Origin of the sequence: Yinghuangia aomiensis (assembly GCF_039542225.1) — a bacterium.
GTDB lineage: Bacteria > Actinomycetota > Actinomycetes > Streptomycetales > Streptomycetaceae > Yinghuangia > Yinghuangia aomiensis.
The window spans coordinates 113,321-313,537 of sequence record NZ_BAABHS010000009.1; the positions used below are offsets into that span (position 1 = coordinate 113,321).

The window sequence follows — 200,217 nt, forward strand, 5'->3', positions numbered from 1 at the left end:
TCGGGGGCGGGGTGGTGGGCGCGGTCATCGCTCGTCCCCGTTCGCCGCGTCGGCCGGTGCGAATCCTTCGGGTTCTTCGTCGTGTCCGCCGGCGGTGCGCTTGTACCAGGAGCGGAAGGACTCCGGCGGCGGCGCCGGGGCGTCGCGGCTGTCCGTCCAGCCCGCCACCGGGCCGGCCAGCAGGTGCGGGATCCGTCTGATGCGGCCCTTGCGGCCGATGAAGTGCCGGCTGAACGACGCGGCGTGCTGGGCGAGTCCGAGCCGCCACGGTTCGCCGAACGTCCACTCCGCGGCGGCCATCGCGGCCTTCTCGGCGGGGTGCGACGGCCCGCGCTTGAGGTCGACCAGTTGGGCGCGCTGGCGGGTGAGGATCGCCGGGATGTCGATGCGGACCGGGCACGCTTCGAAGCACGCGCCGCACAGGGACGACGCGTACGGCAGCGACGCGGTCTGCTCGTCCACCTCGTGCTGGTTGATGCCGCGCAGCTGCGGCGTGAGGATCGCGCCGATCGGGCCCGGGTAGACGGAGCCGTAGGCGTGGCCGCCGACGCGCTCGTAGACCGGGCACACGTTCAGGCAGGCCGAGCAGCGGATGCAGCGCAGCGCCTGCCGCCCCAGCTCGTCGGCGAGGACGTCGGTGCGGCCGTTGTCGAGCAGCACCAGGTGGAAGGTGCGCGGCCCGTCGCCGTCGGTCACGCCCGTCCACATCGATGTGTAGGGGTTCATCCGCTCGCCGGTGGACGACCGCGGCAGCAACTGGAGGAACACCTCCATGTCCTGCCACGTCGGCAGCAGCTTCTCGATGCCCAGCACGGTGACCAGCACGTCGGGCAGCGTCAGGCACATGCGGCCGTTGCCCTCGGACTCGACGACGCACACCGTCCCGGTCTCCGCGACGGCGAAGTTGCCGCCGCTGATCGCGACCTTGGTGTGCAGGAACTTCTCCCGCAGGTGGCGGCGCGACGCCTCGGCGAGGTCCGCGGGCACGTCGGTCAGCCCGGCGGGTGCCGGGGTGCCGGCATGGCGCATCTCGCGCGCGAAGATGTCGCGGATCTCCGACCGGTTCCGGTGGATCGCCGGGACCAGGATGTGCGACGGGAGGTCGTGCCCGAGCTGCACGATCAACTCGGCCAGGTCGGTCTCCCACGCATGGATCCCGGCCGCGGCGAGCGCGTTGTTGAGGCCGATCTCCTGGGTCGCCATCGACTTGACCTTGACGACCTCCTCGGCGCCGTGGCCGCGGACGATGTCGACGACGATCGCGTTCGCCTCGGCGGCGTCGCGTGCCCAGTGCACGGTGCCGCCCGCCGCGGTGACCTTGGCCTCCAACTGCTCCAGGTAGCGGGGCAGATGCGCGAGGACGTCGTCCTTGATGGCGGCCCCGGCGCGGCGCAGCTTCTCCCAGTCGGGAACCTCGCGGACGACCGCGGCGCGCTTGGCGCGGATGGTGTGGGTGGCGTTCCGCAGGTTGGCGCGCAACTGCCGGTTCGCCAGCTCCTTGCGGGCCATGTCGGGAAACGCGGGCATGCCCACGAAGGTGGGTTCCGGGCGGACGGCGGTCACGGCGTCACCACCGTCCGCACGGCACCCGAGGGGTACGGATCCAGCTCCGGATGCGGCCCTTCGGAGGCGAGGATGTCGGCCAGGTGCATCACCCGTACGCCCGCGTGCTGCCGGGACAGCAGCCCGCCGATGTGGGTGAGGCACGAGTTGTCGCCCGCGCACAGCACCTGCGCGCCGGACTCCAGGACGGCCTCCGCCTTGTCGAGGCCGATCGCCGTCGACGTGGCGGCGTTCTTCAGGGCGAACGTGCCGCCGAAACCGCAGCACTCATCCGCGCGCGGCAGCTCCACGAGCCGCAGCCCGCGGACCGCGCGCAGCAGCCGCACCGGCTTGTCGCCGACGCCGAGCGTCCGGGCCGAATGGCAGGTGGGGTGGTAGGTGACCGTGTGCGGGAACACCGCCCCGACGTCCTCGACGCCCAGCACGTCGACGAGGAATTCGCTGAATTCGTACACGCGCGGCGCAATGGCGGCGACCGTCCGGGCGAATTCCGCCGAGTGCGAGCTGTCCGCGAGCGGCGGGTAGGAGTCGCGGACCATGGCCGCGCACGAGCCCGACGGGGTCACGACCGCGTCGTACGGCGCGAACGTCTTCGCGAACGACTCGGCCAGCGGCCGGGTCTCGTGCCGGTAGCCGGTGTTGAAATGCATCTGCCCGCAGCAGGTCTGCGCGTACGGGAACTCCACGTCGTGCCCCAACCTGCGCAGCACCCGGACGACCGATTTGCCGGTCTCCGGGAACAACGTGTCGTTGAAGCAGGTGATGAACAGGGCAACACGCACGATTCACCTCCAAACAAGTGGAATCGACTCTAAGACGGTCCGGCCCGGTCCGCCCGTCGCATGCCCGCCCGTGGCGCCGCGCGCCACACCGTAGGGTCGGGCCATGACGTGGAGGACGGCGGTGCGCCGCCGCATGCCCGCGACCCGGCGCGGCCGGGCCCTGACCGCCGCCGCGGTCGTCCTGGCGCTGCTCGCCGCGGTGCTGGCCGCGGGGGCGTCGGGAGGCGGCGGGTCATCACCCGTCCGCAGCACCGAGCAGCGCCTGGAGGTCGCCGCCGGGCCCGGCTCGGCCGACCGGATCCCGCTCGACACCACCGTGTACTGGCCGGACACCGGCGCACCCGCGCCCGCGCTGCTCCTCGGCCACGGTTTCGGCGGCAGCAAGCTGTCGGTGCGGGCCGAGGCGCAGGACTACGCCCGGCGCGGCTACGTCGTCATGACCTGGTCGGCGCGCGGCTTCGGCGCGTCCGGCGGGGCGATCGCGCTCGACCAACCGGACTACGAGGTCGCCGACGCCCGCGCCCTGGTCGACTGGCTCACCGCGCGGCCCGAGGTGAAGTCCGACGGCCCCGGAGACCCGCGGGTCGGCGCCGCGGGCGCGTCCTACGGCGGCGCGCTCGCGCTGCTGCTCGCCGCCTACGATCCGCGCGTCGACGCCGTGGCCCCGCAGTGGACCTGGAACGACCTCGCCGCGTCGCTGCTGCCCAACGCGGGCGGCACCGGCGGCAACGACGGCGTGTTCAAGAAGATGTGGGCGGGCGTGTTCTTCTCCGCCGGTGCCGGCGGGGGCCTGCCGGGCGGTACTCCGGAAGGCGGCGTCCCGGGCGGCGCCGCCGCGGGCGGGGCGGGTGCCGCGCCGAGCGCGGACGCCGCGCTGTGCGGCCGCTTCGCCCCCGACGTGTGCGCCGTCTACGAAGAGGTCGCCCGCACCGGCAAGGCCACCCCGCAGGCCGTCGAGCTGATGCGCCGGGCCAGCCCGGCGCTGGTCGCCGACCGGCTGCGGGTGCCGACGCTGCTGATCCAAGGGCAGAGCGACTCGCTGTTCCCGCTGTCCGAGGCGGACGCGACCGCGAAGGCGGTGACCGCCAACGGCTTCCCGGTGGAGATGGCGTGGACCGCGGGCGGGCACGACGGCGGGCCCACCCAGGACGCGTGGGTGGCCGACAAGACGGCCTCCTGGCTCGACCGCTGGGTGAAGTCGGACGCGGGCGCGGCGCAGACCCGCGCGACCCGGGGCGGCGGCACGCAGCCCGTCCCCGCGGGGCCGTTCTCGGTCACCCGCTTCGGCGGCGTCGACACCTCCACCCGCGAACAGGTCGTGAAGATCGCGTCCGGGCCGAGCTACCCGGGCAGCGGCGGCAGCTCGCGGCGTGAGATCCCGCTGCTCGGGGTGCCGCAGACGGTGGTCAACCCGCCGGGCGGGGTCCCGCCGTCGATCTCCACGCTGCCCGGGCTGGGGGCGCTCGGCACGCTGGGGCAACTCGGCGGCGGCAGCGGCACGGTAGGACAGCTCACCCTCGACATGCCCGGGCAGACCGCGGTGTTCGACAGCGCCACGCAGAACGGCACCTTCCGCATCACCGGCGGCACGACGGTGAAGGTGCGGGTGGCCGGGGCGGACGACATCGTGCTGTTCGCCAAGCTGTACGACGTCGACTCGGGCGGTTCGGCGGTCCTGCCGTACCAGCTCGCCGCGCCGGTCCGGGTGTCCGGCGCCCGCGACGGCCGCGAGGTGGAGATCCGGCTGCCGGAGATCGACCGGGAGATCGACGCCGGGCACCGGCTGCGGCTCGTGTTCACCACCACCGACCTCGGCTTTGCCACCCCGGCCGAACCCGCGGTCTACCAGGTCGCCGTCACCGGCCCGCTCGTCGTGCCGTCGGTGTCCGGCCTGAAGGCGCCGCCCGCCGGATACCCGTGGTGGACCTGGGGCGTGCCGCTGATCGCCGCCGCGGCGGCCGCGGTGCTCGTGGCCACCGGGCGCCGCCGGATCAAGGCGCGGGCGCCGATCGCCGGACTGCGCGACGTGCCGCTGCGGATCCACGGCCTGACCAAGCGCTACAAGGGCGGCAAACTCGCCGTCGAAGACCTGTCGTTCGAGGTGGCGCGCGGCGAAGTCCTGGGCCTGCTGGGCCCCAACGGCGCGGGCAAGACGACGACGCTGCGCATGCTCATGGGCCTCATCCACCCCGACGAAGGGGAGATCCGGATCTTCGGGCACGTGGTCACGCCCGGGGCGCCGGTGCTGTCCCGGCTCGGGTCGTTCGTCGAAGGGCCGGGGTTCCTGCCGCACCTGTCGGGACGGGACAACCTACGGCTGTACTGGCGTGCCACCGGGCGACCGGAAGCGGACGCGCACTTCGAGGAAGCGCTGGAGATCGCCGGGCTCGGCGAGGCACTGGACCGCGCGGTCCGCACGTACTCGCAGGGCATGCGGCAGCGGCTCGCCATCGCGCAGGCCATGCTCGGGCTCCCGGACCTGCTGGTGCTCGACGAACCGACCAACGGGCTCGACCCGCCGCAGATCCGCGCGATGCGCGACGTGCTGATCCGGTACGCGTCGGACGGCCGCACCGTGGTGGTTTCCAGCCACCTGCTGGCCGAGGTCGAACAGACCTGCACACACGTCGTGGTCATGCACCGCGGCCGCCTGGTCGCGCAGGGCCCGGTCGAGGACATCACCGGCGACGGCAACACGCTCGCGATCGGCACCCCCGCGCCCGAGCGGGCGGTGGCCGCGCTCGCGGGCCTGAAGGGCGTCGCCTCGGTCGAACCCGAAGGCGAAGGCGTGCTCGTGCACCTCGCAGGCGCCGAACCGTCCGCGGTGGTCGCCGAACTCGTCGGCGCCGGCGTCGCGGTCGACCGGGTCGCCGCGAAACGGCGGCTGGAGGACGCGTTCCTGACACTGATCGGAGAACAGCAGTGACCGCCGTCGACCCGGCGCCGGACGGCGCAGTCCCTGCGAACGAGCCCGTGGACGAGCCCGCGCCCTCCCGCGCGCACGGCTACCGGCCACGGCACACCCTGCCGTTCCGTGTCGAGGCGCTGCGCCAACTGCGCCGCCGCCGCACGCTGGTGATGCTGGGGCTGCTCGCGGCGCTGCCGTGGATCCTGGTCGTCGCGTTCAAAGTGGGCGGCTCACCGTCGCGCGACAACGTGCCGACGCTCGTCGACGTGGCCACCCGCAGCGGGCTCAACCTCACGGCCTTCGCGTTGTTCGTGTCGACCGGGTTCCTCCTGGTCGTGGCGGTCGCGCTGTTCTGCGGCGACACCGTGGCGAGCGAGGCGAGCTGGTCGTCGCTGCGCTACCTGCTCGCCGCGCCCGTGCCGCGCGCCCGGCTGCTGCGGGTCAAGCTCGCGGTGTCGCTGGCCTACAGCGCGTTCGCACTGGTGCTGCTCCCCGCAATGGCGCTGCTCGCCGGGACGATCGCCTTCGGCTGGGGGCCGCTGGAGATCCCGATCGGCGGGACGCTGGGGGCGGGCGACGCGATGGAGCGCATGCTGATCGTCGTCGTCTACGGGATCGTGTCCCAGCTCGTGGTCGCCGCGGTCGCGTTCTGGCTGTCCACGGTCACCGACGCGCCGCTCGGCGCGGTCGGCGGTGCGGTCGGGCTCGTCGTCGTGTCCAACATCGTCGACGCGGTGACCGCGCTCGGATCATGGCGCGATGTGCTCCCCACGCACTGGCAGTTCGCCTGGGTCGACGCGCTGCAGGCCGACCTGGAATGGGAAGGCATGGTCAAGGGATCGGCGATCTCGGTGGCCTATGCGTGCGTCTTCATCGCCCTGGCTTTCCGGCACTTCGAGCGCAAGGACATCGTTTCCTGACCCCTGCGCGGGCGGGGTGCGCGGCCTCGACACGTGTCACCGCGAGCCGGGGCATTTTGCCTGATTCCGGCTGTTCACATCTCCGCTACCGGCAGGTAGTTTGCGTCCGCACGTGTTCCTGTTACTCCCGGGTACACCCCTGCGACGAAGGCGAGGATCATGTCCCCATCCCTGCCGTCCCACCCCAAGCGAAGACTGATCGGGGCGCTCACGGCCGCCCTGCTCGCGGTCGGCGGCCTCGGCACGCTGGCCACTTCGCCGTCCGCCGCGGCGGGCACCACGGCGACTCCGCTGCGGGCCGACCTGGAAACGGTCCGCGCCGCGGAGGCGCGGCAGCTGTACGGCGACCCGGCCGTCAAGCCGATGGCCGACCGCAAGACGTCGCTCATCTCGCTCGGCGACAGCGAGATCTCCGGTGAAGGCGTCGGCACCTACGAAGCCCCCACCGACGGCCCGGACAACTGGTGCCACCGCTCGCCGCTCTCGGCGATCCACCGCACCGGCATCCCCGCCGACGTCACCTACAACGTCGCCTGCTCGGGCGCGTCGTCGGTCAACATCCGCATCGGCGGGAGCAAGCAATACCCCGACGAGCTGGTGCAGTCCGACAACCTCGCCATCAAGGCGCGCAACACGCGCCTGAAGATGGTCCTGCTCGTCATCGGCGCCAACGACGACCTGCAGTTCGGCCCGACCGTCACCGACTGCGTCACCAAGCGGGTGTTCTTCCAAGGCGAGTGCTACGGCACCTACCAGCCGCAGTGGCCGGGCCGCATCGCCGCGCTCCAGCCCAAGGTCGAGCAGTCGATCCGGGACCTGCGCACCGTCATGACCGACGCCGGCTACGCCAACAGCGACTACAAGCTGGTCGTCATGGGCTACCCGTCGCCGATGAGCCCGGACGTCGAGGACAACCCGGACTTCCCGGGCTGGTACGACGGCGGCTGCCTCGGCTACCTGCGCGACATGGCGTGGGGCCGCAACGAGGCCGTCCCGATGTTCGCCGAAGCGGAGCGCAAGGCCGCGGCGAACACCGGCGCCGTCTACCTCGACAACAGCCGGCTGTTCCACGGCCACGAAGTCTGTACCGACAACACCTGGGCGCGCGGCCTGTACTTCGCGAACCTCGACCTGTTCGACGAGAACACCACGCGCCAATCCTTCCACCCCAACGAGCGCGGCCACCTCGCGTTCGCGTCCTGCCTGACGCAGCTCTACAACTCGAACTACCAGACCGCGGGCTGCGTCGACCCGGCCAGCACCGGCACCCCGGTGCTCACCGAAGGGGTCAAGGACTTCCGGCAGTTGCGAAACGAGGGCACCGGGTTGTGCGCCGACTCGTACGGCTACTCGTCACGCAACTACACCGCGATGGAACTGTGGGCGTGCGGCGGCGGCCGCAACCAGGGCTTCTGGTACGACCCGTCGTACCAGTCCCTGCACATCGAACTGAGCCACGACCGCTGCCTCGACCCGCAAGGCGGCGCCCGCACCACCGGCACCCCCGTGGTGCTGTGGAACTGCAACGGCGGCGACAACCAGCGGTTCGTGCTGACCGGCGGCACCATCCGGCCGGCCAACGCGCAGACGCTGTGCCTGGCGCCGTCCGGCGCGGATCCGACGCTCGGCGCCAAGCTCGTGCTGGCGGCCTGCGACGGCTCGGCGGCCCAGCGGTTCGTCTCCGAACCGCACCAGGCCGCGGTGTTCACCGAGCTGAAGGCCGGCAACACCGGCAAATGCCTGGACATCAACGCCGGGACGATGGCGAACGGCACCAACGTCATCGCCTGGGACTGCACCGGCAACACCAACCAGAAGTGGTACCGCAACCCGGCGACCGGCCAGGTACACAGCCTCAAGGACCCGACGTACTGCCTCGACAACCGGGGCAGCGTGGCGGCAGGTGCCGCACTGGGGATCTGGGCGTGCAAGGACGGCACCGGCGCGGTGCGCGACAACCTGCGGTTCGACGCGTCGAACGGGGCGCTGGTGAGCCGGGTGTCGGGGCTGCGCGTCACGGCGCCGACGAGCGGCACGGGCGCGGTGACGCAGACCGCGGCCAATGGCTCGACGGCGCAGGTGTGGAATGCGGGGGCGTCGGCACCGCTGACGTTCAGCCCGATCCCGTACGACGCTTACTGACCGGGAGTTGCTCCGGTAGCTGAGCGGTGACATGCCGAGGCCCGGCTCCCGGACGGGAGCCGGGCCTCGGTGCTGCGTTGCCGCGGTGCTACGGGCGTTTGCCGATCTGCAGGGTCGGGCTGGTCACGTCCGCGAAGAAGTCGTTGCCCTTGTCGTCCACGACGATGAACGCGGGGAAGTCCTCGACCTCGATCTTCCACACGGCTTCCATGCCGAGTTCCGGGTACTCGACGACCTCGACGGACTTGATGCAGTCCTGGGCGAGGCGCGCGGCGGGGCCGCCGATCGAGCCGAGGTAGAAGCCGCCGTGCTTGGCGCACGCGTCGGTGACCTGCTGCGAGCGGTTGCCCTTGGCGAGCATGACGAACGAGCCGCCGGCCGCCTGGAACTGCTCGACGTAGGAGTCCATCCGGCCCGCGGTGGTCGGGCCGAACGAGCCGGACGCGTAGCCCTCCGGGGTCTTCGCCGGGCCCGCGTAGTACACCGCGTGGTCGCGCAGGTACTGCGGCATCTCCTCGCCCGCGTCCAGCCGCTCCTTGATCTTCGCGTGCGCGATGTCGCGGGCCACGACGACCGGGCCGGACAGCGAAAGCCGGGTCTTCACCGGATACTTGGACAGCTCGGCGCGGATCTCGCTCATCGGCCGGTTGAGGTCGACGTGCACGACCTCGCCGTCCAGGTCCTCGTGCGTGGTGTCCGGCAGGTACTTGGCCGGGTCGGTCTCCAGCTGCTCCAGGAACACGCCCTCGGCAGTGATCTTGGCGAGCGCTTGGCGGTCCGCGCTGCACGACACCGCGATGGCGACCGGCAGCGACGCGCCGTGCCGGGGCAGACGGATGACCCGCACGTCGTGGCAGAAGTACTTGCCGCCGAACTGCGCGCCGATGCCCATGTCCTGGGTGAGCTTGAGGATCTCCGCTTCCAGTTCGAGGTCGCGGAAGCCGTTGCCGAGCGGCGAGCCCTCGGTCGGGAGGGTGTCGAGGTAGCGCGCGGACGCGTACTTCGCGGTCTTCAGCGCGAACTCGGCGCTGGTGCCGCCGATCACCACGGCCAGGTGGTACGGCGGGCAGGCGGCGGTGCCGAGCGAACGGATCTTGCCGTCCAGGAACTTCAGCATCGCGGCCGGGTTCAGGATGGCCTTGGTCTCCTGGTACAGGTACGACTTGTTGGCGCTGCCGCCGCCCTTGGCCATGAACAGGAACTTGTAGGCCTCGCCCGCCGCGGCGTACAGCTCGACCTGGGCCGGCAGGTTGTTGCCGGTGTTCTTCTCGTCCCACATGGTCAGCGGGGCCATCTGCGAGTAGCGCAGGTTCAGCTCGGTGTACGCGTTGCGGATGCCGCGCGACAGGTGCTCCTCGTCGCGGCCGTCGGTGAGGACGTGCTGGCCGCGCTTGCCCATGACGATCGCCGTGCCGGTGTCCTGGCACATCGGCAGCACGCCGCCGGCCGCGATGTTCGCGTTCTTGAGCAGGTCGAGTGCGACGAAGCGGTCGTTGGGGGAGGCTTCCGGGTCGTCGAGGATCTTCGTGACCTGCGCGAGGTGCCCCGGGCGCAGCAGGTGCGCGATGTCGCGCATCGCCTCGCGCGCGAGCAGCGTCATCGCCTCGGGCTCGACCTGCAGGAAACGGCGGCCGCCGGCCTCGAAGGTGGAGACGCCCTCGCTGGTGACCAGACGGTACGGCGTGGTGTCGGCGCCCAGCGGAAGCAGGTCGGTGTACGAGCCGGAGAAACTGTCGGCGGGGGGCATGGCCATCCTCACTCGGCGGTATGGGGCGTCCTCCAGCGTAGAACGGCCGCGGGGCGGTACCGGGTGTGAGGTCGGGCTCACTGCGGGGGCGCGGGACGCGGGGGGTGTGAAGGGCGTGGGCGCGGAGGGATGTTATGCCGCTTATATGGCTTTCTTGGGTGCGGCTGCGGCTCAGCGGGCGGTCACCGTGATGCGGACGGTCGCGCTGTCGGTACGGCCTCCGGCGTCTTTGACGGTGTAGGAGAAGACGTCGGTGCCGGTCCGGAAGACGTCGTAGGTCCGGTACGTGCACGCGCCGGAGCGCTTGTCGCAGGTGATCGCCCCGTACCAGCCGAACGCCACCGAGGCGCCGGTCATGCGGAGCCGGTCGCCGCGGTCGTTGGCCAGCACGTGGAGGGTGACCGTGCCGCCCGCGCGGACGGTGGCCGCGTCGTCGACGGCCATCGGGGCGGGGTGTTGGGTCGGGGGCCGCGTGGTGGGAGGGGTGGTGGTCCGCGTCGGCGTCGGGGGAGGCGTCGTGGCGGGTCGGGTGGTGGGCGGGGCCGTGGGACCGGGTGATTCCGGGTCGGGGGAGCGGGTCGGGCCAGGCGGGGCGGGGGCCGGGCGTCCGGCGGCGGCGTCCGCGTCCCGCTCCGCGGGCTTGGGCGTCGTCGACTGCGGTGCCGCGGGGAGGGCGCTCGGGGAGCCGCCGGGCGTGGACGGCGCGCCGGCATCCGGGGGAGCCGGGGGCTGCCGCGAGGATCCGGCGGCCGGGCCCGGGGGCTCGGGCGGGGCGGGTCGGGCGATACGCGGCGTACGGCCGTCGGTGTGCCGTCCGGAGTCGTCTCCGGATCCGGCGAGAACCGCCGCGAAGGCCACTCCCGCCACGGCGACGGCGCCCGCGGCGGCGAACGTGAGCTTCCACGCGGCATCCGGGTGCGGGCCCGGAGCGCCCGAGCCGCGGCCTGCCGAGCCCGGTGCCACCGCCGTACCGCCGACGTCGAGCGGGAGCGCCGTGCCGGGGTCGGGGACCACCGCCGCTCCGCCCGCGGCCGCTTCGATCAGCGGGGCCGCGGCCGCGGCGGTGCCGAGGACTGCCGGGAGGAGCAGCACGCGCAGGTGGGCGTTGGCCGCGGTCAGCTCGGCGCACACGCGTTTACACGTGTCGCATCCGGCCAGGTGGTCGTCGACCGCGCGCTTGTCGCGGATGCGCAGGGTGCCGCGGACGTAGCCGCCGAACCGGGTGCCGTAGCCGCGGCAGCGGTCGGGCAGGCGTCCCACGTGCGCTTCGAGGAAGGCGGCGCTGAGGCCTTCGCGGGCGCGGACCGCGAGTTGGGAGACCGCGTTCGGGGTGATGCCCAGCAACCGGGCGATGGCGCGCGGCTTTTCGCCTTCCACCTCGGTGTGCCACAGCACCGCCTGCCAGCGGTCGGGCAGCGACCCGAAGGCCTGCTGGACGAGTATGAGGTCCGGCTTCACCTCGGCGGTTTCCGCCGACGGGCCGCCGAGGCTGTCGAGTTCGGCGTCGTCGCCGGTGAGTAAGACGCCGTTGCGGGCCTTGGCGCGGTCGATGCAGGCATTGCGCATCGTCGTGCACAGGTAGGCGCGGAACGACTCCCGGGGCCCGCCGCCGCGCCGCAGTTGGGCGAGCACCTCGACGAACGCGTCGGACACCAGGTCTTCGGCGGCGTCCCGGTCGGCTTCCAGGCGCCGGGCGTGCCGCAGGCCCGCGGCGTGGTGGCGCTGGTGCAGGGCGGCGAACGCGGTTTCCGCGGCGGGGCCGCCGTCGCGTACCCGCTGGGCGAGTTCGGCGTCCGGCGCATCGGGGGCGGCGTCGTCGCGGTGCCGCGGTATGTCGCCGCACACGATGGGAGGTTCGCCGTGCCTGTCCCCGTTCATGTCCGGACAGCTTGCCATGATCGTCGCGGGGCGAACATGCCGAGGGCGACGCCCAGGCCGACCAGCGCGCTTCCGGCCACCTGCTCGGGGTGGACCGTGCCGGTGCCGAGGACGAGGGCGGACAGCGCCGCCGCGATCGGCACCAAGCCGGAGAACAGCCCCGCGCGCTCGGGGCCGAGCCGGCCGAGTGCGCTGTACCAGAGCAGGAACGCCACGACGGTGGCGATCAGTCCGAGGAACACCAGGGCGGCCGCTTCGGCGACGGTGGGCATGCGGACCATGGCCTCGCCGTCGGACAGCCACCCGATGGCGAGTGATTGCGGCACGGCGAGCAGCGTCGAGTAGGCCGCCACCCGCAGCGGCCCGAGCCTCGGCAGCAGCGGCACCGCCAGCAGCGAGAAGGCCAGTTCGCACACCAGCACGCCGAGCGCCAGCGCCAGCCCGGTCGGGGTGGCGCTGCCGAATCCCTCGACGGCCACCGCACCTGCGACGACCAGCAGCGACGCGGCCACGATGCGCCGCCCGGGCTGCCGTCCGGCCGGCAGCGCGCCGACGGTGGCGAGGACCACCGGGGCGCACCCGAGGATGCTGCCGACCGTCGCCGGGTCGGCGTGGTCGAGCGCGCCGAGGAGGAGCTGGTTGAACAGCGTCTGGCCGGTCAGCGCGAGCAGGAACAGCAGGGCCCACTCGCGCGGCCGCACGCGGATCCGCGGCCGGTCGCCGCCCCGCGTGCGCAGCTTCAGGAGCGCGTACATCGCCACCCCGGCCAGGCCGTAGCGCAGGGCCTGCCCGGTGCCCACCGGATACGCGGTGAGCGCCGCGGACACCCCCGTGCAGGTGCCGACCAGGACCTGGGAAACCGCAGCGGACGTCGCGCCGGTGGACGGCGCCTCTACCGATCGCCTCATGTCGGGTTACGTTATGGAGGCAGTGGATCGGAACACAGGACCACATTTGGCCGTCGGGAGGGGACCACTCGTGAGCGACTTGCTGGTGGGGATCGACCGTGCGCTGGGCAACGTCGGCGCGCAGATCACCGCGGGCCTGCGGGAAGCGGTGCGCAGCGGCCGGCTGGCGCCGGGCGACCGGCTGCCGTCGAGCCGGGCACTGGCCGCCGACCTGGGGGTGTCGCGCGGCATGGTCGTCGAGGCGTACGAGCAACTCGTCGCCGAGGGCTACCTGACCAGCCGGCACGGCTCCGGCACACGCGTCGCGCAGCTGCCGGAGCAGCACACCTCGCGCGGCCCCGAGCTGCCGCGCGACGTGAGCGACGTGTCGGAGCTGCCGTTCGACCTCAAGCCGGGATCGTCCGACATGTCGGCGTTCCCCCGCTCCGCGTGGCTGGCGGCGACCCGGCACGCGCTGGCGACCGTGCCGCACAGCCGCCTGTCGTACGGCGACCCCGGCGGCGTGCCCGAGCTGCGCATCGCCCTGGCCGGCTACCTGGGCCGGGTGCGCGCCGCGAACGCGTCGCCCGACCGCATCGTGGTGGTCGGCGGGGTCGCCCAGGGCATCGCGCTGGTCGTGCAGGCGCTGGCCGTGCGCGAGCACCGGCTGCTGGCCGTCGAGGACCCGTCGAGTGCGACCCAACGCGGGCTGCTGCGCAGCAACGGGCTGCCGATCGTGGGAATCCCGGTCGACGGCGACGGCATAGACGTCGACGCGCTGGCCCGCAGCGGCGCCCGCGCGGTCCTGGTGACGCCCGCGCACCAGTACCCGACCGGCGTGGTGCTGTCGCCGGAGCGCCGGGCCCGGCTGACCGCGTGGGCGCGGGACGTCGACGGCCTGATCATCGAGGACGACTACGACGCCGAGTTCCGCTACGACCGCGACCCGGTCGGCTGCCTCCAGGGCCTCGACCCCGACCACGTCGTGCACCTGGGCTCGACCAGCAAGGCGCTCGCGCCGGGTATGCGGCTCGGCTGGGCCGTGGTGCCGGAGCCGTGGCTGGAGCAGATCCGCGAACTGAAGCAGTACGCCGACCTGGGCTCCGCGGTGATCAACCAGTTCGCGTTCGTGCGGCTGCTGGAGAGCGGCGCCTACGACCGGCACCTGCGCGCGATGCGGCTGCGCTACCGGGGCCGACGCGACGCGGTGGCGGACGCGTTCGCCGAGTTCCTGCCCGAGGTCGAGGTCAACGGCATCCGCGCCGGCCTGCACCTGTACGTCGAACTCCCGGGCGGCTGCACCGAGGACGCCGTGGTCGCCGCCGCCGCCGAACGCGGCGTCCGGGTGGAGCCGGTCGGCCCGATGCGCGAGGACGCCGCCGCGGGACCGCAGGCGCTCGTCCTCGGCTACGCGATGCTCGCCGAGGAACGGCTGCACGAGGCGGTCCGGCGGATTGCGGAGGCGTGCCGCGAGGTCGGGTGACCGCGAGGCGAACAGCGGAGCGGCGGCGTGGCGTGCGTCACGTCTGTGGCGTGCCTTGCGCGGCGGCTATCGTCGTGGTGTGGAACCGACTTCCGAAACCGACGCGCCCGCCACGCCGGCTGCCCCGGCGCCCGCCCCGGCGCCGCCCCCGGACCTGCCCGCGGTCCGGGCCGACGGGCCGCTGCCGCCGTCGGCGATGCGGGCGTCCGACGCGGACCGCGACCGGGTCGCGGACGTGCTGCGCACCGCGTTCGAGGAAGGCCGCCTCACGGTCGAGGAGCACGCCGAACGGATCGACATCCTGTACGGCATCAAGACCGTCGGCGAACTGGAGCCGCTGACCCGCGATCTGCCCGTCCCCGGACGGCTGAATCCGGCCAAACCCGCGGCCCCGAGTCCGCGCCCGCGGCCCGCCGCCGAGCCGCAGTGGCACACCGCCGAGCCGTCCGTCCGGCCCGCGGAATCGCCGACGCTGGTCGCGGTGTTCGGCAGCGCGTCGCGCAAGGGCCCCGGGCGGGTGGGAAGGAAGATCCGTGCGGTGTCGGTGTTCGGCGGCGTGGAGATCGATCTGTCGCAGGCGACGTTCGAACATCCGGTCATGTACATCGACGCGGTCACGGTGTTCGGGGGCGTGGAAGTGCGGGTCCCCGAAGGGGTGACGGTGCGCGGGCACGGCGCCGGGATCTTCGGCGGGTTCGACGTCCACCAGCACGAAGCGGAGAGCCCCGACGCGCCGGTTGTGGTGGTCCGCGGGGCGGCCGTCTTCGGTGGCGTGGACGTGCGGCCGAAGCGCGTGAAGGGCCGCAAAAGCCTGGACCGGGAACGCGGCGACGACTGACCCGCGGTGCCTCGCGCATCGGCCAACTTCCGGTGTGGCGGGGGTGTTTCGCGGGTGTTGCTTTCCCGTCAGTTGTCGCATTGCGGGGCTTGTACCGGGATTTGGGCGGGTACTCGCTTGGTGGGACGGTACTACCCGCCGAGAGCGAGGAGTGTTCACGTGCCCGACCGGAGCGATCTGCCTTCCTCCGCAAGCGACATCGCCGAACCGCCCGCCGCCCGCGCGTCCACCTGGATTCCCCCGGCGGCGGGCGCGTGCCGCGTCGAGGACCTCGCCCTGTTCCTGGGCCTGCCCGGGGAGCCCGCGGTCGCCCGGATCGCCCGCGAGGAGGAAGCCAAGCGCGTCTGCGCACGCTGCGCGGTGCTGGTGGAATGCCGCGCCGCCGCCTTGGCCGAGGCCGACCCGGAGACCACCGGGGTCAGGGGCGGCCTGACCCCCGAGGAACGCCGCGCCGTCGCCGGCCGCCGCCGACGGCGCGGCGGACTGCGCGCGAAGTGACGCTGCCCCGCGTGTGATTCCGCGGGGATCCGTGGCTCGTTCTCCCCGATCCGCTGCGGTCGTCCGTGCGGCTTTCCGCCGGGCCGATTCCGCGGCGCCGGTCTCAGGCCCCGTGCCGGGGTGCTTCGCCGACCAGGTGGTCGCGCGTGGTGTCCGTGGTCAGCCGGGCCATCTTCCGGAGCAGTGCCGTGAGTTCGGCGTGCTCTTCGGGGGACAGGTCCGCGGTGACTTGGGCGAGGAGTTCACGGCGGGCGTCGACGAGGCGTTCGACGATGTCGTGGCCGGACGCGGTGAGGGCCAGGCGGCCTTCCGCGTCGGTGGCGGCATGGCCGGCGTCTTGGAGCTGTGCGGCGTATTTGCGGACCGAGTCGATCGGTTCGTGGAGCTTTTTGGCCAGGGCGGTGTCCTCGATCGGCCCGAAGTGGTCGAGTTGGACGAGGCCGAACGCGCACGGCACCGAGATGTCGACGTCCGCGCGGGCGATCATGCGTTCGTAGCGGGCCCAGCCGTTCTCCCGGTGGGCGATCTGGGTCAGGGCGCGTTCGACCTCTTCGACCGAGCTGCGCGACGCGTTGCGGTAGGCGTCGAGGGTGTCCGCGGAGGTCGCCTGGCGCAGCGGGATCTCCTTGAGGAACAGGCTGAGCACGAACGCCGCGACGATGATGATCGAGGCGATCAGGAACACGGTCTGCAGGGATTGCGCGTAGGCGTGGATGAACGTCTGGTGGGCCGCCGGGGGCAGTTTGGCGAGTGCGTCCGGGCTGGAGGCCACCGACTTCGGGTCGACGCCGGGCGGCAGTTGCAGGCCCGACGTGCGGGCCTGCTCGATGTGGCCGTTGAGCCGGGCGTTGAAGATCGTCCCGAAGATCGCCGCGCCGAAGGACCCGCCGATCGACCGGAAGAACGTCGCGCCGGAAGTGGCCGCGCCCAGATCGCGGTAGTCGACCGAGTTCTGCACCGCGAGCACGATGACCTGCATGACGAGGCCGAGGCCGAAGCCGAACACGAACATGGAGAGCGACGAGGCGGTCGTGGTGGTGAACTCGTCCATGCGGGACAGCAGGAACATGCCGACCGCCATCACGGCGGTGCCGACGATCGGGAAGATCTTGTAGCGGCCCCAGCGGGTGATGAGCTGGCCGCTGCCGATGGACGCGATGAGCAGGCCGGCCATCATCGGCAGGAGCCGCAGCCCGGACTCGGTGGGCGAAGCGCCGTTGACGACCTGCATGAACAGCGGCAGGAAGCTGAGCGCGCCCATCATCGCGAAGCCGACGACGAAGCCGATCGCGGCCGTGATGCGGAAGATCGGCTGGGCGAACAGGTGAAGCGGCAGAACGGGTTCGGCGGCCCTGCGTTCGACCACGACGAAGAGCGCGAGCAGGATGACGGCGGCGACTCCGAGCCCGATGATCTCGCCGGACAGCCACGGGTAGGTCGTCCCGCCGAAGGTGCTGAGCAGGACGAGGCAGGTGGTGGCCGCGGCCAGCAGGACGATGCCGCTGTAGTCGATGCGCGGTTTGCCGCGGGTGACGTCGGTGTGCAGGGCGAAGGCGATGACGATCAGCGCGAGGGCGCCGATCGGCAGGTTGATGTAGAAGACCCAGCGCCACGACAGGTTGTCGACGAAGAAGCCGCCGAGCAGCGGCCCGGCGACGCTGGTGACACCGAAGACGGCGCCGAACAGGCCGGTGTAGCGGCCGCGTTCCCGGGGCGGGACGACGTCGCCGATGATCGCCTGGGACAGCACCATGAGACCGCCGCCGCCGAGGCCCTGGATGCCGCGGAAGGCGATCAGCTCGCCCATGTTCTGCGCGATGCCGCACAGCACCGAGCCGATGAGGAAGATGACGATCGACGCCTGGAAGAGCGTTTTCCGGCCGATCAGGTCGCCGAGCTTGCCCCAGAGGGGGGTGCTGACGGTCGAGGCGAGGAGGTAGGCGGTGACCACCCAGGAGAGATGGTTGAGGCCGCCGAGGTCGCCGACGATGGTCGGGAGTGCGGTGGACACGATCGTCTGGTCGAGCGCGGCGACCAGCATGCCGAGCATGAGGCCGGTGAAGATCAGCCAGAGCTTCTGGGGGCGCTGCGTGGGCGGGCCCGCCGCGGTTTCGACCTGGGGTGAGGACGTGGTTCCGCCGCCTCCGCGGGACTCGGGCACGGCTCCTCCTGGGGTGGGCGCTGACGACTTTCAGCACATACCCCGATGCCGGGATAAAACCTATGAAAAATGGAGGGTTGGTCCGGTGGGGAATGAGACGGCGGGAGGCGCGGGAGTTGTCCACAGCCGGGGGGATGGCGCGAAGCGGAGACGGCGCGGTGCGTGGTGGGGTGTGATCGTCGGTCGCGAACGACGGGCCGACACCGGCGGTGGAGGCGGGGGAGGGGGACTCCGGGTCGGTGGGGAGGGGGCCCTATGCAGGGAAAGCAAGACGCCCGGGGCGGCACAAGGCCGCCCCGGGCGTCGAGAACCCGGACTCCGGAGCCTCAGCGAGCCCGGTCGAAGTCGATGGCGCTGTAGGCGCGGAGCTTCGCCAGGCGGTGCTGGCTGTCGATGTTGCGGATCGTGCCGCTCTTGGAGCGCATGACCAGCGACGACGTCAGGGCGGTGCTCGACCGGTAGCGGACGCCGCGGAGGAGTTCGCCGTCGGTGATGCCGGTGGCGACGAAGAAGACGTTCTCGCCGGACACCAGGTCGTCGGTCAGCAGCACGCGGTTGAGGTCGTGGCCCGCGTCGAGGGCCTTCTGGCGCTCGGCCTCGTCCTTCGGCCACAGGCGGCCCTGGATCACGCCGCCCATGCACTTGATCGCGGCCGCGGCGATGATGCCTTCCGGGGTGCCGCCGATGCCGAGGAGCAGGTCGACGCCGGTGCCGTCCTTGGCCGCCATGATGGCGCCCGCGACGTCGCCGTCGGTGATGAACTTGATCCGGGCGCCGGCCTCGCGGATCTCCTTGACGATCGACTCGTGGCGCGGCCGGTCGAGGATGCAGACGGTGACGTCCTCCGGCGCCGAGTTCTTCGCCTTGGCGACCCGGCGGATGTTCTCGCCGACCGGCGCGGTCAGGTCCACGACGTCCGCGGCCTCGGGGCCGGTGACGAGCTTCTCCATGTAGAACACCGCGGACGGGTCGTACATCGAGCCGCGTTCCGCGACCGCCATGACCGCCACGGCGTTGTTCATGCCCTTGGCGGTGAGCGTGGTGCCGTCGACCGGGTCGACGGCGACGTCGCACTCGGGGCCGGAGCCGTCGCCGACCCGTTCCCCGTTGAACAGCATCGGCGCGTTGTCCTTCTCGCCTTCGCCGATCACCACGACGCCGTTCATGGACACCGTGCCGATGAGGGTGCGCATGGCCTTCACGGCCGCGCCGTCGGCGCCGTTCTTGTCGCCGCGTCCCACCCACCGGCCGGCCGCCATGGCGGCGGCCTCGGTGACGCGGACGAGTTCGAGGGCGAGGTTCCGGTCGGGAGCCTCGGAGGGGACCGTGAGCTGCGGCGGTACGGACTGGTCCGTCATTCTGGCGGGCCTTCCTGTCGGGGAACCTCGGCCGGGACCGCTGAGGGGTGCCCTGATCCCCGGTGACCCCGTGGTCCTGCTCGGTGCGTGTGAGGGTTGCACCGACCGAGATTCCGTGCGGCGCGCGGCATGCGGCTTTTCGGCCGACTGCCACGACACTGCGACGAAAACGACTACGCGGCCCCGGGCCCGGACGGATTCCAACGGGATTGCCCCGATGTTATCGGCCCCGCCCGGCATCGGTGCAGGTAGCCCGGCAAGCGAATCGTTTCGGCGCGATGTTCATGACGCTGCGCGCAGACCAGGCACGGCCGGTTTGCGCCTTCCCGGGAGCCTCCCGGAGCCGCCGCCGGGCGAACCCGCGGGCTCACAGCGCCGTCACGCCCACGCCCGTCGCCTTGACCCCGACCCACACCGGCAGCCCTTCGCCGACGCCCAGTTCGGCCGCGGCGGCCGCGGTCACCTCGGCGACCACGTCGGGCCCGCCCCTGCCCCGCACCGTGACCCGCAGCCGGGTGCCGGTGCCGGTGACCTCGGCGACCGTGCCGGGCCAGGTGTTGCGGGCGCTGCCTTCCGGACGTTCCCGGTGCAGCGTGACGTGGTCGGGGTGCACGGTGGCCAGCACCGGGCCCGCGGGCACGGGTTCCGCGGTGCTCAGGGTGTGGCCGCCGTCCCGGATGCGGATCCCGGTGCCGTCGGCCACCCCCTCGTACGCGTTCAGCCCGAGCATGCGCGCGACCCACGCGGACCGCGGGGCCCGGGTGACCTCGGCGGCCGGGGCGTCCTGCGCGATCGCGCCGTCCTCCACGACGAGCATGCGCCCGGCCAAGCTGAGCGCGTCGACGGGGTCGTGCGTGACGATCAGGCAGGCGCCGTCGTACGGGCCGAGGTGGCTGCGCAGCGTGTGCCGGACCGCGGCGCGGGTCTCCACGTCGAGCGCGGCGAGCGGTTCGTCGAGGAGCAGCAGCCGGGGCTCGGCGGCGAGCGCCCGCGCGAGCGCGACGCGCTGCTGCTGGCCGCCGGACAGCTGCCCGGGGCGGCGGCCGGCCAGGTCGGCAAGGCCGAGGCGGGCGAGCCAGTCGTGTGCGGTGCGGCGGGCTTCGGCACGGGAGCCGCCGCGGCCGCGCAGGCCGTAGGCGACGTTGCGGGCGGCGGTGAGGTGCGGGAACAGTGCGCCGTCCTGCGGGACATAGCCGACCCGGCGGGCGTGCGGGGGCAGGTGTCCGACCGGGCGGCCGTCGATGGCGACGGCGGCGCGCGCCGGGCCGGGGAGTCCGGCGAGGGCGCGCAGCAGGGTGGACTTGCCTGCGCCGTTGGGTCCGACGACGGCGACGACTTCGCCCGCCGCGACGGTGAGTTCGGCAGTGACGAGGCCTTCGGTGCGGGCGCGCAGTGCGGGGGTCACCGCGGTCCCCCCTCGCCCTTGCCGGTCAGGTTGCGGGTCGGCGCAGTGCGGGCGGGCGCAGTGCGGGCCGGCGCCTTGCGGGCCGAGGGGCTGAGCCACCGGCCGCGCAGCGCGACCAGGACGACGACCGAGACGACGAGGAGCAGCAGGCTGACCGCGATCGCGGTGTCCGGGTCGTCCTGGAGCATCAGGTAGACGGCGAGCGGCAGCGTCTGGGTTTCGCCGGGGAGGTTGCCCGCGAAGGTGATGGTGGCGCCGAACTCGCCCAGGGCGCGGGCCCATGCGAGGGCGGCGCCGGCGGCGAGGCCGGGGGCGATCAGCGGGAGCGTCACGGTGGTGAAGACGCGCAGCGGGCCGGCGCCGAGGGTGGCGGCGGTCTCTTCGTACTTGCGGTCGAGGCCGGCGATGGCGCCTTCCACGGACAGCACGAGGAAGGGCAGGGCGACGAACGCGCCCGCGAGCATGGCGCCGGTCATCGAGAACGTCAGCCGGATGCCCAGGGACTCCAGCCAGGGCCCGAGCAGGCCGCGCCGTCCGAAGGCGAGCAGCAGCGCGACACCGCCGACCACGGGCGGCAGCACGAGCGGCAGCAGGACCAGCGCGCGGAGCACCGATTTGCCGGGGAAGTCGACGCGGGCGAACAGCCACGCGAGCGGGACGCCGAGCACCAGGCTGATGCCGAGCGCGCCGAACGAGCACTCCAGCGACAGCCGCAGCGCGGTCCGCACCGCCGGGTCGCCGAGCCGGTCGAGGACCGACCGCCACGGTGCGCGGACCAGCAGCCCGGCCAACGGCAGGACGACGAACGCGAGCCCGGCGAGCGCGGGGACCCACAGCAGTAGGGGGACGCGGGTGCGCGGGGTGCGCGGTGCGTCCTCCCGCGGGAGCGCCGGGGCGCGCCCGCCCGGCGGCGCGGCGGACACGGGGTCCGCGGCGGCCGCCGCCGGGTCGGGCGCGGGTGTCACCGCGTCGGGCGTGCCGGTCACGGCGCGGCGAAGCCGTACTTCTTGAGGACTTCCTGGGCCTCGGGGGTGAGCAGCCACTGGGCGAACGCGTTCGCCGCGTCCTGCTTCTTGCTGTCCTTGATCACCGCGACCGGGTAGGACGCGACGACGTTGGCGGCGTCCGGGATGTCGACGGCCGCGACGGCGTTGCCGGCCGCGGCGATGTCGGTGGTGTAGACGATCCCGGCGTCGGCTTCGCCCATGCGCACCCGGGTCACGACCGCCTTGACGTCGGCTTCCTCGGACTTGGGCTTGACCGTGACGCCGGCCTTGGCGAGCGCGTCGCGGGCGTAGCGGCCGACCGGGACGGTCGGGCCGGCGAGCACCACGGTGAGGTCGCTCTTGGCCAGGTCGGCGAGGGTGGCGATGTTCTTGGGGTTGCCCGGCGGGACGACGATCGCCAGCTTGTTCTTGGCGAACACCTGGGGCTGGTTCACCTGCGCGGTGAGCCCGTCCATGGTCTTGGTGTCCGCGGTCGCGATGGCGTCCGCGGGGGCGCCCTGCTTGACCTGTGCGGCGAGTTCCTGCGACCCGGCGAAGGAGAACTTCACCGTCTGGTTCTTGTGGCCCTTGGTGTAGACCGTGCTCATCTCGTTGAAGGCGCCGGTCAGGGACGCCGCGGCGAGCACGGTGATCGTGGACGGCGCGGCGGCCGGGGCCGACCCGGTGCCGTTCGACGCCGCGGCGCCGGCGTCCTTCGTCTTGTCCTTGTTGTCGTCCTTGGTGTCGCTGCCGCAGCCGGCGAGGAGCAGGCCCGCCGCGGTGGCGGCGGCTATCGGGGCGGCGGCGAAGCGCAGGGATCTCACGGCAACTCCACGGTCACGTTGGTCGATTTGACCGAGGCGACCGCTTCGACGCCGGGGGCGAGCCCCAGTTCCTCGACGGCCTCCCGGGTCAGCAGGGAGACCACCCGGTGCGGTCCCGCCTGGATCTCCACCTGTGCCGCGACGTCGCCGAGGATGACCTTGGTGACGATGCCGGGGAACGCGTTGCGGGCCGACGTCGCCCGCGGGACCTCGGCGGCCGGGCTCGGCGCGTCCTCGGCGAGGGCGACCGCGAAGGCGGCGAGTGCCGCGCCTTCGACGACCCGGTGGCCGTGCTCGTCGCGGGCCGTGGGCAGGCGCCCCGAGTCGGCCCAGCGGCGGGCGGTGTCCGGGCTGACCCCGAGAAGTTGCGCGACGCGGCCCATGCGGTAGGTGGGCATATGCGGGACCCTACTCCCTTCGTGGCTGGCAAATGCAATGGAGGATCGTCTGAGCCTTCGCAGATGCGATGGCTCGACCATGGCCTGGCTGTGGCCTGGCTGTGGCCTGGTTATGGCCCGGTGACGGCTCTGTGATGGCTCGGTGGCGGCTCCGTCAGGCCCGAGCACCCGGTGCCGGAGCATCGGACGCGATGGGGGACCATGGTGCGGTGGCAGAAAAGCGCGGAATCCAGACGGTACGCAGCATGGTCTTCTCCTTGGGCGTCGTCGGCATTGTCGTCGTCGCGCTGCTGATCGCCGGACGGCACAGCGCGCAGGACCCGGTCAAGCGCATCGACTACTCGGTGAAGTTCCAGCAGGCGAGCCAGGACGCCCCGTACCCGCTGCTCGCACCCACCGGCCTGCCCGGCCGCTGGCGCGCGACGTCGGCGGAGTACCAGGGCATGGACCCGGCTGCGACGGCCTGGCACGTGGGCCTGATCAGTCCGGACGGCGACTACGTCGCGGTCGAGCAGAGCAACGGCACGCCGGCGCCGTTCGTGAAGGACAAGAGCAAGAACGGCACGGCGGTCGGCGAACGCGACGTCGCGGGCGAGCAGTGGCAGACCTACGACGGCGACAAGTACCGCTCGCTGGTCCGCACCAAGGACGGCGTGACCACGGTCGTCACCGGCACCGCCCCGTACGACGCGCTCGCGCAGTTCGCCGCCGCGCTGAAGCCGTCCGTGGCGGGACAGCCGATCAACGGCTGACCGATTCCGCGTCGTCTCCGTGCGGTCGCCTGCACGGTTCGAAATCACCCGTTAACCGGACGGAACGTGTTCCGCGACCCGGCATCGACTGTTCACCCGGCGGACGCCCGCAAGTCTTGATCACGGTGTCAGCCTTCCGCGGTGGACGTCTCGTACTTCTGCGGAACACTCGCCGAGCTGAGCGCCGAGCGGCTCTACCGCCTGCTCGCGCTGCGCAGCCAGGTCTTCGTGGTCGCGCGCCAGCGCGCCCGCCACGAACCCGACGGCTTGGACATCGAGCCGAGCACCTTGCACGTGTGGGCCGAACGCGGCGGCATGCCGATCGCCACTCTGCGGCTGACCGCGGAAGCCGACGGGATCCTGCGCCTCGGCCGCCTGTGCACCGCCACCGCGGAACGCCGCAACGGCCACGCGGGCACCCTCGTCGAACACGCCGTCATGCTCGCCGAAGGCCGCCCGATCCTCGCGGACGTGTTCGTGCGCAGCGCCCCGTGGTTCGAGCAGCGCGGCTTCACCGTGCTCGGCGGGCGCGAGGTGGTCGACGGCGAGCCGCATGTGCGGGTGCGCTACGAGCCGGTCCGGCCGGCACAGCCCGCGCTCGGCCCCGACGGGCAGCCGTACGTTCCGGCGTGGGTGGCGCTGTGAGCCGGGTGCGCGCGGCCGCGCGGTTCGCCCGTCTGGAACGGCGCTGGCGCCCCACCGGGACCCGGCCGCGCGAGGGCTGGGAGGTCCTGCCGCCGCTGCGCTGGGTGCTGCTCGGCGCGGCGGCCGCGGTCGTGCTGCTGGTGCTGTCGCTGGCGGCCGCGCTCGCGGACGGGTGAGGCCGGAGCCCTCAGCCTTCGTCCTCGGTCTCCCGCTTCACCACGGCGTCGAGGCGGGCGCGGGCGCCGTCCAGCCACTGCTGGCAAACCGCGGCGAGCTTCTCGCCGCGCTCCCACAGCGCGAGGGACTCCTCGAGGGTGATCCCGCCGGTCTCCAAGCGCCGCACGACGTCGATCAGCTCGTCGCGGGCCTGCTCGTAGCCCAGCGACTCCAGGGCTTCCCCGGACTCGCCGGATGCCGCACCCGCCTCGCCCGCCGCGTCCGCACTCTTCTTGGCCATGCGCCCCAGCCTATGCGGCGCTACCGACGGGCCGGCGCGACGTCGACCAGCGCGCCGCGGCCGGCGTCGCGGGGGTCGAGGAAGCGGACGACGCGCACCGTGACGCCGTAGGCCCGGTCCGGGCCCGGGTCGCCGGTGCCGAGGACCGAGCCGCCCCACTTCTCGCCGTAGTGGGCGGTGTCGGGGGTGCCGTCCGGGAGCACGACGCGGGTCGAGTAGGGCCCGCGTGCGGGGACGACGGTGCTGCCGTCCCGGAATCGCTCCAGCGGGGTGTCCCCGGAGTACTCGGCGCCGGCCGCCCATCCGCGGGCGTCGGTGAACTCCGGGATGCCGGGCAGGGCCGGGAAGTCCTGGCACCAGGTGCCCGCGCTGTGGCACGCGGTGAACGGCAGCGTGGCGGCGGGGGCGAACGCCGCGTTCGACGACTGCGCGCGGTTCTCCAGGTTCTTGAACGGGTTGCGGACGCTCGGCGGGTAGTGCGCCCCGGCCTCGCCGCTCCAGCGCAGCGGGTCGAAGTGCGCGTCGACGAGCAGGACCTGGCCCTTGGGGCCGTGGCTCGGCGGGTTGTCGAGCCCGAACCGGACGCCGTTGTTCTGGTACTCGGCGTCGCGCAGCCACACCAGAAGACCGGGGGCGTTGTAGGGCACGCGCGCGATCTGCGTGCCGTCGGTGCCGCTGCGGACCGTGGTGTAGGCGTACTTCAGGCCCTCGTCGAAGCCGGTCGGGGCGCGCCACTCCAGCAGGTAGTACTGCTCGCGTTCGAGCGTGCCGGACGTGCGGGACCAGCCCGCGCCGCGGGTGATCGTGGACGTGCCGCCGACCGGGCTCCAGCCGTTGTCGCCCTGCTCGGCGTCGTCGGTCCACACCGTCGCGCCGTCCGCTTCGAGGCTGAAGTCGTCGGCGAACCAGCCGCGTTCCTGGAGGGCGGCGTCGGTCATGACGCCGAGGCGAAGGCGCACGGTGGTGCCGGCGTAGGGGGTGAGGTCGACGTGGTCGTGGCGCCAGCCGCCGCTGCTGCCGGTGAGGCCGTTCGTCTTGCGGAACTCGGCGAGGTTGCGGTTGGGGTCGGGGTAGTCCGGCGGAGTGGACACCAGCGTGCCCTGCGCGTCGCGGACGGGGAGCGGGGACCAGGTGCGGCCGCCGTCGGCGGAGGCTTCGACGAAGCCGTAGTCCCAGTCCTGTTCGATGACGTAGTCGTTCCACAGGGAGAAGGTCGCCTGGGCGGCGGCGGGCACGGCGATGTCGCGCACGATCGCGGTGTCGGCCCATTCCTGGTCGCGGCCGGAGTACCACATGCCGGTGCCGGAGTGCGGGGTGCCGATGCGGGTGGTCTTGGGCGGCAGGTCGACCCGTACCGAATCCCTCAGCCCGGGCGCCGGTTTGGCGGCGGCGCCGAGTGCGACGGGGCGGGACCGGCCGTCTACGGGGACGGTCTGCGGGTCCGTCCAGCCGAGCACGTACTTCGACCAGGCGCCCATGTGTGTGGGCATCGTCTGGAACAGCGGTCCGGCATGCGAGCCGGACGACATCAAGTCCCAGAAGTCGACGTCGGTTTCGCCGCCGCTGAAGTTGTCGTAGAGGTCCGGGAGGCCGAGGTCGTGGCCGAACTCGTGGGCGAAGACGCCGACTCCGGAGTCCTCGGGCTGCACGATGTAGTTCGCGACCTTGAGGCTGGTACCCGGGATGGCGTGGCCGCCAAGCACGTTGCTTGCGTGCGCCCAGATGGCGTACGTGCCTTCCGTGCCGCCGCCCGCGGACTTGTCGCGTCCGGCATGGACGAGGACCAAGTGGTCGACCACGCCGTCGGGTTCGTCGACGTTGCCGTCGTGGTCGGCGTCGCTGATGTCCTCGTGGTCGTAGTCGGCCCATGGGAAATCGGGGCGGGCCGTGGCGAGCGCGTCGACGGCGTCGATCGCGAACTGGCGTACGCCGCGCGGGTTGTCGGGGTGGCCGCTGTTGTCCTGGCGGGCGTTGCCGCACTTGCCGGCCGCGTACCAGGCTTCGGAGTGCGGGACGGTGACCCAGCCGACCGCTTCGCCGCCGACGCGGTACTTGCCGTGCGACATCTCGTTGTACATCGCGCGCATGGTCAGCCCGGACACGTCGACGCCGGGCTTGCCGTCGGGGCCGGTCAGGTCCGGGCGGATGCGCTCGGTCAGGCCGCGGTCGGAGTACAGCATCGCGTTGTAGTGGTCGGGGGAGAAGTCCGGCACCCAGAGGGTGTTGTTGTCGGGCTTGGCGGCTTTTGCGGGGTCGGGGAGCCGGTTGTGCCGCGGCCCTTTCATCAGGGTGCCGGGAGGTTCGGTGACGCACGTGGGATCGGCGACGCTCGTCGGCCGCTCATAGCCGGAGAAGTCGTCGTCCGCCCGGTCGTTGAACTCGACCAGGATCGTGAGGAGCTTCGCGTCGCGGGGTTGGCCCGGGGTGCGTCCGGCCTGGAGGTCCCGTGCGTCGAGGAGGGCGCGGGGAGTGCGTCCGGTGGCGGTGGACTCGGCTTCGACGGCGGCGAGGGCGCGGGCGGCCGGCGGATTGCCGTCCGCGAACTTGCGGTCGAGGTCGCGGGCTCGCCGGTCGGCCTGCCTGATGCGAGATTGCGCAGCATTGTCCACAGGCTGTGGATAATTCGGGTCGGGTGGAAGGTCGTCCCGAGGGGCCACGTAGTTGACGTAGTCGTCGGCGGCGGAGGGGTGCCAGACGGCTTTGGTGGTGTCCGTGCCGCCGATCGACGCGGCGGGGGCGGGCAGGGCGGCCAAGGCCAGCGTCGTCGCCAGCGTGGCAATGGCCGTGCCCAGGGCGGAAGTTCTCCGCATCCGGCGGGTGGCTGGGGATCCGGTTCGGCGCATGGCGGCCCTTCGCGGCGGCGGCGCACACCGCACGGAGCACGCCGCAGGGGCGGGTGAAGCCCGACGCTAGATCGCCCGGCGGGCGCCGCCGGGGAAGGGGACGGGTACGCGCCGGTCGGGTCACCCGGATGGCGGATGGCCTCGTCGGTTCGGCCCGTTGTTCGGGTCGGCCCACCGGGCCGGCCTGGCGGTCAGAGGTCGGCGATGACGAGCCGGTAGCCGCCGTCGAAGGTGTCGCGGCCGAGCAGGTCGGCGTGGCGCTCGTGCCACACGCCCGACGCGAGGTCGTCGGCAAGGCGGGCCAGGCCCGGGCGGATGGCGTCCTCGCCGGACTGGGCGAGCATCGAGATGCCGGCCCGCACCGTCGGGTCGAGGTAGGCCTCCGGGCGGCGCCAGAAGGCGGCGCCGAAACCGTCCGTGCAGTCGTGCGGAACCGGCACCTCCTCGACCCGGGCGCCACCCAGCAGCGCGGCCAACCGGTCGACGGGGACGGCCCGTTCGTCGTCGAAGGCGATTACTTCCGGCAAGTACTCGTCCAGCAGCCAGAACGTGCGCGTGACCGTCTGGTCCCAGGTGAAGACGACCACCCGCCGCCGCGCGATCCGCCGCAACTCCGCGATCCCGGACTCCAGATCGCTCCAGTGGTGCACGGTCAGCAACGCCATCACCGCATCGGCCGCATCGTCCTCGACGGGGATGGCCTCCGCCGAGGCTTGTATCGCCGGGGCGGAGTCAGGCGGCCGTTGGGCGATCATGACCGCGCTGGGCTCGACGGCAAGGACGGTCTGCGGGGGCTCGTAGGAGCCGGACCCGGCACCCACATTGATCACGCTGACGGCGTCACCGAGAGCCGCGTGGATCTGCGCGGTGATCCGCGGGTCGGGGCGTCGAGTGGTGGCGTAGGTGGCGCCGATGCGGTCATACGTCGTCATGGTGAGAGTATTCGCGGGACCAACTCGCTGATGGGGTTGGGGTGATCGACGTCACCGCACCATCGGGCCCCAGCACCGTGGCGCCACCGCACATCGAATCGGGTATCGACCGAATCAACCTCTCTCGATCGCCTCGAAGATGTCGGCATCGGTCTCTTGCTGCCACTTGGGGAGATCCGGCCAGTCGGCGACATACCCCGACTTGGGGTTCTCGAAGTGCCTGTACATCTGGGCGGTCCAGCAGGTGGCGACGAAACGGCTCGTCTGTTCGCGTGACAGGCGGGCAGCGTGTCCGCCGCTGACCTCGACGAACTGGCGGACCTGCGCGTAGACCGAGCCTGCGGCCTGGCGTTCCCATTCCGGAGTGTCGTCCCAGGGCGTCACGTATCCGGGTTTCGGCTCCCTTGGGAAGTGCTGGCGCACACCTGCGATCCAAGCTTCCCTGAAGCGACGTGCACCCTCGGTACCCGGGGAGTCGATCCTCGAATGCGCAGCGCGCGAACTGAAGGAGGAGTCGGGGGCAACCGCTGTCGAGCTGAGGCCACTCGGAGACTTTGCCATCACGCTCGGATCGACGGCCCGGGTCCACCTCTACGAGGCCCGCGGGCTCACACTCGGTCCGCAAGAACTGACCGCCAGCGAGACCGATTTCCAGCTCACCTGGTGGACCATGGCTGACGCGGTGGATGCCGCGGTCAACGGCCGTTTCCTCCTGCCGGCCGGGCCGTTGGCGCTTTTCATGGCTTCCCGTCAGGAGTCTGATGCGGGTTGGGTTCCGGCTCCGGGTCACTGAAACCGGGTAGTGGGCCGAGCGGGGGGACGTACCTGATCGGCAGGCGAGGACGGCGTCCTCGCCGTCGAGCCTGGGTCTCTCAGCGCGCCGCGGCCGTGCCGCGGCGCGCAACCGAACGAGGTTCGTAGGCCTTAGCCGGCAGCGGATGACTGACGGCGGGGTTTGTTGCGCGGCGCCGCCTTGGCGGCGCCGCGCAACGATTGGGGCTTTTTGACGTGGTGGCGGATGGCTGAGCCTTGGACCCGAAATTGGGCCACGACGACGAAGAGTTCGTGCGGGGGCGCTTTGATCGGCGGGCGAGGATGGCGAAGCCTTCGAGCCCGAAACGTTCGGCGCGCCGCGGCTTTGCCGCGGCGCGCACCTGGTCGTCGTCTTTGGGCCCGAGCGTCACCACGGCCAACCCGGCTGTCCTCGCGCGTCCCGGAGCCCGGGTCTTGAGCCGTCGAGTCGAGTGTGCGGAATTGGCTTCGGCGGCCGGCGATGATGACGAAGTCTTCGAGCCTCCCCACCAGAGCCTTCCCCCGCCGCGGCTACTGCCCCTCCACCACCACGTTGATCCGGCCCGCCGACACTCGGGCCGTCAGCTTCTCGCCCGCGTCGACGTCGTCCGGGCTGCGGACGGCCTGGCCGCTCTCCTTCTGCAGGACGGCATAGCCGCGTTCCAGCGTGGCCGCGGGGGACAGGGCCACGACGCGGGCCCGGGTGTGCTCCAGGTCGGTGGCGGCGTGCTCGAGGCGGTGGCGCAGGGTGCGGCGGGAGCGGTCGAGGAGGGTGTCGAGTTCGGATTCGCGCGATTCGACCATGCCGTACGGGTCGGCCAGGACCGGACGGGTGCGGACCGAGGCCAGGCCGTGTTCCTCGCGGTCGAGGCGCATCGCGATGGTGTGGCGGGCCCGGTCGCGGAGCTGCGTGATGCGCGCGGTCTCCTCGCCGACGTCGGGGACGATGCGTTTGGCGGCGTCCGTGGGGGTGGAGGCGCGCAGGTCGGCGACCAGGTCGAGGAGCGGGGTGTCGGGTTCGTGCCCGATCGCACTCACCACCGGGGTCCGGCAGCGGAAGACCGTGCGGATCAACTGCTCGTCGGAGAACGGGAGGAGGTCTTCGACGCTGCCGCCGCCGCGGGCCACCACGATCAGGTCGATGTCCGGGTGCGCGTCCAATTCCTCGATCGCGGCGGTCACTTGCGCCACCGCGGAGACGCCCTGCACGGCGACGTTGCGGACATCGAACTGCACCGCGGGCCACCGGTGCTTCGCGTTCTGCAGGACGTCCCGCTCGGCAGCGCTCGCTCGGCCGCACACCAGCCCGATGCGGTGCGGCAGGAACGGCAACGGCTTCTTGTGCCGCGGATCGAACAAGCCTTCGGTGCCGAGCGTCCGCTTGAGCTGCTCCAGCCGGGCCAGCAACTCGCCGATGCCGACCGGGCGGATCTCGGTCGCGCGCAGTGACAACGTGCCGCGCGGGGCGTACCACTCCGGCTTGGCCAGCACCACGACGCGGGCACCCTCGGTCACCACGTCGGCGACCGCGTCGAACACCCGGCGGTAGCAGGTCACCGAGATCGACACGTCGTGCGACGGGTCGCGCAGCACCATGAACACCACACCCGCACCGGGCCGCCGGCTGAGCTGGGTGATCTGCCCTTCGACCCACACCGCGCCGAGACGGTCGATCCACCCCCCGATGAGGCGCGAGATCTCGGAGACCGGGACGGGCGATTCCGCGGAGGTATTCAGCGCCATGCGGCCACATTACGGGCCGACCCCGACACTTTGGGTCACCCCCCGGCGCCCGGGGCCGCAGCGCGCCCGCGCCCGTACGATGGACACCATGACTGAGCACCCCCGCCGCGTCCTGCTCGCCGCCCCCCGTGGCTACTGCGCGGGCGTGGACCGGGCCGTCGTCACCGTCGAGAAGGCCCTCGAGCTGTACGGGCCGCCGGTGTACGTCCGCAAGGAGATCGTCCACAACAAGTACGTCGTCCAGACCCTGCGCAACCGCGGTGCGATCTTCGTCGACGAGACCGAAGAGGTCCCCGAGGGCGCCACCGTGATCTTCTCCGCGCACGGCGTCGCGCCGATCGTGCACGACGAGGCCGCCGACCGCGGCCTCAAGACCATCGACGCGACGTGTCCGCTGGTCACCAAGGTGCACAAGGAAGCCGTCCGCTTCGCCGAGGAGGACTACGACATCCTCCTCATCGGCCACGAAGGCCACGAGGAGGTCATCGGCACCACCGGCGAGGCCCCCGACCACATCACCCTGGTCGACGGCCCCGACGATGTCGCGGACGTCGAGGTGCGCGACCCGTCCAAGGTGGTGTGGCTCTCCCAGACCACGCTGTCGGTGGACGAGACGCTCGCCACGGTCGACGCGCTCAAGACCAAGTTCCCGCTGCTGCAGAGCCCGCCCAGCGACGACATCTGCTACGCGACGCAGAACCGCCAGGTCGCGGTCAAGCAGATCGCCGCCGAGGCCGACCTGGTCGTGGTGGTGGGCTCGAAGAACTCGTCGAACTCGGTGCGCCTGGTCGAGGTCGCGCTGGAGGCCGGCGCGAGCGCGTCCTACCTGGTGGACGGCGCCGACGAGATCGACCCGGCGTGGCTCGACGGCGTCGGCACGGTCGGTGTGACCAGCGGCGCGTCGGTCCCCGAGGTCCTCGTCGACGGCGTCCTGGAGTGGCTCGCACAGCACGGCTTCGAGGACGTGCGCGTGCACAGCGCGATCGAGGAGAAGCTGACGTTCTCGCTGCCGCAGGAACTGAAGCGGGACATGAAGGCGGCCCAGGGCTGAGCTGAAACCCGACCGACGGGCCGGCCGAGGCCGGGCCGCCCGCGGCAGATCACGTGAAAGCCCGCGCGAACCCCGGACTGAACGGGGGCGCGGGCTTTCGTGTGGGCGGTACCGGGCAAGGGTGAGCGGGGCCTGGTGGCCGCGTGCGGAAGGTTTCGTGCGGCCCGCTCGAGAGCCGGGGGCGGGCTGGGGTGACAGGCCGGGAAAACTCCGGGCGATCCCCTGCCGCGTGTGAGGGGCCGCGCGCCGAATGCTGCGGCACCGCGGCGTATCGACCTCGGCGCGAGGGGGCGGGGGGCGGGGTGGGGCCGGTTGACCGGTTTCGCACGCCGACGACCTGCGCCCCGGCCGTTCGAGTCACGGTTCCTGCGGGTGTCCGCGGCGGATTCGCTCGCTTCCGGCGGGCCGAACCACCTCGGCTCCGGCCGTCCCGTCAGGGTTCGCGCGGGTTTTCCCGGGGGCGGTGGGGAGCCTCGCTCTCGGGCGCGCGCGGCATTTCGGCGGCGGGGGGTGGGGACTGCGGAGGGCGGGGTGGGCGGGTGTCGCGGGGGGTCCGCGGGTCGCGCGGGAGTGTGCGGGGGGACCGCGGGTCGCGGCGGTCGGGGGCGTTGCGGTCCGGTCGTTCGGGCCGGTTCCGGTCACGCGGGTCTCGGGCGGTCCGCGGGCCGGGGGACGACTCTCCGTCGCGTTCGGCGCGTTTGCGGACCAGGACGACGGCCGCGGCCAGTGCCGTACCCGCGAACAGGATCCCGGCCTTGAAGGTCAGCGCGGTGAACACGTCCAGCCCGGTCCGCAGCAGGAAGTCCTCGCCGTTGTCGCTGGGGAACAGCACGCTCGTCGCGACCGCGGTCAGTGCGAACGCGATCGGCGGCGCGATGACCGCGGCGACCAGGTCGCGCGGCCGGGTCTTGACCGCCACCAGCACGCAGACGGCCAGGAAGACCGTGCCGAACAGCGTCCCCAGGGTGTCCGTGAGCAGCTCGTTGAGTACGCCGCCGAGCAGCGCGCCCGCGGTCAGGACCACGAAGGCCCCCGGTGCCGTCAGCCCCACACCACCGGGCCGCGGACGGCGCTCGCCCGCGCGGGCCGGCCGGGACCGCGGACTCGCCGCGCCCGGGGCCGCGGGCAGCGGCTGCGGCGCCCCCGGCCCGGAACCCCGGCGGGATGCCCCGCGGTGTTCGGGCGGCACGGGTGCCCCGGGCTCGGGCACGCCCGACGATGCGTCGGAAGGACGGCGGCGGCGCACGGGTTCACTCCGTCCGGGCGCGGGCACGGCCGACCGCCGCGCCGACGCGGCGCCGCCCGAAGCCGGACGGGCTCGGCTGCGTTGATTCACATATCAACGTTATGTGTACAACCTGCTGCAAAGCGGTGAAGAACACGCGCATGTCGTTACCCGATTCCCTCCCCTAGCCGGACCGGCCCGTCCGATTGGCCCTGCTCACCGCCGTTCGGATCACGGCCCGCGTTCCGGTCGGCGTGGCCCGTCCCGTCGGCCCGGGCCCCGTGCTCCGGGGGTCCGTTTCCGTCCCCGCCCCCGCCTCGATCGGCTCCCTCGCTCCGCGTCACCGCCGGGAAAGCCGCTTCCTCGATCCGTGGCAGCGAACGCAGCCGATTGCCCTCGTCGGCCGACGCCACCAGCTCCGGTGCGGAAAGCGCGCGGGCCGTCGTCTCGACCTGGCCCGGCGACGTCAGGTCGTCCTCGACCAGCTTGAGGTCCCGCATCCGCCGCGCGCTCACCAGCACGCGGGCCTCCAGCGACCCCACCGTGCGGTTGTACGCGCCGACCGCGCCGGTCAGCGACCGCCCCAGCCGGTCCAGGTGCTCGCCGAGGTTGCCGAGCCGGTCGTACAGCTCGCGGCCGAGTTCGAACACCTCGCGTGCGCCGTCGGCCAGCGCGTCCTGGCTCCATGCGTACGCGACCGTGCGCAGCAGCGCGATCAGCGTCGTCGGGGTGGCCAGCACGACCTTGCGCGACGCCGCGTACTCCAGCAGCCCCGGCTCCTGCTCCAGCGCCTGCGCCAGGAACGCCTCGCCCGGCACGAAGAGCACGACGAACTCCGGCGTCGGCTGGATCTTCTGCCAGTACGCCTTTCCGCCGAGCTGGTCGACGTGCGTGCGGAGCTGGCGGGCGTGTGCGGTGAGGCGCTCGGTGCGCACCGCGTCGTCGCCGGTCTCCGCGGCGTCGAGGAACGCGGCGAGCGGCACCTTCGCGTCGACCACGACGTGCTTGCCGCCCGCGAGGTGGACCACCATGTCGGGGCGGAACACGCCGTCGTCGGTGGACACCGAGGCCTGGGTGTCGAAGTCGCAGCGCTCGACGAGGCCGGCCACCTCCACCGCACGCCGCAGGTGCATTTCGCCCCAGCGTCCGCGCACGTCGGGGCGGCGGAGGGCGGTGACCAGGGAGGCGGTCTCGCGGCGGAGCTGCTCGCCGGCGTTGCGCACGTCGTCGATCTGCCGGGTCAGCGCGGCCTGTGCGGCGGCGCGGGCGCGCTCCAGTTCGCCGAGGCGGCCGTCGAGCTTGTCGAGGGTCTCGCGGATCGGGTCGCCCGCGATCCGGAAGCGGTGGTCGGCCAGCTCCAGGAACTGCGCGTTGCTGCGGGCGAGCGCGTCCGCGGACAGCGCTTTGAACCGCTCGCCGAGCTGCTCCTGCGCGCGCTCCGCCAGGTCCGCGGCGTCGAGGGCGGACGCCCGCTCGGCCTCCAGCCGGGCGATCCGCGCACTCGACTGACCGCGGCTCCACAGCACACCCAGCAGCGCACCGACGGCGAGCCCGATGAGCAGCAGCAACACGGCGGTGACATCCATACCGTTCATCCTTGCGGGTCAACGGCCACGGGCGACACTCGCCGCGCCGGACCGAGGGACGCGGGGGAAGGCCCGCGACGGGCGGTCGGCGGGCAGAGCCGGGCCGCGGAGCGGGCGGACGAGCGCAACGGCGCCGTCGTCCGGGAAGCGGCGGACGGGCGCGGTGTCGGTCCGGGGCCCTCGGCCCTCGCCGGCCCTACCGCCCCCCGCCTCCGAACGCGTTCCCCGGTCCCGAGTGCGGGCCCTGCTGCTGTCCCGGGTACGGAGCGGGTGCGGTGCCGTACGGGCCCGGCTGTGCGGTCGGCGGCATGCCGTAGGGCTGGGGCTGGGGTGCTGCCGGACCACCGTAGGGGCCCTGCTGCGGCACGCCGGGCGCGCCGTAAGACCCGGGCTGCGGGCCGCCCGCCACCCCGAACGGCACCCCGCCGAACGGGTTCCCCGCCTGCTGCGCAGCCCGCGCCGCCGCCTCCTGGGCGTCGAGGGCCTGCAGCCGCTGGAGCGGTGCGCGCGAGCCCTTCGCTTCGAACGGAATGTGCCAGGGCGCTGCCGCGTCGCGGATGTCGCGGGCGAACCACGGCAGCATCTCCGCCTCGACGAAGTTCACCGTGTGCTTGAGCGTCCCGCCCGCCCGCAGCTGCGCGCGCAGGGCGAAGCTGCTCGGTGATTCGCCGCTGCCCTGGCGCAGCTTGACCGTGACCGCGGCGATGTCGCCCCACGCGGCCGACCGGTTCTTCGTCATGCCGTACAGCACGAGCCCCTGCGCGGAGATCGCGATGCGCCGGTGCTTGTACACGTAGAACGCCAGCACCGGGATCAGTGCCAGCGGGACCGCCAGCCCGGTCATCGCGCCCTTCGGCAGCCCGGTGCTGTCCGCGATGTCGGCCATGTCCATCGGCATCAGCAGCAGCGGGATCGCCGCCGCGAACAGCAGCTTGCCGAACTTCTCGCCCTGCCACAGAACGTAGTCCGGGTGCGTTTCCCGGTTCCCCGTGCCACTCATACGGTCATCCCCGAGGTGTCGTCGACGTGCGCGCCGAAGCCCCCTTGCGCGGTGTGCGCGAGAGCCTACTTCCGCGACGTTCGGGCGCGGCAGCGGGTTGCCGCCGATGAGCCCACGAGCAGGACTCCGGCGGCGAGCAGTGCCGCGCCGAGGACGAGCAGCTTCGTCCGGTCGCCGTAGGAATCGTCCGCAGCCGCCACGAAAGCGGCGACGGATACACCGATGGCCACCACCCCGAGGACGGCGTTGCCGAGGATCCGGCCGATCCGCAGCCCCTGCCGCACCACGTGGTCCGGGCAGGCCACCCGGTTCATGCGTGTTCCGGCCATCACCCACCCCCGTGTCGCGATGTGCCGCGCAGCGCAGCCCTCGCGGCCGGCCCCGGACCAGGCCCGCGGCCGCGGGCCGAGGCCTGTCGGCCGGTCGATAGACTGAAGCAAGGTATGGCCGTGTCCCGGCCGCCCTCCACCCGAACTCATCACCCCCAGGGAAGCCACGTTGTCGCTCACCATCGGAATCGTCGGTCTGCCCAACGTCGGCAAGTCCACCCTGTTCAACGCGCTCACCAAGAACAGCGTGCTCGCCGCGAACTACCCGTTCGCGACGATCGAGCCGAACGTCGGTGTCGTGGGTGTGCCGGACGAACGCCTCCACAAGCTCGCGGAGATCTTCGGTTCGCAGAAGGTCCTCCCGGCCACGGTCGACTTCGTCGACATCGCGGGCATCGTCAAGGGGGCCTCGGAGGGTGAGGGCCTGGGCAACAAGTTCCTCGCGAACATCCGCGAGTCGGACGCGATCTGCCAGGTCATCCGGGTCTTCACCGACCCCGACGTGGTGCACGTCGACGGCAAGGTCTCGCCGCGGGACGACATGGAGACCATCAACACCGAGCTGATCCTCGCCGACCTGCAGACCATCGAGAAGGTCCTGCCGCGCCTGCAGAAGGAATCCCGGCTCAGGAAGGAGTCCGCGGAGGCCGCCAAGGCCGTCGAGGAAGCCCAGAAGGTGCTGGAGAGCGGCCGGACGATCTTCGCCGCCGGCCTGGACTCCGCGCCGCTGCGCGAACTCCACCTGCTGACCGCGAAGCCGTTCCTCTATGTCTTCAACGTCGACGAGGAAGAGCTGGTCAACGAGGACCTCAAGGCCCAGCTCCGCGAGCTGGTCGCCCCGGCCGAGGCGATCTTCCTGGATGCCAAGATCGAGTCCGAGCTGATCGAGCTGCCCGACGACGAGGCCCTCGAACTCCTCCAGGGCATGGGCCAGGAGGAGTCCGGCCTGGCGCTGCTCGCCCGCGTCGGCTTCACCACCCTCGGCCTGCAGACCTACCTGACGGCCGGTCCCAAGGAAGCCCGCGCCTGGACGATCAAGAAGGGCGCCACCGCGCCCGAGGCCGCCGGCGTCATCCACACCGACTTCCAGCGCGGCTTCATCAAGGCCGAGGTCATCGCGTTCGACGACCTGGTCGAGACGGGCTCGCGCACCGAGGCCCGTGCCAAGGGCAAGGCCCGCATGGAAGGCAAGGACTACGTCATGCAGGACGGCGACGTGGTCGAATTCCGTTTCAACGTCTGACCGTTCGGCGGGGGGCGGGCTCCGCGGAGCCCGCCCTCCGGCGTTCGGCGGGGCCGGTGCCCGGCGCCCGGCGCGTGGCTCCGTATGGCTAGCATCGGCGCCCATGACGGGGAACTTGGAGCAGGGCTGGTATCCGGATCCGGCGGGGGTGCCGCACCGGCTGCGCTGGTGGGACGGAAGCGCCTGGACCGGGCGGACGAAAGACGAAGCGGACCCGGAAGACGGCCCCGAACCGGAGGCCGACGACCCGTTCCCCGCCGCGGCGCGAATACCGGCCGCCGAGACGGCCGCCGCCCCGCTGCTCGCCCCGGTCGCCCCGGTCCTGTTCGAGGCCGTGGAGCCGGACCGGGTGCGGCGGAGGGTCGTCACCGGAATCGCCGCCGTCGCCCTCGCCGCGGTTTCGGTGACCGGCGGCTACCTCTGGGGTGCGCACGGCAAGAGCAGCGGCACGACGGCCGAGCCCGTGGCGGTGCCCCCGGCATCGGCCCCTCCCGCGCCGCGGCCCGGGGCGCCCGCCGCGGAGTCGCCCGCGCCGGCCGCGTCCGGCAGCCCGGATGCCCCGCTCGTCCCGGTCACCGCGGGGCTCGTCGCCCGCTGGCGGCTGGACGAGAAGTCGGGGAGCACGGCGCAGGACGCAGCGGGCAGGCGTCCCGCGACGGTGGCCGGATCCGTGTCCTGGTCCGCCGACCGCGGCGGCAGCGCGGTGTTCGCGGGCAACGGCAGCCTCGCCACCGACGGTCCGGTGCTGGACACCGCCAAGAGCTTCACGGTGACCGCGTGGGCGAAACTCGCCGACACCGGCGGCCAGGGCATGGTCGTCGGCCAGGACGGCACCCAAGTCAGCGGTTTCTACCTGCACTTCAACCAGAACGCGAAGACATGGGCGTTCGCCCGGACCTCGAACGACGCGGCGAACCCGACGGCGTGGAGCACGGTCACCGCGCAGGCGCCGCCCAAGACGGGCGTGTGGACGCATCTCACCGGGACCTTCGACGCGGCGACATCGCGCATGGTCCTGTACGTCGACGGCGTCCTGCAGGGCGAACTCACCCACGCCGCTCCCTGGAGCGCCCAAGGCCCCTTCACGATCGGGCGCGCCACCAGCAACGTCGACCGGTTCCGCGGCTCCATCGCCGATGTCGAGGTCTTCGACCGGGTGCTGACCGCCGCCGAGGTACGCCAGTTGGCGACGCCGCCGAAGAGCTAGGGCGAGCGCCGCGGAACCGGCGATTTGCGGGGGATTGTCGCCCGTTTTCCCGGCGATGTGCGAAGGTGCGTTCCGGAACTGATAGTTGCGTTTGTCCCGCCGCCGACCTGGACTTTTCCCGACTGCTAGCATCTCGCGCCATGGCGACGGACAACAGGCCGAGCGGGTGGTATAGCGACCCGTCGGGGCAGCCGGACATGTTGCGCTGGTGGAACGGAACCGCGTGGACCGACGATTTTCGGCCGCAGTCCGACTTCCTCCAGACCACAGGGGAGCCGCAGGATTCGGCGAACAGCCTGCATCCTCCGCAGGGCCCCCAGCCCCCCTTCACGATGCAGGAAAGCGCATCGCAGCCCACGGTCGCCGCGTCGTCCGCGCCGTGGCCCGGCGCGGACCGGCCCATTCCGGCGCCGGTGACGCCCGTCCGCTTCGAAGCGGTCGAGCCCGACAAGACGCGCACGCGTGTCGTCGCCCTGACGGTCGCGGTCGTGCTCGCCGCCGCGGCCGGCATCGGCGGCTACTTCCTCGGCACCTCGGGGAAGTCCGACGACAAGGCCGAGCCGAGTTCCACGAGCACGTCTCCTGTGGGCAGCACAGCCCCAGGTGACGTCAACAGCCCGCAGGGCTTCGCCGGGACGGCGCTCGCCGGCGGCAAGCAGATACCCGGGGGCCAGGTGGTCACCGGCCCGAAGCAGCGTGTGACCTTCTCGGTCCCCGCGGGCTGGACCCCGCAGGTCGACCCGAAGGCGACGAGCGAGGAAGCCCGCTACGTCCTTTCCTCGTACCCGTGCACCGGCCGCACCGGCGGCGTCTGCACCAAGGGCACGGTCGTGCAGAACCTGCGCCTGCTGAGCGGGGGCTGGTCCGACCTCAAGTCGCTGGCGCTCGGCATGGGCCAGGAGCTGATCACCGTCCAGTCGGGCGGCACCAAGCCCCCCGGCGTCACCGGCCCGCTCAAGCAGGCTCCTGTGCAGATCCAGGGGCTCGACGGCTACCTCGCGCTGTGGGATCTGCCCATGGTCGCCGGGCAGACCGCGCCCAGCAGCTACTGCGGCATCCTGACGGTGCGGGTCTCGCCGTCGACGTCGGAGATCGCCGTCCTCGAAATGTGCCTCGACCGTACCGCCGACGCTCCGCCCGTTTCGCTCATGGACGAGATCGCGAACTCGGTACGCGTCACGGCTTGAGCACCACGATGATCGACACGGGGACGACGGGACACGCCGTGAAAACGCGGGACGGACGCGGGCGCCGGAGGGCAGCCGGACGGCGCCCCCCGGCCGGCTCGGGCACTCGGAGGACCAACAGGCGCCGGCGGAAGAACCGCGCCGCGCACCGCGCCTACGTCGCCTGCGCGGACATGTCGGGTCCCCTGCGCCCGGTCCCCGACGGCGACTACCGCGTCGAGTACCGCCGGACGGCCTCGACCGGGGCGAAGACCGTGCTCACCGTGCTGGTGCTGGTGAACGCCGCCGCAGCGGTGGCGTTCATCGGCTGGCTGCTGCTGCCCGAGCACGTCCCGGGCCCGGGCGTGCGCTGGTCGGACGGGGGCCGGCTGGCGGTGGCCCGCGGCGCGTTCTGCGTGGTCGTGCTCGTCGAACTGATCCGGCTGGTGCAGTCCGCCGCCGTCTGGCTCTTCGCGTTCCGCGCCCGCGACCCGATACCCGTCGAACCGCCGAGCGGGCTGCGCGTCGCGGTCCTGACCACCATCGTCCCGGCCAAGGAGCCGATCGCCATCGTCGAGCGGACGCTGCTGGCGATGAAGGAGATCGAGTACGACGGCACGGTCGACGTCTGGATCCTCGACGAAGGCGACGACCCCGCGGTCAAGGCCATGGCCGCCCGGATCGGCGTCCGCCACTTCAGCCGCAAGGGCCGCCCCGAGTACAACCAGGCGGAGGGCGAGTTCCGGGCCAAGACCAAGTCCGGCAACCACAACTCCTGGCGCGCCGAGCACGAGCGCGACTACGACGTGGTGGCACAGATGGACCCCGACCACGTGCCGCTGACGTGCTTCCTGCGCCGCACCCTCGGCTACTTCCGGGACCCCGACACCGCGTTCGTCGTCGCTCCGCAGGTGTACGGGAACATGTACGACAACTGGGTCGCGCACGGCGCGTCCGTCCAGCAGTACCTGTTCAGCGGCCTCGTGGAGCGCGGCGGCAACGGCATGGACGCGCCGTTGCTGATCGGCACGAACCACCTGTACCGGCCCGCCGCGTGGGAGCAGATCGGCGGCTACCAGGACTCGATCATCGAGGACCACCTGACGAGCATGCGGGTCCAGGCCACCGACAACCCGGCCACCGGCCGGCGCTGGAAGGGCGTCTACACCCCGGACGTGCTGGCGGTCGGCGAGGGTCCGACGTCGTGGACCGACTACTTCAACCAGCAGAAGCGCTGGGCCTACGGAATCTGGGAGATCCTGCTGCGGCGCAAGCTGCAGCGGGGGATACGCCTGAAGTTCCGGCAGCGCGTCCTCTACGGGTTCGTGCAGTTCTACTACCCGAGCGTGGCGCTGACCACGGTGCTCGGCGGACTCGCGACCGCGACGTACCTGCTGTTCGGCGTCACCTCGCTGAGCGTCGACAACAGCCACTGGCTCGCCTTGTGGGGGGCCAGTATGGGCAGCTGGTTCGTGCTCTGGCTGTGGCTCCGGCGGTTCAACCTGGCGGCCCACGAACGCCGGGAAATCGGCATGGCGGGAATGGGGCTGGCACTGTTCGCCGGGCCCGTCTACGTCGCCGCCGCGGTGGCCGCCCTGTTCCGCCGGCCGCTGGCTTATGCGGTCACCGCCAAGGGCGAACTGCGCAGCGCCGAGTCGTTCCGCACCTTCCGGCTGCACTTCGTGTGGGCGCTGCTCGCCGCCGGACTGCTGGGCGCGAGTTTCGCCCTGCACCACGACGTGACCGTGCTGCGCGTGTGGGCCGGGGTCAGCCTGGCGACCGGGCTCGGCCCGCCGCTGATCTCCTGGGTCGCCGCCCGCCGCAGCATCGACCTCGACGCGGCCGGCCGCACGGCCGACGCCGCTTCCGACGCCGCTTCCGACGCCGCCGCCGACGCGGGGGCGGGGGCGGGGCAGGTCCCGCACCAGCGCACCGCGCTGCCGGCCGGGTCCGGCCGGCCGGAGCGGCCGCCGGCCGACGACGTCGAGGCGGAGCCGCGGCCCGCGGAGATCCGGCCCGACGAAGCCGCGGCGGGTACGCCCGCGGTGCAGCCGGGAGGAGCGGGCTGACATGCGCCTCACGTTTCCCCGGGTCCTGATCCTGCTGCTGCTCGGCTCGATGGTGGCCTACGCGTTCGTCATCGGCCCCAAGCTCGCCCATGTCGAGGCGACGACGGACGAGCGCCCCGGTGTGGGCCCGGTCCCGACCTACCAGCCGCCCCCGCCGTGGGTCGGCCAGCGCCGCACCATGGAGCCGATCAGCCGGTTCCCCGAGCCGGGCAAGAAGTTCCTCGGCATCATGACCGCCCGCGGCTCCTACGACCTGGAGCCGCTGGACGCCTTCCAGCAGGCCGTGGGACACGACCCGCAGGTGCTGCAGTTCTCCGTGGGCTGGGCCGACTCGACGTTCGACCGGCGGCTCTTCGACCAGGTCGCGAAGCGCGGCATGATGCCGCTGCTGGCCTGGGAGCCCTGGGACTTCACCAAGGAGTCCAGGGACGAGATGCAGCGCGGCAACCAGCCCGAGTACGCGCTCGCCAACATCGTCGCCGGCAAGTTCGACGACTACATCACCACGTGGGCCAACGGCATCAAGAACCTCGGATACCCGGTCGGCATCCGGTTCGCGCACGAGATGAACGGCTACTGGTACCCGTGGGCCGTCCAGGCGAACGGCAACACCGCCGACCAGTACATCCAGGCGTGGCGGCACGTGCACGACATCTTCGAGCGCGCCGGCGCCACCGACGTGACGTGGGTGTGGAGCCCGAACCGCGACTACGAGAACGCCGCACCGCTCAAATCCGTGTACCCCGGCGACGACTACGTGGACTGGATCGGCCTCTCCGGCTACTACGGCACCAAGGGCGCGGAGAAGTACATGTCCTTCGACGAGATCTTCCGCCCCACGCTCCGGCAGCTTCGCGAGTTCACGTCCCGGCCGGTCGTCATCACCGAGACCGGCGCGGTCGACTTCGACCACAAGAAGGCGTCGTGGATCCAGGAGATGTTCCGGCAGCTGCCGGGCGATCCGGACATCATCGGCGTCATCTGGTACGAGGCGCGCAAGGAACGCGAGGCGGACTGGCGGATCGCCAACTCGCCGGATGCCGCGGCGGCCTACCGGCAGGGCATGGAGGATCCGATGTACGACGTCAAGTGGACCTTCAACGCCAAGCCCCTGACCAGCCTCGAACCTGCCTCGGACCCGTCCCCGTCGGGCGGCTCGCCCGGCCCGACGGGGACCACCGCCCCGACCACCGCGCCCCCGACGACCAAGCCCCCCAAGTCCACGACGAAGCCGACGAAGCCCACGGGGACCAAGACCACGACCAAGGCGCGGTGACCCATGGACGAAGTCCGGAAAGGCCTCGTCCGGCTGTGGAGCGCCGCCCGCACGCGCCCCTACGCGGCCGGCGCGGTCTCCGCGGCCCTGCTGGGCGCGGTGCTGGCCGTCTGGGTCCTGATGCCGCCGCGCGTGGCCGGAAAGGTGCGCGCCCCGCAGGCCGTCGCCGCGCCGCCGCCGAAGGCGGTCGCGCAGGTCATGCCCGAACCCGGCGACCTGTGCTCGACGCAGGAGAACCGGCACCCGGCCCGCACCGTCGACAGCGGCCGCTACCTGGTCAACCCGAACGAGTGGAACGCGGTCGGCGGGTTGTGCGTGCAGAGCCGCGGCGGCGCGGACTTCCGCATCACCCAGAGCGGCGTTACCGGGCGGACTGTGGTCGACCCGCAGCGCGGGCCGGGCGCCTACGCGCACATCACGACCCCGCCGACCGGCGGCCCGCTGCCGATCCGCGTCGACAAACTCCAGTACGCGACCAGCAGTTGGCGCACGCGCACAGTCGACTCCGGGACGTACAACGCCTCCTACGACCTCTGGTACAGCTCGGTGCCCGGCCAGTGCTCGTTCACGGACAGCGCCGAGCTGATGATCTGGATCGACAGCCGCAACAAGCACCCGTCGGGCAAGCTGGCGCCCGACCCGCTCCGCGTCGGGGCCCTGTCGTTCTCGGTGTACGAGCCGCCGAAGCCGGTCAGCGGCGGCCACACGCTCATCGTCTACGCACTCACCACACCGGTCGACGAGGTGGTGAACCTCGACCTGCGGGCGTTCACCCGCGACGCCGTGCAGCGCGGCTACGTCCCCGGCGATTCGGCGCTGTGCGCGGTGCAGGCGGGCTTCGAGGTGTGGGACGGAGGCGTGGGACTCGCCACCGAGTCCTTCTCGTTCTCCGCGGCCGCGGGCATCCCCTCCGGCGCCGTGACCTCGGCGCTGCCGGGGCTGTGCCTGGAATGGCCCGACGGAGCCCGTGCCGCGAACGTGGGCACCTGCAACGCCCAGCCGTCGCAGAGCTGGTCGCGCCCGCCGGACGGGACGCTGGTGCACGCCGGCCTGTGCCTGGAGAACGGCCGCGACGGCGCGTTGTCGCTGGTCGAGTGCGACGGGACACCGGAGCAGCGGTGGATCCCGGATGCCGCCGGCCGGATCGTCAACGGCTCCCGGAACGCCTGCCTCGATGCGGGGACCGGCGGCGGTGCGGGCCGGACGGGTGCGGTGCCGCGGGCCCGCACCTGCGACAACAGCCAGGGGCAGGTCTGGTACCCGCCGGTCTAGGCGCGGCCTCGGTCCCTGCCGGGTTTCTGCCGCTCTCCTGCAAGGGCTCCTACCGGTTCTACTGCCCCGCGATTGCGGCGACCGGACCGAAGCCCGCGTAGATGCCGGTCGCGGGCAGCACCGTCACCCACATCGTGACCTCGCCCTCCCGCGCGAAGCGGAAGGTGACGCGGCGGGACTGGCCCGACGTCACCAGGTCGGCCGGGTTCGGCACCACGGCGGTGGCGTTCCCCGGGCCGCCGAGCTGCAGCGACTCGTTCGGGCCGATGCGCATCTCGGGCCGCTGCGGGGTGGGCGTGAACACGGCCGGCTGCGGCAGTTCGTTGACGGTGACCTGCTGGAGCTGGTCCGGCGCTGTCCCGCCGTTGTAGATCGACCCGGTGACGGCGAGCGGCCCGCCGCGGCCCACCGCGGGGCTGACCAGCACGACGTTCTGCACTTTGAGCGAGCCGAGGGTGGTGGCGGGGGTGTCCGGCGCGATCTGCAGGGTTTCCGCGTCGTTGCCGGCGCCGCAGCCGGCGAGCGCGAGGGCGGGGGCGATGACCAGAAGCGCGGCGGCGAGCGCCTTGCGGATTCGGCGGTGCGGCACGGCGGCGTCACTCCGGAGGTCTCGACGGGAAGACACGTGACGTCCCTTTTATCCCGCTTATCCGGAAAATAATCCCGCGGCGCGCCGACCGCGTCACTTCCCGCCGAAGTCCCGCACGATCGCGTCGATGTTGGCGGCCAGCCGGGTGTCGAGTTCGGTCACCCCGCCGGCGTCGTGGGTGGTGAGCAGGAAGTGCAGGTTCCGCCAGCGGATGTCGATGTCCGGGTGGTGGTTCATGTCCTCGGCGGCGATCGCGACGGTGTCGACGATGCGGATCGCGGTCGGGAAGTCGGGCGCTTCCACGGTCCGGCGGATCGCCTTGCGGTCGCCCGTCCAGCCGTCCAGGTCGTTGACGGCGACGGTGAGTGCGATGTCAGTCAGGAGTTCCGGCATGCCGACGACGCTGGTACGCGCGCGCCCGCACGTCAAGACTCCACGCGGGGCACCCGCGCACCCCGATTGCCCCGGGCTGCGGAACCGGGACAGCGCCGGTATCCCGCCAAGACCCCCCAACGGCCCCGGAAGCCGTAAAGTGGTCCGGCATGACCGACCGCCCGCGCACCGGAGGCCCGGAGGCCGCCGGAGACCCCGCCCGTGAAGACGGCCTGATCGTGGTCGTCGGCGCGGCGATCCTGCACGGCGGCAAGGTCCTTGCGGCCCGCCGCAGCGCACCCGCGCACCTGGCCGGCGGCTGGGAGTTCCCGGGCGGCAAGCTCGAACCCGGCGAGACCGAGGACGTCACCGTGGTCCGCGAATGCCGCGAGGAGCTGGGCGTCGAGGTCCGCGCGGTGCGCCGGCTCTCCGGCAGCTGGCCGCTCAACCCGGGCTATGTCCTGCACCTGTGGCACGCCGAGCTGCTCCGCGGCCAACCGGAGCCGGAGCCGCTGGAAGACCACTCCGAACTGCGCTGGCTGGGCCCCGGCGAACTGGACGACGTGGCGTGGCTGCCGCAGGACCGCGATGCGGTCCCGGTGGTGGCGCGCCTCATGGCCGCGCACCGCGGCGGCTGACCGGCCGGGTGTACTCCGGCCAGGCTCGCAAAAGGCGTGAAAAAGCCGCGAATCGGGGAAGCGGCTTCTCGACACCAACGAAACCGGCGACGTGAGGGATCCGCGGTCCATGGATCAGGGGCAGAGCGGCGAGGGGCCTCCCGGGGGCACCACCCCCAACTCGGTGGCGCCCGGAACCCTGTACGACCTCGTGCCCAGCGCCACGTGGGTGCTGAACGCCGACGGCTTGATCACCATGTGGAGCCGCTCCGCCGAGGAGCTGTTCGGGTACACCCGCGAGGAAGTCCTCGGCACGTGGGCGGGCGACCTGCTCGACCCGCCGCTGACCCCGGAACGCGGCGACACGATCACCCGGCAGATGATGGACGCCGAGCTGATCGGCAGTACATACCGGATGCGCAAGGCGGACGGCAGCGTCCACGACTTCGAGTCCCGGTCGGCGTTCGTGACCGACGCCGAGGGCAACAGCTCGGTGCTCATCACCTCCGTCGAGGCGGACGCGCTGCACCGGGTCGAGTCGGACCTGGCGATCCGGCAGGCGCTGTTCGACCAGTCGCCGATCGGCGTGGGGATCTTCGACACCGACCTGAAGTACGTCGCGGCGAACGAGGCCCTCGCGGCGATGGACGGCGTCCCGGTCTCCGACCACATCGGCAAGACGATCGCCGACGTGATGCCGGGCATCGACACCGCGCGCGTACGCACGATCCAGCAGCGCGTGCTGGACACCGGCGAACCCGTCGTGGACTCGCGCATCTTCGGCCCGATCCCGGCCGACGGCGGCCCCCGGACGGTCTGGTCGATGTCCTACAACCGCCTTCAGGCACAGGGCGGGAAGACCCTCGGGGTGAGCTGCTCGCTCATCGACGTGACCGAGCGGCACTATGCGATGGTCAAGGTCGACGCGGCCCGCAAACGGCTCGCGCTGCTCAACGAGGCCGGCACCCGGATCGGCGCGACGCTGGACATCCCGCGCATCGCCGAGGAGCTCGCCGCCTCCGTGGTGCCGGGATTCGCCGACCTGGCCGCCGTCGACCTGCTCGAAGCCGTGATGATCGGCGAGGAGCTGCCGTCCGGCGTGCACGGCGACCAGACCGTCATGTACCGGGCGGCCTCGCGCGGCGCCCGGCCGGGCCGGTACACTGACGAACTCCTCGAACAGGGCTCGCGGCTGGTGTACTCCGCCGACTCGACGTTCGGGCGGTGCCTGCGCAGCGGCGGCTCGTACCTGGTGCAGAACATCCAGGACGACATGTACGAGGAGCTGATCCGGGACACCGGCCGCGCCGAATCCGCCCGCGTGCTCGGCGTCCACACCCTCATGGTGGTGCCGCTGAGCGCCCGCGGCATCGTGCTCGGCACGCTGCTGCTGGGCCGCGGCGAGGGCCGCCCCGCGTTCGACCCGGACGACCTGACGCTCGCCACCGAACTCGGCGCCCGTGCCGCGGTGTCGGTGGACAACGCGCGGCTCTACCACCGCCAGCGGGACACCGCGGTGATGCTCCAGCGCAGCCTGCTGCCGCAGGAGCTGCCGGAGATCCCGGGCGTCGCGGTCGCCTACCGCTACCTGCCGGGCAGCCTGGTCACCGAAGTCGGCGGCGACTGGTTCGACGTGCTGCCGCTGTCCGGCGGACGCATCGGGCTGGTGGTCGGAGACGTCATGGGCCACGGCGTGCACGCCGCTGCGGTGATGGGGCAGTTGCGCACCGCCGTGCGCACGCTCGCGGGCCTCGACCTGCCGCCCGCCGAGGTGATGGGACATCTCGACGACATCGTCGCGAGCCTCGGCGAACTCCACTACGCCACCTGCGTATACGTGGTCTACGACCCGGTCGCCCGGACCTGCGAGTTCGCCTCCGCCGGGCATCTTCCGCCGGTGCTGGTGTCACCCGGGGGGCTGCCGATCGTCGTGGATCCGCCGTCGGGCGCGGTGCTGGGCGTGGGCGGGGTGCCGTTCGAGCAGAAGGAGCTGTCCGTCGAGCCGGGCAGCCTGCTCGTGCTCTACACCGACGGCTTGGTGGAGACCCGGGAACGCGACCTGGACACCGGCATCGGGCTGCTGTGCGACGCGATCGCGCAGCACCACGGGCCGCTGGAGGAGGCGTCCGACGCGGTCATTTCCTCGCTGCACAAGGAACTCGGTTTCGACGACGTCGCGTTGCTGATGGCCCGGCTGGACGCGCTGCCGTCGAACGCGGTGGCGTCGTGGTGGCTGCCCGCCGAGCCGCCGGTCGTCGCGCGCGCCCGCGAACTGACCCGCAAGACCCTGCACGACTGGGATCTCGAATCGCTCGTCGACATCGCCGAGCTGCTGGTGAGCGAGCTGGTCACCAACGCGCTGCGGTACGGCGCCGGTCCGATCCGGCTCCGGCTGCTGCGCGGGCGGAACCTGCTGTGCGAGGTGGCGGACGCCGTGCCGAGCCTGCCCCGGCTGCGCGAGGCGCGGGACACCGACGAGGGCGGCCGCGGGATGCAACTGGTCACGACGCTGGCGGACCGCTGGGGCAGCCGCCGGGCCGGGCACGGCAAGATCGTGTGGTTCGAACTGCCTTTGCCCGACCCGGCGGACGACGATCCGGCCGGGTGACCGCGGGCCCCGCGTGGGGGAGTGCGGTCAGCTGGAGCGGCGGCGGATCTTGTTGCCGAGCCACACCAGCGGGTCGTACTTGCGGTCGGCGACGCGCTCCTTCATCGGGATCAGCGCGTTGTCGGTGATCTTGATGTGCTCGGGGCACACCTCGGTGCAGCACTTGGTGATGTTGCAGTAGCCCAGGCCGTGTTCCTCCTGGGCGGCCTTCTGCCGGTCGGCCACGTCGAGCGGGTGCATGTCCAGCTCGGCGATCCGCATGAGGAACCGGGGCCCGGAGAACGCCGGCTTGTTGTCCTCGAAGTCGCGGATCACGTGGCAGGTGTTCTGGCACAGGAAGCACTCGATGCACTTGCGAAATTCCTGCGAGCGCTCGACGTCCACCTGCTGCATGCGGTACTCGCCGGGTTCCAGCCCCTCCGGCGGGGTGAACGACGGGACTTCGCGGGCCTTGGCGTAGTTGAACGACACGTCGGTCACCAGGTCGCGGGTCACCGGGAACGTCCGCATGGGCGTGACGGTGATGGTCTCTTCCTCGGTGAACGTGCTCATGCGCGTCATGCACAGCAGCCGCGGTCGCCCGTTGATCTCCGCGCTGCACGAACCGCACTTGCCGGCTTTGCAGTTCCAGCGCACCGCGAGATCGGGCGCCTGGGTGGCCTGGAGGCGGTGGATGATGTCGAGGACGACCTCGCCCTCGTTCACCTCCACCGTGTAGTCGCGGAGCTCGCCGCCGTCCGCGTCGCCGCGCCAGACGCGGAAGTTCGCTTTGTACGACATCAGTTGCCTTCCTCTTCCGCGTCCGCTCGCGTGGTCTCGGCCTGCGCGTCGGCGGGCAGTTCGGCGTCGGTCAGGTACTTCATCAGCTCGTCGCGCTCGAACAGCGCGAGCAGGTCGGCACGCATCGGCTCGGGCGAGCGCCGCACCAGGTCGACGTGCCCGCCGTCCGCGGCGAGGGTGCAGGTCAGCAGGACCTGGCGCCACTCCGCGGACATGCCGGGGTGGTCCTCGCGAGTGTGCCCGCCGCGGCTCTCCTGCCGCTCCAGCGCCGCTTTCGCGATGCACTCGGAGACCAGCAGCATGTTCCGCAGGTCGATCGCCAGGTGCCAGCCGGGGTTGAACTGCCGGTGGCCTTCGACACCCGCCTTGGCGGCGCGCTCCTTCAGCTCCTCCAGGCGGGTGAGCGCCTCGGCCATCTCGCCTTCGCGGCGGATGATGCCGACGAGGTCGTTCATCGTCTGCTGGAGTTCCTGGTGGACCGAATACGGGTTCTCCGCGCCTTCGTTGCCGAACGGCGCGAGTGCCTCCGCGGCGGCCTCGTCGAGCTGCTCTTCGGCGACGTCGCGGCGCTCCTCGCCCAACTCGTCGACGTACTTGGCCGCGTACAGCCCGGCACGACGGCCGAACACCAGCAGGTCGGACAGCGAGTTTCCGCCGAGCCGGTTGCTGCCGTGCATGCCGCCGGCCACCTCGCCGGCCGCGAACAGGCCCAGCACGCCGGGTGTTGCGGCGGTGTCCGGGTCGACCTCGATGCCGCCCATCACGTAGTGGCAGGTCGGGCCGACCTCCATCGGCTCGGCGGTGATGTCGACGTCCGCGAGTTCCTTGAACTGGTGGTGCATGGAAGGGAGTTTGCGCCGGATGACGTCCGCGGGCAGGCGGGTCGACACGTCCAGGTACACACCGCCGTGCGGAGTGCCGCGGCCCGCCTTGACCTCGGAGTTGATGGCGCGGGCCACCTCGTCGCGGGGCAGCAGCTCCGGCGGGCGCCGGTTGTTGTCCGGGTCGGTGTACCAGCGGTCGCCTTCCTCCTCGGACTTCGCGTACTTCTCCTTGAACACGTCCGGGATGTAGTCGAACATGAAGCGCTTGCCCTCGGAGTTGCGCAGCACCCCGCCGTCGCCGCGCACCGATTCGGTGACCAGGATGCCCTTCACACTCGGCGGCCAGACCATGCCCGTCGGGTGGAACTGCACGAACTCCATGTTGACCAGCGAGGCGCCGGCCAGCAGCGCGAGCGCCTGGCCGTCGCCGGTGTACTCCCACGAGTTCGAGGTGACCTTGAACGACTTCCCGATGCCGCCGGTCGCCAGCACGATCGCGGGCGCCTCGAAGACCACGAACCGGCCCGACTCGCGCCAGTAGCCGAACGCGCCGGTGATCCGGTTGCCGGTCTCGCTGCCCGCGTCCGGCACGGTCAGCAGGCGCGTGACGGTGGCCTCCTGGAAGACCTTCAGGCGGGCCTCGTAGTCGCCGTGCTCCTTGAAGTCCTCCTGCTGGAGGGCGACGATCTTCTGCTGGAGCGTGCGGATCAGCTCCAGGCCGGTGCGGTCGCCGACGTGCGCGAGGCGCGGGTACTCGTGGCCGCCGAAGTTGCGCTGGCTGATCCGGCCGTCCTGGGTGCGGTCGAAGAGCGCGCCCCACGACTCCAGCTCCCAGACCCGGTCCGGGGCTTCCTTGGCATGCAATTCGGCCATGCGCCACAGGTTGAGGAACTTGCCGCCGCGCATCGTGTCGCGGAAGTGCACCTGCCAGTTGTCGTTGCTGTTGACGTTGCCCATCGAGGCCGCGATGCCGCCCTCGGCCATGACCGTGTGGGCTTTGCCGAACAGGGACTTGCAGATGACCGCCGTACGCTTGCCCTGCATCCGCGCCTCGATCGCCGCCCGGAGTCCGGCGCCGCCGGCCCCGATCACGACGACGTCGTAGCTGTGCCGTTCCACTTCTTTGGACATGAAAGCTCGGTGCCTTTCCCGGTACGTGGATGACTCACATGCGGACTCAGAAGAAGCGCGGGTCGTCGAACGCGCCGGACGCGACCAGGTACACGTACAGGTCCGCGATCGCGACGCTGAACAGCGACGCCCACGCCAGCTGCATGTGGCGCACGTTCAGGCGGCTGACGAGCTGCCAGTAGCGGTACCGCACAGGGTGCTTGGAGAAGTGCTTGAGCCGCCCGCCGACGATGTGCCGGCACGAGTGGCAGGAGAGCGTGTACGCCCAGATCAGGGTGACGTTGGCGAGCAGCACCAGGGTGCCGAGGCCCATGTGCCCCCACGCGCCGTGCTCGTCGCGGAAGGCGATGATCACGTCCCAGGTGAGGATGCCGCCGACGAGGATCGCGAAGTACAGGAAGTAGCGGTGGATGTTCTGGACGATCAGCGGGAACTTCGTCTCGCCGCTGTACTTCGAACGCGGCTCGGGCACCGCGCACGCGGACGGCGACGCCCAGAAGCCGCGGTAGTAGGCCTTGCGGTAGTAGTAGCAGGTGAGGCGGAAGCCGAGCGGGAAGATCAGCACGATCAGCGCCGGGGACAGTCGCCACCAGTCCCCGAAGACCGGGACGTTGGCGCTCATCGGCATGCTGTCGCAGTTTTCCGCCAGGCATGGCGAATAGAACGGCGAGACGTACGGTTCGGCGAAGTAGTCGGCGTTCGCGAAGGCCCGCCAGGTCGAGTAGATGATGAACGCGACCAGGATCGTCACGGTGACGGCCGGGGCCAGCCACCAGCGGTCCGTACGGAGGTGCCGTTCCTTGATCTGCGCCCTTCCGGGCGCGGCGGTGCCGGTGGCCATGCGTGGGTGCCCTTCTCGGCTGACGGTCGTCCTCTGTGGGTGCGTGCCCCGCTACGTCCGCTGGGGCCGCATGCCGCCGATGCCCTCGTCGTCCGCGTCGGCGAACAGGGCGGGGTCGTACGGCACTTCGGGAAGCGGTTCGAGTGGTGAGGGAGCGTCTTCGCGCGGCTCGGACGGGCCCGCGGGCGGCGCGTGTTCGCACAGCAGGTCGAGGGAATCCTTCAGCCGGTCGACGTCACCGCATACGCGGCGCACGTCCAGCGTGTTCCCCATCCGGTTCTTCACCGACCTGAGGACCCGGTCGAGTTCGTCCAGCTTGCGCCGGGCCCGGGTCAGGTCGTAGTCCACGATCGCCGTCATGTCGCGCGCTCACCCCCTGGTCGCCGGTCCCGCGCCGTCGGGGGACCGGTTGGTCGGTGTTGCGGACGTGCATTTTCGTACGCGGGCATGCCGGATCACGCCGGCGGCCGCTCGCGGTGCGAACCCCGGAAGTGTGGCGCGATCCATGATTGGTTGGAAAGTACTCTGTGGATCTTTTTCGCGGCCGCGCGCGGATTTCCGGCGGGGGCGGGGATCGCTGCGGAATGCGACCGGCGCGGATCGAATGACGGCGCCGGTTTATTCGATCATGAATTCCCGATCAAGGAATTCAAGATCGTCCGGTCGGCCGACCGCACGGTTTGGTTGCCCGGCGGTCGGCCGACGACCTCGCTATTCCTCCCGCATCGTCGCCGCGGGGCTTGTCTCGATTCGCGCCCTGGTCGCCGTGACGCGCGGGCGGCCCGGGAGGGCGCGGTCGGCTTCGGCCAGGGCTTCGCGGGCCGCGTCGATGTCGCCCGCCGCGCACGCGGCCAAGGCGTAGGTGCACAGCGCGTCGGCGTAGCCCGCGCGGGTGCCGCGCTTTTCCGCGCGGACTTCGCGGCGGGCGGCGCGGACCGCCTTTTCCGGCTTGCCGTGCAGGACCAGCAGGAGCGGGTGGCCTTCCTCCTCCTCGGCGAACTTCAGGAGCGCGCCGGAGGGGTGCAGCATGTAGTCGGTCTGCCGGAGCGCGTCCTCCGCGGCGGCCAGGTTTCCGGCCAGCGGGACGGCGCCCATGACCAGTGCCTGGACGGCGACCTCGCCGAAGAGCGTGCGCGCCGTCTCCCACTCGTGGTCCGCCGGGTGCAGCCGCTCCAGGAATCCGCGGGCCAGCTCCACCGCCAGCGCGTCGTCGGCGCGCGCCTCGGCGGCCAGCACCTGGCCGTACGCGCGGTACGGCTGCGCCGACGGCCCGTCCGGCATCAGGTCGGCGAGCTGCGACACCGTCGCCACGTCCCCGGCCGCGTAGGCCTCGCGCAGCCGCTCGTGCAGCAGCCGGGCCCGCGTGGTGGTCTCGTGCTCGCCGGGCAGCGCGCCCGCCAACCCCGGCTCCGGCGCTTCGGCGCCCGGCCCGAACGGATTCCCGCCCGCCCCCGGCGCGTCCGCCCCGGACCCGCCGAACGGCCCGCCGCCGAAACCGCCGCCGCCCGCGTCCGGCGCGCCGCCCGGCGTCCCGAACGCGGCGTCGGAGTCGTCCCGCCGCCGTGCCCACCGCCGCCGCATCCGCTCGCTGAAGGAATCGCTCACAGAGACGATTCTGCCGGGTCGCCCCGGTTTCCCGTGCGGCGGCGGCGTCCCCGCGCGGTCTCGGAGCCCGCCGCCGACCCAGGCCCGACCCCCGCGCCCCGTACCATGGGGAGTGCCGCGGCGGACCGGCCCGGCTGGCATCCCGGCATATCCGGCGGAACCGGACGACACGTGCCTCGCGGATGCGACGTCCCGAGCCCAACGGAAGCCAAAGACCCGCATGCCCACGCGCAACGACATCCGCAACGTCGCCATCGTCGCCCACGTCGACCACGGGAAGACCACCCTCGTCGACGCCATGCTCAAGCAGGCCGGCGCCTTCGGCGCGCACCAGCACGTCGACGACCGGGTCATGGACTCGAACGACCTGGAGCGCGAGAAGGGCATCACGATCCTCGCCAAGAACACCGCGGTGAAGTACCACCCCGCGGACGGCGGCGACCCGATCACCATCAACATCATCGACACCCCCGGCCACGCCGACTTCGGCGGCGAGGTGGAGCGCGGCCTGTCGATGGTGGACGGCGTCGTGCTGCTGGTCGACGCGTCCGAGGGCCCGCTGCCGCAGACGCGCTTCGTGCTGCGCAAGGCGCTGTCCGCGAAGATGCCGGTCATCCTGTGCATCAACAAGGTCGACCGGCCCGACGCCCGGATCGCCGAGGTCGTCGACGAGACGTACGAGCTGTTCATGGACCTCGACGCCACCGAGGAGCAGATCGAGTTCCCGATCGTCTACGCGTGCGCCCGCGACGGCATGGCGTCGCTGAACCGCCCGGACAACGGCGGCACGCCGGACAACAAGGACCTGCAGCCGTTCTTCCAGACCATCCTGGACACCATCGCGGCGCCGACGTACGACGAGGGCGCGCCGCTCCAGGCGCACGTCACCAACCTCGACGCGTCGAACTTCCTCGGCCGTATCGCCCTGTGCCGCGTGCACAACGGCACCATCAAGAAGGGCCAGCAGGCCGCCTGGTGCCGCCACGACGGCACGATCGAGCGGGTCCGCATCACCGAGCTGCTGATGACGGACGCGCTGGAGCGCAAGCCGGCCGAGGAGGCCGGCCCCGGCGACATCATCGCGATCGCCGGCATCCCGGAGATCATGATCGGCGACACCATCGCCGACCCGGAGGACCCGCGTCCGCTGCCGCTCATCACCGTCGACGAGCCGGCCATCTCGATGACCATCGGCACCAACACCTCGCCGCTGGTCGGCAAGGGGGGCAAGGGCCACAAGGTCACCGCGCGCCTGGTGAAGGACCGCCTCGACAAGGAACTGGTCGGCAACGTGTCGATGCGGGTCCTGCCGACCGAGCGCCCCGACGCGTGGGAGGTCCAGGGCCGCGGCGAGCTGGCGCTGGCGATCCTCGTCGAGCAGATGCGCCGTGAGGGCTTCGAGCTGACCGTCGGCAAGCCGCAGGTGGTCACCAAGGAGATCAACGGCAAGGTGCACGAGCCGTTCGAGCGCCTGACCATCGACTCGCCCGAGGAGTACCTGGGCGCGATCACCCAGCTCCTGGCGAGCCGCAAGGGCCGCATGGAGACCATGACGAACCACGGCACCGGCTGGATCCGCATGGAGTTCGTGGTCCCGGCTCGCGGCCTCATCGGCTTCCGCACCGAGTTCCTGACCGAGACCCGCGGCACCGGCATCGCGCACAGCATCCACGAGGGCTACGAGCCGTGGGTCGGCGAGCTGCGCACCCGCAACAACGGCTCGCTGGTGGCGGACCGGTCCGGCGTGGTGACCGCGTTCGCGATGACCAACCTCCAGGAGCGCGGCACGCTGTTCATCGAGCCGACCGTCGAGGTGTACGAAGGCATGATCGTCGGCGAGAACTCGCGCTCCGACGACATGGACGTGAACATCACCAAGGAGAAGAAGCTCACGAACATGCGCTCGTCCACCGCGGACGAGACCGAGAAGCTCATCCCGCCGCGCAAGCTGTCGCTCGAGCAGGCCCTGGAGTTCTGCCGCGAGGACGAGTGCGTCGAGGTCACCCCGGAGACGGTGCGCATCCGCAAGGTGGTGCTGAACCAGCAGGAGCGGGCCCGCGCGGCGTCGCGCGCCAAGCGCTCCTGACGCTCCCGGCCGGGTCGCCGCGAGGCGATCAATAACAGTCGGGAATGAGCAAAAGAGAGCATAGAAAGATCAAAAAAAGGCGCGGCCGTCGGCCGCGCCTTTTTCTTGATCGCATTTCGTTTCTGCAAACCGTTCGGCTGTTATATTCGGAATTCAGGACCAGGGAAGATCGTTCAATCGATCGATCCGCGGATGTATCGACTCATTCGGCGGCCCATAGTCCGGACCGTGGGTCATCGGGTTTTTCCGGATTGATCGCCGTCAAGTGCGCTCATCGAACAGCGGGAACCGTTGAGCGGTGATCGGGATCTCCGCGGCCGTCACGCGATTCGTCCCGATGCGGCGGCTTTTCGCAGGAATTTCGGTGGCAGGCTTAACTGAAATGCAATCGTCCAAGCCTGGCTGTAGGTCGATATGCCGTCGGATAGTTGCGCTTGCGTCCGAGAGGTATTTCGCGCTCGTCCCCCTGCACGGCCTCGGACGCCGACAAGATCGCAATGCCCTCCCCCCTTCCTGTCCGAAGAGTCTTCGAGGAGGCAGACCGTGCGTGGATCTACGCGCGTGAAGGTCGGCGCGGCGCTGACGGTGGTCGCGTTGGCCGCGACCGCGTGCAGCAGCGGCAGCGACAGCAAGAACGCAGGCGGCAGTTCGCCGAGTGCGGGCGGCAGCGCTCCGGCCGGCAACCCGAACGGTGTCTACAGCTATCAGAGCGGCGAGCCGCAGAACCCGCTCCAGCCGGCGAACGCGAACGAGAACCAGGGCGGCCGCATCCTCCAGGTGCTGTTCCGCGGTCTGTACACCTTCGATCCGAAGGACGGCCACCCGGTACCCGCGATGGCGGACAAGGTGGACAGCACGGACGCGCAGAACTACACCATCAAGATCAAGCCCGGCTGGACGTTCCACAACGGCGAGCCCGTCACCGCGAAGTCCTTCGTGGACGCGTGGAACTGGGGCGCCAACGCCAAGAACAAGCAGCTGAGCGCCGACCCGTGGTTCGCCGACATCGAGGGCTTCAAGGACGTCCACCCCGAAGAGGGCGACCCCAAGGCCGACACGATGAGCGGCCTCAAGGTGGTCGACGACACCACGTTCACGGTCAAGCTGGCCCAGCCGGTGTCGAGCTTCAAGTTCAAGCTCGGCTACGTCGCCTACTCGCCGCTGCCGCAGGCCTTCTACGCCGACCCCGCGAAGTTCGGCGAGAACCCGGTCGGCAACGGCCCGTACCAGATGGACGGCGCCTGGGAGCACAAGGTCCACCTCAAGGTGAAGACCTTCGCGAACTACAAGGGCGACGACAAGCCGAAGAACGGCGGCATCGACTTCAAGTTCTACACGTCGGCCGAAGCGGCGTACACCGACCTGCTGTCGGACAACCTCGACGTGATGGACCAGGTGCCGACCACCCAGCTCGGCAAGTACAAGCAGGACCTCGGCGACCGCGCCGTGGACCAGCCGCAGGCGTCGATCCAGCTCGTCGGGATCGCGCTGTACGACCCGGCGTGGAACAAGCCGGGCATGGAGAAGGTCCGCCAGGGCATCTCGATGGCGATCGACCGCGACACGATCACCAAGACCGTGTTCAAGGGCGCGCGCACGCCGGCCGACTCGTGGGTCTCGCCGGGCATCAACGGCTACCTGCCGGGCACCTGCGGCGACTTCTGCAAGTACGACGCGGCCAAGGCCAAGCAGTTCGTCCAAGAGGGCGGCGGCATCCCGGGCAACAAGCTGACGCTGATCTACAACGGTGACGCCAACCACAAGGAATGGGTCGACGCCACCTGCAACAGCATCCGCCAGACGCTGAACGTCGAGTGCGTGGGCGACCCGAAGCCGACCTTCAAGGACTCCCGCAACATCATCCAGGGCAAGAAGGTCACCGGCGGCCTGTTCCGCACCGGCTGGCAGGCGGACTACCCGCTCAACGGCAACTTCCTCGCGGACATCTACCGCACGGGTGCCGCGTCGAACGACTCCGGTTACAGCAACCCGAACTTCGACGCGCTCACCAAGCAGGCGGACGCCAACCCGGACATCAACGCCGCGGTCAAGCAGTACCAGGAAGCGGAGAAGCTCCTGGCGGCCGACATGCCGCAGATCCCGCTGTGGAACTACCAGTCGACCACCGGCTACTCCAAGAAGGTCACCAACGTGACCTACGTGTGGAACGGCGACCCGGACTTCACCCAGGTGGTCGTCAAGTAACCGCAGTCGGTTCGGAACGACCCGTCCCGAGACGGCGTGTCCGGGCGGGAGCGGCCTCCGCCGCCCCGCCCGGGCCCCGAACGAGCGCGGCCCGGCGGCACGGTCCAGCCCACGAGGCGGCCGGGCCGCTTTGTGGGCTGCACCGACCGACTGGAGGTGACCGATGGGGCGCTATGTCGCGCGGCGGCTGCTCCAGATGATCCCGGTATTCCTCGGCACGACCATGTTCATCTACTACATGGTCTACAAACTGCCCGGGGACCCTATTTCCGCACTGTACGGCGACAAGGCCGCCGACAAGGTCTTCGTCCACGCGAAGCGCCAGGAACTCGGCCTCGACGACCCGTTCCTCGTGCAGTACTGGCACTACCTCAAAGCGATCGTCCTGCACTGGGACTTCGGCGTGACGTTCTCGGGCCGGCCCGTGTGGGAGGAGATGAAGCAGGCTTTCCCGGTCAGCCTGCGGCTGGCCACGGTCGCGGTCGCCTTCGAGATCGTCGTCGGGATATCGCTCGGCCTGCTGAGCGGGCTGCGCCGCGGCAAATTCGCCGACCGCATCGTCCTCATCATCACGCTGCTCATCATCTCGATCCCGATCTTCGTGCTCGGGCAGATCGTGCAGTGGACCGTGGCGATCCAATGGGATCTGACCAAACCCACCGTCGACGACGAAGCGAGCTGGGGCAGCCTCCTCATGCCCGGCTTCGTGCTCGGTGCGATCGCCGTCGCGTTCCTCGCCCGGGTCACGCGGACGAGCATCGTGGAGAACATGCGCGCGGACTACATGCGCACCGCCACCGCGAAGGGCCTGCCGCGGCACCGCGTGGTGACCGTGCACCTGCTGCGCAACTCGCTCATCCCCATCGTCACGCTGGTCGGCACCGACCTGGGGACCCTGATGGGCGGCGCGATCGTCACGGAAGGCATCTTCAACGTGCACGGCGTCGGGTATGCCGTGTTCCGGGCGGTCCAGCTGAACGAAGGGCCCACGGTCGTCGGGTTCGTGACCGTCCTCGTCCTGATCTTCCTGGCCTGCAGCCTGATCGTCGACCTGCTGTACGCGGTCCTTGACCCGAGGATCCGATATGTCTGAGACCACGACTCCCGACACCAACCCGGAGCCCACCAAGCCCACGCTGCCCGAGCAGCGGGCGGGCGACCTGGCCGCCGCCGAGGGAGAGACCCTCCGGAAAGCCGCGGTGCTCGCCGCCGAGAAGGTCGAAGCACCGCACAGCCTCGCGTCGGACGCGTGGCACGAACTGCGGCGCAATCCCTTCTTCGTGGTCTCCGGCGTGCTGATCCTCCTGCTGCTGACGATCGCGGCCTTCCCGAGCTGGTTCACCGGCAAGAGCCCGCGCGACGCCGAACTCCGCGAGCACTACATCGATCCGCCGCAGTGGTCGCACTTCTTCCAGGCCGACTGGTTCGGCTACGACGGCCAGGGCCACAGCATCTACGCGCGGATGATCTACGGCGCCCGCGCATCGATCATCGTCGGCGTCGCCACCACCGTCATGGTGGCCATCCTCGGCATCGTCATCGGCATGCTCGCCGGCTACTACGGCGGCTGGGTGGACTCCGTCCTGTCCCGCGTCGTCGACGTGTTCTTCTCGATCCCGCTGCTGCTCGGCGCGCTGGTGATCCTCATGGTCACCAAGGACCGCAACGAATGGACGGTGGTCCTCGCCCTGGGCATCCTGGGCTGGACCCAGATAGCCCGCATCATGCGCGGGTCGGTGATGACCGTGAAGAACTCCGACTTCGTGGTCGCCGCCCGGGCGCTCGGCGCCCGCACCCCGCGCATCCTGATGCGGCACATCCTGCCCAACGCGATCGCGCCGGTCATCGTCGTCTCGACGATCTCGCTCGGCGTGTTCATCGCCTCCGAGGCGACGCTGTCGTTCCTCGGCATCGGGCTGCGCGAACCCACCGTGTCGTGGGGCCTGGACATCGCGTCCGCCCACGAAGTGCTGCGCGACGCACCGCACGTGGTGTTCTTCCCGTCCGCGTTCCTCAGCGTCACGGTGCTGAGTTTCATCATGCTCGGCGACGCGGTCCGCGACGCCCTCGACCCGAAGCTGCGTTAGGGGGCGGCGGTGACCATCGACATCACGGATCCGGTACTCGTGAACCCGGACATGCCCTTGCTCGAAGTCGACGACCTGCATGTGGAGTTCCACACCCGCGACGGTGTGGCGCACGCGGTCAACGGCGTCTCCTACCAGGTGCACCCCGGCGAGACCCTCGCGGTGCTAGGCGAATCGGGCTCCGGAAAATCGGTGACCGCCCAGGCGATCATGGGCATCCTCGACATGCCGCCGGCCCGGATCTCCAAGGGGGCCATCCGGTTCGAGGGCCAGGACATGCTCAAGATGCGCAAGGAAGAGCGGCGGAAGCTGCGCGGCCAACGCATCGCGATGATCTTCCAGGACTCGCTGTCCGCGCTGAACCCGGTCTACTCGGTCGGCTTCCAGCTCGGCGAGATGTTCCGGGTGCACCGCGGCATGTCCCGCAAGGACGCCAAGGCCAAGGCCGTCGAGCTGATGGACCTGGTCAAGATCCCGGCGGCCAAGGCGCGCGTCGGCGACTACCCGCACCAGTTCTCCGGCGGCATGCGCCAGCGCATCATGATCGCCATGGCGCTGGCCCTCGAACCGGACCTGATCATCGCGGACGAGCCGACCACCGCGCTCGACGTGACGGTGCAGGCCCAGGTGATGGGCCTGCTCGCGGAACTCCAGCAGGAGTTCCGGATGGGCCTCATCCTCATCACGCACGACCTCGGCGTGGTCGCCGACGTCGCCGACAACATCGTGGTGATGTACGCGGGCCGCATTGTCGAACGCGCCCCGGTCCACGCGATCTACGCGAACCCCGGCCACCCGTACACCAAAGGCCTGCTCGCCTCGATCCCGCGGCTCGACCTCAAGGGCCAGGATCTGTACGCCATCAAGGGCATTCCGCCCAATCTGACCCGGATTCCGCCGGGTTGCGCCTTCAACCCGCGCTGCCCGTACGCCCAGGACGTCTGCCGCACCGACGTGCCGGCCGTCGTCGACCTCGGTGCGCACCGGCAGAGCGCGTGCCACTTCGCCCAGGCCGTGCTCGACGGCGAACTCCAGGCATCCGACGGGCTCGACGGGCTCGACGGCGTCGACGGGCGCGACGGGGAGGTGTCCGCGGATGTCCGGTGAGCCGATCCTGCGCGTGGAGAACCTGGTCAAGCACTTCCCGCTGACCCGGGGCATCCTTTTCCAGACCAAAGTGGGCGCCGTGCAGGCCGTCGACGGCGTCTCCTTCGACCTGCACCCCGGCGAAACGCTGGGCCTGGTCGGCGAGTCCGGCTGCGGCAAGTCGACCGTCGCGAAGCTGCTCATGAACCTGGAGCGGCCGACGGCCGGGAAAGTCCTGTACAAGGGCAACGACATCACCCGGGTGACCGGCAAGGCGCTCAAGGCGGTGCGCCGGAACATCCAGATGGTCTTCCAGGACCCCTATACATCGCTCAACCCGCGCATGACCGTCGGCGACATCATCGGGGAGCCGTTCGCCATCCACCCGGAGGTCGCCCCGCGCGGCGACCGGCGCAAGAAGGTGCAGGACCTGCTCGACCTCGTCGGGCTCAACCCGGAGCACATCAACCGGTACCCGCACCAGTTCTCCGGCGGCCAGCGGCAGCGCATCGGCATCGCCCGCGGCCTGGCGCTGAACCCGGAGATCATCATCTGCGACGAGCCGGTGTCGGCACTCGACGTGTCGGTGCAGGCACAGGTCGTCAACCTGATGGAGCGGCTCCAGGCGGAGCTGGGGCTCGCGTACGTCTTCATCGCGCACGACCTGTCGGTCGTGCGGCACATCTCGGACCGGGTCGCGGTCATGTACCTCGGCAAGATCGTGGAGATCGGCACCGAGACGCAGATCTACGACCACCCGACGCACCCGTATACGCAGGCGCTGCTTTCGGCCGTTCCGGTGCCCGATCCCGCGGGCCGCGACGAACGCGAGCGGATCCTGCTCACCGGGGACGTCCCGTCGCCGGCGAATCCGCCGTCGGGCTGCCGCTTCCGCACCCGCTGCTGGCGGGCGCAGGACATCTGCGCCGAAGAGGAGCCGCTGCTCCAGATCCGCTCCGGCCCGGGCGCCGAAGCGGCGCACGCCAGCGCGTGCCACTTCGCGGAGGAACGGGACATCGTGCACGCGCACTGACCGCCGGGAGCTGCCCGCGCCGCCCGCGCGGGTGGCGATCCGCACAGCGGCAGGGCGCCCGTCCGCACCGCTGAACGGACACCGCGCTCCGGTAAAAAACCACCCCGCCAGGGTGCCGCCTCGACAGAGGTGGCACCCTGGTCTTTTGTGTCCGCACGCTACGCGCGTCACACCAGGAAATGCCTGGTCGATGGGCCTTTTGGGTTCCGCCACTCTGCGTAGCGTTTCCCCCTTCGGGGGTCGAGGTAGGGACGCGATGTGGTTGTTCGTTCATCGGACTGTATGCTCCGGACAGCGGTACGCCGTGTCCGATTGGTCACGCACAATCCGGGAACTGTTCGGCTAATGGATGCCCAGTGGTCAAGACAATCCGGAGAGTCGCGTGACCAAACCGCAATCCTCCAGGCTCTTGGAGGGCGGGAATCGGTGACGGATAGTAGATGCGCTTGTGCTCGGAACACGGTCATGCGCTCGGGGGCGCGACTGAACGGGCAGCCGCGGCGAGGACACCCACGGGTTGCCCGTCGTAGTTCACTTCCGAAGTGATCCTTGATGAGGAGGCAACCCATGCGCGGGACTACGCGCGTCAAGTGGCTCGCCGGGGCCGGCATGATCGCCCTGGTCGCCACGGCATGTGGTGGTGGCAGCAGTGACAACAAGAGCGGCAGCTCGGCGTCGGCGGGTGCCGGCGGCGGCAGCTCGACGGGTTACTACACCGCGAGCAGCACGGAGCCGCAGAACCTGCTGCAGCCGGCCAACGCGAACGAGACCGGCGGGTTCTACCCGCTGAGCATGATGTTCCGCGGCCTGTACACGTACGACCCCAAGACCGGTGACACCGTCCCGGCCATGGCCGAGTCGATGGAGTCCACGGACTCCACGAACTGGACCGTGAAGCTCAAGTCGGGGTGGACTTTCCACAACGGCGAGCCGGTCACCGCGAAGTCGTTCGTCGACGCTTGGAACTGGGGCGCGGTCTCCACCAACAAGCAGATCAACGCCACGTGGTACCAGCCGATCGAGGGCTACGACCAGGTCCACCCGGCGCAGGGCAACCCGACCGCGACGACCATGTCGGGCCTCAAGGTCGTGGACGACAACACGTTCACGATCAAGCTGACCCAGCCGATCTCCTCCTTCAAGGCGCAGATGGGCTACACGCCCTTCATGCCGCTGCCGCAGGAGTTCTACAAGGACCCGCAGAAGTACGGCGAGGCCCCGATCGGCAACGGCCCGTTCCAGCTCGACACCGCCGCGGGCGGCTGGCAGCGCAAGAAGCAGATCACGGTCAAGCGCTACGACGCTTACAAGGGCAACGACAAGGCGAAGTCGGCCGGCGTGACGCTGGTCTTCTACACGACCTACGACGCCGCCTACACCGCGCTGCGCGACAACAAGCTGGACGTCATCGACCAGATGCCGACCTCGGCGATCGCCTCCTTCCAGAAGGACCTCGGCGACCGCGCGATCGTCCAGCCGCAGCTGTCGATCCAGAAGATCGGCTTCCCGCTGTACGACCCCGCGTGGGCGACCCCGGGTGCCGCGAAGGTCCGCCAGGGCCTGAGCATGGCGATCGACCGCGCCGCGATCACCAAGGCCATCTACAAGGGCCTCGAGGTTCCGGCCACCGACTGGCTCGCCCCGGGCATCCCCGGCCACAGCGACGTCTGCGGCGACGTGTGCAAGTACGACCCGGCCAAGGCGAAGCAGCTCGTCGCCGAGGGCGGCGGCATCCCGCACGGCAAGCTGACCATCGCGACCAACGCCGACGGCCCGCACCGCGAGTGGGTCACCGCCGTCTGCAACAGCATCAACCAGACGCTGGGGTCGCAGGCGTGTGAGCCGAAGCTCTACCCGGAGTTCTCGGTCGCGCGCGACGAGATCACCAACAAGAAGATGACGTCGGCGTACCGGACCGGCTGGAAGGCCGACTACCCGTACCCGGACAACTTCCTGAACGACATCTACCGCACCGGTGCGGCGTCGAACGACGCGGGCTACAGCAACGCGAACTTCGACAACCTGGCCAAGCAGGCCATGGCCGCCTCGGACAAGAACCAGTCGCTCGACCTGTGGAAGCAGGCCCAGGGCCAGCTCGCCCAGGACCTGCCGTCCATCCCGCTCTGGTACTACACGACGAAGGCCGGCTACTCGACCAAGGTCTCGAACGTCCAGATGGACGTGTTCGGCAACCCGGTGTTCACCGAGGTCACCGTCAAGTAGTGACAAGGCACTGACGGTCCCGGCCGCTCCCGACCGGAGCGGCCGGGCCGTCGGAGCGTCGCAAGCGGACCCAGCCGGCGAGGTCGAAAGGACAGCGCCGGCTGCAGGCCGTGTCACCCGAGCAGGAGGCTGACATGGGGCGTTACATCATCAGGCGGCTGCTGATGATGATCCCGGTGTTCATCGGGACCACGTTCTTGATCTATTTCATGGTGTACAAGCTGGGTGGCGACCCCATCTCCGCCATGTTCGGCGACCGCGGGGCCGACCCGGTCTTCGTCGCCCAGAAGCGGGCCGAGTACCACCTCGACGACCCGTTCTTCGTGCAGTACTGGTACTACCTGACCGGCCTCCTTCAGGGCGACTTCGGCACCAGCTTCTCGGGCATCCCCGTCTGGGACGAGCTGAAGAACGCTTTCCCGATCTCGCTGCGCCTCGCGCTCATCGCCTTCGCGATCGAGATCGTCATCGGCGTCACCGCCGGGCTCCTCGCGGGCCTGCGCCGCGGCAAGTTCGCCGACTCCATGGTCCTCGTGGCCACCCTCGTCGTGATCTCGATCCCGGTCTTCGTGCTGGGCTTCGTGCTGCAGTACTGGCTCGGCCTCAAATGGGGCGTGTTCGCGGCCACCGCGAGCACCGAACCCACGTGGAGCGAGCTGATCCTCCCCGGCATCGTGCTCGGCTCCCTGTCTCTGGCGTTCGTCGCCCGATTGACGAGAACGAGCATCGTCGAGAACATCCGCGCCGACTACGTGCGCACCGCCACCGCGAAGGGCCTGCCGCGCCGCCGCGTGGTGACCGTGCACCTGCTGCGCAACTCGCTCATCCCGGTGGTCACCTTCCTCGGGGCCGACCTCGGGTCGCTGATGGCGGGGGCCATCGTGACCGAGGGCATCTTCAACGTCAACGGCGTCGGCCGCCTGATCTACCTGGCGGTCACCAAGCACGAGAGCGCGACGGTCGTCGGGGCGGTGGCCTTCCTGGTCATCATCTACCTCTTCATGAACCTGATCGTCGACCTGCTGTACGCCGTCCTGGACCCGAGGATTCGGTATGCCTGAGTACGAAAAGGAACAGGGCGAGCAGCTGCCGACCCGCAGCGACGAGATGCCGCACTTCGGCGGGCAGGAGTTCCGCACGCTCTCCATGTCCGACGAGGAAGGCACCACCGTCGAGAAGGCCGGCGCCTACGCCGAGCCGATCGACAAGGGCCCGCAGGACAAGCCGCGCGGGGCGTGGGCCGAGGCGTGGCGCGAACTGCGCCGCAGCCCGCGGTTCTACATCTCCGGGCTGCTCCTGCTGCTGCTGATCGTGATGTCGTTCTGGCCGAGCCTGTTCACCAGCACGGATCCGCGCAACTGTCCGATCCTGGACACCGACATCAAGCCGAACGGCGACCACTGGTTCGGCACCAACACGCAGGGCTGCGACATCTACGCCCGCACGATCTACGGCGCCCGCGCCTCGATCATCGTGGGTGTCGCGACCACCGCCGGCGTTGTGCTGCTCGGCGGCGTGGTCGGCGCCCTGTCCGGCTACTTCGGCGGCTGGGTCGACTCGATCCTCGCGCGCGTCACCGACATCTTCTTCGGCATCCCGCTGCTGCTCGGCGCGCTGGTCTTCATGAGCGCCTTCCCGAACGACCGCAGCATCTGGCTGGTGGTCGGCGCCCTCGCGGTCTTCGGCTGGATGCAGATCGCGCGCATCATGCGCGGCTCGGTGATCACCGTCAAACAGTCCGACTACGTGGTCGCGGCCAAGGCACTCGGCGCCAGTACGCAGCGCATCCTGATGCGCCACGTGCTGCCGAACGCGGTCGCGCCGGTGATCGTCGTCGCGACGATCTCCCTGGGCACCTTCATCGCCACCGAGGCGACGCTGTCCTTCCTCGGCATCGGCCTCCCGCCGACCGAGATCTCGTGGGGCGCGGACATCAGCAGCGCGACCACGGTCATCCGGGACCAGCCGTACCAGCTGTTCTTCCCGTCGCTGTTCCTCTCCGTGACGGTGCTCAGCTTCATCCTGCTCGGCGACGCGGTCCGCGACGCCCTCGACCCGAAGCTCCGCTGACCGGGGGAGGGGAAGACACCAAGTGACGACGAATCAGTTGACGAAGCCCGCCAAGAACGAGCCGGTGCCCGGTGCGCCGCTCCTCGAAGTGGACGACCTGCACGTCGAGTTCCGCACCCGCGACGGCGTCGCCAAGGCGATCAACGGCGTGTCCTACTCGGTCGCGGCCGGCGAGACCCTCGCGGTGCTCGGCGAGTCGGGTTCCGGCAAGTCGGTGACCGCCCAGACCATCATGGGCATCCTCGACATGCCGCCCGGGGTCATCACCGGCGGCGAGATCCGGTTCCACGGCCGCGACATGCTCAAGATGGGCAAGGAAGAGCGGCGCAAGCTGCGCGGCGAGAAGATCGCCATGATCTTCCAGGACTCGCTGTCCGCGCTGAACCCGGTCTACTCGGTCGGCTTCCAGCTCGGCGAGATGTTCCGGGTGCACAAGGGCATGTCCCGCAAGGACGCCAAGACCAAGGCCGTCGAGCTGATGGACCTGGTCAAGATCCCGGCGGCGAGGCAGCGGGTGTCGGACTACCCGCACCAGTTCTCCGGCGGCATGCGCCAGCGCATCATGATCGCCATGGCGATGGCGCTCGACCCCGAGCTGATCATCGCGGACGAGCCGACCACCGCGCTCGACGTGACGGTGCAGGCGCAGGTCATGGACCTGCTCGCGGAACTCCAGCGCGAGCGGAACATGGGCCTGATCCTCATCACCCACGACCTCGGCGTGGTCGCCGACGTCGCGGACAAGATCGCGGTGATGTACGCGGGCCGGATCGTCGAGGAGGCGCCGGTGCACGAGCTGTACCGCCGCCCCGCGCACCCCTACACCGAGGGCCTGCTCGCGTCGATCCCGCGGCTCGACCTCAAGGGCCAGGACCTGTACGCCATCAAGGGCCTGCCGCCGAACCTCATGCGCATCCCGACCGGCTGCGCGTTCAACCCGCGCTGCCCGTACGCGCAGGACGTCTGCCGCACCGACGTCCCGCCGCTGCACCCGGTCGCGCCCGGCCGCGGCAGCGCGTGCCACTTCGCGAAGGAGGTCCTCGATGGCACCCTCGGGTGAGAACATCCTGGAAGTCCGCCAGCTGGTCAAACACTTCCCGCTGACGCAGGGGATCGTGTTCCAGAAGCAGGTCGGCGCGGTCAAGGCCGTCGACGGCGTGACGTTCGACCTGGTGCACGGCGAGACGCTGGGCCTGGTCGGCGAGTCGGGCTGCGGCAAGTCGACCGTGGCGAAGCTGCTGATGAACCTGGAGCGCGCTTCGGCGGGCCAGGTGCTGTACAAGGGCGACGACATCTCGAAGCTGTCCGGCCGGGCGCTGAAGAGCGTGCGCCGGAACATCCAGATGGTGTTCCAGGACCCCTACACGTCGCTGAACCCGCGTATGACGGTCGCGGACATCATCGGCGAGCCGTACAGCATCCACCCGGAGGCCAAGCCCAAGCAGGGCGTCAAGACCCGGGTCCAGGAACTCCTGGAGCTGGTAGGCCTCAACCCGGAGCACATCAACCGGTACCCGCACCAGTTCTCCGGCGGCCAGCGGCAGCGCATCGGCATCGCCCGCGGCCTGGCGCTGAACCCGGAGATCATCATCTGCGACGAGCCGGTGTCGGCACTCGACGTGTCGGTGCAGGCGCAGGTGATCAACCTGATGGAGAAGCTGCAGAACGAGTTCGACCTGTCGTACATCTTCATCGCGCACGACCTGTCGATCGTCCGGCACATCTCCGACCGGGTGGCAGTGATGTATCTGGGCAAGATCGTGGAGATCGGCACCGAGACCGAGATCTACGACCACCCGACACACCCCTACACCCAGGCGCTGCTGTCCGCGGTCCCCGTCCCGGACCCGCAGGGCCGCGACGCCCGCGACCGCATCATCCTCACCGGCGACGTCCCCTCCCCGGCGAACCCGCCCTCGGGCTGCCGCTTCCGCACCCGCTGCTGGAAGGCCCAGGACATCTGCGCCCAGGAGGAACCGCTCCTGGAGGTCCGCAAGGGCCTCAAGGGCGAAGCCGCCCACGAGAGCGCCTGCCACTTCGCCGAAGAGCGGGACATCGTCCACGCCCACTGAGGCGAACGGCCGAGAGACACGCCGGGCCCGGCACCCCCTCGGGGGCGCCGGGCCCGGCATCGTGCGTCAGGCGACTCCGGGGGCTGCCGTCGGCAGGCCGACTTCTTCGGCGGCTTTGAGCAGCCGCGCGTCATAGGTGACGAAAGCTTCCAGTGCACCGCCGGGCTGAACCGCGAGCCATTGAGCTGTGGCCAGGTGGATTGCGTCCAGTGACCTCAGCATCGGGTCGGGGAACGCGGCGGCGGCCGCCCGGATGCGCTGGTCGATCTCGATGCGGTACACCCGTGCCAGGACGCCGGGTACTCCGGCCAGAGCTTGCGGCGCGGAGCGCCGGAGCGCCCGTGTCACCTCGACCTCGGCCAGCGCGGAGGCGACCAAGGGGATGTCGCCGCGTTCGTTCAGCCAGTGGACGAGTTCGGGGCTGCCGGGCTCGCTGCGAACCATCTTGACGAGGGCTGCCGAATCCAGGTAGATCACCAGCGCTCCTCATCCCTGGCGGCCGACAGCTGCGCGGCGGAATCCACCTCGGGGTCGCCGAGCCTCGGAGGCAGCGGAATCGGCCCGCCGGATTCCGGCGCGGTGGCGCTGCCGTCGGCAACGAGGCGCGTCAGCAACGAATAGTCATCGCTTATCGGGACGAGTCTTGCGACCGGCCGCCCATGTGCGGTGACCTCGATGGACTCGCCCAGTTGGACGCGCGCCAGGACCGCGCTCGTGTTCTGGTTGAGTTCACGCACAGGGATTCGCGTCATGCGAGCAGTGTAGAACAAAAAGTTCTACACTGCTCGCGCGTGAGCTTCGTCAGTCCAGGCCCAGGGAGCGCTTCAGGAAGTCGACCTGGAGGAGCAGGAGGTTCTCGGCCACCTGTTCCTGCGGGGTCATGTGGGTCACGCCCGAGAGGGGGAGGACCTCGTGGGGGCGGCCGGCGGCGAGGAGGGCGGAGGAGAGGCGGAGGGTGTGGGCGGCGACGACGTTGTCGTCGGCGAGGCCGTGGATGACCATCAGCGGGCGGGCCGGGTCGGCGGCGGGGCCGAGGTCGCCACCGGTGACGAGGGAGTTCTCGGCGTAGACGGCCGGCCGGTCGGCCGGGTGGCCGAGGTACCGCTCGGTGTAGTGGGTGTCGTAGAGGTGCCAGTCGGTGACCGGGGCTCCGGCGACGCCCGCGTGGAAGACGTCGGGGCGACGGAGGACCGCCAGGGCGGCGAGGTAGCCGCCGTACGACCAGCCGCGGATGGCCACCCGGTCCAGGTCCAGGTACGGGCGGTCCACGGCGAGCGACTGGAGGGCCTCGACCTGGTCGTCGAGCGTCGCGCCCGCGAAGTCGTCGCGGATCGCCTTCTCCCACGCCGGCGAATAGTGCGGCGTGCCGCGGCCGTCCGCGACGATCACCGCGAAGCCCTGCTCCGCGAACCACTGCGACGTCAAGTGCGGGGCCTGCGCGGCGAATACGCGCTGGCCGTGCGGGCCGCCGTACGGGTCCATGAGCACCGGCAGCTTCTCGCCCGAAGTCGCGTCGAAGCCGCTCGGCAGCAGCACCGCGGCCGGAATGCGGTTCGGTCCCGCGGTGGTCAGTTCGACCTCGGCGGTGAGCACCGGGGCCTCGCCGTGCGATGCGATCGTGCCGACCGGGGTGCCGTCGCGCAGCACCGTGACGGTCGGGCCGACCCGCTCCAGGGACGACGAAATCAGCACGGTGGTGGCGCCGTTGCGGACCGCGCTGTGGACGCCCGCGCCGGACGACACACGCTCCGCGCCCTCGGCGGTGACCCGGTAGACGTGCACCTGCCCGGTCTCCGGGTCGTCCGCCTCGGCTCCGGCGGCCGCGGTGACCAGCACGTCGTCGGCGGTGCTGTCGAGGACCGAACGCACATGCAGCGTCCCGTCGGTGAGTGCCCGTCCCGCGACGGTGACGCGTCGCGCGCCGTCCGCGTCGACGATGCGCAGCAGGTCGCCGTTCGGCGTCCAGGCCGGGGCGCCGGGGAAGATGTCGATCCACACCGGGTCGGTGACGGTGTCGACCTCGGCGGTCTTGCCGGTCGCGGGGTCGGCGGACAGCACGCGCTCGGCACGCTGGTCTCGGGTGGACACGACGAGCAGCGGCGGGCCGGACGCGGACCATGCCACGTTGACGAGGTAGGGGAACTGCTGCCGGTCCCACACGATTTCGGTGCGCTCGCCGGTCGCGGCGGCGATCGCGTGCAGGGTGACGTCGGCGTTCGCGGTACCGGCCGCCGGGTAGGCGATTTCGTGCGCGGCCGACGCGGGGTTCGCCGGGTCGGCGATCCACCAGCGGTCGACGGGCGCGTTGTCGGCACGTTCGGCGAGCAGCGCGCTGCCGTCCGGGGACCACCAGAAGCCGCGGCTCCGCTGCATCTCCTCCGCGGCGATGAACTCGGCGGCACCCCAGGTGACTTCCCCGTTCTCCGGGGTGGCGAGCGCGCGGTCGTTCGCGCCGTCGCGGTCGATCACGCGCAGTTCGCCGCCCGCGAGGTACGCGATGCGCTCGCCGCCGGGGGCGGGGCGCGGGTCGATCACCGGGCCGGGGGTGGCGAGTTCGGCGACCGTGCCGGCTGCCAGGTCGGCGGCGAACAGGCGGCCGGACAGCGTGAACGCGGCGAGCGTGCCGGCGCTGTCGACGGCGTAGCCGACGACGCCGGCGGATCCTTCGCGGCTGCGTTCGCGGCGGGCGCGCTCTTCCGCGGACAGGTGTTCTTCGCCGCCGCCGAGCAGGGCCGCCGGGTCGGCGACCAGGCGCTCGCCGGCACCGGGCGTGTAGGCCCACAGGCAAGTCGTGCGGTCGGTGCCGGAGCGCGACCGCAGAAAGAGCACGGTCCCGTCCGCGCCGCCTCCGGTGATGGTGAAGGCGCGCGGGACCCCGAGCGTGAAGCGCAGGGTGCGGGCGTGTTGCCGGGGAAAGGTGATCTCCGAACTCATGGAGGCCAGCCTACGGTCGCGCGTCCCGCAAAAGGCAGGTATACGGCCCGTGGGCGGACGGGCGTACGGCGGCGTATTCCGATCGGATCATGTGCAGGTCTGATCGGGTGAATTCCATCCGTGTGCGTTGCGTTACGCACCGTGTCTGGGCTTGATTCGATGTATCGGGGGTTTGCCAGGGCCCTCGGGCCACGCCTGTTGTACGGGAGGTGCGCGACCATGGCGGTCTCGGTCTCCGCTGTGACGCTTCTCGGCGTCATGGTCGTTTTCCTGCTCCGCAAAGCCGGTATGCGTCCGCTGCACGCGATCGTGTGCACGCTGCTCGGCTTCTATCTGGCCGGTACGTCGATTGCCCCGTCCATCCGCGACGCGGGGACGAGTTTCGCGGGCATCGTCAACGGCATCCACTTCTGACCCCTCGTCCCCACCCGACCCCACGGTCGAAGCGGGTGGCTCCGAGGGTCTCCGGAGGCCGCTCTAGCCTGGTCGCATGACGACCGAGGCGCAGAACCCGAGCGGCAACCGCTGGCTCGAAGTCACCGGCGGGACGCGGGGCCCGGCATACGCGGCGCGTTTCCGCGCGCTCGCCGCCGAGGGCCGCGACCTGCACGGCGAAGCCCGCTTCTGCGACGCGCTGCTGCCGCGCGGCGCGCGGGTTCTCGACGCCGGATGCGGCACGGGGCGCATCGCCGTCGAACTCGCCCGCCGCGGGCACACGACCGCGGGGGTGGACATCGACGCGTCCATGCTGGACGAGGCACGTGCCGAGGCCCCCGGGCTCACCTGGGTGCTCGGCGACCTCGCCGCGCTGGATCTCGCGATGCTGCATCCACAGCCTGTGGACGGCGGGCCCGGGATCGAAGCCGAGCCCTTCGACCTCGCGGTGGCCGCGGGCAACGTCATGATCTACCTGACGCCCGGCACCGAGTTCCCGGTGCTGGCCGCGCTCGCTTCCTGTGTGCGGCCGGACGGCGGCCTGGTGGTCGCCGGGTTCGCGCTCGACGGGGGCGAAGGCGGCGTCCCGCTGGCAGCCGAGCGCTACGAAGCGGCGTGCGCGGCGGCCGGCCTCGTGCCGGTCGAGCGGTTCGCCGGCTGGGGCCGCGAACCGTGGGATCCGGACGGCGACTACGGCGTGTTCGTGCACCGGCGCGGCTGAGCCGTCCGAACCGCCCGGCGTTCCGGCCCGCGCCGGTGCGGCCACGTACGCTGGCACCCATGACGGCGTCCGCAGCATCCCTCAGCCTCCTCCTCGTCCACGCGCACCCGGACGACGAGGTGATCAACAACGGCGCGAGCATGGCGCGGTACGCCGCCGAGGGCGTGCACGTCACGCTCGTGACCTGCACGCTCGGCGAAGAGGGCGAGATCCTGGTGCCCGCGCTGGCGCACCTCGCCTCGGACCGCGAGGACGGCCTCGGCGCGCACCGGATGACCGAGATGGCCGACTCGATGAAGGCGCTCGGCGTGTCCGACCAGCGCTACCTCGGCGGCGCGGGCCGCTTCCGCGACTCCGGGATGATGGGCACGCCGCAGAACGACCGGCCGGACTCCTTCTGGCAGGCCGACGTGGACGAGGCCGCGGGGCTGCTGGTGCCGGTGATCCGCGAGGTGCGTCCGCAGGTGCTGGTGACCTACGACGAGATCGGCGGCTACGGCCACCCCGACCACATCCAGGCGCACCGCGTCGCGATGCGCGCCGCCGAGCTGGCCGCCGACCCGGGGCACGGCGAGGGCGAGGCGTGGGCGATCGCGAAGGTCTACTGGAACGCGATGCCGAAGTCCGTGGTGAAGGCGAGCTTCGACCAGATGGTGGCGGACGGCAAGCAGCCGCCGTTCGACTTCAAGGACGTCGACGAGCTGCCGTTCGTGGTGGACGACTCCGTGGTGACCGCGGCCGTCGACGCGGGCGACTTCTTCGACGCGAAGGTCGCGGCGCTGCGGTCGTACCCGACGCAGGTGTCGACCGAGGACACCTTCTTCGCGCTGTCCAACAACGTCGGCCAGTCGATCATGAGCGTCGAGCACTACCGCCTGGTGCGGGGCGAGCCGGGTCCGGCCGGGGCGGACGGCCGCGAGACGGACCTGTTCGCCGGGCTGCGCGGCTGACCGGCGCCGCGGGGACCGGGCCGGCGCGGTCGGCCGACCGGGGCGTACGGGGCCGGACCCCGGCCCCGGGCGGCCCGGGTTAGAGTTTCCGGGTGCTTTCCACCGTCGGCCGGGTCGCGGCGTACATCGGACTGTTCGTGCTGGGCTGCGCGGTGGCCGCGGTCGGTGCGTTCGCGCAGGCCGCGTACCTGCCGGGCGGCCTGATCGCGGCGCTCGCCGGTGCGGGCGGCGCCTTCGTGGTCGGCGGCTACGCGATGCGGAGCAAGGGCGGTGCGCTGGCGCCCGCCGCGGGATGGCTCGTCACCGCGTTCTACATCGCCGCGAACCCGCGCCCGGAGGGCGACTGGGTGTTCACCAGCGGCGCGACCTCCTACCTCTTCCTCTTCGGCGGCTCGATCATCGGCGTGACCATCGCGATGCAGCCGTGGGGCGGCACCCCCGGATTCCTCCTCCTTTCGGGTGAACGCACGCCGCATAAGAACACCTGAGAGCCGCCACCCGGCATGCTCGTGGGCGCGGGTGCCCGGGATCGTCGTCCCGGCCGGCCGGAGCCTCGAACGTAACTTCTCAGGTCCCCTGTTCGTTGCTCACATGGAGCGGCCAAGCACCCCCGGTCCATTGGCCCCACGTGTGCCGGAGAGGCACGCGGTTCCGTCCCGGCACGGCGGCATCAAGCGATCACGAGTCGGTCGCCCCCGCGCCCGCCGTCGGACGCGACCGGCCATCGGTGGCCGCCTTCCCGGGCGGTCGAAGATCGCAACGGAGAGTTCGTTCGTCGTGAGCAACGACCACCCCACCACGCCCGGCCTGCCCGAGGACCCCGGATACGAGCCGCCCGCGGGCTCCGGGGGAGGCCGCGTCCCGGGCCCGGCGGCCGGGCCGGCGCCCGATGCGGACGGCACCGATCTGCCGCCGCGCGACCCGTCCGAGTTCGACTCGTGGTTCGCGGACGAGCCGGTGCGTCCGATGCCGTCGGTCGACGGGATTCCGCCGACGCCGCATGTGCCGTCGTACGGCACCGGGGCGTACCCGGTGGCGGACGAAGGGGCGCCGGGCGGCGCTTACCCGCCGCCCGGGGACACCCGCGCCATGCCGGCCGTGGACCCGGAGTCCGTCCCGCCGCCGACCGCCGAACCTGCCGCGGCCGCCGCCGACGTCCCTGCCGCCGCATTGCCGAAGAAGGCGGGACGCCGCAGCCTCATCGGCGCCTTCGGCAGCCCCACCCCGCTCGCCTCGCCCGGCGGCACCGACGCCTTCCGCGGCACGGCCGAGGGTGACGACGACGCGGGCGACCGCACCATGACGACCCGCGTCAGCATCAAGATCCCCGGCTCCCGGCCGATCCCGCCCGTGGTGCTGCGCGGCCAAGCCCCGCTCGCCCCGGACGGCGACCCGGGGCCGTACGGCGGCTGGGACGAGGCCGACGACCACGAGTTCGGCGCCGACGCCCCGCGGCACCAGCCCGCGCCCGCGGGCCAGAAGAAGCGGGCCGCGCCGATGTCGCCCGCACGGCGGCGCAAACGCATGCTGATCGTCGGGTCCGCGGCCGGCATCGCGCTGCTCGGCGGGATCTACGGCGGCTCGCTCGCGTACGCGGGCGGCGGGGTGCCGCGCGGCACGTCCGTGCTCGGGGTGGACATCGGCGGTCAGTCGAAGTCCGAAGCGGTCCGCACCCTGGAGAGCGTGCTGGGGGACCGCGCGACCGGCCCGTTCCCGGTGAAGATCGGCGACAAGGAGCTGATGCTCGACCCGCCGAACTCCGGTCTCATCCTGGACGCGGAGAGCACCGTGGACCGTGCCGCGCACCGCAGCCTCAATCCGCTGGAGTCCGTGCCGGCGATGTTCGGCAGCTCGCGCACGGTGAAGCCGGCCACCATCGAGGACCCCGCCAAGCTGGCCGCGGCACTTGAGCAACTCGCCGCGGACGCGGGCGAACACGCCCGCGAAGGCGGGGTGTCCTTCGACGGCGGCAAGGCCACCGCGATCGCGCCGCAGACCGTGCGGGTGCTGGACACCCCGGCGGCGGTCGAGGCGGTGCGCAGCGCCTACATGAGCGGCGGTCCGCGCGGGCCCGTGGTGCTGCCCACCAAGCAGTCGACGCCGAAGGTCAGCCAGGAGGAAGTCGACCGGGCGATGCGCGAGTTCGCCGTCCCGGCGATGTCCGGCCCGGTGACGCTGACGGCCGGCAAGGCCAGCATGAAGCTCGAACCGGCCACGCTGGCGAAGTACCTGTCGATGGTGCCGGACGCGAACGGCAAGCTGGTGCCCAAGATCGACACCGCCGGTCTGCAGGAAGCACTCGGGAACAGCTTCTCCACGGTCGGCCAGAAGCCGGTCGACGCGACGTTCAAGGTGGACAACGGCAAGGTGAGCGTCGTCCCGTCCAAGCCCGGGCAGGGCGTCTCCGGCGACACCGCGGCCCAGGCGCTGATGCCGGTGCTGACCAAGACGAGCGGGCGCACGGCGGCGGTGGCGCTGGGGCCGGTCGAACCGGCGTTCACCACGGCGAAGGCGCAGGCGCTCGGGATCACCGACGTGCTGGCGACGTACACGACGAACTACCCGTACGCGCAGTACCGGTTGACGAACATCCACCGCGCCGCCGACCTCGTCGACGGCGGTGTGGTGATGCCCGGCGACACCTGGTCGCTCAACAAGACGGTGGGGGAGCGCACCGCGGAGAACGGCTTCGCCAAGGGCACGATCATCAACAACGGCCGCTTCCAGACCGACTTCGGCGGCGGCGTCTCGCAGGTTGCCACGACGATGTTCAACGCGGTCTTCTTCGCGGGCCTGAAAGACGTGCAGCACAAGCCGCACAGCTTCTGGATCGACCGCTACCCCGCGGGCCGCGAAGCGACCGTCGCGTGGCCGTCGCTCGACCTGAAGTGGCAGAACGACTCGGGCAAGCCGGTCTACATCGACACGTCGTACACCGACAACTCGGTGACCGTGACCCTGCTGGGCACCAAGAAGTACGACCAGATCAAGTCGACCAGCTCCCCGAAGTACGACCTGGTGGAGCCGAAGGCGATCAACGACACCAGCGCCGGCTGCGTGCCGCAGGGCCCGTCGCAGGGCTTCAAGATCGACGTGACGCGCATCTTCGTGCAGGGCGGCCGGGAAGTGCGCCGCGAGCAGTTCCACACGAAGTACGACCCGGCCGACGCCATCACCTGCGGCCCGCCGGCCCCGGGCGGGGCAGCGGCTCCGCCGGGCGTCGGTTCGGGCAACAACGACTGATGAAGGCAGCCGAGTTCGCGGGCGTGCCGCGGTGACCGTCGCGACCGGACGGCGGCATGGCGGCGGCCCGGCCGGCCGCAAGCGCGCCGCGGTGGTGCGGGCGGCCCGGGAGCGCTTCCTGCGCGACGGGTTCGGCGTGACGGTCGAGGCCATCGCCGGTCACGCGCGGGTGTCCAAAGCCACGGTCTACAGCCACTTCGGCACCAAGGAAGAGCTGTTTGCCGAGGTCGTCGGCGAAGCGGTCGAGGAAGCCTGCCGCGAACCGTTCGAGACCATGCGCGAGTTCGTCCGGCGCGCCCCGGACGTGCGGGGCGCGCTCACCGCCGCGGCCCGAGCCTGGGTCGACGGCCTCGCCCGGCCGGACGTGCTGGCGCTCCGCGCGCTGGTCGCCGCGGAGAGCGCCCGCTTCCCCGAACTCGCCGGGGTCTGGCGCACGTACGGCCCGGACCGGCTCGCCGCGGCCCTCGCCGAACTGCTGCGCGGCGACCCCCGCCTGGACGTCCCCAACGTGGACGTCGCCGTGCTGCAGTTCCACGCGCTCGTCCTGTACCCGCACTTCGCGCACGGCGGCTACCCCGCGCCGCTGGACCCGGAGACGGCCGACGAGCTGATCGCCCGGGGCGTGGAGATGTTCCTGGCGTACTACGGCCGCGACGGCCGCTGACCCGTCAGTCCGACGGATAGATCTTCCCGACGTCCTGCGCCAGATCGAGGCCGAACGTGCGGTCGAGGTGCACGAGCGACTCGAACCGGGCCCCCGGAGCGACCGCCGCGTCGTGGCGCAGCGAGTCGGTCAGCGCCAGCGCCCGCGCGGTGTCGAGGTCGTCGTCCACCGCGGCGTGGATCGCGGAGATCCGGTCGAGCGGGATGGCGCCGGACGGCGCCTCGGCGAAGCGCGCCACGTCGGCCCGGAGTTCCAGCAGCCGGGTATGCGCCTCGGCGATGTCCGCGGGCCCCAGCGGAGTGCGGTCGCCGTGCCTCCGGTCCAGCAGCGCCAGGCGCACCGCGAGCGGATCCGCGTCCGGGAACGCCGGATGGTCGTGCATGGTGGCGAGGATGATCCGGTCGCCCTCGTCGTGGTCGTGCGGGCCGACGTGCACGTCGACCGCGCCGACCGTGGCGGTGGCCGACGGCGGGTGGATGTTGTAGCGGATCGGCTCGGCCACCGGAGGTTCGCCGCACGGGTGCGGCGCCAGCATCACCACCAGGTGGTGCCGTTCGGCGGCGCGGCGGACCAGGTCGGCGGTCACGGCGGCACGCAGCGAGCCGGGGCAGAACGCCACCGTCAACCGGCGGCCTCCCGCGGCCTGGACGGGCGTCTTCCGGCCGCTGCGGGCGTCGGCGAGTTGCAGCATAGGGGCACGCTACCCGCGCGGCACGGGTGTGCGGTGCCGCCGCGCGGGGCCGGAAGGGCCGCGCGGCGCGGCGCGGTGCATGATGCCGCATCGGGGGAACCCCGTGGCGCAGTGCGGCGTTCTCGTTGCGGGCGAGGGCAGAGCGAGTAGAGTCCTTGCGCCACCGACGGCGACCCGCGCGACGGACGGTTCACCCCCGCCGGGGGCTCCGGGGCCAACCCCCCGGATTTGTGCAGCACTTCGGAGGCAGGCCATGGCGCTGCGCCGCGCGAACGCGCCGCATTCGGATGCGGCCCCGGCACCGCGCGGCCGCCGGACCGGCCGGCTACGCGCGTCGCTTTCCGCCACCGCACGCGGCCGCCTCCGCTGGGGTGCCGTCGCGACCGTGCTCGCCGCCCTCCCGGCGGTCTTCGTGGTCGCGCTCGCGGAGGACGGCCCGCGCACCCGGCTCACCGCCGAATATGTGCGCACCGGAAGTTGGGCCACCGGCTTCAGCGCCCAGTACGTGGTGCGCAACAGCGGCGAGGACGCCGCGCACGGCTGGACGCTGCGTTTCCGCCTCCCGGCGGGCAGCGAGGTCGCGACGCTGTGGAACGGCCGCCTGGCGCGCGACGGCGGCAAGTACACGATCCGGGACGAGGAATGGAACCGGGTGCTGCGCCCCGGCGAGACCGCCGTCGTCGGATTCGAGGTTCGGCGGGTCGATCCGGGCGAACCGCCGACCGAACTGCCGTTGGAATGCACGATCAACGACCGGCCGTGCGGGCAGGCCGACACGGCGGCCGTGCCGTCCGCCGCGCCGTCGGCGGCCCCGCAGGCGAGCACGGTGTCGGGGCCGGGCCGGGGTGCGCCGCCGGAGCGGCCGGCCCCGACGACCGCGACCGCAACCTCGTCGGCGACCGGCTCGGTGCGGCCGGTGGTGCCGGCCGCGTCGGCGACGCCCGGGGTGTCCGGGGCCCCTGGGGGGACCGGGGCGGGGGCGACGCGGATCAGACCGTACGTCGACCTCTCCGCGCCCGGCTCGTTCGACCTGGCCGCGACGAGCCGGCTGACCGGGGTCGCGGACTGGACGCTGGCGTTCGTGGTCGACGGCGGCGACTGCCGGCCCGGGTGGGGCGGCGGGGTCCGCCTGGACGACCCGTCGGTCGTCCAGCGAGTCTCCGAACTCCGCTTGCAGGGCGGCGACGTGACCATCTCGTTCGGCGGCTCGGGCGGCAACGACCTGGCCGCCGGCTGCCGGACGCCCGAAGCGCTCGCCGACGCGTACCTGCAAGTCGTCGACATGTTCCGGGCGACCCACATCGACCTCGACGTCGAAGGCCGGTCGCTCGCCCGCCCGGACATCGTGGAACGCCGCAACCAGGCCCTCGTGCTGGTGCGCCAGCGCCTCGGCAAGGCCGGCCGCAACCTGCACCTGACCTACTCGCTGCCCGCGGGACCGGCGGGACTCGGCACGGAAGCCGTCGCCCTGCTGCGCGACGCCACCACCCGCGGCCTGAACGTCGACACGGTCAACCTGATGGCGATGGACTACGGTCCCGCCAACGCACCCAACCCGATGGGCCGCATGGCCCGCTACACCACCGACGCCGCCAACACGGCGCACGGCCAACTGCGCGGCGTGTGGCCCAACCTGACGGATGCTCAGGTCTGGCGCACGATGGGCCTGACGCCGATGATCGGCGTGGCCGACGTGCCCGGCGAGGTGTTCACGGTCGCGGACGCCCAGGAACTCGCCCGCTTCGCGGAAAGCCGGCACCTCGGCGCGCTGTCGTGGTGGTCGGCGGCCCGCGACCGCGGGTGCGGCTCGACGGTCGTGGCGCTGGGCGCGGCCGACCCGGGCTGCAGCGGCATCTCGCAGGCGCCGAACGCGTTCCTGCGCGCCTTCACCGGCACCGAATACGGCAGTTCGGCACCGACCGCACCGACCGCGCCGGCGGACGACGGCGGCGCGCCGGAGAAGCCCTAGCCGCGGCCGGGCCGACCGGACGCGCCCGGGGACGCGCCCGGGGACACGGCCTAGTTCAGCCGGGCGCGGGCCGCGCGGGCTTCCCGGCGCACCGCGTCCGCGAGTTCCCGGTCGATCGGCCCGACGAGGTCCGCGAACGCCTCCAATTCGGCGGCGCCGCCCGGGAAATCCCCGGTCTGCACGAGCAGCGCACCGCGCTCCCTGCGCAGCACCGCGGGATGCCGCGGGAGCAGCAGCGACAGCTCGACCGCCCACAGCTGCGTCCACGTGCGCTCCGGGACCGGCACCGTGACCGGCCCCCGGGCGGGAGCCATGGCCGCATGCGGTCCCTGGGCCCAGCCGCGGACGTTGTTGAGGATGCGCAGCAGGATCGCGTGCGGCGGGGCGGGCCGCAGCAGGTGCGGGTCGTCCGGCGACCCGCCCGCGGCCAGCGCGACCGCGCGGGCGTCGGTCTCGGTCATGAGCCGCCCGCCGTCGAACGGGTCGGCGAGCACGAACGCGGCGTCCGGGTCGCCGATGCCGACCACGAAGTGGCCGGGCAGGGCCACGCCGTAGACCGGCAGGCCGGCGCGGCGGCCCACCTCGGTCCAGACCGCGGACAGCAGGATCGGCAGGCCGCGCCGGCGCCGCAGCACCTGGTCGAGCAGCGACGACCGCAGGTCCCCGTAGTCGGCCTGGCCGCCCCGGAACCCGGCGCGGGCGCCGAGCACCAGCGCCAGGACCGCGGCGGCCCGGGACGGTTCCGCGTCGTGCGGCGGTTCGGCCAGCTCCGCGGCGACCGCCGCGGCGAGCCGGTCGAGCTCCGCCCGGCACGGCCCGAAGTCGAGCGACGGGTCCGCTTCGGCGCCGATCAGCAGGCACGCTTCGGCGAGGTCGACCGGTTCGCCGCGCACGACGGCGGCGAACCGCGCCCGGCGGGCGGCGGTGGGGTCGGTCACGGGCGCGTCTCCCTGCGGCGGCGTGGCGGAGCTGGGTGGTGCGGCGGAGCCGGGTGGTGCGGCCGACGGGTCCGGCGGCCGACGGGCCCGGCTAGGCCTGCGGGGGCTGCCGGTAGTGGTACCGGTGGTGATCCGCGAAGCCCAGGGCGTCGTACAGCGCGATCGCCGGGTCGTTGTCCGGTTCGACCTGGAGCCAACCGGTCGTGGCGCCCGCGTCGAGCGCCTCGGCGGTCAGCGCCTTCATGATGGCGCGCGCCAAGCCCTGCCGCCGGTGTGCGGGGTCCACCTCGACGGCCGCGAATCCGGCCAGCCGGCGGCCGGGGCCGGGCCCGGCGTCGCCGCCGACCTCGATCGCGCAGCGGCCGATCGCGACGGTCGCGCCGGTGGCGGCATCGCGTATCTGGGCGAACAGGGTGCCGGGCGGGCCCGCCAGCACGTGCCGCACCTCGGGGGAGAGGTCGTCCACCCGCCGGTACAGGCTCATCCACGCGTCGTCGAACGTGCCGGACAGCTCGACGCGGCTGTCGTCGACGGCGTCCAGCCGGTCCCGGGCCGCGGCCAAGCGCCCGGTCCGGAACAGCGCGGCGCGGACCGGTGTCCAGCCGAGCGCGGCGAGCGCGCGGTCTTCCGCATCGCCGTCGACGGTCTGGAACAGGCATGGCAGGCCGCGGTCGGCGTACCAGCGCTCGGCCTCCGCGAGTGCCGCGTCGAACGGCAGGCCGGGCTCGTCGAGCGCCAGCACCGAGTTGGCCCGGGCGGTGAATCCGCCGGCCGCCCGCAAACGCCAGCCGCCCAGCGCGGCATACTCGAAAGCAGGCCACGCCCGATCGGCTGCGGCCTGCAACAACTCCACCGGCAGAGCCGCCGGCCCTCGCGCCGGGACCGGGGGAACGACCTTCCCCGCAACCAGCGTGTGCTCGTCCACCCGGGTGATGCTGCCGTCCTTGCGGGTGATCGTGAGCACCCCCGCGGACCAGGCGTCGAGGACGCCGACCACGTCGCCGAACTGCGGCGGCGCGCCTTCCGGGCTCAGCCGGCGTCGAACCGACACCCGCCTTCCGACGTCGTGCGGTGTGATCCGGTTCACCTGCCGTACACCCCGATCTCTGCTGACCTGAGACGGTGATCTCTGCTGATATGGGCCCGCTAGGAGATAGCCCGGGACCACCGCGATACTAGTGACGGGCATCGACGTTGCCGCGCTCCCGCGCACCCGTAACGACCTGGCGGAGCCCGCCATGAGGAGGAATCCCACGTGACCTACGTCATCGCGCAGCCCTGCGTCGACGTGAAGGACAAGGCATGCATCGAGGAGTGCCCCGTCGATTGCATCTACGAGGGTGAGCGCGCCCTCTACATCCACCCGGACGAGTGCGTGGACTGCGGCGCGTGCGAGCCGGTCTGCCCGGTCGAGGCGATCTTCTACGAAGACGACGTGCCCGAGCAGTGGAAGGACTACTACAAGGCGAACGTCGAGTTCTTCGACGACCTGGGCTCCCCCGGCGGCGCCTCGAAGCTCGGTCAGATCGACAAGGACCACGCGCTGATCGCCGCGCTGCCGCCGCAGGCCGCGGAGTAGTCGTCGCTGTGACCGACACGCACAACAGCACCGCGCCGTCCGCCTCCGCCGAGGGGTGGGCGGCGCGCCGCGTCTCCGGACGGCTGCCGGAATTCCCGTGGGACCGGCTCGAACCGCTCAAGGCGAAGGCCGCCGCGCACCCGGACGGCATCGTCGACCTGTCGGTCGGCACGCCCGTCGACCCGACGCCCGCGCTGATCCGCGACGCGCTCGCCGCGGCCGCCGACTCGCCGGGCTACCCGCTGACCTACGGCACCGCCGCGGTCCGCGAATCCGCGGCCGGCTGGCTGCGCCGCCGCCTCGGCGTGGCGGCCGACCCGGCCGCGATCCTGCCGGTCATCGGCACCAAGGAACTCGTCGCGGGGCTGCCCGCGCAGCTCGGCGTCGGACCCGGCGACAAGGTGCTGCACCCGGCGCTCGCGTATCCGACGTACGACGTCGGCGCGCGGCTGGCCGGCGCCGAGCCGGTGCCGGTCGCGGACGGCGAGAAGCCGGACCCGGACGGTGTCCGGCTGGTCTGGATCAACTCGCCGGGCAACCCGCACGGCGCCGTGCGGACCGCGGACGAACTGCGCGAGATGGTCGCCTGGACGCGCTCGATCGGCGCGATCCTGGTGTCCGACGAGTGCTACATCGAACTGGGCTGGGACACCGAGCCGGTGTCGGTGCTGCACCCGGACGTGTGCGGCGGCAGCCACGACGGCCTCCTCGCGCTGCACTCCCTGTCGAAGCGCTCCAACCTGGCCGGCTACCGCGCCGGGTTCGTCACCGGCGACCCGGCGGTGGTGCGGGAGTTGCTCGCGGTGCGCAAGCACGCGGGAATGATCGTGCCGGGCCCGGTGCAGGAGGCGATGCGCGTCGCGTTCGACGACGACGCGCACGTGGCCGAGCAGAAGGCGCGGTACGGCGCCCGGCGGGCACTGCTGCGCGGCGCGCTGGAGTCGGCGGGATTCCGCATCGACCACTCCGAGGCGAGCCTGTACCTGTGGGCGACGCGCGACGAGGAGTGCTGGGACACCGTGGCGTGGCTGGCCGAACGCGGCGTCCTGGTGGCGCCCGGCGAGTTCTACGGCGCGGCGGGCACGCGGCACGTCCGGGTGGCGTTCACCGCCACCGACGAGCGCGTGGCGGCCGCGGTGGCGCGTCTCAAGGGCTGAGTTCCGAAGACCGAGCCCCGAGGGCCGGAGCCCCGGGGCCGAGTGTGCGGGGCGGTGCTCGGGGCGCCGCCCCGCACACTTTCGGGTTCCGCGGATCCCTCGGGGCGGTCCGGGGGTTCTCGGTCGGTGCAGACCGGCTGGCCCGGGACCGGCCGGGATCAGAAGAGCTGCGGAACCTCGCGCAGCGGCGTCGTCACGCCGGCCAGTGTCTCCGCCGCGTTGGTCTGGAGGTAGTGCTGGGTGCCCGTGGTGATCGCGTTGTCCGCGGACGGCATGGCGCTGTTGAGCCCCCGGTCGGCGGAGAAGCCCGCGATCGGCAGCGCGGGGCCGAGGCCCGCCTCGGCCGGGACCAGCACGGAGCCCGCGAGGCCCTCCCCGACCTGGTCGGCGATCCCCGTCGGCACCGCCAGGTCCGGCTGCGAAATGCCGGTGACGCCGTCGAGCGCCGGCACCGGCAGCTCCGCGGCGTGGGCGGCGGACGCCCCGATGATCAACGGCGCCGCGCCCGCGGCGGCCAGCAGCGCGGCCTGGACCACGCGGCGCGGGAGAGTGCTCGACATCGCGCTCCTCAAGAACTTTCGTACTTGCCGGGTCCCCGGCGTCCGGGCCGGTCGGGCACGGACGCCGGGTATATCGGCCGCGGCGCGGAAAGGTTGCGACGAAGCGGGCCATTCGCGAAACAGATCCCTCGTTCGGGTGAGGGCACCCGGGAGGCACTTGTCAGGACGGGGCGTCCGTGTAGCGGATCTGCACCTGCGTCGCGTCCGCGGGGGCGGCCTTGCCGCTGCCGGATTTGACGGTCTGCCAGCCGTCGCCGCCGTCCTCGCGCGTCCACACCTTGCCACCGTAGGAGACCTCGCGGATGCCCAGCTGCTGGGCGTGCGCGACGGCCCACGACGCGATCGCCCAGCCGCGGCCGTCGGTCTTGCCGGGCTGCACGGCCAGCGTGCCGGTGGCGTCGGCGACCGCGGAGTCCGCGACGGCCGGCTTGAAGTCCTTGGTGAGCGCGGTACGCAGCGGTGCCGCGGTCACCACGCCGGGCTTGGCGGCGAGGCGGCAGCTCAGCGTGGCCGGGGCACGGCCGGTGAGCGCGGCGGTCAGCGACACGGCCTTGTTCTCGTGCCGGGCGTAGGCGTCCGGGTAGGCGCTGCGCTGCACCTTCTGGGCGGCCTGGGTGAGCGGCAGGTCGGTGTAGTTCGGCACCTTGACCAGTGCGTCGTAGAACTTGCCGGACGCGTAGACGGGGTCCTGGAGCTGCGCCTGGGTGCCCCAGCCCATCGACGGGCGTTGCTGGAAGAGGCCCAGCGAATCGGCGTCGCCGTAGCTGATGTTGAACAGCTTGGACTCCTGCATCGACGTCGCCAGCGCGATCTCGATGGCGCGGTCGGGCAGCCCGCGGGCCTGGCCGACGGCGGCGATCGTGGCGGCGTTCGCGGCCTGCTCGGGGTCGAACGACAGCGTGTCCGACGCCCCTGAGGCATCCGGCACGGTGCACTCGTCGGAAGGGGTGCCGCCTCCGGGCAGCATCTTGACGACGACGACCGCCACGGCGGCGAACAGCCCGAGCACGACCAGCAGGGCGATCACCCAGCCGACTATGCCCGACCGCTCGTTCCGCTCTTCCGCACGCTTTCTCTGGCCCACACACCGAAGACTATGGTGGCGGGCATGCCTGCTGCTTTGGACTTGGCCCGCGACGCGGCCGACGTGACCGCGCAACTCGTCGACATTCCCTCGGTCAGCGGTGCGGAGAAAGCCCTCGCGGACGTGGTCGAGGAGGTGCTGCGGGCGCTGCCGCACCTGACCGTGCACCGGGACGGCGACGCGGTGGTCGCGCGGACCGACCTGGGCCGCGCGGAGCGCGTGGTCCTGGCCGGGCACCTGGACACCGTGCCGATCGCCGACAACGTGCCGTCGCGCCTGGACGGGCCGCGGCTGTACGGGTGCGGCACCTCGGACATGAAGGCGGGCTGCGCGGTCCAGCTGCGGCTCGCGGCGCATCTGACGGCGCCGAACCGGGACATCACGTACGTCTTCTACGACAACGAGGAAGTCGAGGCGTCCCGCAACGGCCTCGGCCGCCTGGCCCGCACCCGCCCCGAGTGGCTGGCCGGCGACTTCGCGGTGCTGATGGAGCCCACCGGCGGGGTCGTCGAGGGCGGCTGCCAGGGCACGCTGCGGGTGCGGATCACCACCGACGGGGTGCGCGCGCACTCGGCGCGTTCGTGGCTCGGCGACAACGCGATCCACAAGGCCGCGCCGATCCTGGCAGCCCTGGACGCGTACGAGCCGCGGGTGGCGCTCATCGACGGCCTCGAATACCGCGAGGGCCTCAACGCGGTCGGCATCGAGGGCGGCGTGGCCGGCAACGTCATTCCGGACGCCTGCGCGGTCACCGTGAACTTCCGCTTCGCCCCGGACCGTTCCGAGGCGGACGCGTTCGCGCATGTGCAGGAGGTCTTCGCGGCCGCGGCGGCCCGCGGCGCGACGATCGAGCTGACCGACACCGCCCCGGGCGCGCTGCCCGGGCTGGACCGGCAGTCCGCGGCGGAGTTCGTGGCCGCGGTCGGCGGGACCCCGCGCGCCAAGGTCGCGTGGACGGACGTGGCGCGCTTCTCGGCGCTCGGCGTCCCGGCGGTCAACTACGGCCCCGGCGACCCGGCGCTCGCGCACACCCGCGGCGAGTACGTGGAGGTCGCCGCCGTGCTGGAGGCGGAGGCCCGGATGCGGGCCTGGCTGGCCTGAGAACCGCGGGCCCGGCCGGTCCGAGCTGTCCGGGCCCGGCGGTCGGCGAACGGAAATCCCCACGTCGGGGGGCCGTCGGTGGCAGTGTGGTGCGCATGGACACGCGCTTCACCCCCACCGAGCCCCCCGAGTTCGCCACGCCCGCGGAATTGGCCGCGGTACATCCGAGAGTCCGGCATCTCGGCACCGAGGCATGGCGCGTGCTGCGCATCCAGTCGGAGTTCGTGGAAGGGTTCGGCGCGCTCGCCGAGCTGGACCGGGCGGTCGCCGTGTTCGGCTCGGCCCGCACCCCGGCCGCGTCGCCCGAGTACGTGCTGGGCGAGCGGGTCGGCAAGGCCCTCGTCGAGGCCGGCTACGCGGTGATCACCGGCGGCGGCCCCGGCGCGATGGAGGCGGCCAACAAGGGCGCCCAGGAGGCCGGCGGCACGTCGGTCGGCCTCGGCATCGAGCTGCCGTTCGAGCAGGGGCTCAACCCCTACTGCGACATCGAGCTGAACTTCCGGTACTTCTTCGTCCGCAAGACGATGTTCGTGAAGTACTCGCAGGGTTTCATCGTGCTGCCCGGCGGCATCGGCACGCTGGACGAGCTGTTCGAGGCGCTCACCCTCATCCAGACCCGCAAGGTCGTGCACTTCCCGCTGGTCCTCATCGGCGTCGACTACTGGACCGGCCTGATCGACTGGCTGCGCGAGCGCGTGGTGGCGAGCGGCAAGGCGTCGCCGACCGACCTCGAGCTGATCCACATCACCGACGACATCGAGGAAGCGGTCCGTGTCATCGTCGACGCGGACAAGCTCCTCGACCAGACCGAGGTCGCCGCCCAGCGCGCCAAGGCCGCCGCGGAGCGCCGCGCGGGCAGCTGACCCCCGCCGGGCTCGCCGGATCCCGCCGGATCCGGGGCATCCGCCGGATTCCTCTGCTCGGCACCCGTCCGCCCGGCCGCGTTCACCGGGCGGACATCACCGCGCGGGAACGTGTGAGCGCCCCGGCGCATCGGACACGCCGGAGCCGAGGACGCGCACGACCCATCAGTGCGCATCCGTTCCCGCCGAGCAGGTCCGAGCAGGAGAAACGATGCCCCAGTCCAGTGGCGTGTCCCGCCGCGGCTTCCTCGGCCGCTCCGCGGTCGTCGGCGCCGGTATCGCCTTCGTCGGCAGCACCGAGATGCTGCTGGCCCCCGGCGCGTCCGCCGCGCAGGGCGGCAACGACCAGGGCGAGGACCGCAACGGAAACGGCCGCGGCCCGCGCCCCGAGTTCGGCTACGGGCCGCTGGTCGCCGACCCGGCCGGGCGCCTCGCGCTGCCCGCCGGCTTCTCGTACCAGATCGTCACCCAGGCCGGGGTCACCAAGCTGGAGTCGGGCCACCCGACGCCGAGCAACCACGACGGCACCGGCGCGTTCAACCGGCACGGCGGGGGGACCGTGCTGGTGAACAACCACGAGCTCGGCGGTCTGGTCGACAAGACGCCGCTGCCGGTCCCGCACATCGACGGCTACGTGTACGACCCGGCCATCGCGGGCGGCTGCACCGTCGTCGAGGCCGACAAGCACGGCCGCCGCATCCGCGAGTACGTCGGCGTGGCCGGCACCTCGACGAACTGCGCCGGCGGCAAGACCCCGTGGGACACCTGGCTGACCTGCGAGGAGACCGAGACGCTCGCGGGCCAGAACGGCGCCACCAAGGACCACGGGTACGTCTTCGAGGTCGACCCGTACGACACCCGCGCGAACCGCGACCCCAAGCCGGTCAAGGCGCTCGGCCGCTTCGCCCACGAAGCCGCCGCGGTCGACCCGTGGCGCGGCCACATCTACCTCACCGAGGACGCGGGCAACCCGAACGGCCTGCTCTACCGCTGGGAGCCGCCGCGCGGCTTCCGCGGCGGCCGCGGCCGGCTCAAGGGCCTCGCGGACACCGCGGGCACGCTCGCCGCGATGAAGGCCGTGGACGCGTCGGGCAAGCACGTCGACGACCTGTCGCGCGCCACCGAGATCGGCACCACCTACGCGGTGTCCTGGATCCCGGTGCCGGACCGCGACGCGCGCACGGTGTCGGTCCGCAAGCAGTTCGCCGACACCGACATCACCCGCGGCCGCAAGATCGAGGGCACGTGGTGGGGCGACGGCGGCGCGTACGTCGTCACGAGCTTCGCCCGCGCCGAGAGCCCGGTGCAGCACGACGGCCAGGTCTGGTTCTACGACCCGGCCCGCCGCACGCTCGCCCTCAAGCTCCGCTTCGGCGTCAACCCGAACCCGGCCGTGGACGGCGCGTTCGACGGCCCGGACAACATCACCGTGTCGCCGCACGGCGGCGTGGTCCTCGCCGAGGACGGCGACGGCATCCAGCACCTGGTCGGCGCGACCAGCAAGAACCGCGCATACCCGCTCGCCCGCAACGACGTGAACGAGGGCACCGCGGACAAGCCGGAGTACAGCGAGTTCACCGGCCCGACCTTCTCCCAGGACGGCCGCATCCTGTTCGCCAACGTGCAGACGCCGGGCACCATGTTCGCGATCACCGGCCCGTGGCGGCACCACGCCGATCTCTGATCCGAACCGGGGACCGGAACGCGGCCGGAAGGGGCCGCGGCACGGCGTGAACGCTTCGAGGCGGAGGAGTTCACGCGACGGGGGAAGACCGGAGGGGCTTCGCGCGGGGGCGCGGAGCCCCTCCGGCACGCCATGCTTCCGGCACGTCCCGCGGGGCCGCTAGGCCAACGCGCGCCGGGCGACCGCCGGTTCGCGCGTGCCTTGGATGGTGGCCACCATGTCGAGCACCTGCCGCGTCTCGCGCACCTGGTGCACGCGGTACAGCCGGGCGCCGAGCCACGCGGACACCGCGGTCGTGGCCAGCGTGCCCAGCAGCCGCTCGTTCACCGGCGCGTCGAGCGTCTCGCCGACGAAGTCCTTGTTGGACAGCGACACCAGCACCGGCCAGCCGGTCGCGGCCATCTCGCCGAGCCGCCGGGTGGCCTCCAGCGAGTGCCGGGAGTTCTTCCCGAAGTCGTGCCCCGGGTCGATGACGATCGCGTCCCGGCGCACGCCGAGTGCGAGCGCGCGTTCGGCGAGGCCGACCGTGACGTCCAGGATGTCGGCCATGACGTCGTCGTAGCCGATCCGGTGCGGGCGGGTGCGCGGCTGGGCCCGGCCCGCGTGCGTGCACACGATGCCGACGCCGTAGCGGGCGGCGACCTCGGCGAGCTTGGGGTCGACCCCGCCCCACGCGTCGTTGAGCAGGTCCGCGCCCGCCTCGCAGACCGCCTCGCCGACCTCGTGGCGCCAGGTGTCGACGCTGATGACGACGTCCGGGTGGCGGCGGCGCACCTCGGCGACGAAGGACACGGTGCGGCGCATCTCCTCGGCGGCGTCCACCTCGGCGCCCGGGCCGGCCTTCACGCCGCCGATGTCGACGATGCCCGCGCCCTCCGCGACCGCGCGGTCCACGGCTTCCAACGCGGGGCGGTCGTCGAACGTCGCGCCCTTGTCGAAGAAGGAGTCGGGCGTGCGGTTCACGATCGCCATGATCACGTGCTCGTCGTCGCCGAATTCGCGTCGTCCCAGCCGCAGCGTCGCCACCGGCATCCTCCAGGTCGTGGTTTCCGGGCAGCCCGTGGTTTCGAGCGGTTCGTACGCCGCCGGGCGGACATCCCCACCCCAGATCGTGGCACGATCGTCCCGGGTACGGCCGACAGGGGGCTCGTACACGCGGTGCCGACAAGGGGAGTGTCCGTGTTCTGGATCCAGCTGGTCGTGGTGACCGCGGTGGTCTTCGTGGTCGCCGCCGTCGTGCTCGGCGCGGGCGGCTCGCTGCCCGACGCCTACCAGGACCGCCCGGACCTGTCGTGGACCCCGGACAAGCCGCTGACCGTCGAGGACGTCGACCGGGTGCGGTTCCCCGTCGTGCTGCGCGGCTACCGGATGAGCGAGGTGGACTACACCCTCGACCGGCTGAGCGCGGAACTCTCCGCCCGGGACGCCCGGATCATGGACCTGGAGTACCGGCTGGCCGGGGTGGTGCCGGCGGGGGTGGCCGGGGCCGCGGTGGCGGTCGGCGCGGCCGTGGGCGCGGCCGGGTACGCCGGCGCGGCCCCGGTGGGGCTGGAGAAGCAGGCACCGGAGGCGGCCGGACGGCCCGAGGCGGCCGACGAGGTCGGTGTGGACGCTGCGGAGACCGTGGGGGCCATGGGGGCCGTGGAGGCGTCGGAGGGCGCCGGGGCGCCGGGCGGTGCGGCCGAGCCGCAGGCCGCCCCCGAGGACGCGTCCGCCGCGGCGCAGGACGCCGCACCGCAGGACGCCGCGGCGCCCAAGGACGAGGAGCAGGCGTGACGGTTCCGGGCGGGGTGGTGGTCGGCGAGGACGGGCTCGCGCGCTGTCCGTGGGGGCTGAGCACCGAGGACTACGTCGCGTACCACGACGAGGAATGGGGCGTGCCCGTCCACGGCGACGACGCGCTGTTCGAGCGCCTGTGCCTGGAGGCGTTCCAGTCCGGGCTGTCGTGGATCACGATCCTGCGGCGCCGGGAGGGCTTCCGGACGGCCTTTGCCGGATTCCGGATCGACAAGGTCGCCGCGTTCGACGAGACGGACGTGGCGCGGCTGCTGGCCGACCCGGGGATCATCCGCAACCGGGCCAAGATCGAGGCGTGCATCGCCAACGCCAAGGTCGCGCAGGGCCTCGCCAACGGCGGCCTCGACACGCTCATCTGGTCCCACGCGCCCAAGCGCCGCGGCAAGGCGCCGCGGACCGTCGCCGACGTGCCCGCGGTCACCGACGAGTCGACGGCGCTCGCGAAGGACCTGCGCAAGCGCGGGTTCACGTTCGTGGGGCCGACGACGGCGTACGCGATGATGCAGGCCTGCGGGCTGGTGGACGACCACCTCAAGGCGTGCCACGCGCGGCGGATCTGACCGTCCGCCGCTTCCGGCTTCGCGGCCGGCCCGGGCGGAGGTCCCGGACCGGCCCGCGGCTCACTTGCCGGTGAACTCCGGCTTGCCCTTCGCGAGGAAGGCGTCGACCGCGATCCGGTGGTCGGCGGAGCGGCCGGCCTTCAGCTGGAGTTCGTCCTCCTTGGCGAGGGTCTCCACGATCGAGTGGTCGGCGCCGTAGGCCAGGGCTTCCTTGATCGCGCCGTACGCGACCGTCGGACCCGCGGCCAGCTTGGCGGCCAGCGCACCCGCCTCGGCGGCCACGTCGGCGGCCGGGACGACCCGGGTGGCCAGGCCCAGCTCCAGCGCCCGCGCCGCCGGGATGGTCTCCGGCAGCATCAGCAGCTCGGTCGCGCGGGCGTGGCCCACCAGGCGCGGCAGCGTCCAGGACGCGCCCGAGTCGGCGGTCAGCGCGACGCCCGCGAAGGCCAGGTTGAAGCCCGCGGTGTCGGCGACGACGCGGAAGTCGCACGCGAACGCGATGGCCGCGCCGGCGCCCGCCGCGACCCCGTTGACCGCCGCGACGACCGGCTTCTGCATCGTGGCCAGCGCGGTGACCAGCGGGTTGTAGTGCTCCTTGACGGTCGCGAAGGTGACCTCGGGGCTGACGTCCAGCAGCTCGATGTGCTGCTTGAGGTCCTGGCCGACGCAGAACGCCCGGCCGGTGCCGGTGAGCACGACCGCGCGCACGTCCGGGTCGTCCGCGGCGCGCAGCACGGCGTCGCGCAGCGCCACCTTCGTGTCGGTGTCGAGGGCGTTCATCGCGCCGGCCCGGTTGATCGTGATCGTCGCGACACCGTCGGCGGCGGCGTAGAGGACGTTGTCGGCGGTCTCGGGGGTCTCGGTCGCGGAGGACTTCTCGGCCACGCAAATCTCCTGGTACGTGAGGGCGGCAGGGCGGGTGCGCGGGCGCATCCGGTGGGTTCAGCATGCCGGACGGCCTCCGCCGCGCCGTCGCGGCCCCCGGGCCTCGGCGGGTGCCGCACAGGTCGGAACACCCGGTGCGGGGACGGCGGATGGACCGCTCGAACCGGCCTGCGAGAGGCGCGCGGGAGGCCGTCCCTGACCGATGTTGCTCATGCCGCCGCCGAATGCGGGATAATGGCTCCTGATCAATGCGCTCGAAGACCGGTTGCCGGTTGTGCAGCCGGTGTGTCGATATGTGCGGGAAGGGGAACGAGCATGGCGGCCATGAAGCCGCGGACGGGCGACGGCCCGCTCGAGGTGACCAAGGAAGGGCGGGGCATCGTCATGCGCGTTCCGCTTGAGGGCGGAGGGCGGCTCGTGGTCGAGCTGACCCCCGACGAGGCGGGTGCGCTCAGCGAGGCGCTGGCGAACGCCACGGGCGCGAAGGCCTGACCTCGGATCGAGCCGCTGCGGCGGCTCGGCCCGTGCCGCCCTCGGCGGCGTCACGATGAGCAGCGGCCCCGGCCGGTATGTGTTCAGGGAGTTTTCCCGCGATCGGAAGATCCGGGACGCATCCGTGAGAACGTACCGCCCGGGGCCGTCGCATGCCCGAAAACGGCTGCCCGGGCGGCCGCGGAGTTGCCGATACCGCTCCGGTTCGGATCAGGAGCGGGTCGGGAGCGGGTTCGTCGGCGGGTCGGGATGCGGGTCAGGTGCGCTTGACCGCGCAGAGCAGGCCGTCGCCGACCGGGAGCAGCGTCGGGACGAACGCGTCGTTCTCGCGGACGCTGCGCAGCACGTCGCGGACCGCGGTGGTCTCCGGGTCGCGGTGCGCGGGGTCGGCGACCCGGTCGTGCCACAGCGCGTTGTCGAAGCAGACGACGCCGCCGGGACGCAGCAGGCGGATGGCTTCCGCGAGGTAGTCGCCGTACTCGGCCTTGGACCCGTCGGCGAAGACGAGGTCGTAGCCGCCGTCGGCGAGCCGCGGCAGCACGTCGAGGGCGCGGCCCGGGATGAAGCGGGCGCGGCCGCCGGAGAATCCGGCTTCGGCGTAGGTCTCCTTGGCGATGCGCTGGTGGTCCGGCTCCAGGTCGACCGTGGTGAGGACGCCGTCCGGGCGCATGCCGCGGAGCAGGTAGACGCCGGACACGCCGGTCCCGGTGCCGATCTCCGCGACCGCGCGGGCGTCGGTCGCGGCGGCGAGGAACGACAGCGCGGCGCCGCCGCCGGGGCTGATCGGCGTCACGCCCACCTCGCGGGCGCGGTGGCGGGCTTGCACGAGGATCGCGTCCTCGCCGCCGTACGCCTCCGCGAAGTCCCAGCTCGCCTGGCGGTTGCTGGAGATGGCTCCTCCTCACGTCGGGACGCCGATGGGCCGCTACTGATCGTCAGCAATCGTCAGTAATCGTCGGGAATCCTCGGAACCGGACCGTCGCGGGACGGGACGACCGGATGCGGCAAGAGTAGTAGAGCCCGGCGCACGCCACCGTGGCGAGCCACACCCCCACCCGCATCCCCGCCGGCCCCGGGGGTCACACCCGGCGGGGGGCGGGGCGCCCCGCGGGCGGCCGAGGGGGCCGGGAACCTCGGGGCGGGGTGGGTCGTTGGTCCTTGTGGAACAGGCAAATACGCAGGTTCGCATGGGAGAAGGAGCGCCGGGCGCACTTATCCGGGCTTAACAGGCAGGTTGTCTATGGTGGTTGCGCTACTCGAAAGAGGAGGTGTGGCAATGGACGGCAGTCGCGAGGATCAGACCGTTTCTCGCGCCGCTGCGCCGATGCCGAATCCCGTGGCCGACGCCGCAAACGCAATCACCGAACGCCCGACCGCCCCCGCACCCGCCGCCACCGCGGCAGGCACGGGGGATTTCGCGCAGCCAGGCACCGAGAAGGGCACGATCGCCCGCCCCGGTGCGGATGCGTGGACACCGCCGTCGTGGGAGGACATCGTCCGCACCCACTCGGCGCGCGTCTACCGCCTCGCCTACCGCCTGAGCGGGAACCCGCACGACGCGGACGACATCACGCAAGAGGTGTTCGTCCGGGTCTTCCGTTCGCTGTCGAGCTACACGCCCGGCACGTTCGAGGGTTGGCTGCACCGGATCACCACGAACCTGTTCCTCGACATGGTGCGCCGTCGTCAGCGCATACGGTTCGAAGGCTTCGCCGAGGACGCCGCCGAGCGGATCCCCGGGCGCGAGTCCTCGCCCGCCCAGCTGTACGACGACACGCACTTCGACGCGGACATCCAGCAGGCGCTCGACGCGCTCGCCCCGGAGTTCCGTGCCGCGGTCGTCTTGTGCGACATCGAGGGCCTGTCGTACGAGGAGATCGCCACCACGCTCGGTGTGAAACTCGGGACCGTCCGTAGCCGCATCCATCGCGGCAGGTCCCAGCTCCGGGCGGCGCTGCGGCACCGTGCCCCCCGGACTTCCGCGGACCGCGAGGAGACCCCGGGGTGGGCATCGGTGCAGAGATGAGGGCACCGTGAACGTTGGTTCGCACGCCGGGGTGGCGTGTCCGGCCGAGGCTGGAGGCGCAGAACGGTGAACCACCCCGAGGACAAGCTCGCGGCATACGTCGACGGCGAGCTTGGACACGAGGCCAGGGAGAAGGTGCTGGCCCACTTGGCGCAGTGCGCCGAGTGCCGCGCCGAGGCCGAGGAGCAGCGGCGCGTCAAAGCGCTGCTCGCGACCAGTGCCCGCCCGGAGCCCTCCGGCGACCTGATGGCCCGTTTGCTCGCGCTGGGTGCCGGCGATGCCGCCGGCGGCCCGGGTGGCGGGGGAGAAGAGGCCGCCCCTCCTCGCGTCGCGGGGGCCGTCCCGCCCCCTTCGCAGTTCCAGAACCGGGCCCCGGGTTTCGCACGGCCGCGCGGCGGGAGTTCGGGCCCGCGCGCCGGACGGCCGACGACGGCGCCGAGACGCGTCAGGCCCCCGGTCAGCAAGCGGCGGCTCACGTTCGCCGCGGCAGGGGCGTTCTCGATGATGGCGATGGCGCTGGGCAGTGCGGTGATCCCGGGTAGCCCCGGCAGCGGCTCGTCCGGCCGCCCGGCGGGGCCGGTGGTCGAACGCAACCTCGTCGAGCAGGCCGCCACGGTGGCGGGGCTGCCGAGCCCGGGCGGCAGGCCGGACGCGTTCCCGGCCACGTCGGCCGCCCCGGTGGGCCGCACGCTGGCGATGGCGTCGGCGACGGAGTCGGAGCACGCGCGGCACTGACCCGCGCTCCGATAACGAGTAGCACCAAGCGGAGAAGACGAAGCGGGTACCGGCCGGGCCGGTGCCCGCGACTGACGTGTGCGGACGTATGCGGCGCGGGTCCCGGTGGGCGCGTCCGGTCTCCGGGGCGCGTCGGCCTGCGCGGCGGGGCATCTCCGCGCGTGCGGGCTGTCGGGCTCCCGCGCGTCATCCGACCGGACGTGTCCGGCTGCGGCATTCGGCCGACGCGTTCGGTCGCCCTTGGCCGGCTGCTCGGTTGTGGCCGCGGGCTGCGGAATTCCGGGCGGGGAGCGGGCGCGGGGCCGTACCGTGCGGCTTCGGCGAATTCCGGTGGTGCGGATCGCCTGCGGTGCGGCTGGGGCAATCCACGGAACATCGCCGCTTCGCGCGACGACCCCGTTCTGCGTATTGCCCGCGGGCCGGGGACACTTGTGCTCGGTGTGTGGCGTGGTGGACGGGGCCGGCGCGGTCGGCCCGGCCGGCTGGTCCGAGGCGGGTGCGTCCTCGGCGGTGACGGAAGGCGCAGGATGAGCGACGAGGTCGGCGGCACGGCGGGCGGTCCCGAGGGCCGCGGCGAGGACGCGCCGGACGGTGCGTGGGGCTTTCCGCACCCGGCCGGGCAGCCGACGGTGCCGCCGAACGCCGGGCCGCCGTACGCGCAGCCGGGCCCGCCGCCCCCGCCGGTGAATCCGGCGAACCCGGCCGGCGCGGCGCCGCCGCCGTACGGCCACCACCCCTACGGCCACACGATGTACGGCGCCCCCGCGACCGTCGCCGAGCCCCCGCGCGCACCCTTCCGGCTGACCTGGCGGATCGCCGCCGGCCTCGGCCTCGTCGCGCTGGCCGCCGGGGCCGCGGGCGGCGGTCTGGGCGCGTGGTTGGCGGACCGCGACGAGCGGTCCGTGACGCTGCACCAGCCCGCCGCGTCGGGTCCGCCGCGGGCGCGCGACTCGGTGGCCGGGCTGGCCGCGGGCACGCTCCCGGGCGTCGTCTACATCCACGCGTCGAAGGGCGGCAAGCAGGCCACCGGCACCGGCTTCGTGCTGGACAAGGGCGGCGACATCCTCACGAACAACCACGTGGTGGCGGACGCGGCCGACGGCGGCACGATCCGCGTGGTGTTCAACGGCGGCGAGCAGGTCGAGGCGAAGGTCGTCGGCCGGGACACCGGGTACGACCTCGCGGTGATCCGGGTGACGGGCGTGCAGGGCCTCGCACCGCTGCCGCTGGGCAACTCGGACACCGCCCAGGTGGGCGACCCGGTGATCGCGATCGGCGCGCCGTACAACCTCGAAGGCACCGTCACGTCGGGGATCATCAGCGCGAAGGACCGGGCGGTGAGCGCGGGGGGTTCGGGGGACGACGTCTCGTACATCAGCGCGTTGCAGACCGATGCGCCGATCAACCCGGGCAACTCCGGCGGACCGCTGATCGACGCGTCGGGCCGGGTGATCGGGGTGAACTCGGCGATCCGGTCGGCGGACAGCGCGGACCCGTTCGGCGGCGAGTCGGGTGCGGGCAGCATCGGCCTGGCGTTCGCGATCCCGATCAACCAGGCGAAGCGGGTCGCGCAGCAGCTGATCGACAACGGCAAGGCCGTGCACCCGGTGATGGGGGTGTCGCTGGACACCGGCTACGACGGTCCGGGCGCGCGGGTCGTCGACAAGTCCTCGAAGGGCGCCCCGGTGCGCGCGGGCGGGCCCGCGGACAAGGCGGGCATCAAGCCCGGCGACGTGGTGATCGCGATCGACGGGAAGAAGGTCGCCGGCGCCGAGGAGCTGATCGTCGCGGTGCGCACCAAGGCGCCGGGCGACACGGTGACGCTGACCGTGCAGCGGGAGGGCAAGGAACTGCAGCTGCCGGTGAAGCTGGAGGGCGAGGACGGCAGCTGAGCCGCCGGAGCGCCGCGGGGCCGCCCTCGGCCCCGCGGCATGACCGGGGGATGACGTCGGCATGACAGCGGGGTCACATCTTCGGGTAAATCGGGCATTTCGGTCGACCTTTGGGTGGTTTGATCGAGGGGGACGGTGCCGGTCGCCGGGATCGGCAGTTACTGTGGTTGGGGTCCGGTCGGCCGACCGGGGGCCCTTGCCGCGCAGCGTGGAGTCCAGGTGTTCGACGTCGGTCCATTGGAGATGGTCGCGCTCGTCGTGCTGGCGGTCGTCATTTTCGGCCCGGACAAGCTGCCGAAGATGGTGGCCGAGGCGGCCCGGACGATCCGCAAGTTCCGCGAGTTCTCCACCAGCGCACGCGAGGACCTGCAGAAGGAACTGGGTCCGGAGTTCCAGAACATCAAGTTCGAGGACCTCAACCCGAAGACCTTCGTGCGCAAGAACCTGATGGGCGACGACGACGCGTTCGGCCTGAAGGAACTCGGCCAGATGGGCACCGACCTGTCGAAGGACCTGCGGTTCGACCCCAACACCGACGTCGGCACGGGCACCGCGGCGAAGCCCAGCGCCATCTCGATGGAGAAGAACACCGCGCGGGTCCAGCCGGGCGAGCGCCCGCCGTTCGACCTTGACGCCACCTGAGCCACGGCCCCGTATCCGGCCCCTGGGCGGGCCGCATCGGCCACCTGGGCAACGGACCCACCGGTATTCCCCCGATAATGCGCATGCGACCCGCCCGAACGGCGGGTCGTACGCGATTGCCGCGCCTGCACGGGGGCTGAGGCCGTACCGTGCCAGAGCGGGACCTGTGCCGAGTGTCACCTGCGGCGGTGGGTCCCCAGCGGCCACGGCGCTCCATGGAGATGGCAGGTATGGACACGCAAGGCATGGACACGATGAGCCACGCGGGGGTCGACGGCGTGGCGGCGCAGAACCCGACCGGCGGCGGAGGTGCCGCGATCGCGGCACCGGCGGCGGGTGCGTCCGCCGCGGACGACGCGGACGCGGAGCGCGGGCCGTCGCTGCTGGAGCAGTACCTCACCGCGGACTTCCCCTGGTACGGCCTCGACGCCGGCTGGGACGGCAGACGCTGGCTCGCCTCGGTGTGCGCGGGGCGCGAGGGCCTGGAGTACGGCACCCTCGGGCACGGCGACGCGCCGAGCCGCCGCCCCGGCGTCCCGACGCCGCGCAGGTTCGTGTCGGTGGTCACCGTGCCGCAGCGCGACCGGCGTCCGAGCGGCGACGGCGCGGGCATGCTCGAGGCCACGTCGATGGCGAGCGCGGCCTCGGTCGCGGGCGTCGCGCTGCTGGGCGACAGCTGGCCGTGGGACCTGGACCGCGAACTGCGCCAGGAGTGGATGGACCAGCAGACCCACCTGGCGTGGGAACTCGCCGACAACCTCGAGGGCGACGGCTGGACCGGGCTCGCCATCCCGGTCAACGGCGTCCCGAACCGGTTCCGCTACCGCGAGTCGGAGTACGGCTGGGTGCTGGCCGGGCAGGCGGCCGGGGTGTACCTCGGGCTGTACGGGCGCGGCGTGAGCGCGTACGGGCTCGGGCTGGCGCTGCTGCCGGAACTGAAGGCGTACGAGGGCTGAGACGGCCGGGTGCGGCCGCTTCGGCCGCTTCGGCCCGGAGGGCTCCCGCGCCGAACACCGGCGGCGTCGGCGTGCGGCCACCGGCGACGGCGGCGAGGCGGCATCATGGTCGGGTGACTTGGCTGCCGCCGGAGGAATACGTCCGCACCCTGCCGAACGCCACGATGTACGGCGCGCTGTACTTCACCGACGAGGACGGAAACCCCTTGGGGCTGCAGTCCGTTCGCTCGGCGGAGGCGTGGCAGCTGCCGGGCGGGAACGTCGAGCACGAGGACGCGTCGCCGTTCGTGACGGCGGTCCGGGAGTGCCGCGAGGAGACCGGCATCGTCTTCACGGGTGAACCGGCGCTCCTGCTCACCCACTTCCGCGCCGCCGACGCGGCGTGGCCGTGCGACAAGGTGGGGTTCGTCTTCGACGGCGGCATCCTGACCCCGGAGGCCCTCGACGGCATCGTCCTGGATCCCTCCGAACACGACACCTGGCGGGTGGCGACCCTGGCGGAGTGGGAGGCGATGGCCGGCGTGCGTGTCTTCCGCCGGATTCGGGCCCTCGCGGAGGCCCGGAGCCGGGGCGCGGCGGGGTTCGTGCTGGAGCCGCGCGGCTGACGCTGCCGCGCTCACCCCAGGTAGGGCGTTCCGGAACCGGCCGCGTAGTGGTCGATGCGCAGCCGTTGCGTCGGATGCATCGGCAACGCGTCGAGCTGCGCCGCGTCGACGAACGCGACGTCCGTCGACTCGTCCGACACCGCGAGCCGCCCGCCCACGGCGCGCGCCGTGAAGCACACCGCGAACTGCTGCCGCACCTCCCCGTCGGCATACGCGATCACGTGCTTCGGGTCGCTGAAGATCCCCACCAGCCCGGTGACTTCGACGTCGAGTCCGGTCTCCTCCCGCACTTCCCGCACCGCGCACCCGACCAGCGACTCCCCCAGCTCCATGCCCCCGCCCGGCAGCACCCAGTTCCCGGAGTCCCCCCGCCGGACGAGCAGCACCCGTCCGGCATCGTCGGCGACCACCGCGGAGGCGGCCACGACAAGGGAATTGGGCGGGGGAGCGGCGGGATCGTCGTAGTAGTCGATGCGCGGCATACGGCCACGGTACGTACGTGGCCCGGAAACGGAACCGCGCGCCGCGGTGGTCCGCGGCGCGCAGCTCGTGGGGTCTTGTCCTCGGCCCCGTGGAGGCTGGGTCAGAACTTGCGCCGCGGGGTCAGCCCCAGCTGCATGCCGGAGAGGCCGCGCTGGCGGTTGCCGAGCTTCGTGGCGATCGCGTTGAGGGCGGCGGCGGCGGGGGAGTCCGGGGCGTCCAGGACGACCGGGGTGCCGGTGTCGCCGCCTTCGCGGAGGCGGGTGTCGATGGGGATCTGGCCGAGCAGCGGAACCTTGGTGCCGGTGGCCTGGGACAGGCCGTCCGCCACGCGCTGTCCGCCGCCGCTGCCGAAGACGTCGAGGATGTGGTCGTCGCAGTGCGGGCACGGCAGCCCGGACATGTTCTCGATGACGCCCGCGACGGTCTGGCGGGTCTCCACGGCGATCGTGCCCGCGCGTTCGGCGACCTCGGCGGCGGCCTGCTGCGGGGTGGTGACCACGAGGATCTCGGCGTTCGGGACCAGCTGGGCGACCGAGATGGCGATGTCGCCGGTGCCCGGCGGCAGGTCCATGAGCAGGACGTCGAGGTCGCCCCAGAACACGTCCGCCAGGAACTGCTGGAGCGCCCGGTGCAGCATCGGCCCGCGCCACACCACCGGGGTGTTGCCCGGGGTGAACATGCCGATCGAGATGACCTTCACGCCCTGTGCGGCGGGCGGCATGATCATGTTCTCGACCTGGGTCGGGCGGCCGTCCACGCCGAGCATGCGCGGCACCGAGTGGCCGTAGATGTCCGCGTCCACGACGCCGACCTTCAGGCCCTGCGCGGCCATCGCCGCGGCCAGGTTGACGGTGACCGAGGACTTGCCGACGCCGCCCTTGCCGGACGCCACCGCGTAGACCCGGGTCAGCGACCCCGGCTGGGCGAACGGCACCTCGCGCTCGGCCTGGCCGCCGCGCAGGTGCGTCGCGAGTTCCTTGCGCTGCGCGTCGCTCATGACGTCCAGCTCGACCGCGACGGACGTCACACCCGTGACCGCCGCGACCGCGTCGCGGACCCGCGTGGTGATGGTGTCGCGCATGGGGCAGCCGGCCACGGTGAGGTACACCGCGACGTCGACGCGCCCGTCGGCGGCGATGCCGACGGATTTGACCATGCCGAGTTCGGTGATGGGCTTGCCGATCTCGGGGTCGTTGACGGTCGCCAGGGCGTCCCGGACGTCGTCTTCCGAGACCGAGGTGGCCGTGCCGCCGGATTCCAGGGTTGCCATACGAATGAGCTTACGTGCCCGCGGAAGTACCCCGGCGTGGAGGTTGCCCGCCGTCGTCCGGACCGCCGCCCGAGCCGGTGCCGGAGCCGCCGCCGGAACCCGGGCCCGAGCCGGACCCCGGCTCGCCCCCGGACAGCACCGAGTCCGTCTCCCGCCGCTCGTCCAGCTCCTTGACCAGCGCCTGCAGCTCCGAGCGCAGGAAGTCGCGGGTCGCCACCTCGCCCAGCGCGATGCGCAGCGACGCCACCTCGCGGGTCAGGTATTCGGTGTCCGCGATGTTGCGCTCGTTGCGGGCCCGGTCCTGTTCGAGGTTGACGCGGTCCCGGTCGTCCTGCCGGTTCTGCGCGAGCAGGATCAGCGGCGCCGCGTACGACGCCTGGAGCGACAGCGCCAGGGTCAGGAAGATGAACGGGTACTCGTCGAAGCGCAGCGGCGTCGGCACGACCACGTTCCAGCCGATCCACGCGATGACCGTGGCCGTCATGTAGACGAGGAACCGCCCCGTCCCGAGGAACCGTGCGATGCGCTCCGACATCCGGCCGAACGACTCCGGGTCGTACTCCGGGAACGGGCTCAGCCGCCGCCGCGGCAGGCTCGGCTGGTCCAGCCGGGGCCGGCGCCGCCGGTCGTCGGACGAGCCGCGCCGCCGCTCGTCGGTCGCGGTGCTCTGCGGGTCACGGGGCACGGCGTCGCCCCCTCGGCGGAATCGCGAGGACCGCACCCGCCGCGCCCACTCCGGCCGGCTCGCCGTCCACGGCTCCCTCGCGCCAGTCCTCCGGCAGCAGGTGGTCGAGCACGTCGTCGACGGTGACCGCGCCGAGCAGGTGGTCGTCCTCGTCCACGACGGGCGCGGCGACCATGTTGTACGCGGCCAGGAAGCTCGTCACGTCGGCCAGCGCCGTGTCCGGGCGCAGCGGCTGCAGGTCGGTGTCCACGACCGCGCCGACCAGCGTGAACGGGGGATCGCGGAGCAGCCGCTGGAAGTGCACGGTGCCCAGGTACTTCCCGGTCGGCGTCTCGGTCGGCGGCCGGCACACGTACACCTGGCTGGCCAGCGCGGGCGACAGGTCCGGGTTGCGGACCAGCGCGAGGGCCTCGGCGATCGTCGCGTCCGGCTCCAGCACGATCGGCTCGGTGGTCATCATGCCGCCCGCGGTGTCGTCGGAGTACGTGAGCAGGCGCCGCACGTCCTCCGCCTCGTCGGGCTCCATCAGGTCCAGCAGGCGCTCGGCGGTCTCCTCCGGCAGCTCGGAGATCAGGTCCGCGGCGTCGTCCGGGTCCATCGCCTCCAGGACGTCCGCGGCGCGCTCCTCGCGCAGTTGGCCGAGGATCTCGACCTGGTCGTCCTCGGGTAGCTCCTCGAGGACGTCGGCGAGACGGTCGTCGTCCAGCGCCGCGGCCACCTCGACGCGGCGCTTCGCGGACAGGTTGTGCAGCACGTTCGCCAGGTCCGCGGGGCGCAGCTGCTCGAAGGTGGCCAGGAGGTTCGCGGCGCCCTGCTGCTCCTCGGGGCGTTCGAAGCCGGTGACGGCGTTCCAGTCGACGGTCAGCGTCTCGCCGCGGCGGCGGCGCAGCGCGGAACCGCTGCCGCCTTTCTGCACGAACAGCTTGCTCACGTACCAGTCGCGTCCGCGGCCGGTGCTCATCGCGACGTCGAGGACGGTCACCTGCTCGCCGGTCTCGACCAGCGTCACCCGCCGGTCGAGCATGTCGCCCAGGACGAGGGTCTCGGTCGGCCGCTGCTCGAAGCGCCGCATGTTGACCAGGCCGGTGGTGATGACCTCGCCGGTCTCCACGCTGGTCACCCGGGTCATCGGCACGAAGATGCGGCGGCGGGTGGTGACCTCGGCGACCAGCCCGAGGACGCGCGGGGGCTGGGCGGCGGTGCGCAGCGCCACGACCACGTCGCGGAGCCGTCCCACCTGGTCGCCGACCGGGTCGAAGACCGCGGCGGCGGACAGGTGCGAGATGAACACCCGGCTCGGCGTCGCACTCATGCCGCTCCCTCCGACGTGGTCCTCAGTGGTCTCCGCTGCGTCCGGGCCCGGAGGGGAGCGGCCCCGCCGCGCGCCGGACGGCGCCGACATCCCCGGATACCCCTCCGTGCGGCCGCGCACTCCCCACCGCGGTCCGCCCCGACGCCACAGTAGCGCCCGGCGGGGCCGCGCGATCTTCGGGCGGCGGCGGAACGCCCCCGCGCTCCGGGGCGGCCTCCGGCCCCGCGCAAGCCCGGATGCGCGGGGCCGGGGGCCCGCGACCGGCCCGGAGTTTGTACGCTGCCGGGTGACCCGACCGACACCCGCCCCAGGGAATCCGGTGCGCCTCCGCCTTCGTGCTACCGCCGTACTGCTGACGATCGTGGCCGTGTTCTCCGCGGCCTGCTCGTCCGGCGACGATCCGACCGGCCGCGCCGCCGACCCGGTCGACACGCTGCTCGACCAGGCCCGGACGGCCGCCAAGACCGCGACCGCGGTGCACATGACCGGCACATGGGTCACCAAGAACGTCGAGTACCAGATCGACATGCGCATCAAGACCGACGGCGCGACCGGCGAAGTCACCACCGCGGGCACCAAGATCGAGCTGCTGCGGGTCGGCGCCGACCTGTTCGTGCGCGGCGACGAGTCCCTCTACGCGCCGCGGGACGGCCGCCAGGACCCCGGCGCGGACGAATCCGCGCAGATGCTGCGCGACAAGTTCGTGAAGGTCCCGCCGGACGATCCGGCGTTCGCCCGGCTGTCCGGGTTCACCCAGCTGCACCCGCTGCTCGACGACCTGTTCCGGCTCGGCGGCAAGGTCAAGAAGGACGGCCGGAAGAACGTGCGCGGCATCGAGACGCTGATCCTCAGCGGCGACAAGGGCCGCGGCGGCGAGCTCGACATCGCGCTCGGCGATTCCGCGCCGTTCCCGATGCAGTACAGCCCGGGGCTGAACGCGGGCCGGCTCGACCTGTACGAGTACAACCAGGACTTCCCGGTCGGTCCGCCGCCGGGGGACAAGGTCGTCGACTACGGTTCGCTCACCGGCGCATCGCCCACCGGCAAGCCCGGCACGGACGCGGACGGCGGCGGGCCTTCGTCGCCGAGCGGTTCCCCGAAGCCGTCGGGGACGTCGACCAAGAACCCGAGCTGAGCGCGCTAGTCTGCACACGTCTTCTCAGATAAGGATTCTGTCGGTGGATCAGGTACGCGCCCGACGGCGGACGGGTTTCGCGGCGGCGGCGGTCGCCGTCACGGTTCTCGCGGCGGCCGGCTGCAGCGTCGGCAAGCCCGCGCACCGGTCCTTCACCGACCCGAGCGACGAGCCGTCGGTCGGCCTGCCGCTCGGCAACCAGGTGGCCGGCCTCGACCCGGCGGCGATCCTGCAGCGCGCCCAAGCGGCCACCGCCGCGGCCGCGTTCGTGCACGTCAAGGGCTCGGTCGGGGACGGCGGGAAGAACGCGTTCGCGGTCGACATGAACTTCACCAGCACGGGCAGCGACGGCACCATCAAGCAGGACAGCATGACCGCGCGGGTCACCCGGGTGCAGAACCAGGTGTGGTTCCAGGGCGACTCGCGGTTCTGGTCGGACGTCGGCAGCACCCAGGCCGACGTGGCGAACAGCGGCAAGTACGTCCAGGTCCCGGCCAACGACAAGCGGTTCGCGGGCCTGGTCGACAACACGTACATCGAACGCCTGGTCGCGAAGCTGCTCGGCAAGCCCGGCGCGCTGGAGAAGGGCGAGGCGCGCGACGTCAACGGCCGCCGCGCGATCCCGCTGGTGGACAAGGGCGCGGGCGGCGGCACGATCTGGGTCGCCACCGAAGGCGCGCCCTACTTCGTGCGGTTCGAGTCCGCGGCGGACGCCAAGGCGCGTGGTTCGGTCGACTTCCTCGGCTACAACGAGCGCACCGTCGTGAACGCGCCGGACCCGGACCAGGTCGTCGACAAGGACCTGTCGCCCGCGCCGACCCGGGGCGGCTCGACGAAGAAGCCGCCGAGCGGGTCGAACTCGACCTCCGGCAGCGGCAAGACGCCGGTCGGCACGGCCACCGGAACGGCACCGGGCGGCGGAAGCAGCAGCACGACCCGCGGCGGCACGGCGACGGGCACCAAGAGCACCGGAAGGTAGCCCCCGGGGCGGGGGCTGTCCCCTGCCCGCTTCCCGGGAGCCGCTCAGCGGCCCCGCAGCCGCTTCCCGAACGAGTAATTGCGCGGTGCGGCGCCGCGGGTCTTCGCGGGGCTGGGCACTGGCGCCGCGGCCTGCGAGCCGGCGGGCAGCCCCGCGCCGTGGGCGATCGCGCGGGCCGGGCCGATCCGGACGATCACGCAGTCCCGCGCCCACCGGTCCGGCTGGGCGTCGCCGTCGTGCGCGTTGAGGCGCTCGCCGTGCAGCGCGGCCACGGCGGCGTCCCACGCGGTCGCTCCGGGCGCCAGGACCGCGACGTCGGCCGCCCAGGCGACCAGCCGCCCGCCCTTGTCCTTGCTCCGGACCGTCACCTCCACCGCGGCGGCCTCGGCGAGCCCCGGCAGGTGCTGCTCGACGCCGCCGCCGGTGCGCTGCTGGAGGACCAGCACGGCGCCGTCGTGCCACACATGCCACACCGGGCGTGCCGCGTGGCCCGGGACGGCGATCCACACCAGCGCGGACTTCTTCGCGGCCTCCTCGACGAGCGCGGCGTCGAACAAGGCGTCGGCGGTACCGGGGTCGGTCATGGCGCCAGCGTCCCACGCCGGGGCCGCCCGGGGACGCCGCCCGCGGTCCGCGTCTCGCGTGCCGGAACGGTGCATACCCCCCATGGCCGACCTGGTGACCTGCCAGTAACCTGACCGCACGATCCGCATGCAATGGGAGGACCTCATATGGCCGCCACATCGCGTAGCCTGCGTTCCCGCCGCTCCTGTATGGCAGTTCCGGGCAGCAATCCGCGCTTCATCGAGAAGGCCCAGGGCCTTCCCGTCGACCAGGTGTTCCTCGACCTGGAGGACGCCTGCGCGCCGCTCGCCAAGGAGGGCGCCCGCCACACCATCGTCGACGCGCTGAACAACGGCGACTGGGGCGACCGCATCCGCGTCGTGCGGGTCAACGACTGGACCACGCACTGGACGTACCGCGACGTCACCACGGTGGTCGAGGGCGCCGGCGCGAACCTCGACTGCATCATGCTGCCCAAGGTGCAGGACGCCGCCCAGGTCAAGGCGCTCGACCTGCTGCTCACCCAGATCGAGAAGACGGTCGGCCTGGAGGTCGGCAAGATCGGCATCGAGGCGCAGATCGAGAACGCGCGCGGGCTGGTCAACGTCGACGAGATCGCGGCCGCGTCGCCGCGCATCGAGACGATCATCTTCGGCCCGGCCGACTTCATGGCGTCGATCAACATGAAGTCGCTGGTCGTCGGCGAGCAGCCGCCCGGCTACGACACGGGCGACGCGTACCACTACATCCTCATGCGGATCCTGATGGCCGCACGCATGCACGACCTGCAGGCGATCGACGGCCCGTACCTGCAGATCAAGGACACCGACGGCTTCCGCCGGGTGGCCGGCCGCTCCGCCGCGCTGGGCTTCGACGGCAAGTGGGTGCTGCACCCCGGCCAGATCGACGCCGCGAACGAGGTCTACGCGCCGTCCCAGGCCGACTACGACCACGCCGAGATGATCCTCGACGCGTACGACTGGTGCACGTCCGAGGCCGGCGGCAAGAAGGGCGCCGCGATGCTCGGCGACGAGATGATCGACGAGGCGTCCCGCAAGATGGCGCTGGTCATCTCCGCGAAGGGCCGCGCCGCGGGCATGAACCGGACGAGCAAGTTCGAGCCGCCGCAGAGCTGAGCACGACCGGAGGCCCCGGCGCGCCCCGTGCGGGCGCGCCGGGGCCTCCGGCTTTCCGCCGTCGCCGGTGGTCCGGTCCGCCCGGTCGTGCCCTGCCCCCGCCCGGTGTCAGGCCTTGCCGAGCGGCAGCACGACCCAGACCGCCTTGCCGCCGTCCTCGGTGCGCTGGACCTCGGTGATCCCGTCCGCCTCGGTGACCACCTCGTGCACCACGCCGAGCGCGTCGGGGGTGCGGGCCGCGGGCGGCCGCGGGTCGGCGTCGTGCACGCCGACGCCTATGTGGCCGTCACCGAGGACCATCGTCAAGGTGAACGACGGGGTGAGCCGGTCGGCGTTGCGGACCGAGTTCGCGGCCAGCTCGGACACGATCAGGCGCAGGTCGTACTCCAGGTCCGCGTCCGGGAACACACCCCAGTCGGCCAGCGTGTCGCTGAGCAGCCGGCGCGCCCGGGGGACGGACGCCGGTGCCGGACTGAGCTGTTCCGTGCGGTGCCGGGCCCGCGAATCGGCGGTCATGTGGGGTCCTCACACGGCTTGGGAGGCCCGCCAGGGCCGGTGCGGACAGGCAGCACGGACTAGCATGGCCCGCCCGGAGATCATGCCGCAACGCGTTCCCGCATCCGGATGCCGATCCGCGGACACCCCGTGGGGGCGCCTCGTGGCGCCGCACGTGACCTGCGACAACGCGGGAACGCGGGTCTGCGCGGGTAGAACCGGGGCGTTTCACCGTCCGGCGGGGGTGTCCCGCGGCGCGGAACGGGCACTATCCGGGTGCGCGGCCCCGGGGTGCCGCGGCCGCCCGCACGGCATCCGAGCACGACCTCCGCAGCGCCTTCAGCACCGCCAGAGCACCCGAGCACCCGAGCACCACGAGCATTCGACCCGAGCGAACTGGACCCACCGATGAGCGCCATGCGATCCCGGGCCCCCGGCGGCGGGGACGCGCGCGATCCGCGGCCCGGTCGCCGGCAGGTGCGGCGGCTGCCGTTCACGTCGGCCTCCGGTGCCGTCGGCCGCTCCCGCACCTTCCTGCGCACGTCGATGCAGGCGTACGGCTGGCTCCCCGCCCCCGACCAGCCCACCGAACTCGCCGCCGACGACATCCTGCTGGTCGCCGTCGAACTGGTCACCAACGCCTGCCTGCACGGCGGCGGCCCGGTCGAGCTGCGGATGATCGTCACGGACGGCACGGTGCGCATCGAGGTCGACGACCGCAACGACCGGACGCCGGAGCCGCGCAGCCCCTTCGAGGGGCCGCGCGCGGGCGGCCACGGGCTGCACATCGTGCGGCGGTTGGCCCGCGAGTGGGGCGTGCAGGTGCACAGCGGCTTCCGCAGCCGTGGGAAGACCGTGTGGGCGGAGTTGGTGGCGCCGGACCGCGCCGAGGAGGAGAAGCGCGCCGAGAGCGACGAGGGGCCGGGCGCGGAGATCTGAGGCCCGGCCGATTCCGCGGCGGCCGGGGCCGATTGCGGCCGCCGAACGCACCAGGGCCGAACGCACCAGGGCCGAACGCGCCTAGGCAGAACGCGCCTAGGCAGAACGCACCGAGGGGGAAGCACCGAGGCCGGGCAGTCCCCGAAGGGACCGCCCGGCCTCGGCCGGTGGTCGTCCGGCGCCGCGTCCGTCACCTCGCCGACGGACCGCCGCCGGTCACCGGAGGAACCGACGTGCGTCGACTACCACTTGACGGTGATCGGCGCGATCGCGACCTTGTCGAACTTGAACGACGTGTCGATCTCGGCGGCGGTGATCGAGTTGACCTTGGTGCTGGTCACCAGGATGTAGGTGCAGAACTTGCCGTCCGAACCGGCCCACGCGGCGGAGAAGTTCGCCACCGGGGTGGTGCCGTTGACGCCGATGATGGCGACCAGCGTGTTCGGCGTGAAGTTCTCGCCGGTGACCTTGACGAACGACCACGGCCGGATGCTCGTCTTGCTCAGCGTGATCTTCCGCTGCGGGACCGGGATTTCCTTCTTCTTCACGGTGATCGGCGCGGTGGCGCTCTTGGCGCCGTTCGTCACCTTGACCGTGTAGGAGCCGTCGGCGGTGCCGGCCGCGACCGTCACGCTGCCGCCGAGCTTGCCGTCCGCGGCCACCGCGAGGGTGTTGGCGGAGATGCCGGCCGGGTTGCAGTTCGCGCCGGCCGCGTCGCACAGCTCGGGCGTGGCCGGGGTGTTCGGGGCCCAGTTGACGCCCGCGAGGGCGGCGCTGCCGCCCGGCTCGACGGTGCCCGGGTCGGCGCTGAGCGTCGGCACCTCGGGCTGCGGGGTCTTGACCGTCACCGTCTCGGCGACGCCGCCGCCGGAGGTGATGTCGCACGGCGTGACCTGAGTGATGTTGTACGACGGGATGAAGACCGTCGTGACCAGCTTCACCGGGGTGAACGTCACGTCGCCGGCCGCGGTCGCCGGAATGGTGAGCTGCCCCGCGTACGGCGGCGGGGTGATCGGCGCGTTCTGCGCCACGTCCATCGTGGTGGTCGGGCCGGTCACGGTGACCGTGCCCGACGCGCCGCCGCCCAGCTGGAGGGTGATGGACGGGGTGACCTGCACACCGGTCAGCGGGACGGGGCTGGTCGCCGGGCTGGCGCCCAGCTTGACGTTCGCGGTGACCGACGCGCCCGGGTCGGCGGGGTTGGGCGTGACGGACAGGTCGATCTGCTGGGGACCCGTGAAGTGCTTGTTGAGCGCTTCGACGAAGCAGTCCACGGACGGGGTGATCGTGCCGGCGGAAGCCGCCGGGGCGATGGCCATCAGGCCGGTCGCCATGATCGCGCCCGCACCGAGTCCGGCCGCGAGACGCCTGACAAGTGAGGTCATGGGTTGAAGCTCCCTTCTGGAGGAACCGTCGCGTCCGCGTGGCGCCGAACGTACGGCTGTTCGGGCGCCCGGGCCTGCCGCCGGCGAGGTACTTGCGGTGGCCGGGGCGCCGTTCGTGCCGAGAACCGGGGGAGTGCGACCGTGGGCTCCCGACCCCTGTTCGGGAGCCTCGCGGCCGCACGACTGGAACGTGTTACAGAAGTGGGGCGGAGATATTCAGTCGTGGATACGCTCCGAAGTCAAGCCCGAAATTACTCCCGGTAACACCCCATTCCGTTGGCTCGCAAGCCGCTGACCTGCGGTGACACGTGTCGAATGGGGACGGACTCACAATCCCTGCTATTTCCGGTGATCACGAAAAAGCCGCGGGGGGGGGAGACGCGGACAATGTCTGCGTCTCACCCCCGCGGGTGACGTGCGGGTCGCGAGCGGCTCAGATGAGCGTCAGCGTGAGCGTCGCCGTGTAGGTGCCGGCGAGCTGGAAGCCCGGCACGCTGAGCGACAGGTTCGCGTCGCCGGAGAACTCGCCGCCGCTCGGCTTGCCGGGCGTGGTCTGCGCCGGCATGCCGCACAGCCGCGCACCCGACACGGCGCCCGCGGTGCCGGTCAGCACCGGGCTGGGCGAGTCCGGGTTGACCACGGCGCAGGCCGGCGTCCAGGCGAGCTGGGCACCCGGGATCGCGCCGTTCCGCTCCGACGTGAAGTCACCGATCTGCCCGGTGAGTTCCCAGCCGAGTGTGCCGCCGCGGAAGTCCTGGACGACGACCTGGTTGAGCTTGCCGTCCATGCTCTGCGGCTTGCCGTTCAGGGTGATCGGCGACAGCTGGATCCGGGTGGGTGCGCCGTTCTGCTTGAAGCCCAGCGCGCCCGGCTCCACGTTGCCGCCGGTGTTGCCGCCGCCCCCGCCTTCCACGGTGAACTTCGCGGCGACGGCCTTGGTGATGTCGGTACCCTCGGCGGCCGCGATCTGGTCGGTCTGCGCCTTGGTGACGGTGATCTGCCCGGTGAAGGTGCCGTCCGGGCCGGACTTGAGGAACGCCAGGTCGAACGTCGGCTGCTGGTCCTTGTCGATGCCCGCGAGCGAGATGTCGACGTTGGGGGCGTAGCCGGTGCCGTGCACGGTGACGACGGTGCCCAGCGGCCCGTGGTTCGGCGTCAGTGTGACCGCCCGGTTGTTCGGCGCGGGCGCGTCGACGGTGAGCGGAGCAGTCGCCGACGAGGTGCCGATGGCCACCTTGACCGTGCGGGCGCCCTGCGGTGCGGTGGGCGCGAGCGTGGCATTGCCGCTCAGTTGCCCGTCCGGCGCCACCGCAAGGGTGTTCGCCGAGAACGCGGCCGCGTCGCATGCCGTGCCGTCCGCCGCGCACAGCTGTACGGCAACCGAACCGGCCCCGACCTGCGGCCAGTTGACGCCGGACAGCGCCACCGCGTCGCCCGCCTTGACCGGATTGGGCGCCGCCGCCAGCGTGGCGGGCGGCGGGGCCGGGATGCCGGCCTGCATCGTCGTGGACACGCCGGGCGTGCCGACGACGGTGCACGGCGAGGTCTGCGCGATGAGCTTGAGCGAGTAGTCGCCCGGCGTCAGGTCGATCTTGCCGTTCGCGGTGACCGGGAACGTGCCCGTCATGTCGGAGACCTGGACGACCGCCGGAGGCGCGCCCGCGCTCGGGTTCTTCTTCGGGCCCGTCATCGTCACCGTGCCGGTCTGCGCGCCGGACAGCTTGACCACGCCGGTCGGCGTGACGGTGTCCGCGAGCAGGACGACGAGCGGCATCTGCGGGTTCCGCGGGTACTGCTTCCAGCGCCACGTCACGGTCACCTGGTCGCCCACGTTGTAGTAGGCCTTCTCCGGGCTGACCTCCAGGGCCACTTCCGGCTTCCAGCCGTAGTTGGCGCCGTTGGTGACCTGCTTGCAGTTGACGTCGTACTGGATCGGGTCCGCCCACGCGGGCGCGTTGTTGCGCACCTTGAGCGGGGTGGTCAGCGAGGTCGTGCCGGAGGTGACACGCAGCGCGTAGTCGCCCTCGGACGCGGTCCGCGGGATCGACACGCTGCCCGTGAGGGCGCCGTTGGCGTCGACGGCGACGCCGGTCGCGGGCGCCTTCGCCGGGTCGCACGCGGTGCCGTCGGCCGCGCACAGCGCCACGGCAGGGGCCGCGCCGCCGGCCGGCCAGTTCGCCCCGGTGATCCGGAACGGCGAGCCGCCGGGCCGGACTTCGCCGCGGCTGACGCCGAGCGAGGCGGGCAGGATGCTGCCGTCGACCTGGAGGGTCGTGGACACGCCGGGCGTGGTCGTGGCGTTGCACGGGGTCTCCCACGTGCCGACCTGGTGCGCGACGTTCTTGTAGCTGCCCGGCGACAGGTTGATCGCGCCCGGCTTGGTGATGGTGAGCGTGCCGGTCATCGTGGACAGCCACAGGGGCTGGCCGCTCGGCGTCGACGCGTTCTTCTGCGGGCCGGTGACGTTGACGGTGCCGCCTTGCGCACCGGACACGTTGACGGTTCCGAACGGCTGGACCGAGTCGGCGTTCACGGTCACACCGGACGGGTTGTTGGCCGCGGCCTTCCAGTTCCAGGTGACGGTCACCTGGTCGCCGACCGCGTACACCGGCTTTGCCGGGCTGACCGTCAGGTCGACCTGGGCCTGGAAATCGAACGGGCTGCCGCCCACACTCGGCGGCGTGCAGTGCACGTTGTACGCCACGGTCGCGGCCTGAGCGGCCGGCGACCCCAGCGTGACAACTGCCCCGACGGCCATGGCGGCGGTCCCCACGACCGCCGCCAAGGACTTCGCGGGTTTGCGCATAGAGAGCTGTCCCTCCTCGGGATCCGTGCCCGGCCCGCCCCGGGGTGAGCGGTCCGGATGCACGGCCTCGCGGACTCCGCACGGCAGGCCGCTGCGGGCCGGCCGAAGGGCCGAAATGCCGTGCCGCGGACGGCCGGTCGCTCGGCCGGGCGAGCCCGGCCGAGTAGGGGTGACGCCGTCGGCGCGGGGCGGCCCGGCGCCCCACACGCCGGATCCCCCCGAAGACATACTGAAACGTGTTCCAGTAATGAGTCCTGCTTATTCAGCGATGACTCGGGTCGCGAAGTCAATACCGTCCCGCTGGTCAGATGAGCGTCAGCGTCATCTCCGCGGTGTAGTCGCCCGCCGGAGTCCCCTCCGGGACGGCGAGGTTCAGTGAGGCGCCGACCCGGAACTGGCCTCCGGTCAGCTCGCCCATGCTCGGGTTCTGCCGGCACAGCAGTTCGGGATAGCCCGCCGCGGTGCCCGGCAGTCCGCCCATGACGGCGCTCGGACTGGTCACCGTGGGCGCGCAGTTGGGCACCAGGGTCACCCGGTCCGCGGGGATGCGGCTGCCGTCGATGGCGACGAAGTCGTCGATCTGCCCGGTGAGCGTCCAGCCGAGGGTGCTGTTGCGGCCGTCGACCACGGTGACGGGCTTGAGTTCGCCCTGCACGAGCTGCGGGCCCGCGCCGGGGGCGAAGGGGGCCATCGTCACGCCGTCCTGGATCTGCATGATCAGCGGGCCGGGCGGCGGTGGCGTCTTGGGCTCCGCCGGAGGCTGGTCGCCGCCCGCGGGATTCCCGCTGTCCCCGCCGACGGGGAAGCCGGACGCACCGGCCGTGGGCAGACCGCTCGGCAAGCCCGTGGGATCTCCGGTGGCGCCCGGTGTGCCGGTGGCACCCGGGCTGCCGGAGGCGCCGGGGGTACCGCTCGCGCCGGGGGTGGGGGACTGGCCGGGGGTGGGGGTGCCGGGGAGGGGGCCGCCGACTTGGAGGGAGAGGGCGACGGGGACGGGGGCCTTGGCGGCGCACCGCATTGGGTCCGGGATCCAGTCCGACTTCAACTCGTAGGCGGCAGGGGAGAGGTCGATCTTCCCGTTCTGGGTGACGGTGAACGTGCCGGTCATGTCGGAGACCGAAAGCGGGTTCGGCCCGGACGTGTACGGATTCTTGCGCGGGCCCTTCACGGTGACATTGACCGCCTGGGCTCCGGTCAGTTTGACCGTGCCAGTCGGCGTGACGGTGTCGGCGGCGATCACCAGCCACGGCGAGATGTTGCGCGGCGGCGTCGTCCAGTGCCATGTGACCGTCAGCTTGTCGCCGACGGCGTAGGCGGCCTTCTGCGGTGCGACGGTGACCTCGATCTGCGGCTGCCACGCGAAATTGTCACCGTGCAACGGCGGCGGATCGCATTCCACCGTCGTACTCACCGCCGCCGCGTGGGCGGGTGGTGCCACGGGGCCGAATCCGGCAACAGCGACAACGATTCCGAGGGCGACGGGTATCCCGGTGCGCCGGAGAGCCATGCTGCGGACGCTCCCTTCCTGCATGCCGAGCGCGTGCACCCCTGCCGCGCGGGCGGACGGGCCGGCGGGGAAGGGGGGTGTGCGGGCGACCTTACTGACTGACGGTCGAACAGCAATTCACGCGGGTTGCCGCAGGGCATGTCAAGGCGCATATCCCACACGGGATACACGCGTTGGGTGACGAATCGATGTCATGGAGTGGTTCATTCCGCATGTAAAGAGTCGAATCCGTACACGTGTCACCAAACGTTCGGTGTTGCCTTGGCTTTCACGGCCGGACATTCTCCCGGTCATCAATCGATGACCGAGCGGATTTCGATGTATTCGCCGGGATCGTTCGTCTTTGCCTGGAGGGGATGTCATGCATATGCGCACTGGAGTCAAGGCACTTGCGGTTGCGGCGGGGGTGGCCGCGGCCTTGGCTGCGACGACTTCGACGGCTTCCGCGTCCGCCGGCGAGGCCCGCACGGCGGCGCAGTCGTGGTACACGTGCAGTGATCCGGTGGCGCTGACGGACGGCGGTTCGACCGCGGTCTCGTGCATCAGCTCGGATGGTGTCGGGAACCTGAGCGGGCTGTCCGTCATGCACTTCAACAGCGCGAACCCGGCCGGTTGGACCGCCTGCCAGCTCAACTCGACGCTGTTCCGCGTGAACTCCGACGGCACCGAGACCGCGTTGTCGTCGGCGCCGATGACCGACTGCCTCGATGCCGCGCACACCAAGGCCGACCTCGGTGCCGCACTGCCGTGGGCCGCGATCACCGCGTCCGGCAACTATCGCGTCCGGCTCGGTATTGCGGGCAGTTACAACGGCACCGCAGTTCTCGGGTATGCGGGTTCGAGCCCGGTCGTATACGTCGGCGTCTGATCCCCAGCCGTGCCCGCCGGCCCCGGACGTCCGTCCGCCGGCGGGCACGGCGTTCTTCGGCCCCGGAAAATCGATCGTTGTGGTGACACGTGTCGATCGGCTTCGCTGGGCGGGTCATGTGCCAAGCGCCTTGTCGATACGGCGATTTCCCAGGTCGCGGCCGATACGGAACCGTTTTCCGACGCCGCGGTTTTTTCTGTCGATCGCTGTTGTCCGCTGATGTTACTTGTCGTACCGTCACCCAAGGATCTGACATGCCATCAATGACTGGCACAGTCTTGATGTCTCTCGGGGTGCGGTACGGGCAAGGGCTTCGATCAAGGGAGCCCCTGGTCAACTCACCCGGGCCTGTGCGTATGTGCGGGCCGTCGAGTCCGTTCCGGGCCCGAACCTGGGGGGTCGGTGCGGGTGGACGATCGCGGTTCCACCACGCGGAGCCGCGAACGGTCCGTGCAAGACGAGAACGGCGGTACGGCCAGGCCGAGAGTGCGCCGTCGGCCGCAGCGCCGTCCGACACGACAGGCAAGTCCCCGAAGGGAGAACCACTCCATGGCGAAGCCCCTCACGCGGGCCGCGAGCGGTATCGGCGCGGTCGCGCTGGCGACCGGCGCGTTCCTGGCAATGGCGCCGCAGGCGTACGCGGGTCAGATCTCCGCGAACGTCACCTGCGACGTTCCGATGGTCGGCAAGAAGACCGCGCAGCAGACCATCAAGGTCGATGCCCCGGCCACCGGCGCCGCGGGTGCCGATGTCACCGTCACGGTCACGCTCGGCCCGAGCCCCGCCACCAGCCCGGTGCCGCTCAGCAACATCGACGCCACGCCGTCGATCGACTTCAAGGTCGGCAGCAGCACGGTGACGGTGACCGGCGCGCCGGTCAAGGTCAACTTCGAGGCGAACAAGCCGATCACCTCGCCGCCGTACACCGGCAAGTTCAAGATCCCGGCCGGCGCGACCGGCAAGATCGACCTGATCCCGGTGAAGATGGCCACCGTCGCCGACGTGTCCGGCCAGAAGCTGACGACGCCGTGCACGGTCGAGGGTGCGACCTCGGTCGCGTCGATCACCATCGGCGGCAGCTCGAGCACGACCACGTCCGGCGGTTCGTCCACGACGACCTCCGGCGGCTCGAGCACGACCTCGTCGGGCGGTTCGACCTCCACGTCGGGCGGCACGACCGCCGCGGCGGGTTCGTCCACCACGACCACCGGTGACTCGCTGCCCAAGACCGGCCCGCTGGACGACGCGCTCTCCATGGGCCTCGTCGGCGGCACCGTCGGTCTGCTGGGCATCGGCGCGGTGCTCGTCGCCACCCGCAAGGTCCGCAACTCCCGCAACGCCGCGGCCTGATCCCAGGCCCGTCCACGGGCGTGAGCGCCGTGTCCCCGAGCCCTCAAGGGGTGGGCTCGGGGACACCGCTTACGCCCGCGGAACTCTGTTTCGCCACGGAACGAGCCGGGCGTGCCGGCCTCTCGCGCACACGCCGCGCGCGACGCGGGCCGAAGTCTTGACTTCACGGGCACGCGGCGGCATCAATGGCTCGCCTGGTTGTGAAACAGGTTCCACCCCGCACGTCGGCCCGCTCCGCTACCGCACGACCACGGAGCGGGACGCGAGACGGCCGCCTCGGCCGTGTGCGACGGAAATTCGAGGCGACCGTCCCAGGACGGCACCGGAGTACCCGAGTTCATGGTAGTGCGCTCGCGGGATCCGCTCCGGTGCGGTGTTCGACTGCCACCGCTCCCCGGCGGCGGCAGCAGCCCCTGGAAGGGAGTAGCACCGCCAATGTTTGAATCCCGTAAGAAGGTCTCCGCGGGCCTCGGCGCCGTGGTGATCGCGGGTTCCGCGGGTCTGGTCGCCGTCGCCCCGGCGGCGACGGCGGCCACCGCCACGTATCAGGTGCACTGTGCCCTGCCGGCCGGACAGCCGCCGGTCGACGGGTCGCAGTCCGTGACGGTCGACCTGAGCCCCGCCAGCTCGGCCCCGGGCGGCAGCATCGAGGCCACGGTCACCCTGGGCCCCAGCCCGGCGACCAGCCCCGTGCCGCTGACGGGCGTCGACATGACGCCGTCGATCACGTTCGCGCAGAGCGGCGGCGCCGGCGGTCAGGTGACCGTGACCGGACCGACCATCAAGGCCGACATCCCGGGTGCGCCCACGCCGATCAGCACCCCGCCGTACAAGGGCACCTTCACGGTGCCCGCCGGTGCCGCGGGCTTGGTGAACCTGGTGCCGGTCAAGACGGTCACCAAGACCGTCACGCCGTTCGGCACCTTCGAGACCACCTGTGACGTCACCGGCGGCACCGACGTGGTCGCGAGCTACACGGCGAAGCAGCCGCCCGCCGACCCGACCCTGGTCGCGTCGCCGGGCAGCGTCGAGCAGAACAGCCAGCTCGGCCTCTCCGGCACCAAGTGGGAAGGCAACGTCACCAAGGTGTCGCTGTGCGACGCCGGCGGCGCGAACTGCCAGGCCCTGCCTGCGCAGCTCTACAGCCTGAACGTCGCCAACGGCAACCTGACCGGTGGCGTGCAGATCGTCGACCAGGTCCCGCCGGGCACCTACACCGTCAAGGTGGAGTCCGACGCGCCGCAGAGCAAGACCAGCAACAGCTTCACCGTGACCGGCGTTCCGCCGGTGACGGCGTCGGCCAGCCCGTCCTCGGGCGACCTCGGCCAGGCGACCGTCGTGTCGGGTGACAACTGGGTCAAGAGCGGCAACGTGACGCTCCAGGGCCAGAAGTCGGACGGCACCGCGACCACCGACGCGCCGGTCACCGTCGCGACGGACGCGAACGGCCACTTCTCGTCGCCGTACACGGTGAACGACAAGAACACCGCCAAGATCAACGTCTCGGGCGGCGGCAAGTCGGCCAACGCGGCCTACACGCCGAAGTTCGGCCAGCAGCTCGGCCAGGACGCCTCGGGCACCGTCAACTCCGGCGGCCTGAGCTTCCAGCAGGCCGCGGCCGGCATCCAGCTCTCGCCGATCACGCTGAACGGCAAGCCGCAGACGATGACCGGTGCGCTGAACCAGGTTGCGGTCCAGGACTTCCGCGGCGACGTCCTCGGCTGGGACCTGACCGGTCAGATCACCGACTTCACCAACCCGGAGAAGGGCGGTGTCATCCCGGCGAACTCGTTCTCCTGGAAGCCCGCCTGCGCGGTGACGAACCCGGCTTCGCCGAGCCAGGTCGTGACCGGTTCCGAGGGCAACGTCGGCCTGCTGTGCAAGCAGAACGCGAACGCTCCGGGCGTCGTGTCCGGTGGTGAGTTCACCGCCGACGCGTCGACCAAGCTCGCGGTCCCCGCGTGGCAGCTGTCCGGCACCTACACCGCCACCCTCACGCTCACCCTGATCTGATCCCCGCGATCCGATCGCGAGCGACGCAAGGACTCCCGGCCGGTCTTCCGGACCGGCCGGGACCCTGAACGGCCTTGAGGTCCGGTGCCGGATGGCGGGAGCCACCCGCCGTCCGGCACCGGCGCTTCCGGGCCGCTGCGGATCGGCGCAGAGCGGAGGGTGGGACGGGCAAGCCGTGCCCGTTCCACCCACGCCGCTCGGCGACGGTCCGTCCCCCGCAGCACCCGCACCGCCCGGGTTTCCGCTCCCGAGGGGTGCTTGTCCGCCGATCCGCCCCTCACCACCGTGCAGGAGACCGCCATGACCGACGCGCCGACCAAGCCACGCGGCAGACTTGCCCGCCGGAGCCCCCGGCGGTCCGGTCCGTGCGCCCGTGCGCTGTCCCTGCTCGCCGCACTCGTCACCGTGTTCGCCACGATGATCGCCGGACCGCTGCCCGCCGCGCACGCGATGGGCAACGGGGACTGGTCGGTCGACCCGTACGTCCCGCCCGGCACCGACCAGAACAACCGCCGCTACTTCTACATGGACGGCGCGGCCGGCGAGACGCTCACCGACACCGCGGTCGTCGCGAACTCCAGCGACCACCCCATCACGCTCAAGCTGTTCGGCGCGGACGCGTTCAACACCCCGCGCGACGGCGCCTTCTCGGTGCGGCAGTTCACCGACAAGATGAAGGGCGTCGGCCTCTGGCTCAAGGTCGCCAACGGCCAGGACACCCTGACGATCCAGCCGCAGACCCGCGTCGCGGTGCCGTTCAGCATCACCATCCCTGCCGACGCCACGCCCGGCGACTGGGTCGGCGGCATCATGGCGCTGAACCCCGATGCGATCGGCCAGCAGACCCAGGGCCAGCTCAAGGTCGACCTCAAGATGCAGGTCGGCGCGCGCATCTACCTGAACGTCAAGGGCCCGCGCATGCCCGCGATGGACGTCCGCGACGTGCGCATCCAACGCGACACCGGCTTCTCGCAGTTCTTCGGGTCGAGCGACGCCGAGGTGCACTACAAGGTCGTCAACAAGGGCAACGTGATCATCCGCCCGGTGACCGACATCAAGGCGACCGGCATCTTCGGGCGCACCCTGCTCGACAAGAAGCACGACCCGACGAAGGCCGGGCCGGAGATCTTCCCCGGCCAGGAGGTCGAGCTGGTCGTGAAGTGGCACGACGCGCCGCTCCTCGACCGGGTCAACTTCAAGGTGTCCGCGACCAGCGACACCCAGGACGGCGGCCAGCCGCTGGGCGACTCCGAGAGCGTGTCCTACACCGCGGTGCCGTGGCCCGCGCTGCTGATCCTCGCGATCCTGCTCATCGTGGGCAGCGTCGCCTGGCAGCTGCTGCGCAACCGCAAGCGCGGCGGCGGCAAGGGCGGCGACCCGGCGGAGAAGTCCGGCCCCAAGGGCCCCGCGGGCGACGCCGAGAACACGCCCGGCGACGCGGACGGCGGCAAGCCGGCCGGCAAGAAGGGCGCCAAGGACAAGGGCGCGAAGACGCCGGCCGCGAACGCCGCCGAGAACGCCCCGACGGCTCCGGCTGCTCCGGCCACCCCGCCGGCGAAGCCCGCGACCGCTCCGGCCGAGACGCCCGAACCGGCCACCACCAAGGCCGAATCGGCGCCGTCCGCGAAGAGCGACGCCGCGGCGGACAAGGCTGCCGCGAAGGGCGACGCCGCGAAGCGCGACGCGCCCAAGGGCGAGGCCGCCGAGAGCGACGCCGCGAAAGCCGACACCGCGAAGGACGCGGCCGCGAAGGCCGACACCGCGAAGAGCGATGCCCCCGAGGCCGACGCCGCGAAGAGCGACGCTCCGAAAGCCGCCGACGCGGCCGAGGGCACCGCCGGTCCTGCCTCGAAGACATCCGTTGATGACAAGTCGAAGTCCGCTCCGGACGCCGCCGACGGGGCGGAGGCCGGCAGCGCGGACACGGCCGGCGATCCGGCGGGGGTCAGCCGTTGAGTCACCTCGCACTGACGCGCACCCCGGCGCGACCGGCCACCGGCCGGTCCCGCCGGGGGGCGTTCCTGTTCGTCCTGGCATTCCTGCTCTTCCCCGCCGTGCTCGCGGCCCTCGGCGCGGCTCCCGCGGACGCCGCGACCTCGCCCCCGCCGTCGCCCGGCGCGTCCGCCGCCCCAAGTGAAGCCACCGTCTCCCTCGACCCGGCCACCACGAAGCCGGACGGCATCGTCAAGGTCACCGGCGGCGGCTGGACCCCGGGCTCCATGGTCAACATCGCGATCTGCGGCCAGAACGCCATGAGCGGCACCCGCAGTTGCGCGGTGCCCACGTCGATCACCCTGCCGGTCGGTCCGGAAGGGACCGTCTCGGCGTCGCTGAAGGCCGTCGTTCCGCCGGTGCCCTGCCCGTGTGTGGTGCGCGTCGTCACCGTCACCGGCGGCAAATCCATGGACCGCAACACCCCGCTGGAGATCCAGGGCGCGCCGTTCGCGCCGCTGCCCGACGCGTCCAAGACGCCCGGCCGACTCACCTTCGTGAAGAGTGAACTGGTCGGCAAGGACAACCTGTTCAACTGGTTCGGCTCGCCCGTGCAGCGCCGCTTCGTCATCGAGGTCGGCAACATGGGCCAAACGCCGATCACCAACCCGGTGTTCAAGATCGGCACGTACGAAGGCGTGTACGCGCCCACGTGGGAGGACAAGACCTGGCAGGGCGTCATCGCGCCCGGTGCCCGGGTGAAGATCAGCCTCCCGATCGAGCTGGCACCGCGGCAGCACGGCACCTTCAAGTACCGGGTCATGTACGACGGCCGGGTCGTCGACGAGGTCGCGCTCAACGTCGGACGGCCGTGGGGTGTCTACCTGTTCGGCGCCCTGATGGTGGTCGTCGTGCCGATGACCGTGTGGCGCCTCGGCGTCTCGCTGGTCCGCGCGATCCGGGACCACGGCAAGGAGCGGGCCGTCGAACGCGACCGCGAGGTGGGCCTGCCGGGCACCTCGGCGATCCGGAGCGGCAAGGACGCCGGAAAGGGCTCCGGCACGGATCCGGACGACCCGGACGCCGCGGTGCCGGCGCCCGAAGCCGCCCGCGAGCCCGCGCTCGTCCCGGGCGGCGGCACGCCGCGGCGCCGCGTCGAAGAGACGATGGTCGTCGGCGCGCCGCTGTTCGCCGGACCCGAGCCGGCCCGCGGCCGGGAACTCGCCGCGGAGACCGAGGCCGAACGCACGAAGGTGCTCCCGTCCGAACCGCCCGCCACGCGCGGGAGATCCGGCGGGACCGGCGCGGTCAGCCCCTCCGACGTCGCCAACGGGCTTGCCTGGAACGCGGGAGAGGAGCGCGACGAGCCATGACGTACCGGCCCGGAGCGGGGACCGCGGCCTTGCTGAGCACGGCGTTCGCCGTCGCCGTCATGACGGCGGTACTCGCCAGCTTCCTGCTGTTCCCGGGAAGCGGCTGCAACGCCGACGGGTGCGGCAGCGCCGACGATCCGCAGGTCGGCGCGATGGGCGACCAGTCGCCCTCGAGCCCGCCCGCGCCGCCGCCCGCGTCCACGGCGCCCGCGGCACCGACCGACGACCCCTTCGGCACGCCCGGCACGCCCGGCGGGCCGTCGGGCGGCACTCCGACCGACGCCGGGGACCTGCGGTTCGACACGCAGGTCGCCGGCCCGGCCGCGGCCACCGGTTCGGGCGGCGACCCCGCCGGGATCAGCGCCATGCTGCTGCCCGGACCGCTGCGGGTGGTCACGCCCGCACCCGGCGGCTCCGGCTACCTCAAGGTCAACTCCGTCACGGGGAACGCCGAAGGGCGCATCGCCCCGGTACTCGTCCAGGACTTCCGCGGCTCGCGCTCCGGATGGACGCTCACCGCCACCATGTCCGACTTCTCCGCCGCGGGCGGCTCGAAGCTCGACGCGGACAAGCTCAACTGGGTGCCGAAGTGCGGTGCGCACCCGGGCCCGTCGTCCTATCCCAGCACGCCGGTCGCGGGGTCGCCGGTGGCGACCAACCGTACCGCGCTGCTGTGTTCCACCCCGTCCCTGCCCTCGGTCACCGGCGGCCAGTTCGACGTGGAAGCCGATCTCCGACTCCAGTTGCCCGACCGGGGATCCGGCGGCGGAACGTACACCGCGACCCTCGTGCTCACCCTCGCCTGACGGCGAGCCGCTCGGCCCGAAGCTCGACCGTATTGGGGCAAGTCCCGCCCCGACGAGAGGAGTTACCAGTCCGATGGCGACAAGAAGGATGACGAGAGCCGCGCTCGCCGCGACGGTGAGCGCGGCATTCGCGGCCGGGGGGATCCTCGCCCTCGGACAACCGGCCGGGGCGGCCCAGAACTCCCGTACCGCGACGGTCGCGATGGACTGCGCCTGGCAGACGGCGTACGGCGAGCAGTTCGTGGCCAGCCCCACGTTCGAGCTGTCCGCACCGGGTGCGGCGCAGGTCGGCGGCAAGGCCGACTTGAGTGCCACCGTCAAGGACGGCGGCAGCCTGCTCACCATCCCGGCGGGTGCGACCGCGCACAACCTCATGTACACCGGCGCGTCCATGGACGCGAAGGTCTCCGGCGCGGCGGGCCTCGCCGCGGCGAAGCTGGCCACGGCGTCGGACGGCGCGGCCGTGGGCGCCGACGGGGTCGTCAAGTCGGGCGCGTTCACCCAGTCGTACAGCGTCACCGCGGCAGGCAGCCTGACCGTGCAACTCGACAAGCTGACGGTGTCGTTCACGGACAAGGCCAACAACGACGCGGCGCTCACCCTGGTGTGCACGCCGCGGTCGGCGTCCGGCGTCTGGCCCGCGATCAACGCGACGTCCGGGACCCCGGGGGCGCCGTCGAACGGCGGAACGCTTCAGCAGACCGTCGGTGCGGGGGTCAGCGCCACGGCCACCGCCACCGACACCGCGACGGCCGAGCCGACGGCCACGCTGACGCAGGGCGTCAGTGTGGCCCCCACCACGACCGCGTCCACCTCGGGGTCCGCGTCGGGGTCCGGAAGCACGTCGTCCGGCCCCCTGGCGCACACCGGCGGGGGAGGCCCCGGCCTGATGGCCCTCGCCATGCTCGCCGCGTCGCTGCTGCTCGGCAGCATCGCCGTGATCCTGGCCCTTCCGCACCGCCGAAGGAGCCGTCCGCTCACCTGATGCGGCTTCCGACACGCACGCAAAGAACCGCATCTGTCCATCAGGAGATTGGGATTCCCACCTCATGATCAAAGTCCGAAAGAGAGCAGCCGCGGCCCTCGGGGCGGTGACACTGGTCGGCACGGCGGGACTGGTGGCACTGTCCCCGGCGGCGTCGGCAGCCGCCGTGAGCTACCACATCAAGTGCCCGGTCGGCATTCCCGGTATCCCGGACGCCGACGGCACCCAGGACATCACGTTCACCATGCCCGCGGCGAAGGTCAAGCCGGGACAGACGGCCACGATCGGTGTGACGATGGGGCCGAGTCCCATCGCCCTCAACATGGGTCCGCTCGACGTGGACGTTTCGGTGGCGTTCGACCTGAAGGCGAGCGGCGGCTCGAGCGCCGATGTGGCTTTGCAGGGGGAGGGCGGCAAAAAGCTGACGATCACCCCGAACCAGCCGCTCCAGGTGCCCCCGTTCAACGCCACCATGACCGTCCCGGCCGACGCGACCGGCGACATCACGCTCACGCCGAAGAAGTTCACGATCACGGCGATGGGTTCGATCAACATCGTGTGCACGCCCGACGGCGACATTCCGTCCCTGGGCACCCTCCCGGTCGACGCCGCCGGCCCCTCGGTGGCGGTCACCCCCGGTACCCAGGAGCCCGGCAAGGACATCACCCTCGCCGGTGCGAACTGGCCGGCCGGGACGCCCACCGTCGAACTCTGCAAGGGCACCGACTGTTCCGCGGACCGTTTCTCGGCCAAGTCGCCCGTCGTGGGCGCCGACGGGAAGCTGTCCGGCACCGCCACGCTCAAGGCGGACGTCGCCGACGGCGACTACACCGTGAAGGTCACGGTCGGCGACGCGTCGGAAAGCGCGCCGCTCACGGTCAAGAAGCCGCAGGCCGCCACCCCGGCGATCACACTCAGCCCGACCTCGGGCCAGGTCGGCACCGAAGTGACGGTCAACGGAACCGGCTTCCCGGCCGGCGCGGTGAGCGTGTCCGGCCTTGCCGGGACCGCGGCCAGCTCCGACGCCGCGGTGAACGCCACGGCGGCCGCGGACGGCACGTTCGCCGCCAAGTTCAAGGTGACGGACGCCAACACCACGAAGATCAAGGCCGCGGGCGTGCAGAGTTCCAGCGCCGAAGCCGCTTTCGAGGTCAAGGCGCCCGTCAAGGACCCGAACGGCAAGCTGGTCGCGGTCCAGTACAGCTGCCTGACGGCGGACAGCCCGATCGAGTCGGCCAAGGGGCCGTTCGAGGCGACCCGCAAGGTGCTCATCACCCTGCCGTCCGCCGCCGACCCGAACGAGAAGGTCGACATCAGCGCGACGTTCGAGAACGACGTGGTCGGCGACATGCCGAACATCCCCGTCCAGGTGAAGCTCCACATCACGCCCGAGATCGACGTCAAGGTCACCGACGACGCCGGCAAGACCGGCTTGCTCACGCTCAAGGCGGACTCGCCGCCCGACTTCGACCTGGTCCCGGGCCAGCCCATGAAGGCGGGTCCGTTCAAGAGCTCCTTCACCGTGCCGGGCGGCGGCGTGTTCTCCTTCACCCCCGGAGAGCTGCGGATCGCCACCGTCGCCATGGGCGCGACGACGCACACCGTCTGCACCCTGAAGAACACCCCGGAGGTCTCGGCGACCCTGACCGCGGTCGGTGAGCGCGGCGAGCTGCCGCAGACCACCGGCGGCTCCTCGTCCGGCTCCACGGCCGGCTCCTCCGGCGCCACCGGCGGCGACCTCGCCAAGACCGGTTCCGGTGGTTCGGCCATCGACGCGTTCGCGCTCGCGGCGGGTACCGCCGTGCTCGCGGCCGTCGGTGTGCTGCTGCTGGTGCCCTACCGCCGCCGTCTGCGCACCCGCGCCTGACGAAACGGCTGACGGCGCCGGACGCGGGCGGATATGACGCGTGAGCGCCGAGTCGGGTCCTCCCTCCGGAATCTCCCCGGAGGGAGGGCCCTTCGCGTACTGTGCGCACCGGTAGGACCGGGTGTGTGGCGCGTGTGGCCTGTGTGCCGAGCGATGAAGGGACCGCGATATCCGATGGCTCGACGTATAGCGAGGGCCGGGTTCGTCCTGGGACTGACGTCGGCAAGCATGGCCGCGTCGGTGGTAGGACTGGCTCCGCCCGCGTTCGCGGGCAACCAGATCTCCATGCAGGTGCACTGCGAACTACCTTTGGACCAGCCGCCGATCGAAGGCGAGCAGCTCGTCACGCTGGAGGGGCCCGCGGACGCGGTGCGCCCCGGCGACAAGGTCAAGATCCGGGTGACGCTGGGCCCGAACGCGGGCACCAGCCCCATCCCGTTCCCGGGCACCCCGACCACCCCGTCGATCGAACTGACCATGTCCGGCGGCGCCACCGGCACGGTGCGGCTGCAAGGACCGCAGATGATCGTCGACATCCCCGGGGCCCCGCACCAGATCCTGATCCCGCCCTACGAAGGCGAACTCCAGATCCCCATCGAGGCCACCGGCGACATCTCCCTGACGCCCGGCAAGATGGTCACCACCACCGCGATCTTCGGCTCGCAGGTCACCACCTGCTTCCCGACCGGCCCGGTCCCGGTCTCCACGGTCGTCAAGATCACCAACCAGGACGCGCCGGTGAACCCCGCCCAGGGGCCCGCGAGCACGACCGGTGCCGGGCCGAGCGCAAAGAGCGTGGTCCCGGCGGCGCCGCCCAGCCAGGCGCCGGTCGGCACCGGAAGCCCCTCCGGCCCCGAGTCGCCCGGCCCGTCGAGCGCGACCATCCAGGCGAAGAGTTCGGCGTCCGACTCGAGCGGCGGCGGCGGGCTTTCCGGCGCCGCGGTGTTCGGCATCGCGGCCGGCGCGCTGGTGCTCGCCATGGCGGTCGTCACGATGCTGATGTCCTGGCGGCGGCACACCGAGGACGACTGAGGGCGGACATGAACACCACCAGACGCAGAGTCGCTTCCGCGACCGCGGCAGGGGCGTTGGCCGTGGCCGGACTGGCCGCGGCGGCCCCCGCCGCCGACGCCGCCCGGGCGACCGCGAACGCGGTCTGCCGCCAGGCGTCTCCCCCGTCCGGGGAAGTCGCCGCCACCATGTCCGTCGGTGTCTCCTTCAACCCGGCCTCGGGGCCTGCCGGCACCGTCGTCGCCGTAAGCGCGACCGCGGGGCCGCTGCCCGTCCTGTCGTCCACGGCCGTGCCGGACGCCATGATCGAGACCCGGCTCACGCTGGCCTATGCGGGAGCCGCCTCGGGAACGGCCGACCTCGTCTCGGCACAGACCGTCGCGCTTCCCCAAGGCCCGGTGGACCTCGGCCCCTTCGACGCGTCGTTGCGGATTCCCGACGGCGCCCCGCCCGGGGACCTGCAGTTCACCGCCAAGGCGCTGTCCGTCACCATCACCACGCCCTACGGCAGCGTCCTCGAAGAATGCGACTTCTCCGGCAGCGGCGTGCTCGGCACGTTCACCGTCACCTCGGACACCGGGACGCAGCAGCGGCCGCAGGGCACCGTGGACTCGGGCGGCCTGAACTTCGAGCAGGCCGCCGCGGGCATGCAGCTGTCGCAGGTCACGCTGAACGGCAAGCCGCAGACGATGACGGGCGCGCTGAACCAGGTCGCGGTGCAGGACTTCCGCGGCGACGTTCTGGGCTGGGACCTGACGGGTGCCATCACGGACTTCACCAGCCCGGAGAAAGGCGGCCTGATCCCCGCGGACTCGTTCACCTGGAAGCCGGCCTGCGCGGTGACGAACCCGGATTCGCCGAGCCAGGTCGTGGCGGGATCGGAGGGCACCGTGGGGCTGCTGTGCAAGCAGAACGCGAACGCTCCGGGTGTCGTCTCCGGCGGCGAGTTCACCGCCGACGCGTCGGCCAAGCTCCCGATTCCGGCGTGGCAGCTGTCCGGCACCTACACCGCCACCCTCACACTCACCCTGATCTGACCCGGCTTTTCCGCCCCTCCGCCCGCCCGCGCCGGTGCCCGCGCGCCGTCGAATGCCTCGTCCGGCACGGGTTGTGAACCGGTGAGTACGGGACAGGTACGGGACCCAGGCCCGGATGGGTTCTACGATCGGGCCATGACCCGCGTACTGCTCGCCGAGGACGATGCTTCTATTTCCGAGCCCCTGGCACGCGCACTGCGCCGCGAGGGCTATGACGTTGAGGTGCGTGAGGACGGACCGACGGCCCTCGAGTGTGCCGCGCAGAGCGGGGTCGACCTGCTCGTGCTCGACCTCGGGCTGCCCGGCATGGACGGTCTGGAGGTCTGCCGCCGGCTGCGCGCCGAGGGCCACGGGTTCCCGGTCCTCGTCCTGACCGCCCGCGCCGACGAGGTCGACACGGTCGTCGGGCTCGACGCCGGCGCCGACGACTACGTGACCAAGCCGTTCCGGCTCGCCGAACTCCTGGCCCGGGTCCGGGCACTGCTGCGCCGCGGCGCGGCCGAGGTCGGCCAGGGAGTGCACGGCGTCCGGATCGACGTCGACTCCCACCGCGCCTGGATCGGCGACGAGGAACTGCAGCTCACCGCGAAGGAGTTCGATCTCCTGCGGGTCCTCGTCCGGGACGCCGGCCGCGTGGTGACGCGCGACCAGCTCATGCGCGAGGTGTGGGACACGACCTGGTGGTCGTCCACCAAGACCCTGGACATGCACATCTCCTGGCTCCGCAAGAAGCTCGGCGACGACGCGGGTAACCCCCGCTACATCACCACCGTGCGCGGTGTCGGGTTCCGGTTCGAGAAGAACTGACAGGCAAGGTAACGGGGGCATTCGGAACGGTCGTATCTGTGCGTCGCAGGCTCATCAACACCACGCTCGGTGTGGTGCTCGTCGTCGTGGCCGTGCTCGGCATCCCCTTGGCGTTCGTCGAGACGCGCGCCATCGAGACCACGGCGAAGGACAACCTCAAAGCCGAGGCGGCGCGCGTCCTGGAGGTCGTCGAACTGCGCCTGTCGTCCGGCGACCAGCCCGACGTGGCGGTGCTGGAACGCCAGGTCGCGTCGTCGCGCTACGCGGCGATCACGATCCCGGGCCGGCCGGTCCTGGAGTTCGGCAAGAAGCCGACCGGCCGGACCCTCAACGTGTCGATGAGCGGCCCGCACGGCGAGACCGTGACGGTGTCCGAGTCCCGCGACGAGGTGAGCCAGCGGGTCCGCGAGTCGCTGCTGCTGATCCTGGGCGTCGCCCTCCTCGCGGTGGCCGCGGCGACCGCGCTGGCGGTGTGGCAGGCGCGCCGGCTGGCCCGCCCGCTCACCGACCTGGCGGAGACCGCGGAACGCCTCGGCTCCGGCGACCCGCGCCCGCGACAGCGCCGCTACGACGTCCCGGAGCTGGACCGGGTCGCCGAGGTGCTCGACCAGAGCGCCGAACGCATCGCCCGCATGCTGACCGCCGAGCGGCGCCTGGCCGCCGACGCGTCGCACCAGCTGCGTACTCCGCTCACCGCGCTGTCGATGCGCCTCGAAGAGATCATCGCCACCGAGGACCCGGGCACGGTCAAGGAGGAAGCGGCGATCGCGCTGACCCAGGTGGAGCGGCTCACCGACGTCGTGGAACGTCTCCTCACCAGCACCCGGCGCGGCGCCGCGGGCCGCGACCCGCGCACCGAGTCGGCCGTGACGGTGAGCGTGGACGACGTGATCCGCCAGCAGGTCGACGAATGGCGGCCCGCGGTGGCGAGCGCGCACCGCGCCATCCGGGTCACCGGGCAGTCCGGCCTGGTCGCGGTCGCCACGCCCGGCGCGCTCGCCCAGGTGCTCGCCACGCTGCTGGAGAACGCCCTCATGCACGGCGGCGGCACGGTCACCATCAGCACCCGCCGGATCGGCAGCTCGATCGTCGTCGAGGTCGAGGACGAAGGCGCCGGGGTATCCGACGTGCTCGGCGCACGGGTGTTCGAGCGGGCGGTCAGCGGACGCAACTCGACGGGTCTCGGCCTGGCGGTCGCGCGCGACCTCGCCGAGGCGGACGGCGGACGCCTGGAACTGCTGCAACTGCGCCCGCCGGTCTTCGCGGTGTTCCTGGGCGCCTACCCGGGCGCCGACAACGGGGACTGACCCCGCGAGGCCGCCCGCTCGGCCGGAACCGGCCTGGCGCACCCCCGGGCCGGAATCGCGCCCACGAGCGCGTCACACGGCCGTCAGGACGCCTTCGTGGACTCTTCCTCGACCAGCTTGGCCGCCTCGCGGTCGATTTCCGCGGCGTGCGTGCCGGTGAAGACCCAGGTGCGGTACGACCAGAAACGGAACAGCGTGCCCAGCGGCAGGCCGAACGCGTACTTGGCGACGTTGTTGGCCTTGCTGGTCGTGTAGTCCAGCAGGTAGTTCGACACCGCCACGGCGCCCGCCTCGATGGCCATGCCGACACCGCTGAAGAGCAGGAACAGCAGGACTTCGCGCCGCTGGTCGGCGGACTTGCGGTGCCGGAACGCCCAGAAGCGGTTGCCGACGTAGTTGACCACGATGGCGACCGCGGTGGAGATGATCGACGAGCGCACCGGTGCCAGGTCGAGCTGGTTCAGGCACAGGTTGAACACGAGGATGTTGACGACGACGCCGAAGCCGCCGACGGCACCGAACTTGAGCGTCTCGTGCACCAGGTGGTGGAAGCGCGCATAGAACGCGCGGGGCCCGGTCACGGGGTGCCGCCCCGGCCGGCGGACAGGGCGGGCTCGGTCGAGGGCGCGGTCTCGGACTTGTGCTTGAACACGAAAGTACGGAACGCCCAGAACCGGAAGAGGGTTCCCAGGGCCATACCTACGATGTTGCCCGAAATGTTGTCCGCGAGCGTGCTGGTGTAGCCCATCAGGTGATTCGAGACGAAAACGCAGCCCGCCTGGATGCCCGCTGCTATGGCGCTGAACACGAAGAACATCGTGTATTCGCGCCGGACCCCGGTCCGCTCGCGACTGCGGTACGTCCAGTACCGGTTGCCGATGTAGGCGACGATCGTGGCCGGGACGGACGAGACGATCTTCGCGGCGACGCCGCCGAGACCCCAGTACAGGCAGAGGTTGAAGACCGCCACGTCGACCGCGTAAGCCAGGCCGCCGGCGATGAGGAACTGGGTGACCTCGGACCGTGCCGCGGCGAGCCGCCCCGGGGCCTCGGCGGGCTCCGTGGGGGCCGTACCGCTCACCGGCGTCCTCGGGTGTCTGCACAACTCACCCGACGAGGGTAGCCGCATCCGTCCGCCGCGGAGCGCCGGATACCCTTGGTGCCCGTGACCTACCCGATCGTCGGCATGGTCGGCGGCGGCCAGCTGGCCCGCATGACCCACCAGGCCGGAATCCCCCTCGGCATCCGTTTCCGCCTCCTCGCCGCGTCCGCGGACGAGTCCGCCGCGCAAGCCGTGGCCGACACCGTCCTCGGCGACGAGAAGGCCCTCGGCGACCTCCGCACATTCGCGCAGCCGTGCGCCGTGGTCACCTTCGACCACGAGCACGTGCCCACCGAACACCTCCGCGCGCTGGAAGCGGACGGCATCGCCGTCCGCCCCGGCCCCGACGCCCTCGTGCACGCCCAGGACAAGGGCGTCATGCGCGAGCGCCTCGCCGAGATCGGCATCCCGTGCCCGCGCAACCGCATCGTCGCCGACCCGGCGGACGTCGCCGCGTTCGCCGACGAGGTCGGCGGCTGGCCGGTGGTGCTCAAGACGGTGCGCGGCGGCTATGACGGCAAGGGAGTCTGGGTCGTCGGCGACACCGAGGCGGCCGCTGCGCCGTTCCGCGCCGGCGTCCCGGTGCTCGCCGAGGAGAAGGTCGACTTCGCCCGCGAGCTGGCCGCCAACGTGGTGCGCTCGCCGCACGGGCAGGCGGTCGCCTACCCGGTCGTGGAGAGCATCCAGGAGGACGGCGTCTGCCGCGAGGTCATCGCGCCCGCGCCGGACCTGTCCGAGGAGCGCGCCGTCGAGGCGCAGCGGATCGCCCTGAGGATCGCCGGCGAGCTGGACGTGACCGGGCACCTCGCGGTCGAGCTGTTCGAGACCCGCGACGGCCGCATCCTGGTCAACGAGCTGGCGATGCGTCCGCACAACTCCGGGCACTGGACCATCGACGGGGCCGTCACCTCGCAGTTCGAGAACCATCTGCGCGCGGTCCTCGACCTGCCGCTCGGCGACCCGCGGGCCCGCGCCAAGTGGACCGTGATGGTCAACGTGCTCGGCGGCGACTACCCGGACATGTACCCCGCGTACCTGCACGTCATGGCACGTGACCCCGGCGTCAAGGTCCACATGTACGGCAAAGAGGTCAAGCCCGGCCGCAAGGTCGGCCACGTCACCGTGTGCGGCGACGATCTGGACGACGTCCGCGCGCGCGCCAACCACGCCGCGGACTACCTGCGAGGGAGCATCACCGAATGAGCCAGCCCGCCGCCCGGCCCGTCGTCGGCATCGTCATGGGGTCCGACTCCGACTGGCCGGTCATGCAGGCCGCCGCGGAGGTCATGGACGAGTTCGGCATCGCGTACGAGGCCGACGTGGTCTCGGCGCACCGGATGCCGCAGGAGATGATCGCGTACGGGCAGAACGCCGCGGGGCGCGGGCTAAAGGCGATCATCGCGGGCGCCGGAGGTGCGGCCCACCTGCCCGGCATGCTCGCGTCGGTGACGCCGCTGCCGGTGATCGGTGTGCCGGTGCCGCTGAAGTACCTCGACGGCATGGACTCGCTGCTGTCGATCGTGCAGATGCCGGCCGGTGTGCCGGTGGCCACCGTGTCCGTCGCGGGGGCGCGCAATGCGGGCCTGCTCGCGGTGCGGATGCTGGCCGCGCACGACCCGGCGCTGCTGGAGCGCATGACCGCGTTCCAGGCCGACCTCAACGCCCAGGCCACCGAGAAGGGCCGCAAGCTGCGCGAGTCCCTCGGCCGCTGAGCGGACGAACCGGACCTGCCCAGGGCATCGGATGTGCGGTGCCCGGCCCGACCGGTGCCGGTCGGGCCGGCGGGTCAGGCGCTGGTGAGCGACATGCGCTGCATGGTGACGGCGGCGCAGCGGTCCATGACCATGTCCAGGCCCGCGGCGGTGGTCCGCTCGTAGGCGTCCAGGTCGATCACGTCGAGCTGGCACCACACGGCCTTGGCGCCGATCTGCACGGCTTGGTCGGCGATGGCGCCGGCCTTCGCGGAGTTGACGAAGACCTGCACCACGTCGACCGGGAACGGGATGTCGGCGAGGGTGAGGTACCCGGTTTCGCCGTGCACGGTCTCGGCACGGGGGTGCACCGGGACGATGCGCTTGCCCAGCTGCTGGAGATGGGCGGCGACGCCGAACGCCGCGCGGTGCGAGTTGGTGCTGAGGCCGACCACCGCCCACGTGCGGTGGGAGAGGATGCGCCGGATGGTCGCGTCGTCGCCGTACGGCATGCTGTGCCCCTCAGGTTGGGGAGGGTGGGACGGAGGCCGGGGGGCCTCCCGGGGGAATCGCGGGCCCGTGCGGATCAGGCGCCGATCAACCGCGGCCACTCGATGGCGGGGCAGCGGTCCACGACGACCTGGAGTCCCGCGTCGACCGCGAGCTTGATCGCGTCCGGGTTCACGACTCCGAGCTGATACCAGATGGCTTTCGCCCCGATGGCGATCGCTTGCGCGGTCACCGGCTCGGCGTGCTCGGCGTTGACGAACACGTCGACCACGTCGACGGGGAACGGGATCTCCTCCAGCAGCGCGTACCCGGTCTCGCCGTGCACGGCCTCCGCTTTCGGGTGCACCGGCACGATCCGCTTGTCGTGGCCTTGCAGGAACCCGGCGACGCCCCACGCGGGGCGCCCCATGTTCGTGCTCAGCCCGACGACCGCCCACGTGTGGTGGACGACCATGAGGTCGCGGATCGCTTCGTCGTCGGTGAGGACACCGTCGGTGACATAAGCCATGCGGTCATCGTGCCCCTGTCGCCCCGGTCCCACCACCCGGGGGAGGGGGCCGGTGCGGAGGCGGAGCCCGGCGGAGCGGGGCGGGATTACGGGCGGCCGAGGGCCCGGTAGGTCCAGCCCGCGGCGCGCCAGCGGTCGGCGTCGAGGGCGTTGCGGCCGTCCACGACGCGGCGCTCGGCGACCACCTCGCCGAGCGCGGCGGGGTCGATCTCCCGGAACTCGCGCCATTCGGTCAAATGGAGGACGACGTGCGCGCCCGCGGCCGCGCCGAAAGCGGAGTCGGCGTAGGCGAGGCCGGGGTACATCTTGCGGGCGTTGTCGACCGCCTTGGGGTCGTAGACCGTCACGTCGCCGCCCTGGAGCTGCACCTGTGCGGCGACGTTGAGCGCGGGCGAGTCGCGGATGTCGTCGGACTCCGGTTTGAACGCGGCGCCGAGGACGGCGACGCGGCGGCCGAGGAACCCGCCGCCGCACGCGTCGCGGGCCAGGTCGACCATCTTGAAGCGGCGGCGCATGTTGATCGCGTCGACCTCGCGCAGGAAGGTGAGCGCCTGGTCGACGCCCAGCTCGCCGGCCCGGGCCATGAAGGCGCGGATGTCCTTGGGCAGGCAGCCGCCGCCGAAGCCGAGGCCGGCGTTGAGGAACTGGCCGCCGATGCGCGGGTCGTAGGAGAGCGCCTGGGAGAGCTGGGTCACGTCGGCGCCGGCCGCCTCGCAGACCTCGGCCATCGCGTTGATGAACGAGATCTTGGTGGACAGGAAGGCGTTCGCGGACACCTTGACCAGTTCGGAGGTGGCGAAGTCGGTCACCAGGAACGGCACGCCTTCGGCGATGAGCGGCGCGTACACCTCGCGCAGCGTGGCCTCGGCGGTTTCCGAGCGCACGCCGACCACCAGGCGGTCCGGGTGCAGCGTGTCGCCGATGGCGTGGCCCTCGCGCAGGAACTCGGGGTTCCAGGCGAGTTCCGCGGCTTCGCCGACGGGGGCGCGCTCGGCGATGCGGGTGGCCAGGCGTGCCGCGGTGCCGACCGGGACGGTGGACTTGCCGACCACCAGGCAGGGCCGGTCCAGGTGCGGGGCGAGGGCGTCGACGGCGGCGTCGAGGTAGCTCGTGTCGGCGGCGAATTCGCCCTTGCGCTGCGGGGTGCCGACGCACAGGAAGTGCACGTCGCCGAACGCGGCGGCCTCCTCGGCGGAGGTGGTGAAGCGCAGCCGCCCGGAGGCCAGGTGCGGGGCGAGCAGGTCCTCCAGGCCGGGTTCGTAGAAGGGGAGGGTGCCGGCCTGGAGCATCGCGGCCTTGTCGGGGTCGACGTCGACGCCGAGCACCTCGTACCCCAGCTCGGCCATGCACGCGGCGTGGGTCGCGCCCAGGTAACCGGTGCCGATCACGGTGATGCGCGACACGGGTGCCACACCGCCTCCTGACGGGACGAACGAAATCGAGCGGCGGCCCCCGACGGGCCGTTTTCCTCCCGGAATCGTAGTCGCGCGGCAGGGCCGCCACGGCCGGTACCGGGCAGCACGCCGGACTCGGGGGGGCGCCGGGGCCGGGAAAACCGGGGTTACCGGACGGTAACCCCGGTCGTCCGGCGCCAGGGCGTGTCCTAGGCGAGTTCCTCGCGCAGCTCGGTCAGGGTCCGCACCGCCTCGGCCGCGCGCAGGGTGCGGGCGACGAGGAGGGCCGCGTCCACCCGGGAGCGGGCGAGTTCGGGCATGCCGAACTCGTGCTTCTCGACGCGGGCGGCGACGGTGACCAGTTGGGCGTACTGGCTTTCGAACCGGGGCAGCCCGATCTCCAGCCGGGTGGCGCCGCGGTCGGCGATGCGGAGCGCCTCGTCGTTGCGGTCCTCCATCCACAGGGCCTGGGACCACTGGACTTCGGTGGCCGTGCGTTCGTGCGCCCGGTCCAGGTCGGGGCCGTCCTCGGCGGCGGCGTCCAGGAGGGCCATGGCGTCGGCGAATTTCGCCAGGCCGGCGTCGACCTTCGCGCGGGCGGCGTCCTCGTCGGCTCCGTCGTCGTACTGGCCGTCGATGAGGTTCCAGGCCGCGGCGCGGGTGAGCCGGACGGCCGCGCCGGCGCGGCCGGCGTCGCCCGCGAGCCGGATCGCCTCGGGGAACGCCGCGCCGGCCTCGGTGCGGCGTTCCGCCACGGCCAGGGTCTGGGCGGCTTCGCCGGCGAGGGTCGCGCGGATGCCCGGGTCGGCGTCCTGCGCGGCGGCCCGGGCGGCGGCGCCCACCAGCACGTCGGCGGCCTCCAGGGCGTGCCCGGTCGCGGACAGGCAGGTCCCCAGCATCCACCGGTTGTGCAGCACGTCGTCCGGGCCGAGGAGTTCGTCGACCTCGGGCAGGGACTCCTCGAGGATCGCGGCGGCGTCGGCGGGGCGGTCCAGGTCCTTGAACAGGGCTGCCAGGGTGACCCGGCACTGCACGGCGCCGAGCCGGTCGCCGAGCCGGTCGAACTCCTGTGCGGCGAGTGCGGCGTACTCCGCCGCGGCGGCCGGTCGGCCGTTCACGGCGGACGCCCGGGTCAGCGCCGCGAGCACGTCGGCGTACAGCGCCGGGTCGTGGGTAGGGCCTTGGGCCGCGTCGAGGACGCCGAGCAGGACCTCTTCGGCACCGGCGGCGTCCCCGTGGTGGAGCAGAAAGCCGCCCAGCAGGCGCCCGGTGGAGGCGGCGGCCCAAGGTCGCTCCGCCGCGGCGGCTGCGGTGAGCGCGCCGCGCAGCTCGGCTTCGGCGCGCTGGTGGTCGCCGTCGACCACCGCCAAGTGCGCGCGGGCTTCGCCGGCTTCGGCGATGCGGTGGCCCAGCCGATGGTGGGCGGCCGCGGCGGCCAGCCGGTCGGTCTCGGCCTCGTAGGCGGCCCGGGCGGCGGCCTGCGTTTCTTCTGGCGCGGCGGCGAACGCCAACCGGGCGGCCGTCATGCGGGCGGCCAGCACCGACACCAAGTCGGCCGGTTCGGCGCGGCCTTGGGAGACCAGGTGGACGAGATCGGCGGTGGTCGCGTCGAGGCCGGGCGCCCAGTCGGCGGACAAGACCTCCGGGGCGGCCGGATGGCGGACCGAGACGACGGCCCGCGCGCGGGCGACGTGAGCCGGGCCGGGGCGGTCGGTGGCGGCGAACAGCTCTGCCGCTATGCGGAGTTGTTCGATTCCGGCGGCCAGGTCGCCGGAGTTGACCAAGTCGATGGCGCGCGCGTCGGCAAGGTCTGCCGCGTCCCGGTCGGTGACGGCTGCGCCGCGCTCCGCCGCGGTCGTGGCGAAAAGCTCCCACGCCGCGCGGCTGCCCGGATGGCCCGCCTTGACCGACGCGCGGGCCCGCTCGGCGAGTTCGTCGAGGCTGGTGCCGGCCTCGGGAGCCGGTTCCGCGGGACGCGGCGTGGGGACGAGGACGGACCGCACGCCGAGCGGCAGTGCGGCGACGACCGGCTTGGCGGCCAGCCGGGTGCGGAGTTGGCCGCTGACGAAGTCCGAGCCGTTGCGGGCGTCGAAGCGGGCGGCGAGCGCGAACGCGTCGCGCTCGACCAGCGCCAGCAGTTCGGCCGCCGTTCCGTCCGTGCCGGGCGCGCCGGCGACCCGCATGCCGCCGCGGCCCAGCGCGACCAGGCGCCGCAGCAGCACGCCGACGCCGCCCAGGAAGGCCAGGTGAACGTCCGCGTCGGCGGCGGGGGAAGCCAGCCACGTCCGGTGCGCCGCGGTGATTTCCACGCCGCGGCCTTCGTTGCCGGTGAGCGCGCAGAACTCGATGTGCCTGCCGACGCTCGCGTAGGTGCTGACCGAGCCGCGGACCAGCCGGTAGCCGCGCAGGTGGTTGGTGCGGGCTTCGTCGAGCCGCCCGAGGCGGATCAGCGGCAGCAGGGAATCGGCGATGGTGATCTGCGGCTCTTCGGCGCACGTGCGCATGCCCGACAGCGTCGGCTCGAAGATCTCCAAGGCCCCTTCGTCGTCGCCCTGTTCGGCGAGCCAGCGGCCCTGCTCGCGGCGTTCGCACGCGTCGCAGTCGGTCAGCGAATCCCGGTCGGCGGCCATCCAGGCGGCGAACTCGGCCGCGGCGCCCGCCTTGTCGCCGGTGTGGTCGGCCAGATAGAAGCGGCACTTGTGCACCGGACGCATGCTGTGTCCGGCGGTGCGGAAGCGGCGCTCCATGTCGTCGAGGAACGACCGGATCGTGGTGAGCGGGACCTCCGGCGCCGCGAGGAGCGACGACGTGACCCACTTCAAGTGCCAGTAGACGCCGTGCGTGAGGCCAGGGGAGAACTCGCCCGGCTGCTCGTCGTACAGGCGCAGCAGGCGGCCCATGGAGACCGCGCTCTTGGGGGATTCGCCGCCGTAGTTGTAGGCGACGATCGTCTCCAGCAGCGCTGCGGCGACCAGCGGGGTGCCGCCCAGGCGTTCGGCGGCGGCCAAGAGGGCTTCGGCGGCCGCGCTGCGGGCGACGCCGTAGGGCCGTTCGCGGACTTCGGCGCGGGCGCGCTCGAACGTGGCGTCGTCGATGACCTCGTCGTACATGTCTGCGGCCCCCGTCACTTGTCGTCGTTCGCGGTCTCGTGCACGGCGCGTTCCAGCAGGCCGAGGAACGACCGGTTCAGCAGCGCGCTTTCCGCGGCGGTGAGCGGGCGGCGGCTGAGCAGCAGCGCTTGGCCGTACAAGCCTTCGACGGTAGTGCGTGCGAGGGCCGGGTCGCCGACGGTCAGGACGCGGCGGACCAGCGGATTGAGGTGGTTGAGCACCAGCCGGGCGCGCGGTGCGCTGCCGCGCAGCGCGCCGAGGATGCCCGCCCACAGCGCGTCGCCCGCGTCCGAGGCCTCGGATTCGGCCTGGGCACGGGCGCGTTCGCCGCGTTCGTCGCGGCCGTCGAGGAGCAGCGCGGGCACCGTGACGGGGTGGAAGGCGCGCAGCGAGGCTTCGCACGAGAGCGGGTCGAGGACGGTGCGGGCGTGCCCGAGGAAGGACCCGGCGGCGAGTTCGACGGACGGGTCGACCGGGTCCAGGTGCGCGGTCACGGTGTCCGGGTCGAGCGAGTCGACGACGGTGCCGGGGCGCAGGTCGGGGAGGCGGCGCACCAGGTCGGCGTCGTAGGTGTAGCCGCCGTTCACCACGCCGAGGCCGGCCGCGGCGGCGATCGGGGCGATCTGCCGGAACTCCTCGACCGAGTCGGTGAGGTGCACGACGCGGTGCCGGCGGGCGAACTCGTCGAGCCCGACCTGGCCGTCGGTGGTCTCGAAGGGCAGCCACGGCAGCATGAGGTCGAGCAGGTCGTCGTCGTGCCGGGCCATCGCCTTGACGCCGAGGTGGTGCACGGCGAGGAAGCGGCCGAGGCGTTCCGGGTCGCGGGCGGCGAGGCCGGTGAGCCAGTCGCGGATGGCCGCGCCGAGCGCGTCGCGGACGGCGGCCAGCGCCTCGTCGTCGTAGAGGTTCTCGCGCGACGCGGTGGGGCGCAGCGCCTCGGTGTCGACCGCGCACCGCACGAAGAACGCCCAGTCCGGCAGCAGCGCGTCGGCGGACTCGGTGAGCAGCATGCCCTTGAGGTGCACGCGGTGCTTGCCGCGCATGGCGGGGCTGACCGCGGAGGGCAGGACGAAGGCGGTGCCGCGGACGCCGGCGAGCGGCACGTCGAGGTCGATCATGTCCAGCGGGCTGAAGCCGAGGACGTTGTCGCAGTAATGCGCGAGCGCCGCGCGGCGGGCGTCCGGGTTCGGGTACCCGCGCTCCCACACCGCGGGGGTGTCGGTGACCGGGTGGACGGTGCCCGCGTCGTCGACGACGGCGGTGTCGTACGGCAGCAGCGCGCCGAAGTCCCGGGCGAGCGCGACGACCCGGTCGGCGGCGAACCATTCCTCGCTGCCGCGGCGCGGGGCGAGGAGCACGGTGGTGCCCGGTTCCGGGCGGGCGTCGTTCGGGAGGGTGCGGACGGTGTAGCGGCCGTCCGCGCCGGCCCGCCACTCGACCGGCGCGGCGTCCGGGTCGGCGGCGGAGCGGGTCACCACGGTGATCTCGTCGGCCACCACGAAGCATGCGAGCAGGCCGATGCCGAACTGGCCGAGGTAGTCGCGGCGGGCCGATTCGAGTTCGCCGCGTTTCGAGCTGCGGCCGATGGTGGCCAGGAAGCGGTGCACGTCGGCTTCGGTCAGGCCGACGCCGGTGTCCTCGACGCGCAGGGTGCCGCCCGCCGCGGTGAGGCGGATCGCCGCGGGTGCAGCGGGGTCCGCCTTGCGGCGGGCGGTGATGGCGTCGACGCCGTTCTGCAGCAGTTCGCGCAGATAGACCCGGGGACTCGAATACAGGTGGTGGGACAGCAGGTCGACCAGGCCGCGCAGGTCGACCTGGAAGGTGTGGTCGTCGAGGGGAGCCCGGGTCGGGGCGGCGTCGCTCATGGCTCACGATGATGGCCGACGGCGGTCGCCGCCAGCCACCGGGTTAGCGCGGAATCGGGTTGCCGTTGCGCAGCGCGTCGAACAGCGCCTTGGCCTTGGTGTCGTCCCACAGCACCGAGGACCCCGCGCTCGTCTGGTAGTTCGGGTTCTTGATCGGGACGGTCACCGTGCCGCCCTCGCCGCCGGTCAGCGTGCCCATGTCCTTGAACAGGTCGTACAGGTCGAAAAGGCCGGTGTCGTCGTCGACGATCACCGCGCTCAGGCTCGCGTCCGCCATCGGGAAGCCCTTGAACGGGTTGAGCAGGACCGACGGCGACTTGGCCTTCTTGGCGAGCGCCGAGAGGAACTGCTGCTGGCGCTTCATCCGGCCGAGGTCGGACGACGGGTCGAAGTAGCGGGCCCGCACGAACGACAGCGCTTGGCCGCCGTCGAGGCTCTGGCAGCCGGCCGGCAGGTCGGCGCCGGACTTCTCGTCCTTGATCGGCTTGTCCAGGCACATGTCCACGCCGCCGAGCGAGTCGACGATGCCCACGAAGCCGTCGAAGCCGACCTCGGCGTAGTGGTCGAGGCGCATGCCGGTGGCCATTTCGACGGTGCGCACCAGCAGCGGCGCGCCACCCAGCGAGAAGGCCGCGTTGAGCTTGTTCTTCTGCGCCTTCACGTGGGTCTTGCCCTCGTCGTACGCGGGGATCTGCACCCACGAGTCGCGCGGCAGGCTGATCAGCGACGTGCCGCCCGCGCCCTTGTGCAGCAGCATCATCGAGTCGGTGCGCTTGCCGTCCGCGCTGCCGGTGCGGAGCTTCTTCTTGTCCGCGTCGGACATGCCTTCGCGGCTGTCCGAACCGACGATCAGCCAGGTGGTGCCGGCGGTGGCGGCGGGGCGGCCCTTGTAGTCCTGCAGGACGTCCTGGTGCCGGATCTTCGAGTCGAGCCAGAAGTAGGTGCCGGTCAGGAAGGCCAGGACGAGCACCAGGAAGACGACGGTGCCGACGAGGATCCGCTTCTTCCAGTTCGGCTTCCTGCCCGGGGTCCGCGGACCTCCCGGACCGCCGGGACCGTCGGGGCCGGGCGGGCCGCCGGGGCCGTCCGGCCCGGGGTACGGGCGGGGCGGGGTCTGCACCGGGCTGCCCGGGGCGTCGAACACCGGCTGCGGGGGATAGGCGCCCGGATCCGGCGGCAGGACGGCGGTGGGCTGCGCGTCGGGCGGGAAGCCCGGCGGTGGCGACTGGGTGCCGTGGGGCGGGGGCTGCGGCGGAGTGCCGCCGCCCGCCGGGATGGTCCCCGCGGGACGGCTCGGGAGCGTCCCGGGCGGGGATATGGGATTTCCGTGCGGGGCACGCGGCGGCACCGACGCGGGGTCGGGGCCGGGCGTGCCGGCGGGCCCGGCGGAGTGTCCTCCGGGGCGGCGTGCGTCGTCCTCGGCCCAGCCGGGCGGCCATGCGTTCATGCGTACGAACCTGCCATCGCCCGCGGGCGGGGGGCAAACCTCGGAGCGTATCGGTGCGGTTCTGTGGCGGGGTTGGTACAGGTGTGTCCGATTCGCGACCTCGACCAAAAAGCGAGTTGTGCCGAGTTGCGCCCGGGCCCGGTGCGCGCCCGGCTCGCACGCGCACCGCGCCCCTTACTTGCAGACGACCTTGTCGCCCGTCGTCGTGGTGTACGCCGGGCTCGGCGCCCCGCCGCCGGGGGTCGTCGACGCGGGTTTCTCGGCCGCCGCGACCGGAGTGACCCCGGTGAACGACGAGCCGACGACGACCTCGATGGTCCGGCCCAGGCCGTCCACCGGCTTGAGCTCGGCGCCCGGCAGCGCGGCCGCGACGCTGCGGACCGAGCGGTCCCAGCGCGGGTCGTACCGGATCACCGTCTGGACCGCGTCGGAGATGCCGATCTGCTGGCCCGCGCGGGCGGCGCCGCTCATCTTGAAGCCCTGCTGCGCGAGGCCGTCGTAGGCCTTGCCGCCGAGGCCCGGCTGCGTCGTCCCGTTGTAGACCTGGAGGTAGATGTCGGCGGGGGCGACGTCGACGCTGACCGTGGCCGGCCCCGCGGGGGCGGAGGACGGCGACTTGCCGGCCGACGGGGACTTGCCGGGGTTCGCCACGTCCTGGTCGTTGCGCATCGCGTCGAACAGCGCCTGCGAGCCGGCGTCGTCCCACAGCACCGTCGAACCCCAGTCCTTGACCTGGTAGTCCATGGTCTTGAGGGGGATCTGCGCGTAGGTGATGCCGGAGCTGGACAGGCCCTTGAGCTTGGTGCCGAGGTCGAGCAGCCCTTGGGCGCTCAGTCCTTCGTCGACCTTGATCGACCCGAGTGCGGCGTCGAGGACGCCCTTGAGCTTGACCGGGTTCGCCAGCGTGCCGGTGCCGGTGGCGCGGGCCAGGACCTGGGTCATGAACTTCTGCTGGCGCTGCGTCCGGCCGATGTCGCCGGTGGGGTCGCTGCTGATGTGGCGGGCGCGCACGTACTGCAGCGCCTGGACCCCGTCCAGATGTGTGGTTCCGGCGGGCAGGTCCAGGCCGGATTTGGGGTCTTTCAGGGGGATAGGGGTGCACATGTCCACCCCGCCGATCTCGTCGACGACACTCACGAACGACAGGAAGTTGACCTCTATGTAGTGGTCGATCCGGACGTTGGTCGCCTTTTCCACGGTGGCGACGGCCAGGCTGCGGCCGCCGAGCGTGTACGCGGCGTTGATCTTGCCCTTGGACTCGCCCACGTCCCGGCCGGACGCCTTGTCCTTGTGCGCCGGGAAGGTCACATAGCTGTCGCGCGGGATGCTCACCATCGTCGCCTGGTCGCGCTTGGCGTTCAGGTGGACCAGGATCATCGTGTCGGTGCAGTCGCAGGCTTCGCCGCCCGCGTGCAGTTCGTTCAGGCGCTCCTTGGAGACGCCCTCGCGGCTGTCGGTGCCGACGATGAGGAACGTGGTGCCGCCGGTGGCGCCGTCGGGGCGGTCGTCGAGGCCGGCGAACGGGTCGACCCGGTCGATCTTCCCGTCCAGGTACTTCACCCACGCCCAGCCCACGCCGCTGGTGACCAGCACCAGTGCGGCCACCATCCCGGCCAGGGTCATCGGCCAGCGGCGACGCCGGGCCGGGGGCGCGGCGGGACGGCCCGCCGCCGTACTGCGCGTCGCCATCGCTGCCCTGCCCCCTCCTGATCCGGCCTTCGGAACGCGGAATTTCCACCTTAGGACGACGTTCCGGGCGGGCGCCGGAGCGACGCGCCGGTCGGGCCGCCGTACCGGACCTGCGGATTCCCGGGTTCTCCGGAATGCGCAGCTCCGGATATCCCGCCGCGGTGGCCCGCACACCCCCGGCGGGCAGTACGCTCGGGTCCCGATGAACCCGAATCCCAACGAAGCGTCCGGCGCGCCCGCCTCCGCCCGCCCCGGGGACCTGCCGCCGCTGCCGCCCGCGCCCGCGGTGTCGATCGTGATGCCGGTCCTGAACGAGGCCCGCCACCTGGAAGAGGCGGTGAGCCGCGCCCTCACCCAGGACTACGACGGCGATCTCGAACTCGTCATCGCCCTCGGCCCGTCGACCGACGACACCGACGCCATCGCGGCCCGCCTGGCGGCCGCCGACCCGCGCGTCCGCACCGTGGCCAATCCGAGCGGCCGCACGCCCAGCGCGCTCAACGCCGCGATCGAAGCCGCCCGCCATCCCGTGGTGGTGCGCGTCGACGGCCACGGCATCCTCCCGCCCGACTACGTCCGCACCGCCGTCGCCCTGCTGAGCGACACCGGCGCGGCCAACGTCGGCGGCATCATGCACGCCGAAGGCACCACCGCGTTCGAGGACGCGGTCGCCCGCGCGATGACGTCCAAACTCGGCGTCGGCAACGCCCGCTTCCACACCGGCGGCGGCGCGGGGCCCTCGGACACCGTGTACCTCGGCGTGTTCCGCCGCGACGTGCTGGACCAGCTCGGCGGCTACAACGAGGAATTCATCCGCGCGCAGGACTGGGAGCTGAACTACCGCATCCGGCAGGAGGGCCACCTGATCTGGTTCTCGCCGGAGCTGCGGGTCTCCTACCGGCCCCGGCCGACCGTCAAGGCGCTCGCGAAGCAGTACTACAACTACGGCCGTTGGCGCCGCGTGGTCACCCGCTACCACAAGGGCTCGGTCAACCCGCGCTACCTCGCGGCCCCCGCCGCGCTGGTCGGCGTCGTGGGCGGCCTGGTCGCCGGAACCGCCGGGTACCGGCCCGCGTTCGTGCTGCCGGCCGGATACGCGGCGGGCATCCTCGCGGGTGCCGCATGGGAAGGCCGCGGCCTCAAGCCGGGAGCGTGGGTGCGGCTGCCGGTCGCCCTGGCCGCCATGCACGGGTCGTGGGGCCTCGGCTTCCTGACCAGCCCGCGCGCGCTCGCCGAGCACGTGAAGGCAGCGGGCATCCCCGTCCCGAAAACGCCCGCGCCGCGCGACGTGGAGCCCGGTCCCGCCGCTTTGGAGCCCGACCCGCGGTGAACGTCCTGATGCTCGTCATCACGACGGTCGCCACCGACACCCGGGTGGTGCGGGAAGCCGCGACGCTTGCCGCCGCCGGGCACGACGTGCACATCATCGGACGCGGCGTGCCCGGCGACTGGCTGCCGCCGCCCGGCGTCACCGTGTCGTCGGCCGACGGGGCCTCGGTGTTCGCCACCTCCCGGGCCGCGCTCGGCGGCGGCCCGGCGCCCACCGGCGCGCCTCCGGGCACGCCGGCCGCGCCGCGGGGGCCCATGCCGCCGTACCGGCGCGCGGCTCGCTGGATGCTGCTGCCCCAGCACCGCGCGTCCGCGTTCGCCGCCTGGACCCGCTCGGCCCGGCGGGACGCCGCCGACCGGGTGTTCGACGCGGTGCACGCGCACGACTTCAACACCCTCGTCCTGGGCGCCGAACTCGCCCGCCAGCGCGGCGTGCCGCTGGTCTACGACAGCCACGAACTGTGGAGCGGACGGCCCCGCGTCGGCCGACCCACCCCGCTCCTCGCCGCCCGCGAAGCCCGCATCGAAGGCGAACTCGGGCGCGAGGCCGCCGCGGTGCTGACCGTCGGCGAAGGCGTCGCGAACGCGCTGCGCGGGCGCTACGGGTGGCGGCACGTCTCCGTCGTGCACAACACCTTCCCGCGCGGCACCGCGGCCGCGGCCGTACCGCTGCCGGACCGGCCCACCGGCGCGGTCTACGCCGGACGGATCGCGCCGTACCGGGAGATCGAGACGATCGTCGCCGCCGCTCGCGACCTGCCGGGGCTGGACGTCACGCTGGTCGGACCCGCCGACGACACGTACCTCGGCGAACTCGACCGCGGCCCGGTGGCGGTGGAGCCCGCGCTGCCGGTCGACGACGTCGACGCGCTGCTGCGCCGCACCGGCCTGGCGCTGGTCACGCACTCGGACCGGTGGGAGAACCACCGGCTGGCGATGCCGAACAAGCTGTTCCACGCGGTACGCGCCGGGGTCCCGGTGGTCGCCACGGACGTGCGCGAACTCGCCCGGGTGGTCCGCGAGCACGGCCTGGGCACGCTGTACCGCCCGGGTGATGACGCGTCGTTGGCGGCCGCGGTGCGCGAAGCGTGCGAACGTTATCCCGAGCTGACCGCGAACGTCCGCGCCGCCGAGCCCCGGCTGAGCTGGGAGCACGACGCCGCGACGCTGACCGGCGTGTACGCACGCCTCGGGGCCGGCCGCACCGCCTGACCGCCGCACACGGAAGACCCAGCGCCATGACGCCACTTCGGGTTCTCTACGCCCCACGCGACATCGCCGGACAGCCCGGCACCTGGGCCCGCGGGATCCGCGCGCTCGGCGTGGAAGCCGAAGTGTGGAGCTTCGGCGAGCCCGCGTTCGGCCTGGTGCCGGACCGGGTGTGGGACGCGGACCGGCTGCTCGCCGATCCGGCGTACCGGTGGGACGTTCTCGACCGGGCCGTGCGCGGCTTCGACGTCTTCCACTTCCAATACGGCCGTTCGCTCCTCAACGCCCACGAGCCCCTGCTGCCCGCCCTGTGGGACCTGCCGCTGCTGCGCTCGCTCGGCAAGAAGGTCTTCATGCACTGGCACGGCTCGGACGTGCGGCTGCGCAGCGTGCACATGGCGCGCGAGCCCGACTCGTACCTGAAGGACGCCGTCGTCGACGAGCCGCGGATCCACGCCTTGGTGGAGATCGCCCGGCGGCACTGCGACCGGATGTTCGTCTCCACGCCCGGCCTGCTCGACTACGTGCCCGACGCCGAGCTGGTGCCGCTGGCGATCGACGCGGCGGCGTGGGCGACCGACCGCGGACCCGAGCCGGAGGTGCCGGTCGTCGTGCACCTGCCGTCCAAGCGCGCCACGAAAGGCTCGCATCTGGTCGACGCAGCACTGCGCCCGCTGCACGACGCGGGCATCGTCGAGTACCGGCCGCTCTCCGGATTGACGCACAGTCAGGTGAAGGACGCGTTCCGGCGTGCCGACCTGGTCGTGGACAGCCTCACCATCGGCGACCACGGCATGGTCGCCGTCGAAGCGATGGCGTGCGGCGCGATCGCGCTCGGCCACGTCCACGAACGCAACCGCGCCCGGGTGCCCGGCTGCCCCGTCGTCGAGGCGACCGGCGCGGATCTCGGCGACGTCGTGCGCGGCCTCGCCGCCGACCCGGACCGGCGCGCCCGGCTGCGCGGCGAATCGGCGGCCTGGGCCGCCAAGCGGCACGACGCGGCCCGGGTGTCCGGGCAGTTGCTCGACGCCTACCTCGCACCCCCGGTCAAGGTGGTCGGCGACCGGCCCGACTGGGCGGTCGTCGACGGCCGCGGCCGCCTCGTCGCGCTCGACGCCGAAGTGTCCCGGCTGCGCCGGGCCCTCGGCCGGCACGGATCCGTCGCCGACGCGGTGCCGCCGCGCACGCTGCGTGACCGGGTCGAGGAACACCCCCGTCTGCACCTGCTGCTACGCCGAGCCGACGGTGTCCGCAGACACGCACGGGTGAAAATGCGCGAACTGGGCAACCTGCGGAAGCGCGGCTGAGCACGGGAACAGGCCCCACCACACCCGCGACACCCCCGCGACACCCCGATCCGAGCCCCCGGGTACGGGCCGTTGCGCGTGGCACACTGGCCGCGTGCTCGCCGTCATGGTCGTGACCAACCACATCGACGGGGATTCCCGCGTCCAGAAAACCGCCCGCTCCGCGGCCGAAGCCGGGTGGGACGTCGTGCTGCTGGGACGTGCGCGCGGCACCGTCCGCGAGGAATACCCCCTGGGCCCCGCCCGGGTCGTCCGGGTGCCGCTGCGGATGACCGCGCAGGGTTACCGCAAGGACAACCCGCCGCGCGGCCTGGCCGGAAGGCTCGGCTACCGCTCCGGCGAACAGGCCCGCATGCGCGTCGACGCCCGCCGCGCCTTGCGCGCCGACCTCGACGTGGAACGCCGCCTCCTCGCCCTGCGCGGCGGCGACCTGCGCGGCCGGCTGCGGGTCACCGGCCTTGCCGCCGCGGACCGCACGCGCGGCTACTGGATCGAAGCACGCCGCAGGCTCTACCAGCGCGCCGCGGCCAAGGCGGCGGAGCCCGGCGCCCGCGACCGGCTCGCCGCGGGTGTCGGCCGGGACGGCGGCGCGTGGCGCACCCAGCCGCAACTCGTCGACTTCGACACCGCTTTCGCCCCGGTCATCGCCGAACTCCGGCCCGACCTCCTGCACGCGCACGACTTCGACACCATCGGGCTGGTGACCCGCTCCGCGCTCAAACTCCGGGCGGCCGGAAGCCCGGTCAAGATCGTCTACGACGCGCACGAGTACATCGCGGGCTGGGACCGCCCCGGCGACCCCGCCTTCCGCCCCGCGATGAGCGCCCAGGAACGCAAGTACATCCCCCTCGCGGACGGCGTCGTCACGGTCTCCGACGCGATCGCCGACCTCCTCGCCGCCGACCACCGGCTCCCGGTGCGCCCCACGGTGGTGTGCAACGCGCCGACGGTCGCCGAACTCGCGTCGGGAACCGCCGAACCCGTGCCGGACGTGCGCGCCGCGGCCGGACTGGGCGCGGACGTGCCGCTGCTCGTCTACGCCGGGATGACCGCGCCGGAACGCGGCCTCGGCACCGCGGTCGCCGCCCTGCCGGACCTGCCCGACGTGCACCTCGCGATGGTGACCGCCCGCAACGGCTACGTCGACGCGCTGGTCGAACGCGCCACCGCACTCGGCGTCGGCGACCGGCTGCACGTGCTGCCCTACGTCGCCCCCGACCAGGTCGTCGCCCACCTCGCGGCCGGCACGATCGGCATCGTCACCTCGCTGCACTCGCCGAACTACGAACTGTCGCTCCCGAGTAAGTACTACGAGTATCTGAACGCGCGGCTGCCGCTCGTGGTCTCCGACCTGCGCACCGTCGGCGCCTTCACCCGCGACCACGGCATCGGCGAAGTGTTCCCGGCCGGCGACGCCGCCGCGTTCGCCGCCGCGGTCCGCGCGGTACTCGCCGACCCGTCGCGCTACACCAAGCCGTACGACGGCGACCTCCTGGCCCGCAACACCTGGGAAGCGCAAGTCCCGGCGCTGCTCGACCTGTACGGACGGCTGGTGTCCTGATGCCCACCCGCGCCGACCGGTCCGCACCCCGCCTGGTCCTGCTGCGCATGAACTGGATCACCGGCGACTCGCGGATCCAGAAGCTCGCGCTGGACATGGCGGAACGCGGCTGGGACGTGGTCGTGCTGGGACGTTCGCGCACCGCGGCGCGCGAAGTGACCACGCTCGGCGATCCGGAGCGCGGCGCGGCGGCGGTCGTGCGCGTGCCGGTGCCCGCCGTCGTCGCGCCGTACCGCAAAGCGCGGCGGCTGCGCGGCCTGCTCGGCCGGATCGGCTTCGCGAGCCGCGACGACGAGGTCGCCGACCGGGCCGCGGTGAACTTCCTGCGCCGCGACCTGGCCGCCGACCCGGGCGGCATGCTCCGGTACGGCGTGCGGAGCGCGGGCGTGACCGCGGCGCGCGCCCGGCACATGCTCCGGCGCGAGGCGACCCGGCGGCACGCCGCGCGCCTGGCGCGCGTGGACCGGCCGGGGGCGGCGGCGCGCGCGGTCGCGTACCGGTGGCTGGCGCCGGGCGCGGGATGGCGCGCCACCCAGCCGCAACTGGCCGATTTCGAAGCCGCGTTCGGACCCGAGATCGACGCGCTCGGACCGGCGATCGTGCACGCCCAGGACATCACGGCGCTCGCCGTGGGCGTGCGCGCCGTCGAACGTGCCCGGCGCGCGGGCCGCGACGCGGTGATGATCTACGACGCGCAGGAGTTCGTGGCGGGCGCGGGCTACCCGGATCCGGTGCAGAAGGCCGGCTACGTCGGCCTCGAACGCGAACTCGTTGCCCGCACCGACGGTGTGGTCACCGTCTCCGACACCCTCGCCGACCTGCTGCGGGAACGCTACGCGCTGCCGGTGCGCCCGACGGTCGCCGCCAACGCGCCGCGCCTGGCCCGGCCGACCGGCCACGGCGGCCGCGGGGTGCGCGGTGCGGCGGGACTGCCGGACGACGTGCCGGTGCTGGTGTACTCCGGATGGCTGGCGCCGGAGCGCGGGGTGGACACGCTGGCCGAGGCGCTGGTGTACCTGCCGGACGCGCATGCGGTGGTGGTCGCGGGGGACCGGCGGCCCTACTTCGCGGAACTCGAAGCGCGGGTCGCGGACCTGGGCGTCGCCGACCGGTTCCACTTCGTGCCCTACGTCGAACCGGACGAGGTCGTCGACCACCTCGCCACCGCGACCGTCGGCGTGATCCCGCTGCGGCATCTGCCGAACCACGAGATCTCGTTGATCACGAAGTACTACGAGTACATGCATGCGGGCCTGCCGATCGTCGTCTCCGACGTGCGGACGATGGCCGCGTTCACCCGCGATCTCGGCTGCGGCGAGGTGTTCCCGGCGGGCGACGCGCGCCGCCTGGCCGAGGCGGTGCAGCGGGTGCTGGCCGACCGGTCGCGGTACGTGAAGCCCTATGCGGCCGACGGGTTCCTGGACGAGCACGCGTGGGAGCGGCAGGCGGACAACGTCGCCGCGCTGTACGAACGGCTGACCGGGCTCGCGCCGTCGGCCCGGGACGGCCGGACGCTCGCCCGGGAAATCCGCTCGGGCGCGGCGGGGTTCGCCTCGGGCGGGGGCGCGGCCGAGCCCGCGGCCGACGCTGCCGCGGCAGGCCGGGAGCCGCGGAGTCTCGACGACGCGGCCGGGCTGGCCGAAGCCGGGCCGCGCGCCGTCGTGCTCGTGGGCAACCCGGTCGGCGCGGACCGTGCCGAGGTGCGCGAACTCGCGCGGCAGGCGGGTGCGTCCGGCTTCGACACGGTGCTGCTGGCGCCGGATCCCGGCGGACTCGGCGCGAGCGCGTGGGCGGACGGTGTACAGGTGCTGGCCGTCCCGGCGGCGCGGACGGTGGCGGCGGGACGGGACCGGCGCCGCGGCACGGACCCGGTGCAGGCGCGGGCGGCGCGCACCTATGCGGCGTTCCTCGCCGCCGACCCGGGCGGCGTCGCCGCGCAGGTGCCGGGGGCGGCGACCGCGCTGCGCAAGGCGGTCGCGGGACGGCCGGGGAAGCGGCTGCACATGCTGGTCCCGGCGCTCGGCCGACGTGCCGCGCTGCCCGAAGCCTTCGATGCCGAGGCGGCGTTGCGCCCGGTCCTCGACGAACTGCGGCCGCAGGTGATCCACGCGTGCGACGCGGTGGCGCTGCTGGCGGCGTCGCATGTGGCGGCGCGCGGCGGCGTACGGATCGAGTACCACCGTCCGGCATCGGACGACGACGGCTTCGGGACCGACCGGGATGTCCGCCGCGCGCTGCGCGGGCTGGAGCGCGCGGTGAGCGGGCGGGCGGACGTCGTGCACGGCGGCGCGGCGGGCGGGGTGCTCGCGGCCGCGGAGTTGTCCGTGGTGGCGCCGCGGCCGCAGGTCTCCCGCGCCGGAGGCGACCCGTATCTCGTGGTCGGACCCGCGAACATGGCCGGGCAGGGCTGGGCGTGGGCGCAGGCGGTGGAACGGTACGTCGCCGGGGCTCGGACCGAGGTCGTCGCCCTGCACCGCGAAGGCCCGCTGCGGTTCCCGGCCGACCGGTATCTCAGCGCGGCGGGCTGGGAGTCCGCCGGCGTGCACCTGGCCCTGCGGCGGCATGTGGCGGCACAGGCCACGCACGTGCTCCTGGAGTCCGGGCTGCCGTTGACCGGCCGGGCGGCGCGGAGCGGGCACGCGTCCGGCGACACCCGGGCGCTGCGCGAGGCGGGAGTGGCCGTGGGGCTGGTGTTCCACGGCTCGGACGTCCGCGACCCGCGGCGGCACCGCGAGCTGTACCCGGAATCCCCGTTCGCCGACCCGAACGGCGCGCTCGCGCGCGAACTCCAGCCCCGGTACGACGCCCGGATGGCCGACCTCGCCGACTGGGCCGGGCCGGTGTTCGTGTCGACGCCGGACTTGCTCGACTTCGTCCTCGACCGGTGGCCGCACGCCGTGTGGCTGCCGGTGGCCGTGGACACCGGGATCTGGCGCCCGGGCCCGGAGCCGCTGACCCGGGACCGGCCGGTCGTCCTGCACGCGCCGTCGCGCGGCACGCTCAAGAGTTCGGCACTGATCGACGCCGTGGTGGGGGACTTCGCGGCGCGGGGACTGGTCGAATACCGGCGGGCGGCCGACGTGCGGCCCTCCGACATGCCCGCGCTGGTCGCGGACGCGGATGTGGTGATCGACCAGCTGGCGATCGGCAACGTCGGCGTCCTCGCGGCGCAGGCGATGGCCGCGGGGCGCCTGGTCGTCGGGCATGCCGCGCCGCGCGTGCGGGAACGCTACGACGGCGCCTTGCCGCAGCTCGACGCCACTCCGTCCACCCTCCGCGGCGTCTTGGAATCGGTCCTCGACGATCGCGATCATGCCCGCGAACTGGCCGCTCAGGGGCCGGGATTCGCGAGCAGCTACCACGATGGCCGGCGCTCTGCCGCGGCCCTCGCGCCGTTTCTCGCCCGGCATCACCGCACCACCCAGGGAGAGTTCTGATGGCCGATACGGAATCCGTCGTCACGGGCACGGACGCCGCGGAGGACACCTCGACAGGGAGGGCGGCGGTCGCGGTGGGGGAGACCGCGGGGGGGACCGCGCCGGAGGTTGTCGCCACGGAGAACGCGTCCAGCCCGTCGGCGGTCGCCGCGGCGAAGGCGAAGCCGCGACGGAGCCGGAAGCGAGTGGCACCGGAGGAGCCGTCGGCTGCCGCCGAGCCCGCGGACGGCACCCCGGACGCCGCAGGGGTGGCGGCGGAGTCCGGCACGCCGGCCCCCGCCAAGCCCCGCCGCACCCGCAAGGCGACGGCGGATGCCGAGGTTCCGGCCCCGGCGAAGCGGGCGAAGCGAGCCCCGCGGAAGACGGCGGCTGCGGGGCCGGGGGAGCCCGGTGAGCCGGGGGAGCCCAAGCCGACGCGTCGGACTCCGAAGGCCAAGGTCGCCGAAGCGCCCGCGGCTGCCGCACCGACGACCGACGAGGCACCCGAGCCGACGACGAGTGCCACGCGCACCGGCCGACGCCCGGGGAAGCGCGCGCCGAGCAAGCGGAAGACGGCGGAGGCGGTCGCCGAGACGGTGGCGGCCGAGGGCACGACGCCCGCGGCGGACGCCACCCCCGGGGGGGACGGCGCGGTTTCCGTCCTTGCCGGCGGACCGGCCGACGCCGCCGGGAGCTCCCCGGTGGGCTCGGCCCCTGCAGCCGCCGACGGTTCCCCTGCGGAGGCGGCCGTGCCGACGGGCGACACGCTCACGGACGAGCAGGCCGAGACCACGCCGCGGACCGCGGACGATCGGGACCGTGAGTCCGCCGACGAGCGCGCCGCGGCAGACACGGAGGCAGACGCCGCTCACCGCGAGGCGGGCGCGGTCGTCGACGCGCTCGGCGAGGCGGCCGACGGCGCGGACGCCCTCGGCGACTCCGCCGGCCACGCGGCCGACGCGCGGGCGGCCGGTGCGGGGGTGGCGGACCACCACGACACCAAGAAGCCTTCGGTGGCCACGTCGTTCCTGGCCGATGCCGCCGTGGGGCCGCCTGGCAGCGGGCCGGAGGCCCCCGCGGAGACAGACCCGGCAGGCAGCGAGAGCGGTGGGGGCGTCGACGCCTTGGGCGACTCGGCGGAGCCGGCTTTCGCCCACCGTGTGGTCCCCCCGTCCGCGGCTGTCGTGGCCGACCTCGGGGCTCACGACGCCGACACAGCGAGCGACGAAGACGCCGCCACGTCCTCTGCCCCCCGTGCGCACGACGGCTCCGCCGCCGCCCCGCCGACAGCGGACGCCACGCTGCGCGCGTCGGGTTCCACCGACCCCGACGACACTTCTCGGGCGCTCTCCGACTCCGCCGCGGCCCCCGACGTGGCCGCACTTCCGGACGCCGTCCCCGCCGCAGCCGACTTCGACCTGGCCGCCGACCTCGCCGCCGCCACCCCGCCCAACGACTCCACTCCAGGCCCGGCCGACGACCTCGAAGCCCTCCTCCCGATCCTCGACGAGCGCCCGCGCGCCCGCGCCACCCGGGTCGACCCCACCGCCGTCCGACCCACCCTCCCCCGCGTCCTCCTCACCGCCGAGACCCCGCTCGAGCCCGGCAGCGCGCCGCTCGAGCACAGCCGGGCGCTCGCCGAGCGCGGCAACTACGTCCTCCTCGCCGTCCCGGCCGAGGCCGCCGAGGTGTCGACGTCGGCGACCGCCGAGGGCGGCGGCGTCCTGCGGGTCGTCAACGTGCCCGTCGACCCCGAGACCGCGGCCGACATCTCCCTCGCCCGGGCCGACGTCGCCGCGTTGGAAGGGGGCGGGTTCGTCACCGGGATCCGCCGCAAGTTCGCGCGCCGCCGTCTCGCCCAGGTCCGGCAGGGCGTGTGGTCGGCGGCCGCCGCCGACCCCGGGTGGGCGGACCGCTGCGCGGACGCGTACGCGCCGTACCGCGACGCCTTCGCGCCGCAGACCGAAGCCCATGTGGCCGACGCCCGTTCCGTCGAAGCCGACCCCGTCACCCGCACCGGCACGCGCCTCGCCGTCGGTCCCACCAACACCGCCGGGCAAGGCCGCGAGTGGGCGCGGGCCGTGCGCACGCACATCCCCGGAGTGGGCACCGAAACGTTCGCGCTCAGTTCCGGCAACAGCTTCGGGTACGACGCCGACCACGCCGTCTCCACCGACGACTGGCTGTCCCGCACCTGGCAGCTGCGGCAACTCGCCTACGTGCTGGACAACTTCTCGCACGTCCTCGCCGAGTGCGCGATGCCGCCGTTCGGCCGCCTGAACGGCCCGTGGGCCAACTTCGACCTCGCCGAGCTGGACGCCGCCGGGATCGCCCTCGCGCTCGCGTTCCACGGTTCGGAGATCCGCGACCCGGCCGCGCAACGCGAACGGGTGCCGTTCTCGCCGTTCGACCCGGACCACGAGCTGACCCGGGCGCTGCAGAGCAAGGTCGACCGGCTGGGGCCGGTCGTCCGGGACCTGGACCTGCCGAAGTTCGTGTCCACGCCCGACCTGCTGCACGACGTCCCGGGCGCCGACTGGCTGCCCGTCGTCGTCGACCCGGGGCTCTGGGCGTCCGACCGCGTCCCGCTGGAGCGCGACCGGCCGGTCGTCGTGCACGCCCCGTCGAGCCCGTTCACCAAGGGCACCGCGCTGATCGAGCCGGTCGTCGAGGAGCTCCACGACGCCGGTCTGATCGAGTACCGCCGCATCAAGGGCGTGTCCCACGCCGACATGCCCGCGGTGCTGGCCGACGCGGACATCGTGCTGGACCAGTTCGTGTTCGGCGCGTACGGCGTCATGTCCGTGCAGGCCCTCGCCGCCGGCCGGGTCACGCTGTGCTACCTGCACGAGTCCGTCACCCAGTACCTGCCCGACGGCTTGCCGATCGTCAACGCCGACCCGGACACGCTCCGCGACGAACTCGAGCGCGTCGTCGCGGAACGGGACGCCGCCCGCCGGATCGCCGCGCGCGGCCCCGCCTACGTGCGCGAGCACCACGACGGCACGCGCAGCGCCGAGGTCCTCGCGCGCTTCCTGGGAGCGACGCCGCGAGCCGCGCAATGAGCCCCCCGCGGGTGGCGATGCTCGTCGCCAACGACATCACCCGCGACTCCCGCGTGCAGAAGGTGGCCTACTCCGCCGCCGAGGCCGGGTTCGACGTGCTCCTCGTCGGCTACGACCCGAACGCGCCCGGCAGCCCCGTCAGGACGACGCACATCGGGGCGGCCGCCGTGGTGCGCACCGGCCTGTCCAACCGCTTCCGGCTCAAGGCCGGCGAACTCGCCCGGCACCACGGCTCGGCCGCGCAGATCAGGCTGCTGCGCGCGGCGAGTTTCGCGACGCGTATGGACTACAAGGCGCGGCGCCGGCTGATGAAGAGCGTCAAGGAGCCGGGCACGGGCGGTCCGGGGCTGAAGGACAAAGCCAAAGAGACGTTGTGGAAGGTCTACATCCGCGACGGCGACTGGCGGCGCACCGCCCGGCACCTGCTGCTGCTCGAAGACGCGTGGAGCGCCGTCGTGGAGGAGTTCCGCCCCGACGTCATCCACGCCCACGACATGCACACGCCGGGCATCGGGGTCCGCATCGCCGACCGCATCGAGCGGTCCGGCGGCATGCGCCCCAAGGTCGTCTACGACGCGCACGAGTTCGTCGACGGCGTGTTCATGCCCACCCAGCGCAAGCTCGCGTACACGGGTCTGGAACGGGAGTTCGTCCGCCGCGCGGACGCCGTCGCGACGGTGTCCGGGGTGCTCGCGGACATGCTGATGCGCAAGTACCGGCTGCCGGAACGCCCGACGGTCGTGGCCAACGCGCCGATGATCGGACTGGAGCCGGCGCCGGGCAGTGGTGCGCCGTCGCTGCGTGCCGTGCTCGGGCTCGCCGACGGGGTGCCGCTGCTGGTCTACAGCGGCGCGCTGTCTCCGGCGCGCGGTGTGGACGTCGCGGTGGAGGCGCTGCCGCTGCTGGAGGGCGTGCATCTGGCGGTCGTGTGCGGTGACGAGCGCGACGCGTACGTACGTTCGTTGGTCGCACGTGCGGGTGAACTTGGCGTGGGCGACCGGATGCACACCGCGCCCTACGTGGCCCCTCATGAGGTGCCCGCATATCTGGCGTCGGCGACCGCCGGAGTGATCCCGATCCTGCACACGGTCAACCACGAAATCGCCTTGATCACCAAGTACTACGAGTACATGCACGCCCGTCTTCCGATGGTCGTGTCGGACGTCGAGGCGATGGCGCGGAAGACCGTGGAGCTGGGCTGCGGCGAGGTGTTCGCGGTTCGCGCCACCGACGAGGCGGCCGACGCCGGGCTGCGCGAACGGGACGCGGAGGCGTTCGCGAAGGCCGCCGGAAAGGTGCTCGCCGACCCGGCGGCCTACGCCGCCGCGTACACCGACGAGTTGCTCGCGGAGAACTCCTGGGAGGGCCAGGCGGAGATCCTGGTGGGGCTCTACGCGCGGTTGGCCGGACGGCGCCCTCAACACCTTTCGGGCCGCCGCTCGTTCGCCGAGACGGAGTGATTTTCCGTCGTCCAACCAGCCGGTCGTCTTTGGCCGGCGCATAGCCGAAGCGCGGTCGACCAGCGGCCGACGCGCGGCCAACGAGGAGTGGCGCATGACCTGTGAGCGGCGATTTTCGCCGGTATCGCCGGTATCGTCGTTATACCTGCTACGACCCGGTATCCGGCCGATCGCGGAATCCGGCGTCGGGCCGGATGTTCCGCAGCCGAGGAGAAGCCGGTAGTGGCGGTCATGGATGCCGAGGCAGAGGTCGGGCGCCGCAGCGGCGCCGGGAACAGCAGCGTGCCGGTGCATGTGTACGAGCCGTACCACGCGCACTTGCCGCCGCTGCGGGTGTACTTCCGCGAGGTGTGGCAGCGGCGGCGGTTCGCCTACCGCATGGCGCACGCGACCTTGAAGGGCCGCAACTACGAGACGGTGTTCGGCCAGCTGTGGCTGGTGATCAACCCGCTGCTGCTCGCCGCCGTGTACTTCATGCTGGTCACCGTCCTCGCCGGGTCGCCGCACAGCAACCCGCTGATGGGTTTCACGGTGATCTTGTCGGGACTCTTCTCGTACTACTACACGCGCAACATCGTCCAGCTGTCGTCGACGTCGATCACCGGCGGCGGCAAGATGATCATGAACATGGCGTTCCCGAAAGCGCTGCTTCCGCTTTCCTCGCTGTTCTCCTCGTTCATGATGTATTGGCCGACATTGGTGGTCTACGCAATCGCGCACGCCGCCGCCGGCCGGGCGGTCGGCATCGCGTTCGCGTGGCTGGTGCCGATCTTCGTGGTGCAGACCGTGTTCAGCTTCGGCTGCGGGCTGTTCTTCGCCGCGATGGCCGTGTACTTCCGCGACACGTCCAGTCTGCTGCCGTACGCGCTGCGGATCTGGATCTACCTGTCCCCGGTCCTGTTCACCGTCTCGCAAGCCAAGGAGAAGCTCGCCGCGAACCCCTGGCTGCTGTGGATCTTCAAGGTCAACCCGCTGTATCCGATCATCGGCTCCTGGAACCAGGTCGTCCTGGAAAACCGGGCGCCGGACGGTGCCCTCATGGTCTACGGCACCGCCTGGGCGGTCGTGGCCCTGATCGGCGGAGCCTGGTTCTTCCTGTCCCGGGAGCGTGAATTTGCCTACCGCATCTGACCCCGAGGCCCGCGAGGCACCCGAAGCCGGCCGCCCGGACCCGGCGGCCCGGAACAACCGGGCCGGCCAGGGCGCCCAAGCCGGCCAAGGCGCTCCGGCCGGCGAGGCCGCACCGTCCGCCGCCACCCGGCCGCGGTCCGCGGACCAGCCGCTCGCGGTCCAGGTCGACAACCTGTCGATCACCTACCGCACGTCGGTGGAGAAGGTCCCCACGCTCAAGAGCGCCATCAAGCGGGTCGGCCGCCGCGAACGCACGATCAAGGAGATCGAGGCGGTCCGCGACGTGTCGTGGCGTATCGACCACGGCACCGTGCTCGGCGTCGTCGGCGCGAACGGCGCGGGCAAGTCCACGATGCTGCGCGCCATCGCCGGCATCCTGCCGCCCACCAAGGGCCGCATCGAGGTGCACGGCAAGGTCAGCACGCTGCTCGCACTCGGCGTGGGCTTCAACAGCCAGCTCACCGGCCGCGAGAACGTCGTCCTCGGCGGACTCGCGCAGGGCAAGGCGGAAGCCGAGGTCGAGGAGAAGTACGAGGAGATCGCCGCGTTCGCGGACATCGGCGAGTTCATGGACATGCCCATGAAGTCCTACTCGTCGGGCATGTACCAGCGCCTCGCGTTCGCCGTCGGCGTGCACATGGACCCGGACATCCTCCTGGTCGACGAGGCGCTGTCCGCGGGCGACGCGGCGTTCAAGCGCAAGGCCGCCCGCAAGATGGACGAACTCTGCCGCGCCGCACGCACGATCATCCTGGTCAGCCACGGCATGGCCAGCGTCCGCGAAATGGCCAACCACTGCCTGTGGCTGCACAAGGGGCGGCTCATGGACCAAGGCGACCCCGAGACGATCATCGGCGAGTACATGCGGTTCCTCGAAGTCGGCGAAGACGCGTTCGCCATGGAAGACGTCTGAGGCCGCCGTGACATCTGTCGACATCAGCATCGTCAGCTCCGCGCACGACGTCGCGGACGCCCGCCTGCACCGCACCGCCGCGGCCCTGCTGCGCGCGGGCATGACCGTCGAGGTCATCGGCCTCGGCGACGCGGCCGGCGGCCCCGCCGGCACCCGGGTCGTCGCGCTCGGCGACCGCGGCGGCGCCTTCCGAAGACTGCGGCGCGACCTCGCGCTGCCGTTCCGGGCGTCCGGCCGGGTGGTCATGACCCTCGACCCCGACCTGGTCCCGGCGGCCGCCGCGGTCCGGCTGCTGCGCCGCGGCCGACTGGCCGCCGACGTGCACGAGGACTACCTCAAGCTGCTCCGCGACCGGCCGTGGGGCGCCACCTGGAAGGGCGCGGTCGGCAGCGTGCTGGTCCGCGCCTGCACGGCCGCGACCCGGCGAGCGGACCTCACCGTGGTCGCCGACGACCACGTGCCGCCGCTGACCGCGCGCCGACGCCTGGTGGTGAAGAACCTGCCCGACCTCGGCTACCTGCCGAAGCCGGCCGACCCCGACCCGGAGCCGCGCGCGGTCTACATCGGGGACGTGCGCCGCTCGCGCGGCCTGGCCGCGATGCTCGCGGCCGTCGAGGCCGCCGAGCCGTGGCACTTGGACATCGTCGGGCCGGTCGCCGCCGCCGACCAGGAGTGGCTCGCCCGGTGGCGGCGCGAGTCGCCCGCCGCGGCCCGGGTCCGGCTGCACGGCCGCCTCGCGCCGCGCGAGGCGTGGGGCATCGCGCAGGGTGCGTGGACCGGTCTGGCGCTGCTCGACGACACCCCCGCGTTCCGCGAAGCGGTGCCCACAAAGCTGTACGAATACCTGGGCTGCGGACTGGCTGTTGTGGCCACGCCCCTGCCCCGGATGGCTAGGATCGTGACCGAGTCCGGGGCGGGATACGTCGTCCGCGACACCGACGACGCGGGGCGCGTGCTGCGCGAGTGGGCCGACCGCCCCGAGGGGCTCCGGGCGATGCGCAAGGCCGCTCTCGAGTGGACGGACCGCAACCTCACCGGGGCGTCCCCGTCCGACGAACTCGCCCACACCATAAGTGACCTCGTCCGCGCCGCCGGCCGGTGACCGCGCCCCGTGCCGACGCCCGCAGACCCCGAGCACACCGAGGAGCCCCGCGTGGAGCCCACGGGCAGCGTTGATCCGATCACCCGTCCCGCCGACCCGGGCGGCCGCGCCGACGGCGGGGTCGACCTCGCCGGCCGGGCCGGCCTTCCCGGGCCGGGCGGCGAGCCCGACCCGGTGCGGATCATGGCGAGCGCCGACGTCGACGCGACCGCGGCGATCGGCGCCGGGAGCACCGTCTGGCACCTGGCCCAGATCCGCGAGGACGCGGTCCTGGGCACCGGATGCATCATCGGGCGCGGCGCGTACGTCGGACCGGCCGTCGAGCTGGGCGACAACGTCAAGCTGCAGAACTACGCGCTGGTCTACGAGCCCGCCCGGCTCGAGGACGGCGTCTTCATCGGCCCCGCCGCGGTGCTCACCAACGACATGTACCCCCGGTCCATCGACCCGGAGGGCAGCCTCAAGCGGGTCGGCGACTGGCACGCGCAGGGCGTGACGGTCCGCGAAGGCGCCGCGGTGGGCGCGCGCGCCGTCGTGGTCGCCGGGATCACCATCGGCCGGTGGGCACTCGTGGGCGCCGGTGCGGTGGTCACCCGTGACGTACCGGACTACGCGCTCGTTGCCGGGGTACCGGCACGACGCGTCAAGTGGGTGGGCCGGGCCGGCGTACCGCTGGTCCCGGATCAAGCTGGTTCCGGGGAGGAACCGGGGGAGGCAGAGGACGGCTGCACCCAGGCCGTCCGCCGGTGGGTGTGCCCGGAAACCGGGGCGCGCTTCATCGAGATCGACGAGACCCTCTCGGAGGTAACCCCCTCATGGTCCGATCCATCCCCGCGGCGGCACCCAGCCTAGGAGCCGAGGAGAGAGACGCGGTCGACCGCGTCCTGCGCAGCGGCATGCTCGCGCAGGGCCCCGAAGTGGCGGCGTTCGAGCAGGAGTTCGCCGCCATCGTCGGCGGCCGCACGGTGGTCGCGGTGAACTCCGGGACGTCCGGCCTGCACTTGGCCCTGCTCGCCATGGGCATCGGCCCCGGCGACGAGGTGATCGTCCCGTCGTTCAGCTTCGCCGCGACCGCCAACGCGGTCGCGCTGGTCGGCGCCACCCCGGTGTTCGCCGACATCGAGCCGGAGCACTTCTGCCTCGACCCGGCCGCCGCGGCCGCCGTGGTGACCCCGCGCACCGCGGCGATCATGCCGGTGCACCTGTACGGCCACCCGGCCGCGATGGACGAGCTGAACGCGCTCGCCACCCGGCACGGGCTGGCGGTCATCGAGGACGCCTGCCAGGCGCACGCCGCCGCGCTGCACGGCACGCCCGTCGGCGCGTTCGGCAAGACCGCGGTGTTCAGCCTCTACCCGACGAAGAACATGACCTCGGGCGAAGGCGGCATGGTCGTCGCCGACGACCCGGCGGTCGTCCGGAAGCTCCGGCTGCTGCGCAACCAGGGCATGGAGAAGCGGTACGACAACGAGATCGTCGGCTTCAACAACCGGATGACCGACCTGCACGCGGCGATCGGCCGCGTCCAGCTCGGCAAGCTGGCCGGCTGGACCGCGCGCCGCCAGGCCAACGCGGCGTTCCTGGACGCGAACCTGGCCGGGGCGGACGTCGTGACGCCGCCGGTCGCCGCGGGCGCCACGCACGTCTACCACCAGTACACGGTGCGCGTCACCGAAGACGCGTTCGCGGGCGGGCGGGACGGCTTCGCCGAGCGCCTCGCCGAACGCGGCGTCGGCTCCGGCGTGTACTACCCGGTGCCGATCCACCGGCTCCCGTCGTTCCGGCTCGACCTCGACCTGCCGGAGACCGAGCGCGCGGCCCGTGAGGTGCTGTCGCTGCCCGTGCACCCGCAGCTGAGCGACGCCGACCTCAAGACGGTCGCCGAGGCGGTGGCCGGAAAATGAGCCCTGTGGCCGGACAGCCGTTGCGCGCCGGGCTCATCGGGCTCGGCATGATGGGCCGCCACCACGCCCGCGTGCTGCGCGGCTTGGCCGACGTCACGCTCGTCGGCGTGTGCGACCCGATGGGGGATCCGCACGACGCGGCGGGGGGTGTGCCGCTGTTCACGACCGTCGACGAGCTGATCGCGGTCGGACTGGACTATTGCGTGGTCGCCGCGCCGACCGCGTACCACGAGGACCTGGGCCTGCAACTGGCCGCGGCGGGCGTGCACACACTCGTCGAAAAGCCGCTAGCGCAGGACGTCGCCTCGTCCCGCCGGGTCGCCGAAGCCTTCGAAGAGGCCGGGCTGGTCGGCGCCGTCGGCCACATCGAGCGCTACAACCCGGCCCTCCAGCAGCTCCGCGCACGCCTGGAGGAAGGCCAGCTCGGGAACATCTACCAGGTCGTCACCCGGCGCCAAGGCCCCTTCCCCAACCGCATCTCCGACGTCGGCGTGGTCAAGGACCTGGCCACCCACGACATCGACCTGACGGCGTGGGTGACCGGGCAGACGTACCGGTCGGTGTCCGCGCGCACCGCCTTCAAGAGCGGGCGCGCCTTCGAGGACCTGGTCGCCGTCGTAGGCCAGCTCACCGACGGCACGGTGACGAACCACCTGGTCAACTGGCTGTCCCCGATGAAGGAACGCGTCACGGTGGTGACCGGCGAACGCGGCTGCCTGATCGCCGACACCCTCAACGTCGACCTGACCTTCCACAACAACGCCGAAATACTGGCCCAGTGGGTCGCGCTGTCCAACTTCCGCGGCGTCAGCGAAGGCGACATGATCCGCTACGCCATCGCCAAGCCCGAACCCCTCCACACCGAACACCAAGCGTTCCGCGACGCGGTGCTCGGCAAGGAGTCCGACATCGTCACGATGCGCCAGGGCTTGGTGAACGTGGTGGTGGCGCAAGCGATGCTGGACAGCGCCCGCGGGGGCATGACGGTCCCCATCGAAAACTGACCGGTCCGTTCATCCAGTTGGGTGAACCTGCGGGAATCCCGATCGGTTCGGCGCCACGCTCGCCATAGGCTCGCGCCGGACCGAAAGGGGGACACACAATGGTTGCTATGGCATACGAAACCCCCATCCAGCAGGAGACTCTGGAGTTCTTCCACGCATTGGAAACCCCGATGGGATTCCGCGCGGAGCTGATCGATGGGGAGGTCGTGGTGTCACCACCGCCGGCAGCTGTCCACGAGCATGTGGTCGCGCTTATCAGCAAACAAATGGGGAAGTTCCCGGCCGTGGAGATGCTGGCTGCGGCAAACGCAGGCCTTGTGCTGCCCGGCGAAGCGGGAGCAGCACCGAGCCATGTGATTCCGGATCTCACGATCGTGCCTGAAGCCTTGAACCTGCTCCTGGACGAGGGGACGTGGACACCGCCCGACGGTGTGGAGATGGTCGTCGAGGTCACGTCGTCGAGGCCGGAGCGTGATAGGACTATCAAACGGCTCACTTACGCGCGTGCTGGGATTCCGCTCTACCTGTTGGTGGACCGAGACGACCGGCGTGTGACGCTGTTCAGCAAGCCCAGAGACGGGGACTACGAGGGATTGTCCGTGCCTTTCGGAGAGGCGATTCCGCTACCCGCCCCGTTCGGCTTCGACCTGGACACCAAAAGGTTCGCGTGAAGGTCGTCAGCGTCGTCGGCGCCCGTCCGCAGTTCGTCAAACTCGCCGCGGTGGCCGACGCCTTCCGCGGCACCGGGCACGAGCACCGGATCGTGCACACCGGGCAGCACTACGACGGCGCCATGTCCGACGCGTTGTTCGACGGGCTCGGGATTCCCGCGCCCGACGTGCACCTCGGCATCGGGTCCGGCGGGCACGGGGCGCAGACCGGGGCGATGCTCGCGGCGCTGGAGGACGTGTTCCTCGGCGGCGCGCGGCCCGACTGGGTGCTGGTCTACGGGGACACCAACTCGACGCTGGCCGCGGCGCTTTCCGCCGTGAAGCTGCACATCCCGGTGGCGCACCTGGAAGCCGGGCTGAGGTCGTTCAACCGGGTCATGCCCGAGGAGCACAACCGGGTGCTCACCGACCATGCCGCGGATCTCCTGCTCGCGCCGACGGAGCTTGCCGCGGCCAACCTGGCGAACGAAGGCCTCGCCGCGCGGACCGCCGTCGTCGGCGACGTCATGGCCGACATCGTGCTGCGCACGCGCGACGCCGTCGCGGACCGGCCCCTCGAACCCCTCGAAGCCGGGCTGCGCGAAGGCGAGTACCTCGTCGCGACCGTGCACCGGGCGGAGAACACCGACGACCCCGCCCGCCTGGCCGCCGTCGTGGACGCCCTCGCAGCCCTCCCGCTCCCCGTCCTGCTGCCCGTGCACCCGCGCCTCCGGGACCGCGCCGCCGCGCACGGGATCGCCTTGGACCGCGGCGCGCTGCGGCCGACCGGGCCGCTGCCGTACGCCGCGACCGTCCGCGCGGTCCTCGGGAGCCGTGGCGCCGTCACCGATTCGGGTGGACTCCAGAAGGAAGTTTTCCTCCTCGGCCGGCCCTGCACGACGCTCCGCGCCGAGACCGAATGGCCCGAGACGCTGGCCCACGGCTGGAACGTGCTGTGCCCGGACCCCGCCGAACTGGGCAAAGTCGCCGTACGCGAGCGTCCGGCACCCGTCGTGGGACATCCGTACGGCGACGGCCATGCCGCAAATGCGGTCGTACGCACGCTCGAAGCCCGCGCCTGACCGTCGCCCAATCGTCACCCTCGGGACAAATCCGGCGGGTACGCTGGCGCCATCTGGATCATCCACGACCGAAGGTACGTCCAACGTGAAGATCTGTGTCGTCGCGCTCGGGAAGATCGGCCTCCCGCTTGCCGTGCAGTTCGCCGGCAAGGGGCACGAGGTCGTCGGGGTGGACGTCAACCCGGCTCTGGTCGAGCTGGTCGGCAAGGGCGCCGAGCCGTTCCCCGGCGAAGCCGAGCTGGCCGAGCGGCTGCGCGCGGTCGTCGACGACGGCACGCTGCGCGTCACCACGCACACCGCCGCCGCGGTCGCGGAGAGCGACTACGTCGTGGTCGTCGTCCCGGTCGTCGTCGACACCGACGCCCAGCCGGACTTCCGCGCGATGGACGCCGCGACCGCGGCGATCGGCGAGGGCCTGCGGCCCGGCACCCTGGTCTCCTACGAGACCACCCTCCCCGTGCACACCACCCGCGAACGCTTCCTCCCCGCCCTGGAGAAGGCCTCCGGCCTGCGCTGCGGTACCGACTTCTTCCTCTGCCACAGCCCCGAACGCGTGCTCACCGGCCGGATCTTCGCCGACCTGCGCCGCTACCCCAAGCTGGTCGGCGGCATCGACGAAGCCGCCGCCGCGAAGGCCGTCGCCTTCTACGAAGCGGTCCTCGACTTCGACCCGCGGCCGGACCTGCCGCGCGGCAACGGCGTGTGGGACATGGGCAGCGCGGAAGCCGCCGAGTTCGCCAAGCTCGCCGAGACCACCTACCGGGACGTCAACATCGGCCTGGCCAACCAGTTCGCGCGCTACGCGGACGGCATCGGCGTCGACATCCACGCCGTCATCGAGGCGTCCAACTCGCAGCCGTACAGCCACATCCACCGGCCCGGCATCGCCGTAGGCGGCCACTGCATCCCGGTCTACCCGCGGTTCTACGCCTTCAACGACCCCGACGCCACGGTGGTCAAGGCGGCCCGCACCACCAACGCGGGCATGCCGGGCTACGGCGTCGGCCTGCTCGACGGCCTGCTGTCGATGGACGGCACGGGGCTGCGCGGCGCCCGCGTCGCGGTATTCGGGGTCAGCTACCGCGGCGGGGTGAAGGAGACGGCGTTCTCCGGCGTGTTCCCGGTCGTCGAGGCCCTGCGCGCGGCAGGCGCCGAAGCGATGGTGTCCGACCCGATGTACACGGAGGACGAGATCGCCGCCCTGGGTTTGCGGCCCTACCAGGACGGGGAGCCGGTGGACGCGGTGATCGTGCAGGCCGACCACGAGGAGTACCGGACGTTGTCGGCCGACCGGTTCCCCGGCGTCCGCGCGCTGGTCGACGGGCGGCGGGTGACCGACCCGGCGCGCTGGACGGGCGTGGCCCGGCGCACGATCGGCGGCGGCGGAGCCTGACCGGGCCCGACGGTCCGGCGATGCCGACGGGACCTGACCGGGCGTGAGCGAGCGGTACGAGGACGGACACGTGGACGGCGGGGCTGAGCAGGCAGCACAGGTCGACCCCCGCACGCCCCGGCCCGGGCCGCGCGTTGCCCGCTTCGTCCGCGGCCACGCCGGGAAGCTCGTCGCGGGCTGCGGCGCCGTCGTGATGCTCGCCGTGCTGGGCGTGGTCGCCGTCCAAGCGGAGGAAGTACGCCCCTGCTGGTCGGACTTCCACAGCCTCACCGACACCGAGGTCTTCCCGGACGCGTTCGGCGTCCCGCAGATCGGCGGCACCGACAACCCGGCGATCCGCGCCGCCCTCGGCGATCCGCTCTACCGCGAAGCCACCCGCTTCACCGGCGACCAGGCCGTCGGCAAGCCGGTGTGGACGGTCGTCGCCCAAGGCCCGCTGCCCGTCATGTCGGACGAGTTCGGGCTGCTCCCGGCGCGTGGCGGCGCGGCTCCGCGCGATCTGGCGATGTACGAAGGCCGCAGCGGCAAGCGCCACTGGATGCGCACCGCCGAAGGTCCGCTCGACACGTTCATGAAGAACCTCCGCTCCCTGACGTTCGTGCCGCACAAGAACGGCGACACCCACGTCATGGGCGCCGACGCCCGGTCCGGCTACGCGCAGTGGTGCCAGGCCGTGCCGGTGACGCCCGCGGTCGCCGACCCGGAGCGTGACCGCGGCTGGGTCACCGGGATGACCGGCAACGGCGGCACCGTCCTCATGGTCGGCACCGCCCCGGGCGGCCGACCCGACACGTCGCGGGTCGCCCAGCAGGACACCGTCTCGGGCGGGATCGCGCGCCGGTGGGACGTGCCCGGCCGCTGGACGGACGTCGCCGCCGACGGCCGCACCGTCTACCTCGCCGCGCCGGGCGCCCTCGCCGCCTTCGCGCCCGGCGCCGCCCGCCCGACCTGGAAAGCCGAACTCCCGGACACCGCAGGCACCGTCGGTTTCGCCGCGGTCACCCCCGACCGCATCCTCGCGGGCAGCCGCCCGGCGGACGGCGGCCCCGGGACCCTCACCGCGTTCGACCACGGCGGGCGCCCGGTGTGGACGCTGCGCGGCACCGATCCGGACGACGTGACCGTCACCGGCGACACCGTGCTCGCGCACGAGACCCGCGCAAGTGCGGACGGTGTCGCCGCGTACCGTCTGAAAGACGGAACCCCGCTGTGGTTCAGGGCGGTTCCCGGCCTCGCCCGGCTGGCCGACGGCGGTACCGACGGCACGACCCTCTACCTGCCCGGCGGGAACGGCCTCCGCGTGCTTCGCATCGCCGACGGCCACGTGGTCCCGAGCACGCTGACGGTGCCCGTCGACCGCGTTTTCCTCACCGGCCAGCGCATCGTCGTCGAGCACACGGCATCCGCCAAGTCCGCCTGGTCGGTCGCCTACTCGACCCCGCAGGCACCGGCGGACGCCTCCGGCTCGGACGGGGACCCGCGGCGCAGGTGACCGGTCCGAGGCCGAACGAACCCACGGCTACTTGGATTTCTTGGTCTTGATGCAGGACGTGTTGTCGGCGGTGTTGAGCTTGATGTCGTCCTTCGACGGCGCCGCGGGCGGCGGCGAGGCGGAGGCGGGCGTGCCGGGTCCCGCGGAGGTGCTCGGGGCCGCGGACGGGAAGTCGAGGCCGATGACGACCTCGAACGTCTTGGCGGTCGGGCTCTCGTCCACCGCCGTTTCGGGCAGGCCTACCGCGGCGGCGAGTTGCTTGGCCGCGTCGAGCTTGCCGGCGGGGAACGAGATGGAGCTGTTGGCGCGGGGCGTGGTGCTCTTGGTGTTGTTGACCGAGGCGTCGTAGCGCAACGTCTTGAGCTGCTGCACGACCGCGGTGGCGCGCGGCGTCGTGGTCGTGTTCCGCACGCTGACCTTGATCGTCGTCGGGTCGATCACCGGTGCGGCGGGGGCGGTGGCCGCCGGCGGCGCCTCGGTGCCTGGCGCGGCGGCCGGTGCGTTCGGGTCGCCTGCGGTGATCGACCGGTCGGCCGCAATCGCGGCCCACAGGTTGCCGGCCTTGGGCTCGAGCGCCTGGACGTGCACGCGCGGGTTCTCCCCGGGGACGTCCATGACCGGGAGGGTCGTGAACGCCATCCGCTTCTCCGGGACCTTCTTGATCTCCTGACCCAGCCCGGCCAGCTTCTCGATGCGGCCGAGCCCCTCGTCGACGGTGATGTTGTCGACCGCGGTCTGCGCGATCTGCAGGACGGCCTGCGGGTCCTTCCACGTCGCGCTGGTCTTGATCTCGCGGGCGAGCGCCATGAGGAAGCTCTTCTGCGCCTCGATGCGCCCAAGGTCGCTGTCGTTCTGGAAACCGTGCCGGGCGCGCACGAACTTGAGCGCGTCCTCGCCCGCGAGCCGGGTCTCGCCGGCGGGGAGGCTCAGGCCGGTGCCGCCGGGCGGGTTCGTGGTGAACGGGTCTTCGAGCGGGTCGCACAAGTTGACCGGCACGCCGCCGACCGCCTTGGTCATCTCCTTGACGCCCTTGAACTCGATCTTGAGCCAGTGGTCGATCTTGAGGCCGAGCATGCGTTCGACGGTCGCGACCGTGCACGGGGTGCCGTACGGCGCCAGCATCGTCTCGTTGAAGGGGACGCGGTCGGCGGCTGCTTGAACCTTTCCGCTGCCGCCTTCCTCCTTGCACGCGGGACGGAAGACCAGGGTGTCGCGGGGGATGCTCACCAACGTCGCGTTGGACCGGTCGGCGGACAGGTGCAGCAGGATCGTGGTGTCGGCGAGGCCGGGGTGGCCCGCGTCACCGTAGCCTTCGTTGCCCGCACCGACGCGGTTGTCCGAGCCGACGAGCAGCACGTTCATCGGTTTGCGGCCCTGCTCGTCGGCCGGCGCCGCCTTCGCCTCTTCGACGGCGCCGCTGCGGTCGCCGGTCTTGATGCGGCTGTTGAGGTACTCGTAGTACGCATAGCCCGCGCCGACGATCGCGACGAGGACGCCGACGAGGCTGATGGCCGTCCACTTGAGGCGCTTCTTGACCTTGCTCTTGGGCTTGCCGTTCGCCTCGGCCGCGGCACCGCCCGCCCGGCGGCCCGCGGCCCGCCCGGCCGGTTCCGACCGGCGGCGGCCCGGCGCGGACGCAGCCGGTGCCGTCGCGGCCGACGCCGATTCCTCGGCGTCCGCGCGGCGGCGGGCCGACGCGGGGCGGGACGACGCCGGACGGGACGCGGGGCCGGGCGCGGCCGCTTCGCCGGGCGTGCGCATCCGGAATTCACCGGTGTGCTCGTCGACGACCCACAGATCCGCGATGTCCGCGTCGTCCAGGCCGTCGAGCCGGTCGCCGCCCGCGGCCGCCCCCGGAGGGGTGCCCGGGGCGCGGCGGCGCCGATCGCGCGAATGGTCGGCCGACGGTCCGAACCCCGAGCCCATGCCGTGCATCGCCTCCCGGCGCCGTGTGCGGTCGGTGTCCGCGACTTGCGGACTGTTTGTGCGCGCGGACCTACTTCTTGCCGTGCCCCGTCGAGATGCAGGACGTGTTGTCCGCGGTGTTGAGCTTGAGGTCGCTCGCGCTCGGCGCCGACGGCGGCGCCGTGGTGGCGGTCGTCGCCGGGCCGGTGCTCTTGCCCGGCTTGCCGGTGGCGGGCGCCGTGTCGGTCAGGCCCGGGAAGTCGGAGCCGATGACGACCTCGAACGACGTCGAGCCGGTGGTGCTCTCCTCCAGCGCGGTGTCGGACAGGCCGACGGCGGCGGCGAGTTGCTTGGCCGCGTCCACCTTGCCCTTCGGGAAGCGGACGACGCTGTTGTCGAGCGTCCGGCCCGAGTTGCCCGACTCCGACGTGGCCTTGTAACCGCCGGCCGAGAGCTGGTCGGCGACCGCCTTGCCCTTCGTGTACTTGGTCGTGTTGCGGACGGTGACCTTCATGGTCGCCGGGTCCACCGTCGGCGCCTGCGGGGTGGCCGGGGCGGAGGCGGGAGCCTCGGCGGGCGGCGCGGCGTCCGCCCCGTCGCCCTTGGTGATGGGGGCGTCGGTCTTGATGGCCTGCCACAGCTTGGCCGCGTCGGGCTGGCGCTGCTGCACACGCTGGTCGGGGTTCGGCGGGTACGCCTCGTTGGGCAGCGTGGTGAACGCCATCCGCTTCTCGGGGACCTTCTTGATCTCGTTGCCGAGGTCCACGAGCTTCTTGATGGTGTCGAGGCCGTCGTCGACCTGGAGATTGCCGGTGGCGGCCTGCGCGAGGTCGAACAGCGCCTGCGGGTTGCTCCACTTGGCGTTGTTCTTGACCTCGCGGGCCAGCGCCATGAGGAAGCTCTTCTGCGCCTCGATACGGGCCAAGTCGCTGCCGTCGCCGAACGCGTGCCGGGCGCGCAGGAACTTCAGCGCGTTCTCGCCCTGCAGCCGCTGCTCGCCGGCCTTGAGGAACAGGTCGGTGCCGCCGCCCTGGTTCGGGCGCACCGGGTCGTTGATCGGTTCGCACAGGTTGATGGGGACGCCGCCGACGGCGTCGGTCATCTCCTTGACGCCCTTGAAGTCGATCATCAGGTAGTGGTCGACCTGGACGCCGAGCATCTTCTCGACAGTGGCCACCGTGCACGGCGCCCCGCCGTACTGGTCGCCGAGCGTCTCGTTGAACGGGAACGGGCTGGTGGACGCCGGGGCGGTCTTGCCCTTCACGGTGCACTTGGGGCGCATGACCATGGTGTCGCGCGGGATGCTCACGAGCGTCGCGTTCGTCCGGTCCGCGGACAGGTGCATGAGGATCGTGGTGTCCGCGAGGCCCGCGTGGCCCGCGTCACCGTAGCCCTCGTTGCCCGCGCCGATGCGGCTGTCCGACCCGATGAGCAGGATGTTCATCGGCGTCCGGCCCTCGGAGTCGGCCGCCGACTGGGGGACTTCGTCGTTCGCGCTGCGCTGGGTCTTCTTGATCCGGCTGTTCAGGTACAGGTAGTAGCCGTACGCGCTGCCCGCCAGCACCACGAGGGTGGCGGCGAGACCTATCGCCGTCCACTTGATGCGCTTCTTCGCCTTGCTCTTCGGCTTGGCTGCGGCGCGGCGCCCGGGGCGGGACGACCTCTCGTCCTCGTCGGTGTCCGGGCGCTCGGTGACGGCGGCCTCGGACCGCGATGCGGTGGTCGTCCGGCGGGCCGCGGCCCGGCCGCCCTGTCCCGCGCGGGTCGTCCCCTCGCGCGGCGCGTCGGCGCGGAACAACCCGGCGTGCGGATCGTCGGACTGCTGCGCGGGCACGGCTCCGCGACCCGGGGAACGCAGTTCGTAGTTCCCGGTGTCGGGGTCCATGACCCACAGGTCCGCCACGTCGGCGTCGTCGAGGGACTCGAGGCCTTGTCCCGGTCGCCCATTCTTGGGTGCGTCGCCAGCGTTCACGATCCGCGTCCCCTCCCGGCTACCCGTTGTCTGACCTGCGCGGCCCCCCGGTCGCGCTGTGGTGATCGGATTTCTGATTCAGCATCTGAGTGGATGAAACTGTCACCCTAGTGGCCGAGTTCCCGGCCCCGGGCAACCCGTCTCGTTTCCGTGGTACGACTCCGGCCGAAATTGGCTGTTCCGGTCGGGGCTTCGTGGGTTTCCCCAGGTCATGCGCACACGTCCTGATCGACTGTGCGTCCCGTCACGGTCACGATCGGGCCACCGGAAGCACCGGGGCCCGCGGCCGGGGGCGCGCTCCCGGAGCCCGTGGGGGCAGGGCTCCCGGTCGCACTTCCGGTCGGGCTTGCGGTGGCGCTTCCGGTCGCCGACGCGGACGGGTCCGCGCCGTCCGTGGCCGGGTTGTCGCTCGCGTTGTCGCTCCCGTTGTCGGACGTGCTGTCCGTGGGGGTATCCGACGACTCGTCGGCCGCCGGGTCGGACGGCTCGTCGGTGGCCTTGCCGGTCGCTTTCCCGGTCGCCTTCCCTGTCGGCGCGCCGGTCGTCGACGTCGCCTTCGGCATCGCCGCGTCGTGGATCTCGACCGTGCCGCCCGGCTCGACGGGGGAGGCCGGGTCGGCCTTTCCGACCGCGATGCGGTCGAAGCGGATCGCGGTGAACAGCGCGTCGGCGTCCGGCTGGACGAGTTCGTCGCGGTTGTGGTCGTAGCGGTACGGCTGTCGCGGCACGGTCAGGAACGCGGACTTCTCGCTCGGGATGTCGGCCACGCTCTTGGAGAGCTTGGTGAGTTCGTCGAGCGAGTCGAGGCCCGGGTCGGCGGCGATGGAACGCGTTCCGGCGTCGAGGAGTTCGTACAGCTTGATCGGGTTGAACAGCACGCCGTTCGACTCGATCTTGTTCATCAGCGAGGCGAGGAACCGCTGTTGGCGGGTCATGCGCATCGTGTCGCTGCCGTCGTCGAGGTTCTTGCGGGCGCGCACGTAGGCCAACGACTGCTCGCCGTCGAGCGTGCGGCGCCCGGCCGGCAGGTCGAGCTTCGCCGCGCGGTCCTTCAGCGGTTCGCTCAGGCAGACTTCGACGCCGTCGACGGCGTCGACCATGTGCTTGAAGCCGGTGAAGTCGACGACGATGTGGTGGTCGATCTTCACCTGCGTCATCTGCTCGACGGTCTTGATCGTGCAGGCCGAGCCGCCGATTTCGAAGGCGTGGTTGAACTGGTCCTTGTAGGCCCGGGATTGCGTGCCGTCGTCGCGGACGCAGGAGGGGATCTGCACCATCAGGTCGCGGGGGATGCTCACCGCGACGGACGATTTACGGTCGGCGGAGAGGTGCAGGAGGATCGTCGTGTCGGAGCGCTTGGTGCCTTCGCCGATGTCGCCGTACTCGATGTTGCCGCCGGTCCGGTCGTCCGACCCCATCAGCAGGATGTTGACCGCGCCGTACGCTTCCTGCGGGACGACCGGCCGCTCCGGCCCGATCTTCATGTCCACCGCGTCGGTGGTGATCTGCCCGTCGAGCTGCCGGTAGAGGAAGTACGCCGCCGCTCCGGCCGCGGATATCAGCACCGCCATCGCCACGGCCATGCTCACCAGCACCCGCTTCCACCGCCGCCGACGACGGGAGACGGGAGTGACGGCCGGGGGCAGGAAGGCCGGGGATATGGAGAGTTCGTTCGCGGCGGCCCTGCCGACAGGCGCGGGCGCGACCGGGGGGACGGGCTCGGCGGACGATGCCACGCCGTCCCCGGCCGCCTCATCCGCCGACGCGACGCCGTCTCCGGCGGCCTCGACTGCTCCACCGGAATTCGGGGAGGCCTGCGCCGGGGCGGGGGTGGCGCCGGACTCGGCTTGATCGACCGGCTCCGCGCCGCTCGCCGCCGCGGGCTCCTCCGACGTGGTGGGCGCGGCCGCCGCGGGGGCCGAGTCACCCGACGCGGCCACCGTCGCCGCTTCGGCCGCCACCGGCCCGGAGGCGGCGATATCCGGCTGTGCTGCTGTGGATGCGTCAGCATCCGCCGAGGCGTTCCCCGCGGCTGCCCCGTGCGCGGCAGCCGCGGTTTCCTCGGCCCCCGGCATCGACTCCGTGTCGTCGGCGGCGGAGGAGCTGTCCGACGCGGCGCCGTCCTCCGCGCCCGCCTGCCCGGTCGGCGCAGGGGACTCGGCCGCGGCGGGGACCGCGTTGGCCGGTGTGTCCGTCGGCACCGGGGCTGCCCCGGCGTCACCCGCGTCGGCTTCGGCCGCCGTCTCGGCGCCGGCCGCGACGGCGTCGACCGGTCCGTTTTCGGGCTCGCCGGCGGTGGGTCGGGTCGTCGTTTCGGGCTGCGGTTGCGGGTCGGCGGTGGTGGGCTCGTCGGCGTTGCGGTTGCGGTTGCGGTTCCGCTTCGCGTTCGACGCGCCCTGATTCTTGCCGCCCTTGACCACGAGGTCTTCGCTCTCTGCCGCCCGACGTGAAAAATCGGCCCCCGTCCCGGAAATGACGCAGGTGCGAACTGCCGGTGGCCGGTGTCCAGATAGACGTGCCGTTCGACAGGGGTGTTGCACCAACGTCGCTTTATGTGGCCCAAGTCACATCACGATGCGGTGACACGCCGTGGCGTCGCTGCCTTGCCGAACGGATGCACGGTACGTTGCGCCGTTCGGGCGCCGTGACCCGGGGTCGGTTGGACTGGACCACCGCGGCATAGGCGCAGGTCGCGGTCAGGTCGCCTTGCAGATGTCCTGGTCGGCGTCGCGCGTGGCCACCTTCAGTGACGGCGCCGGGCTCGGCGGCGGGCTCGCCGGAGCCGCCGCGGGCGGCATGCCCGCGTACGAACTCCCCACGGTCAGCACCACCTGCTCCGACACCTTCCCCTCCGGCTGCACCGCGGACCCCGGCAGCGCCGCCGCCAGCGTCTTCGCCTGCTCCGCCAACGCCGGGGCGTGCTCGATCGTCGTGGCGGTGACCTGCGCCGTGCTGCCGGTCGCATCCACCACGAACCCGCGCCGCGTCAGCTCGTCGCCGACTTCGCGCGCGACCCCCGCCCGCCCGCTGCCGTTGAGGACCTTCACGTGCACCTGCGACGGATCAAGCGCCGGGACCGGGATCGGGGCGGACGCACTCGACACCGCCGGGCTCGGCGCCGCCGCCGGTGTGGCCGCCCCCGGCTTCGGCGTCCCGGCCTGCGCGGCCGGCGCCGCCGCCGGAGCCGGCCCCGGGGCCGCCCCCGCCGGCTTCTTGCCGTCGAGGTGTTCGTCCAGGTTGATCGCCTGGAACAGCCGCCGCGCGTCCGGCTGGATCGGCTCCAGCCGGTTCTTGTCGGTCGGCGAGTCCATCACCGGCACGGTCACGAACGTCATGTCGGACGTCTTGACGCCCTGCACGCTCCGCCCGAGGTCGACCAGCGCCTTCACCGAGTCGAGGCCCTCGTCCGCGCGGATCGACTTGGTCACCGCGTCCGCGAGGTCGTACATCCGCGCCGGGTTGAACAGCACCTTGCTGCTCGTCATCTGCTTGGCGAGCGACGCGATGAACGCCTGCTGCCGCTTGATGCGCCCCAGGTCGCTGCCGTTGCCGCCGAGCGACTCGTCGTGCCGCAGCCGCACGAAGTCGAGGGCTTCCTTGCCGTGCACGGTGCGCTTGCCGGCCGCGAGGCTGATCTTGCCGGTACGGTCGGCGACCGCCTGCGGCAGACAGATCTCCACGCCGCCGACCGCGTCGACCATGCCCTTGAAGCCGGAGAAGTCGACGACGATGTGGTGGTCGACCCGCAGTCCGGTCAGGCGTTCGATGGTGTTGCGGGTGCAGGCCGCGCCGCCCAGCTCGTAGGCCGAGTTGAACATCTGCCGGTTGCGCTCCGGCGACTTGTCGCCGGAGCGCGTCACGCACGGCGGCACCGTCACCATCAGGTCGCGCGGAATGCTCAGGACGACCGCCCGCTTGCGGTCCGAAGTGAGGTGCAACAGCAAGGTGGTGTCCGAGCGTTCGCCCTCGTCGCGGCCGCCGCCGAGCTGCTTGTTGGCGCCCGCCCGCGAGTCCGATCCGATGATCACCACATTGAGCGGCTTGCCCTTGCCGTTGCCGCCGACCTCGGGCCGGTCCGCGCTGAGCTTGCCTTCCACGGCGTCGGTCTGGATGTTGCCGTTGAGCTTGCGGTAGACGACGTAGGCACCCGCCGCACCGGTCACCAGCAGCAGTGCGCCGACGACCAGCAGCGGGATGAACACCTTGCGGCGGCGGTTGCGCCGGCGGCGGGCCTTGCGCGCGGCTGCCCGGCCGCCGGTGCAGGGCGCCGCGTCGGCGGCAGCGTCCGCCGCCGGTTCCGGCACCCCGTCGTCCGACGAACTCCCGGACGGAGTGCGCCTCCTGGCCATACCCCGTCCTCACCTTCCGCGCAGTTTCCCGGCGGACGGACGGAGCCGACCGACCGGGCTTCAGCCTTCGGAATCAGTGATCGTACGGGTGACGCGCTCGGTCGAAATCCGTCGTTCCCGGGCGGATTCGTCGATGAGTTCGAAGTTTCGGCACAAAACCACAGGTACGGACGCCGCGAGCGGTGCCAGCAGCCCTGCCCGCAAACCACTCGCACGAGTGAACGGCAAGGTCGACAAAAGCCGGTCGCCGGGCGCCAGCCCCCACGCCGCCGCGGACTCCGCGCCGGCGTCCGCGGCCTCCGCCCCGGTGAGGGTGCGGCCGTCGATCTCCAGCGCCGGGTCGTCCGCGCTCGGCGGCACGTACGGCACGAACCGGTCGCCGAACCCGGGCACCTCGACCGCGTAATCGCGGTAGCCCTCCGGCGGTGCCGCGAACCGGGCGCCCAGCGGCCGCAGCGACAGCCCGACCCGCTCGCCCGGGCAGGCCAGCCCGCGCTCCAGCGCGTCCGGCCCGGCGACCACCACGTCGGCCCGTGCCGGGTCGCCGTCCGGCACCGCGACCGCCCCGACCGACCAGCACGCCAGCAGCCACACCTGGGTCTGCCAGTGCGCGGGCAGCAGCAGCGCGACGCGGTCGCCGGGCTCGACGGAGAGTTCGTCCTGGAGGTAGTTGGCGGTCTTGCTCACCCAGTTGTCGAAGGTGACGACGGACAGCTCGACGCGCTCGCCGGTGGCGTCGTCGTAGAACGTGGTGAAGGGCCGTGTCCCGTCCGAGGCGAGGGCGGAGCGGAGCAGGGTGACGGGAGTGGTGTCGGACATGGGCTCACTGTACGGAGCGGACGATGCGGCGGACGCGCGGCGTCCCCAGGCCTGTGGACAACCCGGCTCAATGCGAGCCCACGCCCCACAACTCCATCCGAGTGGCCTTCGCCGGTTCAGCACTAAGCCCCGCCTGCCGAGGAACACACACAAGACCCTCGCCCCGACCACGAAAGGCCACCGTGCTCCCCGGCTCCACCGCGCGCCCCGCCCGAAACCGCCTCCGCCCGCTCGCCGCAGCCGCGGCCCTGGCGCTCACCCTCCTCGCCGCCCCCGCCGCGGCGACCCCCGAGACCGCCCCCGCCCGCACCGCGGGCACCACCCACACCGTCCCCCTCCAGGGCATCGCCCGCGACGCCCCCGCGGGCGAGGGCCGCACCATCGCGGTAATCCCCCGCACCCCCACCCGCGCCTTCTCCCTCGCGGGCATCTCCTGGGACGACCCGGCCGCGGATCCCCGCCTCGTCGTCACCCTCCGCACGAAGTCCCAAGGAAAATGGGGCTCTTGGCGCACCATCCGGACCACCGGCGACCGTCTGGCCGACACCGCCCGCCGTGGCGCGTCCGAACCGCTGTGGATGGGCCGCTCCGACGCCGTCCAAGCCCGCGTCGGCCTGCTGTCCGGCGACGTCCCGCGCGGCCTGCGCCTCGAACTCGTCGACCCGGGCGTCGCGTCCGTGGACGGCAAAGTCCGCTCGCGCGGCGCCGGAAGCCGCCCGGCGATCGTCAGCCGCGCCGCGTGGGGCGCCGACGAGTCCCTGCGCGAAGCCGACTTCAAGTACACGGACACCGTCAAGGTGGTCTTCGTCCACCACACTGCGGACAGCAACACCTACAGCTGCGCCGACTCGCCCGCCGTCCTGCGCTCCATCTACCGCTACCACGTGAAGACCAACGGCTGGTCGGACATCGGCTACAACTTCCTCGTCGACCGCTGCGGCACGATCTTCGAAGGCCGCGCGGGCGGCGTCGACAAGGCCGTCCGCGGCGCGCACACGCTCGGGTTCAACACCGACAGCATGGGCGTCGCGGCGATCGGCACCTATACCGACACGGCCCCGCCCGCCCCGCTCCTCGAAGGCCTGACCCGGGTCATCGCGTGGAAGCTCGGCATGTACGGCCGCAACCCGCTCGGCCAGGACCAGCTCACCTCCGGCGACAGCGCCAGCCGGTTCGCCGCGGGGACGAACGTCCGCTTCAACGTGGTCAGCGGCCACCGCGACGCCTTCGTCACCGAATGCCCCGGCCAGGCGCTCTACGACAACCTGCCGCGCCTCCGCCGCGGCGCCGCGAAGGCCCTCGGCACGTGACCGTCAGCCGCCCACGCTCTTCCCCACCATCCGCTCCAACCGCTCCACCAGCGGCTCCACCACCGCCTGCGCGGTGAACCGCTCGCGCGCCAAGTCCGCCGCCGCGGCGCGCAGCCGCCCGACCTCGGCCGGGTGCGCGGTGAGCCGACGCAACGTGTCGGCGAGCGCATCCGGGTTCCCCGCCGGAACGAGCCGCGCCGCGCCGCCCAGCAGCCGGTGCTGGGGCGCGGTGTCCGACGTGACGACCGCACATCCCGCCGCCGCGCCCTGGAACACCTTGTTCGGCACCACCCGCAGCGCCTTCGCCCCGGTGCCGAACACCCCCAGGCACACGTCGTGCCCGGCGACCAGCCGCGGAAGATCGGCGGCGGGCACGTCGGCCTGCCAGCGCACCCGCGGATCCTGCCCCACCAGGTCGCGGGTGCGCTGGAGCTGGAGACCGCGGCCGACCATCGTGACCGCGATCGGATAACCGTCGAGCTGGCGGAGCGCACCGCCGATCACCGGCGCGCCCTGCACAGGGGAGAACAGGCCGAACGCGACGACCCGCAGCGGCGCGTCCGGCGCCCCCGCGGCCGGCGCCGCCGGCCCGGCACCCACGTGCCGCCCCGCGTCGAACCACTGCGGCGCCGCGCCGATCGGCACCACGATCGTCCGCTCCCGCCGGTCCGGCGGAAGCACCCGCCGGTGCTCTTCGGTGCCCACGAGCACCAGGTCGGCGGCCCGCAGCGCGGCGCGCTCGACCCGCATCGCCCAGCGCAGCGCGGCGCGCGGTGCCTGCCCGACCCGGTCGGCGACGTCGTCCACGCTCTCCAAGTGGTCGAGCACCAAAGGCGTGCGCGGGAACAGCCGCCGGGCGGCCTGAATGTCGACGCGGCCTTGGTACCCGCACAGGATGACATCGGGTTTCGGCAAACGGCGTGCCCGCACGGCGAGTTCGGCGAGTCTCGCGGCGTGCGCGGGCCGCCCTCGAGGTCTGCGGTCCCGGCTGGGCGCGTCCGTAGGCCGCAACGGCGCATTGCAGACGACGACGTCGACCCCCTGGCGTTGCAGGCCCTCGGAGAGGATCCCGACCCGGGGGTGCACGGTCGTGTCGTACGTGCCGAACACCATGACCCGCATAAGCCGATTGTGCGCAGCGTGACGGGCCTTGCACCAGATGTAGGGGGAGCCCGATGTTACGGTGGCGCGGGCTCGCGCGCGGACGGGCCGCCGCGAGCGGGACCAAAAAGGGAAGAGGACGGGTATGGCGACGACGCACGCCGCGGCGCTCACCCGCACCTTCCGCCCCGCCTACGAGCTGGACCTGCGGCTCACCCTGGGGCAGTTGCAGCGCGGCCACAGCGACCCGACGTACCGCGTCGCGGCCGACGGCGCCGTGTGGCGCAGCGCCCGCACCCCCGACGGCCCCTGCTCGCTGCGCATCACCGCGCGCCGCGACACGGGCGAGGTCACCGGGGAGGCGTGGGGCCCGGGCGCCGCGTGGCAGCTCGACCGGCTGCCCGCCCTGCTGGGCGCCGACGACGACCCGGCGGCGTTCCCGTCGCACCACCACCCGCAGATCCACGACGCGTTCCGCTCCCGCCGCGGCCTGCGGATGCCCCGCACCGGACTCGTCCTCGCCGCGCTGATCCCGTCGATCCTGGAGCAGAAGGTCACCACGATCGAGGCGCGCAAGGCCTTCCGCCTGCTCGTCCTGTGGTACGGCGAACCCGCGCCCGGCCCGGCACCCGACGGCCTCCGCGTCATCCCCGACGCGGCCACCTGGTCGCGCATCCCCACCTGGGACTGGCACCGCGCGGGCGTCGACCACAAGCGGTCCCGCACCATCATGGAAGCCCTGCGCGTGGCCCCGGCCCTGGAACGCACCGCACCCCTCGCCAACGCCGAGGCGTCCCGGCTGCTCAAGTGCGTCCCGGGCATCGGCGTCTGGACCACCGCGGAAACCATGCAGCGCTCGCACGGCGACCCCGACGCGCTCTCCGTCGGCGACCTCCACCTGGCCAAGCAGGTCTGCTACGCCCTCACCGGCACCCCGGGCGACGACGCGCGCATGCTCGACCTCCTGGAGCCCTACCGGGGCCACCGCCACCGCGCGGCCCTGCTGCTCCGCATGACCGGCCCGCGCACGCCCCGGCGAGCCCCGCGGTTCGCCCCGCGGGACTACAGCCGGATCTGACTCGGACCGGGCCCGAAGCAGGCCCGGGCCCGAAGGGGCGTCAGCGCACCACGATCACGTCGTCCGCTGTCCGCTCCGGCCGCTCGCGCGGCGGTTCGGCCGGGTGGCCGATGGCGACGGCGCCCATCGGGTCCCACGTGTCGGGGAGTCCGAGGGCGGTGCGGACGGTGTCGCGGCAGAACATCGTCGAGGAGATCCACGCCGAGCCCAAGTCCTCGGCGGTCAGCGCGATCAGCAGGTTCTGCACCGCGGCGCCCGCGGAGACGACGAACATCTCCCGCTCGGCGGCGGAGCGTTCGGCATCCGGGTAGGCGTGCGCACCGTCGGCGACCAGGCACGGCACCGCGATGTACGGCGCCTTGCGCAGCAAGTCGCCGCGGGACACCCGGCGTTCGATCGCGTCCTCGGCCAAGCCGTCGGCACGCAGGTCGGCGATCCACTCGTCCCGCATCGCGTCGAGCAACTCGGCGCGTGACGACGGGGATTCGAGGAGGACGAAGCGCCACGGCACGGTGTGGTGCGGCGCCGGTGCGGTGACCGCCGCGGCCACCGCGCGCCGCACCGCCGCCGGATCGACCGGCTCGGCGGTGAACGCCCGGATGGTGCGCCGGGCTTCGACCGCGCGGCGGGCGCCCTCGCGAAGCGCGTCGTCGGTGCCGAGGCGGAACATGTCGTCCGCGGAACTGCGCACCATCGCGCGGATCCCGGCGCCGTCCTCGTCCGTCACCAAGTGCTCAAGGCCGCGCACCACCGCGACCGGGACCGCACCCGCCTTGCCCTTGACCAGCTCGGCCGCGGACGCGAGTTCGTCGACGATCGCGGTGACGGTGACGGCGAGTTCGTTGCCGTGCGTGTCGCTGCGGCCGCGGTGGTCGTCGAGCGCGTCGAGGCCGGCGACGCCGATTGCGACGTCGGTCAGCCCGGTCCGCCACGGCCGGCCGAAGGTGTCGCTGACGACCACGCCGATCCGCACTCCGGCCCGGGACCGCAGCCCCGCCCGCAGCGCCCGCGCCGACACGTCGGAGTCCTCGGGCAGGAGCAGCAGCGTGCCCGGCTCGGTATTGGACGCGTCCACGCCCGCCGCCGCCATGACGAACCCGTGCCGGGTCTCCACGATCCGGGTGCTGCCGCGGCGGGCGACCACCCGGACGGCCTCGGAGTCGATGACCTTGTCGCGGTCGACCCCGCGCAGCAGCCGGCCTTCCGCCTTGCTCACGATCTTGGACGTGACGACCAGGATGTCGCCGTCGCGCAGCCCCGGCCCCGCGGCCGCGGCGTCGGCGATCAGCGCGGCGAGGTCGTCGCCTTCCCGGACCTCCGGAATGCCCGGCAGCCCGAGGACCTGGTAGCCCGGCGGCGGCGTCACGCGCCGGCCTCCCCGGCGGCCCGCACCTCGGCGGCCATGTCGAGCGCGGCGCGCGCCATCGCGGCGGTCGCCTCGACGTCGGTCATCATCAGCGGGATCGCGCGGCAGCGGATCCCGGCCTCCTCGACGGGCGCGACCGCGTCCGCGTCGGTGGCGTCCACGAGCCAGCCGTCCAGCAGGCCCGGCCCGTAGTGCTTGGCGACCGCGACCGCGGACGTCTCGACGCCGACCGCTTCCAACACCTTGTCCGCCATGCCGCGCACCGGCGCGCCGCCGACGATCGGGGACAGCCCGACGACCGGCGCGGACGCCTCGACCAGCGCGTCCCGGATCCCCGGCACGCCCAGAATGGTCCCGATGCTCACCACCGGGTTCGACGGCGGGAACAGGATGACGTCGGCTTCCGCGATCGCCGCGAGCACGCCCGGCGCCGGCTTGGCCTCTTCGATGCCCACCGGCACGATCGCGTGCGCGGTCACCGAAGCACGGTGCTTGACCCAGTACTCCTGGAAGTGGATCGCGCGGCGCACGCCCGGGTGCTCGGCGTCCTCGCCCAGTTCCGCGGTGTCGACGACGACGTGCGTCTCGACCCGGTCGTCGGACATCGGGATGAGCCGCACGCCCGGCTGCCACCGCGCGCACAGTGCCTCGGTCACCGCGCTGAGCGGGTAGCCGGCGCTCATCATCTGGGTCCGCACGATGTGCGTCGCATAGTCGCGGTCGCCGAGGCCGAACCAGGTCGGCTCGACGCCGTACTCGGCCATTTCCGCGCGGATGCTCCACGTCTCGTCGCGGCGGCCCCAGCCCTGTTCCTCGTTGATGCCCTCGCCGAGGGTGTACATCACAGTGTCCAGGTCGGGGCACACCTTGAGCCCGAACAGGTGGATGTCGTCGCCGGTGTTGCCGACGACGGTGATGTCCGCCTGGGGTTCCGCTGCCTTGAGGCCACGCAGGAACCGAGCTCCGCCGATCCCGCCGGCCAGTACCACGATGCGCATGGCGACAGTCTCGCAGGCCCGGGGCGCGGCGCGGCGGTCAGCCCGCCACCGGCACCGCTTCGGCGGCGGTGCGGACCCCGTCGTGCGGCGTCATCGCGGTCAGGCGCGGCGCGTACACGTGCACGCTCACCGCGGGTTCGGTCCCCATATTGGTGATCGCGTGCACCGCGCCCGGTCCGGAGACGCGTGTGACGCCCGGCCGCAGGACGCGTTCGCCGGACCCGGCCTGCTCGTGGAGTTCGCCGGAGACGACGGCGAACACGCCCGCGGACCCGCCGTGGTCGTGGGCGCCGGTGCCCTGGCCGGGCAGCCAGCTGAGCAGCCACACCTCGTGGTCGTCGGCGGAGTGCAGCAGGCGGTACCAGCGGGAGACCGGGTCGAAGCCGACGGTGTGCGGTGCCGCGGCGACCTCGGCGGCGTACCGGGCGGCGAGGCCGGCGAGGCGGCCGACGCCGGTGCGGACGGGCGGTGCGGTGGGCAGGGCCAGGGTGGCAGGGGCGGCGAGCGGGTCGCCGGCGACCGTGATGTCACTCGACATGCGCGGGAAGTCCTCGGGAGCGGGGGTGCGGCGGAGGCCGCACGGAACAGCGGACGGGAGCGGCGGACCGGACAGCGGTCCGCGGGAAGCTGCGGCGAGGGACGCGCGGTACGGCCGGGAACCTGCGGGACGGCCGCGGCCGGCACGGATGGCGCCGGAGACCGGAGGCGATCACCGCGGGGGAGAACCGGAAGGATGGGCCGGTGGAACACCCGGTCCCGGTCACCGCCTGCGCGGCGAGGGCGGACGGAAGAAGCCGCGCCCTCAGCTCGTACAGCAGGGAGACATACAGGACCGGCAACACAGCGCAGCGGCGGTCCCGCGGACGTCGGCGGGGCGACTCCGGAGCGGCATGCGGTGTGCGGACATGCCGAAAAGGACACCCGCTTCGGGGTGCCGCTGTCAACTCGGGATGGCCCGTACGGGGGTGTCCTACGCCCCGAGTCCCCGATTCGGGTGAGATTCCGCCCCACAGGATTGAAGACAGGGTTGAAATAGAGGGGCATGGGGGACTGATTCCTGACATGCCGCGCATACCGGCGCCTGCCACGGCCGCCGGAAGCGGCAACCGGTTGTCCGGAAAACGACCGGTGGCAAGCGGGTCGAACTGCCGTACGCGCACCGAAACTCCGGGGAACTCCGCGCAACCCCAGGCAAGTCCGCGGATCCCCAAGCAACTCCGCAGATGCTCGCGGAACTCGGCGTCTTCCGAAAACGGCTGTGACGTCGGTCATTCCGGTGAGATTTTCCGCGGAAGCGGGGAACCCTGGTGGGCGCGCGGCGCGTAGGTCCATTACGAGTCGGCATCGTCCGGTTGGCCCGAAGGTCCCTCCGGAGGGCGCCGGCACAGTCCTCGGACGTGGGGCGGAAACTCGGGGTTGATAGATATGTCCGAGTTTGATGCAATACGTCCAACCCGTGGGGTCGGTGTGGTCCCGGGGGGTGAATCCGGGCCCCAATAGCAGAGCCTGGCTTGACGGGACAGTAATGACGCGCTTGTAATTTCACACAGGCTGGGACCGTCGCCGGTAACGGCTTAATAACGGGGACGTAAAAAGGGTCGAGGAGGCACGCGATGGGCGAGCTGTTGCAGCTCCTGGTCGATGAAGGCGTCATGGAGGGCGTGGAGGGGCTGGCGGAGGAGGAACTCACCTGGCAGGAACGGGCCCTGTGCGCCCAGACCGACCCCGAGTCCTTCTTTCCGGAAAAGGGCGGTTCGACCCGCGAGGCCAAGAAGGTCTGCTTCTCCTGCGAGGTTCGCGACGAATGCCTTGAATACGCCCTCGCCAACGACGAGCGTTTCGGCATCTGGGGCGGACTCTCCGAACGCGAACGACGCCGGTTGAAGAAGCGCGCGGTCTGACCCGCCGCCGGACCGCGGACCGCCGCTGATTCCGCCGCCGCAAGGCCGCCGAATCCCCGGCACACCCCCCGCGCGGTCCGTGCTCAGGGCGTCGTGCCCGACCAGCCCGGAACACCTGCCGTACCGGGCCGGCATCGGAGACCGACCGGGAGTGGCTCCCGTCGTCGCGTAGTGTGGGCCCGTCCAGCCGGGTGCTGGATGATCACCGCCGTCGCTCCCGAGCCTCCCGGGGTCCTTAGCCCTGATGCCACTTTTCACGCAACAGTCGGCCTATACCCACGCGCCGGCATATCCGAGACATGTCGTCACCGCGATCCTCGTCGCCCACGACGGGGCGCGCTGGCTCCCCGGCACCCTGACCGGAATCCTCGGCCAGGAACGCCCGGTTCAGCGCGTCGTCGCGGTGGACACCGGAAGCACCGACGCCACCCCGCGGCTGCTCGAGGACGCCCTCGGGCCGGCCTCGGTGATGAGCGCCGGCCGCCGCACCTCCTTCGGGGCCGCGATCGCCGAAGCCGTCCGCACCGTCCCGGTCGCCGACGAAGCGTCCCTGCCGTACAGCATCGACGGGTACGCGCCCGGCGCCGACCCGTACGGCCCCGACGCGTTCGGCGGCGACGACTACCTCAGTCCCCGCTCCGGCGAACTCGTCGAATGGCTCTGGCTGCTGCACGACGACAGCGAACCCGCGCCGGACGCGCTGCACCTCCTGCTGCGCGCCGCCGACGAACTCCCGTCCGCCGGCGTCCTCGGCCCCAAGATCCGCAGCTGGTACGACCGCCGCCAACTCCTCGAAGTCGGCACCACGATCGCGCGCAGCGGCCGCCGCTGGACCGGACTCGAACGCCGCGAACAAGACCAAGGCCAGCACGACGCCGTACGCGGCGTGCTCTCCGTCGGCAGCGCCGGCATGCTGGTCCGCCGCGACGTATGGGAGCAACTCGGCGGTTTCGACAAGCGCCTCGCCTTCGGCCGCGACGACACCGACTTCGGCTGGCGCGCCAACGCCGCCGGCCACCGCGTCGTCGTCGTCCCCGAAGCCGTCGTGCTGCACGCCGAGGCGGCCACCCGCGAACGCCGCCCCATCGACTGCGCCCCCAACCACCCGCACCGGGTCGACCGCGCGGGCGCCGTCTACACCCTCCTCGCCAACGCCACCGGCAAAACCCTGCCGCTCGTCTGGCTGCGCCTCTTCTTCGGCACCTTCCTCCGCGCCCTCGGCTACCTCGTCGGCAAGCTGCCCCGCATGGCGCTCGACGAATTCCTGGGCGTCTACAAGGTCTTGCTGCGGCCCGACGCGATCATCGCCGGACGCCACAAGCGTTCCCGCACACGTGTCGCCGCCGACGCCGAATTCCGCGACCTCTTCCCGCCCCGCGGCGCGGGCATCCGGCACGCCGTCGACACGCTGTTCGGCAACATCAGCCGCCGCGTCGAACCCGAAGGCGCCCGCGCCCGGCAGAGCGTGCTGGAAAGCGGACCCACGTCCGAGGACGCCGACGACCTCCAGGTCGAGAACTTCGCCCGGCTGCGCGCCGTCGTGCAGCGCCCGGGCATCGCGCTGGCCGCCGGGCTGGTACTCGTCACCCTCCTCGCCGCCCGCGACGTGCTGAGCGGCGGCGACCTCGTCGGCGGCGCGCTGCTGCCCGCCCCCGACTCCGCCGCCGACCTGTGGCACCGCTTCACCGAGTCCTGGCACGGCGTCGGCCTCGGCGGCAACGACGCCGCACCCCCTTACCTCGCCCTCGTCGCGGGCCTGGGCACGCTGCTGTTCGGCAGCGCGTCCGCCGCGGTGAGCGTGCTGCTCATCGGCAGCGTCCCGCTCGCCGGCATCAGCGCCTACCTGAGCGGCCGCAAGCTCGTCCCGAACAAGCCGGTCCGCGCCTGGGCCGCCGCGGCGTACGCGCTCATGCCCGTCGCCACCGGCGCGATCGCCGCCGGACGCCTCGGCACCGCGGTTGTCCTCGTCCTCGCCCCGATCGTCGCCCGCGGTCTCGCGGTCACCGCCGGCCTCGGCGGCCAGCCCGGCACGTGGCGCGCCGCGTGGGCCACCGCCCTCGCCGTCGCCGCGGCCACCGCGTTCGTCCCGCTTTCGTGGGTGTTCGTCGTGGTGCTCGCCGTCGCCGCGCTGCCCGCCGCGGTCGTCGCCGGACGCCTCGGCGCCGGCCTCGTGCTGCGCCTCGCCGTCGTGGTCGTCGTCCCGCTGCTGCTCCTCATGCCGTGGACGCCCGTGATGTTCGGCGGCGACCGGCTCTTCCTCGAACCCGGCCTCACCCCGGACGGCCTCGCCGAACGCGGCACCAGCCCGGTCGGCCTCCTGTTCCTCGACCCCGGCGGCCCCGGCACGCTTCCGGCGGTGCTCGGCGCGGGCATCCTGCTCGCCGCGCTCGCCGCACTGCTGCGCGACTCCCGCCGCACCGCGGTCCTGGCAGGCTGGGCCGCCGCCGCGGTCGGCCTGATCGGCGCGGTCGCGATCAGCCGCATGGAGGTGACCGCCCCCGCCGACGGGCACGCGGTCGCCGCTTGGCCGGGCCTCGCCACCGTCGTGGTCGGGCTCGGCTACCTCGCCGCCGCCGCGGTCGGCGCCGAAGACGCCCGCGCCCGGGTCGCCGCCAGCAGCTTCGGCTGGCGCCAACCCGCCGCCGTCGTGGTCGCCGTGGTCGCCGCACTCACCCCGGTCGCCGCGGCCGGCTGGTGGATGTGGCAGGGCGCCGACGGTCCGGTGTCCCGCAAGGACGGCCCCTACGTCCCGGCGTTCGTCGCCTCCGACAACTCCACCGCCGACCGCGCCCGCACCCTCGTGCTGCGCACCGACCCGGGCGGCGCCGTCCGTTCGGTGCTGGTCCGGGGCAGCGGCGTGTACCTCGGCGACCCGGACGTGGCGCCGGAAGCGAAGAAGGCCAAGGTCTTCGACGACTACGTCGCCGCGTTCCTGTCCGGCACCGGCAGCGCCGACACGGCCGGCCTGTCCGACTTCGCGGTCCGCTACGTGCTCGTCCAGGCGCCCGCCGACCCGGCGCTGGTCGCCCGGCTCGACGGCACCCCCGGCCTGGTCCGCAAGTCCTCGGAACACGGCACCCCGCTCTGGCGGGTCGAAGGCACCAACGCCCGTGCCGTGATCGAGAACCCGGACGGCGCGAGCTTCCCGCTCTCGTCGACCGACGACGGCGTGTCCACCCGCATCGACCCGGGCCCCGACGGCCGCGTCCTGCGGCTCGCCGAACGCGCCGACTCCGGCTGGAAAGCGACCCTCGACGGCAAGCCGCTGACCGTCCACAAGGGCGACGCCGGCGACTGGGGGCAGCAGTTCACGCTCCCCGCCGGCGGCGGCCGCCTGTCCCTCACCCACGAAAGCGGCGGCCGCGGCATGTGGCTCGCCGCCGAAGGCCTGCTGCTGCTCGTCGTCGTGGTCCTCGCGCTGCCCGCGCGGCGCCGCGGCAACGACGACGACATGCCCGACAGCCCCGCCGCGGTCGGTGCGGGCGCGGCCGAGTCCGCGGTGTCCGCGAGCCTGCCGGGCGGCGGACGCCGCGCCCGGCGCGAAGCCGCCGCAGCGGAAGCGGCCGCCGAAGCCGCCGGCGTGCCCGCCCCGGAGCCCGGCGGAGTGCCGCCGGAGTCTCCCGCGGAGACCACCGGATCGCTGTTCGTGCCGGCCCAGCAGGGCGGCACCGGAACCGCGGACGACCAGGACGACGACTGGGACCTCGGCCAGTACGCGCGCGGTTTCCAGCCGCGCGAAACGCCGATGCCGGGCGACTCCGGCTACCCGGAGCAGCCCGGCCAGGACGCCGGCTACGGCGACTACGGTTCGGCGCCTTACGCCCCCGTTCCGGACGGCTACGGCCAGTCCGGCGGCTACGACGGCGCGGGCTACGAGCAGAACGCCTACCCGGGCGGCGGCTACGACCCGAACACGTACGACCCGACCGCCTACCCGCAGCAAGGCGGCTACAGCTCCGGCGAATACGCGGCGTACGACCCGCAGACCGGCGCCCCCGTCTGGCCGCAGCAGCCCCCGCAGGAGCCTCAGCAGCAGACGGGGGCCGACACGCCGTGGCCGCCGCCCCCGCAGCAGCCCCCGCACCCGGGGAGCGGCCGATGACGGCCCGCGTCCGGCGCGTGCCCGCGCGCCGCCCCGGCACCCCGCAGCCGCACCGACCCGGAGGCCGCCGGTGAAGCGCACCACCCTGTCCCTGGTCGTCGTGGTCGCCGTGCTGGCCCTCGTCGTCGGGTTCGCGACGATGACCAAGCCGTCCGCGGGCCACGCCACCGAGGCCAAGCCCCGGCAGGTGCCCATCCAGCGGACCGACGCGGTGTGCCCGCAGGTCCGCGCCAACCCGGGCGCGTCCACCGTCTACACCGCCTACACCCCGGCGTCCGCGTCCGCGGGTGCCGGGGCGGGCGAGGCGACGCTGACCGAACTCGCCGACCGCACCAAGGTGCGCGGCAAGGCCGACGCCGTCGGCCGTCCGGTCTCGCTGCCCGTGGACACCGCGGAGAACCCGCCGCTGGGGTGGACGGCGTCCGGCTCGTTCGCTGCGGGCTTCGCGGCCCAGTCCACGACCCGGCTCGCCACCGGGACGGGCCGCGGCCTGTCCGGCGCAGTGTGCGAAACGCCGGGCACCGACGAGTGGTTCGTGGGGACGTCGACGGCGCCCAACCGCGAGTCGTACCTGTACCTGGCCAACAGCACCAACGTCGGCGCGCAGGTCGACGTCGAACTGTACGGCCCGGACGGCGCCATCCAGATCGACGGCGTCCGCAGCATGACGTTCGCGCCCGGCGAGGCGCAGAACATCCGGCTGGACACCCTCAAGGCCGGTCTGCCGGTCGCCACGGTGCACGTCGTCGCCCGCACCGGCCGCATCGCCGCCGCCGTCCGCGACACGCAGGGTGCCACGGGCAGCGACTGGCTTCCGCAGGCGGGGCAGCCTGGGCGCTCGTTCGTCGTGCCGGGCCTGCCCGCGGACGCGTCGAGCGTGAAGCTCACCGTGTTCGGCGCCAGCGACACCGACACCGAGGTAGGTGTCGAAATCATCGGCAAGGCCAGCACGTTCAAGCCGGCCGGCTTCGAGTCGGTGACGGTCAAGCGCGGCGAGGTCAAGGAGCTGGACCTGGGTCCGATCACCCAGGGCGAGGCGGGCGCGCTCAAGCTGACCGCGGCCCGGGCGGACGTGCTGGTCGGCGTCCGCGTGGTGCGCGGGAGCGGCGACAACACCGACGCGGCGTTCCTCGCCGGGACGCCGTCCCTCGGCGGCCGCGGCGTGGTGGCCGACAACCGCGCGGGCGGCGCGTTCACCGACACGGTGTTCCTGACGGCTCCTCAGGGGGCCGCGAAGGTCCGCCTCACCGCCGCCGCGGGCGGCGACCCGGCGACCGCTGACGTGGACGTCCCGGCGGGCACCACCGTCGCGGTTCCGGCGCCGGTCCCGGCCGGTGCCGGGCAGTTCGCGCTGAGCATCGAGCCGCAGCCCGGCTCGGGCCCGGTGCACGCGGCCCGCATGATCAACGAACAGGCCGACAAAATCCCGATGTTCACGATCCAGGGGAGCAGCCCCGCCCGCGAGACGGTCGACCTGCCGACGGTGCGCGGCGACCTGACCATCATGGTGCGGGAACCGAACAGCACGCCGGCCACCACGGCCACGCCGACCGCGCCGGCCAAGTAGGCCCCGCTCGAACCGTCATCGTGCCGCGCCGGTCCCGCACGGGGCCGGCGCGGTTCGTCTGTCCGCCGTCGCCCGTTCGCGGCCCGGCCGTCACTCGTCCGGGTCGACGGTCTCCGGGTCCAGCCCCAGCAGGTCCGCGACCTGCTCGACGAGGATGTCGTGGACGAGCATCTCCAGCTCGGTGCGGCTTTCCGCGCGCAGTTCCAGCGGCCGCCGGTACAGGATGATCATCGCGGTCTCGGTGGAGGTCGCCGGCACCATGCGCCCCAGCGCCACCGGCTCGTCGGCCAGCAGCTCGGTCTCCGCCTCGGGCACGTCCAGCACGGCGAACCGCACCCGCTCCAGCTCCGGCCACCGCTTGGTGAGCCGTTCGACGGAGTCGGACGCCAGGTCGTCGAACTTCTCCGCGCGGGTCAGTGCGATCGGCACCGGGCGCGGCGCGAGCGGCCCGCGCATGCCCCGGCCGTGGCGGTCCCGCCGGCGGCGCCGCGGCGGCCGGTCGGGGTGCGGACCGGACCCGGGGTCCTGGCCTGGAGTGCCGGAGTTGCCAGGATTACTGTGCACGCAATCGAGCATAGAGGCTGGCGGAGGCGACACGTGGGCCTGACGTGGGGCGTATGTGACCCGTGGGCCGCCGCGGTGCGGTACCGTCCATGCCCGTGAGCCCTGTACGTCGCTGTTCGCGGACTGCATGCGGCCGCCCTGCGGTCGCGACGCTGACGTACGTCTATGCGGACTCCACGGCGGTCCTCGGTCCTCTCGCGACTTATGCCGAACCGCACTGCTACGACCTGTGCGCCGAGCACTCCGAACGCCTCACCGCGCCGCGCGGCTGGGAGGTCGTGCGCCTCGCCCCGGACCCGGCCGCCGGGAAGCCCAGCAGCGACGACCTCGAAGCGCTCGCCAACGCGGTCCGCGAAGCCGCGCGCCCGCCCGTGCCGCCGCAGGCGCCCGACCAGCCCGAGCGGTCCGCGCACCCGGAGAGCAGCGGCCGGCGCGGCCACCTGCGCGTGCTGCGCTCGCCGGACTCCTGACGGACTGCCCGACCGGCCGATTCGCTTGCGGCGTCCGCTTCGCTAGTGTTTTACCGGCCCACGGGCCGACCGAAGCAGAGCCGACGCGGGGCCGGCAGTGCCGCCCCGCTGACCACGAGCGGAGCCCCGGTGCGCGACCTTTCCCAGATCGTGAAGGCCTACGACGTCCGAGGCGTCGTCCCCGACCAGTGGGACGAAAGCACCGCATACGCCCTCGGCGCCGCGTTCGCGAAGGTCACCGAAGCGGCCACGGTCGTCGTCGGCCACGACATGCGCCCCAGCTCGCCGGCGCTGTCCCGGGCCTTCGGCGAAGGCGCCGCGAGCCAGGGCGCCGACGTCGTCGAGATCGGCCTGGCCTCCACCGACGAGTTGTACTACGCGAGCGGCAGCCTCGACCTGCCCGGCGCGATGTTCACCGCGAGCCACAACCCCGCGCAGTACAACGGCATCAAGATGTGCCGCGCCGGGGCGTCCCCGATCGGCGCCGACACCGGCCTCGCGGAGATCCGCAAGCTCGCCGAGGACGGCGTCCCGTCGTACGACGGCAAGCCCGGCACGATCGGCGAGCGCGACGTCCTCGCCGGCTACGCCGAATACCTGCGCTCCCTCGTCGACCTCACCGGCATCCGCCCGCTCAAGGTCGTCGTCGACGCGGGCAACGGCATGGGCGGCCACACCGTCCCCGCGGTCCTCGCGGGCCTGCCGCTCGACGTCGTCCCCATGTACTTCGAACTCGACGGCACGTTCCCCAACCACGAGGCGAACCCGCTCGACCCGAAGAACCTCGTCGACCTCCAGGCCAAGGTCCGCGAGACCGGCGCCGACCTCGGCCTCGCCTTCGACGGCGACGCCGACCGCTGCTTCGTCGTCGACGAGAACGGCGACCCGGTGTCGCCGTCCGCGATCACCGCGCTGGTCGCCGTCCGCGAACTCGAGAAGCACCCCGGCGCGACGGTCATCCACAACCTGATCACCTCGTCGGCGGTCCCGGAGATCGTCCGCGAGCACGGCGGCAGCCCGGTGTGCACGCGCGTCGGCCACTCCTTCATCAAGCAGGAGATGGCCGAGACCGACGCGGTCTTCGGCGGCGAGCACTCCGCGCACTACTACTTCCGCGACTTCTGGCGCGCCGACACCGGCATGCTCGCCGCGATGCACGTCCTCGCCGCGCTCGGCGGCCAGGACGGCCCGCTGTCCGACCTCGTGTCGTCGTACAACCGCTACGTCGCCTCCGGCGAGATCAACAGCGAGGTCGCCGACCAGCACGCCGCCACCGAGAAGGTCCGCGCGGCCTACGCGGGCAAGCCCGGCATCGTCGTCGACGACATGGACGGCATGACCATCGGCGGCGACGACTGGTGGTTCAACCTCCGCCCGTCCAACACCGAGCCGCTGCTGCGCCTCAACGTCGAGGCCAAGGACACCCCGACCATGGAGGCGCTGCGCGACGCCGTCCTCGCCCTGGTCCGCGGCTGAGACCCGCGGCCGGGCCCGGCGCCCTCGGCGCCCGGGCCCGGCCTGCCGCGTGTTGCGCGGCGGAACCAGTCAGTAGGGTGTGACGTTGACCGTACGCCCATGCACAGCACCTGCACCGTCCCCGTGGGAGAAGCCTTGAAGCTCGAACCCTCGCTCCTGGCGATCTTCGCGTGCCCGGTGTGCCACGCACCGCTGCGCGCCGACGAGTCCGCCGACGAGCTGGTCTGCACGTCGGACACGTGCGGCCTGGCCTACCCGGTGCGCGACGACATCCCGGTCCTGCTCCCCGACGAGGCCCGCCGCCCGGGCACCGCCGCGCACGGTTCCGGCCCGGCATGATCCCCGTCGACGAGGCGCTGCTCGACGACCCGGACGGGCTCGGCCGCGCGGACACCGGCCAGGCGCTCCTCGCGCTGGCCGGCGCCGGCGCGCAGGTGCGCCGCGCCGCGCTCGCGGCCGCCGAGTCCGGTATCCGGTCCGGCGTCGACCGCCCGCGCGTGCTCGCCGTCGCCGTGCCGGCCGCGTGCGGCCCGGCCGGCGCGGCCGTGACCGCGATCGGCGGCGCCTCCGCGGCCGTCCCGGTCGTCGAGGTCCGCGGCGGCGTGCTGCCCGGCTGGGCGGGCCCGCTCGACCTGCTGGTCCTCGCCGGTCCGCGCGGCGACGAACCCGAACTCCTCGCGCTCGCCGAACAGGCGTACCGGCGCGGCTGCGCGGTCGCCGCGGTGGCCCCGGCCGGATCGCCCGTCGACGGCGCCGCCGAGCAGTCCCGCGGCCTGCGCGTGCACGCGCTCGCCCGGGCCGCGGGCGGCCCCGAGAAGCTCGCGCCGCGCGACACGTTCTGGCCGCTGCTCACCGGGCTCCTGTCGATCGCGTACGCGATAGGGGCGTCGCCGTACGCGCCGGGCGAGGCGTTCGACGCGCTCGCCGACCGCCTCGACGCCGTCGGGCTGCGCTGCCGCCCGGCCGCCGGCACGTACGAGAACCCGGCGAAGGCGCTCACCCTCGACCTCGCGGGCACCGTCCCCGTGGTGTGGGGCACCGGCCCGGTCGGCGGCGTGGCGGCGGCCCGGTTCGCGGACGTGCTCGCGTCCGTCGCCGGCCTGCCCGCGCTGTCCGGCACGCTGCCGGAGGCGGCCGCCGCGGCCGGGAACCTCTTCGACGGTTCGCTCGGCCGCGCCGTCGCGGACACCGACGACTTCTTCCGCGACCGGGTCGAGGAACCCGAGCCGCTGCGGCTGCGCCCGGTCCTGCTCGTCGACGACGGCGCCGATCAGGCGCTGCGCCGCGCGGACGCGGTGCGGCGCGTGGCCGTCGACCTGGGGCTGCCGTACAACGAGATCACCGCGGAGGGCCGCGACCCGCTGGCCCGGCTCGGCGACCTGGTGGCGCTCGGCGACTTCGCCGCGGTCTACCTCGGACTGACCACCGGGCACGAGACGGGGGCGTCCGGGAGCTTCGCCGGGCCTGCCGGACCGGGGGACGGGATCAGATAGCCATGGACCGCCTGGCCAATCCGGTCCGCGTCTCCACGTGGGGCTCGACCACGGCCATCCCCGAGATACTCGGCGTCGCTCCCACGGGCGAGCCGCAGGCCGAGCTGTGGATGGGCGCCCACCCGGGCGACCCGTCGCACATCGACCGCGGCGCCGGGCCGCGTTCGCTCGCGGACGTGATCGCCGCCGCGCCGGAGGCCGAACTCGGTGCGGCGGTCGCCGAACGCTTCGGCGCACGGCTGCCGTTCCTGCTCAAGGTGCTCGCCGCGGAACAGCCGCTGTCGCTCCAGGTGCACCCCAACCCGGCGCAGGCCGCGGCGGGGTTCGCCGACGAGGAAGCGCGCCGGGTGCCGCTGGATGCGCCGTACCGCAACTACGGCGATGCCAGCCACAAGCCGGAACTCGCCTGCGCGCTCGGTGACTTGGAAGCGCTGTGCGGTTTCCGCGAGGTGCCGGGGACGGTGAAGCTGCTCGACCAGCTCGCGGTGCCCGAGCTGCAGCCGTGCATCGACGCGCTGCGCGGTTCGCCGGAGGCCGAGGGCCTGCGGTTCGCGATGACCCACGCGCTGACGCTGCCGGACGACCGGCGCGCGGTGGTCGTGGGGGAGGTGAAGGCGGCCTGCCTGCGGGTCGCGGACACGCCGTCGCCGTTCGCCGCCGCGTGCGCGGCGGTCGCCGACCTGGCGCACCGGCACCCGGCCGACCCGGGCGTGGTCGCGGCGCTGCTGCTGAACCACGTGCGGCTGGCCGACGGGGAGGCGGTGTACTTCGCCGCCGGGCTGCCGCACTCGTATCTGCGCGGCGTCTTCGTCGAGATCCTCGCCAACTCGGACAACGTGCTGCGGTGCGGGCTCACCGACAAGCACATCGACATTGCCGAACTGCTGCGTGTGCTCGAGTTCCGCGCCGGGCCGGTCGACGTGCTCAAGCCGGTCGAGGGCGTGGACGGCGAGCAGGTGTACCCGACGCCGGTGCCGGACTTCCGCCTCTCGCGGTTCGTGCTGGACGCGGCGGGCCCGTCCCGCGCGCTGCACTCCGCCGCGCCGCAGATCCTCCTGTGTACCGCGGGCGCCGCCGTGCTCGCTCCCGAGGGCGGGCCGGAACTCCGGCTGGCGCGCGGCGAGTCGGTGTACGTTCCGGCGGGCGATCCGCCGATCGCGGTCACCGGCGAGGGCGCGCTGTTCCGCGCGACGGTCCCGGGCACCGCCGGCTGACCAAGGGCCAATCCGGCCGTCCTCCGCCACGTTTTTACTCCCCGATGACAGAATGACCGCCGCAGCTTGGCCAACGGACCCGGTCGACGGGTCCCCGAGGGGACGGGGCGGTAGTCGGATGAGTGCGGGTGGAGGGACCAAGGCGGTCGTCGCGGCACTGGCCGCGAACCTCGGGATCGCGGTGGCGAAGTTCGTCGCCTTCGCCATCACGCGCTCGTCGTCGATGCTGGCCGAAGGCGTCCATTCGCTCGCCGACTCCGGCAACCAGGTGCTGCTGCTCGTCGGCGGCAAGCGCGCCAAGCGGGCGGCGACGCCCGAGCACCCGTTCGGGTACGGCCGCGAGCGCTACATCTACGGCTTCCTCGTCTCGATCGTGCTGTTCTCCGTCGGCGGCATGTTCGCGATCTACGAGGGCTACGAGAAGATCGCCCACCCGCACGAGCTGGAGAGCTGGTACTGGGCGGTGGGCGTCCTCCTGTTCGCGATCGTCCTCGAAGGCTTCTCCTTCCGGACCGCGATCGCCGAGTCCAACCAGCTGCGCGGCAACCTCAGCTGGGCGCAGTTCGTGCGCCGCGCCAAGTCGCCCGAACTGCCGATCGTGCTCCTCGAAGACTTCGGCGCCCTGATCGGCCTCGTCCTGGCGCTGCTCGGCGTCGGCCTGACCGTCGCCACCGACGAGCCGGTCTTCGACGGCATCGGCACCCTGTGCATCGGCATCCTCCTCGTCGTGATCGCGATCGTCCTCGCGCTGGAGACCCGCAGCCTGCTCCTCGGCGAGGCCGCCGACCTCGACACCATCCGCGCCATCGAGGCCGCGATGGTCGACGGCGACGAGGTCGAGAGCATCATCCACATGCGCACCCTGCACCTCGGCCCCGAAGAGCTGCTGGTCGCCGCGAAGATCGCCGTCAACCGCTCGGACACCGCCGCCGAGATCGCCGACGCCATCGACAACGCCGAAGCACGCGTCCGCGCCGCCGTCCCGATCGCCCGCGTCATCTACCTGGAACCGGACATCTACCGCGCCCCGGCCGCCACCGCCTGACCGGCCGCCCGGCCCGGCCGTGTCCGGCGCCGCCGCCGGGGCGAAGCACCCGCAAGTGCTAACGTCGATCCGAGCAAGGCGAATGCAGTCGCTGCGGACGGCAGTCAGAACCGCGCCGGTTTTGAGGGCATAGAAGGCCACCGACTGGATCGCGCCGCCAGGTGTGCGTACCCGCGCATGCCCGCGCACGGCGCGACCACGGTCTCCACCTCATCCACCGCACGAAAGCAGAGGACTGCCTTCATGACCTTCACCGACTTCAAGGTCGCCGACCTGTCGCTGGCGCCGTTCGGCCGCAAGGAAATCCAGCTCGCCGAGCACGAGATGCCCGGCCTGATGGCCATCCGCAAGGAGTTCGCCGCCGCGCAGCCGCTGGCCGGCGCCCGCGTCATGGGCTCGCTGCACATGACCGTGCAGACCGCCGTCCTCATCGAGACCCTCGTCGCGCTCGGCGCCGAGGTCCGCTGGGTCTCCTGCAACATCTTCTCCACCCAGGACCACGCCGCCGCCGCGATCGCCGTCGGCCCGAACGGCACCGTCGACGACCCGCAGGGCGTCCCGGTGTTCGCCTGGAAGGGCGAGACGCTCGACGAGTACTGGTGGTGCACCGAGCAGGCGCTGAACTGGCCGGGCCACGACGGCCCGAACATGATCCTCGACGACGGCGGCGACGCCACCCTCCTCGTGCACAAGGGCGTCGAGTTCGAGAAGGCCGGCGCCGTCCCGGCGACCGCCGCGGACGATTCCGAGGAATACGCGGTCATCCTCGGCGTGCTGCGCCGCAACCTCGCCGAGAACCCCGGCAAGTGGACCGCGATGGCCCCGCACATCAAGGGCGTCACCGAGGAGACCACCACCGGCGTGCACCGCCTGTACGAGATGTTCCAGGCCGGTTCGCTGCTGTTCCCGGCGATCAACGTCAACGACTCGGTCACCAAGTCGAAGTTCGACAACAAGTACGGCTGCCGCCACTCGCTCATCGACGGCATCAACCGCGCCACCGACGTGCTCATCGGCGGCAAGGTCGCCGTCGTGTGCGGCTACGGCGACGTCGGCAAGGGCTGCGCCGAGTCGCTCCGCGGCCAGGGCGCGCGCGTCATCGTCACCGAGATCGACCCGATCTGCGCGCTCCAGGCGGCGATGGATGGCTACCAGGTCGCCACGCTCGACGACGTCGTGGAGGTCGCCGACATCTTCGTGACGACGACCGGCAACAAGGACATCATCCTCGCGTCGCACATGGCGAAGATGAAGCACCAGGCGATCGTCGGCAACATCGGCCACTTCGACAACGAGATCGACATGGCCGGCCTCGCGAAGACCCCCGGCATCGTCAAGGACGAGGTCAAGCCGCAGGTCCACACCTGGACGTACCCGGACGGCAAGACGCTGATCGTGCTGTCCGAGGGCCGCCTGCTCAACTTGGGCAACGCGACCGGCCACCCGAGCTTCGTGATGTCGAACAGCTTCGCGAACCAGACGATCGCGCAGATCGAGCTGTTCACGAAGACCGAGGAATACCCGATCGGCGTGTACACGCTGCCGAAGCACCTCGACGAGAAGGTCGCGCGCCTCCACTTGGACGCGCTCGGCGTGAAGCTGACGACGCTCTCCGAGTCGCAGGCCGCCTACATCGGCGTGCCGGTCGAGGGCCCGTACAAGCCGGAGCACTACCGCTACTGAGCCCGGCTGACACCGCCGCGAAACCCCCGACCGCCCCGACCGGTTCGCCCCGGCCGGGGCGGTCGCACGCCGCGGGTGGGCGCGTCCCCGCCACGGGACACGCCCACCCGCGGCATTTCCGGAGGAAAGCCGCTTTCCGGGCTAGAGTCTGAGCTGCCCGGGCCGTCCCCGAACCCGCCCGCTCCGCGGCCGGATTCGCCCCCGCCGGATCCGGGACCACGCGAGCGACCCGGGAAGGCGACACGATGCGCAACCGGCTGGACGCGTGGGCGGCCCTCGCGGAGTGCCTCCAACTCGTACCGCTGACGGCGGACTCGGGAATCGTGCCGCCGGGGTGCGACCCTGCGGCGGGACCCACGCCTTCGTCCTCCTCGTCGGCGCCCTCGTCGCCGCGGCCGCCGGGCAAGCCGCCCGCGGCGCCGGGCAAGACGCCTTCCTCTCCCACCCCCGCGGCCTCCCCGACGCGGCCCGCCCAGCCGTCCGGCGACCCGCCCGAGGGGTGACCCACGTCGTGCCGAAAGCCCCCGCCGGGAACTCATCCTCCCGACGGGGGCTTTCGCACATGCCGACGCAGTGCCCACGCTGAGCCCAACACATCAGCGCCCGCACCGCAGCGAGACCCGCGGTGCGGGCGGCCACAACTCCATCGAAGGAACTCGGGGACATGCGCAAGACACGCCTCATGGCGGCCGGAATCGCCATGGCCGCACTCGCCCTTGCCGGCTGCAACAAGTCCGACGACACGGTCGCCCCGCAGGGCGCGGCCCCCGCCGCACCCGGGGGCCCGGCCACCGCACCCCTGGCCAACGCCGACGGCACCGGCCGCGGCCTCGCCCCGGTCACCAGCGCCGCGGACAAGGCGGCCGGCCGGGCCCTCATAGACAAACTCCGCACCGCACCGAACGGCCCCAAGACCGGCTACAGCCGGGACCAGTACGGGACGGCGTGGTCCGACAAGGCGAGCGGCGTACCGCTGAGCGGCAACAAGTGCGACACCCGCGACGACATCCTCAAACGGGACGGCGCGAACATCCAGTACAAGGACAAGGCATCGTGCGTGGTGTCGACGATGACGCTGCCGGACCCGTACACCGGCAAGGACATAGCGTTCACGAAGAGCAAGGCGAGCACGGTCCAGATCGACCACATCGTCCCGCTGAGCGCGAGCTGGCAGATGGGCGCCGACAAGTGGCCGGCCGCCAAGCGCATGCAACTCGCCAACGACCCGCTCAACTTGCTGGCCGTCGACGGCCCCACCAACGGCGGCAAGGGCGACTCGATGCCCGCGGCATGGCTGCCCCCGAACCCGAACATCCGCTGCGCGTACGTGATCCGGTACGCGCAGGTGTCGCTGAAGTACGACCTGCCGGTGACCCCGGCGGACAAGACGGCGATGGCGGGGGTGTGCGGGTGAGCTGAGGGCGGCGGGGCGCGAGGGTTGTGGACGGCCGGGCGCGCGGGCGGTCGTCGTCGAACCGGCCGCGCGGCCGCGCCCCCGGCCGCGTCGGCGCGAGCTGCGAGCGGTTCGCTCCGGGCGGCCAGTACGACCGCCCGCTCGGGGCTGGGACGCGGGCGGTTGGCAGCGGGGCGTGGGGGAGTGTCGCGGGCGTGGTCTGCGGTCGTGGGGGGTGCGGCCGTTGACGGGTGTGGGGCGACGGCGGCCTGGGTCACAGGCAAGCTGTGGCCGTGCATGCGTTGGTGGTCGACACGGTCGATGCGCGTGCGTGGTGGGACGAAGCAGTGTGGGCCTTCTGCCGCCGACCTTTCGCCGCCGTGCCGTCGCGGCGGTCTTCCCTGCGCTCGTGCCGCCTTGCCACGCGACCAACGTGCTCTGATCCCGACCGCCTAAAGTCGACCGCATGCCGACCGGCCGATATTCGTTCCACGACCCGCATGACGGGGCTCCGCTCGGCGGCGAGCGGTTCCGGTGTGCGCCGGGTCCCGCGGGGTGGCGCTACACGGCCAGTGGCGAGGACGGACGCGGGGGCATCGACCTGACCCTCGACGCCCGGGGCCGCCCGCTGCGGCTCGATGTGTCCGCGGGCGGGTGGCGGGTGCGCGGCGGCGCGACGGTCGTCGAGGGTGCGGCGGGGGTGGCGTGGATCCGCGTCCCGGCGGATCCGGCTCAGGCCGCCGCCGCACCGGTACCTGCGGAAGCCGAGGCGCGCGCGGTCGCGTTCACCGGTCGGTCGCCGGCTTTCCTGGTGGCGACGGCGCGCCTGCTCGGGCTGACGGTGGGGGACTCGGTCCGGGTGCGCCTGGTCGACCTGACCGAGCCGTCGTTGGCAGCGCACCCGTGCGACCAGGCCTGGGCGTTGACCGGCATCGAGGAACACCCGACTCCCACGGGTCCCCTCCCGGTCGCCCGCTACGAGGTCGCCGACCTGGCGACGGGGACGCGTGGAGTGGTCCACCTCGCAGGCGACGTGGTCTTGGCCGCACCGGGCGTCGAACTGGAGGACCTGGAGGGCCCACCGAACTTCGGGTGAGGACGGGGCGAGCGACGGCCCGGCACGGGCCGCTCGCTCGTGGGGCTCGCTCGTGGGGCTCGCTCGTGGGGCTCGCTCGTGGGGCTCGCTCGTGGGGCTCGCTCGTGGGGCTCGCTCGTGGGGCTCGCTCGTGGGGCTCGCTCGTGGGGCTCGCTCGTGGGGCTCGCTCGT

167 protein-coding genes and 1 pseudogene (1 of these 168 running past the window's edge) are annotated in these 200,217 nt (G+C 72.4%); 100 read left to right on the forward strand and 68 right to left on the reverse strand.

Translation table 11 applies throughout. The annotated features are described in order from the left end of the window. The 3 genes in view from ABEA93_RS14320 to ABEA93_RS14330 are tightly spaced (at most 32 nt apart) and all read right to left on the reverse strand, a layout consistent with a single transcriptional unit that may run on beyond the window. Positions 1 to 28 carry the beginning of a LutC/YkgG family protein gene (locus ABEA93_RS14320; RefSeq protein ID WP_345675878.1) on the reverse strand. 638 nt of this gene lie to the left of the window's left edge, so only the first 28 of its 666 coding nucleotides appear in the window; its start codon is at positions 26 to 28; its stop codon lies beyond the left edge, outside the window. Beyond that, positions 25 to 1,527, reverse strand: a complete 1,503-nt coding sequence (locus ABEA93_RS14325) for a LutB/LldF family L-lactate oxidation iron-sulfur protein (RefSeq protein WP_345676040.1) — start codon at positions 1,525 to 1,527, stop codon at positions 25 to 27. Before ABEA93_RS14325 ends, ABEA93_RS14320 begins: the two co-directional genes overlap by 4 nt. A gap of 32 nt (positions 1,528 to 1,559) precedes the next feature. Then, the gene (locus ABEA93_RS14330) at positions 1,560 to 2,345 is read right to left on the reverse strand and encodes a (Fe-S)-binding protein (RefSeq protein ID WP_345675879.1); all 786 of its coding nucleotides are present in this window, start codon (positions 2,343 to 2,345) and stop codon (positions 1,560 to 1,562) included. A gap of 103 nt (positions 2,346 to 2,448) precedes the next feature. On the opposite strand from ABEA93_RS14330, the gene ABEA93_RS14335 reads away from it, so the two are divergent. The 3 genes from ABEA93_RS14335 to ABEA93_RS14345 all read left to right on the forward strand — a co-directional run bounded on the left by ABEA93_RS14335 (position 2,449) and on the right by ABEA93_RS14345 (position 8,315). Next, on the forward strand, positions 2,449 to 5,271 hold the full coding sequence (locus tag ABEA93_RS14335) for an alpha/beta fold hydrolase (protein ID WP_345675880.1): 2,823 nt from the start codon (positions 2,449 to 2,451) through the stop codon (positions 5,269 to 5,271). A 47-nt stretch (positions 5,272 to 5,318) separates the two neighbouring features. Further along, complete coding sequence (locus ABEA93_RS14340) at positions 5,319 to 6,173, forward strand: ABC transporter permease (protein ID WP_345676041.1); 855 nt, start codon at positions 5,319 to 5,321, stop codon at positions 6,171 to 6,173. A gap of 159 nt (positions 6,174 to 6,332) precedes the next feature. After that, positions 6,333 to 8,315: a ricin-type beta-trefoil lectin domain protein gene (locus ABEA93_RS14345; protein WP_345675881.1), complete on the forward strand. Its 1,983-nt coding sequence runs from the start codon at positions 6,333 to 6,335 to the stop codon at positions 8,313 to 8,315. Positions 8,316 to 8,403: 88 nt separating this feature from the next. Here ABEA93_RS14345 and ABEA93_RS14350 read toward each other — a convergent pair whose 3' ends face one another. The 3 genes from ABEA93_RS14350 to ABEA93_RS14360 all read right to left on the reverse strand — a co-directional run bounded on the left by ABEA93_RS14350 (position 8,404) and on the right by ABEA93_RS14360 (position 12,848). Then, on the reverse strand, positions 8,404 to 10,062 hold the full coding sequence (locus ABEA93_RS14350) for a fumarate hydratase (protein ID WP_425584945.1): 1,659 nt from the start codon (positions 10,060 to 10,062) through the stop codon (positions 8,404 to 8,406). Positions 10,063 to 10,233: 171 nt separating this feature from the next. Further along, entirely contained in the window at positions 10,234 to 11,940 is a 1,707-nt protein-coding gene (locus tag ABEA93_RS14355; RefSeq protein WP_345675883.1) for a sigma-70 family RNA polymerase sigma factor, read from the reverse strand. Then, positions 11,937 to 12,848, reverse strand: coding sequence for a DMT family transporter (locus ABEA93_RS14360; protein WP_345675884.1), 912 nt, complete (start codon positions 12,846 to 12,848; stop codon positions 11,937 to 11,939). Before ABEA93_RS14360 ends, ABEA93_RS14355 begins: the two co-directional genes overlap by 4 nt. 70 nt (positions 12,849 to 12,918) lie before the next feature. Between ABEA93_RS14360 and pdxR the strand changes: the two genes are divergently transcribed. The 3 genes from pdxR to ABEA93_RS14375 all read left to right on the forward strand — a co-directional run bounded on the left by pdxR (position 12,919) and on the right by ABEA93_RS14375 (position 15,646). Beyond that, positions 12,919 to 14,310 (forward strand): MocR-like pyridoxine biosynthesis transcription factor PdxR, encoded by a 1,392-nt coding sequence (gene pdxR, locus ABEA93_RS14365; protein WP_345675885.1) that lies wholly within the window; start codon positions 12,919 to 12,921, stop codon positions 14,308 to 14,310. 79 nt (positions 14,311 to 14,389) lie between these two features. Further along, a complete protein-coding gene (locus ABEA93_RS14370; RefSeq protein WP_345675886.1) occupies positions 14,390 to 15,148 on the forward strand; it encodes a DUF1707 SHOCT-like domain-containing protein in 759 nt (252 codons plus the stop codon). Between the two features lie 159 nt (positions 15,149 to 15,307). Then, complete coding sequence (locus ABEA93_RS14375; RefSeq protein ID WP_345675888.1) at positions 15,308 to 15,646, forward strand: WhiB family transcriptional regulator; 339 nt, start codon at positions 15,308 to 15,310, stop codon at positions 15,644 to 15,646. A gap of 103 nt (positions 15,647 to 15,749) precedes the next feature. Here ABEA93_RS14375 and ABEA93_RS14380 read toward each other — a convergent pair whose 3' ends face one another. The 6 genes from ABEA93_RS14380 to ABEA93_RS14400 form a co-directional block, all read right to left on the reverse strand. Then, positions 15,750 to 17,807, reverse strand: coding sequence for an MFS transporter (locus tag ABEA93_RS14380; RefSeq protein WP_345675889.1), 2,058 nt, complete (start codon positions 17,805 to 17,807; stop codon positions 15,750 to 15,752). Between the two features lie 326 nt (positions 17,808 to 18,133). Next, the gene (gene glpX, locus ABEA93_RS14385) at positions 18,134 to 19,165 is read right to left on the reverse strand and encodes a class II fructose-bisphosphatase (protein WP_345675890.1); all 1,032 of its coding nucleotides are present in this window, start codon (positions 19,163 to 19,165) and stop codon (positions 18,134 to 18,136) included. A 367-nt stretch (positions 19,166 to 19,532) separates the two neighbouring features. Continuing rightward, on the reverse strand, positions 19,533 to 20,570 hold the full coding sequence (locus ABEA93_RS42135) for an ABC transporter ATP-binding protein (RefSeq protein ID WP_425584947.1): 1,038 nt from the start codon (positions 20,568 to 20,570) through the stop codon (positions 19,533 to 19,535). Next, entirely contained in the window at positions 20,567 to 21,556 is a 990-nt protein-coding gene (locus tag ABEA93_RS42140; protein ID WP_425584948.1) for an ABC transporter permease, read from the reverse strand. The genes ABEA93_RS42135 and ABEA93_RS42140 overlap by 4 nt, the downstream gene beginning before the upstream one ends. Then, positions 21,553 to 22,380, reverse strand: coding sequence for a molybdate ABC transporter substrate-binding protein (gene modA, locus ABEA93_RS14395; RefSeq protein WP_345675891.1), 828 nt, complete (start codon positions 22,378 to 22,380; stop codon positions 21,553 to 21,555). Before modA ends, ABEA93_RS42140 begins: the two co-directional genes overlap by 4 nt. Beyond that, the gene (locus ABEA93_RS14400; protein WP_345675892.1) at positions 22,377 to 22,778 is read right to left on the reverse strand and encodes a TOBE domain-containing protein; all 402 of its coding nucleotides are present in this window, start codon (positions 22,776 to 22,778) and stop codon (positions 22,377 to 22,379) included. The genes modA and ABEA93_RS14400 overlap by 4 nt, the downstream gene beginning before the upstream one ends. 209 nt (positions 22,779 to 22,987) lie before the next feature. Between ABEA93_RS14400 and ABEA93_RS14405 the strand changes: the two genes are divergently transcribed. The 3 genes from ABEA93_RS14405 to ABEA93_RS14415 all read left to right on the forward strand — a co-directional run bounded on the left by ABEA93_RS14405 (position 22,988) and on the right by ABEA93_RS14415 (position 24,351). After that, positions 22,988 to 23,530 (forward strand): DUF4245 domain-containing protein, encoded by a 543-nt coding sequence (locus ABEA93_RS14405; RefSeq protein ID WP_345675893.1) that lies wholly within the window; start codon positions 22,988 to 22,990, stop codon positions 23,528 to 23,530. A gap of 141 nt (positions 23,531 to 23,671) precedes the next feature. After that, complete coding sequence (locus tag ABEA93_RS14410; protein WP_345675894.1) at positions 23,672 to 24,175, forward strand: GNAT family N-acetyltransferase; 504 nt, start codon at positions 23,672 to 23,674, stop codon at positions 24,173 to 24,175. After that, positions 24,172 to 24,351, forward strand: a complete 180-nt coding sequence (locus tag ABEA93_RS14415; protein ID WP_345675895.1) for a hypothetical protein — start codon at positions 24,172 to 24,174, stop codon at positions 24,349 to 24,351. The genes ABEA93_RS14410 and ABEA93_RS14415 overlap by 4 nt, the downstream gene beginning before the upstream one ends. Before the next feature lie 11 nt (positions 24,352 to 24,362). On the opposite strand, the gene ABEA93_RS14420 is transcribed toward ABEA93_RS14415, so the two are convergent. The 4 genes from ABEA93_RS14420 to ABEA93_RS14435 form a co-directional block, all read right to left on the reverse strand. After that, the gene (locus ABEA93_RS14420; RefSeq protein ID WP_345675896.1) at positions 24,363 to 24,632 is read right to left on the reverse strand and encodes an exodeoxyribonuclease VII small subunit; all 270 of its coding nucleotides are present in this window, start codon (positions 24,630 to 24,632) and stop codon (positions 24,363 to 24,365) included. Between the two features lie 20 nt (positions 24,633 to 24,652). Then, complete coding sequence (locus tag ABEA93_RS14425) at positions 24,653 to 27,442, reverse strand: immune inhibitor A domain-containing protein (protein WP_345675897.1); 2,790 nt, start codon at positions 27,440 to 27,442, stop codon at positions 24,653 to 24,655. Positions 27,443 to 27,666: 224 nt separating this feature from the next. Beyond that, a complete protein-coding gene (locus ABEA93_RS14430) occupies positions 27,667 to 28,407 on the reverse strand; it encodes a class I SAM-dependent methyltransferase (RefSeq protein ID WP_345675898.1) in 741 nt (246 codons plus the stop codon). A 114-nt stretch (positions 28,408 to 28,521) separates the two neighbouring features. After that, positions 28,522 to 28,887: a hypothetical protein gene (locus tag ABEA93_RS14435; RefSeq protein WP_345676042.1), complete on the reverse strand. Its 366-nt coding sequence runs from the start codon at positions 28,885 to 28,887 to the stop codon at positions 28,522 to 28,524. Here ABEA93_RS14435 and ABEA93_RS14440 point away from each other — a divergent pair. After that, positions 28,772 to 29,200 carry an NUDIX domain-containing protein gene (locus ABEA93_RS14440; protein ID WP_345675899.1) on the forward strand — a complete coding sequence of 143 codons (429 nt, stop codon included), beginning with the start codon at positions 28,772 to 28,774 and terminating at the stop codon, positions 29,198 to 29,200. The two genes, ABEA93_RS14435 and ABEA93_RS14440, sit on opposite strands and share 116 nt — an antisense overlap. Positions 29,201 to 29,279: 79 nt before the next feature. Here ABEA93_RS14440 and ABEA93_RS14445 read toward each other — a convergent pair whose 3' ends face one another. Continuing rightward, a complete protein-coding gene (locus tag ABEA93_RS14445) occupies positions 29,280 to 29,600 on the reverse strand; it encodes a hypothetical protein (protein WP_345675900.1) in 321 nt (106 codons plus the stop codon). A 130-nt stretch (positions 29,601 to 29,730) separates the two neighbouring features. Further along, positions 29,731 to 30,942, reverse strand: coding sequence for an exodeoxyribonuclease VII large subunit (gene xseA / locus ABEA93_RS14450; RefSeq protein ID WP_345675901.1), 1,212 nt, complete (start codon positions 30,940 to 30,942; stop codon positions 29,731 to 29,733). Between the two features lie 88 nt (positions 30,943 to 31,030). Between xseA and ABEA93_RS14455 the strand changes: the two genes are divergently transcribed. Beyond that, on the forward strand, positions 31,031 to 31,993 hold the full coding sequence (locus ABEA93_RS14455) for a 4-hydroxy-3-methylbut-2-enyl diphosphate reductase (protein ID WP_345675902.1): 963 nt from the start codon (positions 31,031 to 31,033) through the stop codon (positions 31,991 to 31,993). Between the two features lie 433 nt (positions 31,994 to 32,426). Here the strand turns inward: ABEA93_RS14455 and ABEA93_RS14460 are convergent, their stop codons facing one another. From ABEA93_RS14460 to ABEA93_RS14475, 4 genes are all read right to left on the reverse strand, one after another. Further along, complete coding sequence (locus ABEA93_RS14460) at positions 32,427 to 33,329, reverse strand: DUF6542 domain-containing protein (protein ID WP_345675903.1); 903 nt, start codon at positions 33,327 to 33,329, stop codon at positions 32,427 to 32,429. A gap of 56 nt (positions 33,330 to 33,385) precedes the next feature. Next, complete coding sequence (locus ABEA93_RS14465; protein ID WP_345675904.1) at positions 33,386 to 34,804, reverse strand: DNA recombination protein RmuC; 1,419 nt, start codon at positions 34,802 to 34,804, stop codon at positions 33,386 to 33,388. 196 nt (positions 34,805 to 35,000) lie between these two features. Further along, the gene (locus ABEA93_RS14470; protein WP_345675905.1) at positions 35,001 to 35,804 is read right to left on the reverse strand and encodes a hypothetical protein; all 804 of its coding nucleotides are present in this window, start codon (positions 35,802 to 35,804) and stop codon (positions 35,001 to 35,003) included. A 65-nt stretch (positions 35,805 to 35,869) separates the two neighbouring features. Beyond that, on the reverse strand, positions 35,870 to 36,133 hold the full coding sequence (locus ABEA93_RS14475; RefSeq protein ID WP_345675906.1) for a hypothetical protein: 264 nt from the start codon (positions 36,131 to 36,133) through the stop codon (positions 35,870 to 35,872). Between the two features lie 169 nt (positions 36,134 to 36,302). Here ABEA93_RS14475 and ychF point away from each other — a divergent pair, with 169 nt between their 5' ends. From ychF to ABEA93_RS14505, 6 genes are all read left to right on the forward strand, one after another. Further along, on the forward strand, positions 36,303 to 37,376 hold the full coding sequence (gene ychF / locus ABEA93_RS14480) for a redox-regulated ATPase YchF (protein WP_345675907.1): 1,074 nt from the start codon (positions 36,303 to 36,305) through the stop codon (positions 37,374 to 37,376). A gap of 103 nt (positions 37,377 to 37,479) precedes the next feature. Then, positions 37,480 to 38,583, forward strand: coding sequence for a LamG-like jellyroll fold domain-containing protein (locus ABEA93_RS14485; RefSeq protein ID WP_345675908.1), 1,104 nt, complete (start codon positions 37,480 to 37,482; stop codon positions 38,581 to 38,583). A 140-nt stretch (positions 38,584 to 38,723) separates the two neighbouring features. After that, on the forward strand, positions 38,724 to 39,770 hold the full coding sequence (locus tag ABEA93_RS14490) for a DUF2510 domain-containing protein (protein ID WP_345675909.1): 1,047 nt from the start codon (positions 38,724 to 38,726) through the stop codon (positions 39,768 to 39,770). 173 nt (positions 39,771 to 39,943) lie between these two features. Then, positions 39,944 to 41,818: a glycosyltransferase family 2 protein gene (locus ABEA93_RS14495; RefSeq protein ID WP_345675910.1), complete on the forward strand. Its 1,875-nt coding sequence runs from the start codon at positions 39,944 to 39,946 to the stop codon at positions 41,816 to 41,818. A 1-nt stretch (position 41,819) separates the two neighbouring features. Continuing rightward, positions 41,820 to 43,094: a glycoside hydrolase family 26 protein gene (locus ABEA93_RS14500; RefSeq protein ID WP_345675911.1), complete on the forward strand. Its 1,275-nt coding sequence runs from the start codon at positions 41,820 to 41,822 to the stop codon at positions 43,092 to 43,094. A gap of 3 nt (positions 43,095 to 43,097) precedes the next feature. Next, a complete protein-coding gene (locus ABEA93_RS14505) occupies positions 43,098 to 44,366 on the forward strand; it encodes a GH12 family glycosyl hydrolase domain-containing protein (RefSeq protein WP_345675912.1) in 1,269 nt (422 codons plus the stop codon). 58 nt (positions 44,367 to 44,424) lie between these two features. Here the strand turns inward: ABEA93_RS14505 and ABEA93_RS14510 are convergent, their stop codons facing one another. Further along, the gene (locus ABEA93_RS14510) at positions 44,425 to 44,955 is read right to left on the reverse strand and encodes a DUF461 domain-containing protein (RefSeq protein WP_345675913.1); all 531 of its coding nucleotides are present in this window, start codon (positions 44,953 to 44,955) and stop codon (positions 44,425 to 44,427) included. A gap of 93 nt (positions 44,956 to 45,048) precedes the next feature. Beyond that, a complete protein-coding gene (locus ABEA93_RS14515) occupies positions 45,049 to 45,348 on the reverse strand; it encodes a 4a-hydroxytetrahydrobiopterin dehydratase (protein ID WP_345675914.1) in 300 nt (99 codons plus the stop codon). Positions 45,349 to 45,497: 149 nt separating this feature from the next. On the opposite strand from ABEA93_RS14515, the gene ABEA93_RS14520 reads away from it, so the two are divergent. After that, positions 45,498 to 45,965, forward strand: a complete 468-nt coding sequence (locus ABEA93_RS14520) for a (deoxy)nucleoside triphosphate pyrophosphohydrolase (RefSeq protein ID WP_345675915.1) — start codon at positions 45,498 to 45,500, stop codon at positions 45,963 to 45,965. Positions 45,966 to 46,074: 109 nt separating this feature from the next. Then, entirely contained in the window at positions 46,075 to 48,552 is a 2,478-nt protein-coding gene (locus ABEA93_RS14525; protein ID WP_345675916.1) for a SpoIIE family protein phosphatase, read from the forward strand. Between the two features lie 27 nt (positions 48,553 to 48,579). Here the strand turns inward: ABEA93_RS14525 and ABEA93_RS14530 are convergent, their stop codons facing one another. From ABEA93_RS14530 to ABEA93_RS14550, 5 genes are all read right to left on the reverse strand, one after another. Beyond that, on the reverse strand, positions 48,580 to 49,332 hold the full coding sequence (locus ABEA93_RS14530; protein WP_345675917.1) for a succinate dehydrogenase/fumarate reductase iron-sulfur subunit: 753 nt from the start codon (positions 49,330 to 49,332) through the stop codon (positions 48,580 to 48,582). Then, positions 49,332 to 51,287, reverse strand: coding sequence for a fumarate reductase/succinate dehydrogenase flavoprotein subunit (locus ABEA93_RS14535; RefSeq protein WP_345675918.1), 1,956 nt, complete (start codon positions 51,285 to 51,287; stop codon positions 49,332 to 49,334). Before ABEA93_RS14535 ends, ABEA93_RS14530 begins: the two co-directional genes overlap by 1 nt. 46 nt (positions 51,288 to 51,333) lie before the next feature. Continuing rightward, on the reverse strand, positions 51,334 to 52,128 hold the full coding sequence (locus ABEA93_RS14540; protein ID WP_345675919.1) for a hypothetical protein: 795 nt from the start codon (positions 52,126 to 52,128) through the stop codon (positions 51,334 to 51,336). 51 nt (positions 52,129 to 52,179) lie between these two features. After that, on the reverse strand, positions 52,180 to 52,488 hold the full coding sequence (locus tag ABEA93_RS14545; protein ID WP_345675920.1) for a hypothetical protein: 309 nt from the start codon (positions 52,486 to 52,488) through the stop codon (positions 52,180 to 52,182). A gap of 351 nt (positions 52,489 to 52,839) precedes the next feature. Beyond that, on the reverse strand, positions 52,840 to 53,733 hold the full coding sequence (locus tag ABEA93_RS14550; RefSeq protein ID WP_345675921.1) for a hypothetical protein: 894 nt from the start codon (positions 53,731 to 53,733) through the stop codon (positions 52,840 to 52,842). A gap of 220 nt (positions 53,734 to 53,953) precedes the next feature. Between ABEA93_RS14550 and typA the strand changes: the two genes are divergently transcribed. The 11 genes and pseudogenes from typA (at position 53,954) to ABEA93_RS14605 (ending at position 68,595) form a co-directional block, all read left to right on the forward strand. Then, complete coding sequence (gene typA / locus ABEA93_RS14555; RefSeq protein ID WP_345675922.1) at positions 53,954 to 55,819, forward strand: translational GTPase TypA; 1,866 nt, start codon at positions 53,954 to 53,956, stop codon at positions 55,817 to 55,819. A 543-nt stretch (positions 55,820 to 56,362) separates the two neighbouring features. After that, a complete protein-coding gene (locus ABEA93_RS14560; protein WP_345675923.1) occupies positions 56,363 to 58,024 on the forward strand; it encodes a peptide ABC transporter substrate-binding protein in 1,662 nt (553 codons plus the stop codon). 163 nt (positions 58,025 to 58,187) lie between these two features. Next, a complete protein-coding gene (locus tag ABEA93_RS14565; RefSeq protein ID WP_345675924.1) occupies positions 58,188 to 59,117 on the forward strand; it encodes an ABC transporter permease in 930 nt (309 codons plus the stop codon). Then, positions 59,110 to 60,111: an ABC transporter permease gene (locus ABEA93_RS14570; RefSeq protein ID WP_345675925.1), complete on the forward strand. Its 1,002-nt coding sequence runs from the start codon at positions 59,110 to 59,112 to the stop codon at positions 60,109 to 60,111. Before ABEA93_RS14565 ends, ABEA93_RS14570 begins: the two co-directional genes overlap by 8 nt. A 51-nt stretch (positions 60,112 to 60,162) precedes the next feature. Beyond that, positions 60,163 to 61,137: pseudogene (locus ABEA93_RS14575) on the forward strand (ABC transporter ATP-binding protein); the annotation flags it as partial. A gap of 70 nt (positions 61,138 to 61,207) precedes the next feature. Continuing rightward, positions 61,208 to 62,230 (forward strand): ABC transporter ATP-binding protein, encoded by a 1,023-nt coding sequence (locus ABEA93_RS14580; RefSeq protein ID WP_345675926.1) that lies wholly within the window; start codon positions 61,208 to 61,210, stop codon positions 62,228 to 62,230. Positions 62,231 to 62,797: 567 nt separating this feature from the next. Continuing rightward, complete coding sequence (locus tag ABEA93_RS14585) at positions 62,798 to 64,453, forward strand: peptide ABC transporter substrate-binding protein (RefSeq protein ID WP_345675927.1); 1,656 nt, start codon at positions 62,798 to 62,800, stop codon at positions 64,451 to 64,453. Positions 64,454 to 64,587: 134 nt separating this feature from the next. Further along, positions 64,588 to 65,514 carry an ABC transporter permease gene (locus tag ABEA93_RS14590; RefSeq protein WP_345675928.1) on the forward strand — a complete coding sequence of 309 codons (927 nt, stop codon included), beginning with the start codon at positions 64,588 to 64,590 and terminating at the stop codon, positions 65,512 to 65,514. Then, positions 65,507 to 66,523 (forward strand): ABC transporter permease, encoded by a 1,017-nt coding sequence (locus ABEA93_RS14595; RefSeq protein WP_345675929.1) that lies wholly within the window; start codon positions 65,507 to 65,509, stop codon positions 66,521 to 66,523. Before ABEA93_RS14590 ends, ABEA93_RS14595 begins: the two co-directional genes overlap by 8 nt. A gap of 22 nt (positions 66,524 to 66,545) precedes the next feature. Beyond that, complete coding sequence (locus ABEA93_RS14600; RefSeq protein WP_345675930.1) at positions 66,546 to 67,583, forward strand: ABC transporter ATP-binding protein; 1,038 nt, start codon at positions 66,546 to 66,548, stop codon at positions 67,581 to 67,583. After that, on the forward strand, positions 67,567 to 68,595 hold the full coding sequence (locus ABEA93_RS14605; protein ID WP_345675931.1) for an ABC transporter ATP-binding protein: 1,029 nt from the start codon (positions 67,567 to 67,569) through the stop codon (positions 68,593 to 68,595). Before ABEA93_RS14600 ends, ABEA93_RS14605 begins: the two co-directional genes overlap by 17 nt. A 66-nt stretch (positions 68,596 to 68,661) precedes the next feature. On the opposite strand, the gene ABEA93_RS14610 is transcribed toward ABEA93_RS14605, so the two are convergent. Genes ABEA93_RS14610 through ABEA93_RS14620 form a run of 3 tightly spaced genes read right to left on the reverse strand, consistent with a single transcriptional unit; the run spans position 68,662 to position 71,529 of the window. Continuing rightward, a complete protein-coding gene (locus tag ABEA93_RS14610; RefSeq protein WP_345675932.1) occupies positions 68,662 to 69,072 on the reverse strand; it encodes a type II toxin-antitoxin system VapC family toxin in 411 nt (136 codons plus the stop codon). Further along, positions 69,069 to 69,347 (reverse strand): type II toxin-antitoxin system Phd/YefM family antitoxin, encoded by a 279-nt coding sequence (locus tag ABEA93_RS14615; RefSeq protein ID WP_345675933.1) that lies wholly within the window; start codon positions 69,345 to 69,347, stop codon positions 69,069 to 69,071. The genes ABEA93_RS14610 and ABEA93_RS14615 overlap by 4 nt, the downstream gene beginning before the upstream one ends. Before the next feature lie 49 nt (positions 69,348 to 69,396). Next, complete coding sequence (locus ABEA93_RS14620; protein ID WP_345675934.1) at positions 69,397 to 71,529, reverse strand: S9 family peptidase; 2,133 nt, start codon at positions 71,527 to 71,529, stop codon at positions 69,397 to 69,399. 219 nt (positions 71,530 to 71,748) lie between these two features. On the opposite strand from ABEA93_RS14620, the gene ABEA93_RS14625 reads away from it, so the two are divergent. From ABEA93_RS14625 to ABEA93_RS14650, 6 genes are all read left to right on the forward strand, one after another. Beyond that, the gene (locus ABEA93_RS14625; protein ID WP_345675935.1) at positions 71,749 to 71,943 is read left to right on the forward strand and encodes a DUF2304 domain-containing protein; all 195 of its coding nucleotides are present in this window, start codon (positions 71,749 to 71,751) and stop codon (positions 71,941 to 71,943) included. A 76-nt stretch (positions 71,944 to 72,019) separates the two neighbouring features. After that, the gene (locus ABEA93_RS14630; RefSeq protein ID WP_345675936.1) at positions 72,020 to 72,685 is read left to right on the forward strand and encodes a class I SAM-dependent methyltransferase; all 666 of its coding nucleotides are present in this window, start codon (positions 72,020 to 72,022) and stop codon (positions 72,683 to 72,685) included. 59 nt (positions 72,686 to 72,744) lie between these two features. After that, on the forward strand, positions 72,745 to 73,635 hold the full coding sequence (gene mshB / locus ABEA93_RS14635; protein WP_345675937.1) for an N-acetyl-1-D-myo-inositol-2-amino-2-deoxy-alpha-D-glucopyranoside deacetylase: 891 nt from the start codon (positions 72,745 to 72,747) through the stop codon (positions 73,633 to 73,635). Between the two features lie 92 nt (positions 73,636 to 73,727). Continuing rightward, entirely contained in the window at positions 73,728 to 74,123 is a 396-nt protein-coding gene (locus tag ABEA93_RS14640; RefSeq protein ID WP_345675938.1) for a DUF6113 family protein, read from the forward strand. A gap of 289 nt (positions 74,124 to 74,412) precedes the next feature. After that, positions 74,413 to 76,878 (forward strand): VanW family protein, encoded by a 2,466-nt coding sequence (locus ABEA93_RS14645; protein WP_345675939.1) that lies wholly within the window; start codon positions 74,413 to 74,415, stop codon positions 76,876 to 76,878. A gap of 31 nt (positions 76,879 to 76,909) precedes the next feature. Then, positions 76,910 to 77,542 (forward strand): TetR/AcrR family transcriptional regulator, encoded by a 633-nt coding sequence (locus tag ABEA93_RS14650; RefSeq protein ID WP_345675940.1) that lies wholly within the window; start codon positions 76,910 to 76,912, stop codon positions 77,540 to 77,542. A 4-nt stretch (positions 77,543 to 77,546) separates the two neighbouring features. Here the strand turns inward: ABEA93_RS14650 and ABEA93_RS14655 are convergent, their stop codons facing one another. Then, positions 77,547 to 78,233, reverse strand: a complete 687-nt coding sequence (locus tag ABEA93_RS14655) for a hypothetical protein (protein ID WP_345675941.1) — start codon at positions 78,231 to 78,233, stop codon at positions 77,547 to 77,549. 253 nt (positions 78,234 to 78,486) lie between these two features. Between ABEA93_RS14655 and ABEA93_RS14660 the strand changes: the two genes are divergently transcribed. Then, positions 78,487 to 80,202, forward strand: coding sequence for a glycoside hydrolase family 18 protein (locus ABEA93_RS14660; protein WP_345675942.1), 1,716 nt, complete (start codon positions 78,487 to 78,489; stop codon positions 80,200 to 80,202). A gap of 50 nt (positions 80,203 to 80,252) precedes the next feature. Here the strand turns inward: ABEA93_RS14660 and ABEA93_RS14665 are convergent, their stop codons facing one another. Both ABEA93_RS14665 and ABEA93_RS14670 read right to left on the reverse strand, forming a co-directional pair. Then, positions 80,253 to 81,140: a transglutaminase family protein gene (locus tag ABEA93_RS14665; protein WP_345675943.1), complete on the reverse strand. Its 888-nt coding sequence runs from the start codon at positions 81,138 to 81,140 to the stop codon at positions 80,253 to 80,255. Positions 81,141 to 81,231: 91 nt separating this feature from the next. Then, entirely contained in the window at positions 81,232 to 82,227 is a 996-nt protein-coding gene (locus ABEA93_RS14670) for a GNAT family N-acetyltransferase (RefSeq protein WP_425584951.1), read from the reverse strand. Between the two features lie 168 nt (positions 82,228 to 82,395). On the opposite strand from ABEA93_RS14670, the gene fdxA reads away from it, so the two are divergent. Continuing rightward, the gene (gene fdxA, locus ABEA93_RS14675; protein ID WP_345675945.1) at positions 82,396 to 82,719 is read left to right on the forward strand and encodes a ferredoxin; all 324 of its coding nucleotides are present in this window, start codon (positions 82,396 to 82,398) and stop codon (positions 82,717 to 82,719) included. A gap of 83 nt (positions 82,720 to 82,802) precedes the next feature. After that, entirely contained in the window at positions 82,803 to 83,876 is a 1,074-nt protein-coding gene (gene dapC, locus ABEA93_RS14680; RefSeq protein ID WP_345676043.1) for a succinyldiaminopimelate transaminase, read from the forward strand. A 158-nt stretch (positions 83,877 to 84,034) separates the two neighbouring features. On the opposite strand, the gene ABEA93_RS14685 is transcribed toward dapC, so the two are convergent. Further along, positions 84,035 to 84,436 carry a hypothetical protein gene (locus ABEA93_RS14685; protein ID WP_345675946.1) on the reverse strand — a complete coding sequence of 134 codons (402 nt, stop codon included), beginning with the start codon at positions 84,434 to 84,436 and terminating at the stop codon, positions 84,035 to 84,037. 160 nt (positions 84,437 to 84,596) lie between these two features. Continuing rightward, positions 84,597 to 85,520, reverse strand: a complete 924-nt coding sequence (locus ABEA93_RS14690) for a VldE C-terminal domain-containing protein (RefSeq protein ID WP_345675947.1) — start codon at positions 85,518 to 85,520, stop codon at positions 84,597 to 84,599. 24 nt (positions 85,521 to 85,544) lie between these two features. On the opposite strand from ABEA93_RS14690, the gene dapE reads away from it, so the two are divergent. From dapE to ABEA93_RS14705, 3 genes are all read left to right on the forward strand, one after another. After that, a complete protein-coding gene (dapE, locus tag ABEA93_RS14695; RefSeq protein WP_345675948.1) occupies positions 85,545 to 86,621 on the forward strand; it encodes a succinyl-diaminopimelate desuccinylase in 1,077 nt (358 codons plus the stop codon). A gap of 95 nt (positions 86,622 to 86,716) precedes the next feature. Beyond that, a complete protein-coding gene (locus ABEA93_RS14700) occupies positions 86,717 to 87,484 on the forward strand; it encodes an LOG family protein (protein WP_345675949.1) in 768 nt (255 codons plus the stop codon). A gap of 211 nt (positions 87,485 to 87,695) precedes the next feature. Next, the gene (locus tag ABEA93_RS14705) at positions 87,696 to 89,168 is read left to right on the forward strand and encodes an alkaline phosphatase PhoX (protein ID WP_345675950.1); all 1,473 of its coding nucleotides are present in this window, start codon (positions 87,696 to 87,698) and stop codon (positions 89,166 to 89,168) included. 159 nt (positions 89,169 to 89,327) lie between these two features. Here the strand turns inward: ABEA93_RS14705 and folP are convergent, their stop codons facing one another. Further along, positions 89,328 to 90,200 carry a dihydropteroate synthase gene (gene folP / locus ABEA93_RS14710; RefSeq protein WP_345676044.1) on the reverse strand — a complete coding sequence of 291 codons (873 nt, stop codon included), beginning with the start codon at positions 90,198 to 90,200 and terminating at the stop codon, positions 89,328 to 89,330. A gap of 147 nt (positions 90,201 to 90,347) precedes the next feature. Between folP and ABEA93_RS14715 the strand changes: the two genes are divergently transcribed. Together ABEA93_RS14715 and ABEA93_RS14720 are read left to right on the forward strand one after the other, a co-directional pair. Next, complete coding sequence (locus ABEA93_RS14715) at positions 90,348 to 90,944, forward strand: DivIVA domain-containing protein (protein WP_345675951.1); 597 nt, start codon at positions 90,348 to 90,350, stop codon at positions 90,942 to 90,944. Then, entirely contained in the window at positions 90,941 to 91,525 is a 585-nt protein-coding gene (locus ABEA93_RS14720) for a DNA-3-methyladenine glycosylase I (protein ID WP_345675952.1), read from the forward strand. Before ABEA93_RS14715 ends, ABEA93_RS14720 begins: the two co-directional genes overlap by 4 nt. A 60-nt stretch (positions 91,526 to 91,585) precedes the next feature. Here the strand turns inward: ABEA93_RS14720 and ABEA93_RS14725 are convergent, their stop codons facing one another. Next, positions 91,586 to 92,410, reverse strand: a complete 825-nt coding sequence (locus tag ABEA93_RS14725; RefSeq protein ID WP_345675953.1) for an enoyl-CoA hydratase-related protein — start codon at positions 92,408 to 92,410, stop codon at positions 91,586 to 91,588. A gap of 315 nt (positions 92,411 to 92,725) precedes the next feature. On the opposite strand from ABEA93_RS14725, the gene ABEA93_RS14730 reads away from it, so the two are divergent. Next, on the forward strand, positions 92,726 to 92,902 hold the full coding sequence (locus tag ABEA93_RS14730) for a DUF3117 domain-containing protein (protein WP_235057699.1): 177 nt from the start codon (positions 92,726 to 92,728) through the stop codon (positions 92,900 to 92,902). 256 nt (positions 92,903 to 93,158) lie between these two features. On the opposite strand, the gene ABEA93_RS14735 is transcribed toward ABEA93_RS14730, so the two are convergent. Continuing rightward, entirely contained in the window at positions 93,159 to 93,794 is a 636-nt protein-coding gene (locus ABEA93_RS14735; protein ID WP_345676045.1) for an O-methyltransferase, read from the reverse strand. 432 nt (positions 93,795 to 94,226) lie between these two features. On the opposite strand from ABEA93_RS14735, the gene sigE reads away from it, so the two are divergent. From sigE to ABEA93_RS14765, 6 genes are all read left to right on the forward strand, one after another. Next, positions 94,227 to 94,928, forward strand: coding sequence for an RNA polymerase sigma factor SigE (gene sigE / locus ABEA93_RS14740; RefSeq protein ID WP_425584952.1), 702 nt, complete (start codon positions 94,227 to 94,229; stop codon positions 94,926 to 94,928). A gap of 66 nt (positions 94,929 to 94,994) precedes the next feature. Further along, on the forward strand, positions 94,995 to 95,663 hold the full coding sequence (locus ABEA93_RS14745; RefSeq protein ID WP_345675955.1) for an anti-sigma factor family protein: 669 nt from the start codon (positions 94,995 to 94,997) through the stop codon (positions 95,661 to 95,663). 527 nt (positions 95,664 to 96,190) lie between these two features. Further along, on the forward strand, positions 96,191 to 97,555 hold the full coding sequence (locus ABEA93_RS14750) for a S1C family serine protease (protein WP_345675956.1): 1,365 nt from the start codon (positions 96,191 to 96,193) through the stop codon (positions 97,553 to 97,555). 219 nt (positions 97,556 to 97,774) lie between these two features. Next, positions 97,775 to 98,197, forward strand: a complete 423-nt coding sequence (locus ABEA93_RS14755) for a sec-independent translocase (protein WP_345675957.1) — start codon at positions 97,775 to 97,777, stop codon at positions 98,195 to 98,197. Between the two features lie 230 nt (positions 98,198 to 98,427). Beyond that, positions 98,428 to 99,153 carry a hypothetical protein gene (locus ABEA93_RS14760; protein ID WP_345675958.1) on the forward strand — a complete coding sequence of 242 codons (726 nt, stop codon included), beginning with the start codon at positions 98,428 to 98,430 and terminating at the stop codon, positions 99,151 to 99,153. Positions 99,154 to 99,266: 113 nt separating this feature from the next. Next, positions 99,267 to 99,758, forward strand: a complete 492-nt coding sequence (locus tag ABEA93_RS14765) for an NUDIX domain-containing protein (RefSeq protein ID WP_345675959.1) — start codon at positions 99,267 to 99,269, stop codon at positions 99,756 to 99,758. Between the two features lie 11 nt (positions 99,759 to 99,769). Here ABEA93_RS14765 and ABEA93_RS14770 read toward each other — a convergent pair whose 3' ends face one another. The 4 genes from ABEA93_RS14770 to ABEA93_RS14785 all read right to left on the reverse strand — a co-directional run bounded on the left by ABEA93_RS14770 (position 99,770) and on the right by ABEA93_RS14785 (position 103,508). Then, the gene (locus tag ABEA93_RS14770; RefSeq protein ID WP_345675960.1) at positions 99,770 to 100,240 is read right to left on the reverse strand and encodes an NUDIX domain-containing protein; all 471 of its coding nucleotides are present in this window, start codon (positions 100,238 to 100,240) and stop codon (positions 99,770 to 99,772) included. A 101-nt stretch (positions 100,241 to 100,341) separates the two neighbouring features. Further along, positions 100,342 to 101,511: an Mrp/NBP35 family ATP-binding protein gene (locus tag ABEA93_RS14775; RefSeq protein ID WP_345675961.1), complete on the reverse strand. Its 1,170-nt coding sequence runs from the start codon at positions 101,509 to 101,511 to the stop codon at positions 100,342 to 100,344. Positions 101,512 to 101,521: 10 nt separating this feature from the next. Continuing rightward, positions 101,522 to 102,196 carry a DUF1003 domain-containing protein gene (locus ABEA93_RS14780; protein WP_345675962.1) on the reverse strand — a complete coding sequence of 225 codons (675 nt, stop codon included), beginning with the start codon at positions 102,194 to 102,196 and terminating at the stop codon, positions 101,522 to 101,524. Continuing rightward, positions 102,186 to 103,508, reverse strand: coding sequence for a magnesium transporter MgtE N-terminal domain-containing protein (locus ABEA93_RS14785; RefSeq protein WP_345675963.1), 1,323 nt, complete (start codon positions 103,506 to 103,508; stop codon positions 102,186 to 102,188). The genes ABEA93_RS14780 and ABEA93_RS14785 overlap by 11 nt, the downstream gene beginning before the upstream one ends. Before the next feature lie 319 nt (positions 103,509 to 103,827). Here ABEA93_RS14785 and ABEA93_RS14790 point away from each other — a divergent pair, with 319 nt between their 5' ends. Continuing rightward, on the forward strand, positions 103,828 to 104,643 hold the full coding sequence (locus ABEA93_RS14790; protein ID WP_345675964.1) for a hypothetical protein: 816 nt from the start codon (positions 103,828 to 103,830) through the stop codon (positions 104,641 to 104,643). Between the two features lie 43 nt (positions 104,644 to 104,686). Then, complete coding sequence (locus ABEA93_RS14795) at positions 104,687 to 105,622, forward strand: hypothetical protein (protein WP_345675965.1); 936 nt, start codon at positions 104,687 to 104,689, stop codon at positions 105,620 to 105,622. Between the two features lie 44 nt (positions 105,623 to 105,666). On the opposite strand, the gene ABEA93_RS14800 is transcribed toward ABEA93_RS14795, so the two are convergent. Continuing rightward, entirely contained in the window at positions 105,667 to 106,206 is a 540-nt protein-coding gene (locus tag ABEA93_RS14800) for a hypothetical protein (RefSeq protein ID WP_345675966.1), read from the reverse strand. Between the two features lie 147 nt (positions 106,207 to 106,353). Between ABEA93_RS14800 and ABEA93_RS14805 the strand changes: the two genes are divergently transcribed. Further along, positions 106,354 to 107,322, forward strand: a complete 969-nt coding sequence (locus tag ABEA93_RS14805; protein WP_345675967.1) for an HpcH/HpaI aldolase/citrate lyase family protein — start codon at positions 106,354 to 106,356, stop codon at positions 107,320 to 107,322. 108 nt (positions 107,323 to 107,430) lie between these two features. Here ABEA93_RS14805 and ABEA93_RS14810 read toward each other — a convergent pair whose 3' ends face one another. Beyond that, positions 107,431 to 107,838 (reverse strand): ATP-binding protein, encoded by a 408-nt coding sequence (locus tag ABEA93_RS14810; protein WP_345675968.1) that lies wholly within the window; start codon positions 107,836 to 107,838, stop codon positions 107,431 to 107,433. Positions 107,839 to 108,225: 387 nt separating this feature from the next. Here ABEA93_RS14810 and ABEA93_RS14815 point away from each other — a divergent pair, with 387 nt between their 5' ends. Further along, positions 108,226 to 108,756 (forward strand): ATP-binding protein, encoded by a 531-nt coding sequence (locus tag ABEA93_RS14815; protein ID WP_345675969.1) that lies wholly within the window; start codon positions 108,226 to 108,228, stop codon positions 108,754 to 108,756. Between the two features lie 242 nt (positions 108,757 to 108,998). On the opposite strand, the gene ABEA93_RS14820 is transcribed toward ABEA93_RS14815, so the two are convergent. The 3 genes from ABEA93_RS14820 to ABEA93_RS14830 all read right to left on the reverse strand — a co-directional run bounded on the left by ABEA93_RS14820 (position 108,999) and on the right by ABEA93_RS14830 (position 114,358). Then, on the reverse strand, positions 108,999 to 110,141 hold the full coding sequence (locus ABEA93_RS14820) for a hypothetical protein (protein ID WP_345675970.1): 1,143 nt from the start codon (positions 110,139 to 110,141) through the stop codon (positions 108,999 to 109,001). Positions 110,142 to 110,574: 433 nt separating this feature from the next. After that, a complete protein-coding gene (locus ABEA93_RS14825) occupies positions 110,575 to 112,947 on the reverse strand; it encodes a hypothetical protein (protein WP_345675971.1) in 2,373 nt (790 codons plus the stop codon). 304 nt (positions 112,948 to 113,251) lie between these two features. Next, positions 113,252 to 114,358, reverse strand: coding sequence for a hypothetical protein (locus ABEA93_RS14830; RefSeq protein WP_345675972.1), 1,107 nt, complete (start codon positions 114,356 to 114,358; stop codon positions 113,252 to 113,254). Between the two features lie 463 nt (positions 114,359 to 114,821). Here ABEA93_RS14830 and ABEA93_RS14835 point away from each other — a divergent pair, with 463 nt between their 5' ends. The 12 genes from ABEA93_RS14835 (at position 114,822) to ABEA93_RS14890 (ending at position 129,810) form a co-directional block, all read left to right on the forward strand. After that, the gene (locus tag ABEA93_RS14835) at positions 114,822 to 115,322 is read left to right on the forward strand and encodes a hypothetical protein (RefSeq protein WP_345675973.1); all 501 of its coding nucleotides are present in this window, start codon (positions 114,822 to 114,824) and stop codon (positions 115,320 to 115,322) included. Between the two features lie 549 nt (positions 115,323 to 115,871). Further along, positions 115,872 to 116,672, forward strand: coding sequence for a hypothetical protein (locus ABEA93_RS14840; protein WP_345675974.1), 801 nt, complete (start codon positions 115,872 to 115,874; stop codon positions 116,670 to 116,672). A 435-nt stretch (positions 116,673 to 117,107) separates the two neighbouring features. Then, complete coding sequence (locus tag ABEA93_RS14845; RefSeq protein WP_345675975.1) at positions 117,108 to 118,685, forward strand: hypothetical protein; 1,578 nt, start codon at positions 117,108 to 117,110, stop codon at positions 118,683 to 118,685. Between the two features lie 300 nt (positions 118,686 to 118,985). Continuing rightward, positions 118,986 to 120,641 carry a WxL protein peptidoglycan domain-containing protein gene (locus ABEA93_RS14850; RefSeq protein WP_345675976.1) on the forward strand — a complete coding sequence of 552 codons (1,656 nt, stop codon included), beginning with the start codon at positions 118,986 to 118,988 and terminating at the stop codon, positions 120,639 to 120,641. Further along, positions 120,638 to 121,990 (forward strand): hypothetical protein, encoded by a 1,353-nt coding sequence (locus tag ABEA93_RS14855; RefSeq protein WP_345675977.1) that lies wholly within the window; start codon positions 120,638 to 120,640, stop codon positions 121,988 to 121,990. The genes ABEA93_RS14850 and ABEA93_RS14855 overlap by 4 nt, the downstream gene beginning before the upstream one ends. Then, positions 121,987 to 122,796, forward strand: a complete 810-nt coding sequence (locus ABEA93_RS14860) for a WxL domain-containing protein (protein WP_345675978.1) — start codon at positions 121,987 to 121,989, stop codon at positions 122,794 to 122,796. The genes ABEA93_RS14855 and ABEA93_RS14860 overlap by 4 nt, the downstream gene beginning before the upstream one ends. 73 nt (positions 122,797 to 122,869) lie before the next feature. Beyond that, on the forward strand, positions 122,870 to 123,781 hold the full coding sequence (locus tag ABEA93_RS14865) for a hypothetical protein (RefSeq protein WP_345675979.1): 912 nt from the start codon (positions 122,870 to 122,872) through the stop codon (positions 123,779 to 123,781). Positions 123,782 to 123,845: 64 nt separating this feature from the next. Further along, entirely contained in the window at positions 123,846 to 125,648 is a 1,803-nt protein-coding gene (locus tag ABEA93_RS14870) for a hypothetical protein (RefSeq protein WP_345675980.1), read from the forward strand. Positions 125,649 to 125,822: 174 nt separating this feature from the next. After that, positions 125,823 to 126,680 (forward strand): hypothetical protein, encoded by an 858-nt coding sequence (locus ABEA93_RS14875; RefSeq protein ID WP_345675981.1) that lies wholly within the window; start codon positions 125,823 to 125,825, stop codon positions 126,678 to 126,680. An 8-nt stretch (positions 126,681 to 126,688) separates the two neighbouring features. Next, entirely contained in the window at positions 126,689 to 127,696 is a 1,008-nt protein-coding gene (locus ABEA93_RS14880; protein WP_345675982.1) for a hypothetical protein, read from the forward strand. 135 nt (positions 127,697 to 127,831) lie between these two features. After that, entirely contained in the window at positions 127,832 to 128,503 is a 672-nt protein-coding gene (locus tag ABEA93_RS14885; protein ID WP_345675983.1) for a response regulator transcription factor, read from the forward strand. A 38-nt stretch (positions 128,504 to 128,541) separates the two neighbouring features. Then, on the forward strand, positions 128,542 to 129,810 hold the full coding sequence (locus ABEA93_RS14890; protein ID WP_345675984.1) for an ATP-binding protein: 1,269 nt from the start codon (positions 128,542 to 128,544) through the stop codon (positions 129,808 to 129,810). Positions 129,811 to 129,893: 83 nt separating this feature from the next. Here the strand turns inward: ABEA93_RS14890 and ABEA93_RS14895 are convergent, their stop codons facing one another. Both ABEA93_RS14895 and ABEA93_RS14900 read right to left on the reverse strand, forming a co-directional pair. After that, positions 129,894 to 130,391, reverse strand: coding sequence for a GtrA family protein (locus ABEA93_RS14895; protein ID WP_345675985.1), 498 nt, complete (start codon positions 130,389 to 130,391; stop codon positions 129,894 to 129,896). Continuing rightward, on the reverse strand, positions 130,388 to 130,891 hold the full coding sequence (locus tag ABEA93_RS14900) for a GtrA family protein (protein ID WP_345675986.1): 504 nt from the start codon (positions 130,889 to 130,891) through the stop codon (positions 130,388 to 130,390). The genes ABEA93_RS14895 and ABEA93_RS14900 overlap by 4 nt, the downstream gene beginning before the upstream one ends. 84 nt (positions 130,892 to 130,975) lie before the next feature. On the opposite strand from ABEA93_RS14900, the gene ABEA93_RS14905 reads away from it, so the two are divergent. Beyond that, positions 130,976 to 132,115: a 5-(carboxyamino)imidazole ribonucleotide synthase gene (locus ABEA93_RS14905; RefSeq protein ID WP_345675987.1), complete on the forward strand. Its 1,140-nt coding sequence runs from the start codon at positions 130,976 to 130,978 to the stop codon at positions 132,113 to 132,115. After that, positions 132,112 to 132,624, forward strand: a complete 513-nt coding sequence (gene purE / locus ABEA93_RS14910) for a 5-(carboxyamino)imidazole ribonucleotide mutase (RefSeq protein ID WP_345675988.1) — start codon at positions 132,112 to 132,114, stop codon at positions 132,622 to 132,624. The genes ABEA93_RS14905 and purE overlap by 4 nt, the downstream gene beginning before the upstream one ends. A gap of 74 nt (positions 132,625 to 132,698) precedes the next feature. Here purE and ABEA93_RS14915 read toward each other — a convergent pair whose 3' ends face one another. The 7 genes from ABEA93_RS14915 to ABEA93_RS14945 all read right to left on the reverse strand — a co-directional run bounded on the left by ABEA93_RS14915 (position 132,699) and on the right by ABEA93_RS14945 (position 143,126). Next, entirely contained in the window at positions 132,699 to 133,115 is a 417-nt protein-coding gene (locus ABEA93_RS14915) for a CoA-binding protein (RefSeq protein WP_345675989.1), read from the reverse strand. A gap of 74 nt (positions 133,116 to 133,189) precedes the next feature. Continuing rightward, positions 133,190 to 133,621: a CoA-binding protein gene (locus tag ABEA93_RS14920; protein ID WP_425584954.1), complete on the reverse strand. Its 432-nt coding sequence runs from the start codon at positions 133,619 to 133,621 to the stop codon at positions 133,190 to 133,192. A gap of 86 nt (positions 133,622 to 133,707) precedes the next feature. Continuing rightward, complete coding sequence (locus ABEA93_RS14925; protein ID WP_345675990.1) at positions 133,708 to 135,033, reverse strand: UDP-glucose dehydrogenase family protein; 1,326 nt, start codon at positions 135,031 to 135,033, stop codon at positions 133,708 to 133,710. A 191-nt stretch (positions 135,034 to 135,224) separates the two neighbouring features. After that, positions 135,225 to 138,143, reverse strand: coding sequence for a hypothetical protein (locus ABEA93_RS14930; RefSeq protein ID WP_345675991.1), 2,919 nt, complete (start codon positions 138,141 to 138,143; stop codon positions 135,225 to 135,227). Then, on the reverse strand, positions 138,140 to 139,990 hold the full coding sequence (locus ABEA93_RS14935) for an HSP90 family protein (protein WP_345675992.1): 1,851 nt from the start codon (positions 139,988 to 139,990) through the stop codon (positions 138,140 to 138,142). The genes ABEA93_RS14930 and ABEA93_RS14935 overlap by 4 nt, the downstream gene beginning before the upstream one ends. A 43-nt stretch (positions 139,991 to 140,033) precedes the next feature. Further along, a complete protein-coding gene (locus ABEA93_RS14940) occupies positions 140,034 to 141,437 on the reverse strand; it encodes an LCP family protein (RefSeq protein ID WP_345675993.1) in 1,404 nt (467 codons plus the stop codon). A 174-nt stretch (positions 141,438 to 141,611) separates the two neighbouring features. Next, positions 141,612 to 143,126: an LCP family protein gene (locus ABEA93_RS14945; RefSeq protein WP_345675994.1), complete on the reverse strand. Its 1,515-nt coding sequence runs from the start codon at positions 143,124 to 143,126 to the stop codon at positions 141,612 to 141,614. Positions 143,127 to 143,394: 268 nt separating this feature from the next. Between ABEA93_RS14945 and ABEA93_RS14950 the strand changes: the two genes are divergently transcribed. The 17 genes from ABEA93_RS14950 (at position 143,395) to ABEA93_RS15030 (ending at position 167,144) form a co-directional block, all read left to right on the forward strand. After that, the gene (locus ABEA93_RS14950) at positions 143,395 to 144,456 is read left to right on the forward strand and encodes a glycosyltransferase family 2 protein (protein ID WP_345676047.1); all 1,062 of its coding nucleotides are present in this window, start codon (positions 143,395 to 143,397) and stop codon (positions 144,454 to 144,456) included. After that, on the forward strand, positions 144,453 to 145,667 hold the full coding sequence (locus tag ABEA93_RS14955) for a glycosyltransferase family 4 protein (protein ID WP_345675995.1): 1,215 nt from the start codon (positions 144,453 to 144,455) through the stop codon (positions 145,665 to 145,667). The genes ABEA93_RS14950 and ABEA93_RS14955 overlap by 4 nt, the downstream gene beginning before the upstream one ends. A 26-nt stretch (positions 145,668 to 145,693) precedes the next feature. Further along, complete coding sequence (locus tag ABEA93_RS14960; protein WP_345675996.1) at positions 145,694 to 146,971, forward strand: glycosyltransferase family protein; 1,278 nt, start codon at positions 145,694 to 145,696, stop codon at positions 146,969 to 146,971. Between the two features lie 94 nt (positions 146,972 to 147,065). Then, positions 147,066 to 148,532: a glycosyltransferase family 4 protein gene (locus ABEA93_RS14965; RefSeq protein ID WP_345675997.1), complete on the forward strand. Its 1,467-nt coding sequence runs from the start codon at positions 147,066 to 147,068 to the stop codon at positions 148,530 to 148,532. After that, positions 148,532 to 151,969, forward strand: coding sequence for a glycosyltransferase (locus ABEA93_RS14970; protein ID WP_345675998.1), 3,438 nt, complete (start codon positions 148,532 to 148,534; stop codon positions 151,967 to 151,969). Before ABEA93_RS14965 ends, ABEA93_RS14970 begins: the two co-directional genes overlap by 1 nt. Then, positions 151,969 to 155,013, forward strand: coding sequence for a glycosyltransferase family protein (locus ABEA93_RS14975; protein ID WP_345675999.1), 3,045 nt, complete (start codon positions 151,969 to 151,971; stop codon positions 155,011 to 155,013). Before ABEA93_RS14970 ends, ABEA93_RS14975 begins: the two co-directional genes overlap by 1 nt. Further along, positions 155,010 to 156,473, forward strand: a complete 1,464-nt coding sequence (locus ABEA93_RS14980; RefSeq protein ID WP_345676000.1) for a glycosyltransferase — start codon at positions 155,010 to 155,012, stop codon at positions 156,471 to 156,473. The genes ABEA93_RS14975 and ABEA93_RS14980 overlap by 4 nt, the downstream gene beginning before the upstream one ends. Positions 156,474 to 156,695: 222 nt before the next feature. Then, positions 156,696 to 157,604 (forward strand): ABC transporter permease, encoded by a 909-nt coding sequence (locus ABEA93_RS14985; protein WP_345676001.1) that lies wholly within the window; start codon positions 156,696 to 156,698, stop codon positions 157,602 to 157,604. Then, on the forward strand, positions 157,588 to 158,517 hold the full coding sequence (locus ABEA93_RS14990) for an ABC transporter ATP-binding protein (protein ID WP_345676002.1): 930 nt from the start codon (positions 157,588 to 157,590) through the stop codon (positions 158,515 to 158,517). The genes ABEA93_RS14985 and ABEA93_RS14990 overlap by 17 nt, the downstream gene beginning before the upstream one ends. A gap of 7 nt (positions 158,518 to 158,524) precedes the next feature. After that, positions 158,525 to 159,619, forward strand: coding sequence for a glycosyltransferase family protein (locus ABEA93_RS14995; protein WP_345676003.1), 1,095 nt, complete (start codon positions 158,525 to 158,527; stop codon positions 159,617 to 159,619). Positions 159,620 to 159,802: 183 nt separating this feature from the next. Continuing rightward, positions 159,803 to 160,471: an acyltransferase gene (locus ABEA93_RS15000; RefSeq protein WP_345676048.1), complete on the forward strand. Its 669-nt coding sequence runs from the start codon at positions 159,803 to 159,805 to the stop codon at positions 160,469 to 160,471. After that, on the forward strand, positions 160,435 to 161,523 hold the full coding sequence (locus ABEA93_RS15005; RefSeq protein WP_345676004.1) for a DegT/DnrJ/EryC1/StrS family aminotransferase: 1,089 nt from the start codon (positions 160,435 to 160,437) through the stop codon (positions 161,521 to 161,523). The genes ABEA93_RS15000 and ABEA93_RS15005 overlap by 37 nt, the downstream gene beginning before the upstream one ends. Further along, positions 161,520 to 162,527, forward strand: coding sequence for a Gfo/Idh/MocA family protein (locus ABEA93_RS15010; RefSeq protein ID WP_345676005.1), 1,008 nt, complete (start codon positions 161,520 to 161,522; stop codon positions 162,525 to 162,527). The genes ABEA93_RS15005 and ABEA93_RS15010 overlap by 4 nt, the downstream gene beginning before the upstream one ends. A 107-nt stretch (positions 162,528 to 162,634) precedes the next feature. Next, complete coding sequence (locus tag ABEA93_RS15015) at positions 162,635 to 163,198, forward strand: Uma2 family endonuclease (RefSeq protein ID WP_345676006.1); 564 nt, start codon at positions 162,635 to 162,637, stop codon at positions 163,196 to 163,198. Next, positions 163,195 to 164,259: a non-hydrolyzing UDP-N-acetylglucosamine 2-epimerase gene (wecB, locus tag ABEA93_RS15020; RefSeq protein ID WP_345676007.1), complete on the forward strand. Its 1,065-nt coding sequence runs from the start codon at positions 163,195 to 163,197 to the stop codon at positions 164,257 to 164,259. The genes ABEA93_RS15015 and wecB overlap by 4 nt, the downstream gene beginning before the upstream one ends. Positions 164,260 to 164,344: 85 nt before the next feature. Continuing rightward, positions 164,345 to 165,652 carry a nucleotide sugar dehydrogenase gene (locus ABEA93_RS15025; RefSeq protein WP_345676008.1) on the forward strand — a complete coding sequence of 436 codons (1,308 nt, stop codon included), beginning with the start codon at positions 164,345 to 164,347 and terminating at the stop codon, positions 165,650 to 165,652. Between the two features lie 43 nt (positions 165,653 to 165,695). Continuing rightward, positions 165,696 to 167,144, forward strand: coding sequence for an outer membrane protein assembly factor BamB family protein (locus tag ABEA93_RS15030; protein ID WP_345676009.1), 1,449 nt, complete (start codon positions 165,696 to 165,698; stop codon positions 167,142 to 167,144). 27 nt (positions 167,145 to 167,171) lie between these two features. Here ABEA93_RS15030 and ABEA93_RS15035 read toward each other — a convergent pair whose 3' ends face one another. From ABEA93_RS15035 to ABEA93_RS15055, 5 genes are all read right to left on the reverse strand, one after another. After that, positions 167,172 to 169,070, reverse strand: a complete 1,899-nt coding sequence (locus tag ABEA93_RS15035) for an LCP family protein (protein WP_345676010.1) — start codon at positions 169,068 to 169,070, stop codon at positions 167,172 to 167,174. A 70-nt stretch (positions 169,071 to 169,140) separates the two neighbouring features. Beyond that, positions 169,141 to 171,021 (reverse strand): LCP family protein, encoded by a 1,881-nt coding sequence (locus ABEA93_RS15040; protein ID WP_345676011.1) that lies wholly within the window; start codon positions 171,019 to 171,021, stop codon positions 169,141 to 169,143. A 209-nt stretch (positions 171,022 to 171,230) separates the two neighbouring features. Next, positions 171,231 to 173,441: an LCP family protein gene (locus ABEA93_RS15045; RefSeq protein ID WP_345676012.1), complete on the reverse strand. Its 2,211-nt coding sequence runs from the start codon at positions 173,439 to 173,441 to the stop codon at positions 171,231 to 171,233. A 276-nt stretch (positions 173,442 to 173,717) separates the two neighbouring features. Beyond that, entirely contained in the window at positions 173,718 to 175,370 is a 1,653-nt protein-coding gene (locus ABEA93_RS15050) for an LCP family protein (protein WP_345676013.1), read from the reverse strand. A gap of 60 nt (positions 175,371 to 175,430) precedes the next feature. After that, entirely contained in the window at positions 175,431 to 176,189 is a 759-nt protein-coding gene (locus ABEA93_RS15055) for a TIGR03089 family protein (protein ID WP_345676014.1), read from the reverse strand. A gap of 182 nt (positions 176,190 to 176,371) precedes the next feature. Between ABEA93_RS15055 and ABEA93_RS15060 the strand changes: the two genes are divergently transcribed. Further along, positions 176,372 to 177,499, forward strand: a complete 1,128-nt coding sequence (locus ABEA93_RS15060) for a peptidoglycan recognition protein family protein (protein ID WP_345676015.1) — start codon at positions 176,372 to 176,374, stop codon at positions 177,497 to 177,499. 3 nt (positions 177,500 to 177,502) lie between these two features. On the opposite strand, the gene ABEA93_RS15065 is transcribed toward ABEA93_RS15060, so the two are convergent. Continuing rightward, on the reverse strand, positions 177,503 to 178,621 hold the full coding sequence (locus ABEA93_RS15065; protein WP_345676016.1) for a glycosyltransferase family protein: 1,119 nt from the start codon (positions 178,619 to 178,621) through the stop codon (positions 177,503 to 177,505). A 124-nt stretch (positions 178,622 to 178,745) separates the two neighbouring features. Here ABEA93_RS15065 and ABEA93_RS15070 point away from each other — a divergent pair, with 124 nt between their 5' ends. After that, a complete protein-coding gene (locus tag ABEA93_RS15070) occupies positions 178,746 to 179,678 on the forward strand; it encodes a DNA-3-methyladenine glycosylase family protein (RefSeq protein ID WP_345676017.1) in 933 nt (310 codons plus the stop codon). 40 nt (positions 179,679 to 179,718) lie between these two features. Here ABEA93_RS15070 and ABEA93_RS15075 read toward each other — a convergent pair whose 3' ends face one another. Genes ABEA93_RS15075 through ABEA93_RS15085 form a run of 3 tightly spaced genes read right to left on the reverse strand, consistent with a single transcriptional unit; the run spans position 179,719 to position 182,580 of the window. Next, complete coding sequence (locus tag ABEA93_RS15075; RefSeq protein WP_345676018.1) at positions 179,719 to 181,044, reverse strand: coenzyme F420-0:L-glutamate ligase; 1,326 nt, start codon at positions 181,042 to 181,044, stop codon at positions 179,719 to 179,721. Continuing rightward, positions 181,041 to 182,042 carry a 2-phospho-L-lactate transferase gene (gene cofD / locus ABEA93_RS15080; RefSeq protein WP_345676019.1) on the reverse strand — a complete coding sequence of 334 codons (1,002 nt, stop codon included), beginning with the start codon at positions 182,040 to 182,042 and terminating at the stop codon, positions 181,041 to 181,043. Before cofD ends, ABEA93_RS15075 begins: the two co-directional genes overlap by 4 nt. 37 nt (positions 182,043 to 182,079) lie before the next feature. Continuing rightward, positions 182,080 to 182,580 (reverse strand): cysteine dioxygenase, encoded by a 501-nt coding sequence (locus tag ABEA93_RS15085; RefSeq protein WP_345676020.1) that lies wholly within the window; start codon positions 182,578 to 182,580, stop codon positions 182,080 to 182,082. 1,075 nt (positions 182,581 to 183,655) lie between these two features. On the opposite strand from ABEA93_RS15085, the gene ABEA93_RS15090 reads away from it, so the two are divergent. The 3 genes from ABEA93_RS15090 to ABEA93_RS15100 all read left to right on the forward strand — a co-directional run bounded on the left by ABEA93_RS15090 (position 183,656) and on the right by ABEA93_RS15100 (position 189,612). Then, positions 183,656 to 183,943, forward strand: coding sequence for a WhiB family transcriptional regulator (locus tag ABEA93_RS15090; protein ID WP_345676021.1), 288 nt, complete (start codon positions 183,656 to 183,658; stop codon positions 183,941 to 183,943). Between the two features lie 244 nt (positions 183,944 to 184,187). After that, entirely contained in the window at positions 184,188 to 188,045 is a 3,858-nt protein-coding gene (locus ABEA93_RS15095) for a glycosyltransferase family 2 protein (RefSeq protein ID WP_345676022.1), read from the forward strand. 70 nt (positions 188,046 to 188,115) lie between these two features. Next, positions 188,116 to 189,612, forward strand: coding sequence for a DUF5719 family protein (locus tag ABEA93_RS15100; protein ID WP_345676023.1), 1,497 nt, complete (start codon positions 188,116 to 188,118; stop codon positions 189,610 to 189,612). A gap of 90 nt (positions 189,613 to 189,702) precedes the next feature. On the opposite strand, the gene ABEA93_RS15105 is transcribed toward ABEA93_RS15100, so the two are convergent. Further along, positions 189,703 to 190,176 carry a metallopeptidase family protein gene (locus ABEA93_RS15105; RefSeq protein ID WP_345676024.1) on the reverse strand — a complete coding sequence of 158 codons (474 nt, stop codon included), beginning with the start codon at positions 190,174 to 190,176 and terminating at the stop codon, positions 189,703 to 189,705. An 89-nt stretch (positions 190,177 to 190,265) separates the two neighbouring features. Here ABEA93_RS15105 and ABEA93_RS15110 point away from each other — a divergent pair, with 89 nt between their 5' ends. From ABEA93_RS15110 to ABEA93_RS15150, 9 genes are all read left to right on the forward strand, one after another. Further along, on the forward strand, positions 190,266 to 190,646 hold the full coding sequence (locus tag ABEA93_RS15110; protein WP_345676025.1) for a DUF3499 domain-containing protein: 381 nt from the start codon (positions 190,266 to 190,268) through the stop codon (positions 190,644 to 190,646). A 129-nt stretch (positions 190,647 to 190,775) separates the two neighbouring features. Beyond that, on the forward strand, positions 190,776 to 192,122 hold the full coding sequence (locus ABEA93_RS15115) for a phosphomannomutase/phosphoglucomutase (RefSeq protein WP_345676026.1): 1,347 nt from the start codon (positions 190,776 to 190,778) through the stop codon (positions 192,120 to 192,122). 135 nt (positions 192,123 to 192,257) lie between these two features. Further along, positions 192,258 to 192,461: a Trm112 family protein gene (locus tag ABEA93_RS15120; RefSeq protein WP_345676049.1), complete on the forward strand. Its 204-nt coding sequence runs from the start codon at positions 192,258 to 192,260 to the stop codon at positions 192,459 to 192,461. Next, on the forward strand, positions 192,458 to 193,615 hold the full coding sequence (locus ABEA93_RS15125; RefSeq protein ID WP_345676027.1) for an SIS domain-containing protein: 1,158 nt from the start codon (positions 192,458 to 192,460) through the stop codon (positions 193,613 to 193,615). Before ABEA93_RS15120 ends, ABEA93_RS15125 begins: the two co-directional genes overlap by 4 nt. Before the next feature lie 2 nt (positions 193,616 to 193,617). Beyond that, positions 193,618 to 194,829: a mannose-6-phosphate isomerase, class I gene (gene manA, locus ABEA93_RS15130; protein WP_345676028.1), complete on the forward strand. Its 1,212-nt coding sequence runs from the start codon at positions 193,618 to 193,620 to the stop codon at positions 194,827 to 194,829. A gap of 118 nt (positions 194,830 to 194,947) precedes the next feature. Next, positions 194,948 to 195,874: a cation diffusion facilitator family transporter gene (locus ABEA93_RS15135; RefSeq protein WP_345676029.1), complete on the forward strand. Its 927-nt coding sequence runs from the start codon at positions 194,948 to 194,950 to the stop codon at positions 195,872 to 195,874. Between the two features lie 243 nt (positions 195,875 to 196,117). Next, positions 196,118 to 197,557, forward strand: a complete 1,440-nt coding sequence (gene ahcY / locus ABEA93_RS15140) for an adenosylhomocysteinase (protein WP_345676030.1) — start codon at positions 196,118 to 196,120, stop codon at positions 197,555 to 197,557. Between the two features lie 664 nt (positions 197,558 to 198,221). Next, entirely contained in the window at positions 198,222 to 198,971 is a 750-nt protein-coding gene (locus ABEA93_RS15145; protein ID WP_345676031.1) for an HNH endonuclease family protein, read from the forward strand. Between the two features lie 445 nt (positions 198,972 to 199,416). Continuing rightward, on the forward strand, positions 199,417 to 200,046 hold the full coding sequence (locus tag ABEA93_RS15150; protein ID WP_345676032.1) for a hypothetical protein: 630 nt from the start codon (positions 199,417 to 199,419) through the stop codon (positions 200,044 to 200,046). Positions 200,047 to 200,217: the final 171 nt, after the last annotated feature.

Coding starts and splice junctions, on each gene's coding strand:
- ABEA93_RS14520 (WP_345675915.1), top strand. CDS start 45,498: ATGACCGACCGCCCGCGCACCGGAGGCCCGGAGGCCGCCGGAGACCCC.
- ABEA93_RS14850 (WP_345675976.1), top strand. CDS start 118,986: ATGACCGACGCGCCGACCAAGCCACGCGGCAGACTTGCCCGCCGGAGC.
- glpX (WP_345675890.1), bottom strand. CDS start 19,165: ATGACGGACCAGTCCGTACCGCCGCAGCTCACGGTCCCCTCCGAGGCT.
- ABEA93_RS14530 (WP_345675917.1), bottom strand. CDS start 49,332: ATGTCGTACAAAGCGAACTTCCGCGTCTGGCGCGGCGACGCGGACGGC.
- ABEA93_RS15050 (WP_345676013.1), bottom strand. CDS start 175,370: ATGGCCAGGAGGCGCACTCCGTCCGGGAGTTCGTCGGACGACGGGGTG.
- ABEA93_RS15055 (WP_345676014.1), bottom strand. CDS start 176,189: ATGTCCGACACCACTCCCGTCACCCTGCTCCGCTCCGCCCTCGCCTCG.
- ABEA93_RS14685 (WP_345675946.1), bottom strand. CDS start 84,436: ATGTCGAGCACTCTCCCGCGCCGCGTGGTCCAGGCCGCGCTGCTGGCC.
- ABEA93_RS14595 (WP_345675929.1), top strand. CDS start 65,507: ATGCCTGAGTACGAAAAGGAACAGGGCGAGCAGCTGCCGACCCGCAGC.
- ABEA93_RS14515 (WP_345675914.1), bottom strand. CDS start 45,348: ATGCCGGAACTCCTGACTGACATCGCACTCACCGTCGCCGTCAACGAC.
- ABEA93_RS14870 (WP_345675980.1), top strand. CDS start 123,846: ATGATCAAAGTCCGAAAGAGAGCAGCCGCGGCCCTCGGGGCGGTGACA.
- ABEA93_RS14345 (WP_345675881.1), top strand. CDS start 6,333: ATGTCCCCATCCCTGCCGTCCCACCCCAAGCGAAGACTGATCGGGGCG.
- ABEA93_RS14825 (WP_345675971.1), bottom strand. CDS start 112,947: ATGCGCAAACCCGCGAAGTCCTTGGCGGCGGTCGTGGGGACCGCCGCC.
- ABEA93_RS15085 (WP_345676020.1), bottom strand. CDS start 182,580: ATGTCGAGTGACATCACGGTCGCCGGCGACCCGCTCGCCGCCCCTGCC.
- purE (WP_345675988.1), top strand. CDS start 132,112: ATGAGCCAGCCCGCCGCCCGGCCCGTCGTCGGCATCGTCATGGGGTCC.
- ABEA93_RS14835 (WP_345675973.1), top strand. CDS start 114,822: ATGCGCACTGGAGTCAAGGCACTTGCGGTTGCGGCGGGGGTGGCCGCG.
- ABEA93_RS14590 (WP_345675928.1), top strand. CDS start 64,588: ATGGGGCGTTACATCATCAGGCGGCTGCTGATGATGATCCCGGTGTTC.
- mshB (WP_345675937.1), top strand. CDS start 72,745: ATGACGGCGTCCGCAGCATCCCTCAGCCTCCTCCTCGTCCACGCGCAC.
- ABEA93_RS14655 (WP_345675941.1), bottom strand. CDS start 78,233: ATGCTGCAACTCGCCGACGCCCGCAGCGGCCGGAAGACGCCCGTCCAG.
- ABEA93_RS15125 (WP_345676027.1), top strand. CDS start 192,458: ATGATCCCCGTCGACGAGGCGCTGCTCGACGACCCGGACGGGCTCGGC.
- ABEA93_RS14425 (WP_345675897.1), bottom strand. CDS start 27,442: ATGCGGAGAACTTCCGCCCTGGGCACGGCCATTGCCACGCTGGCGACG.
- ABEA93_RS15000 (WP_345676048.1), top strand. CDS start 159,803: ATGGCGAGCGCCGACGTCGACGCGACCGCGGCGATCGGCGCCGGGAGC.
- ABEA93_RS15150 (WP_345676032.1), top strand. CDS start 199,417: ATGCCGACCGGCCGATATTCGTTCCACGACCCGCATGACGGGGCTCCG.
- ABEA93_RS14800 (WP_345675966.1), bottom strand. CDS start 106,206: ATGACCGACCCCGGTACCGCCGACGCCTTGTTCGACGCCGCGCTCGTC.
- folP (WP_345676044.1), bottom strand. CDS start 90,200: ATGCCGGTGGCGACGCTGCGGCTGGGACGACGCGAATTCGGCGACGAC.
- ABEA93_RS14820 (WP_345675970.1), bottom strand. CDS start 110,141: ATGACCTCACTTGTCAGGCGTCTCGCGGCCGGACTCGGTGCGGGCGCG.
- ABEA93_RS14360 (WP_345675884.1), bottom strand. CDS start 12,848: ATGAGGCGATCGGTAGAGGCGCCGTCCACCGGCGCGACGTCCGCTGCG.
- ABEA93_RS14760 (WP_345675958.1), top strand. CDS start 98,428: ATGGACACGCAAGGCATGGACACGATGAGCCACGCGGGGGTCGACGGC.
- ABEA93_RS14860 (WP_345675978.1), top strand. CDS start 121,987: ATGACGTACCGGCCCGGAGCGGGGACCGCGGCCTTGCTGAGCACGGCG.
- ABEA93_RS14770 (WP_345675960.1), bottom strand. CDS start 100,240: ATGCCGCGCATCGACTACTACGACGATCCCGCCGCTCCCCCGCCCAAT.
- ABEA93_RS14355 (WP_345675883.1), bottom strand. CDS start 11,940: ATGAACGGGGACAGGCACGGCGAACCTCCCATCGTGTGCGGCGACATA.
- ABEA93_RS14980 (WP_345676000.1), top strand. CDS start 155,010: ATGAGCCCCCCGCGGGTGGCGATGCTCGTCGCCAACGACATCACCCGC.
- ABEA93_RS14975 (WP_345675999.1), top strand. CDS start 151,969: ATGGCCGATACGGAATCCGTCGTCACGGGCACGGACGCCGCGGAGGAC.
- ABEA93_RS14505 (WP_345675912.1), top strand. CDS start 43,098: ATGGACGAAGTCCGGAAAGGCCTCGTCCGGCTGTGGAGCGCCGCCCGC.
- ABEA93_RS14920 (WP_425584954.1), bottom strand. CDS start 133,621: ATGGCTTATGTCACCGACGGTGTCCTCACCGACGACGAAGCGATCCGC.
- ABEA93_RS14540 (WP_345675919.1), bottom strand. CDS start 52,128: ATGGCCACCGGCACCGCCGCGCCCGGAAGGGCGCAGATCAAGGAACGG.
- ABEA93_RS14465 (WP_345675904.1), bottom strand. CDS start 34,804: ATGGATGTCACCGCCGTGTTGCTGCTGCTCATCGGGCTCGCCGTCGGT.
- dapE (WP_345675948.1), top strand. CDS start 85,545: ATGCCTGCTGCTTTGGACTTGGCCCGCGACGCGGCCGACGTGACCGCG.
- ABEA93_RS14475 (WP_345675906.1), bottom strand. CDS start 36,133: ATGGCCGGAACACGCATGAACCGGGTGGCCTGCCCGGACCACGTGGTG.
- ABEA93_RS15005 (WP_345676004.1), top strand. CDS start 160,435: ATGGTCCGATCCATCCCCGCGGCGGCACCCAGCCTAGGAGCCGAGGAG.
- ABEA93_RS14705 (WP_345675950.1), top strand. CDS start 87,696: ATGCCCCAGTCCAGTGGCGTGTCCCGCCGCGGCTTCCTCGGCCGCTCC.
- ABEA93_RS14400 (WP_345675892.1), bottom strand. CDS start 22,778: ATGCCCACCTACCGCATGGGCCGCGTCGCGCAACTTCTCGGGGTCAGC.
- ABEA93_RS14915 (WP_345675989.1), bottom strand. CDS start 133,115: ATGCCGTACGGCGACGACGCGACCATCCGGCGCATCCTCTCCCACCGC.
- ABEA93_RS14620 (WP_345675934.1), bottom strand. CDS start 71,529: ATGAGTTCGGAGATCACCTTTCCCCGGCAACACGCCCGCACCCTGCGC.
- ABEA93_RS14570 (WP_345675925.1), top strand. CDS start 59,110: ATGTCTGAGACCACGACTCCCGACACCAACCCGGAGCCCACCAAGCCC.
- ABEA93_RS14845 (WP_345675975.1), top strand. CDS start 117,108: ATGTTTGAATCCCGTAAGAAGGTCTCCGCGGGCCTCGGCGCCGTGGTG.
- ABEA93_RS14500 (WP_345675911.1), top strand. CDS start 41,820: ATGCGCCTCACGTTTCCCCGGGTCCTGATCCTGCTGCTGCTCGGCTCG.
- ABEA93_RS14775 (WP_345675961.1), bottom strand. CDS start 101,511: ATGGCAACCCTGGAATCCGGCGGCACGGCCACCTCGGTCTCGGAAGAC.
- ABEA93_RS14945 (WP_345675994.1), bottom strand. CDS start 143,126: ATGGCGACGCGCAGTACGGCGGCGGGCCGTCCCGCCGCGCCCCCGGCC.
- ahcY (WP_345676030.1), top strand. CDS start 196,118: ATGACCTTCACCGACTTCAAGGTCGCCGACCTGTCGCTGGCGCCGTTC.
- sigE (WP_425584952.1), top strand. CDS start 94,227: ATGCCGAATCCCGTGGCCGACGCCGCAAACGCAATCACCGAACGCCCG.
- ABEA93_RS14455 (WP_345675902.1), top strand. CDS start 31,031: ATGACTGAGCACCCCCGCCGCGTCCTGCTCGCCGCCCCCCGTGGCTAC.
- ABEA93_RS15135 (WP_345676029.1), top strand. CDS start 194,948: ATGAGTGCGGGTGGAGGGACCAAGGCGGTCGTCGCGGCACTGGCCGCG.
- ABEA93_RS14565 (WP_345675924.1), top strand. CDS start 58,188: ATGGGGCGCTATGTCGCGCGGCGGCTGCTCCAGATGATCCCGGTATTC.
- ABEA93_RS14815 (WP_345675969.1), top strand. CDS start 108,226: ATGAGCGCCATGCGATCCCGGGCCCCCGGCGGCGGGGACGCGCGCGAT.
- ABEA93_RS14840 (WP_345675974.1), top strand. CDS start 115,872: ATGGCGAAGCCCCTCACGCGGGCCGCGAGCGGTATCGGCGCGGTCGCG.
- ABEA93_RS14960 (WP_345675996.1), top strand. CDS start 145,694: ATGACGCCACTTCGGGTTCTCTACGCCCCACGCGACATCGCCGGACAG.
- ABEA93_RS14730 (WP_235057699.1), top strand. CDS start 92,726: ATGGCGGCCATGAAGCCGCGGACGGGCGACGGCCCGCTCGAGGTGACC.
- ABEA93_RS14785 (WP_345675963.1), bottom strand. CDS start 103,508: ATGAGTGCGACGCCGAGCCGGGTGTTCATCTCGCACCTGTCCGCCGCC.
- ABEA93_RS14935 (WP_345675992.1), bottom strand. CDS start 139,990: ATGAGCGACGCCGCCCCGACCCGGGCTCCCCTCGACGACCACACCTTC.
- ABEA93_RS14885 (WP_345675983.1), top strand. CDS start 127,832: ATGACCCGCGTACTGCTCGCCGAGGACGATGCTTCTATTTCCGAGCCC.
- xseA (WP_345675901.1), bottom strand. CDS start 30,942: ATGGCGCTGAATACCTCCGCGGAATCGCCCGTCCCGGTCTCCGAGATC.
- ABEA93_RS14880 (WP_345675982.1), top strand. CDS start 126,689: ATGAACACCACCAGACGCAGAGTCGCTTCCGCGACCGCGGCAGGGGCG.
- ABEA93_RS14335 (WP_345675880.1), top strand. CDS start 2,449: ATGACGTGGAGGACGGCGGTGCGCCGCCGCATGCCCGCGACCCGGCGC.
- ABEA93_RS14630 (WP_345675936.1), top strand. CDS start 72,020: ATGACGACCGAGGCGCAGAACCCGAGCGGCAACCGCTGGCTCGAAGTC.
- ABEA93_RS14525 (WP_345675916.1), top strand. CDS start 46,075: ATGGATCAGGGGCAGAGCGGCGAGGGGCCTCCCGGGGGCACCACCCCC.
- ABEA93_RS14490 (WP_345675909.1), top strand. CDS start 38,724: ATGGCGACGGACAACAGGCCGAGCGGGTGGTATAGCGACCCGTCGGGG.
- ABEA93_RS14805 (WP_345675967.1), top strand. CDS start 106,354: ATGGCCGCCACATCGCGTAGCCTGCGTTCCCGCCGCTCCTGTATGGCA.
- ABEA93_RS14615 (WP_345675933.1), bottom strand. CDS start 69,347: ATGACGCGAATCCCTGTGCGTGAACTCAACCAGAACACGAGCGCGGTC.
- ABEA93_RS15090 (WP_345676021.1), top strand. CDS start 183,656: ATGGGCGAGCTGTTGCAGCTCCTGGTCGATGAAGGCGTCATGGAGGGC.
- ABEA93_RS15145 (WP_345676031.1), top strand. CDS start 198,222: ATGCGCAAGACACGCCTCATGGCGGCCGGAATCGCCATGGCCGCACTC.
- ABEA93_RS15095 (WP_345676022.1), top strand. CDS start 184,188: ATGCCACTTTTCACGCAACAGTCGGCCTATACCCACGCGCCGGCATAT.
- ABEA93_RS15010 (WP_345676005.1), top strand. CDS start 161,520: ATGAGCCCTGTGGCCGGACAGCCGTTGCGCGCCGGGCTCATCGGGCTC.
- ABEA93_RS14750 (WP_345675956.1), top strand. CDS start 96,191: ATGAGCGACGAGGTCGGCGGCACGGCGGGCGGTCCCGAGGGCCGCGGC.
- ABEA93_RS14810 (WP_345675968.1), bottom strand. CDS start 107,838: ATGACCGCCGATTCGCGGGCCCGGCACCGCACGGAACAGCTCAGTCCG.
- ABEA93_RS14535 (WP_345675918.1), bottom strand. CDS start 51,287: ATGTCCAAAGAAGTGGAACGGCACAGCTACGACGTCGTCGTGATCGGG.
- ABEA93_RS15035 (WP_345676010.1), bottom strand. CDS start 169,070: ATGGGCTCGGGGTTCGGACCGTCGGCCGACCATTCGCGCGATCGGCGC.
- ABEA93_RS14585 (WP_345675927.1), top strand. CDS start 62,798: ATGCGCGGGACTACGCGCGTCAAGTGGCTCGCCGGGGCCGGCATGATC.
- ABEA93_RS14495 (WP_345675910.1), top strand. CDS start 39,944: ATGTCGGGTCCCCTGCGCCCGGTCCCCGACGGCGACTACCGCGTCGAG.
- ABEA93_RS14940 (WP_345675993.1), bottom strand. CDS start 141,437: ATGAACGCATGGCCGCCCGGCTGGGCCGAGGACGACGCACGCCGCCCC.
- ABEA93_RS14350 (WP_425584945.1), bottom strand. CDS start 10,062: ATGCCCCCCGCCGACAGTTTCTCCGGCTCGTACACCGACCTGCTTCCG.
- ABEA93_RS14625 (WP_345675935.1), top strand. CDS start 71,749: ATGGCGGTCTCGGTCTCCGCTGTGACGCTTCTCGGCGTCATGGTCGTT.
- ABEA93_RS15070 (WP_345676017.1), top strand. CDS start 178,746: ATGGCGACGACGCACGCCGCGGCGCTCACCCGCACCTTCCGCCCCGCC.
- ABEA93_RS14325 (WP_345676040.1), bottom strand. CDS start 1,527: ATGCCCGCGTTTCCCGACATGGCCCGCAAGGAGCTGGCGAACCGGCAG.
- cofD (WP_345676019.1), bottom strand. CDS start 182,042: ATGCGCATCGTGGTACTGGCCGGCGGGATCGGCGGAGCTCGGTTCCTG.
- ABEA93_RS14865 (WP_345675979.1), top strand. CDS start 122,870: ATGGCGACAAGAAGGATGACGAGAGCCGCGCTCGCCGCGACGGTGAGC.
- ABEA93_RS14485 (WP_345675908.1), top strand. CDS start 37,480: ATGACGGGGAACTTGGAGCAGGGCTGGTATCCGGATCCGGCGGGGGTG.
- ABEA93_RS15065 (WP_345676016.1), bottom strand. CDS start 178,621: ATGCGGGTCATGGTGTTCGGCACGTACGACACGACCGTGCACCCCCGG.
- ABEA93_RS14580 (WP_345675926.1), top strand. CDS start 61,208: ATGTCCGGTGAGCCGATCCTGCGCGTGGAGAACCTGGTCAAGCACTTC.
- ABEA93_RS14660 (WP_345675942.1), top strand. CDS start 78,487: ATGGCGCTGCGCCGCGCGAACGCGCCGCATTCGGATGCGGCCCCGGCA.
- ABEA93_RS14875 (WP_345675981.1), top strand. CDS start 125,823: ATGGCTCGACGTATAGCGAGGGCCGGGTTCGTCCTGGGACTGACGTCG.
- ABEA93_RS15015 (WP_345676006.1), top strand. CDS start 162,635: ATGGCATACGAAACCCCCATCCAGCAGGAGACTCTGGAGTTCTTCCAC.
- ABEA93_RS14430 (WP_345675898.1), bottom strand. CDS start 28,407: ATGACGACGTATGACCGCATCGGCGCCACCTACGCCACCACTCGACGC.
- ABEA93_RS15110 (WP_345676025.1), top strand. CDS start 190,266: ATGCCCGTGAGCCCTGTACGTCGCTGTTCGCGGACTGCATGCGGCCGC.
- ABEA93_RS14970 (WP_345675998.1), top strand. CDS start 148,532: ATGCCCACCCGCGCCGACCGGTCCGCACCCCGCCTGGTCCTGCTGCGC.
- ABEA93_RS14545 (WP_345675920.1), bottom strand. CDS start 52,488: ATGACGGCGATCGTGGACTACGACCTGACCCGGGCCCGGCGCAAGCTG.
- ABEA93_RS14420 (WP_345675896.1), bottom strand. CDS start 24,632: ATGGCCAAGAAGAGTGCGGACGCGGCGGGCGAGGCGGGTGCGGCATCC.
- typA (WP_345675922.1), top strand. CDS start 53,954: ATGCCCACGCGCAACGACATCCGCAACGTCGCCATCGTCGCCCACGTC.
- manA (WP_345676028.1), top strand. CDS start 193,618: ATGGACCGCCTGGCCAATCCGGTCCGCGTCTCCACGTGGGGCTCGACC.
- ABEA93_RS14700 (WP_345675949.1), top strand. CDS start 86,717: ATGGACACGCGCTTCACCCCCACCGAGCCCCCCGAGTTCGCCACGCCC.
- ABEA93_RS14605 (WP_345675931.1), top strand. CDS start 67,567: ATGGCACCCTCGGGTGAGAACATCCTGGAAGTCCGCCAGCTGGTCAAA.
- ABEA93_RS14470 (WP_345675905.1), bottom strand. CDS start 35,804: ATGAGTGGCACGGGGAACCGGGAAACGCACCCGGACTACGTTCTGTGG.